Origin of the sequence: Sphingomonas sp. SORGH_AS_0438, from assembly GCF_031453475.1 — a bacterium.
In the GTDB taxonomy this organism is placed as follows: domain Bacteria; phylum Pseudomonadota; class Alphaproteobacteria; order Sphingomonadales; family Sphingomonadaceae; genus Sphingomonas.
Window position 1 is genome coordinate 2673057 of sequence record NZ_JAVIZS010000001.1, and the last position, 227892, is coordinate 2900948.

Consider the following 227892-nt stretch of genomic DNA (forward strand, 5'->3'; position numbering starts at 1 on the left):
ATGATGCTCGAAGAAGGTCCGGTCCTCCGCCGCCAGGAACGCCTTGACCAGCAGCGGCGGATATTCGGCATAGGCCAACTGCACGCGCCGTTCGCGCGCATAGGACTGGATCGGCGCGCCATCGATGCCCCGCACATTGGTCGGCAATGGCGGTTCATAGGCGCGGAGCTGGTCGACCGAGGGCAGCGCGCGGATCACCAGCAGCCACAGCAGGGCCCAGCCGATCGCGGCGAGCAAGGCGAGCAGGGCCAGCGCCTTCACCCACCACCGCCCCCAGGCGCGCGCCAGCCGCTCGCGCGGGCGAGGGGGCGGGGTTTGCGGTGCGGGGGGAGAAGCGGACGCCATGATGGGAACCGCCATCTAACGCAAAAGCGCCGCGCGCGAAATCTCCGAATGTCCGGCGCCTTCCCCGCCCCGCCCTCACGCCTCGACGATGCAACCATGCGCGCGGGCCATCGCTTGGGAACGGCCGCCGTATTGCGACCATCTTCGCGGATTAGCGACCAAGTCCATGAGCCTGAAAGGAATATGCCGAGAGATGCGGCGATGAAGGCGATCCTGCTCGCGGCTGGTCAGGGCTCGCGACTGTTGCCGCTGACGCTGGAGCGGCCGAAATGCCTGGTGCCGGTCGGCGGCCGGGCGATCCTCGACCATCAGCTTGATGCCTGCGCCGCCGCCGGGGTCGAGCAAGCCGTCGTGATCGGCGGCTATCGCATCGCCCAGATCGCCGCGCATCTCGCCGCCCGCCCGGCCGGTGCATTGCCGGTCCGCCTGGTCTTCAACCCCTTCTGGGCGGTGGCGAGCAGCATCGGCAGCGTCTGGGCGACGCGCGACCTGCTGGACGAGGCGTTCCTGCTGATGAACGGCGATACGCTGTTCGATCCCGATGCGTTGCGCTTCGCCGTGGCGATGGCGGGTCCCAGCGTGTCGCTGCTCGTCGATCCGCTGGACGGGCCGCCGGAGGCGGACGACATGCTGGTCGCGGCACAGGGCAACCGCGTCAGCGCCGTCGCCAAGACGCTGGACCCTGCCCGCGCCACGCATCGGTCGCTCGGTGTCGTGGTCGCGCGCCGGGGGTCGGGCTATGCCGCCGCGCTCGACACGGTGATCGGTGCGGATGACGGCATCCACGCCTTCCACCATGCGATCATCGACCGGCTGGCCGGCGCGGACGGCGTGACGGCGCTGTCCCTGCCCCCCGGCCTCGCCTGGCAGGAGGTCGACCGGCCGGAGGACATTGCCCGCTGGCCCGGCGTCCACGCATGACCCGACCGGTCGCCTTCCTGTTCCTGGGCGAGACGCTGCTGATCCCGCATCTCTGGCCGATCGCGGAGGCCTTGGCGAACCAGGGCCTGCCCGTCGATGCCTGGGTCGCGACCTCGGTGCACGAGGCGTTGCTGACGAGATGGAGCGCCGGCCTGCCGGTCCGCATCCGCCGGGCGCCCGGATTTCGCCGGGTGGACGGCCCGGCCGGCCGCAATCCGCCGCTGCCCTCCAAGATCCCGGTGCTGCTCCGGCTGCTGCCCCGCCTGCTCTCGGCACGGGCGGTGGTCTGCGCCGAACAGACCAGCCTATGGCTGCCCCGCCTGTTTCCCTGGTTGCGCCTGCCCTTCGTCAAGACCTCGCACGGGGTCGGATCGATGAGCGCGCGCGACGATCCCCGCCGTCGCGCCGCCGCGCTGACCCTGGTGCCGAGCGAGCGGGAGCGCGCCACCTATCTGGCGCGCGGCTTCGCCCCGGAACGGATCGTCGCCACCGGCTACGTCAAGGCGGGGTTCCGCCAGCGCAGCGTCACCCGCCCGCCCTTCGCCGACGACCGCCCGACCATCCTCTACGCCCCGCACTGGCAGCGGCACCGCTCCTCCTGGTGGAGCTGGGGCGAGGCCGTGGTGCGCCGGATCGTCGCGGACGGTCGCTGGAACCTGATCTTCGCACCGCATCAACGGCTGCTGGAAGGCGCGCCCGACATCCGCGCGCTGATGGCGGAGCTGGACCGTCACCCCCATGTCCATTGCGATGCGGACGGCTTCGCGATGGTCGACGGCAGCTACACCGCCGCCGCCGACCTGTATCTGGGCGACACGTCGAGCCAGGTCATCGAGTTCCTGATCCGCCCGCGCCCCTGTGTCTTCCTGAACCCCGCCGACATCGCCTGGGCCGCCGATCCGGCCTATGCCCAGTGGGCGTGCGGGCCGGTGGTCGATCGCCTCGACGACCTGCTCCCGACCCTCGCCGCCGCCCCGGCCGGCCATGGCGATTATGCGGCGATCCAGGCCCGCTTCGCCGCCGAGTCGCTGGGCGATGCCAGTGGCGACGCCCCGGCGCGGGCGGCGGCGGCGATCCGCGCCTTCCTGGCCGGGTCCGGTCGGTAGGCGATTCCGGGGCCACGCGACGGCGCGGAGGCGCAGGAAACGCGGAGGCGTCCGGCCCGACCACCGTCAAAGCGCCGCAAAACACGGACGATCCGGCCCCGAACCCGGTTCGACAATCGCGCCCGATGGGGTAACGGGCCTGCATGACCGTTTCCCTACAACCGATCGGCGACAACACGACTCGCCTATGGGGCATGACCAATGCGGAGCGGGTGCGCCGCATCGGCGTGTCGCAGGGCTTCGCGCCCGAGGGCGAGACAGTGGTGCTGGCCCATCTCGACTATGCCTTCGATCCCGTCTGGACCCGCCATCTGAAGGACAAGCCCGGCACCGTCGTCACGCGCGACGGCCGGCCCGTGCTGGCGCATGTCGGCCGGATCGAGATGGAGGAGGCCGCCGCGCTGATGCTGGCCGGCGCGCCGCTGCCCGGCCTGGTGGTGATCGAGGCGGAGGACGAGGCCGGCATCTTCAACGAGGCGCTGCGCAAGCGCGAGCGACCGTTCGTCGAGCCGCTGGTGATGACCACCGTCCCCGCGATCGAGCGGCTGAGCTACAAGGGCGCCTATAAGGGCGTCACCGACCTGCTGACCAAATATCTCTGGCCGGAATGGGCGTTCCGCCTGACGCAGCTGGCGGCGCGCTGGGGCCTGTCGCCCAACAACGTCACCGCGATCGGCACCGTGCTGTGCATCGTCGCGACCATCGCCTTCTGGCAGGGCTGGTTCTGGACCGGGCTGCTCACCGGCCTGATCTTCATGGTGCTGGACACGGTGGACGGCAAGCTGGCGCGTTGCACCATCACCTCCTCCCGGCTGGGCGACATCTGGGACCATGGCATCGACCTGGTCCATCCGCCGATCTGGTGGTGGGCCTGGGCCAGCGGCTGCGCCATCTATGGCCGGCCGCTCAGCGACCAGACCTTCTGGATCGTGATCGGCACGATGCTGTTCGGCTATGTCGCGCAGCGCCTGATCGAGGGGGCGTTCATCGTCCGCTTCGGGATGCACATCCATGTCTGGCGGCCGTTCGACAGCGATTTCCGGCTGGTCACGGCGCGGCGCAACCCGAACATGGTGATCCTGTTCGCCAGCCTGATCGCCGGCCGGCCCGACTGGGGGATCGTCGCGGTCGCCGGCTGGACCGCCATCTCGCTCGTCGTCCACCTCGTCCGGCTGTTCCAGGCGATGGCGGTCAAGCGGCGCGGCGCGCCGGTGGTCAGCTGGCTGGCCTAGACATGCCCCGCGCCTTCCACAGGCAATAGACCGCCAGCGCGTAGAGGAAGCGGCTATGGTCCCGCTTCCCCGCGCGGTGGTCGGCGAACAGCCCGTCCACCGCGGCGCACTGCCAGATCCCCTCGTCGCGCGCGCCGCTCTCCTGCCACAGCATCTCGGCATAGCGGCCGAAATCGCCCGCGAACCAGGCGGACAGCGGCATCTGGAAACCCTGTTTGCGGCGATCCAGAATGCCTTCGGGCAGCCAGGGGGCGATGGCCTGGCGCACCACCTTCTTGCCGGTGGCGCCGTCGAGCTTCATCGACGCGGGCATCGCCAGCGCCAGATCGACCATCTTCTGCCCCAGCATCGGTACGCGCACCTCCAGCGAATGCGCCATGCTGGCCCGGTCGACCTTGGTCAGCATCGCACCCGGCAGGTTGAGCGCCAGGTCGCACAGCGCGAACTGCTCCAGCGTATCGGCCGACAGCGCCGCCGAATCGGGGAAATATTCCGCCCGCAGCCGCGCGATCTCGCCGCTCGGATCGCCGTCCATCGCCAGGAAGTCCGGCGCGAACACCTGCGCGCGGAGCGCCGGGGAGGTGATCTGGAGCTTGGCGAAAAAGCGCGACACGCCACAGGGCAGGCCGGCGCTGGCGGCCGTCCTGGTCCAGCGCTGCACCGTCTCGTTGGCGCGCCGCCACGGCAGGGTCGGCACCGCGCCGATCGCGCGCGCGGCGTGACGCAGAGGAGCCGGCAACGCCCCCACCCGCCGCTCGGTGGCGTGGCGCTTGTACCCGAAGAACAGCTCGTCGCCGCCATCGCCCGACAGCGCCACCTTGACCTGTTCGGCCGCCACCCGGCTGACATACCAGGTCGGCACCATCGACGGGTCGGCGAACGGCTCGGCATAGCTGGCCGCCACGGTCGGCAGCAGGTCCTGCGCCGCGACCAGATCGAGCATCCGCGTGGTGTGGACGGTGCCAAGCGCCGCAGCGATGGCCTCGGCATGACGGCTTTCGTCATAGCGCGGATCGGGAAAGCCGATGGTGAAGCTGCGCACCGGCCGGTCGGTCACCCGCGTCATCGCCGCGACCACCGCCGAGGAATCGATCCCCCCCGACAGGAAGGCCCCGACCTCGACATCCGCGACCATCTGCTCGGCCACCGTATCCAGCCAGCTATGGCGGAACCGCTCCACCCATTCCTCCGGCGGCAGCGGCGGCGCAGGGGCATAGCGCGGCGTCCAATAGGGCGTCAGCTCCGGCGCCGCGCCGGCCGTCAGGGTCAGGATATGCCCCGGCGGCAATGTCCGCGCCTCCGCATGGATGGTGCGTGGCGTGCGGACATGGCCGAAGCGGAAATAGTCGAGCTGCGCGCGCGGATCGGTCGTCCAGCGGAAGCCGGGCAGGAGCGTCAGCGCCTGGAGTTCGGAGGCGAAGGCGAAGCCCGCCGGCTGGTCGCTATAATAGAGCGGCTTGATGCCGACGGGATCGCGCGCCAGCACCAGCCGCCTGGCCTGCCGGTCCCAGATCGCGACCGCGAACATCCCGTCCAGCCGGCCGAACACCGCCGCGCCCCAGCGTTCATAGCCGGCCAGGATCACCTCGGCATCGCCGCTGCTGCGAAAGACGCGGCCCGCCGCCGCCAGTTCGGCGCGAAGCGCGGCGAAATTATAGATCTCGCCGTTGAACATCAGCACGAAACGCTCGTCCGGCGAGCGGAACGGCTGGTGCCCACCGGCGATGTCGAGGATCGACAGCCGCCGCATCCCGAAGGCGAAGCCCGGCTCGCCATACAGCCCCTCATCGTCCGGGCCGCGATGGACGATCGAATCGCACTGCCGACGCACCGCCGCGACCGGGTCGCCTCCATTTCGCGCCAACAGGCCGACGATGCCGCAGATAAGCCTGACTCCCGCAAAGGACGTCGCATTATCGGGACACCGGCGGCCTGTCACGCCGGGCGCGGGACTTGCCCGTGGTTTCTCCGGTGCTTAGGGCTGGGGCACGCATGACCGGCACTTCCATCGATCCCCCCGCCCCCGCGCCGTCACCGGCCCCGCGCGGGATGTTCCAGGCGGCGATGCGCAACCTGGGCTGGATGCTCGCCAGCCGCAGCGTGCTCGCCATCCTGTCGCTCTTCTATCTGGGCATCGCGACCCGCTCGCTGGGCGTCACCGGCTTCGGTCGGTTCGCGCTCATCACCGGCGCGGCACAGACGCTGGCGACGCTGGTCGCCTTCCAGAGCTGGCAGGTAGTGGTGCAATATGGCGTCCGCGCCCGCGCGACCGGCGACGCCCCCGCGCTCGGCCGGCTCTATCGCGGCGTCGCATATCTCGATGCCGCCACCGCGCTGGTCGGCGTCGGCCTGGCCTGGGTGATCCTGGAGATCTGGGGCGAAGCGCTGGGCATCGGCGCGACGCTGAAGCGGGCGACGCTGATCTTCGCCGTGGTCCAGCTCGTCACCGTCCGCTCGACCCCGCTCGGCATCCTGCGGCTGAACGACCGGTTCGCGCTCGCCGCGCTGGCCGACAGCGTGACGCCGGTGGTGCGCTTCCTGGGCGCGATCGCGGTATGGCTGGTCCATCCGACGGTGCAGGGCTTCCTGTTCGCCTGGGGGCTGGCGGAGGTGCTGACCGCCGCCGCCTATTGGATCATGGTCGCGCAACAGGGCGACCTGACGCTGATGCGCCGGCACGGACGCGGCGTCCGCGACCTGCCGCGCGAGCATCCCGGCATCGTCCGCTTCGCACTGTCGACCAATGCCAGCTCGACGCTCGGCCTGTCGAGCAAGCAGGTGCCGCTGCTGCTGGTCGGCGCAGTGGTAGGCCCGGCAGCGGCGGGCGTGTTCCGGCTGGCGGCGCAACTGGCGCAGGCGCTGGCCAAGGTGTCGCAGCTCCTGTCCCGCGCCGCCTTTCCGGAGGTGGTCAAGTCGGTGCAATCCGCGACGCCGCAGCGGCTGGGGCGGATGCTGTCGCGGCTGTTCCTGGGCAGCGGCGTCGCGGCCCTGGGCATCATGGCGATCGTCGCGCTGGCGGGGAAGCCGGTGCTGAACCTGGTCGGCGGCCGCGACTTCCGCCATGCTTGGCCGGTCCTGCTGTGGCTGGCGGTGGCGGGATGCCTGGACCTGACGACGGTCGGCGTCGACACGGTGATGACCGCGCTGCAACGCGCCGGCACCGTCTTCGCGATCCGAGTCGTCGGCGTCGGGGTGATGTTCGCCGCCGCCTTCGCGCTCATGCCCTGGTACGCCGCGACCGGCGTGGCGATGGCGGTCACCGCCGGCTCGCTGGTCGTCGCGCTGCTGATGGCGGCGGCGGCGCTCCGCCTGTCGCGTAACGGCTGAGGGGCAGGGGACGGGGGACGGGGGCGCTTCGCCATCGTGCGGCCGTGATTCAGGCGCAGTCCATGGCCGGGGCACCAGGATAGTTTGATGAACAAGCCATTGTTTACCTTAGTGATTTCTACGACGGCCCTGCTCGCCACCCCGGCCGTGGCGCAAAGCTGCGCCGGCACGGCCGGCCCCGGCATGGTGAAGCTGACGGTGCAGGCGACCGGCCTGCGCGATGCCCGGGGCGAGGTCGCCTTCACCCTCTATCCCGACGACAAGCGGCGCTTCCTGGCCAAGGGCGGCAAGCTGCTGCGCATCCGCACCCCCGCCCAGGCGCCGGTCACGATCGGCTGTTTCTGGGTGCGGCCCGGCTATTATGCGGTCGCGCAATATCACGATGCCAATGCCGACCATGATTTCAACCGCACGCTATGGACGCCAAAGGAGGGATTCGGCTTCTCCAACGACGCCCCCACGTCGATCGGCCTGCCCGCCTTTGCCAGCGCCCGCTTCGCGGTGCCGGCTGGCGGCGCGACGATCCGCATGGCGATGCGCTACCGGCGATAGCTAAATCCTTATCGCCACCAACAAAAATTGGCCGGCGTGACCTGGATCACGACATTTTCAGGTCACAAAGTCGGTGTCTTACGTTTACGTCATAATTCTGTAGCCGCCGGGTCCCCCGACGGATAGCGGAGGCCTGGTGTCCACGGTTCTGTCTGCATCCCTGCCCTTTTGCGACGCGCGGGTCGACGCGCCGGCTTCGGCGAAGCCGATGCCCGGCCTCGGCGTGCTGGGCGCGCTGCGCGTCGGGATCGTGTGCAATCCGAAGAGCCACCGCAATCACGGCGCGGAATATGAGGCGGGCGTGCCGGGTGCCGACAGCCTGATCGTCGCCGCGCCGCGCACCCGCGCCGCCCTGGCGGAAACGCTGGTCGACTTCGCGGCGCACCGCATCGACCTGCTGGTGATCGATGGTGGCGACGGCACAGTGCGCGACGTGCTGACCGCCGCCGCCGATATCTGGGCCGGTTCCTGGCCGCGCATCGCCGTCATCCCCTCGGGCAAGACGAACGCGCTGGCGATCGACCTGGGCCTGCCCGCCGACTGGACGCTGACCGACGCGCTGGACGCCGCCCGGCAAGGCCGGATGATCGAGCGCCGCCCGCTGGAGATCGCGCGGGTCGGCGACACCGCGCCGCCGGCGCGCGGCTTCCTGTTCGGCGCCGGCGCCTTCGCCAAGGCGACCGAACTGGCGCAGCACACCCACCGCGCGGGGGCGTTCAACAATCTGGCGGTCGGGCTGGCGCTCGGCTGGGGCGTGGCGCAGACCCTGTTCGGCACGGCGAAGAGCGCGTGGCGCGCCGGTACGCCGATGCGCCTTGCCCTGCCCGGCCAGCCGGCGGATCACGCCCAGCGCTACCTGCTGCTCGCCTCGACGCTGGGCCAGTTGCCGATGGGCTTGAAACCGTTCGGCCCGCCGCGCGAGGGCATCCGCCTGCTCGCGATCGACGCGCCGCCGCGCCGGATGATGCTGGCGACCCCCGCCCTGCTGGCCGGATCGGTCGCGCCCTGGCTGGCGCGCGCCGGCTATCACCATATCGCCGCCGCGCAGTTCGACATCGCGCTGGACGAGGGCTTCATCCTGGACGGCGAGCATTTTCCTGGTGGCGCGCTGACCGTGCGGCAGGGACCGGCGCTCGCCTTCGTCACGCCATGAGCGAGACGCTTCGGGAGCAGGCGGCGGCGGGGCTGGACGCGGCGGTCGCGGAACCGGTGCTGGCGGTCGCGGCCCAGCTGGCCGGCGAGACGCAGGCGGTCGCCGTGCTGTTCTACGGCTCCAACCTGCGCACCCGCTCGCTGGACGGCGTGCTCGACTTCTATGTCCTGACCGATGGCCCGCCGGAGCGCGGATTATGGCCGACCGTCAGCTATCGCGAGTTTCCGCTGGAGGGGCAGACGCTGCGCGCCAAGATCGCGACGATGCGCGCCGCCACCTTCCACGCGGCGGCGTCGGGCGATCTGGTCGACACCACCATCTGGACCCGTTTCGTCCAGCCCGCCGCCCTGGCCTGGGTCCGCGATGCCGGGGCGCGGCACGCGGTGGTCGACGCGATCGCGGCGGCGGTCGTCACGGCGGCGCGGTTCGCCGCCGCGCTGGGGCCGGCGGAGGGGACGGCGGAAGATTATTGGCGTGCGCTGTTCCGCCAGACCTATGCGGCCGAACTCCGGGTCGAGCGGCCCGGTCGCGAGGAGCAGATCATCGCCCATGGCGCGGGCCGTTACCAGCGGCTGCTGCCCCTGGCATGGGACGCGGCCGGCATCGGCTTCACCCGCGCCGGCGATCGGCTGATTCCCAGCCTGCCCCAGGCGGATCGCATCCGCCGCGCATGGCGACGGCGGCGACGGCTGGGCAAGCCGCTCAACATCGCCCGGCTGGTCCGCGCCGCCTTCACCTTCGAGGGGGCCGCCGCCTATGGCGCGTGGAAGGTCGAGCGGCATACCGGTGTCGTCGTCACGCTGACGCCGTGGCGGACGCGCCATCCCGTGCTGGCCGCGCCGGCCGTGCTGTGGCAGGTGTGGCGGCAACGATGACTTGGTCGGCCCTGATCCTGGCGGGTTCGCGCCCTGGCACGACCGATCCCGTCGCCACCTATGCCGGCGTGTCGCACAAGGCGCTGATCCGGCTGGAAGGCGCGACCCTGCTCGACCGCGTCGCGGCGGCGGTGCGCGCGGCGGGCGCGACCCGAGTCGCCGTCTCCGCCTCCGACCGGGCGGTGGTGGTCGAGGCGATGCGGCTGGGGCTGGAGGTGCTGCCCCCCGCCGCCGGCCCCAGCGCCAGCGTCGCCGCCGCGCTGACCGTGCTCGGCACCCCCCTGCTGGTGACGACCGCCGATCATGCGCTGCTCGACGGCGCCTGGATCGCGCGGTTCCTGGCGGATGTACCCGCCGAGGCCGATGTCGCGACTTTGCTCGCCCGGCGCGACGTGGTGGAGGCGGTGGGCCCCCGCGACCCGGCGCACCTGGCTGCGCTTCGCCGATGGCGACTGGTCGGGGTGCAACCTGTTCTGGCTCGCCACGCCGGAAGCCGCGCTGGCGATCGGCCTGTGGAGCCAGGTGGAAGCGGACCGCAAGCGGCCATGGCGGATCGTCTGGCGGCTGGGGCCACTGCTGCTGCTGCGCTATCTGTTCGGCCGGTTGACGCTGGCGGCGGCGGTGCGGCATCTCGGCCGGCGGGCGGGCGTGGAGACGGCGGTGGTGCCGAGCCCGTTCGGCCTGGCCGCGATCGATGTCGACAAGCCCGACGATCTCGATCTGGTCCGCACGCTCACCGGCTCCTGAATCTCCGAAAGGCCATCCATGATCCGATCGCTCCACCATGTCGCGATCATCTGTTCCGATTATGACGTCTCGAAGCGTTTCTACAGCGAGTTGCTCGGCCTGCCCGTGCTGTTCGAGGTGTACCGCGCGGAGCGCCGGTCGTGGAAATGCGACCTGGGCGTCGGCACCGCGCAGATCGAGCTTTTCTCCTTTCCCGAGCCGCCGGCCCGCGTCAGCCGGCCGGAAGCGCGCGGCCTGCGCCACCTGGCCTTCGCGGTCGACGATCTTGACGCCGCCGTCGCGCGGCTGGTCGCGGCGGGCGTGGCGGTGGAGCCGGTGCGGGTCGACCCCCATACCGACCGCCGCTTCACCTTCTTCGAGGACCCGGACGCGCTGCCGCTGGAACTCTATGAGGCCGGATGACCGGTATCCGATCGGCGGCAGGCCGCGCTTGACGGTCCTCCCGGACATAAGATACCGCTACCATATATGGAGGGGATAATGGTGACACGCGTATCGACCTGGGCCGAGGCATTGCCGGCCGACTGGCGCAGCGGCACGTTTCTGGGACGCATCCAGACCCAGGCCGGCCCGTCGCCGATCCTGGTCCGGGGTGGCGTCGCCTATGACATGGCGCAGGTCGCGCCGACGGTCTCGGCGCTGATCGCCGACCGCCTGTTCGACGGCGGCGAGGCGCTGGGCGATCTCGACACGCTCGACCTGGCGCAGCTGCTCAGCCCGATCGACCTGCAATGCGTGAAGGCGGCGGGCGTGACCTTCGCCGTCTCCGCGCTGGAGCGGGTGATCGAGGAGCGCGCGCGCGGCGACCACAACAAGGCCGCCGAACTGCGCGGCCGGCTGGAAGAGGCGCTGGGCGGCAGCATCCGCTCGGTGGTGCCCGGCACGGACGAGGCGGCGGCACTGAAGGAGGCGCTGATCGCCGACGGCCTGTGGTCGCAATATCTGGAAGTCGCGATCGGCCCGGATGCCGAGATCTTCACCAAGTCGCCGGTGCTCTCCACGGTCGGCCTCAACGCGCCGGTCGGCGTCCGCTCCGATTCGACCTGGAACAATCCGGAGCCGGAAGTGGTGCTGGTTGCCGACGCGCACGGGGTCGCGGTCGGCGCGACGCTCGGCAACGACGTCAATCTGCGCGATTTCGAGGGTCGCTCGGCGCTGCTGCTCGGCAAGGCGAAGGACAATACCGCCTCCTGCTCGCTCGGGCCGCTGATCCGCCTGTTCGACGACGGCTATTCGATGGAGGATGTGCGCGCCGCCGACGTGGCGCTGACCATCACCGGCACCGACGATTATGTGCTGAACGGCCATAGCACGATGCAGGAGATCAGCCGCGATCCGGAGGAGCTGCTCCGCCAGGCGCTGAGCGAGCATCATTATCCCGACGGCCTGGTGCTGTTCTGCGGCACCCTGTTCGCCCCGACCCAGGATCGCGACGAGCCAGGCAAGGGCTTCACCCACAAGGTCGGCGACACGGTGGCGATCCGCAGCGAGCGGCTGGGCACCTTGATCAATCCGGTCACCACCTCGCGCGATGCGCCCGCCTGGACCATGGGCATCGGCGCGTTCATGGCCAATCTGGCTGGCCGCGGCCTGTTGGGAGCGAAGTAATGACGGCCAATTATCCCTCGCTGGCGGACAAGCGCGTCATCGTCACCGGCGGCGCCAGCGGCATCGGCGCCGGGCTGGTGGAAGCCTTCGCGGCCCAGGGCGCGGCAGTGGCCTTCGTCGACATCGCCGAGGGCGACGGCCAGGCGCTGGCCGCCAGGCTGACGGAGACGGCGGCGCACGCCCCGGTCTTCCGGCGCTGCGACCTGACCGATCTCGACCAGCTCGCGTCCGTATTCGCCGAACTGGAACAGGCGCTGGGCGGGGTCGACATCCTGATCAACAACGCCGCCAGCGACGATCGCCACTCGATCGAGGACGTCACCCCGGCCTATTGGGACGAGCGGTTCGCGGTGAACCTGCGCCACCAGTTCTTCGCCGCCAAGGCGGTGATCCCGGCGATGAAGCGCGCTGGCGGCGGGGCGATCCTGAACTTCGGGTCGATCAGCTGGCACCTCGCCTTGCCCGATCTGGTCCTGTACCAGACCTGCAAGGCGGCGATCGAGGGGCTGACGCGCAGCCTGGCCCGCGATCTCGGCCGCGACGGCATCCGGGTCAACACGATCGTGCCCGGCAACGTCCAGACGCCGCGCCAGGAACGCTGGTACACGCCCGAGGGCGAGGCCGAGATCGTGGCGGCGCAATGCCTGGACGGCCGTATCCAGCCCGCCGACGTGGCGGCGCTGGCGCTGTTCCTCGCCTCCGACGATGCGCGGATGTGCACGGGACATGATTATTTCGTGGATGCCGGCTGGCGGTAAGCCGGGTCGAGACGTCCTTAGGATCCCGTCCCCCACTCCGTTCCTCCGACCAAGGCCGGGGAACGGAGTGGGGGTAACGACACCCCATTCCTTACGGCAGCAGGAAGCTGCCCTCGATCACCGTCACGCACTGTCCGCCCAGCACCACCCGGTCGTCCGCCAGCCGGCAGATCAGCCGCCCGCCGCGCGCGCTGGCCTGGAACGCGGTCATCGTATCGCGGCCAAGTTTCTCCGCGAAATAGGGCACCATCACCGCATGGGCCGATCCGGTCACCGGGTCCTCGTCGATGCCATAGGCCGGCGTGAACACGCGCGAGACGATGTCCGTCTCCTGCCCCCGCGCCGCCAGGACCGCGACGCAGGGCTCCGCCGCCGCCAGCGCACGCTGGTCCGGGCGGGCGTTCCGTACCGTCGCCGCGTCGTCCACGACGATCAGCGCATAGCCCTTCTCGTGCCACAGCGTTTCGACCACGCCGTCCACGCCCAGCGCCGCGACGATGGCGTCCAGCGCGCGCGGCGCCGGGGCCCAGGCCGGCAGGTCGAGGCTATAGCCGCTCCCCTGCCGCGCCACCGCCAGCACGCCCGAGCGGCGGGTGCGGAACGCCACCCGGTCGATCGCGCCGTCGCTCGACAGCACGACATGGCCGCTCGCCAGCGTCGCATGGCCGCACAGCGCCACCTCGGCGGTGGGCGTGAACCAGCGGAGTTCGAACGTCGCCTCCGCATCGCCGGTCAGCGGCACCAGGAAGGCGGTTTCCGACAGGTTGTTCTCCGCCGCGATCTGCTGGAGCAGCGCGTCGTCCGGCCAGGCGGCCAGCGGCATCACCGCCGCCGGGTTGCCGGCAAAGGGCCGGTCGGCAAAGGCATCGACTTGGGTAAAGGGGATTCGCATCGCTCAGTGCCCCACGCGCTTGCCGAACCAGTGCGGCGTCACGTCCGCCTCGACCAGCGGATTGTCGGTATCGACATGCCCCTCGGGATCGAGATGGATCAGCACCTCCACCTTGGGGAAGGCGCGCTTCAGGTTGCGCTCGACCCCCTCGACCAGGTCATGCGCCTCGGCGACGGTCAGGTCGCGCGCGACCTCCATATGGAATTGCGCGAAGTCGTGGCTGCCCGAGCGGCGGGTGCGGAAATCGTGGATGCCGCGCAGGCCCGGCTGCCGCGCCGCGACGTCGAGAAAGGCCGCGCGCTGGTCGTCGGGCCATTCCTTGTCCATCAACATGTCGATCGCGGTCGAGGAGGCCTGGAACGCCCCCCACAGCAGCCACGCGGCGATGGCGATGCCGAAGATCGCGTCCGCGCCGTGCCAGCCCAGATACTGGTCGAGCACCAGCGCGCCGATCACCGATCCGTTGAGCAGCACGTCCGACTGATAATGGACATTGTCGGCCAGGATCGCGACCGAGCCGGTCTTGCGGATCACCATGCGCTGATAGGCGAGCAGCCCGATCGTCGCGACGATCGCGATCACCGACACGCCGATGCCGAATTCCGCATCGGTAGTCGCATTGGGGGCGCCCAGCGCCTGGATCGCGCGCCAGCCGATCCCGGCGGCGGACGCGGTGATCAGCGCGACCTGGAACAACGCCGCCAGCGCCTCCGCCTTGCCATGGCCGAAACGGTGATCGTGATCCGCCGGCGTCGCCGCCAGCCGCACGCCATAGAGCGTCACCAGGCTGGCGAGCAGGTCGAGCGCGGTATCCGCCAGCGACCCCAGCATCGCGATCGATCCGGTATGCCAGGCGGCGAACCCCTTCAGCGCGAGCAGGAAGGTCGCCATCGCGACGCTGGCCAGCGCCGCGCGGGTCGCATAGGGAACGAGGCGGCGGCGTTCGTCGTGCGTCATGGGAACAGCAACCCTTCGCTCCAGCCGCCCTCCACTTGCGTGAACAGGCGGCGCTCATGCAGGCGATGCGCGCGATCCTGCCAGAATTCGATCACGTCGGGCGTGACGCGATAGCCGCCCCAGAAGGGCGGGCGCGGGACGTCCTGCCCCTCGAACCGGGCCTTCATCGCCTCGAACCGCGTCTCGAACGTCGCCCGATCGGCGAGCGGGCGGGACTGGTCGGAGGCCCAGGCGCCGAGCTGCGAATCGCGGCTGCGGCTGGCGAAATAGGCATCCGATTCGGCGTCGGTCGCCAGCGTCACCGCGCCCTCGATCCGCACCTGGCGGCGCAGCGACTTCCAGTGGAACAGCAGCGCCGCATGCGGATTGGCGGCGAGGTCGGCGGCCTTGCGCCCCTCGCGATTGGTGTAGAAGACGAAGCCATCCGGGCCATGGCCCTTCAACAGCACCATGCGGACCGACGGGCGCCCCGCCGCATCCGCGGTGGCGAGCGCCATCGCATTCGAATCGTTGATTTCGCTCTCGCGCGCCTCGGCGTACCAGGCGTCGAACAGCGTGAAGGGATCGTCGGCCATCGCCGTCCGATACGCCTCCCCCTCGATCAAGTCGAGCGGCCACCGCCTGCCGGAAGACGGCGGAAATCTATCGCGAAACCGCCATGGCGAGGCGTGGAGCGACGCCATGACGGTTCGATAGGAGAGGGTCAGAGTCGCCGGGTGCCGGGATAGGCGAACAGCACGTCCGCGCCATCGTCCAGCGTCACCGTCTCGCTGCCCTTCACGGTCACGCATTCACCGGCCTGGAAGCGCACATCGGCGACCGCGCCGCCGCCGGTGATCGGCACGATCCAGGCAGTCAGCCCCTCGGGCAGCGCGACGGCGTGCGCGCCGCCGGTCCAGCGTTCCAACACGAATTTCGGCCCCTCGACCAGGATGGTCCGCTCGCCATCGACGCGGCCGGGCGAGGTGATCGCCTGGTACGGGGTCAGGTGCGCGACCGCGACGCCGTCATCCAGATGCAGTTCGCGCGGGCGGCCGTAATCATAGAGGCGATAGGTCGTCTCGCTGTTCTGCTGCACCTCGATCAGCGTCAGCCCCGCCCCGATCGCATGGATGGTGCCCGAGGGGGCGTAGTAGAAATCGCCCGCCTTGACCGGCACCCAGTCCAGCTTGTCCTCGATCGATCCGTCGAGCGCCGATTCCCGCAGCGTGTCGGCGGTCATCGCCTGTTTCGGCCCCAGCGCAATGGTCGAATCGGGCGTCGCGGCCAGGATCGTCCAGCATTCGTCCTTGCCGCGCGGCAGGCCGCGCTTGTGCGCCTCCTCATCGTCGGGATGGACCTGCACCGACAGTTTCTCGCCGGTGAACAGGTACTTGATCAGCAGGTCCGGCGTGGTGTCGCCGGGTTCCTGGAACCAGACCTCGCCCACCGGCTCGCCGCCCGCCGGCTGGTCGGGAAAGCCGGGCCAGAGGTCGGTGCGGCCCCAGGGCTTCTCGACGCGATGGGTGTGCAGCTTGGTGGCGGGCATCGGTTGGCTCCTTGTTCGTATCCGGCCGGTCGAACGCCTTCCCCTATCGCGACGATCCGGTGCGTCCAGCCTATTGTTTCCCGGGGCCACGCTGCGCTACAGGCGAGGCCGATGCGTATCCCCCGTTCCCGCGCGCTTGGCGTCGCGATGATCGCCGCCGTCGTGCTTCCGCTGGGCGCCTGTGCGCGCAATGCCGGCAAGGGCGACGTGCCATATGTCGCGCGCGACGTCGGCACGCTGTACACCACCGCCAAGAACCGGCTCGACCAGGGCCGCTACAAGGAGGCGGCGATCCTGTTCGACGAGGTGGAGCGCCAGCATCCCTATTCGATCTGGGCCCGCCGCGCGCAGCTGATGAGCGCGTTCAGCTATTATCTGGCGCGCGACTATACCCAGTCGATCCAGTCGGCGCAGCGGTTCATCTCGGTCCATCCGGGCAATCGCGACGCGGCCTATGCCTATTATCTGGTGGCGCTCGGCTATTACGAGCAGATCACCGACGTGACCCGCGACCAGAAGATCACGCGCCAGGCGCTCGATGCGCTGGGCGAGCTGATGCGCCGCTATCCCAACACCCGCTATGCATCCGATGCGCGGCTGAAGATCGACCTGGTCAACGACCACCTCGCCGGCAAGGAGATGGAGGTCGGCCGCTTCTACGAGGCGCGCGGCCAGTGGCTGGCGGCGAACATGCGTTTCAAGCGGGTGATCGAGCAATATCAGACGACCACCCACGCGCCCGAGGCGCTGATGCGTCTGACCGAGACCTATCTGAACCTGGGCGTGCCGGTCGAGGCGCAGAAGGCCGCCGCCGTGCTCGGCCGCAACTATCCGGGCAGCGATTGGTATGCCCATGCGTACAAGCTGATGAAGGATCATCCCTTGCCGGAAGCGCCGCTGGTCGCACCGGGCCAGCCGATCATCCCGGATGGCACGCCGGGCGCCAAGGCGCATTCGCTGCCGGGTGATTCGGGCAGCGCCTCCGGCGTGCCGCGCGATGCGCAGCCGGCCGGGGTTCCCGGCACCGCCACCGGCGGCTCGACCGTCGGCCCGAACAGCAGCACCGGCATCCCGCGTCAGTAAGGCCGGCTGACGGGTTCCGGCGAAAGCCGGAGCCCGGGATTTCCACACGAAGACCGCCCGGCACCCCCGACCCTGGGCGCCCGTTCGCGCAGCAGCGCGGCGGCGGCCGGGGCGTCAGTGGGCGACCGTCCACCGGCTTTATTCGCGCCTCCGGAACATAAGCGGTTCAAATCGGCCCCGCCCCGGTCTACATCGGCCGCCTATGCTGACCGCGCTGTCCATCCGTGACGTGGTGCTGATCGAAGCGCTCGACCTCGACTTTGGCGAGGGACTGGGCGTGCTGACCGGCGAGACGGGCGCGGGCAAGTCGATCCTGCTCGATGCCCTGGGGCTGGCGCTCGGCGGGCGTGGCGATAGCGGCCTGGTGCGCCATGGCGCGACCCAGGCGGTCGTCACCGCCAGCTTCGATGCCCCCTCCGCGCCGCTCGCCGCCCTGCTCGACGAGAATGGCGTCGAGGTGGAGCCGGGCGAGCCGCTGCTGATCCGCCGCGTGGTGAAGGCGGATGGCGGCAGCCGCGCCTTCGTCAACACCCAGCCCGTCTCCGCCACGCTGCTGCGCGAGATCGCCCCACGCCTGGTCGAAATCCATGGCCAGCATGACGATCGCGGCCTGCTCAATCCGCGCGGCCACCGCGCGATGCTCGACTCGTTCGGCAAGGTCGATCCCGCCGAGGCGGCGCGCTGCTGGGCCGCCTATCGCCAGGCGGAAGCGACGCTCGCCGCCGCGCGCGCGGAAATCGAGACGGCGGCGCGCGACCGCGAATGGCTGGAGCACAGCGTCGCCGAGCTCCAGGCGCTGGGGGCCGAGCCGGGCGAGGAGGAATCGCTCGCCGACGAGCGCCGCTCGATGCAGCGCGCCGAGAAGATCGCCGACGACCTGTCCGCGATCGAGGATCATCTGGAGGGGTCGGACGGCGGTCTCGCCCGCCTGCGCCAGGCCGCGCGCGTGCTAGAACGGGTCGCGCCGGATCACGAGTCGCTGGCCGAGGCGCTGGCGGCGGTCGATCGCGCGGTGATCGAGGCGTCCGCCGCCGAGGAGCGGCTGCGCGAGGCGCGCCATGCGCTCGCCTTCGACCCCCGCGCGCTGGAGGACGACGAGTCGCGCCTGTTCGACCTGCGCGCCATGGCCCGCAAGCACCGGGTCCAGCCCGACGACCTCGCCGCGCTGACCGAGGAGCTGGCGGCCCGGCTCCAGCGGCTCGATGCGGGCGAAGGCGGCATCGCCAAGCTGGAGGCGACCGTGGCGACGACCCGCGCCGCCTACGACAAGGCAGCAGCGGCCCTGTCCGAACGGCGGGCGGCGGCGGCGACGCGGCTCGACACGGCGGTGGCGACCGAATTGCCACCGCTCAAGCTCGACGCTGCGCGGTTCCGCACCGTGATCGCGCCGCTGGGGCCGGACGGCTGGTCCGCCGCCGGCAAGGACCGGGTCGAGTTCGAGATCGCCACCAATCCTGGCGCGCCCTTCGCCCCGCTCGCCAAGATCGCGTCGGGCGGCGAATTGTCGCGCTTCCTGCTCGCGCTCAAGGTCGCGCTGGCGGAAACGGGCGGCGCGGAGACGATGGTGTTCGACGAGATCGATCGCGGCGTCGGCGGCGCGGTGGCGTCGGCGATCGGCGAGCGGCTGGCGCGGCTGGCGCTGCGGACGCAGCTGCTGGTGGTGACGCACAGCCCGCAGGTCGCGGCGCGGGGCGCCGCGCATCTGCTGATCGCCAAGGCCAATGACGGCATCGTCACCCGCACCGGCGTCCGCCAACTGTCGGAAGGAGAACGACGCGAGGAGATCGCCCGGATGCTGTCCGGCGCGACCGTCACCGACGAAGCCCGCGCGCAGGCGGAACGGCTGCTGGAGACGGCCTGACGCGCCGGAAGGAGGATCGCTTCCAAAGGCCTTTCCTTGCTCCTGCAAAGGCAGGAGCACAGCGTTACACGCACCATAAGGCGGTGTTTCGCTTGGCTCTGGGCTCCTGCCTTCGCAGGAGCACGGCCGGGTCACGCATTAGCCGGGCGAGTCCGCGACGATCCCCTGCCCGAAAGGGATTGCGCCCCAGAACCCGATGACAGGATCTGGACTTGGGATCGTCATTGCGAGCGCAGCGAAGCAATCCAGAGCCGCGCGCGTAACGCCCTGGATTGCTTCGCTACGCTCGCAATGACGGCTTGGGTCAGCCCCGCTCCAGCCCCCCTCACCCCTGCAAATCATAGGCCTTGAGCAGGTCGTAGAGCGTCGGCCGGCTGATCCCCAGCAATCGCGCGGCGGCGGAGACATTGCCATCGGCCTGGGCCAGCGCCCGGCCGATCGCGCGCCGGTCGGCGGCCTCGCGCGCGGTGCGCAGGTTGAGGTCCGCCCCCGCTTCGCCCAGGTCGAGATCGGCGGCGGTCACCAGCTTGCCCTCCGCCATGATGACCGCGCGCTTCACCCGGTTCTCCAGCTCGCGGACATTGCCCGGCCAGCCCCAGGCGTCCACCGCCGCGCGCGCATCGGCGGCGAGGCCGGTGACGGCGGGGTTGAGCGTCCGCGCATAATGCTGGACGAAGTGCCGCGCGATCAGCCCGGCATCGCCGGTCCGTGCCGCCAGCGCCGGGATGCGCACCACGATCTCCGCCAGCCGATAGTAGAGATCCTCGCGGAACCGCCCGTCCGCGACCATCGCATCGACATCCTGATGCGTCGCGCAGACGATGCGCGTGTCGACCGGGATCGCCTTGCGCCCGCCGATCCGCTCGATCACCCGTTCCTGGAGGAAGCGCAGCAGCTTGACCTGCAAGGGCAGCGGCACGTCGCCGATCTCGTCCAGGAACAGCGTGCCGCCCGCCGCCTGCTCGATCTTGCCCTCGGTCGTCTTGACCGCGCCGGTGAACGCGCCCTTCTCATGGCCGAACAGCTCGGCCTCCAGCAGCGTCTCCGGGATGGCGGCGCAGTTGATCGCGACGAACCGCCCCTGGGCGCGCGGCGACGCGTCGTGTACGCCGCGCGCCAGCAATTCCTTGCCCGTCCCGCTCGCCCCCAGCAGCATCACCGAGACATCGGCGGGGGCGACGCGCTGGAGCTGGCGCGCGACCTGGGTCATCTCGGGCGAGGCGTAAAGCAGCCCGCCAAAGCCGCTGGGCGCGCCGCGCGCCGCCAGCCGCCGGTTCTCCGCCTCCAGCGCATGGACATGGAAGGCGCGCGCGACGATCAGGCCCAGCGCATCGATATCGATCGGCTTGGAATAGAAATCCCAGGCCCCGTCGCCGATCGCCTGGAGCGCGCTGGCGCGTTCGCCGTGCCCGGACGCCACGATTACCTTGGTCGCCGGTGCGGCCGCCAGCATGTCGCGAAGCGTCGCGAACCCCTCGCTGGTGCCGTCCGGATCGGGTGGCAGCCCCAGGTCGAGCGTCACCACCGCCGGCTCGTGCAAGCGCAGCGCGTCGAGCGCGGCGGCCCGGTCGCCCGCCACCACCACCTCATAGGCCTCATAGGCCCAGCGCAACTGGCGCGCGAGCGCGGCATCATCCTCGACGACCAGCAGGACCGGCCGGCTCACGCCGCCGCATCCAACGTCGCAGCCGCCGCCAACAGGATGCGGAAGCGGGTGCCCTCGCCCTCGCGGCTCGATACGTCCAGCCTGCCGTCCATCGCCCTCACCAATTCCCGTGCCTCATAGGCCCCGATCCCGAATCCGTTCGGCTTGGTCGAGACGAACGGCCGGAACAGCTGGTCGCGCACGAAGCCGGGGCTCATGCCGCTGCCCCGGTCGATCACCTCGATCGCCACCGTCCCGTCGCCGGCCTCGACGCGCAGGCGGACCGGGACGCCCCGACCGCTGGCCTCGACCGCATTCTGGATCAGATGGTCGAGCACCTGCGCCAACCGCCCCGGCGCCGCCATCACATGGATCGGTTCGCCGGTCATGATCTCGACCTCGACGGGATGCTGCGCCCGGCGCATCGCGGCGGCGCGCGCGACCAGGGCGGTGGCATCGACAGCGCGAAGCGGTTCGGGGCGCGACGCGTCATGCTGGCCCAGCCGGGCGAGCAGCGCCGTCATCCGCGCACCCGATTCGCGCAATGTCGCTACCATGTCGGCGCGGAATTCGGCATTGTCGGCATGGCGTTCGGCATTGCGCGCGACCAGCGTCACCTGGCTGGCGACATTCTTGATGTCGTGGAGCAGGAAGGCGAAGCGGCGATTGAACTCCTCGAACCGCGCGGCATCGGCCAGCGCGTCATGGGCGCGGTCCTCCGCCAGATAGCTGGCCGCCTGCCGCCCGACGACGCGGAGCAGGTCGAGATCCTCCCAGTCCAGCGCCCGGTCGACCGGCGGCCGCGCCAGCACGATCGCGCCGGCCAGCCGCTCGCCGTGCAGCAGCGGCACCACCACCCAGGCCATCGGATCGGCCAGCAGCGCCGCCGGGATACAGGCCGCCTCCGCGCCCCCGGCATCGGCACGGATCACATCCAGCGCGACGATCCGGCCGGTGGCGAGATGCCGGGCGAAGGCCAGGTCGGCGGGGTCCGGGTCCTGCGGGTCGCAGTTCCACGCCGCCGCCGGAATCATCCGCTCGTCCTCCGCCATCGCCAGCAGCAGCCCGGCGGGGGAATCGGTCAGGTCGGCGACCGCCCGCACGATGCGTACCCCCAGCGGATCGCCGCCGGGCCCCGGATCGCCCAGCGTCGCGGTGAAGCGCTGCCATTCGGTGCGATAGTCATAGCGGTGGCGGAACAGATGCTTGGCGACCTTCACCCGCGTCCAGGCGCGCAGCCAGGGGGTCGAGGCGAGCGCGAGCAGCGCCGCCGCCGCGCCGAACACCACCGCCGTTTCGTAGATGCGGCCATGGCTGCCGCCGATCGCCGCCGCCAGATGCGCGACCAATGCGGTCGTCGCGGCATAGATCAGCACCGCCACGCTCGCCAGCGAGCGCATCGCGGCGGTGCGCGACAGGGCCGGCGCGGCGGCATCGTCCGCCCGGCTGCCCGCCGCCGCCAGCAATCCCGCGACCGCCGCCATGGCGAAGCCGCGCAGCGCGGCCAGCGCCGGGACCCAGCCCTCGACATAGGTGACCGCCGTCAGCAGCAGGTCCAGCCCCCATATCACCCCCAGCGCCGCCAGCGCCAGCCGCAGGCCGCCTTGCGCCCGCCCCTGCGCGCCCGCCAGATGCTGGACCAGCACCAGCGATCCCAGCGCCGCCATCATCACCAGCGCCAGCCGGGTCTGCTCCATCGCCGCCGCCAGCGCCGCCGGCACGCTGATCGGCGCGGCGATCCCCTGCCCGATCGCCAGTCCGACCGTCAGCAGCGTGACCAGCGCCACGACCATGCACAGCGCAGCCAGCGCCCGGCTGATCCCCTCGCGCGTGGTGGAGTGGCGGATCAGCACGATGAGCCAGCCCAGCCACGCCAGGTTGCGCGCGCCGAGCAGCAGGTGGACGATGGGGTCGCTGGCGCCGATCCCCGCCACGATCAAGGCCCACAGGCTGGTGACGGCGAGGGCGACGACCAGGATTTGGCGCGGCGGGCGCCCCTCCGCCCCCCGCGCCTCCGTGAGGGCGAGCGTACCGAACAGCAATGCGGCCAGCGCATGGCCCCACAGGATCAGCGTGACGTCCACCTCAGCCGGTCCGCCCATGGTCGACGGACTTCAACGTGAAAATCCTGTAATAATAGGGTTTATTACCGTAACGATGGATCATCCCGCCGCCCGTTCCGTTGTGGCGTTGGTGCCCGATTCCGACATGGCACCGTTCTGGCAATAATTTACCAAGAAACCCTGAATGGCGCTTACCCCGAGCGTCCTTTATGGCGCGCGGAAACAGGAGGAAGCATGACCGGTGGAACGATCGTACCAGTGATCCTGTCGGGAGGTTCGGGAACCCGACTCTGGCCGATGTCCCGTCCGGAACGCCCCAAGCAATTCCTGCCGCTGACCGCCGACGACACCATGCTGCAACTGACCGCACGCCGCGTGCAGGGCGAGCGGTTCGGCGCGCCGATCGTGGTCGCCAATGCCAGCCATGTGGACATGGTCGAGACGCAACTCGATGCCGCCGGCATCGCGGCGGAGGCGGTGATCCTGGAGCCTTTGGCGCGCAACACCGCGCCCGCCATCGCGCTCGCCGCGCTCGCCGCCCCCAAGCCGGACGATGCGCTGCTGGTCATGCCGTCCGACCATGTCATCGCCGATGTCGACGCCTTCCACGCCGCGATCGCGGTGGCGCTGCCGCTGGTCAATGACGGCTGGCTGGTCACCTTCGGCATCGAGCCCGATGCTCCGGAAACCGGCTATGGCTGGATCCAGACCGGCGAGGAGATCGCCGCCGGCGTCCACCGCGTCGCCCGTTTCGTCGAGAAGCCGCCCCGCGACCGGGCGGAGGCGATGCTGGCCGCCGGCGGCCATGCCTGGAACGGCGGCATCTTCCTGTTCCGCGCCGACATCTTCCTGAGCGCGCTGGCCAGCCATGCGCCGGAGATGCTGCGCTGCGCCCAGCAGGCGATGGATGCGGCCACGCGCGACGGCAAGCGGATCCTGCCCGATGCCGAGGCCTTCGGGGCGTCGCCGGCCGATTCGATCGACTATGCGGTGATGGAAAAGGCCGATCGCGTGGCGGTGGTCCCGGTCGCGATGGGCTGGTCGGACGTCGGCAGCTGGGACGCGCTGCATGCGATCAGCGACCGCGACGGCGACGGCAACAGCCACCGGGGCGAGGTGATCGCGCTCGACACCAACAACTGCCTACTGCGCTCCGACGGCGTGCGGATCGCGGCGGTCGGCGTCAGCGACCTCGTCGTGGTGGCGAGCGGTAACGACGTGCTGATCCTGCCGCGCGGCCGCAGCCAGGAGATCAAGAAACTGATCGAGGCGATGAAGCCCTGACCGGGAGCAGGGGTGGCGCCGCCCTGTGCCGGCGACACCCCTGCACTACCCGCCGATAGCCCCCTCCCCCGGCGGGGAGGGCTTCATGGATTAGGCCGTTTCCAGCCCCTCGCTCGCCTCCAGCCAGCGCGCCTCCGCCGTCTCCAGCTTCGCTGCCGCGTCGGCGCGGCGCTTCATCAATTCGGTCATCGACAGCCGTGCCAGCGCCGGCTCCGCCCGCTTGGGATCGGCCATCGCCGCGTCCAGCTTCGCGACCTCGGCCGACCAGCGCGCGGTTTCCGCCTCGGCGTCGCGCGCCTCCTTGCGCAGCGCCTTCTCGGCGTCGCGGGCCAGGGCCGTCTTCTTCGCCGCCTTGCGCTCCGCCTTGGACTGGCCGTCGCCCTGCCCTGAATCGCCCTTCAGGACGAAGGCGATATAGTCGTCCAGCGTGCCGTCGAACTCGCGCGCGGTGCCGTCATCGACCAGCACCAGACGGTCCGCCGTCATCTCCAGCATGTGGCGGTCGTGGCTGACCAGCACCACCGCGCCGGTATAGGCGTTGAGCGCCTGGACCAACGCCTCGCGCGCGTCGACGTCCAGGTGGTTGGTCGGCTCGTCGAGGATCAGCAGGTGCGGCGCCTCGCGCGTGATCAGCGCCAGCGCCAGCCGCGCGCGTTCGCCGCCCGACAGCCGGCCGACCTTGGTCGTCGCCTTGTCGCCCGAAAAGCCGAACCGGCCGAGCTGCGCGCGCACCGCCGCCGGGGTCGCGCCGCGCATGATCCGCGTCATATGTTCAAGCGGCGTGTCGTCGGCGTCGAGCTCCTCGACCTGATATTGGGTGAAATAGCCGACGCGCATCTTGCCGGACGATCCCATGTCGCCGTCCATCGGGGCCAGCTGCGCCGCCAGCAGCCGCGCCAGCGTCGTCTTGCCGTTGCCGTTGCGGCCCAGCAGCGCGATGCGGTCGTCCGGGTCGATGCGCAGGTTCAGCCGCTTCAGGATCGGCGTCTCGGCATAGCCGACGCTGGCCATGTCGAGCGTGATCAGCGGCGGGCGCAGCGCGTCCGGATCGGGGAAGCCGAAGGACAGGGTCGGGTCGTTCGCCATCTCGGCGATGGGTTGCAGCTTCGACAGCATCTTCTGCCGGCTCTGCGCCTGCTTCGCGGTCGAGGCGCGGGCCGAGTTGCGGGCGATGTAATCCTGCAGCTTGGCGCGCTGCGCCTCCTGGTTCGCCTTGGCGGCGGCAAGCTGCGCCATCCGCTCGGCGCGCTGGCGCTCGAACGAATCATAGCCGCCGGGATAGAGCGTCACCTTGCCGCCCTGCAGGTGCAGGATATGGTCGACGACATTGTTCAGGAAGTCGCGCTCATGGCTGACCAGCAGGATGGTGGCGCGATAGGATTGGAGGAAATCCTCCAGCCACATCACCGCTTCCAGGTCGAGATGGTTCGACGGTTCGTCGAGCAGCAGCACGTCGGGCGCGGAGAAGAGCAAGGCGGCGAGCGCGACCCTCATCTTCCAACCGCCCGAGAAGCTCTTGAGCGGACGCGCCTGCATCGCCTCGTCGAAGCCCAGCCCCTGCAGGATGCTGGCGGCGCGGGCGGGCGCGGTATAGGCGTCGATCGCGATCAGCCGTTCGTAGATGTCGCCCAGCTTGTCCGGATCTTCCTCGGTCTCGCTGCGGATCATCAGCGCGGCGCGCTCGACATCGGCGGCCAGCACCGTGTCGAACGGCGTCGCCTCGCCGTCCGGGGCCTCCTGCGCGATATAGCCCAGCCGGCTGCCCTTGGGCATCTCCGCCGCGCCGTCATCGGGTTCGAGCATCCCGGCGATCACGCGCACCAGCGTCGACTTGCCTGCGCCATTGCGGCCGATCAGGCCGACCCGGCTGCCGGGCGGCAGCGCCGCGGACGCGCCGTCGATGATCGTGCGGCCGCCCAGGCGCACGGTGATGCCATTCAGATTGAGCATGGTGCCTCAATAGCGATTGCTGCGATGCAGCCAAGCGTCATCGTCACGCCTCCCCTCTTGGCACGCCCCCCGACGCATCCCAGCTAGGGACAATGCCGCTCGCCCCGCCGACCCCGGCCGAACGCCTGCGCGCCGCGCTGCCCACGGCGGCGGTGGTGGCGCTGATCGGCTATGCCCTGGTCGCGGGGCTGGCCTGGACGAATCCCGCCCCGTCCGATCCGGCCATCGCCACCTTCGACGTCACCCCGCCACCGCCCGACCGCGTGCCCATCGTGCCGAAGAAGGTCGCCGTCCACCGCCCGCGCGGCGCGGCGGCGCCGCCCAATCTCCGGTCACAGGCGACACCGATCGTGGCGCCGCCGCCGATCATCCTGCCGCCCCCGGTGCCAGTCGTTGCCGCGCCGGTCGCGGGAAGGGGCGCGGACCCGAGCGCGGGCGCGGCCGAGCGTCCCGGCCCCGGCAGCGGCGCGGGCGGCATCGGCAACGGCACGGGCAGCGGCGGTTCGGGCGACGGGGACGGCTATGGCGGCGACGAGACGCCGCCCCGCCTGATTCGCGGCCGGCTGAAGGATTCGGACTATCCCGACCAGGCGGCGGAGGCGGGGTCCGGCGGCACCGTCTCGGTGCGCTATTATGTCGAGGTCGATGGCCGCGTCACCGGCTGCCGCATCACGCACAGCAGCGGCAATGCGCTGCTTGACGCCACGACCTGCCGGCTGATCGAGAAGCGCTTCCGCTACGACCCGTCCCGCGATGCCGATGGCCGGCCGGTCCGATCGATCGTGGTGGTCGACCATGACTGGATCGTGGAACGCGAGCCGGCGGACCGCTGATCGCCCGCTCAGATCAGCGCCAGCTCCGACAGCTTGCCCATCAGCGCCGGGGGCAGCGCGGTCAGGCCGCTGGCATCGCCGCCGCCCAGATCGGCGGGCGCGTCGGCCTGTTCCAGATAGCGCCAGCCCTGATGCGCGCGCTTCGGCCGCGCCTGGACCAGCACCAGTTCGGGTTGCAGATGGATCGCGACCCGGCCGCCCTCCGCCTCGCCGAAGCGCAGGATCGGCGAACGGGCGACCAGCTGGTGCTTGACGATCCAGAACAGCGAACTGTCCGGATGGTCCACCACCTCCTCGTGCCGCTTGGGCAGGTAGCGGGTGGTCAGCACCAGCCCGCCCTCCGCGCGGCGGATGGCGATCCGGTCGGCCAGTTGCTCGACGCTGGTCGCGCCGAACGCCACTTTGGTCAGGTGCAGCATGGAGGGGCGATGTGGGTCAGCCGCCCAGTCCCCACAAGGTCGCCAGCCCGAGAAACGACAGGAATCCACCGACATCGGTCATGGTGGTGACGAATACCGCCGAGGATACGGCCGGATCGATGTTCATCCGGTCCAGTGTCACCGGCACCAGCACGCCGCCAAGCCCCGCGATCAGGTTGTTGATGATCATCGCCATCCCGATCACCAGCGACAGGTCGCGATTGCCGAAGATCAGGAAGGTGCCGAGCCCGATCAGTATCGCCAGCGACACGCCGTTGCAGATCGAGATGGTCAGCTCGCGCGTCACCATCCGCACCGAGTTGGACGAGGTGAGCTGGTTGGTCGCCAGCGCGCGCACCACCACCGCCAGCGTCTGCGTGCCGGCATTGCCGCCCATGCCCGACACGATCGGCATCAGCACCGCGAGCAGGGCGAACTTGGCGATCTCGCCCTGGAACAGCCCGACGACCGAGGCGGCGAGCATCGCCGTGCCCAGGTTGACGACCAGCCAGAACAGCCGCGTGCGCACGGTCAGCCGGATCGGCTCGTTGATGTCGCCCTCGCCCGCGCCCGACAGGCGCAGCACGTCCTCGCCCGCCTCCTGCTGGATGATGTGGACAACGTCGTCGACGGTGATCATGCCGACCAGCCGCCCCTCGCCATCGACCACCGCGGCGGAGATCAGCGCGTATTTCTGGAAGCGGAGCGCCACCTCCTCCTGGTCCATGTCGACCTCGATCAGCGTCTGTTCGCGCTGCATCACATCGGCGACCGGCACCCAGCGCGGCGTGCGCAGAATCCAGGACAGCGCGCAGGTGCCGACCGGATGGTGGCCGGGATCGACGACGAACACCTCCCAGAAGTCGGTGGTCAGGTCCTCCTGTCCGCGCAGATAGGTGAGCACGTCGCCCACCGTCCAATGCTCCGGCACCGCGACCAGGTCGCGCTGCATCAGGCGGCCGGCGGATTCCTCGGGATAGGACAGCGCCTCCTCGATCGCGGCGCGGTCGTCCGGGTCGAGCGCGCGCAGCACCGCGCGCTGATCGTCCTCGTCCAGATCCTCGATGATCGCGACGGCGTCGTCGGTGTCGAGCTCGGCGGCGAGGTCGGCGACCTCATGCGGTTCGAGCGCGTCGATCAGGTCCTCGCGGACATAATCGTTCATCTCGGCGAACACGTCCGCGTCGAGCAGGTCGGAGACCGCATGGGCCAGCGACGCGCGATCCTCGTGCGGGGTCAGCTCGAACAGGTCGGCGATGTCGGCGGGGTGGAGCGGCTCGACCAGCGCGCGCGCCTCGTCGACCTGTCCCTGCGCCACCGCGTCCAGCACGGCGCTGACGAATTCGGGGCGCAGCCGGTCGTCCTCGTCCAGCTCGGTATCGGGTTCCATCTCGGGAAGCTCGGTTTCGCTCATCGCTGGGGCTCCCTGATCCGGCTGGTGGTGCAATGCCGCGCAAGCGACGTCGGCGTGCCCTATCCTGCCCCACCCCGCTTTTCCAGCGCCGGCATTTGCCAGCGGGGATGGGCGTCCCTATCTGCCACGCTTCAAATCTGGAGCTTACCCATGGCCGATACCCCCGAGACGCTGATCCTGACGCTGGACGGCGGCGACGTCACCATCAATCTGCGCCCCGATCTCGCGCCCGAGCATGTCAAGCGCATCGCCGAGCTGGCGGACGAGGGCTTTTACGACGGCGTCGTGTTCCACCGCGTCATCCCCGGCTTCATGGCGCAGGGCGGCGATCCGACCGGCACCGGGATGCACGGTTCGGACAAGCCCAACCTGCGCCAGGAATTCTCGAAGGAGCCGCATGTGCGCGGCGTCTGCTCGATGGCGCGGACCAACGATCCAAACTCGGCCAATTCGCAGTTCTTCATCTGCTTCGACGATGCGCGCTTCCTCGACGGCCAGTACACCGTCTGGGGCGTGGTGACCGACGGCATGGAGCTGATCGACGCGCTGCCCAAGGGCGAGCCGCCGCGCGAGCCGGGCAAGATCGTCAAGGCGCGCACCGCCTGATCGATCGCGGATCGCGAAACAGGGGCGTCGCGGGATCACCGGCGGCGCCCCTTTTCGTATCAGCGGCGGCGGAGCAGCAAGCCGATCACCAGCAGCGCCAGCGTCCCGCCCGCGACCAGATAGGGCAAGGGCCGCCACGCCTCGTAGAGAGCGATGCCGATCGAGGGGCCGAGCACGAAGCTGGCGCCGTTGATGCTCGTGACCTTGCCCGCCACCGACCCCTGCGCCGCCGACCCGACGGCCAGCGACGCACCGGCGGTGAAGCCCGGCCGAGTGAAGCCGAAGCCGAGGCTGGCCAGCGCATAGGCCAGCGCGATGCCGTAGAGCGACGGGGCCAGGCCGGTCAGCGCGCAGCCCGCCGCCGCCAGCGCCGATCCCACCAGCACCAGCCGGCGCGGCGACAGGTTGAGCAGCGGGATCAGCCCCCATTGCACCAGCAGCGCAGCACCCGCGCCCATCATCAGCACCAGCCCGGTCGGCTCCAGCGCGGCGGCCGGCGCGACATGGAGCCGGTCGATGACCAGGAAGCCGATCGCCTGGCTGACCATCGCCTGCGCATGGCCGGTGACCAGCCCGACCACCATCCAGATGCGGATGCGCCGGTCGGCATAACCGACCCGTTCGACATGGCTTTCGGTCGCGGCGCGGACGCTGGCCCCGGTCGGCGCGCTGCCGATCGAGGGATAGGCGGAGGACGCGCCCGCCGCCTCGCCGGGGACGGGCCGGTCATCGGGCAGCAGCGCGCGCACCGTCGCCCAGACCAGCGCACCGAACAGCGCGAACAGGAAGGCGGGGCCGGCCAGCCCGATCTCATAGCCCCCGACATGGCCCAGCAGCAGATAGGGCGCGATCGCCGGCCCCAGGATGGTGCCGAGCCCGAAGGCGGAGGCGAGCAGGGTCAGCGCGCGCGTCCGCTCCTCACGCGTGGTGTGGCCGGCAACCAGCGCCTGCACGGCGGGCGGCGCGGCCGAGCCCAGCCCGCCATAGAGCATCCGCCCGACCACGAAGAGCGCGAAGGCGGTGGTGCCGCCGACCAGCCCGTTGATCCCCGCCGCCAGGAACGTGCCGCACAGCAGCAGCGACAGCACATAGCCGCCCAGCCCCAGCAGGATCATCGCGCGGTGACCATGTCGGCCCGACCGGTTGGCCCAGAGCGGCGCGGCGATCACCCACAGCAATGCCGATACGGAAAAGGCCAGCGCGACGGCCGAATCCTTCACCCCCAGCGACCGGCCCAGCGCCGGCAGCACCGATTGCAGCGCGGTGTTGCCGGCGGCGATGGTCAGCATCACCGTGAACATCAGCAGGAAGTCGCGGTCGCGCCGCGTCGCCAGCGGGTTCATGCGCGCGTCCAGCCATAGGCACGCTCGATCACGCCCGCCGCGACGGCGTGGCGCTCATACCATTCGGCGCGGCCGCGCGCGCGGATCGCGGCATGTTCGGGGTGCTCGCGCCACGCCCGTGCCGATTCGGCGTCGGCCCACCAGCTCACCGTGATGCCGAACCCGTCCGCCCCCCGCGCGCTGTCGACGCCGCGATAGCCCGGCTGCGCTGCGGCGAGCACGTCCATCGCCGCCGCCGCCGCGGCATAGCCGTCCTCGTCCGCATCGACCCGCTGCGACAGGAAGATGACCGCATATTGCCCGGTCCGATCCGTCATGCTTCCGTTCCTCCGATCGTGCCGGCTGTAGAACCGATCGCCATCGCACGGGAATGTCCGAAATGCGCATCGGCACGGCGATTGCCGGCGCGGGGACGGGAAGACGCACAACATTGTGGGGCGGCGACGCCCCCATCCCCCCTCGGCTAACCGCAGGTTGCAACCCTATGGCTTGCAACTCGTTCGGGACTTGTGCGACGGAGGGGCTGCCTCGCCGTTCGTGTGGGGACCACGATCGACAGGATTCAGATGGCCAGTTCGTCTTCAGCCGCTCGCCGCGCGCGCCGTCCCGCCGGGATTCCATCCCCGGCGCAGATGTTCTTCCAGGGATTCCTGAAGCACCCGGTGATGGTCGGGTCGATCATCCCTTCGTCCGACAAGCTGATCCGCAAGATGCTGGCGCCCGTCGACTGGCAGAATTGCAAGCTGTTCGTCGAATACGGTCCCGGCGTCGGCACCTTCTGCCGCCCGATCCTGGAGCGGATGGCCCCCGACGCGACGCTGATCGCGATCGACACCAATGCGGACTTCATCCGCTATCTGGATGCCACCATCACCGACAGCCGCTTCGTCGCGGTCGAGGGATCGGCGGCGGATGTCGAGCGGATCATCGCCGAGCGTGGCTTCGCCCATGCCGACTATATCCTGTCGGGCCTGCCCTTCTCCACCTTGCCGCCCGGCGTCGGCCCGGCGATCGCCGCCGCGACTCACCGCGCGCTGCGCATCGACGGCGCGTTCCTGGTCTATCAGTTCAGCCCCAAGGTGAAGGACTTCCTGATCCCGCACTGGTCGTCGATCGACCATGACATGGAATGGTGGAACGTCCCCCCGGCCCAGCTCTACTGGGCCTGGAAGGAGTGATCCGACGCCCCGGCCGGCGCTGATGCGCAGGCTCGGCCGGCGCGGCGCACTGGGCGCGATGCTGGCGCTGGCGACGGCCGCCTGTTCGCCGCTGCTGCTGTTCAACGGCCTGACGCCCAAGGATGGCGGCACCGTCCGCCTGGTCCATGACGCCGCCTTCGCCCCCGGTCCGCGCGGCACGCTCAACGTCTATGCGCCCAAGGCCCCCGGCCGCTACCCGATCATCGTCTTCCTCTATGGCGGATCGTGGAACAGCGGGACGAAGCAGGGCTATGCCTTTGTCGGCCGGGCGCTGGCGGCGCAGGGCTTTGTCGTCGCCATCCCCGATTACCGTCTGGTCCCGGAGGTCCGCTTCCCTGATTTCCTGCGCGACCATGCCGCCGCCGTCCACTGGGTCCGGGTTCATGCCGCCACGCTGCACGGCGATCCCGACCGGCTGGTGCTCGCCGGCCATTCGGCGGGGGCCTATGGCGCGGCGATGCTGGCGGTCGACCCGCAATGGCTGGGCGCGGATCGTCGGGCCGTGCGCGGCTGGATCGGCTTGGCCGGCCCCTATGACTTCCTGCCGCTCGACCAAGCCGTGACCAAGGCCGCGTTCGGCGGCGCGCCCGATCTTCGCGCCACCCAGCCGCTGCTGGTCGCCACCGCCGACACGCCGCCGGCGCTGCTCGCGACCGGTGACGACGACACGCTGGTCCGCCCGCGCAATAGCGACCGGCTGGCCGAGCGGCTAACGAACCTGGGCGTTACGGTCGAGCGGCGGCGCTATGCGAAGCTCGGCCATGTCGGCATCCTCACCGCCATCGCCCGTCCCCTGCGCGGCCGGGCCCCCGTGCTCGCCGACATGGTGCGATTCGCCAGCCGGGTGACGCGCTGATCCGGGCCGATCCGGCCGAAACCGGATTGCTTTTGATCAATCGATTGCCGCGACGCGGCGAACGTCACGGAACATCCCTTTGCGGCGGGCATTCACAGGCCGTTCATCGCAATCTAGGGGTCCGCCTTGATGTCACTGCCCGACCGGCTCGAAGCCGGCTCGCCCTATCCGCTCGGTGCGACCTGCGTGGAGGGCGGCATCAACTTCGCAGTCTTCTCCGCCAATGCGGAGGGGATCGAGCTCTGCCTGTTCGACGACCAGGGCAAGCGCGAGTTGAAACGCTATCCCCTGCTCGAATGCACCGACGAGGTGTGGCACGGCTATCTGCCCGATGCCGGACCGGGGCTGCGCTACGGATACCGCGCCTATGGCCCCTATGATCCGGAGGCGGGGCACCGCTTCAACCCCAACAAGCTGCTGCTCGATCCCTATGCCCGCCGCCTGCACGGCAGCATCAAGTGGACCGACGCGCTGCACGGCTATCAGGTCCGCTCGAAGAAGGAGGACCTGTCCTTCGACAAGCGCGACAGCGCGCCCGCCATGCCCAAGGGCGTGGTGGTCGACGATCATTTCGACTGGTCGCAGGACCGCCGCCCCAACACCCCCTGGGCGGACACGGTGGTCTATGAGGCGCATGTGAAGGGGCTGACCAAGCTGTTCGAGCTGGTCCCCCCGCGTGAGCGCGGCACCTATGCGGCGCTCGGCCATCCCAAGGTGATCGACCATCTGCGCCGGCTGGGCGTCACGGCGCTGGAGCTGATGCCGATCCACGCCTTCACCCAGGACCGGTTCCTGACCGAGAAGGGCCTGAGCAACTATTGGGGCTACAACACCCTCTCCTTCTTCGCGCCCGAGCAGCGCTATTTCGCGGGCGACAGCCATGACGAACTGCGCCGGGCGGTGCGCAAGCTGCACGCGGCGGGGATCGAGGTGATTCTGGACGTGGTCTACAACCACACTTGCGAAGGATCGGAAAAGGGGCCGACCCTGTCGTGGCGCGGGCTGGACAACGCGACCTATTACCGGCTGGTCAAGGACCAGCCCCGCTATGCGATCAACGACACCGGCACCGGCAATACGATCAACACCGACAAGGCGCGCGTCATCCAGATGATCGCCGACTCGCTGCGCTATTGGGCGACCAGCTTCGGCATCGACGGCTTCCGCTTCGACCTGGGGCTGACGCTGGGGCGGACGGAGACGGGCTTCGATCCCGGCCATGCCTTTTTCGACGTGCTGCGCCAGGACCCGATCCTGGGCCGGCTGAAGCTGTCGACCGAGCCTTGGGACATCGGACCCGGCGGTTACCAGCTCGGCAATTTCCCGCCGGGCTTCGCCGAATGGAACGACAAGTATCGCGACACGGTGCGCAAGTTCTGGCGCGGCGACCCGTCGCAGCGCGGCGATCTGGCGGCCCGCCTGTCCGGCTCCGCCGACCTGTTCGACCGGCGCGCGCGCCGGCCCTGGGCCAGCGTCAACCTGCTCGCGGCGCATGACGGCTACACGCTCTACGACACGGTCGCCTATGAGCAGCGCCACAACGAGGCGAACAAGGAGGATAATCGTGACGGTCACAGCGAGAATTACTCCCGCAACTGGGGCGCGGAGGGCGAGACCGAGGACGAGGGCATCAAGGCGACCCGCGCCACCGTGCAGCGGTCGATGCTGACCACCCTGTTCGCCTCGCTCGGCACACCGATGCTGGTCGCGGGCGACGAGTTCGGCCGGACCCAGGGCGGCAACAACAACGCCTATTGCCAGGACGACGAGATCAGCTGGCTCGACTGGAAGCGGGCGGAGACGCCGGAGGGCAAGGCGCTGTTCGCCTTCACCGCGCGTCTCACCGAATTGCGCCGCCGTTTTTCGGTGCTGCGCGCGCCGGTGTTCCTCTATGGCCAGGATTCGCCGGGCGCGGGCGTCAACGACATCGAATGGTGGGACGAGCGGGGCGAGCGCCTGTCCGATGGCGACTGGAACAATCCGGAGGGTCGCGCCCTGGTGATGCGCCGCGCGGTCAAGCTGGACAATGGCGATGTCGAGGCGGTGTCGCTGCTGCTCAACGGCTCGGACGACGCCATCACCTTCAAGCTGCCGCCGCCCGAACATGCCAAGCGTACCGTGCTGGTCGACAGCACCGATCCGCAGGTCGTGGATGCGGCGTTCGAGGAGGATTACCAGCTCGGCGCACACGGCGCGGCGCTGGTAGCCTGGACGATCGCGGCCGCCGATCTGGAGTCCGACCCGGCATGAGCGACTGGGGACCGACACGCACGGCGGACGGCACCCGCTTCCGCCTCTGGGCCCCCGATCGCGATGCGGTAACGCTGGAGATTGACGGGCACGGGTCGCAGGCGATGACGGCGGCGGGCGATGGCTGGTTCACCGCCACCGCGCCCGTCGGTGCCGGTACGCGCTATCGCTTCCGCATCGGTGACATGGCGGTCCCCGACCCCGCATCGCGGGCGCAGGACGGCGGCGTCAATGGCTGGAGCCTGGTCGTCGATCCGGACGCCTATCGCTGGCGGCATGACGACTGGGCCGGCCGCCCCTGGGAAGCGATGGTGATCGAGGAGGTCCATGCCGGCCTGCTCGGCGGCTTCGACGGCGTGGCCAAGCGCTTGCCGATGCTGGCGGAGCTGGGCGTGACCGCGATCGAGTTGATGCCCGTCAACGCGTTCGGCGGCACGCGCAACTGGGGCTATGACGGCGTGCTGCCCTATGCCCCGGCGGAAGGCTATGGCACGCCGGACCAGTTGCGCGCGCTGGTCGACGACGCGCACGGCCTGGGGATCAGTGTCTTCCTCGACGTGGTCTACAATCATTTCGGGCCGGACGGGAATTACCTGGGCGAGTATGCGTCCGGCTTCTTCCATCCGGAGGTGAAGACGCCCTGGGGCGGGGCGGTCGCAGTGGACAAGGAGCCGGTCCGCCGCTTCTTCATCGACAATGCGCTGATGTGGCTGCGCGAGTTCCGCGTCGACGGCCTGCGCTTCGACGCGGTTCATGCGATCAACGACAATGGCTTTCTCGACACGATGGCGACCGAGTTGCGCGCCTCGGTCGACCGCCCGGTGCATCTGGTGCTGGAGAATGAGAGCAACGACGCCGACCGGCTCGCGCCCGGCGGGTACGATGCGCAGTGGAACGACGATTTCCACAATGTCCTGCACGTCCTGCTGACCGGCGAGGACCATGCCTATTACCGCGACTTCGCCGAACGCCCGGCGGAGCGGCTGGCGCGGTGCCTGCGCGACGGCTTCATCTATCAGGGCGAGGGATCGCCCAATCACGACGGCGCGCCGCGCGGCAAGCCATCGGGCCATCTGCCCGCCACGCGCTTCGTGTCCTTCCTCCAAAATCACGACCAGATCGGCAACCGGGCGCTGGGCGAGCGGCTGACGGTGCTGGCCGACCCGGCCAAGCTGGCGGCGGCGACCGTGCTCTGGGCGCTGTCGCCGCAGATCCCGCTGCTGTTCATGGGGGACGCGACGGGTTCGGAGACGCCCTATCTGTTCTTCACCGACTTCCATGACGAGCTCGCCGATGCGGTGCGCGAGGGTCGGCGGCGCGAGTTCAAGGGCCATCCCGGCTTCGATTCGGAAGAGGATCGCGAAAGCATCCCCGATCCCAATGCCCGCTCCACCTTCGACGCCTCGCGCCCGGAGGACGGGCCGGATGCGGCGGCGTGGCGCGATCTCTATCGCCGCCTGCTCGCCCTGCGCGGCGAGCGGATCGTGCCGGTGCTGTCCGGTGCGCAGGGCGAGTCGGCCGAGGCGATCGGCGACGCGGCGGTGGTTGCGCGCTGGCGGATGAAGGACGACAGCCTCCTGACGATTGCGATCAATCTGGGGGATGAAATGGTGCCTGCCGACCTGCCAACCACCACGCCGCTGTTCGCGGCCGGGCCTGACGATAGGACCGGCCTGCCCCCCGCCTCCTGCCGCGTCTGGCTGGCATGACCGGGCTCGGGGCCCTCGCCGAGGCGGCGGGACTGCAGGTGGACTGGACCGATGCCAGCGGCCAGGCCAAGCGCGTGTCCGACGACGCGCTGGTCGACGTGCTGGGCGCGCTCGGCCTGGCGGCGGACAGCGACGCCGCCATCGCGGAGTCGCGCGAGCGGCTCGCGGCCGAGCAGAGCGCCGACCGGGCGGGCTTCGTCTCGGTCGATCAGGGTTCGGTCGCCGACCTGCCCTTCGCGCCGCGCGGGACACTCCATCTCGCCGGCGGCGGTACGATCGCGGTGGACGGCAGGCTGCCCGCGATCGACGAGACCGGCTATCACCGGCTGGAACTGGACGATGGCGAGATGACGGTCGCGGTCGCGCCGTCGCGCTGCTTCGGCGTGGCGGATGCCGCGCCCGGCCGGCGGCTCTGGGGACCGGCGGTGCAGATTCCGGCGCTGCGCGATCATCGGACGACCGGCTTCGGCGATTTCGGCAGTCTCGCGCACAGCGCCGCCGCCTTCGGACAGGCTGGCGCGGAGACGCTGGCGATCAGCCCGATCCATGCGCTGTTCCCCGCCGATCCGTCGCGGTTCAGCCCCTATGCGCCGTCGAGCCGGCTGTTCCTCAACATCTTCTACGCCGATCCCAGCCTGGTCGGGCATCCGCTGCCCCCGGAGGACGCGCCCGAGCTGATCGATTGGGCGAACGCGATCCCGCGTCGCATGGCCGCACTGCACGCCGCCTATGACGCCGCGACGCCCGCGATCCGCGACGCGGTGGCGCAATTTGCACTGGATGGCGGCGACGAGCTGCGCCGCCACGCCCGGTTCGATGCGCTGCACACCCATTTCTTCGGACAGGGCGCACGCGGCTGGCAGGATTGGCCGAGCGCCTATCACGATCCGGCCGGCGACGCGGTCGCCGACTTCGCCCGCGCCCGTGCCGCGGAGGTCGATTTCTTCCTGTTCTGCCAGTGGCTGGCGGATCGCGGACTAGCCGAGGCGCAGAAGGCGGCGAAGGATGCCGGCATGGCGCTGGGCCTGATCGCCGATCTCGCGGTCGGCATGGACGGCGGCGGCAGCCATGCCTGGAGCCGGCGCGACGACCTCATCAACGGCCTGTCGATCGGCGCGCCGCCCGACATATTGGGGCCGGAGGGGCAGAATTGGGGCATTACCGGCTTCTCGCCCCAGGCGCTGCGGCGTGAGGGGTTCGCTCCCTTCATCGCCACCGTCCGCGCCGCGCTCGGCCGGGACGGCGCACGCGCGGGCGGCATCCGCATCGACCATGCGATGGGGCTGTGCCGCCTCTGGGTGGTGCCGCACGGCAAGACGTCGAAGGAGGGCGCCTACCTTTCCTATCCCCTGCCCGACATGCTCCGCATCCTCGCGATCGAGAGCCATGCCGCCCGCGCGGTGGTGATCGGCGAAGATCTGGGCACGGTGCCCGAGGGCTTCCGCCCCGCCTCCGAGGCGCGCGGCATCTTCGGGATGCGGGTGATGCCGTTCGAGACGCGCGGCGACGATCTGGTCCCGCCCCGGGATTATGACGCACAGGCCGCCGCGATGACCGGCACCCACGACCTGCCGACCATGGCCGGCTGGTGGCAGGGCAACGACATCGCCTGGAACCGCAAGCTGGGCCGCGCCGTGGCCGACGATGCCGACGCGACCCGCGACCGCGAGCGGGCCGGCTGGTGGCGCAGCTTCCAGGCCGCCGGGCTGGTCGAGGGCGAGGCCCCCGCCGCCGACGATCCCGATGCCGTGGTCGACGCCGCGCTGGGCTTTGTCGGCCGGACCCCCAGCGCCATCGCCATCCTGCCGCTGGAGGATGTGGTCGGGCTGGTCGAACAGCCCAACCTGCCCGGCACCACCGACGAACATCCCAATTGGCGACGGCGGATGCCGGACGCGACCGACGCGCTGCTCCAGCGGCCCGAGGTCGCACGGCACGTCGCGATCCTCAACGAAGCGAGAACCGCATGACCCTTCGCGCCACCTATCGCCTCCAGATGCACAAGGATTTTCCGTTCCGGGCGGCGGAGGCGATCGTCCCCTATCTGGAGCGGCTGGGGATCAGCCACCTCTATCTGTCGCCGATCACCACCGCCGCCAAGGGCTCGACCCATGGCTATGACGTGGTCGACCCGACCGCGATCAATCCCGAGCTTGGCGGCGAGGACGGCTATCGCGCGCTCGTCGACACGGCGCGGGCGCATGGGCTGGGCGTGATCATCGACATCGTCCCCAATCACATGGGCGTCGCGGGCGGCGAGAATGCCTGGTGGAACGACGTGCTGGCCAAGGGCGAGGCGAGCGACTTCGCCACGGTGTTCGACATCGACTTTTCCCGTCCCATCGTCCTGCCGGTACTGGGCGATCCGCTGCCCCAGGCGCTGGAGCAGGGTGCGATCACCGTCGAGGGTGACGAGATCGTCGCGTACGGCGAGCATCGCTTCCCCCTCCGCCCCGAGGATCGCGGCATCGGTGCGCAGGACGAGGTGACCGGCGAGGCGCTCGCCGAACTGCTCGACCGCCAGCATTACCGCCTCGCCTGGTGGCGCACGGCGGACGACGAACTCAACTGGCGGCGCTTCTTCACCGTCAACGAGCTGGCCGGCGTCCGCATCGCGCAGGAGCCGGTGTTCGAACGCACCCATGCGCTCTATTTCCGCCTGTGGCAGGAGGGGCTGATCGACGGCGTCCGCATCGACCATGTCGACGGCCTGACCGACCCGGCCGGCTATTGCCGCCGCCTGCGCGCCCGCTTCGAATCCATGCCGCGCGCCGACGGCGCCCCCGCCATCATCTGGGTCGAGAAGATCCTGGGCGCGGGCGAGCCGCTGGCCCAGGACTGGGGCATCGACGGCACCAGCGGCTATGACTTCATGGAAGAGGTCAACCTGCTGCTCCACGACCCGGCGGGCGAAGCGCCGCTGGCGGAGGCCTGGGCGCGGATCAGTGGCCGCGCCGCCGACTTCCCGCCGGAGGAGTTGCAGGCGCGCCAGGACGTGCTCGCCTGGGCGTTCGAGGGGCAACTCAACAGCTGTATCCGCGCCTTCGCCGCGCTCGCCGCCTCCGACCCGCAAAGCGCGGCGATCACGCCGGAGATGCTGCGCCGGGCGATCGTGCGGCTGCTCTGGGTCTTCCCGGTCTATCGCACCTATGGCTTGGGCGATTCGGCACCCGAGGCCGACGTGGCGATCCGGGCGGAGGCGCGCGGGCGGGTGCAGTCGCTGATCCCGCCGGGCGAGGATTTCGTCACCGACGCGATCATGGCCTGGCTGGCCGGCGAGGGTCCGGGCGACACCGATCTGGCGCGCGAAGCGGTGCGCCGCTTCCAACAGCTTTCCGCCCCCGTCGCGGCCAAGGGCGTGGAGGACACCGCCTTCTACCGCTATGGCCGGTTGCTCTCGCGCAACGATGTCGGTTTCGACGCCAGCCGTTTCGCCGGCGACGTGGCCGAGTTCCACGACCGGATGCAGGCCCGCGCCACCGACTGGCCGCGCGCGCTGCTCGCCACCGCGACGCATGACCATAAGCGCGGCGAGGATGTCCGCGCCCGGCTGGCGATCCTCAGCCAGATGCCCGACCGGTGGCTGGCGGCGGTCGACCGCTGGGACGCGGAAGCCGAGCGGCTGGCCCCGGAGGTCGATCCCGCCGACCGCTACATGCTGCTCCAGATGATCTATGGCGCCTGGCCCGACGGCCTGGGCACCGACGATGCCGACGGCCTGACCGACTTCGCCGGGCGGCTGTCGGCCTGGCAGGAAAAGGCGCTGCGCGAGGGCAAGCTCCGCTCGTCCTGGGAAGCACCGGCGGAGGAATATGAGGACAAGGTCAAGGCGCTGATCGTCGCCCTGCTCGATCCGGCCAAGGGCTCGGCCTTCCTCGCCGATCTCGCCGCCTTCCACCAGGAGACGGCGCCGGCGGCCGAGGCGGCGATGCTCGCGCAGCTGGCGCTGCGGCTGACCGTGCCGGGCGTGCCCGACACCTATCAGGGCACCGAGCGGCCCGATTACAGCCTGGTCGATCCCGACAACCGCCGCCCGGTCGACTATGACGCGTGCGAGCGCGCCTTGGCGGACGGCAGCATGCCCAAGCTGGCGCTGCTCGCCGAGATCCTGGCGCTGCGCCGGGAGCATGCCGCGGTCTTCGCCGATGGCAGCTACCACCCCCTGCCCGTCTCGGGCGCGGGTGCAGACCGGGTCGTCGCCTTCCTGCGCGTGGCAGGCGACACCCGCCTGCTCGTCATGGTGGCGCTGCGCGTGCCGGCGGACGGCTGGGGCGATGCGGCGGTGACTGTGGAGGGCGAGGCGATGCCGCTCGCCACGCTGCTCGCCGAGCGAAACGTGGTGGTGCGTCCGCTCTGACCTGTCGGGAGACTTTACAAGCCGGTCAGCGAGGGCAGGAGCGTTAACCAGCGGAACCACGCGTTTCCGCCATTCGCCTGGACTGGCACATAGCCTGCTATGACAAGGGCAGCCGAAGCCTCAGCGCTTTCAGCAGGGTGGACCAGCCGCTACGACGGTCTCGCGCCGGTCCACCCGCACCCGGCTTGCTCCCCCTCCGCGATCCCGCAATGGCAAGGCGGCGCGGGGGATCTCCCGACTCTCGCAGTCCCCGCTCATCGGGCGGGTCCCGAACCTCGCCCGTTTCCGGGCACGCTCGCCTCATCCCCGGCCGGGACCACGCGCCGCGAACCAGCCGGATAGCGCCGAAACGGCGACGACGGGAATGGCCAGAACCACCGCCGTCAGCACCCCTGCCGCCCATAGATTCCCCCACCCGGCGGTCCACGCCATGACGGGAAGCTGGGCGAACGTCACGATCGCGCCCGCCATCCACCCACGCGACCGCAGGAGCAGGCCGCCCCCCGCGGACAGGACGAAGGACAGGGGATAGCAAAGCCGCCAATAGGCGTCCGCATCCCAGGGCTCTTCCACATTCCCGATATGGCAGACGATGCTCCAATAGAGCAGGCTGGCCAGCAGCAGGACGATCCGCTTCATCGGGCATGATCCTTCGCCATGGCGCGACACCGAAAAAGGGCCGGACGTTTCCGCCCGGCCCCTTCTCTTTTCCAAAGCCCGAAAGCTTATGCCGCCTTGGAGCGCGCGGCGCGCTTGCGCTCGTTGGGATCGAGGAAGCGCTTGCGCAGCCGGATCGACTTGGGCGTCACTTCGACCATCTCGTCGTCGTCGATATAGGCGATCGCTTGTTCCAGCGTCATCTTCTTCGGCGGGGTCAAGCGGATGGCATCGTCCTTGCCGCCCGAGGCGCGGAAGTTGGTCAGCTGCTTCGCCTTCATCGGATTGACCTCCAGGTCATCCGTCTTGGCGTTCTCGCCGATCACCATGCCTTCGTACAGCGCCTCGCCGTGGCCGACGAACAGGATGCCGCGCTCTTCAAGCGGACCCAGCGCATAGCCCTGGGCCTCGCCCGCGCCGTTCGAGATGAGGACGCCGTTTTTGCGGCCCTCGATCTTGCCCTTGTGGGGGCCGTACTTCTCGAACAGGCGGTTCATGATGCCGGTGCCGCGCGTGTCCGACAGGAACTCGCCGTGATAGCCGATCATGCCGCGCGACGGCGCGGAGAAGGTGATGCGGGTCTTGCCGCCGCCCGAGGGACGCATGTCGGTCATCTCGGCCTTGCGGAGGTTCATCTTCTCGACGACCGTGCCCGAATATTCCTCGTCCACGTCGATGATGACGGTCTCGTACGGCTCGGTCTTGTTGCCGTTCTCGTCCTCGCCGAACAGCACGCGCGGGCGGCTGATGCCCAGCTCGAAGCCCTCGCGGCGCATCGTCTCGATCAGCACGCCGAGCTGAAGCTCGCCGCGACCGGCGACTTCGTAGCTGTCGCGGTCGTCGCTCTCGGTGACCTTCACCGCGACGTTCGATTCCGCTTCGCGCAGCAGGCGATCGCGGATCATGCGGCTGGTCACCTTGGTGCCCTCACGGCCCGCCATCGGCGAGTCGTTGACCGCGAAGCGCATCGACAGCGTCGGCGGATCGATCGGCTGCGCGTGCAGCGGCTCGCTCACGCTGGTGTCGGCGATGGTGTTCGCCACGGTCGCGACCGTCAGGCCGGCGAGGCTGATGATGTCGCCCGCCTTCGCCTCGTCCACCGGCACGCGGTCCAGGCCGCGGAACGCCATGATCTTCGACGCACGGCCCGTCTCGACGATGTTGCCGTCATTGTCGAGCGCGTGGATCGCCTGGTTGGTGCGCACCGTGCCCGAGTTGACGCGCCCGGTCAGGATGCGGCCCAGGAAGTTGTCGCGGTCGAGCAGCGTCACCAGGAAGGTGAAGGGCACGTCCTCGACTTCCACCTTGGGCGCCGGAACATGGTTCACGATCGTCTCGAACATCGGGATCAGCGTGCCTTCGCGCGCGTCCATGTCGGTCGAGGCATAGCCGTTGCGGCCGGAGGCGTAGAGCACGGGGAAGTCGAGCTGCTCGTCATTCGCGTCGAGCGAGACGAACAGGTCGAACACCTCGTCCAGCACTTCCTGGATGCGGGCGTCGGCGCGGTCGACCTTGTTGACGACGACGATCGGCTTCAGGCCGAGCGCCAGCGCCTTGCCGGTCACGAACTTCGTCTGCGGCATCGCGCCTTCCGACGAGTCGACCAGCAGGACGACGCCGTCGACCATGGACAGGATGCGCTCCACCTCGCCGCCGAAATCGGCGTGGCCGGGGGTGTCGACGATGTTGATGCGGATGGACTCGTCGCTGCCCGGCGGCGTCCAGTCGACCGAGGTCGGCTTCGCCAGGATGGTGATCCCGCGTTCTTTTTCGAGGTCGTTGGAGTCCATCGCGCGCTCTTCGACGCGCTGGTTGTCGCGGAAGGTGCCCGACTGACGGAAAAGCTGGTCGACAAGGGTCGTTTTGCCGTGGTCGACGTGCGCGATGATCGCCACGTTGCGGAGGCTCATGGGGAATCCTGGATGTCTGGAGCGAAGTTGGCGCGCGCCATAGCCTAATTGGTGCGTCGCGGGAAGGGTCCGTCCGAATCCGCCCGTCGCGCCGCCGCGTCCTGGCCGGATTCCTTGTCACGACGCCCACCGTCTTATAGATACAATACAGTTGAGTTACGGCGGCCGCGCACTAGTCTATGGTGCAGGCGGATACCGCAGTTGGAGGAACAGGATGGCGACCACGGCGGACACGATCACGACGGGCACGGCGGCGCCGGGGCTGGTGCTGACCCCGCCCGATCCGGTGCCGACCGTCGCGGCGGAACAGGCCGCCGGGCTGGTGCCGGTCGAGGAGGGCAAGAAGTCGCAGCTCGACCAGCGCGTCGACGGCTTCATCACCGATCTCGTCGCGCAGGACGTCAACAGCCCCGAATTCGGCAAGCGGGTCGATGCGATCACCGCGATGGGCGCGAAGGAGATCCGCGAGGCGGCGAACCACAGCAACCGCTTCCTCGACCGGCCGGTCAAGGCGATGGATCGCGACACCGGCGTCGGCAAGGACCTGACCGAGTTGCGCCGCATCGTCGAGGAACTGGACCCGGGCCGGAAGGGCGCGCTGTCCGGCCCGCGCAAGCTGTTCGGCGTCATCCCGTTCGGCAACAAGATGCGCGACTATTTCGACGGCTATCGCTCGTCGCAATCGCATATCAGCGCGATCCTGAAGAGCCTGGCGTCCGGCAAGGACGAACTGCTGATGGACAATGCCGCGATCGATACCGAACGCGCCAATCTGTGGGCGGCGATGGGCCGGCTGGAGCAGATGATCCACCTGTCGCGCAGCATGGACCAGAAGCTGGAGGACAAGGCCAACGAACTGGACCACACCGATCCCGCCAAGGCCAAGGCGATCCGCGAGACGGCCCTGTTCTACACCCGCCAGCGCACGCAGGACCTGCTGACCCAGATGGCGGTGACGGTGCAGGGCTATCTGGCGCTGGACCTGGTCAAGAAGAACAATGTCGAGCTGGTGAAGGGCGTCGACCGCGCCTCCACCACCACGGTCGCGGCGCTGCGCACCGCCGTCACCGTGGCGCAGGCGATGACCAACCAGCGGCTGGTGCTGGAGCAGATCACCCAGCTCAACACCACCACCGCCAACATCATCGATTCGACCGGCAAACTGCTGAAGGAAAACACCGCGCGCATCCATGAACAGGCCGCGAGCGCGACCATCCCGCTGGAGACGCTGCAACGCGCCTTCCAGAACATCTACGACACGATGGATGCGATCGACACGTTCAAGCTCAAGGCGCTCGATTCGATGAAGACCACGGTCAACACGCTCGGCAACGAGGTGGAGAAGTCGCGCGGCTATATCGCGCGGGCCGAGGGCGCGACGCAGGGCCAGGTGCGCGGGCCCGGCGACGCGTTCCGCCTCGAGTCGCTGTGAGGCCGGCGGCATGAGCGAAGTCGACGACGCGATCGCAGCGGCGCGCGCCTCCTGGACGCGGATCAGCGCGACCGAGGGTGGCGCGCCGGCCCGTCGCCCGGTGCGGCGCAACCAGCCGCTTGGCCGCCGGCTGAAGCGGATCGTGGTCGCCGACGCGGCGATCCTGCTGGCGGCGCTGGTCGTCGGCATGGTGATGCCGCTGGGGATCATGGGTGCGCTGCTGGTGATGCTGCTGCTGGTCGCGGCGACGATGCTCTTCGCGGTGTGGCCGCCGGAGAATGCCGCCGCGCCGCCACCCGACAAGCTCCGCACCGTCGATCTGAAGGCGCTGCCCGCCCAGACCGGTCGCTGGCTGAACGCGCAGCGCCCCGCCCTGCCCGCGCCGGCCCAGCATCTGCTCGACCGGATCGGCGACCGGCTCGACACGCTGTCGCCGCAGCTCGGCCGGGTCGAGCCGGAAGGCGAACTGGCCGGCGAGATCCGCCGGCTGGTCGGCGAGCAGCTGCCCGCCTTCGTCACCGATTACGGCCGCGTGCCCGAGCCGCTGCGCCGGGTCGAGCGCAACGGCCGCACGCCCGACGGCGCGCTGGTCGACGGCCTGTCGGTGATCGAACGCGAGATCGCCGCCATGACCGGCCGGCTGGCGCAGGACGATCTCGACAGCCTCCAGACGCGCGGTCGCTATCTGGAAACCCGCTATGGTGGGGAAAGCTGAGCGCGCTGCCTGTCCCGCGGCCGCTCCGCGTCCTTGCGCCCTCTACAGCCGCAGGTCGGTGAGCAGCGCGCACATCGTGGTGGTGAAGCCGGTCGGCAGGTAGTGGCTCTCGACGCCGCCGCCGCCGATCAGTCCGCGTTCGATCAGCCGCGAACCGAAACCGATGCGGGTCGGCGGCGCGGCCGGCGGGCCGCCCTCCTCGCGCCATTCCAGCACCAGTTGATCGCCGGCACTGGTCGGATCGATCCGCCAGCGGACGATCAGGCCACCATGTTCGACCGACAGCGCGCCATATTTCACCGCATTGGTGCCGAGTTCGTGCACCAGCAACGAGGTCGACAGCGCCGCGCGCGGGCCCAGGGCGACCGGCGGCCCCTCGATCCGGCAGCGGCCGGGCGCGGCCAGCACCGCCAGCACGTCGCGCGCGACGGTGGCCAGGTCGGCGCTCGCCCAGTTGCGGCCCAGCAGCACGTCATGCGCGGTGGCGAGCGCGCCCAGCCGTCGCTCGAACGCCTCCACCGCCGGCCGGTCGGAGGCGCGGCGCAGCGTCTGGGTGGCGACCGCCTGGACCATGGTTAGCGTGTTCTTCATCCGGTGCGACAATTCCAGGTTGAGCACGCGCTGCTGCGCCTCCGCCTCCGCGCGCGAGACGCCCGCCTCGACCCGGTCGGCGACCTTGCGCAGGAAGACCAGCTCGCTGTCGCTCCAGCGGCGCGGGCGGCAGTCATGGACGAACACGGCCGCCATCGCGCTGCCATGCTCGCCGCGCACCGGCATGTTGACCAGCGCCTGCACATCGATCGCCAGCGACGCCGCCGACTTGGCCGCCATGCGCGGATCGCGGCGTACATCCTCGACCACCAGCGGTTCGGACCGGGCCAGATGCTCGAGGATATCGCCGTAATCGGCATAGCGATGCCGCCCGGCGAGACTGGCGATCCCCGGCATCGTCCAGTCCGCCTGGATGTCGATCGTCCCCTCCAGCGAGTCGACATAGCCGAAGCCGGCGCGGATCACGCCCAGCGTCGCGCCGATGATCCGGGCGGCGGTGGCGGCCATGTCGACGACCTTGTCCTGCTCGCGCAACTGGTCGCCGAGCAGCAGCAGCGCCTCTTGCTGGCGGAGTTCGCGAATCCGCTCGGTCACGTCGAGCAGCAGCACCGCGAAGCGATCGTCCTCCAGATGGATCGCCCGCCCCTCGAAATCGCGGCCGAGCGTCGCGACATGGCAGGTGAAGGCGGTGGAGGTGCGTTGCGCCACCATCTCCGCCGTCTCGTCGATCAGCGTCGTCTCGAATCCAGGGATGATGGTGCGGATGGTGCGGCCGATCATCGCGCTTGGTCCGCGCGGATCGAGGCTGGCGAAGGCGGCGTTGACGTCGAGGATCAGCCAGTCGACCGCGCGACCATCGGCATCGCGGATCAGCTGCGCGACCAGCATCCCCTCCGCCAGCCCTTCGAACAGGCGATTGGCGTGGCGCAGCCGCACATCATGGTCCGCCTCCCCGCCGCCGGCCGGGATGCGGCCGGGCGATGATGCTTCATGCGAAGCCATATCGGTCCGAAGCCCCCCTGTATGTCAGGGGATAGAACAAGAAATGGAGCTATATTGCAACAATATAGACGACAACGCCCGTTAATGGAGCGCCCACTGCATTAACCGGCCTACCCCCAAAGCGCCCAATCGCAACACAGGTTTGCCGATCTCTGGTCTGATAAACCCGTGCAGCCGCGCCGCCCATTCGGGCAATAGATCAATCCCCGCCTGCATCATGACATGGTTGATCGGTGCGTTCAGCCGGCTGGGACTGGGTTGGTTGGTCAAGTGGCGGGCGACCGTCCGCGTGCGATGATCCACCCGCAGCGCCGGCCGCATCGCATCCAGATAGGCGGTCAGCGCGGCGCGGCTGGTCGGCACGTCGCGCGCGCCCAGCCGTTCGGCGATCACCGCCATCTCCCGGACATAGGCGTCCTGCCGCGCGACCGGCATGTCCTGCTCGCGATAGCGGCGGCAGGCACGCAGGAAGCTGTCGACCTCGACCGCATGGACCCAGAGCAGCAGTTCCGGATCATTGGCGGAATAGGGTCGCCCATCGGGCAGCACCCCCGCGACCCGGTCATGGATGCGGCGGACGCGCGCGATCATCCCCTCCGCCGCCTCGGTCGCGCCATAGGTGGTGACGGAGATGAACTGCGCGGTGCGCCGCAGCCGGCCCAGCGTATCGTGGCGATAGTCGCTATGGTCCCACACCCCCGCCAGCGCGGCCGGGTGGAGCATCTGCACCAGTAGCGAGGCGACGCCACCGATCATCATGCTGGTGAAGTCGCCATGCACGGCCCAGGTGACCGAATCGGGGCCGAACAGCCCGTCGTCGCCGGGCGGGCGGGTCAGGTCGATCTCGCCGCTGCCCACCAGCTCCCGCACCCGTCCGCCGATCGCCTGTCGCATGTCCATGCGCAGGAGATAGGGCGGAGGGGCCGGGTTTTCAGGGGGTTGGAGCGGAGTCAGCCGCCCCACCCCCCGATCGATCAGCGGTCGCGGCGGCCGAGCAGGCGCAGGCGCAGCGCGTTCAGCTTGATGAAGCCGGCGGCGTCGCGCTGGTCATAGGCGCCCTGATCGTCCTCGAAGGTCACGACCTTCTCCGAATAGAGCGAATGTGGCGACTTGCGGCCGGTGACGTTGCAGCTGCCCTTGTACAGCTTCAGGCGGACGGTGCCGGTCACCTTCTCCTGGCTGTAGTTGACCGCGGCCTGCAGCATCTCGCGCTCCGGCGAGAACCAGAAGCCGTTATAGACCAGCTCGGCATAGCGCGGGGCCAGCTCGTCCTTTAGATGCGCGGCGCCGCGATCGAGCGTGATCTGCTCGATGCCGCGATGCGCCAGGACATAGATGGTGCCGCCCGGCGTCTCGTACATGCCGCGGCTCTTCATGCCGACGAAGCGGTTCTCGACCAGGTCGAGCCGGCCGATGCCGTGCTTGCGGCCCAGGTCGTTGAGCGCCGCCAGCAGCGTCGCCGGGCTCATCGCCACGCCGTTCAGCGCGACGCCGTCGCCACGCTCGAAATCGATCGTGATCGTCTCCGGCTGGTCCGGCGCATCCTCGGGATTGACGGTGCGCGAATAGACGTAGTCGGGCACCTCGTCCCACGGGTCCTCCAGCACCTTGCCCTCGGACGAGGTGTGCAGCAGGTTGGCGTCGGTCGAGAAGGGCGCTTCGCCGCGCTTGTCCTTCGACACCGGGATCTGGTGCGCCTCGGCGAACTCGATCAGGCGGCTGCGGCTGGTCAGGTCCCATTCGCGCCACGGCGCGATCACGCGGATGTCGGGCGCAAGCGCATAATAGCCCAGCTCGAAGCGGACCTGGTCGTTGCCCTTGCCGGTGGCGCCGTGTGACACGGCGTCGGCGCCGACCATCTTGGCGATCTCGATCTGGCGCTTGGCGATCAGCGGCCGCGCGATCGAGGTGCCGAGCAGGTACAGCCCCTCGTAGAGCGCGTTGGCGCGCATCATCGGGAAGACGTAATCCTTCACGAATTCTTCGCGCAGGTCGTCGATGAAGATATGCTCGGGCTTCACGCCCATCAGCTCGGCCTTGGCGCGGGCCGGCTCCAGCTCCTCGCCCTGGCCCAGGTCGGCGGTGAAGGTCACCACCTCGCACTGATACTCCTGCTGGAGCCATTTGAGGATGACGCTGGTGTCCAGTCCGCCCGAATAGGCGAGGACGACCTTGTTGACGGCGGGGCGGGTGGAGTCGGTCATGCGCGGGCCGATATGCGCTGCTCGCCCGCTCCGCAACACCTGAGCCGATGTTCAGCCTCGGTGCAGCCGATTTTCGGCACAGGGCGCACAGTTTCTATCTGGAGAATCCGATGCGTTTCGCTGTCGCCGCGCTGCTGCCCCTCATGGTCGGCGCCGCCCTCTCGCCCGCCGCCGCGCAGGACACGGCCCAGTCCGCCGCCGCCAAGTTCGCCAAGGAATTCGCCGCCACCGACACCAACAGGGACGGCGTGCTGACCCGCGACGAGGTGCAGGCGCGCATCACCAACATGGCGGCGGGACGCGGTCGGATCGATCCCGTCCATGCCAAGCGGCTGGCCGACCTGTGGTTCGACCGGGCGGACGCCAACAAGGACGGCAAGGTGACGCAGAAGGAAGCGCAGGCGCTGCTCGCCGCGACCTTCCGCCGCTACGACCGCGACGGCGACGGCAAGATCAGCCCCGAGGAGCGTGCGGCGGCGGCCGGCGCGGTGAAGTCGGGCCGCTAGGCCTTCCTCCCGTGCTCCGGCGAACGCCAGGGCACGGGGCCGGTCCTCACGCCCCGCGCAGGCGGCGTTCGTCGGCTTCGATATAGTCGCGGGTCAGCGGCACGGTCAGCCGGCTCTTCGACAGCTGGATCTGGTAGTTGCACATGCCCCCCGACCGGAACGCCGCCGCCGCGCCCGCCAGGTAGAAGGTCCACATATTGTAGAATCGCTGGTCGTAGAGCGCGACGATCTGGTCGCGCGCGGCGACGGTGCGGTCGTACCAATGGTCGATCGTCATGGCGTAATGAACGCGCAGCACCTCGACATCGGTCGGGAACAGCCGCGTCCCCTCATAGCCGCGCACGATCTCCGACAGGGCGGGGTTGTAGCCGCCGGGGAAGATGTACTTGGTGGTGAAGGTGTCGGTGACGCCGGGCCCGCCCATCCGGCCGATCGTATGGAGCAGCATCACGCCATCGTCGGTCAGCAGGTCGCGGCACTTGCGGAAGAACTGGCCGTAATGCGGCGGGCCGACATGTTCGAACATGCCGACCGACACGATCCGGTCGAACTGCCCGGTCACGTCGCGATAGTCGATCAGCTCGAACCGCACCTTGTCGGCGACGCCGGCCTCCTGGGCGCGGCGGCGCGCGACCTTCAGCTGTTCCTCGGACAGGGTGACGCCCAGCACCTCCGCGCCGGTCTTCTGGTGCAGGAACAGCGCCATGCCGCCCCAGCCGCAGCCGATATCCAGCACCTTCATGCCGGGGCGCAGCAGCAGCTTGGCGGCGATATGCGCCTTCTTGTCGGCCTGCGCGCGTTCCAGGCTGTTGTCGGGATCGGTGAAATAGGCGCAGCTATATTGCCGGTCCGCGTCCAGGAAGAGGTCGTAGAGCCGGTCGGACAGGTCGTAATGATGCGCGACGTTCCGCTTGGAGCGGCGCTGCATGTTGATCCGGTCGACGCGGTGGATCACCTGCCCCGCCAGCCGGATCGGCAGCGCCGGCTTCTCCGCGCCGCCGGCTTCCCAGGGATTATTGCCCTTCAACAGGGTGACCAGGTCGCGGATATCGCCCCGGTCGATGACCAGCCGCCCGTCCATGAACGCTTCCGCCGCGCCCAGCGACGGATGGCGGACGATTCGCCCCGGCGTCGCGGCGTCGGTGAAGCGGATCGCGACGTCGCGGAACCGGGGGTCGGGCGTGCCGAAGCTTCGGGTCTTGCCATCGGCATAAGTGACGGAGAGTTGCCCATGCCTGATCTGGGCAGCGAGAAATCGATCGATCAGCGCCATGCGCGTCCTGCTACGCTCCTAAGCCAAAGCTTGCCATAGCTTAAGTTGCCCGGGCAACGATCGTCAAATCCCTGCATACCAGTCATAATCGACCCGGTCCTCCCAATAGCCGCCCTTGCCGAGGCCGATGCCCGCCAGGCTGGCGACGGCATCGATCCGCATGAGATATTTGGCGTGCTTATAGCCCAGCTGCCGCTCGACCCGCAGGCGGCAGGGCGCGCCATGCGGCACGTCCAGCGGCCGGCCGTTCATCGCCCAGGCCAGGATCGTCTGCGGGTGGAAGGCGTCGACCAGGTCGATCGATTCATAATAGGGCGCGCCGCCATAGAGGTCGGCACAGGTGAAGACGATGTAGCGCGCCGCCCGGCGCAACCCCGCCGCCTTCAGCACATTGCCCAGCATCGGCCCGGTCCATTGCCCGATCGCGCTCCACCCCTCGACGCAGTCGTGGCGCGTGATCTGGCTGCGATTGGGCAGCGCGCGCAGATCGGCGAGCGACAGGGTGAGCGGCCGCTCGACCAGCCCGCCGACCGCCAGTCGCCAGTCGACGAAACGGTTGGCGGCGAGCGCCTTATATTCGGGCGTGCCGGGGTCGTAGGTGCCGTTGGCGCGGAAGATGGGCGAGCGTTGATCGGGCCGGAACTCGGGCGCGAGCGCCCCCCGGTCCATCAGCGCGCGTTGCAGGCCACGCTGCATATCCTCGCCCGCGAACAGGATCTTGCGCGCCGCCGGGATCTGCACCACCCGGTCGCAGCCCGCCAGCAACAGTCCCGCGCCCCCGGCGAGCAGATTGCGTCGCGCGATCATTCGGGCACCCTCCACCAGCCGGTCAGCATCGACCGGACCTCGTTGATCGGCCCCGCCAGGATCACCAGCACCAGATGGACGATGGTGAACAGCGCAATGCCGGTGGCGGCGAGGAAATGGATCGAGCGCGCCGACTGCCGCCCGCCGAACAGGTCGAGCAGCCAGGGCCAGGCCGCGTCCATCGCCGGCGACAGCGCCAGCCCGGTCAGGATCGCCAGCGGCAGTGCGACGAAGAGGATCGCGACATAGGACAGCTTCTGAAAGGCGTTATAGTCGCGCGGCCGCTCCGGATCGTGGAAGCGGAAGTTCCAGTGCGCGCGCAGGTCGGCCCAGAGATGCGCGGGCGACAGGTCGACCCGGCGGACGCGCAGGTCGCGCTGGATATGGCGGTTGGCGAGGCTCCAGAGCAGATGCGCGAGCAGGCCGAACCCCAGCACCAGCGCGAAGAACAGGTGCCAGCGCCGCGAGATCGCCAGATTATAGCTCGCCGGGATGGTGATCCAGGCGGGGAAGCGCGGCAATTGCAGCCAGGCGGGATCGAAATTCGCGCCGTACCGCCCCCAATAGAGGCGCGGATGCGCGTTGGAGATGCCCAGCCCCGATCCCAGCAGGATTACGACCGCCACCGCGCTCACCCAATGCCACACCCGCGTCGCCAGTCCGTGGCGGCGGATCGGGGTGCCGGGCGGCGGCGTTTCGTCAGGCCCGGATCGAAGTCGTGCATCCATGGCTGATCTGTAGCAGGGAAGCGGTTATGAACGAATGGCATTTCTACGAACCGGCAGCGGGTCACCGCCTGCCCCACGATCCGCTGAACGCGATCGTCGCCCCGCGCCCGATCGGCTGGATCTCGACGCTGGCGGCGGACGGGCGCGCCAATCTGGCCCCATACAGCTTCTTCAACCTGCTCAACTACAGCCCGCCGCTGATCGGCTTCTCGTCGATGGGGTGGAAGGATTCGGTCGCCAATGCGGAGGCGAGCGGCGAGTTCGTCTGGAACCTCGCCACCCGCGAGCTGGCCGATGCGATGAACGCCACCGCCACCGCCGACAAGGTGGACGAGTTCGACCATGCCGGTCTGGCCAAGGCGCCGTCGCGCGTCGTCGCCACCCCGCGCGTCGCCGCCAGCCCGGTCAGCTTCGAATGCCGGGTCAGCCAGATCGTGCGGCTGGAGACCAAGGAGGGTCGTACGCTCGACCAGTGGCTGGTGATCGGCGAGGCGGTCGGCATCCATATCGCCTGCGCCCTGCTGGAAGACGGCATCTACCAGACGGCCCGCGCCCGCCCGATCAGCCGGGGCGGCGGCCCCGCCGATTATTTCGAGACGACCGAGGCGACGCTGTTCAGGATGCGGCGTCCGGGCTGACCGCTTCGACCGGGCCGCTCCACCGCGCGACGATGCGGGTGACGGCGACGTCCATCGTGACATTGCCGACCGTGCGGAACAGGTCGGGGATCGTCTCCACCGCGATCAACAGGCCCAGCGCCTCGATCGGCACGCCCATCGCCAGCGCGACCGGCGCGACCGAGGCGATGAAGCTGACCGTGCCGGGCAGGCTGACCGAGCCCATGGTGGTGATCGCCGCCGTCGCCACCCCGGCGGCGAGCGCGCCCGGCCCGATCGGCGTGCCGACCAGATGCGCGACATAGAGTGCGACGGCCAGGTTCATCGCCGGGCTGGTCGCGCGGAAGATCGCCACCGCGATCGGCAGGACGATGCCGGCAGTGGCGGCGGGCACGCCCAGCGTCTGGCTGGCGCGCAGCATGGCCGGCAGGCTGGCGAGCGAGCTTTGCGTCGACAGCGCCACCGCCTGCGCCGGCACGACGGTGCGGGCGAACTGGCCGGGAGCGATCCCGCCGACGATCCAGGCGAGCAGATAGGCGACGGCCAGCACCAGCAGGCCGATCGCGGAGACCGAGACGATGTAATGCGCCAGCGCCCCGAACGCCGCCGCCCCGGTGCGGGCGCCGACGCCATAGGCCAGGGCGAAGACGCCGACCGGCGCCAGCTTCAGCACCCAGCCGATGATGACCAGCATCGCATCGGTGATCGCCTGGAACAGGTCGACCAGCCGGGTCCGCTGCGCCGACGGCAGGCGCGCCACCGCGAAGGCGAAGGCGAGCGTGAAGACGGTGAGCGGCAGGAACGCGTCCGACGCGGCGGCGGCGACCGCGTTGGTCGGCACCAGCGTGTCGAAGAAGCGGGCCAGGGTCGGCACCTCCCCCACCGGCGCGACGCCGGCCAGGCTGGCGCGCAGCGACTCGCCCCAGCCCGGCGGCAGCGGCCAGAGCCGCAACAGCACCGGCATCACCAGGGCCGACAACAGCGTGGCCCCCCACAGGATCGCGACGAAGGCGAGGATCGCGCGCGCGGCGATCCGCCCGGCCCGCGCCGCCTCCGCCGCCGCCGCGATGCCGGTCACCAGCAGGCCGACGATCAGCGGCACGATCACCATCTGGAGCGCGTGCAGCCAGGCGGTGCCGAGCGGCTGGGTGACGGCGGCCAGTGCCGCCGCATGATCCGGCCGCCAGGCGGCCAGACCGATGCCGAGCAGCAGCCCGGCGATCAGGGCGAGAAGTATTCGGCTGGCCTGCGACATGCTCGCGCTATGATCTCCCATGCGCTATCCGGCGCGACGGAACGATAGGCGAGCGAAGACGGCAGCATGGCAAGGAAATATTTCGGCACCGACGGCATCCGTGGCGCGACCAACCAGGGCGCGATGACCGCGGCGATGGCGATGAAGGTCGGCATGGCGGCGGGCAGCCATTTCCTGCGCGGCGGCCACAAGCACCGGGTCGTGATCGGCAAGGACACGCGCCTGTCCGGCTATATGCTGGAATCGGCGCTGGTCGCGGGCTTCACGGCGGTCGGCATGGACGTGGTGATGACCGGGCCGCTGCCCACCCCCGCCATCGCGATGCTGACCCAGACGATGCGCGCCGACCTGGGCGTGATGATCTCCGCCAGCCACAATCCGTTCGCCGACAATGGCATCAAGCTGTTCGGCCCGGACGGGTACAAGCTGTCCGACGCCGATGAGGAGGCGATCGAGGCGCTGATCGACGGCGACGTGCCGCTGGTCCCCTCCGCGCAGATCGGCCGGGCGCGACGGATCGATGACGCCGCCGGCCGCTATATCCATTTCGCCAAGGCGACCTTCCCCACCGACTTGCGGCTCGACGGGATGAAGGTGGTGATCGATTGCGCGAACGGCGCAGGCTATAAGGTCGCGCCCGACGCGCTCTGGGAATTGGGCGCGGAGGTGATCGCGATCGGCGTGACCCCCAACGGCACCAACATCAACGACCGGGTCGGCTCCACCGCGCCCGAGACGCTGTCGGAGACGGTGGTCGCCAGCGGCGCGGACATCGGCATCGCGCTGGACGGCGATGCCGACCGGCTGATCGTGGTCGACGAGAAGGGCCGGGTGATCGACGGCGACCAGCTGATGGCGACGATCGCCGCCGGCTGGGCGCGGCGCGGGCGGCTGGCGGGCGGCGGGCTGGTCGCCACGGTCATGTCCAATCTGGGACTGGAGCGGCACTTGGCGGCGCAGGGGCTGGGGCTGATCCGCACCAAGGTCGGCGACCGCCATGTGCTGGAGGCGATGCGCGCGCGGGGCTTCAATGTCGGCGGCGAACAGTCGGGCCATATCATCCTGGCCGATTACGCGACCACCGGCGACGGGCTGATCGCCGCGCTCCAGGTGCTCGCCGAGGTGAAGCGCGCGGGCGCGCCGGCCAGCGAGGTGCTACACCGCTTCGACCCCCTGCCCCAATTGCTGAAGAACGTCCGCTTCGCGGGCGGCAAGCCGCTGGAGGCGGACAGCGTCCGGGCGGTGATCGCCGAGGCCGAGGCCGAGCTGAAGGGGCGCGGCCGGCTGGTCATCCGCCCGTCCGGCACCGAGCCGGTGATCCGGGTGATGGCGGAGGGCGACGACGCCGCCCAGGTCGAGCGGCTGGTCGATGCGATCTGCGACGCGGTGCGGGCGGCGGCGGCCTGATGCTGGCGATGCGCCCCGATTGCGAGCGTTGCGGCGCCGACCTGCCCCCGCAGGCGGGTGGCGCGTTCATCTGCTCGCTGGAATGCACCTTCTGCGCCGAATGCGCCGACGCGCTGGACGAACGCTGCCCCCATTGCGGCGGCGAGCTGCTCGACCGGCCGACCCGCAGCGGACAGGCGCTGCGCCAGCATCCGGCGGACACCGTGCGCCGCCACAAGGGCGGGTCGTGATCCCCCGCATCCTGATCGTCGCCGGTTCCGATTCGGGCGGCGGCGCGGGGATCCAGGCGGATATCCGCGCGGTGACGATGCTGGGCGGCCATGCCATGACCGCGATCACCGCGATCACCGCGCAGAACACGCTGGGCGTCCAGGCCGTGCATCCGGTGCCCCCCGCCATGGTCGCGCAGCAGATGACGAGCGTGCTGGACGATATCGGCGCGGACGCGGTCAAGATCGGCATGATCGGATCGGCCGCCATCGCCGAGACGGTCGCCGACCTGCTCGAACCGCTGGACGTGCCGATCGTGTTCGACCCGGTGATGATCGCCACCTCCGGCGCGACGCTGGCGGACGACGCCACCATCGCCGCCTTTCGCCGGCTGATGCGGATCGCCACCGTCGTCACCCCCAACCTGCCCGAACTGGCGGCGCTGGGCGGCGAGGCGGCGGTGCTGGCGCATGGCGGTTACCTGCTCGCCAAGGGTGGCCATGCCGAGGGCGAGATGGTGGTCGACCGGCTGATCGGCCCGCGGGGCGTCCTCGCCACCCTGCGCGGCCACCGGATCGACACGCGCCACAGCCATGGCACCGGCTGCACGCTGGCGAGCGCGCTGGCCACGGGTCTGGGCGCCGGGCTGCCGGTCGAGGTCGCGTTCGCCCGCGCCGTCCGCCTGGTCCGCGCCGCGCTCGCCGCCGCGCCGGGGCTGGGCGCGGGGCATGGCCCGATCGGCCATACGCTGGGCCTGGTGCCGTTCGACAGGCTGGAGGATGAATGCCCGGCCTGAAGCATGAGAAGCTCTGCCTGCCCCCCGTCGCCGGGGTGGACGAGGCGGGGCGCGGGCCGCTCGCCGGGCCGGTGGTCGCGGCGGCGGTGATCCTGCCCGCGAAGGGCGTGCCGCGCGGCCTGGACGATTCGAAGAAGCTGTCCGCCACCGAGCGCGCGCGGCTGTTCGGCCGGTTGCAGGACTGCGCCACGATCGGCCTGGGCATCGTCGAGCCGGAGGAGATCGATCGGCTCAACATCTATTGGGCGACGATGAAGGCGATGACGCTGGCGGTCGAGGCGCTGGGGGTCGATCCCGGCCATGTGCTGGTCGACGGCAATCGCCTGCCGCGCTGGACCTATCCGGCGACCGCGCTGATCGGCGGCGACGGCATCAGCGCGTCGATCGCCGCCGCCTCGATCATCGCCAAGCAGACGCGCGACCGGATGATGATCGAGCTGGCGGAGGCGCACCCCGAATATCACTGGCATTCGAACAAGGGCTATGGCTGCCCGCGCCACCTGGCGGCGCTGCGCGATCATGGCCCGACCCCGATTCACCGGCGGAGTTTCGCACCCGTTGCCCGCGCCTGCGCGCAGTTCGGCCTGCTCCTGTAGCGCTGATTCGGCGTCACCGCCGTTCGACTGGGCGCATTTTTTCGTCCGAAAGCCGGCTTGCCGGCCGCAGAGTCTTTCGCGTCACACCCACCACGGCTTGAGTCGGGCGATTCGCGCGACCGCAATATCTTGTCCCACCCCTGTAATGTTCCAAACGACTCGCGCGAATCCATGAGTCAAGGCTGCGACTCGGAAAGACTTGACGGATTCTCCGCCTCGGTCACTTTAAGGGCCGAACAAGGGGATTGAGATGGGGGCTATTCAGACGATCGCGCGGCCGGGCGCCAAGGCGAAGGGCCAGGCAAAGCCGGTTGCCGCGACGACCCCCGCCCCGATCGATCAGATCCTGATGGCCGACTGCATCTCGGCGATGCGGTCCCTGCCGGCCAAGTCGGTCGACATGGTCTTTGCCGATCCGCCCTACAATCTCCAGCTCGGCGGCGAGCTGTTCCGCCCCGATGGCAGCCATGTCGACGCGGTCACCGACGATTGGGACAAGTTCGACACCTTTGCCGCCTATGACGCCTTCACCCGCGCCTGGATGGCGGAGGCGCACCGGGTGCTGAAGGACAATGGCACGCTGTGGGTGATCGGCAGCTATCACAACATCTTCCGCGTCGGCACGGCGGTGCAGGACCTGGGCTTCTGGATCCTGAACGACATCGTCTGGCGCAAGGCCAACCCGATGCCGAACTTCCGCGGCACCCGTTTCACCAATGCGCATGAGACGCTGATCTGGGCGTCGAAGGGCGAGAAGGCGAAATACACCTTCAACTACCGCGCGATGAAGACGCTGAACGACGAGATCCAGATGCGCTCGGACTGGGAATTCCCGATCTGCGGCGGACAGGAGCGATTGAAGAAGGAGGGGCAAAAGGTCCACCCGACCCAGAAGCCGGAGGCGCTGCTCTATCGCATCCTGCTCGCCTGCACCAAGCCGGGGGACGTGGTGCTCGACCCGTTCTTCGGCACCGGCACCACGGGGGCGGTCGCCAAGCGGCTGAAGCGCCACTGGATCGGCATCGAGCGCGAGCCCGGCTATTGCGCCGCCGCCGCCGAGCGGATCGAGGCGGCGCTGCCGCTCGACGAATCGGCGCTGGCGACGATGATGAGCCCGCGCCAGCAGCCCAAGGTGCCGTTCGGCAAGCTGGTCGAGATCGGCTATCTCGCCCCCGGTGCGGTGCTGGTCGACGACAAGCGCCGCTTCCGCGTGGTGGTGCGCGCCGATGGCTCGCTTGCCAGCGCGTGCGGGCTGACCGGCTCGATCCACAAGCTCGGCTCGCTGCTGCGCAAGACGCCGGCCTGCAATGGCTGGACCTTCTGGCACCACGAGGAAAAGGGCGTGCTCAAGCCGATCGACACGCTGCGCCAGACCTATATCCTGGCGACCCAGCCCTAAGGACAGGCTCCACCTTCGGAGAACGTCGCCGCGATCACCCCCCCGTCATCGCGTCGCTACGCGCGCGGTGACGACAGGCCATCACGGGGATCGGCCGGCATCACGCCAATTCCCAAGCCCCCCCTTCAAAAATCCGACGCTTTGGTGTATCACCCGTCTCGCTGACGTCGCATGCGACGGATATCGGGCCGCTTCGGCTCTCCCCTTTGTCCCTTTCTAGCCTCGCCGTAGCCGGGATGCGCCGCGTTTGGCGTATGCCCGTCCTCCATGGGACAAAGGATACCCATATGATCACCGGAACCGTCAAATTCTTCAACGCCGACAAGGGCTATGGCTTCATCGCACCGGAAACCGGCGGCGACGACGCGTTCGTCCACATCTCGGCCGTCGAGCGCGCCGGCATGGCGACGCTCGATCGCGACCAGCGCGTGTCCTACGAGCTGGAAACCGATCGCCGCGGCAAGACCTCGGCCGTCAACCTGCAACAGGCCTGACCCGCTCCGGTCCGCACCGTCCCGGACGGTGCGGACCATCCCTTCCTCCAACACAGACGTGTCGTCGGCCTCGGAACCGCCTATATTGCGACCGATTCGACTCGCACCCCCAAAGACAGGATAATCACGAGCCTTATGGCTGCATTCAAACTTCCCACGTTCCAGGACCGTCAGGCCGCCGCCGCCAAGGCGAAGAGCGATGCGCTCGCCAAGCTGCGCGACAAGCCGCCGGTCGACGAAGCCGCCGTCGCGGCCCGCGCCGCCAAGCGCCAGGAGAAGGAAGCCGCCGCCGCCGCCAAGCGCGAGGCGCAGCGCCTTGAGCGTGAGCAGGCCGCCGAGGCCAAGCGCGCCCGCGCCGCCGAGGCCGCCGAGCAGGAGGCCGCCGCCGCCGCCAAGGTGAAGCCGGCGCTGACGCCCGAGGAGCAGAAGGCGCTGCGCGACGCGCGCTACGCCGCCCGCAAGCAGCGCAAGTCGGGCAAGTAAGCCGCCCGATGACGCCCCGCGAGCTGATCGACACCGCCGCCGTCCCCGGCGGCGAGGATCTCCGCCTGTTCCGGCGCGGCGACGACTATATGATCGTGCTCGATCGCAACGAGCTGATGAACAGCCGCATGAGCGGGTCCGAGGAAGCCCTGGCGACCATGACCTGCGAGCGGCTGGACAGCCCCGCGCCCCGGCTGCTGATCGGCGGCTATGGCATGGGCTTCACGCTGCGCGCGGCGCTGGGCGTGCTGCCCGCCGACGCGCGGGTCACCGTCGCCGAATTGGTGCCGGAGATCATCGCCTGGGCCCGCGGGCCGATGGCGGCGCTCACCGCCGGCGGGCTGGACGACCCGCGCGTCCATCTGGCGATGGGCGATGTGGCGCGGGCGATCGAGATCGCGCGGAGCGATTACGACGCGATCCTGCTCGACGTGGACAATGGCCCGGACGGGCTGACCCGCGCCGGCAATGACGGCCTCTATTCGGCGCGCGGCCTGGCCAGCGCCAAGCTGGCACTCAAGCCGGGCGGCATCCTGGCCGTCTGGTCCGCCGCGCCCGACACCGCCTTCGCCCGGCGGCTGCGCAATGCCGGCTTCGACACCGACGAGGTCGCGGTCCGCGCCCGCTCCAACGGCAAGGGCGCGCGCCACGTCATCTGGTTCGCCCGCAAGCCCTGAACATTCGCGCGCCTGCCCTTCCGGCGACGGCAGGGCCTTGGCGACCGTCTGCACCATGGTCCTGCGAACGCAGGATCCGGGATCACACGCGGCATAAGCCCTTGTCCGGCTTGCCCAGCGCACATCACGGATCATGCCGTCCCCCTTGACCCGGCGGGCGCGAGCGGGTGGAGCGTAGGCCGTGGCCGATCCGATCCTCCTTCTCCGCCCCGTCCAGTTCGTCGACACGCCGATCGGTGCGCCCGAGGGCAGCGTCGCCCGGCTCGCCGGCGGGATGCAGTGGTTCGCCGCCTATGAGGTGACGGAGCCGGGCGGCCGCCGCATCGTGCCGCTCGCCGACCTGGCGTCGCTGGGCGAACGGGCGCGCCTTCTGCACGACCGGATCACCGCCCCCCGCCCGCCCATGGCGTTGGGCGCGCGCACCTTGCGCTTCGACCAGCCGCAGGTCGCCGCCATCCTCAACGTCACGCCCGACAGCTTCTCGGACGGCGGCCGCCATGTGGGCGATCCCGCCGCCGCGGCCGCCGCCGGGCACGACCTGCTCGCCGCCGGCGCGGCGCTGATCGACCTGGGCGGCGAGTCGACCCGTCCCGGCGCGGCGCTGGTCTGGGAGGAGGAGGAGGCCTCGCGCATCCGCCCGGTCGTCGAGCGACTGGCGGCAGCAGGTGCGCTGGTGTCGATCGACACGCGCAAGGCGCTGGTGATGGAGGCGGCGCTGGCGGCCGGCGCGGCGATCGTCAACGACGTGTCGGCGCTGTCGTGGGACGACCGCGCCATGCAGGTGGTGGCCGGGGCCGGCTGTCCGGTCATCCTGATGCACTCGCCCGATCCCCGACAGGGCGGCCATGGCCGGGTCGCCTATCGCGACGTGGTGGCGGAGGTCTTCGCCTGGCTGGAGGCGCGGATCGACGCCTGCGTCGCCGCCGGCATCGGCCGATCGCAGATCCTGGTCGATCCCGGCATCGGCTTCGGCAAGTCGCTCGGCGACAATCTGGCGCTGGTCAACGGCCTGGCCGCCTTTCACGGCCTGGGCTGCCCGATCATGCTGGGCGCCAGCCGCAAGCGGCTGATCGGCGCCTTGTCCGACGAAGCGCCGGTCGACCGGCGGCTGGGCGGCAGCGTGGCGCTGGCGCTGAAGGGCGCGGAGGCCGGGGTGCAGCTGCTCCGGGTCCATGACGTGCCGGAAACCGTGCAGGCGCTGAAGGTGTGGCGGGGCCTGCGCGACCAGGCGCTCACCCGTCCGGAACGCACCCATGTTTGAAAATCATGTGAACCCGCGCATCGATGCGACGTTACGTCCTGACCGGACCTAGCCCAGCGAACAAGGAGCCGATTGTTGATCGTCGACGCCACCCCCCGCCTGAAGTTCATCGTTTCTGAAGTCTGGCGCCCGCTGCTCGGTCTGTTCGTCTGGGACTGTATCGTCACCGTCACCTATTTCGTGCTGCCCTTCAAGGCGCCGTCGCTGCCGCTGACCCTGTTCGGCTCGGCGCTGGCGCTGTTCCTCGGCTTTCGCGACAACAGCGCCTATCAGCGCTGGTGGGAGGGCCGCGTGCTGTGGGGGGCGATGATCAACGCCTCGCGCAACCTGGCCCGCGCCGCGCGCAACTTCCTGCCCGACGAGGCGCGCGACCTGAAACGGTCGATCGTGCTGCGCCAGGTCGCCTATGTGAACGCGCTACGCTGCCAATTGCGTCGCCAGCCGCGGGACGAGGAAGTGCTGCACTATCTGTCGCGGGGCGAGGCGGAGCCTGCGCTGGCGCGCGTCAACACCGCCAACGGCCTGCTCGATGGCACCGGCCGGCGGATCGAGGATGCGCGCAAGAAGGGCTGGATCGACACCATCCAGCAGGCGTCGCTGGAGCGCATCCTGGTCGACATCGCCAATGCGCAGGGTGGCATGGAGCGGCTGAAGAACACGCCGCTGCCCAACCAGTATCGCTTCTTCCCCGCCTTCTTCACGCGGCTGTTCTGCATCCTGCTGCCGATCGGGCTGGTCGAGACGCTGGGCTTCGCGACGCCGATCGGCTCGACCATCGCGGGCCTGATGTTCCTCGCCATCCTCCAGATCGGCGACGACTTGGTCGATCCCTTCGCCAACACCATCCACGACGTGCCGCTGACCGCCATGTGCCGGACGATCGAGATCGACTTGCTCCAGGCGATCGGCGACGAAGCGCCCGAACCGAAGACGCCGGTGCAGGGCATCCTCTGGTGACCGGCGATCGGCGGGCGTAAGGACGAATCATGACCGACACGCCCCCCGACGCGATGCCGCTGCGCGCCGCCATCATCCTCGTCACACCGCTCCAGCAGAATTGCACGCTGATCTGGTGCACGCGGACGATGAAGGCGGCGGTGGTCGATCCCGGCGGCGACCTGCCGCGAATCCATGATGCGATTCGCCAGGCCGGCGTGACGGTGGAGAAGATCCTGCTCACCCATGGCCATATCGACCATGCCGGTGAGGCCAAGCCGCTCGCCGACGCGCTGGGCGTGCCGATCGAGGGGCCGCACGAGGCGGACCGCTTCTGGATCGCGCGGCTGGACGAGGACGGCCGCAATTACGGCATCCGCGGCGTGGTGTTCGAACCCGACCGCTGGCTGGACGATGGCGACACGGTGACGATCGGCGACCTGACGCTCGACGTCTATCTCACCCCCGGTCACACGCCGGGCCATGTGATCTTCCATCATGCCCCCTCGCGCTTCGCGCAGGTCGGCGACGTGCTGTTCCAGGGATCGATCGGCCGCACCGACTTTCCGCTCGGCAGCCATGACGACCTGATCCGCTCGGTCCGCGAGAAACTGTGGCCGCTGGGCGATGTCGCCTTCGTGCCGGGCCACGGCCCCGCCAGCACCTTCGCGCATGAGCGGCGGACCAATCCGTTCGTGGGCGATGCGGTGCTGGGGTTGGGGTAAGAGCTCTAGCCGCTGGGGTTGGCATAGAAGCTCTACCTGTTCCCCGGCGAAGGCCGGGGCCCAGTTGGGGGGCGATCATGACGACGGGCAGCGGTCCGTTACCAAGGCCGTTCCAACTGGGCCCTGGCCTTCGCCGGGGAACAGGAGGAGAGTAACGGCTCCGCCTTACCGCCTCCGCGCCGCCGCGCTTTCCGCCCGCACGGCCCGGAACTCGGAGCCTTGCCGCCATTCCGGCCAGTCGCTGCCCCGCGCCAGGTCGAAGCCGACGCGGCGGATCAGGTCGACATCGGCCGCAGCACCACGCAGATCCCACTCTTTCGACCAGGCGTCACAGGTCTGGTGGTAGCAGCGCATATAGCCGTCCAGCCAGGCCTGCCCCGCCGTCCGGCCGCCCTCGACCAGGTCGGGCGCACCGCTGATCGCCATCAGCAGCAGCGTCGGCACGCCCCGCCGCGCGACCGAGAAGTGATCGGCCCGGTAGAACAGCCCGCGCTCCGGCAGCGCCTCGGGCGTCACCACCCGGCCCTGCGCCCGCGCGGCGGCCGCCAGCCGGTCCTCCAGCGCATTCTGCCCCTGCCCGACCAGCAGTACGTCACGCGACGGCCCGGCGGTCTGGAGGATGTCGAGCGTCAGATTGGCGACCGTGGTCGCGGCGGGATAGATCGGATCGGCGGCATAGGTCTCGGAGCCCAGCAGCCCGCGCTCCTCGCCGGTCCACAGCGCGAACACCTGGCTGCGCGCCGGACGCGGGCCCTTGGCGGCGGCCCGCGCAATCTCCAGCACCCCGGCGACGCCCAGCGCGTCGTCGTTCGCGCCCGGCCGGATCGTCCGCCCCTCCGTATCCGGCGCGCCGATGCCATAGGCATCCCAATGCGCGCCGTACATCACCACCTCGCCCGGCCGCGACGTGCCCGGCAGCTTCGCCAGCACGTTGCGGCTTTCCGCCCGAGTCACCGCGACGGGCAGGTCGGCGGAGAAGCCCGTCCCCGGAATCGGCACCGGGCGGAAATCGCTGCGCCGCGCCGCCTTGCGCAGGGCGGCCAGGTCCAGCCCCGCCGCCTGGAACAGCCGCGTGGCCGCGCCCCCCTCGATCCAGCCCTGCAACGCGACGCGCGGCGCGGGCGGGCGGGCGACATCGTAATTTTCGCCGGCCGGCGCGGTCACCGTCGCCCAGCCATAGCCGGCCCCCGGCGTGTCATGGACGATCAGCGCCGCCACCGCGCCGCGCCGCGCCGCCTCCTCGAACTTATAGGTCCAGCGGCCATAATAGGTCATCCGCCGTCCGCCGAACCGGCCGGTCGAATCGTCGCCCGCCGCCGCCTCGAAATCCGGATCGTTGACCAGGAAGACCGCGACCTTGCCCTTCAGGTCGACACCCTTGAAGTCGTCCCAGTTCTGCTCGGGCGCGGACACGCCGTAGCCGACAAAGACCAGAGGGGCGTCCTTCACCGTCTCGCGCGAGTCCGGCCGCACGCTGCTCAGATACACGTCGCGGCCCTGCGTCCAGGCAGTGCCATTGGCGGAGACCGGCCCATCGCCGATCCGGGTGCGGATCAGCGGCACGGCCTGGGTCCACTGCCCGTCCCGGCCGCCGGGTTGCAGGCCCATCGCCTTGAACTGCGCGACCAGCCAGTCGATCGTCTTCGACTCGCCCGGCGTCCCTGGCGCACGGCCCTGGAACGACTCGGACGCCAGGGTCCGGACGTCGGCGGACAGCCGGTCGGGCGAGACGGGGGATGGCGCGGCCGGCGCGGCTCCAGTTAGCAGCGGGGTCAGGACAAGCAGGGCTGGTGTCAGGATTTTCATGTGCAGGACCCTGCCCGGGTGTTGGGATACTTGCAACAATGACCGAAATCGCTATAGCGCCACGCTTCGCGATGCGTCCGGCATATCGGTGCGGCCCGCTGTGGCCGGACTGTCATGTCGTGCGCATTCCAATCTGTTCCACGTCGAATAAGGTGCCGCAATGGCCGTCCCCAAGAGAAAGACTTCGCCCTCCAAGCGCGGCATGCGCCGTGGCCACGACTCGCTGACCGTCGCGGCGTTCCAGGAATGCCCGAACTGCGGCGAACTGAAGCGTCCGCACGTGCTGTGCGGCGCATGCGGCCACTATAACGGCCGCGAGGTCGTTTCGGTCGAGGCCTAACCGCCGGATCGATCGGAGTAACCGGATGACCGACCAGCCCTGGATCGCCGTCGATGCGATGGGCGGCGACGAGGGGCTGGAGGTGATGCTTGCGGGCGTCGCCCGGGCGCGGCGTCGCTTCGAAGGCCTGCATTTCTTCCTGGTGGGCGACACGGACCAGATTCGGGCGGGGCTGAAAGCCCATCCGAATCTGTCCGCCAATTCCGAGATCGTCCACGCCCCCGAGGTCGTCGGGTCCAGCGAAAAGCCCAGTCAGGCGATTCGCCGGTCCAAGGTGACCTCGATGGGCATCGCCATCGACCTGGTCAAACAGGGTCGCGCCGCCGCCATGGTGTCGTCGGGCAATACCGGCGCGCTGATGGCGATGGCGAAGCTGTCGCTGCGCATGCTGCCCGGCATCGACCGGCCCGCGCTGGCGGCCCCCCTTCCCACGCTTGGCGACAATGACGTGGTGATGCTCGACCTGGGTGCCAATACCGAGGTGGATGCGCGCAACCTCGTCCAATTCGCGGTGATGGGCGCCGCCTATGCCCGGATCATCCTCGACCTCGAACGGCCGCGCGTCGCGCTGCTGAACATCGGGTCGGAGGACCAGAAGGGCACCGACTGGATTCGCGAGGCCGCCGCCGAACTGCGCGCCGCCACGCACCTCCCCCTGCAATTCACCGGCTTCGTCGAGGGCGACAAGCTGGCGCGCGGCCATGTCGACGTGATCGTCTGCGACGGCTTCGCCGGCAATATCGCGCTCAAGACCGCGGAGGGCACCGCCCGGTTCGTCGGCGACCTGCTGAAGCGCGCCTTCACCAGCTCGGTCCGCTCGAAACTGGGCTTCCTGATCTCGCGGCCGGCGACGCAGCTGCTGCGCGACCATCTCGACCCCAACAACCATAATGGCGCGGTCTTCCTGGGCCTGAAAGGGATCGTGGTGAAGAGCCATGGAAGCGCCAACGAGCTGGGCGTCGCCACCGCGATCGCCAATGCCGCCAAGCTGGCGCGCGCCGACCTCACCCGCCGCATCGCCGAGGATCTCGGCCTGGAGCATGTCGCATGATCCGTTCGGTCGTCAACGGCACCGGTTCCGCCCTGCCCGCCCGGCGGGTGTCCAATGCGGAGCTGGCCGAGCAGGTCGACACCAGCGACGAATGGATCGTCGAGCGTACCGGCATCCGCTTCCGCCACCTGGCCGGACCGGGCGAGACGACGGCGACGCTGGCGGCCGATGCCGCACGCGCGGCGCTGGCGGCGGGTGGTCATAGCGCGCAGGATATCGACCTGATCGTGCTGGCGACCGCCACGCCCGACCAGACCTTTCCTGCCACCGCCACCAAGGTGCAGGCGATGCTGGGCATCGACGATTGCGTCGCGTTCGACGTGGCGGCGGTCTGCTCCGGCTTCCTCTATGCGGTGCAGGTCGCCGATTCGATGCTGCGCGCCGGCGTCCATGCCCGTGCGCTGGTGATCGGTGCGGAGACGTTCAGCCGCATCCTCGACTGGGAGGACCGCACCACCTGCGTCCTGTTCGGCGACGGCGCGGGCGCGATCGTGCTGGAGGCGCAGGACGTGGCCGAGGACGGGCGCGGCATCCTCGCCACCCGCCTCCATGCCGACGGCCGCCACAATGAGCTGCTCTATGTCGATGGCGGCCCCTCCACCACCGGCACGGTCGGCAAGCTGCGGATGAAGGGGCGCGAGGTGTTCCGCCACGCCGTCACCAACCTGGCGGCGGTGATGGGCGAGGCGCTGGCGCTCGCCGGACTGAAGACCGAGGATGTCGACTGGGTGGTGCCGCATCAGGCCAATGCCCGCATTCTCGACGCCACCGCCCGCAAGCTCGCCCTCGCGAGCGAGAAGGTGATCGTGACCGTCGATCGCCATGCCAACACCTCCGCCGCCTCGGTGCCGCTGGCGCTGGACGTGGCGGTGCGCGACGGACGCATCCGACAGGGCGATATCGTGGTGCTGGAGGCGATGGGCGGCGGCTTCACCTGGGGCGCAGCAATCGTCCGCTTCTGAGACACTTGCGGACGTTTGCATAACCTAGAGCATAAAAGTCTTTTTATCGGGAACGGTATCTGATATTCGCCCGTCAGCTTTGGGGGAATACGGTATGCACGAAGCAGGTACATTGACCCGGGCCGATCTGGCCGAATCGCTGCACCATGAGGTCGGACTGAGCCGCGCCGATTCGGCCCGGATCGTCGAGCAGATCCTGAACGAGATGTGCGGGGCGCTGAGCCACGGCCAGAACGTCAAGATCTCCGGTTTCGGCACCTTCGTCCTGCGCGACAAGGGCGAACGGATCGGCCGCAATCCCAAGACCGGGGTCGAGGTGCCGATCGCGCCGCGCCGGGTCCTCACCTTCCGCGCCAGCCAGATGATGCGCGATCGCATCGTCGAAGCCTCCGCCGCCGCCTGATCGATCCGGGGGGAACGATCATGGCACGGCCCCGAACCGCATCTACCATCGCCGCCGCCGGCAACGGCCTGACCCTCAAGTCGATCGGCGAATTGTCGGCGGAAACCGGCATCCCGCATCATGTGCTGCGCTACTGGGAAACCCGGTTCGACCAGTTGCGCCCGGTCACGCGGGCCGGCAATCGCCGCTATTATCGGCCCGAACATGTCGCCCTGGTCAAGCGGATCAACATGCTGCTGCATGAGCAGGGCTATACGATCCGCGGCGTGCGGCACCTGCTGGAAACGGGCGACACATCCCGGTCGAAGCCGGTCGCGGCCCAACCGGTCCTGCCCGCCCCGGTCGAAAGCGCGCCGTTGCAAGTGATGCTGTCGGTGCGGAACGGGCTGTCGGCCGCCCTCGCCGCCGACGAGGCCCGCCGCCTGCGCTAGAGCAGGATGACGGCTTGGGTTATCCCAAGCTGTCACTGCGAGCGCAGCGAAGCAATCTAGGGCGTCACGCACGCGGCTGCGGATCGCTTCGCTCCCCTCGCAATAACCATCTCAAGCCGAGGTCATGTCATCCGGCGCTAGATACGCGAAAGCCGCCGCTCCCCGAAGGGAACGACGGCTTTCTCGCCCCATCGATCACGCGACGCCTGCCGCGCGATCGATCGAGGCCGCGCTTCAGGCGAAGCTGGCGGCGGTCTTGCGACGGCGATAGCGCGCCGCGCCACCGACCATGCCGAAGCCGACCAGCATCAGCGCCCAGGTCGACGGCTCGGGAACGCTGAACACGATGTTGTCGGTCTCGAGCGAGTTGCTGCCGCTGCTGAGCGTCAGGCCACCCAGCGACTGACCGGCACCCGCGAAGAAGGTGACGCGGCGGTTGGTGCGCGGCACGTCCTGGTTGCCATCGGCGGGGACGACGAACTGCGAACCGGTATAGGTGGCGAGCACCGCACCGGTCGTGCTCAGCACGCGGACGGTGTTGTACGCATCGATCGAGCCTAGGAACAGGCTGATCGACTGATAGCCCATGCCGGTGCTCGCCAGCGTGGCGGCGCCGCCACCCAGGACCGACAGATAGGCCGAGCCATCGCTGAACGCCGGACGCGCACCGGTCGATGCGGCCTCGGCATTGCTGACGATATAGCCCGAGCCGGTCAGCGTGAAGCCGGTGGGCACGGTCGTGCCGTTGTTGAAGTCGACCACCGTGCCACCGGCCGGCGCGGCGAAGGTCGCCGTGCTGCCGAGCTGGGTGGTGAAGGAAACGGCATAGGCCGGCGATGCGACAGCAGTCAGCGCGGCCGCGGCAACGGCGAATTTCTTGATCATGACAACCCCTTTCATGCGGTGCCCCCGAGCCTCTCCGGACCCCCCGGTCGTCGTCGGTGCAACGCTGCCCTAATGGAGTTTCAGATGTAGAAGTTCCTGAATAATTCGTAAATTCCAAATGGTTCCATGGCCTTGCTCGAATTCGGCACAGAAGATCAAACCGGGCTAACCCATGTCATGAGGAACCTTCTTGCCATTGGCGCGTGCGCTCCGGCGCGGGAACGGACGATCATTATCGCCGGGCGATTCACGAGCCGGCCCTGCCCCATTGCCGGTGACGTGCGCCGCCACTAAGCGCTCGGCTTTGCCGCTCGCGCGGCGTCAGGGAAGGACGGATAGGTGATCGCAACCGGTTCGACGGGATTGCGCCGCGATGTGGAGCAGCGCTGGGTCGCGCTGGTCCTGATCGCGTGGCTGGCGGTCACCGCCTGGTTCCTGCATGAGCGCTGGACCGCGATCCGCTGGCTGTCGCTCGGCGATACCGACGACAATATGCGGCTGATGCAGGTCCGCGCCTGGCTGGGCGGCCAGGGCTGGTACGACCTGCGCCAGTATCGGATGAACCCGCCCGCCGGGTTCGACATCCATTGGAGCCGCATCGTCGACCTGCCGATTGCCGGGCTGATCCTGTTCTTCCGCCTGTTCGTGTCGCCGAGCTGGGCGGAGCGGCTGGCCTGCGGCCTCGCCCCGCTGCTGCCGCTGTCGGTGGTGATGCTGGCACTGGCCGCCACCGTCCGCCGCCTGGTCGCGCCGATCGCCTGGCCGCTGGCTCTGATCGTACTGGTATCGAGCTGCGGCGCGACGATGCTGATGTTCATGCCGGAGCGGATCGACCATCATAACTGGCAGCTCGCCTGTCTGGCGGTGACCGTGGCCGGGCTCAGCGACCCGCGCCAGGGCCGGGGCGGGTTGCAGGTCGGGCTGGCAAGCGCGGTGTCGCTGTCGATCGGGCTGGAAATGCTGCCCTATGCCGCCATGGCCGGCGCAATCATCGCGCTGCGCTGGATCTGGACGCCCGGCGAGGCGAAACGGCTGGCCGTCTATGCGCTGACGCTGGGCGGCGGCGGCGGGCTCGGCTTCCTGCTTTTCGCGTCCTACGCCAACCGCGTGATGCGCTGCGACGCGCTGACCCCGGTGTGGCTGAGCGTGCTGGTGGTGGCCGGCGCGCTGCTGCTGGCGATGGCGCTATGGTCGCCGCGATCGCTGGCGGTGCGGCTGGGGCTGGCGGTGCTGGCGGGCGCGGTGATCGCGGTCGGCTTCGCGCTCCTCTTCCCGCAATGCCTGGGGCGGCCCGAGCAGGTCAGCCCCGAACTGGCGCGCAACTGGCTGGACAATGTCCGGGAGGCCAAGCCGCTCTACAAGCACCCGTTCCGCGTCGCCTTCCCGATCGCGACGCTGCCGGTGATCGGGCTGATCGGCGCGCTGGTCGCCGCCTGGCGGGCGCGTCGCCAGCCGAGCGCGGTGGGCTGGACCGCCGTGGCGCTGTTCACCAGCTTCGCGGTCGCGATGCTTGCGTGGCAGGCGCGCGCGCGGGGCCGGCGGCGCAGATGCTGGCGGTGCCGGGCGCAGTGGCGCTGGCGGCGATGATCCTGCCCTGGCTCCTCAACCACCGCTCGCCGCTGGTGCGGGTTGGCGGGCCGGTGGCGGCGTTCGTGGTGCTGACCGGCATGTTCGCCGGGCTGGCGATCAAGTGGCTGCCGATCGACCGGCCGAGCAGCTATACGCGCCGCGTCAACGCCGCGACGGGCGAATGCCTGCGCACTTCGCGCCTGCTGACGCTGAACCGGGTGCCGGCGGCGACCGTCTTCACCTTTGTCGACCTGGGGCCGCGCCTCATCACCATCACCCATCACGACGCCATCGCCGGCCCCTATCACCGCAATGGCGACGCGATCCTCGACGTGCAGCACGCCTTCGGCCGCGGCCCGGCGGAGGCGCGGGCGATCATGAAGCGGCATGGCGCGACGATGCTGCTGGTCTGCCCGAACATGGCGGAGGCGACCATCTATCGCGCGCGCAATCCCGGCGGCTTCTACGACCGGCTGGCGCATGGCGCGACGTTCGACTGGCTGACGCCGGTGCCGCTGGTGAAGGGTTCGCCCTATCGGATGTTCCGGATCTCCTGATCCGGGGCGCGGAGCCCGACACGCTCCGCACCCACCACCCTGCGCAAGGCCGGGGTAGTGGGTGCGGCCGGGCCGTCCGGAAGACCGCCCGGCGAAACGCCTAGCCGCGCAACGTGACGGTGATACCGTCGATCACGAACTGCACGGCCAGAGCGGCCAGCAGGACGCCGAGCAGGCGGGTGATGACCGCCTCGATCTTCGCGCCCAGCACCCGCATGATCGGGCCGGCGGCGAGCAGCGCGACCAGCGTCAGCATCAGGATCGTCGCCATCGCGGCGAGCACCACCAGCGACCGTTCCAGCCCCTCGTTGCGGCCCATCAGCAGCATGACCGAGGCGATCGAGCCCGGCCCCGCGATCATCGGCATCGCCATGGGGAAGATCGAGACATCGTCGACTTCGTGATCGGCGACCACCTTGGCGGCGCGATCCTCGCGGCGCTGGGTGCGCTTCTCGAACACCATTTCCAGCGCGATCAGGAACAGCATGATGCCGCCGGCGATGCGGAAGCTCGACAGGCTGATGCCCAGGCCCCGCAACAGCGCCTCGCCGAACAGCGCGAAGACGAACAGGATCAGCGATGCCACGCCGACCGCGCGCACCGCCATCGCCCGCTTCACGGTCGCGGTCGCGCCCGCCGACAGGCCGGCATAGATGGGCGCGCAGCCCGGCGGATCGATCACCACGAAGAAGGTGATGAGCGAGGAGACGAACAGCTCGATCATGCCGCCCGCGCCCCGGCCCGGCTAAACCGGCTCACAGCGGAAAGGCCACGCCGTCGCGGCGGCAGGCGGCCTCCAGCGTGTTGCGGAGCAGGCAGGCGATGGTCATCGGCCCCACCCCGCCCGGCACCGGCGTGATCGCGCCCGCGACCTCCACGGCACCGGCGAAGTCGACATCGCCGACCAGCCCGGTCTCGGTCCGGTTGATGCCGACATCGATCACGGTCGCCCCCGGCTTGATCCAGTCGCCCTGGATCATCTGCGGAATACCGACCGCGGCGACGACGATATCCGCCGCGCGCAGCCGGGCGGGCAGGTCACGGGTGCGGCTGTGGGCGATCGTTACGGTGCAGCTTTCGCCGAGCAGCAGTTGCGCCATCGGCTTGCCGACGATGTTGGAACGGCCGACCACCACCGCGTCCAGGCCGGACAGGCTGGGATGGACCGACTTGAGCAGCATCAGGCAGCCGAGCGGTGTGCAGGGCACCAGCGCCGGCAGGCCGGTCGCCAGCCGTCCGGCATTGGCGGGGTGGAAGCCGTCGACATCCTTGTTGGGGTCGATCGCGGAAATCACCGCCTGCGCGTCCATGTGCGACGGCAGCGGCAGCTGGACGAGGATGCCGTCGATCGCCGGATCGGCGTTCAGCTCGGCCACCAGCGCCATCAGCGCCGCCTGTTCGGCATCGGCGGGCAGGCGATGCTCGACGCTGACCATGCCGGCCGCGACCGTCGCCTTGCCCTTGGAGCGGACATAGACGGAGGACGCCGCATCCTCGCCGACCAGCACCACGGCGAGCCCCGGCGCACGGCCGGTCTGCGCCTGGAACGTGGCGACTCCCTCTGCCACTTGGGAACGCAGGGTGGCGGCCACGGCCTTGCCGTCGATGATGCTAGCGGTCATGGCGCCGCCTCATAAAGCGCCGCCGCGCGTTCCGCCAGCATCTGCGGGTCGCCGGCGACATGCAGCCGCTTGATCCGCGCCGTCTCGCCGCTGTGGATCGTCACCGCGCCGCGCGCCACCGTGAAATGCCGGGCGGCGAGGGCGCGGACCGCGTCATTGGCGGAACCGTCCGTCGGTGCGGCGGCGACGCGGACGGCGAAATGCTCGGGGCTTCCTGCCCCCCAGGCGTCGCGCCCGCCGCGCGGCGTCACCCGGACCGACACCAGCAATCCGTCCTTCGCCGCGCGCCACGGGCGCCCGGTCATCCCGCCGGCCGGATCAGACGGTCGGACCGTAGACATAGCTGGCCGCGATATTGGGCAGCACGATGCTCGACAGGATGTAGATCAGCAGCAGCACGATCAGCGGCGACAGGTCGAGCGCGCCGAAATCGGGCAGGATGCGGCGGATCGGGCGATAGAGCGGCTCGGTGATCCGCTGCAGCGCGTTCCATACCGAGCGGACGAAGTCGTTATAGGTGTTGATGATGTTGAACGCGATCAGCCACGACAGGATCGCCTGGATGACGATCACCCACCATAGGAGGTTGAGCAGCAACTGGACGATCTGAAGGACAGCAAGCAAGGCAGGAACTCCGGTGGCTAGACCTGATCTATAGGAAGCCCGCGGCCGGGAAAGAACCCCTTGGGCCTTCTTCCCGCCCCGCCGGCCTCAGCGCCCCCTGGCGCTGACCAGCGTTCCTGCACCCTGACGGGTAAAGATTTCGAGCAGCATGGCGTGCGGGATGCGCCCGTCCAGGATCACCGCCGCATCGACGCCCGACTGCACCGCCGCGACGCAGGTCTGCACCTTGGGGATCATGCCGCCGGTGATGGTGCCGTCCTTTTGCAGGCGCAGCACGTCGGCAGGCGACAGGTCGCTCATCAGGTCGCCACTCTTGTCGAGCACGCCGGCCACGTCGGTGAGGAGGAAGAAGCGCGACGCCCCCATCGCCGAGGCGATCGCGCCGGCCATGGTATCGGCGTTGATGTTGTAGGTCTGACCGTCCGCGCCGATGCCGACCGGGGCGACGACCGGAATGATGTCGGCCGCCGACAGCGTGTCGAGGATGCGGCGGTCGACCGCCACCGGCTCGCCGACAAAGCCCAGGTCGACATGCCGCTCGATCCCCTGGAGCGGATCGGGATCGCGGACGCCGACCTTCTCCGCCAGCACCAGCCCGGCGTCCTTGCCCGACAGGCCGACCGCCCGGCCGCCCGCCTGACCGATCCAGCCGACGATGTCCTTGTTGATCGATCCGGCCAGGACCATCTCGGCGATCTTGGCGGTCTCCGCGTCGGTCACGCGCAGGCCGTTGACGAACTGCGACTCGACGCCCAGCCGCTTGAGCATCGACCCGATCTGCGGGCCGCCGCCATGCACCACCACCGGATTGATGCCGACCTGCTTCAGCAGCACGACATCCTCGGCGAAATCGCGCTGCAATTCGGGGTCGCCCATGGCGTGGCCGCCATATTTCACCACGAAGGTCTTGCCGGCATAACGCTGCAGATAGGGCAGCGCCTCGGTCAGCGTTTCCGCCTTGGCGAGCAGGGCGGAGTCGGGGCGGTGATAGGTCATGCGCGCGCCTATAGGGTCGCGCGGGTTGCTAGGCCAGACCCCCGAACCGCGCCGATGGTCAGGCGCGGTCCAGCCGCTTGCCCAGCGCCACGAACAGATAGATGGCCGGCGGCACCAGCACGCCCGACAGCACCACCTTGGCCAGCATCTGCCCCAGCAGCAGCTCGCCGATCGGGAAGACGCCGGCAAAGGCGATGGTGACGAACAACAGCGTGTCGACCACTTGGCTCAACATGCTGGCGAGGCCGGCGCGCAGCCACAACAGGGTCGAACCCTCGCGCCCCTTCAGCCAGGAGAAGATGGTGACGTTCAGCGTCTGCGAGATGCCATAGGCGATGATGCCGCCCAGCCAGATGCGCCAGGTGCCACCCAGGATCAGCTGGATCGCGTCGCGGTTGGTCGGCTGCATCTCCGGCGAGGCGGGCAGCGCATGGACCACCAGCGACAGGAGGACGGAGACGACCAGCGGCACGAAACCGACCTGCACCAGCCGGTTGGCGGTGTGGCGGCCATGCAGTTCGGCGACCGCGCTGGAGGTGACGACCAGCAGCAGGAAGGCGAAGATGCCCGCCTCCACCGCCAGCGGCCCCAGCGCCACCTGCTTGTTGCCGAGCACGCCGGCGATGCACACCATGCCGCCATAGAAGACCGAAAAGGCGAATAGCGAACGGGATACGCCGCGTTCCGCGGCGATTGGGGAACGGGTATGAGTGGGGGCGGAGTCCATCGCGGAGTGCTAGCGAACCGGCCGCGCCTGCACAATCGACTGTTCTCCGTGCCGAAATTATGATTTGAACCGCCGGATGGGCGGAACCCCCGTGGTTCCGGGGATGGGATGCGGGCGCGGTGTGCCCGCGCAATAAGGAATGACGGCGTGGCTTTCGGATGGGACGGCGCAATGGTCTGCGGAGCTTTGCGCTGATGGAACGACTGTTGATCGGGATCGCGGGCATCGCCGTGATCCTGGGGATCGCCGTGCTGCTGTCGACCGACCGGCGCGCGATCCGGCTGCGCGTGGTGGGTTCCGCCTTCGCGCTCCAGGCCCTGATCGCGGTGGTGGTGCTCTATTGGGGACCGGGCCGCGCGGCGCTGGCGACCGCGTCGGGCGGCGTCGCGGCGCTGCTCGGCTATTCGCAGCGCGGCACGGAGTTCCTGTTCGGCAACCTCGCCAACCCGGCGGTGGGCGGACAGAGCTTCGCGATCGCGGCGCTGCCGGTCATCATCTTCTTCGCCAGCCTGGTGTCGATCCTCTATTATCTGGGGGTGATGCAGCTGATCGTCCGCTGGGTCGGCGGCGCGATCGAGTGGGTGGTCGGCACCTCCAAGGTCGAATCGCTGTGCGCGGCGGCGAACATCTTCGTCGGCCAGAGCGAATCGCCGCTCGTCATCCGCCCCTATCTGGCCGGCCTGACGCCGCCCCAGCTGTTCACGGTGATGACCAGCGGCATGGCGGGCGTGGCGGGCACGATCCTGGCGGCCTATGCCTCGATGGGCATCCGCATCGAATATCTGCTGGCGGCCAGCTTCATGGCCGCGCCGGGCGGCATCCTGATGGCCAAGATCATCATGCCCGACCGCAGCGTTGCGCCCGAGGGCGAGCTGCCGCTGGGCGACCTGCCCGACGAGACGCGCCAGATCGCCCTGGCCGAGACCCGGATGAGCGGCGCGGGCCCGGCCTCTTTGCCCAGCGAGGCGATCCCCGGCGAGCCGCTGCCCGAGGCGACGCATGACGAGGAAAAGCCCGCCAACCTGATCATGGCGGCGGCGCAGGGTGCGCAGACCGGCGTGCGGCTGGCGGTGGCGGTGGGCGCGATGGTGCTCGCCTTCGTCGCGCTGGTCGCGCTCGCCAACGGCCTGCTCGGCAGTCTCGGCGGGCTGATCGGCCTGCCCGGCCTCAGCTTCCAGGCGCTGCTCGGCTATGTCTTCCAGCCAGTGATGGTGCTGCTCAACGTGCCGTGGAACGAGGCGGGGATCGCCGGCGGCCTGTTCGGCGAGAAGATCGTGCTGAACGAGTTCGTCGCCTATATCGATCTCGGCAAGCAGGCGGCGCTGCTGTCGCCGCGCACCGTCGCGGTCATCACCTTCGCGCTGTGCGGCTTCGCCAATTTCTCCTCGATCGCGATCCAGATGGCGGTGACGGGCAGCCTGGCCCCCAACCAGCGGCCGATGATCGCCCGGCTCGGCCTGCGCGCGCTGGCGGCGGGAAGCCTCGCCAACCTGATGTCGGCGGCGCTGGCGGGGTTGCTGATCGGCTAGGATGTGCTGGAGCCCAGGGCCGGGCAAGGCAACGCCTGATGGTGTGTGCGACCCTGGGCTCCGGCCTTCGCAGGAGCACCACCAAGGCACGCCATGCCGCATTTTCGCCGCCCTCGCCGGCTAGGGCGGCATTTTACAGCCCGTGGGCACGGCGATGTTCAGTTTGGCGCAAGCCGGCAATTGCTCTACAGCCCGCGCCGATTACCCAAGAGTGGATGTCCATGCGCCTTTTCGCCGGTCTGTTTGCGTTCGCCGCCTGCCTCGCCGCTCCCGCCCTGGCGCAGGATGCCCCTGCCGCCACGACGCGCGCGGCACCGCCTGCGATCACCGACACGCAGAATCTCTGGCTGCTCGACCTGTCGACCGGTGGCCGGGTCACCATCTGGCTGCGACCCGATGTCGCGCCGAACATGGTGGAGCGGATCAAGACGCTGACCCGCCAGCATTTCTATGACGGCCTCACCTTTCACCGGGTGATCGACGGCTTCATGGCGCAGGGCGGCGACCCCAAGGGCGACGGCACCGGCGGATCGACGCTGCCCAATGTGAAGGCGGAGTTCAACTATCTGCCACACGTGCGCGGCGCGGTGTCGGCGGCCCGCGCCGACGATAACGACAGCGCCAACAGCCAGTTCTTCATCGTCTTCCAGCCGCGTCTCGCGCTCGACAAGAAGTACACGGTGTTCGGCCGGGTGATCGACGGGATGCAATATGTCGACGCGATCGAGCGGGGCGAGCCGCCGCAGAATCCCAGCCGCATCGTCCATGCCTATATCGCCGCCGACAATCCGCCGGCCTATGTCCCCGCGCCGCCGCCCGCCCCCGCCGCGCTCGGCGCGCCGGTGACGCTGCCCGGCACCGGTCCCGGCGCCGGCGCCCCCGCCGGCAAGGCGCTGCCGAAGCGCGCGCCCGCCACGGCCCCCCGCAAGGCTGCGCCCGCCCGTTGAACGTCGATCTGTTCGATTTCGCGCTGCCGCCCGAGCGGATCGCGCTGCACCCCGCCGCCCCGCGCGACGCGGCGCGGATGCTGGTGCTCGACGGCGAGGCGACGCTCGACCGCTCGGTCGGCGACCTGCCGCAGGCGCTGCGTGCCGGCGACTGCCTGGTCTTCAACGACACGCGCGTGATCCCGGCGCAGCTGGAGGGTCGGCGCGGCGAGGCCCGCATCGCCGCCACGCTCCACAAGCGCGAGGGGCCGCGCCGCTGGCGCGCCTTCGTCAAGGGGGCGAAGCGGCTGCGCGACGGTGACCGGATCGACTTTGGCGCGGGCGTCGAGGCGACCAGCACGGCGCGCGGCGAGGATGGCAGCTGGCTGCTCGACTTCGCCGGCGACGAGCCGGTCGAGCTGCTGCTGGAGCGCGCCGGGCGGATGCCGCTGCCGCCCTATATCGCCGCCAAGCGTGGGATCGAGGCGCGCGACGCCGAGGATTATCAGACGATGTTCGCCGCCGATCCGGGCGCGGTCGCCGCGCCCACCGCGGCGCTGCACTTCACGCCCCGGCTATTGGAGGCGCTGACCGCCGCCGGGATCGGACACGAGACTCTGACGCTGCATGTCGGCGCGGGCACCTTCCTGCCGGTGAAGGTCGAGGATACCGTCGACCACCGGATGCATGCCGAATGGGGTCGCATCGACGCCGCCGTCGCCGATCGGCTGAACGCGGTGCGCGCCAAGGGCGGCCGGGTGATCGCGGTGGGCACCACCTCGCTCCGCCTGCTGGAAAGCGCGACCGGCGAGGACGGCGTGATCGCGCCCTTCGCCGGCGATACCGCGATCTTCATCACTCCCGGCTATCGCTTCCGCGCGATCGACGGGCTGATGACCAATTTCCACCTGCCGCGCTCGACGCTGTTCATGTTGGTCTCGGCGCTGATGGGGCGCGAGCGAATGCAGGCCGCCTATGCCCATGCCATCGCGCAGGACTATCGCTTCTATTCCTATGGCGACGCGTCGCTGCTGATTCCCTGAAGGGTCCGCCATGCTGTTCCTCGCCTTGCTGCTCCAGGCCCCGGCGTCCCTTCCCAGCCCCCCGCCCCAGGACGCGCCCGAGATCCGCGTCACCGCACCGGGCAAGGCGTTCGGCCAGACGCCCGCGACCCTGGTGGTCGAGCCGGTCGGCATGTTCCTGGCGGCCTGCGATGCGGACGGCGATGCCGAGACAACCCGCAACGAGATGCAGGACTGCGTCGCGCGCAGCTTCACGGCGTTCGACACGGGCAAGACCGGGCAGCTCCGCTACTTTCCCTTCGCCGACTGGGCGGAGCGCTATCTGGGCGACCGCAACGCGCTGCCCAGCCCCTTCGACGTCGATCGCGACGGCGACAACCAGGTCTCGCTCGACGAGCTCCAGGCGCATTTCTCGCGCCTGTTCACCCGGTTCGACCGCAACAAGGACGGCGCGCTGAGCCGCGCCGAGCTGCTGACGATCCGCACCACCGCGGCCGATGCCAACGGCCCCGTCCCAGACCCCGCCGCGCGGGGCCCTCGCAAGGAGCGGCGCGACCGCCGATGAGCCGGTTCACCTTCACGATTGCCGCCACCGATGGCCGCGCGCGTACCGGCGCCATCGCGATGGAGCGCGGCACGATCCGCACCCCCGCCTTCATGCCGGTCGGCACCGCCGCCACCGTCAAGGCGATGAAGCCCGCCGATGTCGCCGCCTCGGGCGCGGACATCCTGCTCGGCAACACCTATCACCTGATGCTGCGGCCGGGGGCGGAGCGGGTCCACCGACTGGGCGGGCTGCACGGCTTCATGGGCTGGGACAAGCCGATCCTGACCGACAGCGGCGGCTATCAGGTGATGAGCCTCGCCGACCTGACCAAGCGGTCCGAAGAGGGCGTCGCCTTCAAGTCGCATCTCGACGGCACGCGCCACCTGCTCAGCCCGGAGCGGTCGATCGAGATCCAGCGGCTGCTCGGCTCCAACATCGTCATGGCGTTCGACGAACTGGTGCCGACCACCTCGACGCGCGAGGTGCAGGCGGCGGCGATGGAACGCTCGATGCGCTGGGCGAAGCGGTCGCGCGACGCGTTCGATGGCGGCGGCGACCATGCCGAACACAATGCCATCTTCGGCATCCAGCAGGGCGCGCTGGACGAGGGATTGCGCAAGGCGTCGGCCGATGCGCTGATCGATATCGGCTTCGACGGCTATGCGGTCGGCGGCCTGGCGGTCGGCGAGGGGCAGGAGGCGATGTTCGGCTGTCTCGACTTCGCGCCGAACCAGCTGCCCGCCGACAAGCCGCGCTACCTGATGGGCGTCGGCAAGCCGACCGACATCGTCGGTGCGGTGGAGCGCGGCATCGACATGTTCGACTGCGTGATGCCGACGCGCTCGGGCCGGACGGGCCAGGCCTTCACCCGCACCGGCCCGCTCAACCTGCGCAACGCCCGCCACGCCGAGGATCAGGGGCCGCTCGACCCGACCTGCCCCTGCCCGGTCTGCGCGACCTGGAGCCGGGCCTATATCCACCATCTCGTGCGTTCGGGCGAGATATTGGGCGCGATGCTGATGACCGAGCATAATATCTGGTTCTATGAAACGCTGATGGCCGATCTGCGCGCGGCGATCGCCGAGGGCCGGCTGACCCGTTTCGCGAATGATTTCCGTGCGCTGTACGATGGCGCCGCCAAAGGAGAGACCGCATGACCGACACGACCGACCAGCCCAACGAGATCCTCGCCGCCGCCGCCGAGGTGAAGGCGCAGGCCGAGGCCGCCGCCGAGACGGTCGCCGCCAAGGCGCGTAACTGGCCGCTCGCCAAGATCGGCCTAGGTGTCGGCATCGGCTCGGCCGCCGTCGCGGCGGCGGTGCTCTATGCGCAGTCGAGCGGCAAGTCGTCCGACCGCAAGGGGTCGAAGAGCAAGGACTGACCCGCCTTTGGGGAGGGGCACGCATCCGTCGTGCGGGCCCCTTCGCAATATGGAGGGCCGACGGCCGCGTGGTCAAACTTACGCGGCATCCTGCTTCTTGATGACGCTCACCTCGCCGTCCCCTTCCATGACGATGCGCTCGACCTGGCTGAGATCGTCAACGCCGCCCTCCTCTCGCAGCTGCTGCATCAGCTCCTCGCGGCTCATCAGTGCCTTGCGCATGTTCTTCCACTGCAGCCGGCCGTCCTCGAACAGGATCATGGGTGGCGCCGCCGTCAGAAAGGCGAACCGCTTGAACCGGAAGCTGGCCCAATTGAGCAGCCAGCTCCAGAACAGGATCGTCAGGACGAACACCGCGCTTTCGGTGATCGACTGCGCGTCGCCGCTGAACGCGGGCTGGGCGCCATCGACTACCGCGACGACGACCAGAATGTCGGCGATGTTCACCTGACCGCCTTCGCGCTTGAGCAGGAAGCGCATGACGAGGAACAGGAACAGGTACATGATCGTGCCGCGCGCCATCACCTCCAACAGCGACAGCTCCGGCTTAAACATGGCCGACCAATCGGGCATCGGGCTCTCCAATCGATCGCCCAACGCCCGAAATGCGCCGATTGCCCCTCCCCGTGTCACGCCGCGGGCGTCGCCGCCCGGCGCGGCGAATGTCGGTGAACCGGCCCGATCCCGCTGGACGACGGACGCCGATGATATAAGGTTCCCGGCGCGACACCCCTGTTCCCGGAGCCTTGAATGCGTCTGATCCGTGCCGGCCTGCTGCTGAGCGCCGCGCTGCTGCCCGCCCCCCTTCTGGCCCAGGCCGCCGCGCCCAAGGCCGCGCCGAACACGACCAGCGTCGCGCCGCTCGACTTCACCGAACGCACGCTGCCCAACGGCCTGCGCGTCTATGCGCTGCGCGACACCTCGACCCCCAATGTCTCGGTCCAGGTCTGGTACGATGTCGGGTCCAAGGACGATCCCAAGGGCCGGTCGGGCTTCGCGCACATGTTCGAACATCTGATGTTCAAGGCGACGCGCAACCTGGTGCCAGAGCAGATGGACCGGCTGACCGAGGATGTCGGCGGCTATAACAACGCCTCCACCAACGACGACTATACCAATTATTTCGAGGTGGTGCCCGCCAACCACCTGCAACGCCTGTTGTTCGCGGAGGCGGACCGGATGGCCAGCCTGGTCGTCGAGCCGGTCAGCTTCGCCTCCGAACGCGACGTGGTGAAGGAGGAGCTGCGCCAGCGCACGCTCGCCCAGCCCTATGGCAAGCTGTTCTCCATCTATTATCCGGAAGTGTCCTACACCACGCACCCCTATGCGCGGCCCGGCATCGGCAGCCTGGAGGAGCTTCAGTCCGCCGGGATCGACGATGTGCGCGCCTTCCACGCCACCTATTACCGGCCGGACAATGCGGTGCTGGTGGTGTCGGGCAATTTCGATCCCGCGCAGCTCAACCGCTGGGTCGACCAGTATTTCGCGCCGATCGCCAAGCCCGGCTATCCGATCCCGCGCGTGACCGTGGCCGAGCCGGCCCGCACCGCGCCGGTCACGCGCACCGTCTATGAGGCGAACACGCCGCTGCCGGCCGTGCTGATGAGCTGGCACGTCCCCGCCGACCGCGATCCCGACATCGCGGCGCTGTCGGTGCTGAACGCGGTGCTGGCGACGGGCGAAAGCTCGCGCCTCTATGAGAGCCTGGTCTATCGCGACCAGATCGCGCAATCGGCCGAGACCTTCTTCGACACCAAGCAGGGCACCGGCAACCTCGTCGCCTATGCGATCCTCGCCGGCGGCAAGACGGTGGCGCAGGGCGAGGCGGCGCTGAAGCGCGAGATCGCCCGGCTGCGCGACGCGCCCGTGTCGGCCGCCGAACTGGCGGAGGCTAAGAACCAGATCCTGACCAGCGCGATCCGCGCGCGCGAGACGGCGGAGGGCAAGGCGTCGACCCTCGCCTCCTCGGTCATCATCGATGGCGATCCGCGCGCCGCCGACCGCCAGCTCGCCGCGATCCAGCGGGTCACCGCCGCCGATGTGCAGCGCGTCGCGCGCCGCTATCTGAACGAGGCGCAGGCGGCGACGATCCGCTACCTGCCGATCGAGCAGAAGCCGGCGGGCGCCCCGGCCGATCCGGTGACCATCGCCCCGACCGTGCAGGTCGCCGCGCTCAAGGCCCCGGCCAATATCCCCGTCTTCACCCCCGCGCCCGAGGGCCAGCGGGTCCAGCCGCCCGCCCCCGCCGCGCCCGTCGCCGCCGACCTGCCCAAGCCGGTCGAGACGCGGCTGGCCAATGGCCTGCGAGTCATCACCGTCGAGCGGCACGACCTGCCGCTGGTCACCGCCTCGCTGGTCGCGACAGGCGGGGCCGCGACCGATCCGGCACGGGCGGCGGGCGCGTCCAGCCTGTCGGCGGCGCTGATGACCAAGGGCACCGCGACCCGCTCCGCCACCGAGATCGCCCGCGCGGTCGAATCGCTGGGCGGTGCGATCGAAAGCGATGCCAGCCGCGACGGCGCGTCGGTCGACCTGACGGTGAAGTCGGACCAGATCGATCCGGCGATGACCATCCTGGCCGATGTCGCGCAGCATCCCGCCTATGCGCCCGAGGAGATCGAGCGCGCCCGCGCCCAGGCGATCGACGGCATCACCGTCGCGTACAAGAACCCGGCGCAGCTTGCCGGGCTGGTGGCGGGCCGCGCGGTGTTCGGCGACCGGCCCTATGGCACGCCGCTGGAGGGGACGCCCGCCTCGCTCAAGGCCCTGACCCGGCAGGACCTGACCGCCGCCTATGCGCGGACCTGGGCCCCGTCCCGCTCCGCGCTGATCCTGGTCGGCGACATCACCCCGGCCAAGGCGCAGGCCCTGGCGCAGCAGCAGTTCGGCGGCTGGACCGTGTCGCCCCCCGGTGCTGCGGCCGCCGCCGCCGCGGAGGCCGGCTTTCCGGCCCCGCGCGTGATCGTGGTCGACATGCCCGGCGCGGGCCAGGCCGGCGTGGTCGTGGCGCGCCCTGCGATCGCGCGGGCCGATCCGCGCTATTATCCGCTGGCGGTCGCCAATACCGTGCTGGGCGGCGGCTTCTCGTCGCGGCTGAACCAGGAAATCCGCATCAAGCGCGGCCTGGCCTATGGCGCGGGCAGCAGCCTGTCGGCCGGACGCCAGCCGGGCGCGATCGCGGCGCGCACCCAGACCAAGAACGCCACGGCGGCGGAGGTCGTGTCGCTGATCGCGGCCGAGATGCAGCGCATGGGCCAGGCCCCGGTGCCGCCGAGCGAATTGGAGACGCGCAAGGCGGTGCTGGTCGGCAATTTCGGCCGCACCGTGGAGACGACCGACGGCATTGCAGGGCTGATCGGCGGCTATGTCGTGCAGGCGCTGCCGCTGACCGAGCTGGGCCGCTACACCGCCGAGGTGCAGGGCGTCGATCCGGCGGCGGTGCAGTCGGCAGCGGCGGCGTTGCTCGACCCCAAGGCGGCGAGCATCGTCGTGGTGGGTGATGCCAAGCAGTTCCTGGAGCCGCTGCGCAAGGCCTATCCCAAGGTGGAGGTGGTGCCGGCCGCCTCGCTCGACCTGGATCGCACGACGTTGACGAAATAGGCGCGGCGCTATTCTCGAAGCGCATCGACGTTGCCGATGTCCACGGGACCCGGCATCGTCGTCGCGAGTGTGGCGAAGCGGTTTAAGGCGTCCTGAGCCGGCGCTGGATCGCTAAGCTACGCTCGCAAAGCTCGCCGGGGAGCACCGAAGGTCAAACTCGGATCATCGGATATAGTCGGTCAGGCTGAGCTTCGAGACCTGACTGAACACCGAATAGCTGGCCTTCAGCACCTGTTGCTGCTGGTCCAGTTCGGTGGACAGCTGTGCATAATCGGCATCTTCCGCATCGACGATCACGCCCTTGAGCAGCGTGCTGCGTTCCGCAGCCCGCGTGCCGAGCGATTCGAGCAGCGCCTGTTTGCGGCCGTTTTCGCCGTCGATCGACCGTACGCCGGCCAGGGCCTTTTGAATCTGATCCGCGGCGCTTGTCATCGCCGTCTTCTGCGCCGCCGTCAGCGTGGTGCCGATATCACCGGCCTCCGCCAAGGTGCGGAACGCCTGGAGTAGGTCGCCGCCCAGTTCCCGCGCCGACACGCCGTAAGTCAGGTCGATCGCGTCGCCGACCCGTGCCGAGGCGCGCACGCCGTCATCGGCGAAGGCGGTGGCCGTCGTCGCACCGACCGTATCGGCCAGCGTCACCGGCTTGAACGGCGTGCCCTGGGTCTGACTGCCAGCGAACAGCGACACTTCGCCGTCACTGGCATTGAGCGCGTTGCGGATCTGCTGAAACGCACTGACGATCGCGCCCTGCGCAGCGGTTCCGTCCCCATTGCCGACCGCCGTCAGCAACGTCGTGCGCAGGCTGGTCGCCGACGCATCGATCGCGCCGATATTGGTGGCGTAGAGCGACAACGTCGTGCCGAGCTGCGACGCCGCCTTGCCCTGCGCCTCCTGCCGGGCGAGCATGTTGCGCGTCGAGAGCGAGCGGACCGCATCGCTGCCGAGGCCGGCGAGGTCGGGCGATTTCTTGCCCGAGCTGAGCTGGTTGATCACGTCGTTCAGCTTGTCGGTGGCGCGGGCGATGCCGGCGGCCTGCGCCTGCTGAAGCGGAATGGTGGCGATACGGGTCATGGCCAGTCCTTATTTGATGGTGCTCAGCAGCGAGTCGAACATCTGGTTCGCGACGCTGATCAGCCGGGCGGAGGCGGAGTAGCTGTTCTGGAGCACGACGAGCTGGCCCAGTTCCTCGTCCAGATTGACGCCGGAGAAGCTGTCACGCCGGGCGGTCGCATCGCTGCGACGATCGCCGGTTTCCTCGGCGCGCTCCTTGGCGCGGCTGGCGGTGCCCGCCGTCTCGCCCAGCACCTTGGTGGCGAGCTGCTGGACGCTGGTGGTGCCGTCCCGCCCCAGATCGGTCGCGGTCGAGAGGGCATTGATGAAGTCGCTCGCACCCGAGCGGTCGCCGACGCCCAATGCCTTCTGCCCGACCGAGGCGGCCTGTAGCCGGGCCAGCGGCACGCGGGTGGCGTCGGCCGTCATGATGCTGCTGATGCTGGCGCCGGCCAGCCCGGCCTCGTTGCCGCCGAACCCGGCCATGGCGGAAAAGCCCAGGCCGGTCGTGCCACGCGTCGTGGTATCCCGTCGGATCGACACCTCGGCACCGCCATTGGTGCTGCTGGCGCTGAACCGGATGCGGCCGCTATCGTCGAGCGAGAAGGCACCGTATCGCGCCAGCGGACTGGCGTTCAGTTCGGTCACCAGGTCGCCGACCTTGGCCCCGGCGCTGCCGGTCAGGCTGTAGGTCGCCGCGACCCGTCCGTTGGAGTCGCGGACCGCCATCTCCACGGTCGCGCCGGCCGAGAAGTTCAGCCCGTGTGCGTCGGTCGCCACGAAGCCGGAGGGGACGAGCGGCGCGGTCTTGCTGCGCACCACGTCGTTCAGCCCGAAATATTGCGAGAAGCCGACGCCGCCGCGCGCGCTGGGGTTGCTGCTGTCCTGCGCGACCACCACGCCGTTGGTGCTGCCCGCCGCCGTGATCGACAAGCTGCCATTGGTGAAACTGGCGGTGGCCGCTCCGCCCAATCCGGCATTGATCGCGGCGATCGCGTCATCGACGGTCGACAGGCCGGACAGGTTGATGGTGGACTGACCGACCAGCGTCCCGTCGCGCGCGGTGACCGCCACGGTGATGCCGCCGCTGAACCCCAGCCGGTCGCTGCCGGACAGCAAGGTCGGCCGCCCCTCCAGCCGATTGGGCGCGGGCACGGCCGTACCGGCGTTGCTGGCGGCGTTCAGCGCCTTGGCCAGGCCGGCAAAGACCGAACCCAGCCGCTCGGCGAAATCGGGCAGTTGCCGGTCGCGCAGGTCGATCAACCCGCCCAGCTTGCCGCCGAGCTGCGGTCCGTCCAGCGTCTCGCCCGTGGCGGCGCCGGATACGCCCTTCTCGTCGGCGAAATGCACCGCGATCGCCGGATAGCCCGAGGTCATGGTCGCCGAGCCGTTGCTATCATAGCTCAACTGGCGTGGCAGCTTGTCGAGCAGCGTCACGCCGCCCTTGGTCGCGATGGTGATGCGGCCATTGGGCAGGCGCTGCGTGTCGATGCCGATCAGCCCCGACAATTCCTCGATCGCCGTGGTCCGCCGGTCGGCCGCGCCGGCCGAACTCTGCCCCAGCGCCTCGGCCCGGGAAATATCGTCGTTCAGGCCGTGCAGCGTCTGGAGCAGCGTGTTGATCCGCCGCACCGTCTGCCCGGTATTGTGGTCCACCTCGCTGCGCATCGCCTCGACATCGCTGCCGATCGACTGCATCGTCGCGACCGTATCGGCGATCGCCCCCATCATCGTGGCGGCCGCCTGCGTGCCGGAGGTCGTACCGCCGGTCGTGCCACCGAGCGCGGTGGTGGCGGCGATGATCGCCTGCAACCGGCCCGGCAGCGCGGTTTTTGATCCCGGCGATCCGAGCAGCGCCTGCAAGCGTTGCAGATAGTCGGAGGTGGTAGCCGCCGCGCCCGCATCGCTTGCGCGGCCAAGGACCACATCCTCCAGATAGCGGTCGGCGACCCGGGCGGGTTCGCCGACCAGCACGCCGTTGGTCCGGCCGCCGGCCACGCCGGTCTGCTGCGACAGCTTCTCGCGCGCATAGCCGGTCGTGTTGACGTTGGCGATGTTGTTGGACGCGGTGCGGATGCCGGCCTGCGCCGCGTTGAGGCCCGACAGGGCCGATGACAGGATCTGACTGAGCGACACCGCGTCCGTTCCTTATCTTAGCGCTTCAGGTTGCTGACTTCCTGGAGCATGTCGTCCACCGTGGTGATGATCTTCGACGAGGCGCTGTAGGCGCGCTGGAAGCGGATCATGTCGGTGAACTCCTTGCCCAGGTCGGAGGTCGATGCCTCCAGCGAGAAGGCGGAGATGGTGCCGCCGCCCTCGCCGGGCGCGACGATCTTGAAGTCGCCCGACTGGCTGGAGGTGGCGAAGCCATTGCCCGATATACGGGTCATGCCGTCCGGATTGGGCACGGTCGCGATCGGCAGCTTGAACACGGCGCGCGACGTGCCATCCTCGAACTTGGCGCTGACGATGCCGTCGGTGGACACCTCGATCGACGCGATCGTCCCCAATTTGCCGCCATTGACGGTCGGCGTCGCGGTGAACGGCGTGTCATAGGAGGTGAAGCCGTTGACGCCGCCATTGTCGCCGAAGTTGAGCGCGATCGGCGATGCGGCCGCGCCGTTCGTCCAGCTCGGCGTGATCGATCCGAACAGCGCGGCGCTGCTGCCGGCCTTGTCCAGACTGCCGTCCGCGTTGAACTTGATCGTGCCGCTGGCCAGCACGCCGCCGCCGGCCGTCACCTCGCTAGCCGGCGAGGCATAGATCTCGCCTCTCCACGTGTTCACCCCGGTGCGGATCACCGCCAGGTTCACACGGTGGGATACGCCCTGCGCGTCGGTCACGTCCAACGGCCGGGTGAATGCCGGGGTCACCGCACCCGATGCCATGTCGCCCGCATTGTAGGTGCCGGTATAGGCGGTGGTGGTGGTCGGGAAATTCGCCTTCATCGTGATCGCGGTGGTCGCGCTGGCCGTTCCCTGCAGGTCGCTGAGCTTCACCGATTCCAGGCCGGTCATCGTGCCGGTATTGACGTAGCCGCCGGTCGGCGACAGGCGCCACCCCTGGAGATAGGCGCCCGAGGTATTGACCAGATAGCCCTGCTTGTTCGGCACGAACGAGCCGGCACGGGTCAGCGACACGGCGCTGTTCGCATCCGAACCGGCGCGCGTGACGAAGAAACCGTTGCCGTTGATCGACAGGTCGGTCGAGTTGCTCGACGGCGCGGTCAGACCGGCCTTGGAGATCAGCGAATGAGCCACGGCCTTGACGCCGCCGGCGACATAGGTCGCGCCCGCGCGCCCCTCGCCCACCATCGTGCTGAACTGGGTTTCGGTGGCCTTGTAGCCGACCGTGTTGATGTTGGTGATGTTGTCGGCGACGGTCGCCATCGCGCTGCTCTGCGCGTTGAGGCCGGACACGCCGGCCGACAGGGCGGAATAAAGACTCACTTGTGCGTCTCCTATGCGGGACAGGACGGGGGACAGCGGCGGGCCGATGCCCGTCTTAACCGATTATAGAGGGACGCGGTCGCGGCCGGTCGCCACCAGGCCGGATTTGCCGCCCCGCCAGAAAGTGACGGCAAAAATTGCCGGGCCGCGTCCGAAGCTGCCGCTACGGTTCCTATAAGATGCCCATCACATAAATGGAGCCGATCGATGACCCTGCGGATTGCGTTGCGCGATGGCGAGAAGATGATCGTGAACGGCGCGGTCCTTCGAGCCCGAGGCCGCACTGAACTGCTGATCGAAAATCAGGTGTCGCTGCTGCGCGCGCGCGAAGTGATGCACCCCGATCAGGCCACGACGCCGGCCCGTCGGCTCTATCTGGCCACCATGTTCGCCTATATCGACGAAGCCAATCGCGAACGTCATCGGCTTCAGGTCGTCGATATGCTCGCCGACCTGATGGGTGTGTTCGAGACTGCGGCCGGACGCACTGCGTGCCTGGAATTCGCCAGCTTCGTCGCCGTCAGCGACTATTATCGTGCGCTCGGCGCCTGCCGCGTGTTGATCGATCATGAAGCCGCGGTCTTCGCCCGCATCGAGGGGGAGGCAGCCTGATGCGCCCGGACAGCTCCTTTGCGATGGCGGCGGCCTCCCTGCGCGACATGCCGCGCGAGGATCGCTACGGCGTCGTCGTCTCGGTACGCGGCGCGCTGATCGAGGTCGCCGGCCTGACCGGCGCCGCCGCGATCGGATCGCGCCTGCGCATCGCCCATGACAAGGGCACGCTGGAAGCGGAAGTCACCGGCCTGGAAGGCGATCTGTGCCAGTGCCTACCGTTCAGCGACCCCTATGGCATCGCCACCGGCGCGCGCGCGGTGCTGGCCGCCGGCCAGTTCAACGTCCGCCCCGACGTGACCTGGCTGGGCCGCATGGTCGATGGCCTGGGCCGTCCGGTCGACGGCCGCGGCATCCTGCCCTCGGGGCTCGTCGCCCGGCCGATCCGCGCCGCGCCGCCCCCGGCCGCCGAGCGCGCCCGCGTCGGCGCCAAGCTGGAGACCGGCGTGCGCGCGCTCGACGTGTTCGCGCCGCTCTGCACCGGGCAGCGGCTCGGCCTGTTCGCCGGCTCGGGCGTCGGCAAGTCGGTGCTGCTGTCGATGCTGGCGCGCTGGACCAAGTGCGACGTGGCCGTCATCGGCCTGATCGGCGAGCGCGGTCGCGAGGTGCAGGAATTCGTCGAGGACGATCTGGGGCCGGAGGGCCTCGCCCGCAGCGTCGTGGTCGTCGCGACCAGCGACGAGCCGGCGCTGATGCGTCGCCAGGCCGCCTGGACGACGATGGCGATCGCCGAGCATTTCCGCGACCAGGGGCTGAACGTGCTGTGCCTGATGGATTCGGTCACCCGCTTCGCCATGGCGCAGCGCGAGATCGGCCTCGCCAGCGGCGAACCGCCCGCGACCAAGGGCTATACGCCGACCGTCTTCGCCGAACTGCCGCGCCTGCTGGAGCGGGCGGGACCGGGCCGGACGGGCCAGGGATCGATCACCGGCGTCTTCACCGTGCTGGTCGATGGCGACGATCATAACGAGCCGGTAGCCGATGCGGTGCGCGGCATCCTGGACGGTCACGTCGTGATCAGCCGCAAGATCGCCGAGCGCGGCCGCTATCCGGCGATCGACGTGCTCAAGTCGGTCTCGCGCACCCTGCCGCACTGCCACGACGCCGCCGAGAACGAGACCCGCCTCGCCGCGCGCCGCATGTTGTCGACCTTCGGCGACATGGAGGAGATGGTGCAGCTCGGCGTCTACAAGCCCGGCTCCAATGCAGAGGTCGACACCGCGATCCGGCTGGCGCCGACGATCGAGGGGCTGTTGAAGCAGGGCAAGCAGGATCGCGGCCGCGCCGATGAGATCTTCGCCGACCTGAACGCCCTGATCGAGGGGGCTCGGACGCTGGAGAATGCGGCGTGAAGACGCCCTATGACACCGCGCTGCGCGTGACCGATCGCCAGCTCGACCAGGTGCGTGCGGCGATCGGCCAGGCCATCGACGAACTGCAACGCGTCGAGCAGGCACAGCGCGAGATCGATGCCGCGATGCGCCGCGAAGGCGTCGCGTCCGGCAGCGACCATCGCATGTTGACCGAGCATTTTTTCGTGCGCGCCCGCGCCGACCGCCAGCGCCTGCGCGAACGGCGGGCGCTGGCCCATGCCCAGCTGGAGGAACTGCGTCGCCAGGCGGTGGACTGCTATGGCTCGCGCACCGCGATCGAGAATGCCGCCGGCACCTTCCGCGAGGAAGCGCTGCGTCTGGAGGCCAATGCCGAACAGATGGCGAATGACGACCGGGTCGGCGCGCGTGCCGGGCGGTTCCGCCGTACCAGTCCGCTACCGTGATCGACCGCCTCGCCTTCCAGGCGCTGCCGCCGGCGCGGCGCGCGGCGCTGATCTATGGCGAGGCGCAGGCGGAAATGTCGCAGCGCCTGTGGCGCGCCGCGCTCGGGCCGACCGGTCGCTCCGACCAGGAGGATGGCGGCCGCCTGCCCTCGTTCGACAGCGACACGCGCCGCGCCAATCTCGATTCCCTCCTCGCCCTGTTGGGCGAGTCCGCCCCATCGCCGGCCGCGCCCAGTGCGCCCGCGAAGCCGGCGGTCCACACATCGTCACCGACGACGGCCTCGGTCGAGGTCGATGGGCTTGGCCCCAATCAGGTCTATGCGCCGGCGCTGCGCACCGCCGCCGCGCGCACCGGGATTCCCGCCGCCGCGCTGGCCGCAATCGTCGATGCCGAAGCGGGCAAGGATTCGTCCGGCCGCTGGCAGACCCTGTCGCGCAACCCGCGCTCCAGCGCCGCCGGCCTCGGCCAGTTCCTCAGCCGCACCTGGGAAGGCATGGCCGAGACGCCGGGCACCTGGCTGAACGCCCTCGCCAGCGCCAATGGTTGGCTGGGCGGGAATGGTCAGGTGCTGGCCAGCGCACGCGCCAATATCCTCGCGCTCCGTTACGATCCCACCGCCGCGATCAATGGCATCGCCGATTATGCCCGCCGCAATCTCGACGGGCTGGAGCGGGCCGGCGTCAATATCGATGGTGCCGAATCGGGCACCGCGCGACTCGCCTATCTCGCGCATCACCTGGGCCTGGGCGACGCGATTCGCTTCCTGCGCCATGGTGGTCTCGACGAACATCGCGCCCGCACCCTGCTCCATGCGCAGGTCGGCAGCGGCGACAGCGGCCGGCGAATCGCCCAGGCGGGCACCGCCACCGCCGCGCATCGCAACTGGCTGCTCGGCTATGTCGATCATCACATCGACGCGGGCCGCTTCGCGCGAACCCTCTGAGAAGCGCCACCTTCCATTATAGGATCAAAAAAGACTCCTAATGGATTTATACAGGATGTTAACCATTTCGCTTCACTAAGGTCCTCGTACGGAGCGAACGTCGCTCCTGGGTTTGGGGAACCTGCAATGTCCAAGATCACCGCCGCTCTGGAAGCCGCCGTCGCTACCGTGATCGCCGCCACGCCCGCCGAGGGCGAGCGCCAGACGAACCGGCAGCGCGTCGAATCCGAGCGCGCCTTCGCGACCATCCTGAAGCTGATCGCGCCCCGCATCCGCCACTTCATCCGCCAATACGGCCTGCTCGCCCATTGGGAGGATGCCGAGCAGGTCTGCGCGATCGGCGTCCACCGCGCGATCCAGGCCTACAATCCGGAAAAGGCGCAGTTCACCACCTTCGTGAACTGGCAGATTCGCGGCGAGCTGCAGGGCCTGCGCTTCCGCCTGATGACCGACCAGCGCCCCTCGGCGAAGCGCGTCGCCGCGACCACCGTGTCGCTCCACGCCGTCTCGACGACCGGAGAGGGCGAGGAGAACAGCCTGGAATCGATGCTGCTCGACGAGGAGTCGCTGGAGCGGACCGAATCGGGTGCTTCTTCCTATATGGCCGACACCACGCGGACCCGCCTGGTCAGCGAATATGTCGAGCATCTGCGCACCGTCGGCATGGACCAGCTCAAGCGCCGCGCCCGCACCCGCGCCCCGGCCGCCGGCACCACCACCGGCCCGCGCCTCCGCTCCGACCTCTATCCGGTCGACCCCACCGAGGTCCGCGCGCTGGAGGAGCGGATCGCCACCCATCGCGAGGCGATCGAACGCCGCCTCAGCCTGAGCGAAGAGGAAAACGCTGTTTCCATGATCGACGACGCGGCGCGCGAACGCTCGCGCCAGGTCGCCAAGCGGGCAGCGGTGGCGATCGCAGAGCTGGCCCAGCGCACGCCGCGTTTCGCCGACGGCCTGCGCAGCCCGGCCCTGCCCGCCCGCCCGCGCGCCATCGCCAAGTCCGCCGCACGCTGATCCCGTGTCGCTGCGCCGTCGCCCGACCGTAATTCCCGCAACCTACGCCCTGAAACGGCGCAACGCTCCTAGAATGAAGAAGTATCTGGAGAGCGTATCGATGATGGGCGACAATTTGGTGGACAAGCGCATCGCTCCGTTGATGGCGCTGGTCGACACCGACTTCCAGCAAGCCGCCGGCGACCTGATCGTCGTGGCGCGTGGCCTGCTCTCGCTCAGCGATGCCGCCCTGCTCGCACGAACCCCGGACGGCCGGCTGACGCTGTGGACGTCGGACTCGCGTATCTGCCTCGACCGGGCCCGCGTCCTGACCGGCGATCCGGTGCTGCGCCCCGCCGTCGTCGCCTTCGACCTGGCCGCGCGCCAGTTGCTCGGCCGCCTCGCCACCGCGCCCGCCATGGGCGCCGCCGTCACCCTGGTCACCGATGGTACCGGGCTGACCCTGACCCATGACCGGCCGACCAGCGACCCCGCCTGGCTATTCGACCTGGCCGGCTGCGACGGCCATGCCCTGCCCGTGCTGCCGATGGCGACCGACGGCATCTGGCCGATGCTCGCGGCGATGGATCGCCCCACCGTCCACTAACCATATTGCTTCCCATCTATCGGAAGCGTCGTTCATCCGATATGCAGGTTCGGCAAGGGACAGAGCGCCCGTCTGAGCTTGGGAAGTAGGAATGAATCCTGACCGCTCGGCCCTTGAGGTCGATGTACCGTTGCGTCGCCGTCGCACCCGTCGCGGCGACCCCATGGTCGCGGCCGGGCCGCCGGGCAGCATCCCCGTCGATCGCTTCCGCAACGTCGTCTTCCCCAATCGCATCCGCGAACGGCGGATGGAGCGGGGCCAGCTCAAGCTGCTGCCCTTCGCCGCGTCGCTGCGCGACATTCCCTATATCCGCCTGTCGAAGATCGAGCGGGGCGAGGTGTTCGCGCGGGCCGACGAGCTGGTGCGGATCGCCGCCGCGCTGGATGTCGCGCCGGTCGACCTGCTGCTCGACATGGACGCCGCCGATTTCGATATCGAACGCTGGTACGCGCCCTTCGCCGAAGGCGCCGCGAGCGACGACGAGGAGGAGGCGCGGATGGCGCTGCTTCTCGCCGCGGCGATGCGCCATCGCCGCGCCACCGACCCGCAATTGAGCGCCCCATTGCTCGATCGCGACTATGACATTCCGCCGGTGATCCTGTCGCGGATCGAGAATGCGCAGAAGGGACTGGATCGCTGGAATCGCCAGACGATCGACTCGCTGTGCCGCCTGTTCGACGTCGCCGATGATGCAGCCTTGCGGAAACAGCTCGTCGCCTGGCACGAACAGGGCGTGCTCGAACCCTATCTGGCGTCGATCAGCGGGCCGCAGCGCCGCCACGACCGCAGTCGCCAACGCATCGCCGCGCTGCGCCAGGACCTGGTGCGCCTGGCGGGTGGCGAGTCCGACGCCTTTCCGGTCGATGCCGCGCCCGGCCAGGTGTCGATGCCGATGCCGGTTTCGCCGATCCAGCGGATGGTGCCGCTGTTCGGCGCGCCGCTGGCCGACGGGCTGATCGCGATGACGCCGACGGGGATGCGGGTGGAATGCCCCGCCATCGCCGGTCCGCGCGCCTTCGGCCTGCGCGTCTGCCGGCCCACCCTGGGCGGCGGCCTGCCCGGCCAGTCGGTGGTGATCGTCGATCCCGACCGCTATCCGCAAGCCGGCGGCCTGGCCCTGATCGAGGTCGAGGGCGGTTTTCGCCTGGTGTCGGTCGCGCTCGACCGGCACGGCGCGATGAAGGGATACAGCGTCCTGCCCGAGACGGAGATCGCGCTCGACCCGCTGCCGCCCGGCCATGTCGCCGGCGTCGTGGCGGCGCTGTTCGTCTGACGGTGGCCGGCGGGGATCAGCCCCCGCCCTTGCCGATCGCGGTGCGCAGCAGGCCCTGCTGCTTGCGATAGAGGCTGGTCATCGCGGCGAAGTCGGACTGGATGCGGCCCATCTTGAGCAGCTGGTCCTCCAGCGTCACATTGTTGCCGTCGGGCTTGGTCTCGCTCACGTCATGATCGACGATCACCGCGCCGCTGCCGCGCAGCGGCCGCGCGCCCAGCGCGCTCATGCCGGCGGTCAGCGCGACCTGCGGCCGCGCGATCGTCGCCGGGCCTGAATGCACGTCGAGCAGCGCCGAGAAATCGGGCGCGACCACATCCTGCGCCTTGTAGCCGGGCGTCTCCGAATTGGCGATGTTCTGCGCGACCACCTTCTGCCGCTCGGCCAGATGCCGCATCTCCCGCGCGATGCCGGAGAGAATGGGGGGAATGCCGTCGGCCATGGGTCAGAATCCGAAAGAGGTGGAGGGTTTGGAAGCGGAACTCAGACGGGCGAGCGCCTCCCGATAGCTGGCGGTCTGCGCGTTGATCCGCGCGATCGCGGCGGCGTCGCTGCCACCCTTGTTCTTCTGAGGATCCGCCCGTGCCGCCTTGGCATCGTCCCAATAAAGCGAGCGATAGGCCGACTGGCTGTAGGAAACCGCCTGTTCCAAGCGGGCGAGCGCGGTCTTGGCGTCATCCTTGGTCGCGATGGTCAGGCTGTCACTCAGGTCGAGACCGAAGCTTCCGCCCGGCGTCACCAACGGCGCCCCCTTGGTCACGGTAGCGGGCGCGGTGATGCGACGCGCCTCCAGGCCCAATTTGACCAAGGCATCACGGCCGCTTGCCCCGGCGACCAGCTCGATCTCCTGTCCCGGCTTGGCGGCGATGTTCAGCGACCGTCCACCCTCGGCATAACTCATCGACACGGTGGCAAATTTGGTGCCGGTGGCCTTGCGGACCTTGTCGGTCAAGGTGGTCAGCGTTTCGCCTTCGGCGATCGTGATCACCTTCTCTCGGCCGCCATTCACCTTGATCTTGAAGCTGTCCCCCGGCCGGATATCGGTCTGCGCTTCCAGCTTGGTGGAATCCTCCGGCGTCAGCGTCCCGCGACGCAGGCCCAGCGCCGACAGGACGGTCGATCCGCCGATGGCTGCCGAGACAATCACCGGTTCATAGGTCCGGTTCTCACTGCCGAACTGCCTGGTGGCACCGATCGCACCGTCGCCGACGCCGACACGGGCGACAAAGGCATCCAGGGTGCCGGTCCGCGTTCCGACCAAATTGCCATCGGTCCGCCCGCCGACATAGAAGGCGCCGTTCATGAAACGGACGCTGTCGATCTGGTCGCTGCCGCTGGTGCCGATATAGCTGGTCGATGCGCCGGTCAGATCACTGGCCAGACGGGTCAGGAAGCCGTCCTGTCCGCCCCCTATCGCATTGACATTGCGACCAGCGACGGCCGTGCTCGTCGCGCCGGCGATGGCGATCGTACCATCGCTGGCCACCGCCAGCGCACGCGCGTCGACTGTTCCCAAGTCCAACTTGGCACGGTCCGTTCCAAGCGCCAGTGGATCGATCGTGCGCACGACCGCCCGCCCCGACTCGTTCGTCAGCGCGATCAGCGATCCATCGGTACCGAACGCCAGCGACCGCACCGCTTCGCTGCCCCCGGCATCGATCGTCCGTTGTCCACGTTGGACGCCGGTCGCCGACAGGCTGACCAGAAACCCGTCACCATTGCCGTCACTGCCGGTGCGGCGACCGCCGACCACGATCGAGCCGTCCGCCGCCACGGCCACGGCGGTCGCCACATCCGCGCCGGCGGACCGGATCACCGTCTCGAAGCTGTTGTCGCCCGCCGCGTCGAAGCGGGTCACCAGCATATCCCCATCGCTATTGACGGAATCGATACCGCCCGTCACCGTACCCGCAACGATGATCCCGCCATCGGGTGCCAGTGTGATCGCTGCGCCCTTCGCCGTGCCGGCCGTGCCCAATGTCCGCTGCCAGAGTATCTTGCCCTCGCTGCTCACCTTGGTCAGCGCCAGGTCATCCTTACCATCGCCGCGATTGGCACCCAGGTCGCCGGCCGTCGTGCCGACGATGTAGCTGTTGCCCTCGGCATCAGTGACCATCGCCTGTGTGGTCAGCGCGGCCATCACCGTCGGGTCCTTGGTTCCCGTTTTCGTCGTGCTGGATTCCTGACGGAATTGCTGCCGCTCGGTGGCGACACGGTCCGTCGCGGTCATCGTCGTTGTCAGGGTCCGGCGCGCCAAGTCACTATCCGCCCGATCGAATCGGGTCAGCGAGGTGGCGACCGCCGTCCTGGAAAGGTCAACCTTGGCCGGTGTGCCATCGCGGTTCGTGCTGCTGCTGATGTTCCGCTCCGTGAACCCCGCCGCCACCATCACCGCATCGTCACCGCCAATCTGATCGATCGCCACCGACTCCATGGCATCCTGCTGGATTTGCAAGGAATAGCGCCCGGCATCCTTTTCCGCCTGGGTCGCTTTCGGATTTGTTGAAGGCGTCGGGGTGTACAGGGTGGCGAAACGGGTGGCGTAGCGCGATACCTTCTCCCCCTTGCTATCAGTGACGGCCGTACCATCCGCATTCAACTTGGGTATGTCGGAAATCAGCTTGTTCACCGCCTTGGTCACGTCCGACAGGCTGGGCGGTTGCGGCAAGGTCGCCAGGTCCAGCGTCACCGTATCCTTCAGGTTGAACTGCTTCAGCGTGATCTTGAGCTTTTCATTGCCCACCAGGCCGGACAGCGGCGCGGTGGCGCTGTCGGCGACGAGTTCACCCTTGATCGAGGCCATGGATTGCGTCGACGACGTCTGGATACCGATGCTCTTCACCTGCCGCGCCGACCGGCCATAGGCCAGGTCGACTTTGTCCGAGGGGGCCTGCGCCAGATAGGCCTTCAAATCCGCCAAGCCCTTGGCGAACGCCTTTTGCAGCCCGGCACGCTCCGCCTCGGAGACGCCGGACTTGGACGCCGCCTCGGCCAGCATCCGCAACCGGTCGCTCGCCTTGTAGGCCGTGAATACCGTTTTCACATCATCCGGCATCTTGCCGATAAAAGCGGTGGGCTTGTCGACGAGCGACGACATCGACTTGATCTGCGACACCTGCGTGCTGATCGAAGCGGTCGATGGCTTCTCCTTCCACGGCGCCGTGATGACCGGCGTCGTGAACGCTGCCTTGGCCTTGCGTTGCGCCTTGGTCTCGATCTTGGGCGGCGTGAAGCTGTTGTAGAGGCTGACATTTCCGCTCAGCACGCTCAGCCCGATCAATGCGCCGTTATCTACCATGATTTCCGCCCGCCTTCGCCCGGTCCAATCGATCCCTCCTATAATAGGATGGTTCGCCCTTTCGAGATCGCGAACTGGTGCAATTTACGGGAAGGTAACCATGACGATGCTGACCGAACCGCCGGAGCTGAAACGCTATAGCGGCATCGAGCGCGCAGCGACATTGATGCTGGTTCTCGGCAAGGATCATGGCGCGCCGATCTGGGAGAATCTGTCGGTCGAGGAGATCAAGGAGCTGTCGGCGGCGATGGCCTCGCTCGGCCGCGTGCCCGCGTCGGTCGCGGAGCATCTGCTGGGCTCCTTCGCCAATGAAGTGTCGGGCATGAACTCCCTGCACGGCTCGTTCGAGACGACCGAGCGCCTGCTCGAAGGGCTGCTGCCCGGCGATAAGGTGCGCGAGATCATGGAGGATATTCGCGGCCCCGCCGGCCGGACGATGTGGGACAAGCTGTCCAACGTCAGCGAGACGGTGCTCGCCGGCTATCTGAAGAACGAGTATCCGCAGACCGTCGCGGTCATCCTGTCCAAGCTGAAGGCCGATCACGCCGCGCGCGTGCTGAGCAAGCTGCCGCGCGACAATGCGGTCGACGTGGTGCAGCGGATGCTGCGCATGGAGACGGTGCAGAAGGACGTGCTGCTCCAGGTCGAGCATACGCTGCGAAGCGAGTTCATGAACAACCTGTCCCGCGCCCAGCGCCGCGACCCGCACGAGGCGATGGCCGAAGTGTTCAACGCGATGGACCGCTCGACCGAGGAGGCGATGCTCAGCGCGCTCGACAATGCCTCGCCCGACAGCGCCGAGCGGATCCGCTCGCTGATGTTCACCTTCGAGGATCTGGGCAAGCTGATGCCGTCCGCGATCTCCGCGATCGTCCGCGTCGCCGACAAGCGGCAGATGGCGCTGGCGCTGAAGGGCGCGCCGACCGCGATCCGCGACCTGTTCATGGGCACGATGACCGAACGCTCGGCCAAGCTGATGCGCGAGGACATGGCCGGCATGGGCCCGGTGCGCGCGCGCGATTGCGAGGAAGCGCAGAACGCCCTGGTCCGCCTCGCCAAGCAGCTCGCCGATTCGGGCGAGATCATGCTGAACGATCCCAAGAACGACGATGCGATGATCGCCTGACGCCATGGACCATAGTTTCCACATCCGCCCCTTCGCCTTCGAACGCGTGTTCGAGGCGAGTCCCACGCCCGGCACCGGCAACGACAGCCTGTCGGCGGACGAACTCCGCCTGCGCGTCGCGGTGCTGGAGGCCGATCTGGTCGTCGCGCGTCAGGACCGCGAGTCGGCGCTGACCGATGCGCGCGGCGAGGCCTATGAGGCCGGTCGCGCCGCCGCCCGGCTGGAGCGCGAGGCCGCCCTGCTCGCCGCCGTCGATGCGCTGCACGCCACGGTCGAGGAGATCGAGGGCGAACTGACCGCCATCGCCGACCGCTGCACGCGCGAAGCGGCCGAGGTCGCCCATGCCGCCGCCGAGATGCTCGCCGCGCGCGCGCTCACCGAGACGCCCGGCGCGGCGATCGACGCCGCGATCGGCCGCGTGCTGCAACAGGTGCAGCGCGGGCAGGAGATCCAGGTCTCGGTCGCGCCGAGCCTGGTCGAGGAGATCGAGCGGCTGATCGCGGTACGCCAGGCCGGCGATCGCCGCCGGCTGGCGCTGACCGTGGTCGGCGACGCGACGCTGGCCGAGGGCGACGCGCATATCCACTGGGATCGCGGCGGCGTGGTGCTGGACGGCGCGGCGCGGGCCGAGGCCGTCCGCCAGGCGCTGGCCGGCCTGTTGTCGGGCCCGCCGCCGCAGGACGGCTGATCGCACCCCACCCCTCTTCCTTCCTTCGAGGCCCGCGGATCGTCGGCGATCCGCGGGCCTCGTCGCATCCGGCTACCCGGCAGCCCCTGCCCACCGGCCATCCCGTCACGGCAAGTTTTTCCGCCCGGCACAAACTGCCGACCCGCCGCCCGCCTATAATGAACCCAGCAATTGGCACCGGCTCGGACAGGACGGATCTTGGATCAAGTCAGAACATTTTGGACCCAGATCGGACGCCAGCGCCTCCTGATGATGGGAGGGGTCGCCGCAGCGATGCTTGCGGTGCTGGCCATGGTCGCACTGCGTGGCGGCGACGAGCGCATGGGATTCCTGTACACCGACCTGGACCCGTCATCGGCCCAGGGCATCGCGGAAAAGCTCAAAGGACAAAGCATCCCCTTCCAGCTGTCGGCCGACGGCACGTCGATCATGGCGCCGGAGAGTAAGCTCGCTGAGCTGCGCATGGCGATGGCCGGCGACAAGCTGGGCGGCAAGATCGGCTATGAGGTGCTGGACCAGGAGGAGCCGTTCGGCGTCTCCGCCAGCCGCGCCAAGCTGAACGAGACGCGGGCGATCGAGGGCGAGCTGTCGCGCTCGATCCAGACGCTCCAGGACGTCACCGCCGCGCGCGTCCATATCGTGATGCCCGAGCGGGCGATGTTCGCGACCAGCGCGACCAAGGCCACCGCCGCCGTCACCGTGAAGACGCGCGGCCGCCTGCCGGCCGAGGCGGTGCAGTCGATCCGCTATCTCGTCTCCTCCTCCGTCCCCGAACTCTCGCCCGAGGCGGTGTCGATCGTCGACCAGTCGGGCGCGCTGCTCGCCCGCGCCGGCGACGCCGCGACCGGCGGCGGCGGCACCGCCGACGAGCGCCAGGCGCAGGTCGAGGGCCGGATGCGCGACGAGATCGAGGCTTTGCTGTCGCCGATCGTCGGCCAGGGCAAGGTCCGCGCCGAGGTATCGGCCGAGATCGACCGCGACCAGACGCAGGAGGAATCCGAGGTCTATGATCCGGACAAACAGGTCGTGGCGCATGTCGTGACCGTGGCGGGCAAGGACCAGTCGAACGAGACCAACGCCGCCCCGCCGGTCGCCAGCGTCTCCACCCAGCTGCCCGACGCACAGGGGAAGACCGGCGACGGCAACGGCAAGACCGAGGCGCACGACCAGACGTCCGAGGACACCACCTATCTGAACAGCAAGACGCACAGCGTCGTCACCCGGGGGCCGGGCCGAATCAAGCGCCTGACCGTCGCGGTGATGGTCGATGGCGGCGCCAAGGGCCTGCCCGCGCCGCAGGTGCAGCGGCTGACGCGGCTGGTCGAGAATGCGGTCGGCGCGGATACGCAGCGCGGCGACAGCGTCGTCATCGAAAGCATGGCCTTCGCCGCCGACGATACGCTGAAGGACGATGGTCCGGGTCTGTTGTCGAAGCTGCCGATCGACATGCTCGCCGGGTTCGGCAAGCTGGTACTGATCGCCGCGGTCGGCCTGGTCGCGATGAAGATGATCCGCGCGCCCGGCGCCGACAAGGACGCCGCCGCCGCCGAGGCCGCCGCGCTCACCGGACCTGACGGCGAAGACGGCGCCCCGCTCCCGGCCGGTGCGGACGTTCCCCGCCTGCCCGGTGCGGATGTCAGCGTCGCCCATGTCGATGGCGATGTGAAGGTCGCCTCCCTCCAACGCGTCGGCGATGCCGTCGGCGCCTCTCCCCCCGAAGCCGCCGCGGTGATCCGCCAGTGGATGAACGCGTGATGGAGCCTGCAATGACCGATACGACCGACATGACCGACAACAACGCGATGGTCGCCGATCCGTCGGCGCAGGACTTTCTCGAAAATCTGGAGGATCTGGGTCAGGCCTCAGCCGAGAGCGACCTGGCCGACGGACTGGAGGCGGTGCACGACGTGCCCGTCCGGGTCCAGGCGGTGCTGGGCCGCTCGCGGATGCCGATCGGCGAGTTGCTGCGGCTCCAGACCGGCATGGTGATCGAGCTGGACCGCAAGGTCGGCGAGCCGGTCGACATCTTCGTCAACGATCGCCTGATCGCCCGCGGCGAAGTGGTGCTGATCGACGAATCCCTGGGCGTGACGCTCACCGAAATCGTGCAATCCGAAAAGTGAGCCACAGCATGGACCCGCATGAAATCCGCATCCTGCTGATCGGTCGCCCGGCGAGCGAGCTGGACCGCGCCGCCGCGCTGGCCGCCCAGGCGGGGGCCGTGGTGGTGGTCGCGCATGACGAGACCTCGGCGATGACGACGATGCGCCGGGCGCATGTCGCGCTGGTCATGATCGACGTCGCGCTGGATGTCGCCGGCTTCATCGCCGGGCTTCGCGCCGAGCGGTTCGCGGTGCCGGTGCTGGCCTGCGGCATCGATGCGCCCGCCGCGCTGGCGGTGGCGGCGATCCGCGCCGGGGCCGACGACTATGTCCCCTTGCCGCCGGAGCTGGCGATGATCGCCGCCGCGCTGGCCGCCGCCGCCGAGCGGCCGGGATCGACGATCATCGGGCAGGACGCGGCGCTGCGCCGCGCCGTCGACTTCGCCGCGTCGATCGCGGCGGCGCGGATGCCGGTGCTGCTGACCGGGCCGGTCGGCGCGGGCAAGGCGCTGCTCGCCCGCAGCATCCATGCGCAGTCCGGGCGGCAGGGCCCGATGCTGACGGTCGAATGCGCGGGCGTGCCGGCCGATGTGCTGGAATCCGACCTGTTCGGCCACCGGGCCGGCGCCTTTCCGGAAGCGGTCGCGGATCGCTGCGGCAAGCTGGACGAGGCGCGGGGCGGCACGCTGTTCCTGCGCGACATCGACTGGCTGCCCGCCGGCCTGCAGGCCCGGCTGGCCATGGCGCTGGCCGCCGCGCCGTCGACCCGGCTGGTCGCCTCCACCACCGCCGACCTGGCGTCCCGCGTCCGGGACGGCCGGTTCCGCGCCGATCTGGCCGCCCGCCTGGACGCGGCGCGCATCGCGCTGCCGCCGCTGGTCGAGCGCCTGCCCGACATCCCGCTCCTCGCCCATCATTTCGCCGCGCGTGTCGCCGCGACCGAAGGACTGCCGATGCGCCCCCTGACCGACGATGCGCTGTCGCTGCTGGCCGGCCATGGCTGGCCCGGCAATGTCGGCGAACTGGAGAATGTCGTCCGCCGCGCCGCCGTGCTGGCCCGCGACGAGCGGATCGGCGCGCAGGACCTGGTACTGTCCGACGGCAGCCGCCTGTCGCCCGCGACCGACGCCAATGACGGCATCGACCCGCTGGTCGGCCGCACCGTCGAGGAGGTGGAGCGCGCGCTGATCCTGAAGACGCTGGAGCGCTGCCGGGGCAACCGCACCTCCGCCTCCAACATCCTCGGCATCTCGGTGCGGACGATGCGCAACAAGCTGAAGATCTTCATCGAGGCGGGCATCTCCGTCCCCGCCGCCTGACCGGACGACAGGCGATGCCCGCACTCACCAACTTCCTCCAGCGGATCGGCGCCAATCGCGACATGGCGCTCGCGATCGGCGTGGTCGCGATCATCGGGATGCTCATCCTGCCGATGCCCGGCTGGATGCTCGACCTGGGCCTGGCCCTGTCGATCACCCTGTCGGTGATGATCCTGATGACCTCGCTGTTCATCGACAAGCCGCTCCAGCTGTCGGCCTTCCCGACCATCCTGCTGATCTCGACCATGTTGCGGCTGGGCCTCAACCTCGCCTCGACCCGGCTGATCCTGGGCCATGGCCATGAGGGCGCGCATGCGGCGGGCGGCGTGATCGCGGCGTTCGGCGAGTTCCTGATCGGCGGCGAGACCGTGATCGGGCTGACGATCTTCATGATCCTGATCGTCATCAACTTCGTCGTCATCACCAAGGGCGCGGGCCGCATCGCCGAGGTCGCGGCGCGGTTCAGCCTGGACGCGATGCCCGGCAAGCAGATGGCGATCGACGCCGACCTGAACGCCGGCACGATCGACGAGACGCAGGCGCGCGAGCGCCGCAGCGAGATCGAGCAGGAAAGCGGCTTCTACGGCGCGATGGACGGCGCCTCCAAGTTCGTGAAGGGCGACGCGGTCGCCGCCCTGCTCATCACCGCGATCAACGTGCTGGTCGGGTTGGTCATGGGCGTGCTGGTCCATGGCGTGCCGCTGGGTCAGGCGTTCCACACCTATACGCTGCTGACCGTCGGCGACGGGCTGGTCAGCCAGATTCCGGCGCTGATCGTCTCCACCGCCGCCGGCCTGCTGGTGACCAAGGGCGGCGCGGCCGGCAAGACCGGCGCGGCGCTGGGCGAGCAGCTCGGCCGCTATCCCAAGGCGTTCGGCATCGTCGCGGTGATGATGGGCGCGCTGGCGCTGATCCCCGGCCTGCCGTTCCTGCCCTTCGCGATGTTCGCCGGGCTGACCGGCTGGGCGGCGTGGAAGCTGGACAAGGACGCCAAGGCGAAGGTCGTGAGCGAGCGTCTGACCGCCGCCGCCGCCACGGACAATGCGGCACCGGCCGAGGAACCGATCAGCCGCACGCTGGCGATCGACGCGGTGCGGATCGAGATCGGCTATGCGCTGCTGCCGATGATCAACGACGAGCAGCGCGAACCGCGGCTCGACGACCAGGTGCGCGCGCTGCGCCGCCAGATGGCCGCCGATTACGGCTTCGTGCTGCCGGCGGTGCGGATCATCGACAATCTCGCGCTCAAGCCCAATGAATATGTCGTCCATATCAAGGAGACCGAGGCGGCGCGCGGCACGATCCGGCTCGACCGGCTGCTGGTCATCAACCCCGACGACCATGGTCCGACCCTGCCGGGCGAGCCGACGCGCGAGCCGGTGTTCGGCCTGCCCGCGCTCTGGATCGATCGCGGCCTGCGCGACGAGGCGGGGATGCGCGGCCTGACCGTCGTCGATTGCGGCACGATCATCACCACCCATCTGACCGAGCTGGTGAAGGAGAATATCGCCGACCTGCTCAGCTATACCGAGACGCAGAAGCTGCTGAACGAGGTCCACAAGGATTCCGAGAAGCTGGTCGCCGACATCGTGCCGAGCAAGATCAGCGTGTCGGGCGTGCAGCGCATCCTCCAGAACCTGCTGTCCGAGGGCGTGTCGATCCGCGACATCCCAACGATCATGGAGGGGATCGCGGAGGCCGCGCCCGTCACCACCAACCTGACCCAGATCACCGAGCATGTCCGCAGCCGTCTGGCCCGTCAGATTTCCGCGCAACAGGCACGGAACGGCGTGATCCCGGTGGTGACGCTGACCGGCGAGTGGGACGAGGCGTTCGCGGACAGCATCGTCGGGCATGGCGACGAGCGGCAGCTGGCGATGGCCCCGTCGCGCCTCCACGCCTTTCTGGCGGCGGTGCGCGACACGTTCGACCGGCTGGCGCAGGATGGCGAGATACCCTGCCTGCTGACCAACCCGTCGATCCGCCCCTTCGTCCGCTCGATCATCGAGCGCGCGCGGCCGGCGACCGTCGTGTTGTCGCAGACCGAGATCCATACGCGGGCGCGCATCCGCTCGCTGGGGACGGTCGGATGATCCTGCCCCGCTCCACCGAACATGAACCGGGCGCGTTTCGCCCCAGGAGGTCCGCATGAACGCGCTCAGCCCCTTTTCGTCGCTCATCGCCCCGCCCCCGGCAGGCCGAACCCTGGCAGGAGCCGGCCTGGTTGCACCGATCGCGACGGTGGAGGCTCCCGAGGGTTTCGCCGGCTGGCTGCCGGCGGCCGCGCCCTCGGTACAACCATCGACCTCGCCATCCGTGATGCTTGCGGGCACCGCCATCGGCAACGGACTGACCAACGCGATGCAGGCTGGCATCACGCTTCCGACGCCCCTGTCGCCGCCCCTGTCCCGCCCGGGGCAGGGTGTGATCGACAGTCCGCCAACCGCCGTGCCGGCCGCGATCGCCGCCGCCGCGCCGGCCTCGTCTGCCATGGCCTCGACCACCGCCGTCGCGCCGGCCCCGTCCGTCGTGACCCCGGCAGCACCACCGGCGCCGAAGCCGATCGGCAATGCCGACACGGCCGATCTGCGATTGCCGATGGTCTCGATCACGGTGTCGCCGACAAGCGAGGCGACGACGCGCAGCTTCGTTCCGAAGACGATGCCGATCTCCGGCGCGACACCGTCTCCGTCGCGGGGGGGCCCAGGACTGACCATTGTCGAGGGTCCGGCGGCATCCGACGCCCTGCCGTCGGGGGCGGCCCTTTCGCCTCCGACCGTTCCGGCTGCCGTCGATCCCGCAGCGATCATGGCGGACGCTTCAACTCGACCGGCAGACACGATCCCGGCGCAGCCCGTCCCGGTCGCCGCCGACGCCAAGCCTGTCACCGCCAAGGCACCGTCCAAGGTTCCGCTTACGAGCGCGGCGACCCTGCCGGAGCCAGTTCCGGCCGTGGCCGATCCGGCGGCGAACGTGGCGACGACCGATAGAGTGATGGATGCGGCACCCGCCGATCCATCGTCTCCGCCTGACGCGACCGCCAGTCGCAAGGCGCGGACGGCGAAGCCGGCGGAGGACCTGTGCGCCGCGCCTCTGTCGCCCGTTTCGGTCGAGGCCGTGCTGCCGCTGCCGCCCGCTCAACCCGTGGCCGCGCCGGCCCCGCAAGCCGGTGTCGCCGAGAGCGATGGCGACGGTCAGGAGCATAGCGGGCACGCCGTGGCGGGTCGTCCGGCCCCGGTTGCCCAGGCTGCCGCCGGCTCCGCGCCGGTCGCGGGTGCCGCCAGTCCGATGCCCGCCGCCGACGCCGCGACCGCGCAAGCCACCGCCGACCCGGCCGCGCCGACCGGCGAGGCGAAGCCCGCCGGCAAGGCGGTGGCGAGCGATCCGACGCCGCCCGAGCATGTCGCCGGCGAGGCCAGGCCCGGCGCACCGGTGTCCTCCTTCCGCACGCAGGTCGACGCGGTGCAGCAGGCGACGAAGCCCGCGCCCGCCCAGCCCGCCCAGCCGGTCGTGCCGGTCGTCCAGGCCAGCCATATCGGCCACGACACCGCCGTCGCCATCGCCCGCCATGTCGCGCAGGACGGCGGCGAGACGATGACCATCCGCATCGCGCCCGCCGGACTCGGCCGGATCGAGGTGCGGCTGGCGTTCGACGATGGCGGCACGCTGCGCGCGACGGTGGCGGCCGACCAGCCCGCCTCGCTCGACCTGCTCCGCCGCGACACCGATTCGCTGGTCCGTGCGCTCGGCGATGCCGGGGTGCACGCCGATTCAGACAGCCTGCGCTTCGACACGCGGGCGGACACCGGCGGCTCGACCGGCGGCTTCGCCTCGTCCGGTCAGCCCGGCAGTGGCGGTGGCCAGGGTCGCCGCACCCCCTTTTCCGCTGGCCCCTATGCCACGCTGACCGCCGGTGACGAGCCGGCCGCTGAAACCCGCACCGTGTCGCCGCGCGGTCGCGTCGACCTGATGGCCTGAGGAGCAATCGCCATGACCGTTACCAGCACCACCGCCGCCGCGCAGACCAGCGCCGCCACCACCTCCACCACGCTCGGCAAGCAGGCCTCGCCCGACTTCAACCTGTTCCTGAAGCTGCTGACCACCCAGGCGCAGAACCAGGACCCGCTGAACCCGACCGACGCGACCCAATATACCCAGCAGCTCGCCCAATTCTCGCAGGTCGAACAGTCGCTGCAACAGACCAACACGCTGAAGGACATCCTGTCGCGCTTCAGCACGCAGGACCTGTCCTCCGCCGCCAATCTGATCGGGCGCGAGGCGACGTTCGACAGCAACACGGTCGGCCTGACCAGCAAGAGCCCGGCCCGCTGGGCCTATAGCAACAGCGGCATGACCGGCCCGCTGACCGCGACGATCAAGGATGCCGGCGGCCGTACCGTCTTCACCCAGACGATCGACAATAATAGCGGCACGGGCGAGTTGACCTGGACCGGCACCAAGAGCGACGGCAGCCAGGCGGCGGACGGCGCCTATACGCTGACCGTCAAGGGCCAGGACAGCGGCGGCGTGAGCGTGTCCGCGACGATCAACGCGATCGGCACGGTCGGCGACGTGCAGTCGAAGAACAATGTCGTGACGGTCGGCATCAACGGCGCGCAGCTGCCGCTGTCGTCGCTGATCCGCCTCACCAGCACCAAGACGAGCTGATTCCGGTCTGCCTCGGCGCCGACGGTGCTCCTGCTTCCGCAGGAGCACCGTCTATCGCGGCGTGGGAAGCCGTTGAGCGATGGCGGGACACGCGCCTATAGCGTCGGCCATGTCCCCGCGTCCGGTCGCCGCCCGCCTGTCGTACACCGCGCTGCTGGCGCTGGTGTCCTCGCCCGTCCTGGCGGAAACCGCCCCCTTCGACCTGCAGGGCCCCGTCCTGAAGGTGACGGTGACACGGGACGGCGTGACGTTGCCCATCGCGCAGGTGCCCGATCTGGCGGCGGGCGACACGCTCCACATCGCCGCCGCACTGCCCGGTGACCAGTCCACCCATTATCTGCTGGTCGGCGGCTTCCTGCGCGGCGCGACCAACCCGCCGCCCAAGAGCTGGTTCACCGGCGCGGAAACCTGGAAGAGCAAGCGCGACACGCTGACGCTGACCGTGCCCAAGGGTGCGCGCCAGGCCCTGGTGTTCCTGGCCCCGCAGACCGGTGGCGACTTCGCGACGCTGACCGGCGCGGTGCGGGGGCGGCCGGGGGCGTTCGTCCGCGCGGTGCAGGATCTGAACCAGGCGGCGCTCGACCGGTCGCGGCTCGACGCATTCCTCGCCGGCATCCGGCGCGGCGACGCCGCCGGGCCCGATCGCCTCAGCACCGTGTCGCCGCTGCTCGCGCGTAGCCTGGCGATCAAGTTCGACAGCGGCTGCCTGCTCAAGCAGCCCGACCTCCAGGCCGCCTGCCTGACCCAGGGCCGCGACTCGCTGGTGCTGGCGGACGGGCACAGCGCCTCGCTGGCGGAAACGCTGAGCGGCACGCCGACCGATCTGGCCTTGCAGGTCGCCGCGACGCCGCAGGGCGGATATGGCTATTACAGCCCCTATATCGGCGTGGTCCGCGACGTGGCGCGCATCCTGGGCGCGTTCCAGACCGCGCAGTTCCAATATATCCCGGCGCTCGGCCTCTATCAGGACGATCGGATCGCGTTGCTGCTCAACGCCGTGCCCTCCTTCGCCAAGCCGCAATCGGTGATGGTCGCCGCCCTGCCGCCGATCGAGACGCCGCTGCCGCCGCCGCTCCGCCTCGCCGATCCGGGCGCGACGCTGTGCGCCAGCCGCCCCGACCTGCTGCTGCCGGTGGAGGGCGCGCCGCTGATCTATTCGACCGGCTATGCGCGCAACATGGCGCTGCGGCTGAAGGATCGCGGCGGTCGCGACCTGGAGATCCCGGTCGCGGCCGATCCCGAAAAGGGCGGCTATGTCGTCGCCGGCAACGGTCTCGCCACCGCCGATCTGGCGGGCGCGACCGAAGGCGTGCTGCACGGCGTCTGGGGCTTCACCCCGTTCGACGGCCCGCGCGTGCGGCTGGTCCGGGCGGGCCCCGCCTGGTCGATCGCGCAGGACGGATCGGCGGTGGTCGGCCGCGACAATGTGGTCGAACTGATCGGCGGCGCAGGCCCTTGCGTCGCCAATGTCTCGGTCCGCCTGCCCTCGGGCGCGCCCCGGACGCTGGCCTGGGATGCCGCGGGGCCGGACCGGCTGGCGGTGAAGCTGCCGCTCAGCGGCGTCGATCCGGGCACGCTGACGCTGCTCGTCCGCCAGCATGGCCAGACCGAACCGCAACGGCTGACCGTGCAGGCGCTGGCCGAGGCCGGGCGGGTCGACGGCTTCACCCTCCATGCCGGCGACCGGACCGGGGTGCTGACCGGCACGCGGCTGGATTCGGTGGCGACGCTCGACCTCGGCGGCACGATCTTCCGCCCGGCGGGATTGCGCCGCGTCGGCGACGCGGACCAGCTGAGCCTGACCACCGACACCGCGCCGACCCTGGCGGACGGCACGAGCAAAGCCGCGCGGGTCCGGCTGGTCGACGGCCGCACGCTGACGACGCGCGCGACGGTGACGGCGGCGCGGCCGGCCTATACGCTGATCGCGCGCAGTGCCGAACGGACCGGCCCGGCCGCGCCGATCCCGCTGCTGCTCGCCGGGGCCGATGCGGTGGCGCAGGATGCGCAGCTCACCGTGTCGCTGCGCGCGGAGGGAACGGCGCGCCTCGCGGGCACGGAGGTGATCGAACTCGCCACCGACCAGGATCGGCCGCCGGTCCGGCTCGATGCCGGCAACGGCGCGCTCAGTCTGCAATCCGACCGGGTGGCGATCGTGACGATGCGGCCGGGCGCGCTGCTCGGCCCCACCGCCTATGGCCCGTTGCGGGTGCGCGTGGTGAAGGACGGGGTGGCGAGCGACTGGGTGCCGGTCGGCACGCTGGTCCGCCTGCCGGTGCTGACGGGTTTCGCCTGCGCCGCCGACGGACCGTGCCGGCTGACCGGCCGCGACCTGTATCTGGCCGCCGCCATCCAGGCGGGCGGCGCGAGCGTACCGGTGCCCGATGGCTTTACCGGCAGCTCGGTCGAACTGCCCCGCCCCGCCGACGCCAGGCTGGTCGTGCAGCTTCGCGACGCGCCCGACCAGCGCGCCACCGCCACGCTGCCCAGCCCGAAAAGCTGATCTACATCACTTATTATTGCAATTGATTTTCAACATTAGTATCGCCGCCCGCAGCACCGGAATACGGCTGTTTAGGGGATATCGGGATGATGATCATGGGACTGGCGGCCTTGGCCGCCGGTGGGATCGTTGCGCCTGCGGCGGAGCCGGCACCGGCCGCCGCGACGGACACGCAACAGGGCGAAGTGACGCTCGACGAGGATGAATTACTGGTCATCGGCCGGCGCGCGCCGTCTTTTCGGGCCGATACGGTGCAGGTCGGCGCGTTCCGCAACCGGTCGCTGCTCGACACGCCTGCGACAGTCGCGGTGATGACGCGCAGCCTGCTCGACGCGCAAGGGTCGCAGGGGCTGGACGACGCCCTGCGCAACACCGCCGGCATCACCCAGCAATCGACCAGCCCGATCACCACCAACAGCTTCGTCTCGCGCGGCGTCTTCCTCAACCCGCGCACCAATTACCGGCTGAACGGCGGGTTGCAGGTCGTCAACATGGCCCCCATCCCGATCGAGGACAAGCAACGCGTCGAGATGCTGAAGGGCGTATCCGCGCTCTATTACGGCCTCGGCACGCCATCGGGGATCGTCAACGTCGTCACCAAGCGCGCCGGGCCACGTCCGGTCACGTCGCTCCAGATCACCGGCGATGCCGAGGGCGGGTTCGGCGGCGGCGTCGATATCGGCCGACGATTCGGCGGAACCCGGGCGTTCGGCGTGCGGGTGAACGGCTATCTCGGCCATCTGGAATTTCCGATTGATGGCGTCGACGGTCGGCGCGCGATGGCGGCAGGCGCGTTCGACTGGCAGGTGACCCCGCGTTTCGCGCTGAAACTGGACGTGGAATATTATCGGCGCCACACCGACGAACAGGGCGGGATCTCCCTGCCGGCGGCGGTGGGCGCGATGCGGGGGATCGGCGGCACGATCACGCTGCCGGCGGTGCCCGATCCGCGCCGGCGCCTTGCGCCCCGTGATGCACCCTATATCACCTGGGGCAAGAACCTACTGGCGCGCGCCGATTACGATCTGGGCGGCGGCTGGTCGCTGCGCGCGGAGGGCGGCACCGCCCAGGCGCGGCGGCAGCGCGCGCAATCCAATCTGGGTCGGATCAATCTGGCGACGGGCGCGGGCGTATTGGTCAGCGTCTATACACCCGACCAGGATTACCGGAACGGCTATGTCCGCGCCGAACTGGCCGGCACGGTCGACACCGCCGGCATCCGCCACGACCTGCTGTTCGGCTATACCCGCAACCGCCAGTTCCAATCCGACCAGCACCGGCAGAGCTTCCGCAACGTCCCGCAAAACCTCTACGATCCGCGCACCATCGACTTCACCGCGCTCGTCCCCTCGACGATGCGGGTCGGCCGCGGCGGCATCAATATAGACACCGGCCTCTATGTCATGGACATCGCGCATCTGGGCGAGCGATGGCTGGCGATCGGCGGCCTGCGCCATGTCGACTACGCCACGCGCGCCGCACGGAAGGATTTCACCATCCGCACCTGGACTCCGACCGCCGGGCTGGTCTTCCGCCCTGGCGCCCGGTCCAGCCTCTACGGCACCTATATCGAGGGGCTGGAGAGCGCCGGCACCGCGCCCGACGGCACCGCTAATGCCGGCGACATCCTCGCCCCCGTGGTCAGCCGGCAATATGAACTGGGCGGCCGGCTGGAGATCGCCGGCGCGATCGCCTCGCTCGCCGGCTTCGTCATCGATCGCGGGCTGGACTATACCGACCTCTACAACGTGCAGGTGGTCGATGGTCGCGCGCTGCATCGGGGCGTGGAGGCGTCGCTCCAGGGCCGGCTGGGCCATGGTCTGTCGGTGATGCTGTCGGGCCAGTATTTGGACGCGGTGCAGCGCCGCACCGGCGTCGCCGCGCAGAACGGCCGGCAGGTGGAAAATACGCCGCGCTGGGCCGGCTCCGCCTTTGTCGAATACCGGCCGGCGGCCCTGCACGGCATCGGCGTCAATGCCGGGGCCTATCATACCGGCCGTCGCTGGTCGGACCCGCAAAACCGCGCGCTGCTGCCCGCCTATACGACCTACAGCATCGGCGCGAGCTATCACTGGCGGCTGGCGGACGGGCCGGGCATGACGGCGCGGATCAACGCCGACAATCTGACCGATGCCCGCTATTGGGCGACGGGCGGCACCACCCTCTATGCCGGCCTTGGCCGGACGGTGCGCGCCTCGCTCACGCTCGATTATTAAGCAGCGCGGCGGGGGCGTCGGCGATGGCGTCGTACACCGCGTCCAGGTCCGCATCGTCGATGCAATAGGGCGGCATGACATAGACGGTGTTGCCCAATGGCCGGACCAGCAGATCCCGCGCCCGGAAATACCCGAGCAGGCGCGGCCCCAGGGTGGAGAGATAGCCGGGCGGCCCCTCCACCTCGATCGCCGCGATCGTGCCGAGCGCCCGCGCGCCCGCAAAGCCCGGCAGCGACGCCAGCCGCGCCAGCCGCTCCGCCTGGCGGCGCGACAGGTCGGCGATCCGCTCGCGCACCGGCTCGTCGCGCCAGATTGCCAGATTGGCGGCGGCGGCGGCGCAGGCGATCGGGTTGGCGGTATAGCTGGACGAATGGAAGAACATCCGCGCCCGGTCCTCGCCATAATGCGCCTGGAAGATCGGCTCGGTCGCCATCGTCACCGCCAGCGGCACCGCGCCGCCGGTCAGCCCCTTGGACAGGCAGAGGATGTCGGGCACCACCTCCGCCTGTTCGCAGGCCAGCAGCGTGCCGGTGCGGCCCCAGCCGGTCATCACCTCGTCGGCGATGAACAGCACGCCGGCGCGGGCGCAGATCGACCGCATCTGGCGCAAAACCTGCGGCGGATAGAAGAGCATCCCGCCCGCGCCCAGCACCAGCGGCTCGACGATGAACGCCGCCACGTCGCCCGCCGCGCAGGCCCGTTCCAGCGCATCGAGCGTCGCCTGTTCGCTTCCCTCGGCGGGATAGGGAATGGTGCCGACATCGAACAGCAGCGGCGCATAGGCGCGGTTGAACACGCCGCGCGCGCCGACCGACATCGCGCCGATCGTGTCGCCATGATAGCTATGCTCCAGCACCAGGATGCGATGGCGCGGCTCGCCCCGGTTGAGCCAGTAACCCAGCGCCATCTTCAACGCGACCTCGACGCTGGTCGAACCGGAATCGGAGAAGAAGACGCGGGTCAGCGCGGGCGGCAGGAGCGCCAGCAGGCCGCGCGCCACCGTCTCGGCCGGCGCATGCGTCCAGCCGGCGAAGATGATCTGGTCCAGCCGTTCCGCCTGTTCGCGGATCGCCGCGACGATGCGTGGATGGCTGTGGCCGTGCGTCGTCACCCACCAGGAGGAGATGGCGTCGACCACCCGCCGCCCGTCCGCCGTGTGCAGCGCCGCGCCCTCGGCCCGGACCACCTGCGGGATCGGCTCGCCCAGGCCATGCTGGGTGAAGGGATGCCAGACGGGCGAGCCGCTCACCGGAAATCCTCCAGCCGGAAATTCGCGGCGAAGGCGGTGGCAAGCGTCTCCGGCGTCAGCGGATCGAGGTGCGGCAATCGGCCCAGCCGTCGCACCCCGGCGATCGCGGCGATCGTCGCCTCGCTGTCCTCGACCGCCTCGCCGCTGAACGCGACCCCCAGGATCGGCACGCCGCGCGTCCGCAGCGCCTCGATCGACAACAGGCTGTGGTTGATCGTGCCGAGCGCGGTGCGCGCGACCAGCACCACCGGCGCCTGCCAGCGCGCGAACAGGTCCGCATAGAGCAAGGTGCGCGTCACCGGCACCAGCACGCCGCCCGCGCCCTCCACCACCAGCGGCCCGTCGACCGCCGGCGGGATCAGGCGGGCGGGATCGATCGTCACGCCGTCGATCTCCGCCGCGCGGTGCGGCGAGCAGGGCGTGTGGAGGCGATAGGCCTCCGCCAGGCAATGGTCGCGCGACACGCCCAGCCGGGTGACGCCGTCCGCGTCGCCGCCCTCATCCAGCCCGGCCTGCACCGGTTTCCAGTAGCGCGCGCCCAGCGCCCGGGTCAGCGCGGCGGCGAAGACGGTCTTGCCGATATCGGTATCGGTGCCGGTGACGACGATCGTGCGGTTCATGCCCGCGCCTCCTTCAGGACATCGGCCAGCGCCCGCACATCGTCCGCCTCGACGTTCAGCGTCAGCGAGAGGCGCAGCCGTGCGGTGCCGGCCGGCACGGTCGGTGGACGGATTCCACGAACGTCGAAGCCGGCCGCCTGCACGGCGGCGGCGAGCCGCATCGTCGCCGCATCCTCGCCGACGATCAGCGGCAGGATCTGCGACCCGCTGGCGGTGACGCCATGAGGCGCGAGCGCGATCTCGGCCCCGGCGATCAGCGCGGCGAGGCGGTCGCGCCGCTCCGGCTCGTCGGCGACGATGCGCAACGCCTCGCGCACCGCCCGCGCCATCAGCGGCGAGGGCGCGGTGGAGAAGATGAAGCCGCGCCCGCGATTGACCAGACACTCGCGCACCACCGCCGGCCCGCAGACCAGCGCGCCCTCGCAGCCCAGCGCCTTGCCGCAGGTGTGCAGCGTGACGACGTTCGGCCGTCCCTCCAGCCCGGCGGACAGGCCGCGCCCGCCCGCGCCCCAGATACCGGTGGCATGGGCTTCGTCGACCAACAGCATCGCGTCGTGGCGATCGGCGACGGCGGCGAGATCGGCGAGCGGGGCACGGTCGCCCTCCATGCTGTAGAGACTCTCCACCGCGATCCAGGCGGTGCCGGTACCGCCCGCGCGCCGCCAGTCGCGGATCGCCTCGTCAAAGCCCTGCGCATCATTATGTGCCGCCGCGACCCGATCGGCGCGGCCGAGGCGCATCCCGTCATGCGCGCTGGCATGGACCAGCGCGTCATGCACCACCAGGTCGCCGCGCTGCGGCAATGTCGCGAGCAGGGCGGCATTGGCCGCGAAGCCGGTCGAGAAATAAAGCGCGGCCTCCGCCCCAAAGAACGCCGCCGCCTCCGCCTCCAACGCCTCATGCTCGGGATGATTGCCGCGCAGCAGGCGCGATCCGCCCGATCCCACCGGCACGCCTTCGCCCAGCGCCGTCGCCACGGCGTGGCGCAGGCGGGGGGAGTCGGCCAGCCCCAGATAGTCGTTGGACGCGAAATCCACGCCGGTGCGCGGCGCCAGCCGACGCAACCGCGCCCGCTCGGCGAGGCTCGCAAGGTCGGCCCGCTGCGCGGCGAGCGGGTTGGACAAAAGCTCGATCGTCATGCCGCGCGCCATAGGCGCAAATGGCGATGGAGGGGAAATGCCGGGGTGCGGTTCATGCGGAAATGTGGAGAGAATGCCGATGGGTTTGGACGTGAGATTTCAGGGGAATTTCCCTGTCATCCCGGCGAAGGCCGGAATCCAGTTCGAGGACGTTGCCGCGCTATCTCCATCGTTCCGTTACTGGACCCCGGCCTCCGCCGGGGTGGAGACGAGGAAGGAAGATCGACCCGTCCACCTCCTCCCCGCGAACCCGGTCACTTCGCGTCGAACAGCGCCGCCAATTGCTCCATGATGGTGCCGCCCAGTTGCTCGGCATCCATGATCGTCACCGCGCGCTCGTAATAGCGGGTCACGTCATGGCCGATGCCGATCGCGATCAGCTCGACCGGGCTTTTCGACTCGATCCAGCCGATCACCTGGCGCAGATGCCGTTCCAGATAGCTGCCCGAATTGACCGAGAGCGTCGAATCATCGACCGGCGCGCCGTCGGAGATCACCATCAGGATGCGCCGCTCCTCGGGCCGCGCGATCAGCCGGCCATGCGCCCAGAGCAGCGCCTCGCCGTCGATATTCTCCTTGAGCAGCCCCTCGCGCATCATCAGCCCGAGATTCTGTCGCGCGCGCCGCCACGGCTCGTCCGCCTTCTTGTAGATGATGTGGCGCAGGTCGTTGAGCCGCCCCGGCTGCGGCGGCCGCCCCGCCGCCAGCCAGGTCTCGCGCGCCTGCCCGCCCTTCCACGCACGCGTGGTGAAGCCCAGAATCTCGGTCTTCACCCCGCACCGCTCCAGCGTACGGGCCAAAATGTCGGCCGAGATCGCCGCGATCGAGATCGGCCGGCCACGCATCGAGCCGCTATTGTCGATCAGCAGCGTCACCACCGTGTCGCGGAACTCGGTGTCGCGCTCGACCTTGTAGGACAGGGACTGGCCCGGGCTGACGACGACGCGCGCCAGCCGGGCGGCGTCCAGCATCCCCTCTTCCTGGTCGAAGTCCCAGCTGCGGTTCTGCTGCGCCATCAGCCGGCGCTGCAACCGGTTGGCGAGCTTCGACACCGCCGATTGCAGATGCGCCAGCTGCTGGTCCAGATAGCCGCGCAGCCGCTCCAGCTCGTCCGCGTCGCACAGGTCGGTCGCGGTCACGACCTCGTCATACTCGGTCGTCCAGGGCTTATAGTCGAATTGCGGGCTGAAATCACTGAACGGCCGATTGGGGCGGACGGGCTGCATCCCCTCCTCGCCTTCGTCGCCCGGATCGCCGTCGAGATCGTCGGGCGAATCCTCGCCCATCTCCTGGCCCTCGCCCTCGTCGCTGTCCGACTCGCGCTGTTCGCCGCGCGCCTCGACCTCGCCCTGGCCCTCGCCACCCTGTTCCTCGCCCTCGTCGCCATTCTCGTCCGGCGATTCGTCGCTGCCCTCGTCGTCGGACTCGCCCTCGTCCGCCTCGTCGGGCTGCTGCTCGCCCTCGACCAGTTCCAGGTCAGCGAGCATCCGCGACGCCAGTTGCTGGAAGGCGCGCTGGTCGTCGAGCGCCAGCGCCAGCGCCGACAGGTCGGACTTGGCCGTCACCCAGTCGCGGATCAGCGCCAGGCCCGGCTGCGCGATCGCCGGCGACTCGCGTCCGGTCATCGCCTCGCGCGCCAGGAGGCCGAGCGCGGTCGACAGCGGCACCTCGGCGCGCGACCGGGCGCGGGTCAACGGGTCGGAACGCATCCGCATGTCGAGCGCGGTGTCGAGATTGGCGGCGATGCCGGCATAGCCCCGGCTGCCCAGCGCCTCGACCCGCGCCGTCTCCACCGCGTCGAACACCGCGCGCGCGACCGGATCGACCGGCGCACCGCGCGCATGCAACCCGGCATCGTGATGCCGCAGCTTCAGCGCGAAGCCATCGGCGAAGCCCCGCGCCTCCGCCACCTGTTCGGGCGGCAGGGCGCGGCCGGGCATCGGCACCTTCAGATGCTTGCCCGACTGGCTCGGCGCGTCGGCGGTATAGGCCAGCTCGACGTCCGGCACCTCGGCCAGCGCGCGCGCCGTGCCGCCCAGTACCGCCTTGAACCGGTCGAGAGGGGTTTCGTTCGCCACCTTAAGCGGTCACGCCTTGGCCGCGACGCTCTCGGGCAGGTCCTTGCCGAACACGCGCTGGTAATATTCCGCGACCAGCGGCCGCTCCGCCTCGTCGCACTTGTTCAGGAACGACAGGCGGAAGGCTAGGCCGACATCGTTGAAGATCAACGCGTTCTGCGCCCAGGTGATGACCGTGCGCGGGCTCATCACCGTCGAGATGTCGCCATTGACGAAGCCCTTGCGCGTCAGGTCGGCGACCCGGACCATGTTGTCGACCACCGCCTTGCCATCGGGCTTGTCATATTCGCCCGACTTGGCGAGCACGATCCGCGCCTCGATCGCGGCGGGCAGGTAGTTGAGCGTGACGACGATGTTCCAGCGGTCCATCTGACCCTGGTTGATCTGCTGCGTGCCGTGATACAGGCCGCTGGTATCGCCCAGGCCCACCGTATTGGCGGTGGCGAACAGGCGGAACCACTTGTTCGGGCGGATCACGCGGTTCTGGTCGAGCAGCGTCAGCTTGCCCTCCGTCTCCAGCACGCGCTGGATCACGAACATCACGTCCGGCCGGCCGGCATCATATTCGTCGAAGACGAGCGCGGTCGGGGTCTGGAGCGCCCAGGGCAGCAGCCCCTCGCGGAACTCGGTCACCTGCTGTCCGTCGCGCAGCACGATGGCGTCGCGTCCGATCAGGTCGATCCGGCTGATATGCGCGTCCAGGTTGATGCGGATGCACGGCCATTTCAGCCGCGCCGCGACCTGTTCGATATGCGTCGACTTGCCGGTGCCGTGATAGCCCTGGACCATCACGCGCCGGTTGTGCGCGAAGCCCGCCAGCACCGCCAGCGTGGTATCGCGGTCGAAGACATAGGCGGGGTCGAGATCGGGCACCCGCTCGTCCGCTTCGGAAAAGGCGGGGACCTCCATGTCGAGGTCGATGCCGAACATCTCGCGCACGCCGACCATCTTGTCGGGGGCGTCGAGGATGGTGGTGTCCCGGCTGTCGGGCTGTGCGTTGGGGATATCGGTCATGGCCATGGCGACAAACGCCTTAAGCCGATCGCGGCTCCCTACTCAACCGGCTGGATCATGCGTGATGCGCGGATTTTTTCCGCAACAAAGGGCTTGCGCCCCTCACCGCCCCGGACTAGAGGGCCACCTCCCAAGCGCCCGTAGCTCAGCTGGATAGAGCATCAGACTACGAATCTGAGGGTCGGACGTTCGAATCGTTCCGGGCGCGCCAAGGGACAACAGCCCCCCGCCAAGCTAAGTGCTTGAGCGGGGGTTTGTTTTTTTGGGTTGCCCCGCCTGCTCTGGGGCTTGGAGCGATCGCCTCAGCGGGGAGGGTGGACGGCTTGCCCACCACTATCCCCTTTTCCAGTCACGCCTGCGTCTCCGTCGAATGGCGTGACTGCATTGCCACGTTGTTCAGCCGACGCCTGCCGGTGATGTAGGCAGTCAGGTCCTCCCGCCGATAGCGGATGCTGCGCACGCCCAGCTGGGCGAAGGCTGGCCCCTCACCGATCGCGCGCCAATAGGCGAGCGTCTTGGGCGAGACGCTCAGGCAGGCTGCCGCCTCGGTCGTGGTGAGGAGGGCGGGGAGGTCGGGGTCGATCAGGCTCATCAAAATCTCCGGAAAAAACGAGGCTGCACGACGGTGCAGCCCCGGAGGTCAAGCAGCAGCCTCGAGCAGCCATGCCGTCGAAGCGATCGCAGCGGTTTCGGTCAGCCGCTGCGGCTGGAAATGCGCATACTTCTGCGTGGTCGCGAGCCCGCGATGCCCCAGGATCGCCCCTATCTCGTTCAGAGGGGTGCCGGCGTTCGCCAGCCGGGATGCCATGCTGTGGCGGAGGTCGTGGATGCGCAGGTCCGGGGGCAATCTTGCAGCTTCCTTGGTCCGAGCCCAGATGCGACGCAGATCCTCGATGGGTCGCCCTGCCACGGTGCCCGGAAAGACGAACTGCTCATCCTCCCTGCAGCGGCGGCGCTGGAGCCGCAGCAGGCCGATCGCCGCCGGGGCGAGCGGTATGCGGCGGGGACGTCCGTTCTTCGATCGCGGGACGAGCAGTTCCGCACGATCGAAATCGACGTGACGCCATTCGGCCTTCGTCACCTCGGATTTGCGTGCGCCGGTCACCATGAGCAACCCCAGAGCAGTGGCGGCTGACGGGTTCTGATCGTTCTTCAGTGCGTCAATGACGCGCTTGTCCTGTTCGAGGGTCAGAAATTGCTCACGGTGGTGTTCGGGTAGCATTCCCGGCGCGCTGGCGGGGTTGGGGCCGGTGTAGATGCCCGAGCGCAGGGCACGATTGTAGAGCGCGCGGAGCGTCGCCAGATGGCGGTTCACGGTGCCTGGAGCGAGGCCCTGAGTGACCAGCCAGGCTTTGAACGCGCTGACATCGGCCCACGTGACTTCGTCGAGCGCCTTGTTGCCTAGACGCCGCTTGATGCGGGCAGCATAGGCGTTCAGGTTCTGATGGCTCCGCAGTCGCTGCCGGGCGTCCGGGAGGTAGTGGTCATCGATGTACACGGCGACGGTCAGGATGGCGCGCAGCGCCGCCTTCTCCGCCACCGGGTCGGCCCCAAGGGAAACCTGTGCGGAAAGCTCCCTGGCTTTCCGCCTCGCCTGATCGAGGGTAATCGTCCCGAGCTTCCCGATCCTCAACTCCTTTTGGCGTCCCCGCTGGTCACGGAAACGGAAATAGAACGTGACACCACTGACGCGGCGTTCGGCGACGACGCCGGTGACGGCGGCGTCGAATAGGCGTACTTTGACCTTACCGGCCGGCAGAGGGTCACGCAGAAGTTGCGCAGTCAGATGAACGGCTGGCACGACTTGCTCCAAATCCTGAGGGCGTGGCCACAGAAGCGCGACCACCCAAGGATGACATGCGACTGAAATCCCCAGCAGCGGCGGGCGGAGAGCTCGCCAGGAGTCGGGCCAGTCAGTCTCCTACAGGGGTTTCTCGGACGCGATTTTGGGAAGCGGTCGAGAAGGCTTCGGGCCTTCTCTCCCTGTCCCCTCATTCCTCCCTCCCTCATCCCCTCAGCCTGAACGGATACTCACCGTTCCAGTCGGGCGCTGCCATGCCGTACTCGGGCGCGAGGCAGCAGATGCCGGGGGAGGCTCCCTGCACCAGAGGGCCGCCGGGAGCCCTGAGGGCGTCCACTGCGTCTCGGACCTTGGTGCCCTTGCGAAGCCCCTTGAGATGAACGATGCCATCGCTCAGGATGCCGTTCAGCACCCGACGCGCATCATCGGCGGCGGCCGCACTTGGGCGATAGCCACTCCCAACGGGCACGCGTTCGGCAATCGCCTTGATGGGGTCGAGCAGCGTCAGCAGTTGATCGATGGTGCGTCCGCCCCGCGCCACCTCGCGCACGTGGTCCAGCAGGGTGCAGCACAACTCCCCGGCAGAATTGTAGAGATCCACGGCCAGTTCGACTGCGCCGTTGCCGCCGAACGGCACCCGTTTGCGCTCCCCGGTGCAGTGGAAGATGGCGTCTCGGTGAGGGCACGACACCTCGGTCCGAGGCAATCCGGGGGCCTTGAGATACCCCTTGCTGATTGGCCCGCGTTTCAATGTGGTGAAATGCCACGTCGGCGACCGGCCCGCACCAGTCGTGCAGTCGTAGTCCCGCTGCCAACTCCTGCGGGAGCCCTTGGGCGGCACCTTGCAAGACGCCCTGACCACGTCTTCCGCATTGGAACAGGCGAGGTCGTGACAGACTTCGCCCCCTCGCAGCCAAATGGCACCTTCCACCTGCTGACAGCCGGGCAGGTTGGACTCGATGGTCTCGCGGAGGGTGTCCACGATCCTCCTGATTGCCTGGAATTGCGCTTCGACGTCCTCCGTCCCCAGCTCCGCTGTCGGCTTGGAAAAGTTCCTCTTGCCGTCCAGGCCGATGGCGGATTGCGGGATCGAGTGCCTCTGCCTGAGCACGCTCTGGAGGTTCGTCTCCACGGTGCTGCCGGAGGTGATGATGAGCCCGTCATCAATTTCTCGGACGTGGAGAACCACCGTCGCGGTTGCCTCGATGTCACCATCAAGCCGCGCAGTGACCGAGAATTTCAGCGGGGCGGATGGTCTGACGCCGGGACGCAGCATACCATCGCTGATCAGCCCGGAGATCAGACGCTGCCTGCCATCAGGCCCGGTGAACCGATAGCGGATCATCAGACCAAATCTCACGTAGTCGAAGACAACGAGATCGCCTTCTTCGTGCCCGCCAGTTGACGTGACGGCTGCCATCAGGAAATCACAATGCCTTCAGACGGGCATCCTCCCGCTGAGTGAAAAATGCTTGTGCGGAAACTCACTTATTCCTCCTGTCTTTCAAAGGAGGAGCCCAACTAGTGGCGAAAAGACTGTGGCACCACCCCATGAAGAATGAGGGGTTTAAGCGCGCCGCGTCGGCAAACGCCGACCCTTGTGGGCATCGGCGACGGGGAGGCAGAATCAGCACCTTCCAAAATTGCGCAAAAAATGGGAAAAAATGCGACGAACCGATTGCGAACTGCATTTTTGATTGGCCGGGACGTCTGGGTCCCGGCCGGATTCTCACTTGCCTGCCCGAATCACTTTGCGACTCGGGTCAGTTGCACCACGATTTTGATGAAGGCGGTGTCACCTGCAGATTTGGAGGGAGGGTGTCTCAACAAAGACCGAGTGAGGTCGGTGAGGTCCAGTTTCAGCAGTTTCATGTTGGCATTTCTTTGGGTAGTACAATCAGGGCGGCAGGCCAGTCGACGCGTCGACTGGCGATCACCTTCCGCTAGCCGGCATGAGAGGCTCCGAAAATCGCGTATGCCCCGAAGGCCCCCGGCACCGCGCACGTGCCGGGCGTCGCGTCCGGCCCCATTGCGATGCGCCACGCCTCAAACCGGGCTTTGACCGCTTCGAAGGGACGAAGCAGGTCAGCGTCCTGGACATGAATGGCTTCGAAGACGATCGGCACGCCTGAGAACAGGCCGTGCGCGGTCAGCAAGGTGGGATTGTCCCGTGCCTTCTCGAATGACCACACGGGCACCAAGCTTTGCGGTTTTGGAACCGGGGTGAACGGGTGCTTCGCAGCCTTTTCCGCTGCCTCGACCACCATCGAACCGAGGTCACGCCGCAGAGTGGCCAGCGTGTCGTCCAACCCAGTTGGGAGCACCAGTGGTGCCTCCAGCCGATGGATGGCCAGCACGCCAAGGTCGACTAGCAAATCCAAAATGCGGCGCAGTCGACAGGTTTCGGCGTCATTCAAATCCGCGCTAATCGCGAACAGTTGGGCATCATGGCATCGGGCGTAGGTCAACAGGCGGGGCCGGCGCTGGTCAGCGTTTGGAGTGGGGTGGGTATTCATTTGCGTGTCCTGGAATGAGCCCCGTCCAGCAGGGCTCAATGATGACATGCGGTTGAAGAGGCTGGCAGGCACAGGCCTCACTCCGAGCGTCGGCAAAAACGCGGCAGAAATGAGCATATTGCGGCTCCGGAAGGTCCAGCCATACCGGCAACGATTGCGTGAAAGCGGAGGTGGAGCGTGGAAACCGCAAAATGTTCCCGAACCGATCGCAGCAATGCGGCTGGGCAGTGGGCGCGCATCTCTAAGGTCTTGGTTCAAAGGCGTACCCGCCCGACAGGTACCCGTCGTCAGCTTGTAGCAGGCGACACGATCGGGGGGGGGGCGAAGGACCACGGCCTAGCGTGAGCAACGAATCAAAAAAGATCCGGTCGCTAGCGCGGCCGGATCTCCATAGTCTCTACTGACTCAGACGTTCTGCCGTCAGACGAATGCTGGCAGTCACATTTGGTTCTTGGTCCGCGATCATACGGGGAATTAGGTATTGAGGACCGCCACTGTTTCCCTCAATGATGACGAACCAAGCAAATCGCCGATCGTCAACCCATTGAGCAATGTCGAACCATCCAGAGGCGGCTTCAAGCATTGACAATCGCCTATCTTCGCTTGTTTCGAGAGAGAAAACCTCTGCCAAATCTTCATGTGTCTCTATTAAGAAAATTGGACCGCCAAATAATTCACTGAACAAAGCCTGAAAAACATCTATGTCATTCTGATCAAAAGAACTCGAGATTTTTCCTAAAATGATCTTCGAAGTATTTTCGGGCAGAATAGACTGTAGCTGCATTACATCATTTATGACCTTCATCGTTTTCCTCCGCTGTGCTTGCATGCGGAGTGATGATATTTCCGTATACGGCCGGACTGCGGCGTTCAGGCCAGAGGTTCAGATGATGTAATATTGTACAAAATAGCCTTTCTGTTGGCATCCGAGTCTAATAGATTGGAAAATGTATCATCAAATCTGAAAGTTGCCGTTCGTTCATCTTGAACTATGCGGTGCCGTCGCTGTGCTTCACAGGTCGGTTGCTGCGTCGATCGGCACCGGGTGCGCCATCATGGCGTCGAGCAGGGCGTCGTCGGTCAGCGAGTTGTCGCCGAGGCCGTCCGATCGGCCTCCGCGCGCTACATGTTGGCCGCCGCGCCCTCATACAGCGAAGGCTGCGCCGGACCGGGCGGGTTCACGAAGTCGTCGATCTCCTGCCCGTTGAGAAACGGCGCATCCTTCAGCGACGCATACAGGTTCAACATGCGGCTTTCGGCGCGCCTGATGAAGTTCTCGAAGGTCATGCCCTTCGTTGTCATGCGCCCCTGCACCATCGGTTCGGTGTCCATCATGTCCAACTCGGACCCGAGCACGAAGCACGTGACCTTGGTGCCGTCGGATATCTGCCCTATCCTGCGAAGCTCGCGGGCATACTTCCTCGCCTGCTCCATCTGCTCGTCCCTGATGACGATGCCCGGACGCTTCAGTTCGACAATCACGAGGTGATCGACCCCATAGGGTTCGCCGTCGTCCTGCCCATAAGCCGGACGGCTATAGAGCCCTACGCTGCTGTCCGGCAGGATGGCGAAGTCGGGGCGGTTCCTGGTGGGCTTGCCGTCCATCGCCTCCACGTCGCCCTTAAACAGCTTCGTTATCACCGTCGCCATCGTCATATTCGAGGTGAACTCGATCGTCTCATATTCAGGGCCGAACGCCCACAGCGACTGATTGAACAGCGGCTGCAAATCCTGGACCTCGTCCGCCCCCTTGTCGCGAAGCGTCTCGTGCATCTGACGGATCAGCTTCAGTCGGACCTGGATCTGGTCTAGCGCATCCTTGGCGACATGCAGCGTCCAATCGGACAGCAGCTGGTTGAGCGAATCCAGATCCCCCGGCGGAAGGTCGTGCAGCTTGCCCAGCAGCGCATACTTCGACGACGAGAGTTCGAGTCTCGCCAGGATTCCCGACACCTGGCTCAGCTCGTCGGTGGTCAGGCTGGGGCAGCTCTCCGCCACTTTGTCGACGAAGACCCTGACCCGCTCCCGACTGAGCGGCGGCAGGATACGCGCAACGCCGTCGATCCGCTCGTGGACCTCCGTCTTCAACTCCGCCTTCCGGCTGGAAACCGCGTCGGCGACCAGCTCGCGGATGTGCCCGACGACGACGGAACGCGCCTCCTTCCAGGCGTCGTCGCTGGGATCGAAGTCCGACCAGTCGGCCTTCACCGAATTCTCGAGGAAATCCGCGAGCACGATGAAGGTGAAGCGCTTCGCCTCACTCGTCCGACCGTCGATGACGGTCATGAGGTCGGTGCCCCGCCATCTGCAGTCGCCGACGAGGCGATTGTTGACCCACCATGCAATCCCATGCTGCCGCGTCGTCTTGTCCGCCTTCTGCCCGTCGATCATCAGCACCCGGGCGGTGCCGAGACCGGGCACCTCCACGTCCGACCAGGCGACTTGGTCGTCGGACAGGTCCTCGAAGCTGACTGGTGTGCCGTCGACGGTCACGACGAAGCCCGGATCTGTGAGGAAGCGCGAACCGATGATCTCGCGCGCCTGACCGGCGTTGAACCCAAGCGGTGCGTCGCTGCCGGTGATCTCCGTCCCATGCCCCTGCACGTCGTCGGCGATCTTGACCTGATCGACGTCGAACGCCCGGTCCATCGTGCGGCAGCGCGAGACGACGAACTGGGCCTCGGTCCCGTCGCGCCAGGTCCTGACGCGATACGGGTCGCCGAACAGGAAGGCTGCATGACGCCCCTTGCCGTTCTTACCGTAGACGGTTCTCGGCAGGGCGTTCGGCAGATCCGGCGGCGGAACGCTCCGACCGCCCTGCTCCTCGATCCGGTCGTAATTGAGCATCCGCCATCGCAGCATGAAGTCGCCGGGCCGCATGCCGCCCCCGTCATCGCGGATCCTGAATGGCCGCCCTTCACGGGGCCAATCGATGTCGACGCGCGTCGCGTGCGCATCCCAGGCGTTTGCTACCAGTTCGACGATGGCGACGGACGGATCGGCTATGATCGGTCCGGCATACTGCGTAAGGAACTTGTCGCCGAAGAGCATGCCGCTGCTCGCCATTCCAAAACATCCCCCCGAACATCGCTCCAAGATCCCGGACGATAGGCGTGCATAATGCGCGGTGGCAATGTCGCTCACCGACAAAACTCCTTCCATCTGCGCGGAAGGCTGGTCGAGTAGGCATAATAGGCTTGCCCGCCATGCGCACAGGTCCAGCGCGACGCCGGATCCGCCAGCGCCAGAAACTTCGGCACCACCAGCGTGGCCGCCGCGAATGCGGCATCGTCGAGGACGGTACTTTCGCAGGCCCCCCCACCATCCTCCCGTTCTCTATAGTCCCTCCAAGCCGGATTTGGCTTCACGAGCTTTCGGCTGAGATGACCGTCTTATCGTATTGGACCCCATGAGTGCAGCTTTGTGTGCATAGGGCGTGACGCCCAACCTACTACGAATCTGAGGGTCGGACGTTCGAATCGTTCCGGGCGCGCCATTCTCCTTCCCAGCGGTTTCCCGCGGAGGTGATGGCCTTGGGTCTAGGCCTTTATGACTGTCCGTCGCCATCCCCGGATGGGGATGACGTCGGCCCCCTTTCCATCCATGGGCCGTTCAAGGGGCCAGCCGCACCATCACCACGCCATGCGGGGCGACCTCGGCTTCGTAGCGGCCGGACAGGAGGCCGAGATCGCGATGCGCCCACAGGTCGCGTCCCCGCAGCCGAACCGTCGCGGGCAGGCCCAGGCTGGTCCAGTCGGCAGCGATCCGCACCGGCACCTCGCCACGATTCCACAGCAGCAGCGTGCGCCCGCCATCGGCCATGGGCTTCATCCAGACCTCCTGCGGGCCGTTGCGCATCACGCGATGCCCCTGCGCCCCCAGCCGGTCCTGGTCGATGGCGATCACCTCGCGGTTGAGCAGGATGGCGCGGGTCGCATCCGACATGGCGGCGACGTCGTTGCCGGCGATCAGCGGCGCGGCCATCATCGCCCAGAGCGAAAAATGCGCGCGATATTCGGTATCGCTCAGCCCGCCATTGCCGACCTCCAGCATGTCCGGGTCGTTCCAATGGCCGGGGCCGGCAAAGGGCCAGAGCGGCTCGTTCCTGTCGACGATCGACGCGACGCCCCAGCTATGGCCGTGCTTCCCCTCCCATCGGTCGGTGATGTCGCCGGTGGTGCGCCACAGATTGCCGATCTTCGCCGCCCAGAGCCATGGCCGGGAATTGCCCCATTCGCACAGAGAGAACAGGATCGGCCGCCCGGTCGCGCGCAGCGCATCCGCCATGGTGGCATAGGCCTCCTCGGCGTTGCGGACGCCCGACGAACACCAGTCATATTTCAGATAGTCGACGCCCCAGCGCGCATATTGCAGCGCGTCCTGATATTCATGCCCCTGGCTGCCCGGCCGGCCGCCGCAGGTCCTGGTGCCCGCGTCGGAATAGATGCCGAACTTCAGCCCCCTGGCATGGATATAGTCGCCCAGCGCCTTCAACCCGCCGGGAAAGCGCTGGCGATCCTCGGTGATGAAGCCATCGGCGTCGCGCGTGCCGTGCCAGCAATCGTCGATGACGATATAGGCATAGCCCGCCGCCTTCATGCCGTTCGCCGCGATCGCATCGGCGGTGCGGCGGATCACCTCCTCGTTCACGGTGCAGCCGAACTTGTTCCAGCTGTTCCAGCCCATGGGCGGGGTCTGGGCCAGGCCGTTGGCGGTGCGCTTCGGGTCCTGCGACGGCGCCAGCAGATTGGGATCGGCGTCCAGCACCTCCTGCGCCGGCGCGGGGACCGCCGCCTGGAGCAGCAGGCCGGCCAGGGCCAGGCGGGACAGGATGGTGCGGATCATGTCCGCGTCCGTGGCAGCCGCGCGACGGCGGCGGCATGGTCGGCGACGATGCGGACGGTCGTGTCGCCGGTGAAGATGCCGTACCAACCCTGGGGCTCGTGCGGGGGGTCGCCCATATAGTGGCGGTCGCCGTCGCGGAACCGATAGTCGGGATGCTCCGCCCGCGCCTCGCCGTTCCAGGCCCAGAAATTGGTGCCCGCGATCGGCCCGCCCCGCGCCATGTCGCGCAGCGCCGCCGCATAGATCAGCCGGTAGAACCGGTCCTTATAGCCGGTCGCGACCCGGGGATCGTTGCTGCCCCCGTCGCGCGGATAGCCGAATTCCTCGATCACCAGCGGCTTGTCGAGTTGCCGGGCAAGCTCGACATGCCGGGCGATATATGCCTCGGTCAGCGTCTCGCCGCGCGGATAGGTGTTGGCGAGGTCGGTCTGCTTCACCCAGTCCCAATTGTTGGGCCAGATATGCGCGGTGAGATAGTCGATCTCCGCCAGGCCATGTTCGGCGAGCAGGATATCGGGCCGCTCCAGCGTGCCCTTCAGCCCTTCCGACCCGGTGCAGACCAGATGGTTGGGATCGATCGACTTGATCAGCCGGGCGCTGTCGCGGACCCAGAGGGTGAACTGCTCGACATCGGCATGATCCGCATCGCCGGCCGGGCGCGGCTCGTTGGCGAGCTGCCATGCCATGATCGTCGGATCATCCGCATAGCGCCGGCCGGTCGCGCTGCTGGTCCGCGACACCAAGGTGCGGATCCAGTCGCGATACAGGCCGGTCGCGCGCGCATCGCCATAGAATTGCGCATTGAAATTGGCGAAGGCCGGCCAGGGATGCGCCGGGTCGTTCATGTCCAGATAGCGGCCGCCATTGACGTAGGACAAATAGGTCATCATCCCGCCCGACCATTCCCAGAAATTGGTCAGGTACAGCACGGCGCGCATGTCGCGCTTCGCCATCTCCGCCAGCGCATGGTCCAGCCCGGCGAGCAGCGTCGCATTGGTGGTGGTCGCGGTGCGGAAGCCCGGCTTGATCGCGTTGCGCAGCGGTCCTTCCTCGGCGGAGGCGAGGATGCGCAGATTGGTGACGCCCATGGCCTTCAGCGCGTCCAGCTCGCGCCCTAGCCGCGCGCGGTCGCCATAGGGGGCGTCGGCCCCCAGATAGGCGGCATACCACATGTTCGTGCCGACGAAGCGATAGGGCTGGTCGCCGACCATCAGGCGCATCCCCTCGCGCCGGACGAAGCCGGGCGACGCGGCGGCGGGTGCGGGCGGCAGGGTGGCGCATCCCGCCAACAGCGTGGCGGCTCCCAGAAATCCGCGACGATCCATGCTCATATCCGCCCCTCTCCCGCCCTGATGATCGACGGGCATAACCGCCGCATCCGCCATTGGCTCGCGGTATTTGCAGGATAAGCCATCGGAGTTCCGGCACTTTCCCTTTTGCTCCGGCACCCCGTCCTGCCTAAACGGAGCGGCATGTCCGCTTCGCCCCCGACCCGTCGGCTGCCCAGGCCGCTCGCCGCCCTCTCGCTGCTCGCCACCGCCGCTCTGCTGGCCTTGCTGTTCGGTCATTGGCTCGCCCCCGATCCGCTGATGATCGACCGCTCGATCATCCAGGGCCTGCGCGCCTGGGGAGGGCCGAGCTGGCTGCCCGGCGTCGCGGTCGACCTGACCGCGCTCGGCGGCAGCACGGTGGTGACGCTGGTGGTGGTGCTGGTCGCCGGCTTCCTGCTGATGCAGCGGCTGTGGCTGACCGCGCTGGCGCTGGTGCTGGCCACCGCCACCGGCGGGCAGATGGTCTGGCTGATCAAGCGGACCATCGGTCGCGCCCGGCCCGACCTGGTGCCGCATCTGGTCGATGTCTCCAACGCCAGCTTTCCCAGCGGCCATGCGACCAACAGCGCGATCGTCTATCTCACCCTCGCCGCGCTCGCCGCGCAGGTGGTGCGCGACCGCCCCACCCGCCGCTATCTGTTCGGCGCGGCGATCCTGCTGACCGGCGCGATCGGGTCGAGCCGCGTCTATCTGGGCGTCCACTGGCCGTCCGACGTGCTGGCCGGCTGGAGCTTCGGCACGCTCTGGGCGCTGGGCTGGTGGTGGCTGACCGCCCGGATGCGCGCCTCGATCGGCGGCGAGCGCTAGGCGAGCCCCAGGATGCGTCGCGCCTGTTTCAGGTGCGGCGCGTCGACCATCCGGCCGTCGAGTTGCAGCGCGCCCGCGCCCGGATTGGCCGCGAACAGATCGACGATCGCCTGCGCCGCCGTGCGTTCCGCGTCGCTCGGGGTGAAGGCGGCGTTGATGACCGGCACCTGCGCGGGATGGATCGCCATCATTCCCGTGAACCCGTCCCGCCGCCCGCGCGCGGCATAGGCGGCGAGCGCGTCCAGGTCGCGAAAGTCGGGGAACACCGTCTCGATCGCCGCCACGCCCGCGGCATGGGCGCCGAACAGCGTCAGCGTACGGGCGAGCTGATAGGGCGCGGTATAGCCGCCATCCGCCTCGCGCGCGGTGGAGGCGCCGATCGCGGCGGGCAAGTCCTCCGCGCCCCAGGTCAGGCCGGCGAGATGCGGCGCGACACTGGCATAGCTGCCAAGCTGGAAGATCGCCGCAGGCGTCTCGGTCGCGACGGGCAGGATCGGCAGGCCGGCACGCGCCGCCAGGGCCGCGACCGAGCCTGCGCCCTCCGCCTTGGGCAGCATCAGCCCGTCGGGCCTCGCCGGCAGGATCGCCGCCAGATCCTCCTCGACCAGGCCGGAGTCGAGCGGATTGACCCGTACGATCAGCGGCAGCGTGCGCGCTTCCCGCAGGAACCCCGCCACCGCCAGGCGCGCCGCCGGCTTGGCGGCGGCGGCGACCGAATCTTCCAGGTCGAGGATCAGCGCGTCTGCGCCGCAGCCGGCCGCCTTCGCCATCCGTTCCGGCCGGTCGCCCGGCACGAACAGCAGCGAGCGCCAGCTCACCGGCGACGCTCCGCCAGCGCGCGCTCCCAGGCCAGCGCATCGCGGATGATCCCGCCCAGATCGTCATGCGCGGGCCGCCAGTTGAGCGTCGCCAGGATCTTGGCATTGTCGGCGACCAGTTCCGCCGGATCGCCCGCGCGGCGTCCCTCATAGCGACGCTCGATCCGCAGATTGGTGACGCGATCGACCGCGTCGAGCACTTCGTTGACCGAAAAGCCCCGGCCATAGCCGCAATTCATCACATGGCTCTCGCCCGGCTGAGCGACCAGCTTCGCGAGCGCCGCGACATGCGCCGCCGCCAGGTCGGTGACATGGATATAGTCGCGCACGCCGGTGCCGTCGGGCGTCGGGAAGTCGGTGCCGAACACGCCGACACCGTCGCGCTTGCCGGTCGCCGCCTCGACCGCGACCTTGATCAGATGGGTCGCGCCCGCGGTCGACTGGCCCGACCGCCCCGCCGGGTCGGCGCCGGCGACGTTGAAATAGCGCAGCGCGCAATAGTTGATCGGATGCGCCGCCGCGACATCGGCCAGCATCGTCTCGGTCATCAGCTTCGACATGCCGTACGGGTTGATCGGCCGCTTGGGATCGTCCTCGCCGATCGGCATCCGCTCGGGCGTGCCATAGGTGGCGGCGGTCGAGGAGAAGATGAAATGCGGCACCCCCTCCTCGACCGCGCTCTCGATCAGCGCGCGCGAGGCGGCGGTGTTGTTGCGGTAGTATTTGAGCGGGTTGCTGACCGATTCCGGTACGATGATCGATCCGGCGAAATGCATGATCGCGCGCACCCGGTGGTCGCGGATCGCGGCGCGCACCGCCGCCTCGTCCGCCACATCGGCCCGGACGAAGGCGGCGCGCGGATCGACCGCCCAGTCGAAGCCGGTGACGAGGTTGTCGAGCACCACCACGTCATAGCCGGCATCGAGCAGCGCCAGCACGGCATGGCTGCCGATATAGCCGGCCCCGCCGGTCACCATCACCTTGCCGTCGATCGTCATCGCTTCGCTCCAGGGCCCTTATGGGCACGCAGCCCTTTGCGGTGGCGTTAGCGCGTTCCTATCTGGGGGGAAAGGAGACCATCTTCATGACCGAATATGCGACGCTGGCCGGAGGCTGCTTCTGGTGCACCGAGGCGGTGTTCAAAGACGTGATCGGCGTGGAAAGCGTCGAGAGCGGCTATATCGGCGGCACCGTTCCGAATCCGACCTACAAGCAGGTCTGCGGCGGCGACACCGGCCATGCCGAGGCGATCCGCGTCGGCTTCGACCCTGACCGCATCCGCTATGCCGACCTGCTCGACATCTTCTTCGCGACGCACGACCCGACCCAGCTCAACCGCCAGGGCAATGACGTCGGCACGCAATATCGCTCGGCGATCTTCCCCGCCGACGAGACCCAGGCGGCCGAGGCGCGTGCTGCGATCGAGCGTGCCGGCGAGGATCATGGCCGCATCGTCACCACGATCGAGCCGATGAGCGAATGGTATCCGGCCGAGGGCTATCACCAGGATTATTGGGAGACGTCCGGCCGGTCCAATCCCTATTGCATGGCGGTGATCCCGCCCAAGCTCCAGAAGCTGCGCAAGAGCTTCGCCGCCCGGTCGCGCGCGGCGACCGTCTGAGCGTAACATCCTGGTGACGCGCCGGGTGGATGGGCGGTGGTCCGGCACCACCGCCCGGTCCGTTACAGGCTCTGGATGATCCCGGAGAAGTCGACCGGCTCCGGGTTCGCCGCGACGAACGCCTCGTAGAGTTCGGCGGCGCGCGCACCCATCGGCGTGTCCGCCCCGACCTGCGCCGCCGCCTCGCGCGCCAGTCGCAGGTCCTTCAGCATCAGCGCCGCCGCGAACCCGCCCTGATAGTCATGGTCGGCCGGCGTCGTCGGACCGACGCCCGGCACCGGGCAATAGCTGGTCAGCGACCAGCTCTGCCCCGAACTGACCGACGCGATGTCGAAAAAGGCCTGCGCCTCCAGCCCCAGCTTCTCGGCGAGCCCGAACGCCTCGCAAGTGGCGATCATCGTCGCGCCCAGCACCATGTTGTTGCAGATCTTCGCCGCCTGGCCGGCCCCGCTGCCGCCGGCATGGATCACCGCCTTGCCCATCGCCGCCAGATAGGGCCGGGCGCGGTCGAACGCGGCCGGCGCGCCGCCGACCATGAAGGTCAGCGTCCCCGCCGCCGCCGCCGCGATGCCGCCCGACACCGGCGCATCGACCGCCGCGAAACCGCGCGCGGTGGCGGTATCGGCGACGCGGCGCGCGGTGGCGACATCGATCGTCGAACAGTCGATCAGCAGCGCGCCGGGCACCAGCGCCTCCAGGATTTCCGCCTGCACCGCTTCGACATGCCGGCCGGCGGGCAGCATCGTGACGACCGCCTCCGCACCCTCGGCCGCGGCCCGTGCGCTGGCGGCGGGGTGGCAACCGGCCTGTTCGGCGCGCGCCAGTGCCTCGGTGGAAAGGTCGAAGGCGTGGACCTCATGCCCTGCCTTCGCCAGATTCGCGGCCATGCCGCCGCCCATATTGCCCAGTCCGATAAAGGCGATGCGTGCCATGTCGTCGATCCTCTCTCCGGCCGCCGTCCTTGCGGTGGCTCTATTGCATCCCGCCACGCTGGAGGCGGGCCTTCACAAAATCCCCTGCCACCCCGGCGAAGGCCGGGGTCCAGCCGGGAAAGCCATGGTTACGGACCACCGTCCTTCGTCACGCATGTTCCGTGACTGGACCCCGGCCTTCGCCGGGGTGGAAGAACAGACGCGAATCCGGCTTTATCGTCACCGCCCGCTCCACGCACCGGCGCGCTTCTCGACGAAGGCCGCCATGCCCTCCTTCTGGTCGGCCGAGCCGAACATCCCGTGGAACAGCCGCCGCTCGAACTGCACGCCCGACGCCAGCCCGGTCTCGAACGCGTAGTTGACCATCTCCTTGTTCGCCAGGATCGCGAGCGGGGCCATGCCGGCGATGGTGGTGGCGGTCTTCACCGCCTCCTCGACCAGATCGGCGGCGAGGACGACCCGGCTGACCAGCCCGGCGCGCTCCGCCTCGGCGGCGTCCATCATCCGGCCGGTCAGGCACATCTCCATCGCCTTCGCCTTGCCGACCGCGCGGGCCAGCCGCTGCGACCCGCCCATGCCCGGCGTCACCGCCAGCTTGATCTCCGGCTGGCCGAACTTCGCATTGTCCGCCGCCAGGATGAAGTCGCACATCATCGCCACTTCGCAGCCGCCGCCCAACGCATAGCCGGACACCGCCGCGATCACCGGCTTGCGCGTGCGGGTGAACTGGTCCCAGCCGGCGAAGAAGTCGTGCGCGTACATGTCGGCAAAGCCCTGCGCCTGCATCTCCTTGATGTCCGCGCCCGCCGCGAACGCCTTGGCGCTGCCGGTCAGCACCGCGCAGCCCTGGCTGGGGTCCGCCTCGAACACCGCCATCGCCGCCAGCAGGTCGGACAGGAGCTGCGCGTTGAGCGCGTTCAGCGCCTCCGGCCGGTTGAGCGTGACGAGCGTGACGGGGCCACGCTGCTCGACCAGCAGGGTTTGATATTCAGCCATGATCGTCTCCATCGGGTATCCCGGCATCCGCCTCGGCGGGGGTCCAGCTTTCGTCATCCGGCAGGGGGGCGAAGATCTGGTCGATCAGATGGTCGCTGACGCCGTCCAGCGTCGCCGGCTGCCAGCGCGGCGACTGGTCCTTGTCGACGATCAGCGCGCGCACGCCCTCGACCAGATCGTGGCGCTGCACGACGCGCGAGGCGACCGCATATTCCTGGCGCATCTCGTCCTCGAAGGTCGGCATGGTGCGGCCGTCGAGCACCAGTTTCAGCGACACCTTCAACGCCTGGGGCGACTTGGTCGCCAGAGTCGCAAGCTGCGCCTTCGCCCAGTCGCCGCCATCCGCCTCCAGCGCGGCGACGATCTCCTCCATCCGGTCGGCGGCGAAGAGGCGGTCGATCGCCGCCCGGTCGCAGAGGATCCGCGCCTCAGGCGCGGGCACCGACAGGTCGGACAGGATCGCCTCGATGGCTTGCGGCTCGGCGGTGATGCGGTGCTTGGCCTCGTCCAGCGCGGCGGCGGGCAGATAATGGGTGGCGAGACCCAGCGCATGCGCCTCTGCCCCGTCCAGCCGGTGGCCGGTTAGCGCCAGATAGACGCCGATCCGCCCCGGCAGCCGCGACAGATACCAGCCGCCGCCGACATCGGGGAACAGGCCGATCCCCGTCTCCGGCATGGCGAATTTGGTATTCTCTGTCGCGACGCGATAGCGGCAGGGCATGGCGATGCCGACGCCGCCGCCCATGGTGATGCCATCCATCACCGCGACGATCGGCTTGGCATAGGTGAACAGCCGCGCGTTCAGCCGGTATTCGGTGGCGAAGAAGCGCCGCGCCGCCGCGCCATCGCCCGCGCCGCTTTCCGCGATCAGGCGAATGTCGCCGCCCGCGCAGAAGCCGCGCGACCGCTTCGGGTCGCCATCGGGGGCCGGCAGATGGTCGAGGATGATCGCCTCGACGCCGGGCTCCATGCGCCATGCCTCCAGCGCCGACAGCATGGCGACGCACATGTCGCGATTGAGCGCGTGGATCGCCTGTGGCCGGTTGAGCCGCAACCGCCCGACCGCGCCCTCGGTGGTGACGATCAGGTCCTGGGTCATGCCCTCGTCAGCTCCCGGCCGATGATCATGCGCATCACCTGGTTGGTGCCCTCCAGGATCGAATGGACGCGCAGGTCGCGCCAGAAACGCTCGATTGGATAGTCCATCAGATAGCCGTATCCGCCATGCAGCTGGAGCGCGCGGTCGACGATCGCCGAGCCATTGTCGGTCGCCAGCCGCTTGGCCATGGCGGCGAACTTGGTCTTGTCGGGCGCGCCCGCCGTTACCTTGGCGGCGGCCATGTAGAGCAGTGCGCGCGACGCCTCCAGGTCGGTCGCCATGTCGGCGAGCGTGAACTGCGTGTTCTGGAAATCGGCGATCGGCTGGCCGAACTGCTGGCGGTCGCGGGTATAGGCGATCGACTCGTCCAGGCAGCGTTGCGCGCCGCCCAGCGAACAGGCGCCGATGTTCAGCCGCCCGCCGTCCAGCCCGGACATGGCGATGCGGAAGCCCTCGCCCTCCGCGCCGACCAGGTTTTCGGCCGGCACGAACACATCCTCCAGGATGACCTGCGCGGTCGGTTGCGAATGCCAGCCGAGCTTGCGCTCGTTCGCACCGAAGGAGACGCCGGGCATGTCCTTCTCGACGACCAGGCACGAGATGCCGCGCGCCTTCTCCTCGCCGGTGCGGACCATGACGACATAGACGTCATTCTCGCCGCCGCCGGAAATGAACTGCTTGGTGCCGGTCACGCGCCAGCCCTCGCCGTCGCGCACCGCGCGCGTCTTCAGCGCCGCCGCGTCGGAGCCGGACGACGGCTCGGTCAGGCAATAGCTGGCGATCCGGTCCATCGTGACCAGCGAGGGGAGGTATTTCTCCTTCACCCGCGCCGATCCGAAGGCGTCGATCATCCACGACGCCATGTTGTGGATCGAGATGAACGCGCTGGTCGACGGGCAGCCATAGGCCATCGCCTCCATGATCAGCGCCGCCTCCAGCCGGCCGAGCGCGATGCCGCCCGATTCCTCGGACACGTAGATGGAGGCGAAGCCCAACTCCGCCGCCGCCTTGATCGTGTCGCGCGGGAAGATGTGCTTCTCGTCCCACTCGGCGGCGAAGGGGGTGATGCGGTCGGCGGTGAAGCGGCGCGCCAGCTCCTGGATCTCGCGCTGGTCGTCCGTCAGGTCGAATTGATTTTCCATGGCTCTCTCTCAGGCGGGACAGCGAACGTAACGGCTGGTCTCGGGCTTCCCGCCCGGCACCGCCTTCTGACGCACCAGCATCTTGATGTCCTCCAGCAGCGTCAGGGTCGTCCGCTCTGTCCAGTTCGCCCCCTCCCCGTTCATCGGCAGGTCGAAGGTGATCTGGGTCGGCTGCGTCTGCATGATCTTCGTCGCGTCGCCGCGCGATTCGAAGAACGACAGGCGGTTGCCGGCGATGGTCAGCTTGCCCTTGTCCGCGCCGGTCGAGGGGTCGCAATCGGCGACGCTCATGCCCCAGCGGCCCTGGAAGCGGGCGGGGATGGTCGCCAGCGGGGCCGGGCCGGGCACTGCGGCGTTGCCCCGCGATCCCAGCGGTACGACGCTGTTCTGCGGATCGTCGGTCAGGTTTTCCGGCGTCTGTTCCTGCACCTGCGCGACCGGAACCTCGTCGCTCTGGTTGTTGCCCGAGCCGCTGCCCCCGCTACACGCGGCGAGCAACAGGCTGGTGGCGATCACGACATGGCGCATGGGTCCGGCTCCCTTGGGGCGATCCATGGTTCAGCCCATGGTCGGAATGACGAACGCGTCCTGCACCCGCGCGGGTCCGCCATCCTCCGCGCCGCGCGGCAGGTCGATCGAGCCGTCGGGCCAGCGCTGGGTCACGGTCTTGGTCCGCGTCCAGAAGCGCACGCCCTCCATGCCGTGCTGGTTGATGTCGCCGAACGCCGACCGCTTCCACCCGCCGAAGCTGTGATAGGCCACCGGCACCGGGATCGGCACGTTGATGCCGACCATGCCGACATGGACGCGCGCGGCGAACTCGCGCGCGGCATGGCCGTTGCGCGTGAAGATGGCGACGCCGTTGCCATATTGATGCTCGGAGGGCAGGCGCAGCGCCGTCTCGAAATCGGGCGCGCGCACGATCTGGAGGACAGGGCCGAAAATCTCCTCCTTGTAGCTCTGCATCGCCGGCGTCACCCGGTCGAACAGCGACGGGCCGATGAAGAAGCCCTGCTCATGCCCCTGGAGCGTGAAGCCGCGCCCGTCGACGACCAGCTCCGCGCCCTCGTCGACGCCGGTCTGGATCCATTGCTCCACCTTCGCCTTATGCGCGGCGTTGACGACGGGGCCGTAATGCGCCTCCGCATCGGTCGAGACGCCGACCCGCAGCGCCTCGATCGCCGGGATCAGCCTGGCGCGCAGGGCGTCGGCGGTCGCGTCGCCGACCGGCACCACCACCGGCAGCGCCATGCACCGCTCGCCCGCCGAACCGAAGGCCGCGCCCGCCAGATCGGCGACCACCTGGTCCAGATCGGCATCGGGCATGACGATGCCGTGGTTCTTGGCCCCGCCCATCGCCTGCACGCGCTTGCCCGCCTCGACCCCGCGCCGATAGACATAATGGGCGATGTCGGACGATCCGACGAAGCTGACCGCGCCGATCGCCGGATGGTCGAGGATCGCGTCGACCATCTCCTTGTCGCCCTGCACCACCTGGAGGATGCCCTCCGGCGCGCCGGCCTCGCGCATCAGTTCCGCCAGGCGGACGGGCACCGAGGGATCGCGCTCCGAGGGCTTGAGGATGAAGGCGTTGCCGCAGGCGATGGCGACGCCGAACATCCACATCGGGATCATCGCGGGGAAGTTGAACGGCGTGATGCCGGCACCGATCCCCAGCGGCTGGCGCATCGAATAGACGTCGATGCCGGGGCCGGCGCCCTGGGTATATTCGCCCTTCAGCACGTGCGGGATGCCGCAGGCGAATTCGATCACCTCCAGCCCGCGCTGGATGTCGCCCTTCGAATCGGCGATCACCTTGCCATGTTCGGAAGAGAGCAGCCGGGCGAGTTCGTCCATGTTCGCCTCGACCAGTTCCTTGAAGCGGAACATGACGCGGGCGCGGCGCTGCGGGTTGGTGGCGGCCCAGCCGGGCTGCGCGGCCTGCGCGACGGCGACCGCGCGGTCGAGGTCGGCGGCGGTGCCCAGCGGCACCCGGGCCTGCACCTGGCCGCTATTGGGGTCGAACACCTCGGCGATCCGGCCGCTGCCGGGCGTGGCGGTGCCGGCAGCCCCGCCGATCACATGACCGATCGTGCGCATCGAAACTCTCCTGCTCTTTTTTTGCCGCTTTGTCCGGTTCAGCCCTCCGATACAAGTCCGATCCGGCCGATCGGCACCGGCAGGCGGCGGCCCGCCTCCTCGACCATCGTGACGCGCACGCCGAAGGTCGAGGCCAGCCGTTCCGCCGTCAGGACCTCGCCGGCCGGACCGAAGCCGGCGACGCGGCCCCGGTGGAGCAGCAGCACGTCGTCGGCCGCGCGCGCCGCCTGGACCAGGTCGTGCAGCACCACGACCACCCCCGCGCCCGCCGCCGCGACGCCGCGCAGCCGGTCGAGCAAATCGATCTGATGCGCCGGGTCCAGGCTGGCGAGCGGTTCGTCGGCCAGCAGCCAGTCCGGCTCCCCCGCCAGCACGCGCGCCAGCAGCACCCGCGCCCGCTCGCCGCCCGACAGCGTGCCGACCGGGCGGTCGGCGAAGCCCTGCGTCCCGGTCGCCGCCATCGCCGCCGCGATCGCGGCGCGGTCGGCGTCGGACTCGCCATAGCGCGCGCGCGCGTACGGCAGCCGGCCGAGCGCGACGACTTCGGCAGCGCGCATGTTCCAATGCACGGTCGCGTCCTGCGGCAGATAGCCGATGCGGCGGGCGCGGGCCTCGGCGGCCAGCGATGCGACCGGGCCGCCGTCCAGCGTGATCGCGCCGTCATGCGGCAGCAGCGCGGCGATGGCCTTGACCAGGCTGCTCTTGCCCGCGCCGTTCGGGCCCAGGATCGCGGTGATACGGCCCGGCTCCAGTCGCGCCGAGACGTCCGCCAGCACGCTGCGGCCGCCGAGCGTCACGCCCACCGCATCGAGGATCAGCGCCATGCGTCGTGCCTCGCGCGGAGCAGCAGCCACAGGAAGAAGGGCGCGCCGATCAGCGCCATGGCGACGCCCAGCCGTATCTCGCCGGCACCGGGGGCGAGCCGCACCAGGCTGTCGCCCGCCAGCACCAGCGCCGCGCCGCCCAGGCTGGCGGGCAGCAGCAGCGCCCCCGGTCGATGGCCGAAGAGCGGACGGAGCAGATGCGGCACGATCAGGCCGACAAAGCCGATCACCCCCGTCACCGCCACCCCCGCGCCGATCGCGAGGCCGGTGCCCGCGACCACCAGCAGCCGCAGCCGGCCGAGCCGCACGCCCAGCGACCGCGCCGCCGGCTCGCCCAGCGCCAGCGCGTCGAGCGACCGGCCGGTCAGCGCGAGCAGCAGCGCGCCGAGCGCCATCGGCGGCACGGCCAGCACGACATCGGGCCAGCTCCGGTCGGTCAGCGCGCCCATCAGCCAGTCCATCGCCTCCGCCACCACATAGGGATTGGGCGCGACCGAGATGGTGAAGGCGGTCAGCGCCCCCGCCAGGCTCGCCAACACCGTGCCCGCCAGCACGAAGGTAACGGTGGAATCGGATCGCCAAGTCAGCGCTGCGAGCAGCGCCATCGCCCCGCCGGCCGCCAGGATCGCGGCGACGAACACGCCCGCCCCGCTGGCGGCGGCGAAGACGATCGCCACCACCGCGCCCAGGGCCGCCGCCGACGAGATGCCGACCACGCCCGGATCGGCGAGCGGATTGCGCAGATAGCCCTGCAACACCGCGCCCGACAGGCCGAGCACCGCGCCCAGGGCCACGGCCAGCACCGCGCGCGGCAAACGAAGCTCCGCCACGATCCACCAGCGCTGATCGCCCGAGAACCAGGCGGACAGCGGCACCACCGCCTTGCCGCAGGCGAGCGAACCCAGGAAAAGCGCCACCACCAGCAGCGCGAGCATGGTCAGGCGGATCGATCGGCTCATGGCCCCTCCTGGCGGATCGCGGCGAGCCGGTCGAGCGCCGGGGGAATCGTGGGACCGCCGCAATAGAGCAGGGCCGGGTCGATCGTCGCCGCCCGGCTGTGCGGCAACAGCCGTTCGCGCAAGCGTGCCAGCCGGTTGCGGTCGGGCGCGATCACCAGGTCCGGCGGGTGCACGACCAGGGTCTCCGCCGGCAGCCGCCCGGTAAAGGCCAGGCCATAGCCCGCCGCCGCATTGGTCAGGCCGACATGCGTCATCGCTTCATCCAGCAAGGTGCCGCCGCCATTGGCGAGGTCGCCGGAGATGTAGAGCAAGGCCCTTGGTCGCCGGGCATCCGTCGGCCGGGTGCGGCGCAGGCCAGCATCAATGTCGCGCACGATCCGCTCGCCGGCCGGAGCCGCCCCCACCGCCCGCGCCAGTTCGCGCACCTGCGCCTCGCTGGCGGCGATGGTGGCGGGGATGCCGAGATAGAGCGTCTTCAGCCCGGCGCGCGCCCAGGCCTCCCGCGTGGCGGGCGCGGTGAAGCTGGAGGCGACGACCAGGTCGGGCCGGAGCGCGATCACCTCCTCCGCCGTTCCCGCCGTGGCGCGGAAGCGGCGCGCAAGGGCGAGCGGGATCGAGGAGGCGCCGGGCGTTTGCGAATAATGGCTGATCGCGGCGATGCGGGCGGGCGGCACCATGTGCACCAGCATCGCATCCGCGCATGGATTGGTCGAGACGATGCCCCCGCCCCCGCCCGGCGGCTGCGCACAGCCGGCGAGCAGGAGGGCGAGGGCCAGCGCGCGCATCTCAGTCGAGCGTCACGCGGATGCCGCCATAGGCGGCGCGGCCATAGGTGCCATAGCCGGCGATGACCCGGTAATCCTCATCGAACAGGTTGTCGACGCGGCCATAGACGGACAGGCGATCCCCGATCGGCAGTTCCGCGCGCAGGCTGGCCAGCGCATAGCCGTCCAGCCGGACGCTGTTGGCCGCGTCGTCGTAACTGTCGCCGACCATCTGCACCGTGCCGCCGACCGACAGGCCGAAGGGCAGGCGATAGTCGATATTGACCGCCGCCGTCTCCTTGGGCCGGCGCGCCAGGTCGAGGTCGAAGGCCGCGCCGGGCGTGCGGTTGCGGCTGTCGATATAGGAGACGTTGCCCGACAGGGTCAGCGCATCGACCGGACGCAGCGCGATGGTGAACTCGACACCCTCGGCCTGGGTGCGCTGGATATTGTCGTAGCGGCCGAAGGGATAGGCCGCGCACTCGGTCGCGCCGACGCAGTTGCGGAAGCTGATCTGGTTGCGCGTGTCGCGGTGGAACCAGGTCGCCCCGATCCGCATCCGGCCCTCCACCAGCGCCTGTTCGACGCCCAGGTCATAGTTGCGCGCCGTCTCCGGCCGCAGCGCCTCGTTCCCATAGGCGCTGTAGAGCTGGTAGAGCGTCGGGGCCTTGAACCCCTCGCCATAGCTGGCGCGCAGCGTCGTGCCGGTCGCCAGCGCCCAGGCCGCGTCCGCGCCGAAGGTGGTGCGGCCGCCGAAACGCTGGTGATCGTCATGCCGCACGCCGCCGGTGACGGTCAGCGCGCGGATCGGCTGGACGATCGCCTGGCCATAGACGCTGGTGATGCCGACCGAACGCTTGAGGAAGCCGTCGTCATAGCGGCTGGTCTCATGCTCGACGCCGCCGACCAGGCGGACTGGCTCGGCCAGCCGGAAATCACCCTGATATTCATAGCGTTCGGACCGGCCCCGGCCGATGAAGCTGGGGCCGGTGCCGAAGGCGGGTTCGTAATTGTCGCGGTTGATATCGGCGATGGTGAAGGCCGCACGGTTGCGGAGGCGGCCGTCCAGCAGGTTCGCATGGACGCCGGCATAGCCATAGACTTCCTGCGTCTTGGCATAGTCGGCGGTGTCGGCCAGCATATAGTCGGGCGGCGGAAAGCCATCCAGCCCGACCCGGCTATGCGCATACCAGCCCGACAGGTCGATGCCGATGTCCCGGGTCAGCGCCAGCGTCGCGCGGCCGTTCGCACCATATTGGCGGTATCCGTCACGCTCGCGGCCATTGGCGGCGGCGGAGATGCCGTCGCTGTCCAGATAGCCGCCGGTCAGCGACAGGGCGAGCGGCCCGGCGCCGCCCGACACGCCGGCGCTGGCGAAGGCGCTGTTCGCATAGCCATATTCGGCGCGCGCATGAGCGCGGAACCGGTCGGTCGGCGCCTGGGTGATGATGTTGACGACGCCGCCGATCGCCTGGCTGCCCCAGGGCACCGAATTCGGCCCGCGCAGCACCTCGATCCGCTCGATCGACGAGGAGAGCAGGTTGGCGAAGTCGAAGCCGCCGCCGGGCGAGGACGGATCGTTGACGCGCACGCCGTCGATCACGACCAGCGTCTGCTCCGCTTCCGCGCCCCGGATGCGCAGGCTGGTCAGGCTGCCGATCCCGCCATTGCGGGTGACGGTGACGCCCGGCGTGGTCGACAGCAGGTCGGCGATCGAGACGGTCTGGCGCGCCTCGATCTCCGCGCGGTCGATGACGGTCAGCGCTTGGCCGACCTCGTCCAGCTTCTGCGGCGCGCGGGCGGCGGTGACGACGATCTGGTCGTCGTCCGGGGCCGCCTGCGCCAGTGCGGGAGCGGCGGCGGCAAGCGCCAGGACGGACACGGCAAATCTCAACACGAACGCATTCCCCCTCTCGGCGGCGTCCGCACCATTGCGCACGCGTCGCCGCGCGTCGTTCGCTCGAGGAATATCGCCTCGTCCGCTCCGGTGCTCCCGCCGGCGCGATGGATCGACCGTGACGGGCAGGTCTCCTGGCTTCCGGGTCATCGCCGCCGCCCCGCCTTCCCGGACCGTCTCTGGGTCCAGTGGCCTGTTGGGGCGGCCGCTCGCCGGTCACAGTTGCGGGGACAGCGCCGGGATCGTGGACAAACCACTCACCGGCTTCCCTTTTGATCCCCGGTCAGGGGGAACCCGTCACGGCGGCGCGGTTAGCCGCCGGCGCGGGTCCGGTCAATCAGCCTGCCGACCGCGCCCCAGCGCCGCGACGCGCGCGACCAGGTCCCGGCACACATCGGGGGGCACGAACTTCGACACGTCGCCGCCGAACAGCGCGATCTCCTTGACCAGCCGCGACGCGATCGGCTGCAACGCGACATCGGCCATCAGGAAGACGGTCTCGACATGGCGGTTGAGCTGCTGGTTCATGCCCGCCATCTGATATTCATATTCGAAATCGGCGACGGCGCGCAGGCCCCGCACGATCACGCTCGCCCCCTCGCGCACGGCAAAGTCCATCAGCAGCGAATCGAACGGCACCACGTCGATCGCGCCGCCGATCGTCGCCACCTCGCGCCGCACCGTCGCCATCCGCTCGTCGAGTGAGAACATCGGCGACTTGGAGGCATTGGTCGTCACCCCCACCACCAGCCAGCCGGTCGACCAGCTTCGCGCCGCGCCGGATGATGTCCATATGGCCGAGTGTGACAGGGTCGAAGGTGCCGGGATAGACGCCGATCCGGGTCACCGGTCGCGCTCCACCACATAGCGGGCGATGGCGCGCAGCAGGTCCGCCTCCGCGCCATAGCCGCGCAGATGCTGCACCGCCTGGTCGACCAGCATCCCGCATTGCTCGCGGGCACGATCGACGCCGAGCAGCGACAGGAACGTCTCCTTGCCCGCCTCGCCGTCCTTGCGCAGCTTCTTGCCGGCCAGTTCCTCGTCGCCCTCGGCATCGAGCAGGTCGTCGGCGATCTGGAAGGCGAGGCCCAGGTCGTGCGCATAGCCGCGCAGAGGCACGCGCCCCTCGGGCGGCACCCGGCCCAGGATCGCGCCCGCCTCCACCGCCGCGCAGATCAGCGCGCCGGTCTTCATCTGCTGGAGCCGGGTGACGGTGCCGAGGTCGAAGCGCGCCTTTTCCGCCTCCAGGTCCATCATCTGCCCGCCCGCCATGCCGCCGGGGCCGGCGGCGCGCGCCAGATCAAGCACCAGTTCGGACCGCACGAACGGATCGGGATGCGTATCCGCATCGGCCAGCACCTCGAACGCCAGCGCATGGAGGCAGTCGCCCGCCAGGATCGCGGTCGCCTCGCCATAGATTTTGTGCGCGGTCGGCTTGCCCCGGCGCATGTCGTCATCGTCCATCGCCGGCAGATCGTCGTGGATCAGCGAATAGACATGGATCGCCTCGATCGCGGTGCCGACCAGCACGGCGCAGGCGCGATCGACGCCGAACAGGTCGGCGGTCGCGATCGTCAACAGCGGCCGCAGCCGCTTGCCACCGCCGATCGCGGCATGGCGCATGCAGCGATAGAGGTCGGCGCGCGGATCGTCGGGGATGGCGAGCAGCGTGTCGAACCGGGCATCGACCGCCTCGGCGACCAGCGAGATCGCGTCGGGCAGCGACGCGGGCAGAGCGGGCATGGGCGCCTCAGCCCGCGGCAAAGGGGCGCGTGCCGGCGGGCTTGCCGTCCGCGTCCAGCCGGATCGCCTCGATCCGCGCCTGCGCCGCATCGAGCCGCTCGGCGCAGCGGGCGCGCAACCGGTCGCCGCGCTCGTACAGGCGGATCGATTCGTCCAGCGTCGCGTCGCCGCTTTCCAACCGGCCGACGATCCGCTCCAATTCCTTCAGCGCGGCTTCGAACGACAGATCCTCGACCGGCGTTTCGGGGGCGGATGGGGCGGGTATGTCCATGATTGTTCCTATGCGACACGGACTTGGCACAGGCAAGACGTGCCGGGCGCTGGGCCGGGCGCGCCTCGCGCTCACCCGATCGGGCGCGCGCTCCAGGTGTAGAGCAGGGAGACGCCGACCAGTCCCAGCTCGACCGCCGCCTGGAAGCGGTGCGGCGCGGGATCGCCGGTCCGATGGGTCGGGAACCGGATATCGGCGGTCGGATGCCGCGCCGCCATCGCCAACGTCGCGCCGGTCGCGACCATCGCCAACAAGATCCGTCGGTTGCGCATCATCCCCCCCTTGCCCGGATGCTAGGCGAGCGCGCCTCCCTCGACAAGGCTCATGCCGCCACCACCCGCGGCGCGCCGATCTTCACCCGGTTTCGGCCCGCCGCCTTGGCGTCATAGAGTGCGCGGTCGGCGGCGCGATACATGGCCTGCCACGCGCGTTCGCTGACCATCGGCCCGGTGCAGGCGCCCAGGCTGCATGTCACGGTCAGGCCGAACGGCATGCGCACGGTGCGCAGGGCCTTGTGAATCGCCGTTGGGCTCATCGCCGCCGGCGCGGGCATCAGCAGCGCGAACTCCTCGCCCCCCAGCCGCGCCACCAAGGCATTGGCGGGCGCGACCGTCCGCAACCCCTCGGCGAAGTGGCGCAGCACCTCGTCGCCGCTGTCATGCCCGACCTCATCGTTGATCGCCTTGAAATGATCGATGTCGATCAGGATCAGCAACTGGTCCGTTTCCCGACCGATCGCGCGGGCCAGGAAGGCGCGGCGGTTGAGCAGCCCGGTCAGCGGATCGATATCCGCCAGCATCCTGGCCGCCATTTCCCGCGCCCGCGCCTCGTCCCGCTCCAGACCGAGTCGATGGATTCGCCAGACGATGCCGATCGCCGCGACCAGGGCCTCGATCGTCATCATCCCGATCGTCACTAGGTCATAGACATTGCTGCCGCGCATCAGGCCCAGCGACACCATCATGCGCAAACCGACCAGCAGGATCGGCAACCCCCAGGCAGCGGCGAACAGCGTCATCCCCCGCTCCCGCCGGGCACTGGCGCGCAGGAAGACGACCGGCACGATCGCGACCACCAGGATGTAGAGGCAGCTGTCGATGTCATCGAGCATCGTCGCTTGTCGGGGCGAGAACAGCAGCATCGCGAACGTGCTGAGGCTGAGCGCCGCGATCGTCGCATTGCTCATCTGGCGCAACTGGGGCGTGAAGATGCTGGCCGGGAAGAAGCTGCGTCCGAACAGCAGCACCAGGATCGTGCCGCTCGCGAACAGCAGGGTCGCGGCATGCTGGCGCAGGTAGATGTTGAGGTTCGGGTGGAGGATCGTCATCGCGCCCGACGACACGAAGAGGAAGGCGAGCAGGACAGTGATCAAGCCGACATAGATCAGGATGAAGCGCGCGCGCAGGGCCACGTACAGCGCCAGATGCCCGACGATCAGCGCCAGCGCGATGCCGGCGCACAGGGCATAGACGATCGACAATGCCAGCGTCCGCTCCTCCAGCGTCGCGGCGTCGAGTACCTCCGCCCCCGTCACCACGCCCCGCACGGTGGTAAGCTGCTGCACCCGCCACAACAGCCGCACCGGCGCGGCATCCCGCACCGGGATCGGCAGGACATAGCGACCGCCGACCCCCATGTAGCGCGGGGCTTCGTCATGGGTGAAGCCGACCTGGCGGATGTCCCCATCGGCATAGCGGATGAACAGCCTGACATCGATCGCCCAGTTGCTGTTGAACCGCGCGACATAGGGCCGGTCGGGCAGCAACCGCAGTGGCGGCGACAACAGCCAGGCCCCACCCACCGGAAAGCCGCGCTGTCGGGCCTTGCAGTCGAAGCGATTGATCTCGTGGAACATCGCCATTGCCTGATCGCCGGGCCGCGCCGCCATGATGCAGGGGCGGAACTGGCCGGAATCGGCCCGTCCGGGCAGGATCAGGCCGAATGCCGCCGCCAGGGCTGCAATCAGCACCAACGTCCGCATCAGGAACACGCCATCGAGACGCTGGATCGAGGCGAGCACCATTTCGGCTTTATAGCCGAAATGGTGACGTTTAACGATATCGGCAGCGAAATATCCTATAACGGATGCTTCGCTGCCAAAATCTCCCTATTTACCGGACCTTACTCGGCTTCGATCGCCGGCTCGGTCTTGCCGCCCTTGCGCCGCGGCTTGCGCGGGGCGGCGGGTTCGATGCCGAAGGACAGCGCGCCGTCCTTCATCCGCACCGTCACTTCGCCACCATGGACCAGCTTGCCGAACAGCAGTTCCTCGGCCAGCGGCTGCTTGATCTTCTCCTGGATCAAACGGCCCATCGGGCGGGCGCCATAGAGCTTGTCATAGCCCTTCTCGGTCAGCCAGTTCTTAGCGGCATCGTCCAAGTTGATGTGGACGTTGCGGTCCGCCAGCTGGAGTTCGAGCTGCAGGATGAACTTGTCGACGACGCGCGCCACCACCTCGGTCGGCAGATAGCCGAAGGGCACGATCGCATCGAGCCGGTTGCGGAATTCCGGCGAGAACATCTTCTGCACCGCCTGCTCGTCCTCGCCCTCGCGGGTGAGCATGCCGAAGCCCAGCGTCTCGCGCGCCATGTCCGCCGCGCCCGCATTGGTCGTCATGATCAGGATGACGTTGCGGAAATCGACGGTCTTGCCGTGCTGGTCGGTCAGGCGGCCATTATCCATCACCTGCAACAGGATGTTGAACAGGTCGGGATGCGCCTTCTCGATCTCGTCGAGCAGCAGCACGCAATGCGGGTTCTGGTCGACCGCATCGGTCAGCAGCCCGCCCTGGTCGAAGCCGACATAGCCCGGGGGCGCACCGATCAGCCGGCTGACCGAATGCCGCTCCATATATTCGGACATGTCGAACCGCTGGAGCGGGATGCCCATGATGGTCGACAGCTGCTTGGCCACCTCGGTCTTGCCGACGCCGGTCGGGCCGGTGAACAGATAGTTGCCGATCGGCTTTTCCGGATCGCGCAGGCCCGCCCGCGACAGCTTGATCGCCGAGGCCAGTTTCTCGATCGCGCTGTTCTGCCCGAACACCACCCGCTTCAGGTCGGTCTCCAGCGACTCCAGCGCCTTCTTGTCGTCGGTGCTGACGCTCTTGGGCGGGATGCGCGCCATGGTGGCGATCACCGCCTCGATCTCGCGCGAGGTGATCGTCTTCTTGCGCTTGGCGGGCGGCACCAGCATCTGCATCGCGCCCACCTCGTCGATCACGTCGATCGCCTTGTCGGGCAGCTTGCGGTCGTTGATGTAGCGCGCCGACAGCTCGACCGCCGACTTGATCGCATCGGGCGTGTACTTGACCGAATGATGCTCCTCGAAGGCCGAACGCAGGCCCGCCAGGATCTTGATCGTGTCCTCGATCGTCGGCTCGTTGACGTCGATCTTCTGGAACCGGCGCAGCAGCGCGCGGTCCTTCTCGAAATGGTTGCGGAACTCCTTGTAGGTCGTGGAGCCGATGCAGCGGATCGTGCCGCCCGACAGGGCGGGCTTGAGCAGGTTCGACGCGTCCATCGCGCCGCCGCTGGTCGCGCCCGCGCCGATCACCGTATGGATTTCGTCGATGAACAGCACCGCGTGCGGCAGCTTCTCCAGCTCGTTGACGACCGCCTTCAGCCGCTCCTCGAAATCGCCGCGATAGCGGGTGCCGGCGAGCAGCGCGCCCATGTCGAGCGAATAGATCACCGCCTCGCGCAGCACGTCGGGCACCTCGCCCTCGACGATCTTGCGCGCCAGTCCCTCGGCGATGGCGGTCTTGCCGACGCCGGGATCACCGACATAGAGCGGATTGTTCTTCGAGCGGCGGCACAGGATCTGGATCGTGCGATCCACCTCCGGCCCGCGACCGATCAGCGGATCGACCTTGCCACCCTTCGCCTTCTCGTTGAGATCGACGGTGAACTGCTTGAGCGCGCTTTCCGTCTTGCCCTTCTCCTGTCCCTTGGCGGGTTTTTCCTCCTCGGCGCCCTTGGGCGTGGAGGTCTCGGTCGCGGCGCTGCCCTTGCCGACGCCGTGGCTGATGAAGCTGACCGCGTCGAGGCGGCTCATATCCTGCTGCTGCAGGAAGTAGACGGCATAGGATTCGCGTTCGCTGAACAGCGCGACCAGCACGTTCGCGCCCGTCACCTCGTCGCGCCCCGACGATTGCACGTGCAGGATCGCGCGCTGCACCACCCGCTGGAAGCCGCTGGTCGGCGACGGGTCGGTGGCGGCATCGACCTTGAGCGCATCCAGCTCGGTGTCGAGATAATGGGCGACCGTGGTCTTCAGCTCGCCCAGGTCGACATGGCACGCGGTCATCACCTTGGACCCGTGCTCGTCGTCGATCAGCGCGAGGAGCAGATGCTCCAGCGTCGCATATTCGTGACGGCGCGAGGAGGCGGCTTCGAGCGCCTTGTGCAGCGTGGTCTCAAGCGCGGGGGCGAAGGATGGCATTCAGGATACTCCGTGCGGGCCATGTGGCGACACGACCCGGTCCCAACCTATGTCGTGTCGGTACCCCGCCGCATCAAGCGGTGCCGAAACGCTCCTGCCGGTCGCATGTTGCGGGACAGGAACCACAACGCGTTTCACCGGAATAGCGCATCCGCACTTGCGCGATGGTTAACGGCGTGGGCGATTCGGGCGCGGCACCGGGCGATTTCGCCTTCCAGCGCGGTGATGCGCGATTCCAGCTCGGCGACGGACAGCGCGTCGATATCCTCGCGGACCAGCGCGTCGACCCGGTCGCCGGGTCGGGGTAGGGAGTCGTCGATCTCCATGGGATGCAGCGTTGACCGGACCCGCGCCGCTGTCAATAAGGCGCGCTTCCGACCTTCTTGCAGGATGCGACCGAATGAGCGCTGTGCCCGACGTCATGCGGTGCATCGACCCCGAAGCCGCCGGGGGCCCCGAGGTGCTGCGCGTCACTCAGCGCCCCGTGCCGGTCGCGGGGCCGGGCGAGGTGCTGGTCCGAGTCGCCGCTGCCGGGGTGAACCGCCCCGACGTGATGCAGCGCCAGGGCAAATATCCGCCGCCGCCGGGCGCGCCGAGCATCCTGGGGCTGGAGATCGCGGGCACGATCGTCGCGGTCGGGCCGGACACGGACGGCGCGATCGAGGGCCAGCCGGTCTGCGCGCTGATCGCGGGCGGCGGCTATGCCGAATATGTCGCGGTGCCGTTCGGCCAGTGCCTGCCGGTGCCGGCCGCGCTGTCGATGGTCGAGGCGGCGGCGATTCCCGAAACGCTGTTCACCGTGTGGACCAATTTGTTCGAGCGCGGCTATGCCAGCGAGGGCGACGCGGTGCTGGTCCATGGCGGCACCAGCGGCATCGGCACGATGGCGATCCTACTGGGCAAGCTGTTCGGGCTGACCGTGATCGTCACCGCCGGCAGCGCGGCGAAATGCGCCGCCGCGCGTGAGCTGGGCGCGGCCCATGCGATCGATTACCGCAGCGAGGATTTCGTCGAGCGGGTCAAGGACATCACGGCCGGCCGCGGCGTCGCGGTGGTGCTCGACATGGTCGGCGGCGATTATGTGCCGCGCAACCTGAAATGCCTGGCCGAGGATGGCCGCCACGTCTCCATCGCGGTGCAGCGCGGCGCGGAGGCGACGGTGCCGCTGTTCGAGATCATGCGCCGCCGCCTGACGCTGACCGGATCGACGCTGCGCGCCCGCGATGCCGAGTTCAAGGCGATGGTGGCGGACGAACTGGCCCGCCATGTTTGGCCGCAGGTGGAGGCGGGGGCGCTGAAGCCGGTGATCGACCGCACCTTCCCGCTCGCCGAGGCCGCCGAGGCGCATCGGCGGATGGAGGGTGGCGACCATATCGGCAAGATCGTGCTGACCATCGGCGACTAGGGTCGGGGCCACGGCTCGCAGACGCCCCTCGTCGCCACGCCGGCATGGCAAGCGCGGCGGAGCGATCCGGCGCCCCTCATAACGCCCTTATTTGCTGTCCGGCGTGTCCCTGCCGGCGGTGGCGAGCAGCACGCCCGCGCCGATCGCGGCGATCAACCCCAGATTGATGATCGCGCCCGATGCCGCGCCATGGCCGGCGCGGTTCGACCGATGGGTGGGCGCGACCGCCCGGCCGCTGTTCGGCACCAGCGACAGCCGGGTGGCCGGCGCGCGGTCCGCCGCCAGTGCCGGCGCCGCCATCAACCCCGCTGCCGCGACCAATGCGAAAATGCCCCCCGTCCGTGCCATGTCCGTCCCCCTGATGATCGCCATACCGTCACCGTGAAACTGATCCATGTCAACAATGATGGTGAGACACGATGTTTCGTCGCGACACACGCCTTGCCCCGGGCGTACGATGTCATTAGATGCTGGGGATCATGCGGCCGCTCCGGAAAGGGGCGGCCCTTTTATTTTCTACGGAGTTTCCCCCGTGGCCCAGCCGCTGATGCCCCATGCGACCGCTTCCTGGCTGGTCGACAACACCGCGCTCTCCTTCGAGCAGATCGCTACCTTCTGCGGGCTGCACATCCTGGAGGTGCAGGCGATCGCCGACGATACCGCCGCGACCAAGCTGACCGGCCGCGACCCCGTCCGCGCGCACGAGCTGACGCAGGACGAGATCGACAAGGGCCAGGCCAATCCCAGCTACCAGCTGAAGATGACCAAGGGGCCCGAGCAGGTCCGCCGCACCAAGGGGCCGCGCTACACCCCCGTGTCGAAGCGGCAGGACAAGCCGGACGGCATCGCCTGGATCATCCGCAACCATCCGGAAATCTCGGACGGCGCGATCAGCAACCTGATCGGCACCACCCGCACCACCATCGCCGCGATCCGCGATCGCAGCCATTGGAACATCGGCAACATCACCCCCAAGGACCCGGTGACGCTGGGCCTGACCACGCAGCGCGAGCTGGACGCAGCGGTGGCCAAGGCCGGCAAGGCGGCCGGCGCGGACGGCCAGCCGACCGACAACCGGCTGGAGGGCGATCGCGAGGCGCTGATCGCGCAGCTCCAGGCCGAGCGGACGCAGCAGTCGCGCGACACCGATTCCGCCCTGCACGGCGACGATCCGGCCGCCCAGGCGCGCGCGCTGTTCGACGACCGCCACTGATCGCGGGCACCTCGGTCAGCCTTCGCGACTGACAGCCGGTTTTGAATAGGTTAGCCTCTCCCGATCGATACGGGAGAGGCAGGATGACCGAGTTTCGCGATCGCGCCGTGGCGCTATACGACGCCTTCACGCACGAGCATCACGACCGCCGCCGCCTGTTGAAGCAGATGACGCTGCTCGCCGGCTCCACCGCCGCGGCGGAGGCGCTGATCGCCGGCCTGGCCGCCTCGCCCGCCGCCGCCGCGCTGACCGAGGCGACCGATCCGCGCCTCTCCATCACCACCGGCCAGGCGACCTTCGCGGGACAGCCGCTCACCACCTATCGCGCGACGCTGCGCACCCCCAGGGCCGGGGGCGGCGTAGTGCTGGTGATCCACGAGAATCGGGGGCTGACCCCGCATATCCGCGACGTCACCCGCCGGCTGGCGCTGGCCGGCTTCACCGCGATCGCGCCCGACTTCCTCTCCGCGCAGGGCGGCACGCCGGCCGACGAGGATGCGGCGCGGACGCTGATCGGCAGCGCCGATTACGACCTGATCCTGGCCCAGGCGGTCGCCCTGATCGAGGCCGAGGCGAAGGGTGGCGCGAAGGTCGGCGCGGTCGGCTTCTGCTGGGGCGGCGCCTTCGTCAACCGGCTGGCGCTGGCGGCCGGGGCACGGTTACGGGCCGGCGTCGCCTATTACGGCCCCGCCCCCAGCCCCGCCGAGGCCGCCAAAATCCAGACGCCGTTGCTGCTCCATTATGCCGGCAAGGACGCGCGCGTCGCGCAGACCGGCACCCCCTGGGTCGCGGCGCTCAAGCTGGCGAACAAGCCGGTTCAGGCCTTTGTCTATCCGGGCGTCGACCATGCCTTCAACAATGACAGTTCGGCCGAACGCTATGACAAGGCCGCCGCGACCCTGGCCTGGGGCCGCACCCTCGCCTTCCTCCATGCGCGGCTTGACCGATAGAACACGATGTTCTTTCTTCGTTCCCGTCACACAGGAGACGAATCATGGCCGCCGATCTGATCTTCTACACCAACCCGATGTCGCGCGGGCGGATCGTCCGCTGGATGCTGGAGGAGGTCGGCGCGCCCTATGACACGGTCCTGCTCGACTATGCGACGACGATGAAGGACGATGCGTATCGCGCGATCAACCCGATGATGAAGGTGCCCGCCATCGTCCATCACGGCCATGTCGTGACCGAGGGCGCGGCGATCTGCGCCTATCTGGCGGAGGCCTTTCCGGAGGCGGGCCTCGCCCCCACCGCCGACGAGCGCGCCGACTATCATCGCTGGATGTTCTTCGCCGCCGGGCCGGTCGAGTCGGCGGTGGTCGACAAGGCGATGGGCGTCACCCCCAGCGACCAGCAGCAGCGCATGGCCGGCTATGGCCATTTCGATCTGGTGATGCAGGTGCTGGACGAGGCGGTCGGCCGCCACGATCACATCGCGGGCGACCGCTTCACGGCGGCGGATGTCTATGTCGGTTCGGCCATCCATTTCTACAGCCGGTTTGGCATGTTGCCGAAGAGCGCCCGGTTCGACGCCTATCTCGCCCGCCTCTACGCCCGCCCCGCCTTCCAGCGCGCCGCCGCGATCGACGACGCGTTGATACCGCCATCGGCGGCCTGATCGCTCCGATGTCTCGCGCAAGCAAGGACGCATGGGCCGGAGCAGCTTGTGCTCCTGCGAAGGCAGGAGCCTAGAGCCAGGCCAAGCAACGGCCTTATGGATATCCCCAACCTTGGGCTCCCGCGTCCGCAGGAGCACGGCAGCGATCTTCGCAGAGGCCCGGCGAAGGCCGGGGTGGTGGCATAGGGTATCGCGGGCATCCTCCCCCGAAGCGATTGCACCCGCCCCGCCCGCCGCCTAAAGCCCGCGCCATGCCGCCGCTCGTCATCGCCGTGCCCAAGGGGCGCATCCTGTCCGAAGCGCTGCCGCTTCTCGCCCAGGCCGGGATCCGGCCCGAACCCGCCTTTTCGGACGAGAACAGCCGCGCGCTGCGCTTCGCCACCGACGATCCGGGCATCGCGCTGATCCGCGTGCGCGCCTTCGACGTCGCCACCTTCGTCGCGCATGGCGCGGCGCAGCTCGGCATCGTCGGGTCGGACGTGCTGGCCGAGTTCGACTATTCCGAACTCTATGCGCCGGTCGATCTCGGCATCGGCCATTGCCGCCTGTCGATCGCCGAGCCGGTCGAGATGGCGGCGGGCGACGATCCGCGCGGCTGGAGCCATGTCCGCGTCGCGACCAAATATCCGCACCTCACCCATGCTCATTTCGCCCGGCGCGGCGTGCAGGCCGAATGCGTCAAGCTGAACGGCGCGATGGAGCTGGCCCCCACCCTGGGCCTGGCGCCGCGCATCGTCGACCTCGTCTCCTCCGGGCGGACGCTCAAGGAAAACGGCCTGGTCGAGGTGGAGCGGATCATGGACGTGACCAGCCGGCTGGTCGTCAACCGCGCGGCGATGAAGACCCGCCCCGATGTGGTGCCGCTGGTCGAGGCGTTCCGCCGCGCCGCCGCGCCCGCCACCCCTTCCGACGCGGCGGTGGCGGCATGATCCGGCTCGACACGCGCGACGCCGGCTTCGCCGACGCCTTCGCCGCCCTGGTCGACGATCGCCGCGAAAGCGCGGCCGACGTCACCCGCGACGTCACCACCATGCTGCGCGCGGTGAAGGACGAGGGCGCGGCCGCCGTGCGCGCCTTCACCATCAAGCTCGACCGGCACGATCCGGACGTGACCGGCTGGCGGATCGAGGCGGCGACCTGCGCCGCCGCCTATGCCGCGCTGGAGCCGGAACTGCGCGCCGCGCTCGACCTCGCCGCCACCCGAATCCGCGCCTATCACGAGAAGCAGCGACCGCAGGACAGCGACTATACGGATGCCCAAGGCGTGCGGCTCGGCGCGCGCTGGCGGCCGGTCGATGCCGCCGGCCTCTATGTGCCGGGCGGACGCGCCGCCTATCCCTCCTCGCTGCTGATGAACGCGATCCCCGCCAAGGTCGCCGGCGTCGAGCGACTGGCGATGGTGACGCCGACCCCCGACGGGCAGATCAACCCGCTGGTCCTCGCCGCCGCGCATCTCGCCGGGGTCGACGAGGTATGGCGGATCGGCGGGGCGCAGGCCGTTGCCGCGCTCGCATACGGCGCCGGCCCGATCCGGCCGGTCGATGTGGTGACCGGCCCCGGCAATGCCTGGGTCGCGGAGGCCAAGCGCCAGCTCTACGGCGTGGTCGGCATCGACATGGTCGCCGGCCCCAGCGAGATCGTCGTGGTGGCGGATGCGCGGAACGATCCCGAATGGATCGCCGCCGACCTGCTCAGCCAGGCCGAGCATGACGTGGTGACCCAGTCGATCCTGCTGACCGACGATGGCGACTATGCCGACCGGGTCGCGGCGGCGGTGGAGCGTCAGCTCGATACGCTGGCGACCGGCGCGGTGGCGCGCCAAGCCTGGGAGACGAACGGCGCGATCATCCTGGTCGAGACGCTGGCGGCGGCGATGCCGCTGGTCGACCGCCTCGCGCCCGAACATCTGCAACTGGCGGTGGACGATCCGCAGGGCCTGTTCGACCAGGTCCGCCATGCCGGCAGCGTGTTCCTGGGCCGCCACACGCCCGAGGCGATCGGCGATTATGTCGCCGGGCCGAACCATGTCCTGCCCACCGGCCGCCGCGCCCGCTTCACCAGCGGCCTGTCGGTGCTGGACTTCATGAAGCGCACCAGCTTCCTGGGCCTGGACGAAAGCGCGCTCGCCGAACTCGGCCCCGCCACGGTCGCGCTGGCGGAAGCGGAGGGCCTGCCCGCCCATGCCCGCTCGGTCGCGCTACGGTTGCGGCTGAACCGCTAGGCACACGAACCGGGCGGCCGACGATCAGCCACCCGCCCGGTTCGATCCGCGATGTCGGAAGTGGTGCCCCTGGCCGGACTCGAACCAGCACGCCTTGCGGCAACCGATTTTGAGTCGGTCGCGTCTACCAATTTCACCACAGGGGCAGCGCCGGGTGGGCTAGCCGAGTGCGCGCCCGGCCGCAAGAGGCATCCGCCGCTCAACTCACCGGCGGACGCCGCCGATAGCTGAGCGCCTCCGCGACATGCACGCGTCCGACCTGCTCCGCGCCGCCCAGATCGGCGATCGTCCGCGCCACGCGGAGGATGCGGGTATAGCCGCGCGCGGTCAGGCGCATGGCGTCGGCCGCCTGGGCCAGCAGCGCGCGCCCCGCCTCGTCCGGCGTCGACCAGCGGTCGAGCAGCGGCCCCTCCGCCTCGGCATTGGTGCGCGCCGTCTCGCCGGCATAGCGGCGGGTCTGTACCCCGCGCGCCGCCGCGACACGCGCGGCGACCTCGGCCGAGCCTTCGACCGGCGGGGGCAGGATCAGGTCGGCGGCGCTGACCGCCGCGACATCGACATGCAGGTCGATCCGGTCGAGCAACGGCCCCGACACCTTGGACTGATAGTCGGCGGCACAGCGCGGCGCCCGCGCACAGGCGAGCGACGCATCGCCCAGATGGCCGCATCGACACGGATTCATCGCCGCGATCAACTGCACCCGCGCCGGAAAGGTGACATGCGCATTGGCGCGCGCGACGCTGACCGTGCCCGTCTCCAGCGGCTGGCGCAGCGAATCGAGCACCGCGCGGTTGAACTCGGGCAGCTCGTCGAGGAACAGCACGCCCAGATGCGCCAGGCTGACCTCGCCCGGCCGCACCTTCAGCCCGCCGCCGGTCAGCGCCGCCATCGACGCGCTGTGATGCGGTGCACGAAACGGTCGGGTGCGCGTCAGCCGCCCATTGGCCAGCGTGCCGGCGACCGACTGGACCATCGACACCTCCAGCGCCTCGGCGGGTTCGAGCGGCGGCAGGATGCCGGGCAGGCACGCCGCCATCAGCGACTTGCCCGCGCCCGGCGGGCCGCACATCAGCAGATTGTGGCTGCCGGCGGCGGCGATCTCCAGCGCGCGCTTCGCCGTCTCCTGCCCGCGCACCTGGCGCAGGTCGGGGCCGGAGGCCTCCACCTCCACCTCGCCCGGGCGCGGCGCGGCGAGCAGGCCATGGCCCTTGAAATGGTTGATCAGCGCCAGCAGGTCGGGCGCGGCCACCACCTCGACCGACCCGGCCCAGGCCGCCTCCGATCCTTGCGCGGCGGGGCAGACCAGCCCCAGCTCCGCCTGCCCGGCATGGAGCGCGGCGAGCAACACGCCCGGCGACGGCGCGATCCGCGCGTCCAGCCCCAGTTCGCCGACCACGACATAGCCGGCGAGCGTCTCGACATCGACCACGCCCATCGCGCCCAATAGCGCCAGGGCGATCGGCAGGTCGAAATGCGAGCCCTCCTTGGGCAGGTCGGCCGGCGACAGGTTCACCGCGATCCGCTTGGGCGGCAGCGCCAGGCCCAGCGCCGCGATCGCGCCGCGCACCCGCTCGCGGCTTTCCCCCACCGCCTTGTCGCCCAGCCCGACGACGTTGAAGGCGGGCAGGCCGGGGATCAGCTGCACCTGCACCTCGACCGCGCGCGCCTCCAGCCCCAGATACGCCACCGTCCGCACGATCGTCGCCATTCGCCTGCCCCCAAACGCCACCAGTGACTCGTTCCATAGCCGCAACGATGCCGCATGGGACCGGCTTTCCGCAGCCCGCCGCCTTGCCTGGATAATACACGCCGGCTAAGATGCTGGCGTGTCGCGGTTCCGCTTTCCGTTTCGATCCAACGCGCCGCGCTCCCCGATCATGCGTGTCGCGCAACTGGCGCTGGGAAGCCTCCTGATCCTGCTGACGCCGCTCGTGATTCCCCTGCCCGGCCCGGCAGGCATCTTCCTATTCGCCGGCGGCCTGATCCTGATCCTGCGCAATTCGCGACTCGCGCGCTGGCATTTCGTGCGCGCCAAGCGACGCTGGCCAAGATTGGGGCGAATCGTCGACCGGGCGATGCGCCGGCGCAGCACGCTCCGCCGCATCGCGCTGGAGAAGCACAAGGCCTCCGCCCCTCACCAGCCCGAGCCCTGCCCGGCGGTTCGGCCACATTGACTTCGCGTCCGATCCTGCCTATGCGCACCGCCACATGGCCGTCCCGCGTGGCGGCCCTTTCTGTTTTCGATGAATACCGAGGAATGAACGATGAAGCGGACCTTCCAGCCGAGCAACCTGGTGCGTGCGCGCCGTCACGGCTTCCGCGCGCGGATGGCGACGGTCGGCGGCCGTGCGGTGATCCGGGCGCGTCGCGCGCGCGGCCGCAAGAAGCTGTCGGCGTAACAGCCTCTCACGATTGCGTGACCGATTCGGCCCCGTCCCCCGTGGACGGCGGCCCGAATCGCGTTTCTGGACCGGGTCGATCGACCGCGATCGTCCAGATGTGCCTGCGCCGCGACTTTCTGGCGGCGAATGGCGGCAAGCGCGCGCCGATGCCGGGATTCGTCCTGCTGGTCCGCGACCGCCAGGATGGCGACGGCATGATGCGGGTCGGCTATACCGTGACCAAGAAGGTCGGCAACGCCGTCGTCCGCAACCGGATGAAGCGGCGCTTGCGCGAACTGGCGCGCGATCTGCTGCCCGAACACGGCGTGGCCGGGGCCGACCATGTGCTGATCGGCCGCAATGGCGGGATCGAGCGCGACTTCGCCCTGCTCCGCACCGAATTGCGCAAGGCGCTGAAAAAGGTGGTCCGGTGAGCGCACCGGCGGACAACTCGCCCGCATCGACGGACGATCGGCCGCCGCGCTGGCCGGCCCGGCTGCTGATCCTGCTGGCGCGCGGCTGGCAGATCGGCCCATCGGCGGTGATGCCGCCCTCCTGCCGGTATGATCCGTCCTGTTCGGCCTATGCAATCACCGCCCTTCGCCGCTATGGCGCGCTGAAAGGGGGCTGGCTGGCAGCGCGGCGGATCGCCCGCTGCCATCCCTGGGGCGGCTTTGGCCCCGATCCTGTCCCGTAAATGATTGGGAATTGACGACGCCGTGAAAGACGATCGCCAGAATTTCGTGCTGTTCGCGGTCTTCGCGGCGCTGATCCTGTTCGGCTGGCCGCTGATCCAGAACAAGTTCTTCCCCAGCAACCCGCCCGCGACCAAGATCGTGGACGGCAAGCAGGTGCCGGTGCCCAATCCGGCCGCGGACCCGACCGCCGACGGCCCCGCCGCGACGCGCGACCGTCGCGTGGTGCTGGCCGAAAGCCCGCGTGTGCGGATCGAGACGCCGCGCCTGCGCGGGTCGATCAACCTGAAGGGGGCGCGGATCGACGATCTGGTGCTGATCGACTATAAGGAAACCGTCGCCAAGAACTCGCCGCCGATCCGCCTGCTGTCGCCGGCCGGCGCGCCCGACGCCTATTTCGCCGGCTTCGGCTGGCGCACCGACGGGTTGCAGCCGCCCGCCGCCGATGCGGTCTGGACCGCCTCCGCCCCCGTCCTGTCGCCCGGCAAGCCGGTCAATCTCGACGCCACCGGCCCGGGCGGGCAGCGGTTCCGCCTGACCTTCTCGGTCGACGGCAACTATATGTTCACCGTGCGCCAGACCGTGCTCAACGCCGGCGCGGCCCCGGTCAGCGTCGCGCCCTATGGCTATGTCAACCGGATCGGCGTGTCGAAGGACCCGGACAGCTGGACGATCCATACCGGCCCGATGTCGGTCAATAACGGCTCGGCAAGCTATGGCCCCGACTTCAAGAACCTGGCCAAGGGGCCGACCCAGTTCAACACGACCGGCGGCTGGCTGGGCTTCACCGACAAATATTGGCTGACCGCGCTGCTGCCCGACCAGTCCTCGACCTTCACCGGCCAGTTCCGCCCCGGCGCGCACGACGCCTTCCAGGCCGATTTCACGGTCAATCCGCGCCGCCTGAACCCCGGCCAGGCGATCACCCAGACCGCGCGCTTCTTCGCGGGCGCCAAGGAAGTCCGCCTGCTCGACCAATATACCGATCATGAAGGCGCGACGAAGCTCGACTATGCGCTCGACTGGGGCTGGTTCCGCTTCATCGAGAAGCCGATCTTCTATTATCTCGACTGGCTGTTCAGCCATGTCTACAATTTCGGCGTCGCGATCATCCTGCTGACGATCACGATCCGCGCCCTGCTCTTCCCGATCGCGCAGCGCCAGTTCGCCTCCATGGCGGCGATGCGCGCGATCCAGCCGCGCATGAAGGCGCTGCAGGAGAAGCATAAGGACGACAAGGTCCGCCTCCAGCAGGAGGTGATGGCGCTGTACAAGGCGGAGAAGGTCAATCCGCTGGCCGGCTGCGTGCCGACGCTGATCCAGATCCCGATCTTCTACGCGCTCTACAAGGTGCTGATGCTGACGATCGAGATGCGCCACCAGCCCTTCATTCTGTGGATCAAGGACCTGTCCGCGCCCGACCCGCTGACCCCGGTCAACCTGTTCGGCCTGCTGCCCTTCGTGCCGCCGCACTGGGCCGCGATCGGCGTGGTGCCGATCCTGCTCGGCATCTCCATGTACTTCCAGTTCAAGCTCAATCCGCAGGCGATGGACGAGACCCAGCGCCAGGTCTTCGCCTTCCTGCCCTGGGTGCTGATGTTCGTGATGGCGCCGTTCGCGGTCGGCCTGCAGATCTACTGGATCACGACCAACTGCATCTCGATCCTGCAGCAGCGCTTGCTCTATGCCCGGCATCCGGGCCTCAAGACGCCGGTGGCGAAATGAGCTTCACCGACGAGGATGTCGAGGCGGCGCGCAAGCTGTTCGCCGGCCCGGTCGCTTTCCTGAAGTCCGCGCCCAAGCTGGAGCATCTGCCCGCGCCCGACGTGCCCGAGGTGGCGTTCGCCGGCCGGTCGAACGTCGGCAAGTCGTCGCTGCTCAACGCGCTGACCAACCGCAACGGGCTGGCGCGCACGTCAAACACGCCGGGGCGGACGCAGGAGCTGAACTTCTTCGACGTCGGGCAACCGCTCGCCTTTCGCCTAGTCGACATGCCCGGCTATGGCTTCGCCAAGGCGCCCAAGGACATGGTCCGCCAGTGGCGCTATCTGGTGAACGACTTCCTGCGCGGTCGCGACGTACTGAAGCGCTGCCTGGTGCTGATCGATTCGCGCCACGGCATCAAGGATGTGGATCGCGAGATCCTGGGGATGCTCGACAAGGCGGCGGTCAGCTATCGGATCGTGCTGACCAAGGCGGACAAGGTGAAGGCCACCGACCTCGCCGCCGTCACCCAGGCGACCGAGGAGGAAGCACGCAAGCGTCCGGCCGCGCATCCCGACATCATCGCCACCTCCAGCGAGGGCGGCATGGGCATCGCCGAACTGCGCGCGGCGGTGCTGGAGGCGGTGAACGCCTGATCCCGCGACCGGGCGGCGCGCCGGTTGCCGCCACCCGGTCCAGCCGCTAGGCCATTGGCCATGAAGCTCATCATCGGCAACAAGGCCTATTCCTCCTGGTCGCTGCGCGGCTGGCTCGCCTGCAAACAGTCGGGCCTGCCGTTCGAGGAGGTGGTCGTGCCGCTCTACGACCAGGAATGGGACCGGCGGCGCGAAGGCGACGAGTTCGCCCCCTCGTCCGGCAAGGTGCCGATCCTGTGGTGCGGCGACGATACGGTGGTGTGGGACAGCCTGGCGATCATCGACTATCTCGCCGACCGGGTCGGCCGCGCGCGGTTCTGGCCGGAGGATGATTCGGCGCGGGCGATGGCCCGGTCGATGGCGGCGGAGATGCACTCCAGCTACCAGAATCTGCGGCGCCAGCATCCGATGAACGTCCGCCAGATCTTCCCGCCCGCCGCGCCCAGCGCCGAGGTGATGGCGGAGCTGCAACGGATCATGGGCCTCTGGGCCCAGGCCCGCGCCCGCTATGGCGGCGAGGGCGAGTATCTGTTCGGCGATTTCGGCGCGGTCGACATCATGTTCGCGCCGGTCTGCACGCGCATCGTCACCTACCAGCTGCCGATCGCGCGCTTCGCGGTCGGCTATATCCAGTCGGTGATTGGCCATCGCTGGATGCAGGACTGGATCGCGGGGGCGCAGGAGGAGGACTGGATCCTCCAGCAATATGAGCAGCCGGCGGCCGGTTGAAGGGTCAGGCGGAGCCGCAGAGAGGACGCGTCCAAGGCTGACCTTTCACCCTTCTGTTCCCCGGCGAAGGCCGGGGCCCAGTTGGGAAGGCGGATGTAAGGGAGCGCGGCGCGTCGTCACCAACGTCCCCCAACTGGGCCCCGGCCTCCGCCGGGGAACTCCATTGTGCAAACGAACGCCCCTTCTCTTCGCCAGCGTCGCGCTCCCCCACCCCACAGCGGCGATTGCACGCCAGCGCCAGTTGCGCGAAGGCCGCCCGATGACCATCCCCCCGCCCCTCGACGTCGTCGCCCTCACCCAGGCGCTGCTCCGCGCCGACAGCGTCACGCCCGCGCGCGGGACCGTGTTCGACGTGCTGGAGGCGGCGCTCACCGCGATCGGCTTCGCGGTCGATCGGTTCACGCTCGGCGAGGCCCCGGACGGACCCGTCGAGAATCTCCTCGCCATACGGGGACAGAATAGCGCGACCGGCGGCCGGCATCTCGCCTTCGCCGGCCATGTCGACGTGGTGCCGCCGGGCGAGGGTTGGACCACATCGCCCTGGTCCGGGACGGAGCGCGGCGGCCTGCTCTACGGACGCGGCGCGGTCGACATGAAGGGCGCGGTTGCCGCCTTTATCGCTGCCGCCGCCGTGGAGACGGGCGGTGCGCTCAGCCTGATCATCACCGGCGACGAGGAGGGGCCGGCCACCTATGGCACGGTGGCGCTGATCGAGCGGATGGCGGCGCGAGGCATCGCCCCCGACTGGTGCCTGGTCGGCGAGCCGACCTCGACCCGGCACCTCGGCGACATGATGAAGATCGGCCGGCGCGGCTCGGTCAATATCTGGGTGACGGTGCCGGGACGTCAGGGTCATGTCGCCTATCCGCACCTCGCCGACAATCCGATCCCCAAGCTGGTCGGGATCCTGGCCGAGGTGGAGGCGATCGTGCTCGATACCGGCAATCGCTGGTTCCAGCCGTCGAACATCGAGGTGACCGACATCGCGGTCGGCAATCCCGCGCATAATGTCATCCCGGCCAAGGCGGAGGCGCGGCTGTCGATCCGCTTCAACGACGAACAGTCCGGCGCGGCGCTGATCGAGCAGATCCGCGCCGTCGCGCACGGCCATGCGCCGGACGCGATCGTCACCGGCCGGATTTCCGGCGAGGCGTTCCTGACCGAGCCGGGCGCCTTCTCCGCCGCCGTCGCCGCTGCCGTCGAGGCGCAGACGGGACAGGTGCCCGAGCTGTCGACCACCGGCGGCACCTCCGACGCGCGTTTCCTGTCGCGACTGTGCCCGACCGTGGAGTTCGGCCTGCTCAACGCGACGATGCACAAGGTGGACGAGGCGGTGGCGATCGACGACCTGCGCATGCTGACCGCGATCTACGCCGACCTTATCCGCCGCGCGGCCGCCTGAGCACCAGATAGAGCGCGCCCGCGCCGCCATGGCGCGGATGCGCGCCGCGGACCGCCGCGATCGATTCGCCGTGGCGCGACATGGCGAGCCAGTCGGCGATCGCCGCGCGGATCGCGCCGCGTGCGTGCGGCCGCTCCGATTCCGGGCGTGGCGGCTTGCCGGTCACCAGCAGCAGCACGCGGTCGCCGCGCCGGATCGCCCGGTCCAGCCCCTGGTCGAGCAGCGCATGGGCGGAGGCGAGCGTATGGCCGTGCAGGTCGAGCGAACTGTCCGGAATCACCCCGCCCCGCGCCAGCCTCTTGTCCCAGGAGGCGTCGAGCGTATTGGCCGCCAGCCCATCCTCGCGCCGGGATGGCGCGGTCGCGACGGTGGCGCGCGGCGCGGCGGGCGTGCGAACCTTGGGCGTCCCGGGCCGGGGCGGCGCGGCGGGGGCGACGACCGGCGCGGTGGCGGCGGCCACGGCGCGCACCGGCATCGACGTCGCGACAGCGCGCATCGGCCGCACCGTCGCCATCACCTTGTGCCAGGCGCTGGCTTCCTCAGGGTTGAGGCGTCGCACCCAGCGCGCTCGTCAGGGGATAGGCGGGTGGCGTGGTCGCGGCGGTCGTCAGGCGGGCGAGCGTGCCGATGGGCAGCAGCAGCCAGGCGGTGCCCCGCGCCGACATGCCGCCGGCGGTCGCCTCCGCGCCCGCGCCCGCACCCCAGAAGGTGTCGAAGCGGTTCGCGCCCTTGATCGCGCCGCCCGTATCCTGCGCCACCCACAGGCCGGTGGCGTCGGCCCGGTCGACCGACAGGAACAGCGGCGCGCCGAGCGGCACGAACTTCGGGTCGGCGGCGGCGCTCACCTGCCCCGTCACCGCATAGCCCATCGCGCCCTGGGGCGGGCCGTCCAGCTCGCGGAAGAAGACGAAGCTCCTGTTCTCGCGCATCAGCGCCGCGCCCTCGACGGGATGGTCGTGCAGCCAGGCGACGATCCCCTGCATCGACGCCTGGCCCGGTTGCAGCAGCCCGCGCTGGCGCATCAGGCTGCCGATGCCGGTATAGGCGCGGCCATTCTGCGTGTCATAGCCGATGCGCAGGATGTTGCCGTCGGGCAGGCGCAACCGCCCCGAGCCCTGGATCTGGAGGAAGAACATCTCCACCGGATCGGCGGCCCAGGCGATGACGGGGGCGCGGCCGGCCAGTGCGCCCTGTTCGATCTGGGTGCGGTCGTAATAGGGCACCAGCGCACTGCCCTGCACCCGGCCGCGCACCTTCTTGCCCTTCAAATCGTCGGAGAATTGGCCGAGATCGACATCGATCAGGTCGCTGGGCCGGCCATAGACCGGCACCTCATATCCGGCGCGCCGCTCCAGCGCGCCCCGGATTTCCGGCTCGTAATAGCCGGTGGCGAAGGCGCGGCCGTCACCGACCTGCACCGCTTCAAACTGGCTGGCGAAGAAGGCGCGGGCATCGCCGCCGGCATTGGCGGCGGTGCAGGCGGCCTGCCAGTCGGCCCCGCGCGTCAAGCCGGTCGTGTCGGTGCGGCGCATCAGGCCGGGGCAGGATCGCGCAAAGGCCGTGCGGGCGGCCGCAGCTTGCGCATCGGTGATCGGCAGGGTGGCGACCGGCGGGCCGGCGACGATGCCGGCGGCGAGCGCATTGGCCGGCGCTGGCGGCACGACCACCGCCTGGGCCGGGATCGGCGTCGCCGCGACGATGCGGCCATCGGCCTGGCGCACCGCGACGGGACGCTCGTCCCGGACCAGATGATGCTGCGCAGGGCGAGTGGCGGTGGATGCGGGCCGGCCGGCCGGTGCGGTGCCGCCGCCGGGCGCGGGTGGCACGATCATGCCGCCGCATCCGCTCAGCGCGAACACCAGCGCCATTCCCCCGATCCACCGCATCCTGATCCTTCCCGATAATCTCAAATTTTGGAGAGGCTGCCCCCGCTCGTTCCCCGGCAAAGGCCGGGGCCCAGTCGGGAAGGCCGAAGCAACGGAGCGCATCGCGCCATCACGATCGTCCCCCAGCTGGGCCCCGGCGTTTGCCGGGGAACAGTGTCGAACAGATCAGATCGCGCCGATCACGCCTCGTCGGTGTCGGCGAGCTTCCAGTTCGGGTCCTGGCTCTTCAGCGTCCGGGCGAAGGTCCAGACGTCATGCGTCTCGACCGCGTCGGTCAGCGAGCCGGCGACGACCTGCCCCTCGGCATTGCGGGTGATGGCGGCGATGTCGGCATCGAAGCGCACCGTGATCCGCGCCTCGCGGCCCTGCACGCTGGCATCGGCGATGACCGCGCGCTCGATCGTGACCAGCCGGTTGTCCAGCGTCTCGCCCGCCTCGCGGCGCATCGCGATCGCCTCGGCGAAAGCAGCATGGACCGAATCCTCGGTCAGCTCGGACAGCGTCGCCTCGTCGCCCTTCCAAAAGGCCTCGAGGATCATGCGATAGGCGGAGCGTGCCCCGCCCAGGAACTGGCCGACGTCGAAGCCCGGCTCGCCCGCGACGATCGCGCGCAGCCCGGCCTCGGCCCGCGGGTCGATATTGCGGTTGGCCAGCTCGCGCGGCTCGGGGGTCACATCGATGGTGCGCGGCGCGGCGGCCACGGCGGGGCGGTCCTCGGCGGTGCGCGCCAGGGGCTGCTGTTCATGGCCCGTGCGTTTTCCCAGCACCCCGTAGAGACGGAGCGCGAGAAACGCGGCAATCATCGCGAACACAATTACGTACAGCACCAGGCCTCCGATCTTCCCGCCAACATAGGCGTCTATGCCGCCCGTTACAAATACGCACCCGTTGAATCCGTACCCCCGCGCTGCTAGTTGCGACGGCCGATAGATCGAACGCGCGAACGCGCCGCTCGCTCCCCCTCTCCTATAGACCAAGGGAATAGCAAATGGACCAGGATTACGGCGCGTCGCAGCAGCCGATGGCGAATGGTGCCGACACCGCCCCCGCCGCCGGCATGATCTCGCAGTACATCAAGGACCTGTCGTTCGAGAACCCGAACGCCCCGGCGATCTTCCAGGTGCAGACCCCGCCGGCGATCGACGTGCAGTTCAATATCGGCTCCAGCAAGGTCGCCGACGACGTGCACGAGGTCGTGCTGAAGATCGAGGTGAAGGCCGACAGCGACGGTCAGACCGCCTTCATCGTCGACCTGTCCTATGCCGGCCTGTTCGGCTTCCGCAACGTGCCCGAGGACCAGATCCAGCCGTTCATGCTCGGCGAAGCGCCGCGCCTGCTCTTCCCCTTCGCGCGCCGCGTGCTCGCCGATGCGGTGCGCGACGGCGGCTTCCCGCCGCTGCTGCTCGAGCCGATCGATTTCGGCGCGCTCTATCTGCAGCAGGCGCAGGCCAATGTCGACACCACCGGCGCGACCTTCGGCAACGCCTGATCCTTCCTCCAGCCACCGCCCCGGCCGATCCGCCGGGGCGGTGACCGGGCCTAGACCGCCCCTCCTTCCTCCCGGAACACCCGCCCTGTGAACCTCACCAAAGCGCTCGGTTCGGTCGGGGGGCTGACGCTCGCCAGCCGCGTCCTGGGTCTCGTCCGCGATACGCTGTTCGCGCGCTTCATCGGCGCCAGCTTCGCCTCCGACGCCTTCCTGATCGCGTTCCGGCTGCCCAATCTGTTCCGCGCGCTGTTTGCGGAAGGCGCCTTCTCCGCCGCCTTCATCCCGATGTTCAACCACAAGGTCGCCGATCCGAAGGGGCGCGGCCTGCCCGACGGCGTCGCCTTTGCCGAGGATTCGCTGTCGGTGCTGCTGCCGGTGCTGATCGGCATGACCGCCCTGGTCGAGATCTTCGCCTGGCCGGTCACCTGGCTGCTGACGCTCGGCTTCCGCGACGCGACGCCGGAGCGGTTCGCCTTCGTCGTGATGCTGTGCCGGCTGACCTTTCCCTATCTGCTGCTGATCAGCATCGTGTCGCTGCTCGGCGGCATCCTCAATTCGCTGCACCGGTTCTGGGTCAATGCCGCCGCGCCGATCCTGCTCAACCTGACGCTGATCGCGGCGCTGCTGCTGTTCCACACCCCCGACCCGCTGCTGACCGCGCGCAACCAGGCGATCGCGGTGACGGTGTCGGGCGCGTTCCAGCTCGCCTGGCTGTGGTGGGCCTGCCGGCAGGCGGGGGTGCGGCTGCGCATCAAGCGGCCGACGCTGAATCCGGACGTGAAGCGGCTGATGGCGCTGATCTGGCCCGCCGCCGCCGGGGCCGGCGCGGTGCAGATCAACCTCGTCGTCTCCACCGCGCTCGCCGCGACACTGCTGCCCGCCGGCTCGGTCAGCTACATCTATTATGCCGACCGGCTGAACCAGTTGCCGCTCGGCCTGATCGGCATCGGGCTCGGCACCGTGCTGCTGCCGACCATCTCGCGCCAATTGGGGCGCGGCGACGAAGCGGAGGCGATGGCGACTCAGAACCGGGGCATGGAGCTGGCGCTGTTCCTGACCCTGCCCGCCACCATCGCCCTGGTCGTCTGCGGCGTGCCGATCGTCGCGGCGCTGTTCCAGCATGGCAAGTTCGGTGCGATGGACAGCTTCTATTGTGCGCAGGCGCTCGCCGCCTTCTCGATCGGCCTGCCCTCCTACATCCTCGTCAAGGTGCTGACGCCCGGCTATTATGCCCGCGCCGACACGCGCACGCCGGTGCGCTATGCGACCATGTCGATGGCGGTGAACCTGCTGCTCAACCTCGCCTTCATCGTGCCGCTGCGCCATATGGGTCCGCCGCTGGCCACCGCGATCGCCAGCAGCGTCAACGTCTTCCTCCTCTATCGCACGTTGCGCCAGCGCGGCGAGTTCCTGCCCGACGCGCAGCTTCGCCGCCGCGCGCCGCGCCTGCTCGTCGCCGCCCTGCTGATGGGCGCGGCGATGTGGTGCCTGAACGACCTGTTCCAACCCTATGTCACCGGCACCAGCCTGGCCCGCTGGACCGCGCTCAGCGTGCTGGTCGCGACCGGCCTCCTCGTCTATGCCGCCGCCACCATGCTCACCGGCGCGGTCCGCGTCGCGGACCTCAAGCGACTGGTGCGCCGCCCCGCCTGAAGGACATCACATTGCGCGTCGTCTCCGGAATCCAGCCCACCGGCAACCTCCATCTCGGCAACTATCTGGGCGCGATCAAGCAATGGGTCGCGATGCAGCACCAGGCGGAGTCGCTGTTCTTCCTCGCCGACCTGCACGCCCTGACCGTCGCGATCGACCCGAAGGAACTGGCCGCCAACACGATCGAGATGGCCGCGACCCTGGTCGCCTGCGGCGTCGATCCCGACACGGCGATCCTGTTCAACCAGGCGCGCGTCCCCGCCCATGCCGAGCTGTGCTGGCTGCTCCAGGGCACCGCACGGATGGGCTGGCTCAACCGGATGACGCAGTGGAAGGACAAGGCGGGCAAGAATCGCGAGGGCGCGAGCGTCGGCCTGTTCACCTATCCGGTGCTCCAGGCCGCCGATGTGCTGCTCTACCAGGCGACGCATGTGCCGGTCGGCGACGACCAGCGCCAGCATCTGGAGCTGGCGCGCGATATCGCCACCAAGTTCAACCTCGACTTCGACGTGGCGCTGTTCACCCTGCCCGAACCCTATATCTCGCCCGCCGCGCCGCGGATCATGAGCCTGCGCGACGGCAGCGCGAAGATGTCCAAGTCGGACCCGTCCGAGGCATCGCGGATCGCGCTGATCGATTCGGACGACGTGATCGCGCAGAAGCTGCGCAAGGCGAAGACCGATGCCGAGCCGTTGCCCAGCGAAGCGGCCGGGCTGGCGGAGCGGCCCGAGGCGCGCAACCTGGTGACGATCTTCGCGGCGCTGGCCGGGACCAGCGTCGATTCGGTGCTGGCCGACCATGCCGGCCAGGGCTTCGGCGCGTTCAAGCCCGCGCTCGCCGACCTCGCCATCGCCCAGCTCGCGCCGATTCGCGACCGGCTGACCCGCCTACTGGACGACCGGACCGCCGTCGCCGCGATCCTGGAGCGCGGTGCGGAGCGGGCCCGGGCGCTGGCCGCGCCGACCCTGTTGCAGGCCCAGCGGGCGACCGGGCTACAGGTCTGAGAATCCACGGGGCGCATCCGCGCGCCCCGGCCGACCAAGTCTGGGCTCCTGCGTCCGCAGGAGCACGGTGGTAGGCTGGCGGCTATAGTAGCGGGACGCGGATGACATCGGCTCGACTCAAGCCGTCATTGCGAGCGTAGCGAAGCGATCCAGAGCATCACGCGCGCCCGTGGATGGCTTTGCTGCGGCCGGGATCAGGCTTCCAGCTCGCGCAGCAGCACCCGCACCGCCGAATCGATCTCGCGATCGGTATCGCGCAATTGCTCGATCTTGCGGACCGCATGGATCACGGTCGAATGGTCGCGCCCGCCGAACTTGCGGCCGATCTCGGGCAGCGAGCGGGTGGTCAGGCGCTTGGCGAGATACATGGCGATCTGGCGCGGCCGCGCCACCGACCGGCTGCGCCGCGCCGACACCATGTCGAGCGGCTTCAGGTCGAAGAACTGGGTCACCAGCTTCTGGATATCGTCGATCGTCACCCGCCGCTCGGCCCCGCGCAGCGTGTCGCCCAGCGTCTGCACCGCGAAGTCCATGTCGACCCGCTGACCGGTCAGCTGCGCATAGGCGACCACCCGGTTCAGCGCGCCTTCCAGCTCGCGGATGTTGGTGTTGATCCGCGCCGCGATCAGCTCGATCACCTCGACCGGCACGACCGCGTCCGGCAGGTCGGCCATTTTGCGGTCCAGGATCGCGCGGCGCAGCGCCAGGTTGGGCGCCTTGATATCGGCGACCAGCCCGGCCGACAGCCGGCTGACGATTCGCGGCTCGATCGCGTCCAGCGCCTGTGGCGCCCGATCGGCGCAGATCACCAGCCGCTTGCCGTTCAGCACGATCTCATTGATCGTGTGGAAGAATTCTTCCTGCGTCGATCCCTTGCCGGCGATGAACTGAAGATCGTCGATCATCAGCAGGTCCGCCGACCGCAGCCGCGCCTTGAACGCGTGCGTGTCGCGCGCGCGCAGCGCCGAGACGAATTCGAACATGAACCGCTCGGCCGACATGTAGAGCACCTGCGCGCTCGGCACCGCCGCCTGATAGGCATGGCCGATCGCGTTCATCAGATGCGTCTTGCCCTGTCCTGTGCCGCCATGGAGGAACAGCGGTGAGAAACGCGGCACGCCCGGCTCGGCGAGCGCACAGGCGGCGTTGAACGCCACCATGTTCGACGAATCGACGACGAATCGGTTGAAGGTGAGGCGGGGGTCCAGCGCCGGCCGATCCATGGCGGCGCGCGGCGCGATCAGCGGCTCGGGCGCGGGGATGGACACGCCGAACACCGGGCGCGGCGTCACCGGCGTCTCGTCCCGCGCCATCGGGGCGGGCACCGGCTGGGTCTCGGCCGGAATGGCGGTCGGGATCGCGGCCGGGGCCAGGGGCGAAGTCGGCTTCGCGGTGGCGCGCTTCTTCGCCACGGACGCGGCGAGAGACGGCGGGACCGCGACGGGCGCCGGAGCCGCGACGACGGGCGTCGGAGCTACGGCGGCGGGTGCCGGAGCCGCAGGCGTCGCGATCCGGGGCATGACGGGGCGGGTGCTGGCGACGGTGCGGCGACGGGTCGGGACCAGCTGGCGCGCGCCGCTGGCGACGCGGTCACCCGCCGCGCACAGCGAGGCGACCTCGGCCAGCGGGATCGGCGGCGTCTGCGCCGTCACCACCACCGGCGGCGTGGTGCGCGGCCGGGTCTCGATCGACACGAGCCGCACGTCGGGCAGGACGCGCTGGAACTCCATCGCCAGCCGGTCGGCATAATGGCTCCGCACCCAGTTGGTGACGAAGGCGGATGGCAAGGCCAGCCGGATCGATTCGGCATCGTCGCTGGGCACCAGCTCGATCGGCTTCAGCCATTGCTCGAATACGCGGGGGCCCGCCGACTCGCGCAGCGAGGCACGGACCCGCGCCCAGGCCAGGGCCTGTTCGCTCGCCATGCCGGACTGCCTGTTCGTCACGCACATTTCTCCCATCGGCAAAGCACCCGTGCTTGCCGGTCCTCGAGTCAAAAAGTGTCAGCATCCCCCGTTGGGCGATCACGAATCGCCCAGCCCCAGTTCGCTGGTGATGTAGAATCGACGAAGGTCATCGTCGGTGTGGTCACGGGATATGAAGGACCGGGGGGTTCGATCAAGTCACGAAAGGGAAATATACGGGATTGACAGGCCACCGGCCGCAGAAACCCGTCGAAAATCTTCTAAGCCATTGAATCTGCACGGATTTTTCTGCCACAGCCGAATCACTGGACACTCGAATCGTGGGGAATCCTTGGGTTTGAAAGCGGTGCGTTTTTGTTCCAGACGCGCACGAAAAAACCCGCCGGAGCCATGCTCCGACGGGCCAATTCGTTAACCCTTTGCTGGGTTCAGGCGAGCGTCGCGACCGCCTTGGTCAGGCGCGAGAACTTGCGGCTGGCGGTGTTCTTGTGAAGCACGCCCTTGGCCACGCCGCGCGCCAGCTCGGGTTGCGCCGCTGCCAGCGCCGCGGTCGCCGCCGGCTTGTCGCCCGATGCGAGCGCCGCCTCGACCTTCTTCACGAAGGTGCGGATACGGCTGACGCGAGCGCCGTTGATCTCGGCGCGGCGCTCGTTGCGACGGATGCGCTTCTTGGCTTGCGGCGTGTTCGCCATTCTTGAACGTCCTCGACTTATAAACGGGAAAGGAGCGCGGAGACGACTCCACGCTCGGATTGGTCGCGGCCTTACCGATTTTGGGGCCGGTGGTCAACCGGAACCACCCCCGATCGGGTCAGCCGCGCTGGCAGCGCGGGCACCAGAAGGTCGAGCGTCCCGATTCGGTTCGCCGCCGCACCGGCCCGCCACAGGCACAGGGTTCGTCCTCTCGGCCATAGACCAGGAACTGCTTGGAAAAATAGCCAAGCTCGCCGTCCGGGGCGGCGAAGTCGCGCAGCGTCGATCCGCCCGCCGCGATCGCCGATTCGAGGACCTCCCGGATCGCCGTCACCAGCCGCTCGAGTCGCGGCAGCGCGATCCGCCCGGCCTCGCGCGACGGGGCGATTCGCGCCATGTGCAGCGCCTCGCACACATAGATGTTGCCGAGTCCCGCGACGATCCGCTGGTCGAGCAGCATCGCCTTGATCGGCGCCGACCGCCCCTCCAGCGCCTGCAACAGATAGTCGGCGGTGAGGTCCGGCCCCAGCGGTTCCGGCCCCATGGCGAGGAACGCCGGGTAGGACTCGAGTTCGGCGGTCGGCAGCAGGTCGATAAAGCCGAATCGCCGGGGATCGTTCAGCGCCAGCCGCCGCCCCGCCTCCGTCTCGATCAGCAGATGGTCGTGCGCCAGCGACTCGGCCGGATCGACCCGCCATCGCCCCGACATGCCCAGGTGGAAGATCATGGTGTCGCCGCGATCGGTCTCGACCAGCCCATATTTGGCGCGGCGGCCGAGCGTGGTGACCACCGCCCCCTGCATCCGCTGGCGCAGGTCGAGGGGAATCGCCTTGCGCAGGTCGGCGCGGCGCGGCTCGACCAGGCGCAGCCGCTGCCCGGCGAGAACGGGGGTGAGGCCACGCACGGTGGTCTCGACTTCGGGAAGTTCTGGCACGCCGATCAGCTAGGTAGCGTTTGCCCCTGCCACAAGCGCCCGCTAGGGCGGTGGCATGACCGATACAGTCTCCTTCGGCTACGAAGACGTCGCTCCCGAGGAAAAGACCCGCCGGGTCGGTGGCGTGTTCGCCAGCGTCGCGAAAAACTACGACCTGATGAACGATGCCATGTCGGGCGGCATGCACCGCCTGTGGAAGGATCGCTTCGTCCGCCGGGTGAAGCCGCGGCGCGGCGAGCAGATCCTCGACATGGCGGGCGGCACCGGCGACATCGCCTTCCGCCTGGCGGAAAGCGGCGCGTCGATCACCGTCGCCGACATCAATCCGGCGATGCTGGACGTCGGCATGGCGCGCGCGCAGAAGCGTGGCATCGACGGGCTGGTCTGGACCGAGGCGAATGCCGAGGTGCTGACCTTCCCGGACCGTTTCTTTGACGCCTATACGATCGCCTTCGGCATCCGGAACGTGACCGACATCCCCAAGGCCCTGCGCGAGGCGCATCGGGTGCTGCGACGCGGCGGGCGCTTCTTCTGCCTGGAATTCTCGACCGTCGAGTGGCCGGGCTTCGCCGACATCTACGACGCCTATTCGCATCGCCTGGTGCCCAAGCTGGGGCAGATGCTGGCGGGCGATGCCGACAGCTATAAATATCTGGTCGAATCGATCCGCCGCTTCCCGCCCATGCCGCGTTTCGAGGCGATGATCGGCGAGGCGGGCTTCGTGAACACGCGGGTCGAGCCGATCATGGGCGGCCTGGTCGCCATCCATTCCGGCTGGAAGATCTGACGCCCTCGTGACCTCTTCGATCGTCCATGGCTGGCGCGTCCTGAAATGGGGCCGGATCCTCGCGCGGCACGGTGCGCTGCGCGGGATCGAGCGCGACCCCAACACCCCCGCCCCCGTCCGCCGGCTGGCGCGGATCGCGCGGTTCGGCGCGCGCCTGCCCGCCCGGCCGCGCTATGCCGATGCGTTCCAGGATATCGGCCCGGCCGCGATCAAATTGGGCCAGACGCTCGCCACCCGCCCCGACCTGGTCGGGGAGGATGCGGCGCACGACCTGTTGCGGCTGCAGGACCAGCTCCCCGCCGTCCCCTATGAGACGATCCACGCCGCGATCCGGACCGGCCTGGGCCGCGACCCGGCCACGCTGTTCGCGCGGATCGAGCAGACGCCGGTCGGCGCCGCCTCGATCGCGCAGGTCCACCGCGCCGTCACCACCGACGGGCGGCAGGTCGCGGTCAAGGTGCTGCGCCCCGGCGTCGAGGAGGATTTCGCCCGCGCCATCGACACCTATCAATGGGCGGCGGCGCAGATCGAAAGTCTGAGCGTCGAGGCGCGCCGGCTGCGGCCGCGCCTGACGATCGAGAATTTCCGCCGCTGGACGTTGCGCGAGCTCAATTTCCGGCGCGAGGCGGCCTCCGCCTCCGAACTGGCCGAGGCGATGACGGCGGAGCCGGACTTCGTCGTCCCCGCCATCGACTGGCAGCGCTCCACCGCCAAGGTGCTGACGGTCGAATGGATCGACGGCATCAAGCTGTCCGACCGGGCGGCGCTGGTCGCCGCCGGCTACGACCTGCCCCGGCTGGCCGAGACGCTGGTCCGCGCCTTCCTGCGCCAGGCGATCGCGGAAGGATTCTTCCATGCCGACATGCACCAGGGCAATCTGTTCGCCCTGCCCGGCAACAAGATCGCCGCGATCGATTTCGGCATCATGGGCCGGATCGACCGGCGCGCGCGCGTCTGGCTGGCGGAGATCCTCTACGGGCTGATCACCGGCAATTATAAGCGCGTCGCGGAAATCCATTTCGAGGCGGGCTATGTCCCGGCGCATCACAATGTCGCAGAATTCGCCACGGCGCTGCGCGCGGTGGGCGAGCCGATGCGCGGCCTGCCGGTCAAGGACATGTCGATCGGCATGATGCTCGACGGCCTGTTCTCGATCACCCGCGATTTCGACATGGTGACCCAGCCGCACCTGCTGCTGCTTCAGAAGACGATGGTGATGGTGGAGGGCGTGGCGACCAGCCTCGACCCCGACATCAACCTGTGGGAATCGGCCGCGCCCTTCGTGCGCGAATGGATCCGCACCGAATTGGGGCCGGAGGCGGCGATCGCCGACCGGCTGATCCTCGACCTGCGCACGCTGGCCGGCGTGCCCGAGCTGGTACGGCGGATCGAGGCGCGATTCCCCGCGCCCGGCGGCGAGCCCCCCGCGCCGCCCCTGCGCGAGATCGAGGTGGTGCGGATCGGCGGTGGCTGGCGCTATGCCATCACCGCCGCACTGGCGGCGGCGGCCGGGGTCGCCGCGACGCTGGCGGTGCTGCACTAGGACGGCGATGCGGCGCGCGGCTCCTCCGCTGCTCCTGTCGGGACCGACCCGTTATGCGGGTCTGGCGCAGCGACATGCGCAGATCCTGCTGGCGCTGCTCGCCCTGGCGGCGCTGTTGCTGCTCGGCCGGCCGGGGATGGAACCGCCCCAGCCCGGCGATGGCGGCGACGTCGCGCTGGCCTCCACCATCGTCGAGAATATCCGCCATGGCGGGGCCTATTATCCGGTCGCCGCCGATGCGCGGCGCGACGCCGGCCTGCCGCTCCGCCCCTTCACCCGTTTCGCGCTGCCGACGCTGCCGATCGTCGCCGCCGCCGTACCATCGCCCCTGTTCGCGGCGATGCTGGCGCTGTTGGCCCGGAGCGGTGGGTGTGGCCGCCTGGGTACGGCTGCACCCCTGGCTGGGTCGGCGCCGGGTCGCGGCGCTGCTGCTGGTCGCGATGCTGATCGCCGGCCTGGCCCCCGCCGGCCCGATGGCGCTGGCGCTGCTGCCGGAGATGTGGGCGGGCCTGCTCCTGGCCCTGGCCCTGCTGGTCCGTCGACCCGGCCGCTGGGTCGAGGCCAGCGCCCTGGCCCTCGCCGCCGCCTTGCTCTGCGAGACGGCCGCGCCCGCCTTGCTGCTGATGGCGGTGCTGGCGTGGCGCGACGGCGACCGGCGCGAGGCGATCGGCTGGGCGTTGGCGCTGGGGCTGTTCATGGTGGTGCTCGGCGTCCACGCGCAGGCGGTGGCGCGATTGCTGCGCGACTCGGACCTGGCGGCCACGGGCGGCTGGAGCCATCTCGGCCCGGCCTATGCGGTCCGGGCCTTGGCGCAGGCGACGGCGGCGACCGGCCTGCCGGGCGGACCGGCGGCGCTGCTGATGCTGCTCGCCATGATCGGCTGGACGGCGCTGGTCGATCCGCTGGCCGAGCGTGTGGCGGCGATCCTGATCCTCTATGCGGCCATGCTGGCCCTGACCGCGCGGATCGGGCAGGTCGAGGCGGCGGCGATCGCCGCGCCGCTGGCGCTCGCCGGCCTGATCTTCGCGGTCGACGGTCTGCGCGACCTGGTGCTGGCGGCACTGGACGGACGGCGCATCACGGTGAAAAGGGTGGTTCGATGACACGCGTCCTGCTGATCGTCGGCGGTGGCATCGCCGCCTATAAGGCGTGCGAGCTGATCCGCCTGCTGCGTCGCGCCGGCCATGCCGTCCGCTGCGTGCTGACCGAGGGGGGCAGCCATTTCGTCACGCCGATGACTCTCGCCGCCCTGTCGGGCGACCAGGTCTATACCAGCCTGTGGGACCTGAAGGACGAGGCGGAGATGGGCCATATCCAGCTCAGCCGCGAGGCCGACCTGATCGTCGTCGCGCCCGCCACCGCCGACCTGATGGCGCGCATGGCCGCGGGGCAGGCGAACGATCTGGCGACGACCCTGTTGCTCGCCACCGACGCCCCGGTGCTGGCGGTGCCCGCGATGAACGTGCGGATGTGGCTGCACCCCGCCACGCAGCGCAACGTCGCCCGGTTGCGCGACGATGGCGTGACCGTGCTGGAACCCGATTCGGGCGACATGGCGTGCGGCGAATATGGCCCCGGCCGCCTGCCCGAGCCGGTGGCGATCCTGACGGCGATCGAGGCGGCCCTGCGTCCGCCCCCGTCCGGGGACCGGCCGCTTGCCGGTCGCCATGTCTTGGTCACCGCCGGTCCCACGCATGAGCCGATCGATCCGGTCCGCTACCTCGCCAACCGATCCTCGGGCAAACAGGGCTTCGCCATCGCCGGTGCGCTGGCCGAACTGGGCGCGCGGGTGACATTGGTCGCCGGGCCGGTGACGCTGCCGACGCCGCCCGGCGTCGACCGGCACGATGTCGAGACCGCGCGCCAGATGGCCGATTCGGTCGCGGCGGCGCTGCCGGCCGATGCGGCGGTGATGGTCGCGGCGGTCGCCGACTGGCATGTCGCGCCGGCCGTGCAGAAGGTGAAGAAGGGCGCGACACCCCCCGCGCTGGAACTGCGGGAGAATCCCGACATCCTGGCCACGCTCTCCCGCGCCCCGAACCGCCCGGCGCTGGTCGTCGGCTTCGCCGCGGAGACCGAATCGGTCGTCGACCACGCCCGCGCCAAACTGGCGCGCAAGGGCTGCGACTGGATCGTCGCCAATGACGTGTCCGGCGACGTGATGGGCGGCGATTCGAATGCGGTGCATCTCGTGACCCCCGCCGGGGTCGAGGATTGGCCCCGCGCCGGCAAGGCGGAGGTCGCCCGTCGACTCGCATTCCGTATCGCCGAGCGGCTAAGGGAGGGATCATGACCGCCCCTGCCGTCCCCTCCGCCCCCTTGCCGATCGCCATCCGCCGCCTGCCCCATGGCGCCGGCTTGCCGCTGCCCGCCTATGCCACCGCCGGGGCGGCGGGCATGGACGTGGTCGCGGCCGAATCGCTGCTGCTCGCGCCGGGCGCTCGCCACGCCGTCGCCACCGGCTTCGCGCTCGCCATTCCCGAGGGCTATGAGGTGCAGGTCCGCCCGCGCTCAGGCCTGGCGCTCAAACATGGCATCACCTGCCTCAACACGCCGGGGACGATTGATTCGGATTATCGCGGCGAGGTGAGGGTGATCCTCGCCAATCTGGGCGACACGCCTTTCCCGATCGCGATCGGCGACCGGATCGCGCAACTGGTGCCCGCCATCGTCCAACGCGCGACGCTGGTCGAAAGCGACACGCTGGACGAGACGGCGCGCGGCGATGGCGGCTTCGGCTCGACCGGGTTGCGATGCTGACCGCCCTGCTCCTGGCGCAGGCGCTGGCGACGGGATCGCCGGCCGCACTACCGCAGGACTGGGCCACGCTCCCCACTTTCCCGGCGGAGATCACCATGCCGGTCGAGGCAGTTTCCTATGTCCGGGCACAGGTCCGCGATGGACATTGCACGCGTACGCCGGCCACTACCCGGATGTTGGCCGTGCCGGTCGCCATCCTGGTGGGGCCAGGGGGCACGGTCCGCCAGATCACTCCCCAGGCGATCGACTGCCCATCTGTCGAACAATATACGGTGGGCCTGCTGCTGTCGGCCACGCGTCGTTCGGCCGGCGCACCGACACCTCCGTCACCCGGTTGGTACACGCTGACCCCCATTTATCGCTGGTGACGCGGGGCGGATCGCCTCGGAACAAAGGCGAGCCGACATTTACCCGCAAATCCCATCTTCCACTCGACAGGCTTGCTGGTCTAGAGGGCAATGGCGGACTGTGACCCTGTTGCAATGCCGCATCGGTCGCGGAAGTTCTCGTGGTCGAGGAAGCTTGTCGGTTGTTCTTCCACACATAATGTGGCAGGGCGTCTGACGAACACAAAGGGAGTTCAACATGCGTCTTGGGAAGTATCTCATGGCCGCCGCGGCCGCCACGATGGCGGTTGCTCCGGCCGTTGCCGCTCCGGCGAACCCGGCAGCGAGCCTGTCGGTGGCCAAGTCGGCTCGCGCCGCTTCGGTTTCGGGCAAGAAGAACGAGCTGGCCGGTGGCGGCGTGATCGTTGCCGTTCTGGCAGCGGCGGCTGTTGTCGCGGGCATCGTGATCGTTGCCGACAGCGACGACAACTCGGACAGCAACTGAGCCTAGGCTACAGTTTCGGAAAATAGCGGTCTTCGGGCCGCTATTTTTTTGCCTGTCGTCCATCGTGCGACAGGCATCCGCCGGCATTTGCGACCCGGCCTGAGAGGCGTATAGCCGGACCATGTTGTCCGACATGGAACTGCAACGCTACGCCCGCCACATCGTGCTGCATGCGATCGGCGGCAGCGGACAAATGACACTCCGTCATGCCACTGTGGCGCTGGTCGGAGTGGGTGGCATCGGCTCCCCTGCCCTGCAATATCTCGCTGCGGCGGGCATCGGTCGGATCGTCGCGATCGACGACGACATCGTCGACCTGTCCAATCTCCAGCGCCAGACCATCTTCGCCACCGACGATCGCGGCTATGCCAAGGCGGCGGTCGGCGCGGCGCGCGCGCGCGCGATCAATCCGCATGTCGACGTGCTGCCGCGTCGCCTGCGCCTCGATATGACCAACGTCGCGGCGGCGATCGCCGGGGCGGACGTGGTGCTGGACGGCTGCGACAATTTCGCCACCCGGCTGCTGGTCGCGGATGCCTGCCACGCGGCGCGCATCCCGCTGGTCTCCGCCGCGGTCGACCAGTTCGAGGGGCAACTCGCCACCTATCGCGGCTGGGAAGCGGAGCGCCCCTGCTATCGTTGCTTCGTCGGCGACTCACCGGAACGGCCGGGTCGCTCCTGCGCCGATGCCGGCATCCTGGGACCGGTGACCGGCGTGATCGGCAGCCTGGCCGCGCTGGAGGTGATTCGCGCCATCGTGCCCTTCGGTGACGATCCGGCGGGCAGCATCCTGCTCGCCGACCTGCTCAGCCTGCGCTTTCGCTCGGTCCGCCTGCCCAAGGATCCCGGTTGTACGACCTGTGGCGGTGTTCAGACGCCGGCATAATCCCGGTACCAGCGCACGAACTTCGGTACGCCGACATCGATACCCGTCGCCGGCGCGAAATCCAGGTCGCGGGCGGCATCCGTGATGTCGGCATAGGTGGCGGGAACATCCCCCGGCTGCATCGGCTGGAGGTCGCGGATAGCGGGCACGCCGCACGCCGCCTCGACCAGGTCGATCAGCCGGCTGAGCGGCTCCGCCCGGTGGTTACCCAGATTGTAGAGCGCGTGGGGCGCGATCGAACCGCCCGGCTTGGCCACGCCATCATCGGCGGGCGGACGGTCAAGCGCCGCCACCACACCGGCGACGATATCGTCGATATAGGTGAAGTCGCGCTGCATCCGTCCGTCGTTGAAGACCCGGATCGGTCGGCCGGCCAGGATCGCCTGGGTGAACAGCCACACCGCCATGTCCGGCCGTCCCCAAGGGCCATAGACGGTGAAGAAGCGCAATCCCGTCGCCGGCAGCCGGTAGAGATGCGCATAGCTCTCCGTCATCAGCTCGTCCGCCTTCTTGGTCGCGGCATAGAGCGAGACGGGATGGTCGACCGCGTCGCCGACCCGGAAGGGCAGGCTGGTATTGCCGCCATAAACCGAGGAGGAGGAGGCATAGACCAGATGCCGGACGCCGCGCTGCCGCCCCAGTTCCAGCATGGCCAGATGCCCGACCAGATTGGCGCGGGCATAGGCCATGGGATGGTCGATCGAATAGCGTACGCCCGGCTGCGCGCCGAGATGCACGATCCGGTCGAACGCCTGCCCGGCCAGCGCCGCGTCCAGCGCCCGGTCGTCGGCGAAGTCGACCGGCAGCATCGTGACCCGATCGCCATGCCGGGCGGCGAGGTCGGCGACCCGCGCCCGTTTCAGGCGCGGGTCGTAATAGGCGTTGAAATCATCGATCCCGATCACCCGGTCGCCGCGCGCCGCCAGCCGATCGGCGACGTGATAGCCGATGAAGCCGGCCGCGCCGGTGACCAGGACGCGACTCATCCCAGCAGCGTGCGGGCGAAATCGCGCAGCGCCGGGCCGATCTCCGGCCGCGCCAGCGCCAGCGCTAGATTGGCCTGCGCATAGCCCGTCTTGTCGCCGCAGTCATAGCGGGTGCCGTCGAAGGTGAAGCCGTGGAAGGGCTGGCGGCCGATCAGCTTGGCCATGGCGTCGGTCAGCTGGATCTCGCCCCCCGCGCCCGGCTCCTGCGCGTCGAGGATCTGCATCACCTCGGGCTGGAGGATGTAGCGGCCCGGGATCATCAGGTTGGACGGGGCCTTGCCCTTGGGCTTCTCGACCAGGGCGACGACCTTGGTCAGCCGGCCGTCGGTCTTGCCGGGCGAGATGATGCCGTATTTGTCGGTCTCGCTGTCGGGCACCTCCAGCGCGCCGATGACATTGCCGCCGACCTGCTCATAAGCGCCGACCATCTGCTTCAGGAAGCCGCCGACCATCAGTTCGTCGGGCAGCAGCACCGCGAAGGGTTCGTCGCCGACGATCTCGCGCGCGCACCACACCGCATGGCCCAGGCCCAGCGGCTCCTGCTGGCGGACATAGACGGGGCTGCCCGGCCGCTGCCGAATGCCCTCGATTAGCGCCATCGACTTGCCGCGGGCCTTCATCGTCGCTTCCAGTTCGTAGGAAACGTCGAAATGATCCTCCAGCGCGCCCTTGCCACGGCCGGTCACGAAGATGATCTGCTCGATCCCCGCCTCCAGCGCTTCCTCGACCGCATATTGGATCAGCGGCTTGTCGACGACGGTCAGCATCTCCTTGGGCATCGCCTTGGTGGCGGGCAGGAAGCGGGTGCCCAGGCCGGCGACCGGGAAAACCGCCTTTCGTACGCGCTTGATCGTCACTTCACGTCTCCAGAACGGGATGGGCAGGATAAGGCCGGTCGAACCGATGCGTCCCGCCATGAGCCAGGATTATACCGCCGCCTCTATCCGCCCCTCGCTTCCGCTGCAAACAAGCCATATTGTTGATCCATGTTATCAAATACTCCGGAATGGATGTGATGGCCCTGCGGAGGCCATTGCTGGTGCTGGGCACCCGGCCCGAGGCGATCAAGCTGTTCCCGGTCGCTCACGCTCTGGCGAACGTGCCGGGCGTCGCGTCGCGATGCTGCGTGACGGGACAGCATGGCGCGATGCTGGACCATATCCTTTCCCTCGTCGGGCTGGTGCCGGACATCCGCCTGTCGGTCGGCGCGCCCGGCCAGTCGCTCGACCGGCTGACGACGCGGCTGATCGAATCGGTCGGCCACGTATTGGACGAGCTCGCACCCGACCGGGTGATCGTGCAGGGTGACACCAGCACCGCGATGGCAACCGCGCTCGCCGCGCATCACCGTCGCATCCCCATCGGCCATGTCGAGGCCGGGCTGCGATCGGGCGACCTTCACCAGCCCTGGCCCGAGGAAGGCCATCGCCGCATCATCGCGCAATTGGCCGACCGGCATTGGGCCCCGACCCAGTCCGCCGCGGAAGCGCTGGTGCGCAACGGCGTCGATCCCGTCACCATCCGCGTCACCGGGAATACCGTCATCGATGCGCTGCATTGGATGGCGGAGCGGCTGGCGACGGAGCCCGGCCTGGTCGGTGACCTGGACCCGGTGCTGACGCGGATGGCGGGCCGGCAGATGATCCTGGTGACCATGCACCGGCGGGAAAATTGGGACGGTGGCCTGGTCCGCGTCGCGCTGGCGTTGCTGCGGATCGTCGCGCGCGGCGATGTGAGCGTGCTGCTGCCGCTCCATGCGAATCCCGCCATCCGCGATACGATCGGCCCGATCCTCGCAGGACATCCGGCGATCGTCACCGTACCGGCGCTGGATTATCCCTGTTTCGTCCGGGCGATGCAGGCCTGCACCCTCGTGCTGACCGATTCGGGCGGTGTGCAGGAGGAAGCCCCCGCGCTCGGCAAGCCGGTGCTGGTCCTGCGCGACACCACCGAACGCCCGGAAGGCGTAGCGGCCGGTACCGCCCGGCTGGTCGGCACCGACCCCGACCGGATCGTGACGGAGGTCGCGCGCCTTCTCGACGATCCGGCCGCCTATGCCGCGATGGCCCGCGCGCACAGTCCGTACGGCGACGGCCGGGCGGCGGCGCGAATCGCCGCAGACGTGGCGGCGTGATTGCCGCTTGACGTACAAGCGCCTATAGCCCCGCCTTTCCACGGCAAGCCGAGCATGTTCCGCAAGTTCCTCAACGCGCGTCGATCCACCACCCCGTCCTTCGCCCTGCCGCCGGGCGAGCGGGTCTATGCCATCGGCGACGTCCATGGCTGCCTGTCGCTGGTCGACACGCTCCTGGCGGCGATCGCCGCCGACCGGGCGACCCGCGCGCCGGCCAACACCACGCTGATCTTCCTGGGCGACCTGGTCGATCGCGGCCCCGAGTCGGCGGCCGTGCTGGAGCGACTGCGCCAGTTCGACCAGCCGGACATGCGGCTCCGCATCCTCAAGGGCAATCACGAGGAGATTTTCCTCAAGGCGCTGGACGGCGACGACAAGGCCTTGCGCCTGTTCTGCCGGATCGGCGGACGTGAGACGATCGAGAGCTATGGCATGAGCGAGGAGGAGTATAACCGCCTCGACTATGCCGAGCTGCTCGCGGCCATGCAGCGACTGGTCCCGGCCGCGCATCGCGACTTTGTCGATGGTTTCGAGGATATGATCGCGATCGGCGACTATCTGTTCGTCCATGCCGGCGTCCGACCGGAGGTGGCGCTGGAGGAACAGCGGCCCGCCGACCTGCGCTGGATACGCGACCCGTTCCTGGACCATTCCAGGCCGCTGGAGAAGATGATCGTCCACGGCCACACTGTCACCGAGGCGCCGGAGATGCGCGCGCACCGGATCGGCATCGACACCGGCGCCTATCAGTCGGGCGTGCTGACCGCGATCGGGCTGGAAGACGGTGAACGCTGGGTGCTCGACACGCGCTAAGGGGCGGGCGGCCGAATCGCTTCCCTCCACCTCTACCGTCATACGCCGTGAACGGCCTGCGCGGTCCACCGTACCCAGTTCGGCTCCAGAGCGGTCAGTACGACCTACTGACACCCCAAACGAGAACGGGCGACCCGCAGGCCGCCCGTCTCATCATCACCGTCACGGTTCGCCCCGGATCAGCGACCGCCGGGTGCTCCCGGCATCGCGCCGCCGGGCATCCCGCCCTGCTGCTGCATCTGCTGCATCATCTGCATCTGGCGGACCTGCGCCTCGGGCAGGAAGTCGAGCAGGTCGATGTCGAACACCAAGGTCGAGTTGGGCGGGATCGGCCCGGTCTGGCGCTCCCCATAGCCCAGCGACGGCTTGATCCAGACGCGGTACTTCGCCCCCTTGGGCATCAGCTTCAGCGCCTCGGAGAAGCCGGGCACCACCGCGGCGACGGGCCATCGGCGTCGGCTGCTGCGACTTGTCGAAGGTCGTGCCGTCGAGCAGCTTGCCCTCATAGTTGATGAGCGCGACATCGGCGTCGGTCGGCTTGGCCGCGCCGGGCTTGCCGGGGGTCAGCACCTTATACTGGAGACCGGACGCCGTCGTCACCACGCCGCGCGCACGGGCATTGCGGGTGAGGAAATCGTCGCCCTGCACCGCCAGCGCCACCGCCGCGATCAACGCGAGCGCGATCCCGATGCACAGATACACGATGTAGCTGCGCTTGACCGGCTGCAACGGAACGGCGGTAACACTGGACATATCAGCAACTTCCCGGTCGCGGGGTCCGTCCGCCCGCAGGCGCCGGACCCCGCCGAATCATAGGCGTATCCGAAAACGACCGAGCGGAAAGGCCCGCTCGGCCGGCAACCGATTACCGCGCGCCGTCACGCTCCGCGCGCTTGCGCTCCAGCTTGCGCGCGCGACGCACCGCTGCCGCACGCTCGCGTGCACGCTTTTCCGACGGCTTCTCATAGTGACGACGCAGCTTCATCTCGCGATACACGCCCTCGCGCTGCAGCTTCTTCTTGAGCGCGCGAAGGGCCTGGTCGACATTGTTGTCGCGAACGATGATCTGCATGGGAACCTATGAACTCCGGTCAATAGCGAACGCGGCACGAACTCAGTTCGCGCCGTGGAATAGGCCCGCCTACCAATATGAGTCCCGTTTAGCAAGCCCGGAAGGGGTATCCGGCCGGGTCCTGGTGACGGCCCGATACCCTCCGATATCACACCTTCGCATGGTCCGCACCCTGTTCCGCATAGAGCGAAGCATAGCGGCGCGTCACCATCGGCAGCGATTCGCCGATCCACTGCGCCATGCTCTCCTCTTCGCGCAGCGACTGCCGGAGCAGCCCGGTCGCCTGGGTGAAGCCGCCATCCGCCGCCAGCACCAGCGACGCGCGATAGGCCGCGATCTCGAAATGCTCGAAGGCGTAATTGGCGAAGCTGTTCTTGAGGATCTCGTCGTCCGCGACGCTGTGCATCGCCGCCGCCATGCCGCCCGACAGGCTGAGCGCCGCATCCTTCAGGAACGAGCCGCTGGTATCGAAGCCGGCGAGCAGTTCGTCGAGTCGCGCGATCTGCGCATGGGTCTCGTCGATATGGAGGCGCAGCCGGTCGGCGACCTCGGGATAATGTTCCAGCCGCGCAGCCTGCGGCGTGATGATCGACAGCGCCTGCTTCTCCACGGCGTGGAGGTTCATCAGCCCGGTGACGAACAGATGCCGAAACCTATCCTGATGCGTGGTCATGGCGACGATATCCCGGTGGCTGGCGAATCAATCTTCGGTCCGCGAACACATGGCCACCCACTCAAGGTATTGCTTAGCAACGCTTTTTCTACGCGATCGAGGTCAAGCCGCCGGCGGATGCCGAACGCCCCCTTGGCGATTCGCGGCCGGCGACGCTAAGGCGCACGGCCTATGACGCCGCTCACGCTCTTCAACAGCCTTTCGCGCTCGGCCGAGACCTTCGTGCCGATCGATCCCTCGAACGTGCGCGTCTATTCCTGCGGGCCGACCGTCTACAATTACGCCCATATCGGAAACCTGCGCGCCTATGTCTTCACCGACACGCTGTCGCGGGTGCTGACATGGAAGGGCTGGCCGCTGACCCATGTCATCAACATCACCGATGTCGGCCACCTGACCTCCGACGCCGATGCCGGCGACGACAAGATGGAAGCGGCGGCGAAGCGCGCCGGGCGCGATATCTGGGCGATCGCGGCCTATTATACGGACGTCTTCAAGCAGAATCTCGACGCCCTTCATATCCGGCCGCCGACGCATTTCCCGCTCGCCACCGATCATGTCGCGGAGATGATCGAATGGGGCCGGGCGATTGAGGCCAAGCATTGCTACCGCCTGCCCGACGGCCTGTATTTCGACGTGACGACCGTGCCGGATTACGGCCGCATCGCCGGCCATGCGGTCGAGCAGCAGCCGGGCGAGAGCCGGATCGGCGAGGTGGCGGGCAAGCGCAACGCCGCCGACTTCGCGATCTGGCGCACCTCGGCGCCGGGCGAGAACCGGCAGATGGAATGGGACTCGCCCTGGGGACGCGGCGCACCGGGCTGGCACCTGGAATGTTCGGTGATGAGCAAGCGCTATCTGGGCGCGCGCTTCGACATCCATACCGGCGGCATCGACCATCGCGAGATCCACCATCCCAACGAGATCGCGCAGAACCAGGCGCATGGCTGCACCGCCGATCCCGGCGCGGCCTATTGGCTGCACAATAACTGGCTGGTCGAGCGGGACGCCAAGATGTCCAAGTCGTCGGGCGACTTCACCCGGCTCCAGACGCTGGTCGATCGCGGCTATCACCCGCTTTCCTATCGCCTGATGTGCCTGCAGGCGCATTACCGGTCGGAGATGGAGTTTTCCTGGGACGGGCTGGCGGCGGCGCAGACGCGGCTGAAACGCTGGGTCCAGGCGGTCGAGGGGCTGCGCGCCCCGCCCCGCCACGCCGTCCAAGGGCGATGCCGACAGCTATGTCGCACAGCTCGACGCGGCGGTGTCCGACGACCTCAACACCGCGCGGGCCCTGCCGGTGCTCGACGCGATGCTCGGCGACAAGCGGCTCGCCCCGCAGGACCGGATCGCGGCGCTGACGGCGTTCGATGCGGTGCTGGGGCTGGACCTGGCGCACCTCACCCGCGCCGACCTGCGCGTGCGCCCGGCGACCGCGACGATCGAGGCGGACGCCATCGCCGCACAGCTCGCCGATCGGAAAGAGGCACGGGCGGCCAAGGACTTCGAGCGGTCGGACGCGATCCGCGACGCGCTGGTCGCGGCCGGGGTCGAGGTGATGGACGGCGATCCGATGGGTTGGGACTGGCGCTCGATCTGAAAACCAGGCCTTAGAACTAACCCGCGTTCATTGAATGTCGCGGCGCGCGCCTGTAATTGGCGCGGGATCAAAATATGGTGGACGGACCGTTGGAATCTCGCGAACTCATTGCTTATGCCCTGCTCGCGACGATTGTCCTGATCGGCGGCGTAACCTGGATCATTACCGCGCGCAAGCGTGCCGCGCGCAAGCGGCGGCTGCGCGGGATCAAGGATTACAATAGCGGCCGCCACTGATCCCGCATCAGTTCAGCGGCGTGTCGCGACTGTCGAGCAGGGGCGGCCGATAGATCGGGCCCGCATCCTTGGGGATGGCATCCAGCTCGGCCTGGATCAGCGTGGCGCGCGCGCTGGACGACGGGTGCGTCCGGCTGCGGAACAGGCCACCGTCCACGTCGCCGCCATGCTCGCGCCAGAAGCGCGGCGCCGCCTCGGGATCATAGCCGGCATTGCGCATCAGCACCGCGCCCAGCCGGTCGGCCTCCTCCTCGGTCTGCCGGAACAGCCGGCCATTGCGTCCCAGCTCCGAGAACAGGCCCCATTTGACGCCCGCCGCCTCCAGCCGGACGCGATGGCGCAGGATGCTATGGGCCAGTTCGTGCGCGACGATCACCGCCACCTGCTCGTCGTCATAGCGTTCGAAGAAGCGCACGGCGACCTGCACCGTCCGCCCGTCCGAGGTGGCGGCCATGCCCGGGCCGAGCAGGACCTCGAATGCCGAGCGGCAGCCGGGGCTGGCCGGGATGGTCACCGTCCGGTCCGCGCCCTGGTGGCGGATGGTGACGGACAGGGCCTGGTCCGCAGGCTGCGCCACGATCCGGGCGAGCGCCGCATCGCGGGTCGCGCTGCCCTGGCCCTTGCCCGGCCCGGATAGCGGCGCACCGGCGATCGCGACCAGCGCATCGTCCGGCGCGATGCCGATACGCGCCGCCGGCCCCTGCGCGACCACCGCCTCGACCGCGACCGGCGCGGCGAAACCGAACACCTTGCGCGCCGCCGGGCGGGTCGCGTCGTCATATTGATCCACGGCGTGCAGCGCCCAGCCCGGTGTCGGCTGGAGGTCCCGGCAGAGCGGTGCATTGGCGGTGGTCAAACGATAGGCGATCGTCGCCAATCGCAGGTCGACGCTCCGCAACGCCTCCAGACTTCCCTCCGACATCTGCGCGGCGGCGGGGACCGGTGACAGCAGCAGACCGGCAGCGATCAGGAGCGAGAAGGCGACAGACGATCTTTCCATGATCAAGCCTCTATCGTGCCGAACCGGGGCAATCCATTGCCGCGATGCCGCAATACGTTGCCGTAACGACAGCAAGCCTCTATCCAGCGGAGCATGAGCGAAAATCCCGTGCAACTGATCGAACCCCGTCGTCACGGTGACGCCCGTGGATGGTTCACCGAAGTCTATAGCGAAAAGGCGTTCGACGCGCGCGGCATCACCTGTCGGTTCGTCCAGGACAATCATTCGCTGTCAGCCCCCGCCTTCACGTTGCGCGGCCTGCATTTCCAGACGCCGCCGCACGGCCAGGACAAGCTGGTCCGCTGCATCCGCGGCAGCATCTTCGACGTGGCGGTCGACGTGCGGCGCAACTCGCCCACCTATGGCCAATGGGTCGGCGCGACGCTGTCGGCGGAGAACGGCCATCAGCTGTTCGTGCCGATCGGCTTCGCCCACGGCTTCCTGACTCTGGAGGCCGATTGCGAGGTCAGCTACAAGGTGTCCGACCTCTACGCGCCCGAATGCGACGGCGGCGTGCGCTGGGACAGCGTCGGCATCGACTGGCCGATGCCCGCCGGCACCCAGCCCGAACTGTCGCCCAAGGACGTGAAGCTGCCCTCGCTCGCCGAATTCGACAGTCCCTTCGCCTATGACGGCCGCCCCCTGCTGCCGCTCGCCTGAGGATCAACCACCCATGCGCATCTTCGTCACCGGCGGGGCCGGCTTCATCGGCTCGGCCCTGGTCCGAAACCTCATCGCCAATAGCGAGCATGAGGTGCTGAACTTCGACAAGCTGACCTATGCCGGCACGCTGACTACGGTCGATTCGGTATCCGATTCGCCGCGCTATCGCTTCGTGCAGGGCGACATCTGCGACGCCGCCGCCGTCCGCGCCGCGATCGCCGGATTCCAGCCCGACGTGATCACGCACCTGGCCGCCGAAAGCCATGTCGACCGCTCGATCGACGGTCCGGGCGCCTTCATCCAGACCAACATGGTCGGCACCTTCGTGATGCTGTCCGAGGCGCGCGCCTATTGGCTGGGGCTGGACGAGCAGGCCAAGGCCGCCTTCCGCTTCCATCATATCTCGACCGACGAGGTCTATGGCTCGCTGGGCGACGAAGGGCTGTTCACCGAAGAGACGCCCTATGACCCGCGCTCGCCCTATTCGGCGTCGAAGGCGGGGTCGGACCATCTGGTCAGCGCCTGGGGCCATACCTATGGCCTGCCCGTCCTGATCACCAACTGCTCGAACAATTACGGCCCCTATCACTTCCCCGAGAAGCTGATTCCGCTGATGATCGTGAAGGCGCTCGCGGGCGAGACCCTGCCCGTCTACGGCAAGGGTGCGAACGTCCGCGACTGGCTGTATGTCGAGGATCACGTCCGCGCGCTCCAGGCGGTGTTCGAGCGGGGCGCGGTCGGCCGCACCTATAATGTCGGCGGCAATAACGAGAAGAAGAACCTGGAGGTCGTCGAGACGGTCTGCACGATCCTCGACCGGCTGCGCCCCCGCGCCGATGGCCAGTCCTATACCAGCCAGATCGGCTTCGTCGCCGACCGGCCGGGCCATGATGCGCGCTATGCGATCGACGCGACGCGCATCAAGGACGAGCTGGGCTGGGAGCCGCAGGAGACGTTCGAGACCGGCATCGAGAAGACGGTGCGCTGGTATCTGGACAATGAGTCCTGGTGGCGCGGCATCGTCGCCGAGCGTCAGGCCGATCAGCGTCGCGGCCTGGCGGCGTGACGTCGGTCGCCCATTCGGTCCTGATCACCGGCGGGTCGGGCCAGCTCGGCACCGAACTGGCGCGCTTCGCCTGGCCCGAGGGCTGGGAGGCGGTGGCGCTGACCCGCGCCGATCTTGACCTGACCGACACGGCGGCGATCGCCGCCAAGGTGGCGGAGCGTCCCTGGTCGGCGGTGATCAGCGCCGGTGCCTATACGGCGGTCGACAAGGCGGAGAGCGACAGCGTCACCGCCTGGCAGGTCAATGCGCTGGCACCGGCGGCGCTGGCGGCGGCCTGCACGGCGGCGGGCATCCCGATCGTCCATGTCTCGACCGATTACGTCTTCGCCGGCGACAAGCAGGGCGCGTGGGAGGTCGATGATCCGGTCGCCCCGCTCGGCGTCTATGGCGCGTCGAAGCTGGGCGGCGAACTCGCGGTCCGCACCGGCTGCCGGCGCCATGCGATCGTCCGCACCGCCTGGGTGGTGAGCGCGCACGGCAACAACTTCGTCAAGACTATGCTGCGCGTCGGCGCGGAGCGGCCGGTGCTGCGCGTCGTCGCCGACCAGCAGGGCAGTCCGACCTCCGCCGCCGACCTCGCCGCCGCGCTCGCCGCGATGACGATGCGGCTGGTCGACGATCCGGCCGCCCCCACCGGCACCTATCACTTCTCCAATGCCGGCCCGACGAGCTGGCACGGCTTTGCCGAGGAGATCTTCCGTCAGGCGGCGACGCGCGGCGGACCGTCGCCGCAGGTGGAGGCGATCACCACCGCCGACTTCCCGACGCCTGCCGCGCGGCCGGCCAATTCGGTGCTCAGTCACCGCGCGATCGAGCAGGATTACGGCATCCACCCCCAGGGGTGGCAATCGGCGCTGGGCGACATTCTCGACCAGCTCCTGGGTTCCCCCAAGGTGGAGACGAAGGCGTGAAGGGCATCATTCTGGCGGGCGGCTCCGGCACCCGTCTCCATCCGGCGACGCTGGCGATCAACAAGCAGCTGCTGCCGGTCTATGACAAGCCGATGATCTATTATCCGCTGTCGGTGCTGATGCTGGCCGGCATCCGCGACATATTGATCATCTCCAGCCCCGAATATCTGGACAATTACAAGCGGATGTTCGGCGACGGCGGCAATTGGGGGCTGACGATCCAATATGCCGAGCAGCCCCGGCCCGAGGGTCTGGCGCAGGCCTTCACCATCGGCGCGGACTTCATCGGCGACGACAATGTCGCGCTGGTGCTGGGCGACAATATCTTCTTCGGCGCGCACCTCACCACCCTGCTGGCGAGCGCGGTGGCGCGGACCGAGGGTGCGACGGTGTTCAGCTACCGCGTCGAGGACCCCGAGCGCTACGGCGTGGTCGAGCTGGCGGCGGACGGAAAGGCGATCAGCCTGGAAGAAAAGCCCACCGCGCCCAAGTCGAACCACGCGGTCACCGGCCTGTATTTCTACGACAATCGCGTCGTGCAGATGGCCCGCGACCTGAAGCCCAGCCCGCGTGGCGAGCTGGAGATCACCGATCTCAACCGCCTCTACATGGAGGCCGGCGACCTGTATGTGGAGCAGATGGGCCGCGGCTATGCCTGGCTCGACACCGGCACCCACGATTCGCTGCTGGAAGCGTCGGAATTCGTCCGCACCATCCAGCATCGCCAGGGCATCCAGGTCGCGTGCCTGGAGGAAATCGCCTATGAACAGGGCTTCATCACCGCCGACCAGGCGCGCGAGGCCGGCGAGCGGTTGAAGAAGACCGCCTATGGCCGCGCGATCCTGACCGCCGTCAACGGATGATGCGGGACTCGGCCGGCGGGCGGGCGGGCGGCTTGACGACGATCGTCACCCTGCCCGCCACGCCGACCGAGCCCAGCCGACCGATCGCGCGCCTGATCCCCTTCGCGCCCGATCGGATCGCGCCGGCCTTGCGCGCCAAGCGACTCGTCGCGTTCGTCCGCCGGGCGCGGCGTTTTCCCGATCATCGCCAGATCTTCCTCCACTCGCGCCCCGGCCGGCGCTGGGCCGTGCTGTTCTGCTACCAGCCCGAACCCGGCCCGATCGATCCCGGCCACCGCTTCACCATCGCCCGGTTGCAGGCGGAGGGCTTCGCGGTGCTGGTCGTCCTGGCCGCCCGCGATGCCGCGCAGGGCGATGCCTATGCCGCGCTCGGTCTCGACGGCCTGATCGTCAAGGGGCTGAGCGGCTACGACTTTTCCGGCTACACGCTGGGGTTGCAGGCGCTGGTGGCGGCATTCGGCACCGTCGACGTGCTGGTGATGAACGACAGCGTGCTCGGCCCCTTCCACCCGCTGGTGCCGCTGATCGACTCCGCGCCCTGGGCATTTACCGGCTTCCTGTCGAATAATGGCGTCGAGCCGCATTTCAACAGCTTCGCCTTCTTCATCCGGGGGGCCGACCGGCGCTTCCTGCGGCGGATGCGCAGCGTCTTCCTGGACCGCGTCGCCTTCGACGGGCAGAGCCCGGTCGCCTATCTGCAGGAAACGCGGATGGCGCGGGTCGCGGCGCGCCATTATTCCGCCGGCAGCCTGTTCGGCCCGGTGTCGCGCCAGGACATGACCTTCCACTATCTCGAAAATCCGGAAGGGCTGGTGGAAATCGGTTATCCCTTCCTGAAGAAGAGCATCTTCACCAAGTTCGCCGACACGTTCGACCAGCACCACTATGCCATGCTGCTCGACCGGCTGGGCCACGATCCGCTGGCCTGAAACCGATTGCGACGGTGGCGCGTCGTGGCCGATGCGCCTAGGGATGCCGCCGTCCCGCCTGTCGGCCCCAGAAGGAATTTGAGCGACGATGCGTATCACGATGATCGGCTCCGGCTATGTCGGCCTGGTGTCTGGTGCCTGCCTGTCCGATTTCGGCCATGACGTGATCTGCGTCGACAAGGACCAGTCGAAGATCGACGCGCTGAACGCCGGACGGATGCCGATCTACGAACCCGGCCTCGACCAGCTCGTCGCCGCCAATGTCCAGGCCGGGCGGCTGACCTTCACCACCGATCTCGCCGCCGCCGTCGCCGGGGCGGACGCGGTGTTCATCGCGGTCGGCACTCCGTCGCGGCGCGGCGACGGCCATGCCGACCTGTCCTATGTCTATGGCGCGACGCGCGAGATCGCCGCCGCCGTGACCGGCCCGACCGTCGTCGTCACCAAGTCGACCGTGCCCGTCGGCACCGGCGACGAGGTCGAGCGCATCCTGCGCGAGGAACGGGCGGAGATCGACGTGGCGGTCGTCTCCAATCCCGAATTCCTGCGCGAGGGCGCGGCGATCGGCGACTTCAAGCGACCCGACCGCATCGTCATCGGCACCGACGACGCGCGCGCCCGCGCGGTGATGCAGGCGATCTATCGCCCTCTCTACCTCAACGAATCGCCGATCCTGTTCACCGGCCGGCGCACGTCCGAGCTGATCAAATATGCCGCCAACGCCTTTCTGGCGACCAAGATCACCTTCATCAACGAGATCGCCGACCTGTGCGAGGCGGTGGGCGCGGACGTGCAGGACGTGTCGCGCGGCATCGGCCTGGACAATCGCATCGGGCGCAAGTTCCTCCATGCAGGTCCCGGCTATGGCGGCTCCTGCTTCCCCAAGGATACGCTGGCGCTGCTCAAGACCGCCGAGGATTTCGACAGCCCGATCCAGATCGTCGACGCGGTGGTGAAGGTCAACGACGCCCGCAAGCGCAAGATGGGCCGCAAGGTGCTGCACGCCCTGGAGCAGGACGGCGCGGGTGATGTGCGCGGCAAGACAGTCGCGCTGCTCGGCCTGACCTTCAAGCCCAATACCGACGACATGCGCGACGCCCCCGCCATCGCCATCGCCCAGGCGCTGGCCGATGCCGGCGTCACCGTCCGCGCGCACGATCCCGAAGGCATGGACGCCGCGCGCCGGATCATGCCCGATCTCGACTATGTCGCCGACCCCTATGCGGCCGCGCGCGGCGCCGACGCGGTGGTGATCGTGACCGAATGGGATGCCTATCGCGCACTCGACCTGCCGCGGTTGAAGCAGTTGCTGGTTCGCCCGGTCATGGTCGATCTGCGCAATATCTATCGCCGCGCCGATGTGGAGGCCGCAGGTTTCACCTATACCGCGATCGGCCGCTGACGATCGAATATTACATGAGAACGTAACGATCGATACGTTCATCCTGCCGTGACACTCACAAACCATCATTGTGACGGCCGGTGCAGCCGTAAATGATTTGCACCGGCCGTCCCCTTGGCGCATGGCTCGCCGGATTACAGTATCCGAGGACGATCATGGCCGCCAATTGGGCCCCCGACAGCTGGACCGCCGCCGATGCGCGCCAGATGCCCGACTATCCCGATCCCGCCGCGCTGACCGCGGCGACCGACACGCTCGCGACCTATCCGCCTCTGGTCTTTGCCGGCGAGGCGCGCGCGCTGACCCAGCATCTGGGCGAGGTGGCGGCGGGACGCGGCTTCCTGCTTCAGGGCGGCGACTGCGCCGAAAGCTTTGCCGAGCATAGCGCCAACAACATCCGCGACACCTTCCGCGTGATCCTGCAGATGGCGGTGGTGCTGACCTGGGCGTCGAAGCTGCCGGTCGTCAAGCTCGGCCGCATGGCGGGCCAGTTCGCCAAGCCGCGCTCCGCGCCGACCGAGGTGATCGACGGGGTCGAGCTGCCCAGCTATCGCGGCGACAATATCAACGACATCGCCTTCACGCCGGAATCGCGCCGGCCCGATCCGCAGCGGCTGATCCGCGCCTATGCCCAGTCGGCGGCGACGCTCAACCTGCTGCGCGCCTTCGCGCAGGGTGGCTATGCCAATCTCCACCAGGTGCATCGTTGGACGCACGACTTCATGGGCCGCAGCCCCTGGGCGCAGAAATATACCGAGGCGGCGAACCGCATCGGCGAGGCGCTGGAGTTCATGGCCGCCTGTGGCATCGATCCGGAAACGGTGCCGCAGCTCGCCCAGACCGACTTCTACACCAGCCATGAAGCGCTGCTGCTGCCGTTCGAACAGGCGCTGACCCGGCAGGATTCGCTGACCGGCGACTGGTACGACACGTCGGCGCATTTCCTGTGGATCGGCGACCGCACCCGCTTCGAAGGCTCGGCGCATGTCGAGTTCCTGCGCGGCATCGGCAACCCGATCGGGGTGAAATGCGGCCCCAGCCTGGAGCCGGACGCGCTGCTGCGGATGCTCGACACGCTCAACCCGGGCCGGGTGCCGGGGCGGATGACGCTGATCACCCGCTATGGCCACGACAAGATCGAGAGCGCCCTGCCCCGCCTGGTCCGCGCCGTGACGCGCGAGGGCCATCCGGTGGTGTGGAGCTGCGATCCGATGCACGGCAACACGGTGAAGGCCACGACCGGCTACAAGACCCGGCCCTTCGAGCGCATCCTGGCTGAGGTGCGCGGCTTCTTCGCCGTCCACCGCGCGGAGGGCACCCATGCCGGCGGCATCCATGCGGAGATGACCGGGCAGAACGTCACCGAATGCACCGGCGGCGCGATCGACGTGACCGAACAGTCGCTGGCCGATCGCTATCACACGCATTGCGACCCGCGCCTCAACGCCGGGCAGAGCCTGGAACTGGCCTTCCTGCTTGCCGAGATGCTGAACGAGGAAATGGCCGAACGCAAAAAAGCGGCCGCCTGAGGCTTGACGTGGTGGAGGCGTAGAGCTAATTGCGCGCCTCCACTGCACACGGCCCCTTCGTCTAGCGGTTAGGACGTCGCCCTCTCACGGCGAAAACACGAGTTCGATTCTCGTAGGGGTCACCATCTCCCAGCCCAGTGGCGGAGATCGGCAGTTTCACAATTGCTCAGCTTTGCACCTCGCTCGCTTCGGCTTGAGACGATGATGCAGGGGAGCGCCCCGACCTGTCATTGCCGGCGATCGAACCACCATCGCCCCATGTGGTCGTGCCCGGGTGCAGCCCGCCCCCGCCCGCAGATTATTTCTCAGCGCCGCATCCGAATGCGCCCCGCGAATCGCAGGCGCAGTGTAGAGCCTGATGACATGACCCTGACCGGGAAACGTCATTGCGGGCGTAGCCAAGCAAGCCACAGCCACGCGCGTGACGCCCTGGATCGCCTCGCTACGCCCGCAATGACGGCTTGGGTCAACCCGATGCCGACCTGCTCTGGTGTGGCGAATAGGTCACGCTATGTCGCAACCGCAAACGATTGCGGAATGCATGTTGCAATCGTTTGTTGAGATGGTAGTCCTGACCCCAGGCCCGCAGAGGCTCTGTTCAGGAGAGATTTTCATGTCGCTGCGCTTTCGACTGCTCGCTTCGATCCCCGCGTTTCTGATCGCGGGCGCCGTCCACGCACAGGCACCGACCGTGCAGGCCGACGCGCAGGCAGCGGATACCGCCACGGCACAGCCGGCCGATCCCGCCGATTCGCAGGATATTGTCGTCACCGGCGTCGCGCAGGGGCGCAACCGGCTCGATACGTCCGTGTCGGTCAGCTCGCTCGACGCCGATCTCACCACCAAGATCCCGCCGCGCAACACCGCCGAAATCCTCCGCAACCTCCCCGGCGTCCGGGTCGAGGCGTCGGGCGGCGAAGGCAATGCCAATATCTCGGTGCGTGGCCTGCCGGTCGCCTCGGGCGGCTCGAAGTTCCTGCAATTGCAGGAAGACGGCCTGCCGGTGCTGGAATTCGGCGACATCATCTTCGGCAATGCCGACATCTTCATCCGCAACGACCTGTCGCTCGCCCGTATCGAATCGGTGCGCGGCGGCTCGGCCTCGACCTTCGCCAGCAACTCGCCGGGCGGCATCATCAACTTCATCTCCAAGACCGGCGAACAGGAAGGCGGCTCGTTCCAGCTGTCGTCGGGCCTCGACTATCGCGAATATCGCGCCGACTTCGCCTATGGCGGCAAGATCGACGCGCAGACGCGCTATGAGCTCAGCGGCTTCTACCGCCTGGGCGACGGTCCCCGCGACGTCGGCTATGACGCGATGCGCGGCGGCCAGATCAAGGCCAACATCACGCGCGAGTTCAACGGCGGCTATGTCCGTCTCTATGGCAAGTATCTCGACGACCGCAGCATCGCCTATCTGCCCAACCCGGTGCGCGTGACCGGCAGCAACGGCAACCCGGACTATCAGAACATCGCCGGTTTCTCGATCAACGAGGATACGCTCCACAGCCGCTATATCCGCTCGGTCCTGACGCTGGACGGCGACAACAACCCGGTCCGCCGCAACATCGGCGACGGGATGCACCCGGTGGTCAAGTCGGTCGGCTTCGAGGGGCAGTATGAGATCGCCGATCGCTGGACCGTGACCGAGCGGTTCCGCTATTCCGACATTTCCGGCGACTTCGTCTCGCCCTTCCCGGCCGCGGTCGGCGATGCGCAGACCACGGCGAACGGCTTCGCCGGCGCCGGTTCGCAGCTCTATTATGCCAGCGGCCCGCTCACCGGACAGCGAATCGCCAATCCCGGCACGCTGGGCGGCAACGGCCTGCTCGCCAGCGTCGTGCTGTTCGATGTCGACCTGAAGAGCCTGAACAACATCACCAACGACCTGCGCGTCAACGGCACGGTGGATCTGGGCGGCGGCGCGTTGTCGATCGCGGCAGGTATCTACAATTCGCGCCAGGACGTGAAGACCGACTGGCTGTGGACCTCCTTCTTCCAGAGCGTGCAGGGCAACGGGCAATCGGTGCTGGTCGACATCCGCAACGCGGCGGGCGTGTCGCAGACGGCGGGGGGCACACTCTATTCGGCGGCCTTCTTCGGCAATTGCTGCCGCCGCAGCTACGACATGCGCTACACGACCAACGCGCCCTTCGCGCAGCTCGGCTTCGAGATCGGCCGCCTGAACGTCGACGGCAGCGTGCGCTACGATTTCGGCTCGGCCAAGGGCAACATCGCCGGCGACCTGCCCGGCGCGGTGACCACCCGGGCGCAGGACATGAACGGCGACGGCGTGATCTCGCCGGCCGAGCGGACGGTCGCCTTCCTGCCCAACAACCGCACGGGCATCGATTATAACTATAGCTACCTGTCCTATTCGGCGGGCGCCAACTACCGGCTGAGCAGCACGCTCGCCGCCTTCGCCCGCTACAGCCGGGGCGGACGCGTCAATGCCGACCGCCTGTTGTTCGGACCGACGATCAACCTCCAGACCGGCGGGCTGGTCAACGGCTCCAAGCCCTATGACTTCGTCAAGCAGGCCGAAGGCGGCCTGAAATATTCGGCCGGCCGGATCGGCCTCTATGCGACCGTGTTCAACGCGCGGACGCAGGAGACCAACTATCTGCTGTCGCAGCAGCAATTCACCAGCCGCAACTATGAGGCGACCGGCGTCGAGCTGGAAGGCCGGTTCCGCGCCGGTCCCTTCTCGCTGACCGCCGCCGGCACCTATACCGACGCCAAGATCACGCGCGACGCCACCGATGCGACGCTGAACGGCAACCGTCCGCAGCGCCAGGCGGCCTTTGTCTACCAGGCGACGCCGCAGTTCGACTTCGGCGCGATCAGCTTCGGCGCCAATGTGATCGGCACCACCTCCAGCTATACCCAGCCGGTCAACCAGCTGAAGATGCCCGCCTATACGCAAGTCAACGGCTTCGTGCTGGTGCGCGCGGCGGACAATGTCAGCTTCAACGTGAATGCCAACAACATCTTCAACGTGAAGGGCATTACCGAGGCGGAGGATGCCGCCATCCCGTCCAACCAGCTGGTCCGCGCCCGCTCGATCAACGGCCGGACGATCGCCGCATCGGTGCGCTTCGACTTCTAAACTCGGGCATCGGTTTCACGCCGGACCGATGCCCCCAACCCTCCCCTTCGCGGGGAGGGATGATACCGGTCGGTGCGATATTCGACCCTCGCTACCAGCGACACTCTCCGTCAAACTCTACGGCCCGCCAGCTCCCTTCGCAGGGGAGGTGGCGGGCCTTTTGCCATGACGGATCGGCGGGAGGCCCTATTGCAGCCGCAGGAACAGCGCGACCGCATTGCGGACGCTGGCGGTGAAGCGGTCGTAGATCATCCGCGACAGTTGGGCGATGACCGGCTGGCGATCGTTCCCGCCCCGGGCGAACACCGCGATCGCCACGCGGCGGCCATCGGGCATGGTGATGAAGCCGACATCGTTGGTGATGCCGTCCAGCGTCCCCGTCTTATCCTCCACCATCGTCCCCGCGGGCAGCAGCGCGCGGATGCGCCGGGTGCCGGTCCGGCACTTGGCCATCAGGCCGAGCAGGAAGGACCGGCTCTGCGGCGCCAGCACCGTATCGCTGTCCAGCGCCTTCAACAGCTGGACCATGGCGACCGGCGTCGCCACGTCCTTGCTGTCGGCCAGATGGCCCCGCTCGCGCAGCAACTGGGCGATGGTGCGGTCGACGCGCATGCCGATGATCTTCTGCGACCAGACCCATTGCTGCACCGCCGCCGGGCCGCCCAGGGCGGCGAAAAGCTGATCGGCCGCCACATTGTCGCTATGGACGATCATCGCCTCCAGCACCTTGGCGGCGGGCCGGCCGGCGATCATGTCGTTCAGGCTGCGTCGCCCGCGATCGACATCGGTCAGATAGGCGGCGGCGATGGCGAGCTTCACCGTGCTGGCCATCGGAAAGGCGATATGGCCGTTGACCACGGCGGTCGAGCCGTCGCTCAGGTCGATCGCGGCGATGCCATATTCGCCGGAGCGTTGCGCCATCACCGCCTGCATCTCGCGCTGGAGATCGGACAGCTCGAACACGCTCGCGGCGACCGGAGCCGGGACCAAGACACTGGCCGCGATACCCGTCAGGAACAGACGGGGCAGCAGGGAGAGACGCATCGACCTTCCTCGAACAGGGCATCCATGACAGTGCCGATGGCGGAGTCGAAGGCTCCGTCAGGCGACGTCCATTGTGACGGCCTCGTCGATCCAGGTTCAAGTCTTTTGATGCGCGGATGCGGCGGACCGAGCCGCCGATCCAGCCGGAGCGGAGGATCGCTCCCCCGCCCCGCCGGTTCAGGCCTTCTTGCGCGCGCGCTTCGGCGCGGCGGCGGCCTCGGCATCCTCTTCCTCGTCCGGCTGGTCCTCGCCGGCTTCGGTCAGCGCCTCGCCCAATGCCTTCAGCTTGTCCTGCGACTTCTCTGCCTTGTCGGCGATCCTGGTCGTGGCCGCGCCCAGGCGGTGGAGCAGGGCATGGACCCGGTCCGCGTCCGGCTCCCCCTTCTCCAGCTGCTTGCGCAGCGAGGCGAGGTCGCGAAGGATGCCCTTGGCGCCCGGCGTATCGAGATCGGCGAGGGCGGCCTCCCAATCCTCCACCATGTCGGCGCCCTTGGCCGCCTTGGTGCTTTCGAGCCCGCGGTTGATCGCGTTCATGGTTCCGGCGAATTTCACGGCCATCGCTTCATCCTCTTGCCAGCCAGTGTCGGCTGGACCGCTCAACGAGGCTGGCGCGAAAAAGGCCCCGGCGATGAGGATGATCGGTGTTAACCGGCCGCGCTTTTGCCCGGTCGGTCCTAGACCGGCCGGGCCTCCCGCCCCCGGTCGCCCTCAGGCGGCGTCGACGATGCGCTGCCGCTGCTCGCCCAGCCCGTCGATGCCCAGCCGCACGACCTGTCCGGCGCGCAGATAAACCGGCGGCTTCTGGCCCATGCCGACGCCCTGCGGCGTGCCGGTCGAGATGATGTCACCCGGCTCCAGCGTGCAGAACTGGCTGACATAGGCGACCAGCTCGGCGACCGGAAAGATCATGTCGGCGGTGCTGCTGTCTTGATAGCGATGACCGTCGACCTCCAGCCACACGCGCAGCGCCTGCGGATCGCCCACCTCGTCGGCGGTGACCAGCCAGGGGCCGGTCGGCCCAAAGGTGTCGCAGCCCTTGCCCTTGTCCCAGGTGCCGCCGCGCTCGATCTGATACTCACGCTCCGACACGTCGTTGATGACGCAATAGCCGGCGACATGCGCCAGTGCCGCGTCCTGCGACAGATAGCGGCCCCGCGTGCCGATCACCACGCCCAGCTCGACCTCCCAGTCGGTCTTGGTCGAGCCACGCGGGATTTCGACATCGTCATTCGGACCGACGACCGCGCTGGTCCATTTGCTGAAGATCACCGGCTCGGTCGGTTCGGGCAGATTGCTCTCCGCCGCATGGGCGCGGTAGTTGAGGCCGATGCACATGAACTTGCCGGGCCGCGCGACGCACGCACCCAGGCGCGGCGCCCCCTCGACCAGCGGCAGCGTCGCCGGATCGAGCGCGGCGATCTCCGCCAGCCCGGCCGGGGTCAGCCGCTCACCGGCCAGATCGCCCAGCGCCTCGGGCAACGCCCGGATACGGCCATCCGCATCCACCAGGCCGGCGCGCTCACGGCCGGGTTCGCCATAGCGAAGCAGTTTCATCCTTGGGCCTCCTTGCGATGATCCGCCCGACATCCATGATGGGGACGCAACCCGGCGTAAAGGCAGCGAAGTCGCACGCCGGATTGAAAAACCCGTGACAGGCGGACGTCGGTGCCCGGCATTGTCTGGTCGCGCGGGTCGGCCTGGCAGTTAAGCACCAAGCGCAGCACCGATGCGACATTCGATCGGTCTGCGCCCTTCCTGCCCATCACCGCTTCCATTTTCTCCGCCGATGCTTTCGCCAGAGCCTCAGCTCTACGACAATCGCTTCTGATATTTGAGATGGAAGATCACCACCGCAGAGTTTTCCCCGGGCAGCACAGGCGCGCCGGCCGCGCTTCCTGTTCGGCTATGCCGATGGCGGGGCAGCCCGGCGGGCCGCCCCATGTCGCATCGGGATCAGGCGTGGCGGCGATGGATCGTCCAGGCCAGCGCATAGCCGGCGACCGCCGCCACCGCGGGCCATAGGAGATCAGGTCGGCGCGCCACTGCGGCCCGCACCCGCTCGCCATTTTCCCGCGCCAATGTCGCGAAGCGGCCGGTCGCGTCGATCAGTCGGGCGCGCCCCGTGTCGATGGCGGGCGGGGCGGCCTTGCGCACCTCCTGCGCCAGCGCACCGGCACGACCGTAAAGATGCTCACCACTGCCGGCGACCTGATCGACCACGCCGCCCAGCTGCCAGTCGCGCCGGTCGAACACATCGCCGGCCGCCTTCTCGATCTTGCCCTTGTAATAGCCGATCGTACCACGAACCTCGTGCTTGTTCATGACAAAGCCTTTCACTTGGGGAATGGCCGGGCGGTGCCTCCATGGGGCGATCGTCGCCAAAGCCGGGCACCACCCCCGCCATTCCTTATCTACATCAAATGACCGGTCCGGCCGTAAAACCGCCGATCACGCATCCTGTTCCGCCCATCGCATCCGGTATACCGTCCCGGCTTGCGCGTCCGCCGACCGTGAAAGCCGATGACGCGGCCGGTGCGGGCGGTTACAAGCGGCGCATCATGCATCCGCGCGCCCCAATCCCGACGCTTGCCCCTACGCTGTCCGTCGTCATTCCCTGCTACAACGAAGCCGCCTGCCTCGACGTGCTCCACGCCCGCGTCTCCGCCGCCGCGCGGGCGGTGGTGGGCGAGGATTATGAGATCGTCCTGATCAACGACGGTTCGCGGGACGAGAGCTGGGCGGTCATGCAGCGGCTGAGCGCGGCCGACCCGAATCTGGTCGCGATCAACCTGTCGCGCAACCACGGCCACCAGCTCGCGCTCACCGCCGGGCTCGACCTGTGTTCGGGCGCGGAGATCCTGATCATCGACGCCGATCTGCAGGACCCGCCCGAACTGCTGGGCGAGATGCGTGCGACCATGCATGCGCAAGGCGCCGATGTGGTCTATGCCGTCCGCCGCCGGCGCGAGGGCGAGACGCTGTTCAAGAAGGCGACGGCCGCCGCCTTCTACCGTGTGCTCGACCGGGTCACCGATACCACGATCCCGGTCGATACCGGCGATTTCCGCCTGATGAGCCGCCGGGCGCTCGACGCGCTGCTCTCGCTGCCCGAACAGGCGCGCTTCATCCGGGGCATGGTCGCCTGGGTCGGTTTCCGCCAGGTCCCCTTCGCCTATGACCGGGCGGAGCGTCATGCCGGCGAGACCCATTATCCGCTCGCCAAGATGATCCGGCTGGCGTTCGACGCGGTCACCGGCTTCTCCACCGCGCCCTTGCGCTGGGCCAGCCATCTGGGACTGGCGCTGACCGGCGTGTCGCTGCTGCTGATCGTCTATATCGCGATCGGCTGGCTGTCGGGCAGCGCGGTGGCGGGCTGGACCTCGACGATGCTGGTCAATGTGGTGATCGGCGCGGCGCAGATGTTCGTGCTGGGCATGATCGGCGAGTATCTGGGCCGCCTGTATATCGAGGCGAAGCGGCGGCCGCTCTATCTGGTCGCCGATGTCGCCGGGCCGGTGCGCGGCCGGGCGACCCTGGGCTTCCAGGCCGATCCCGCCACCACGTCCGCCGCGTTCGCCTCAGCCGGGATGGGTACCCCCCCGCCGTCAGGCGGGTTTGGCGAGCGTGACGATGGACACGCCCGGCCCCATCGGCACCCGGCCGACCAGATGCCGCTCCAGCCGGAAAATCCGCTCAAATAGCGCGTTGACCGCGGGCGGCGGTGGCGAATCGTCGCTGTCGTCGCGCCCGGTCAGCCGGCCCATCACCCGCGCCGCCGCCGCCAGCGGGAACAGCAGCGAGTTGAAATAGCCCAGCCGCTCGGGGACCAGCCCCGCTTGGGCGATCGCCGCCTTCAGCGTCGTCTTGGAATAGCGGCGATGATGGTGGTTCACCACGTCATGCGCGCTCCACATCCATTGATGCGCTGGCACCGCGATCAGGATCTTGCCGCCGGGCCGCAACAGCGACCGCATCCCCGCCAGCGCGGCGACGTCGTCCTCGATATGCTCGACCACGTCGAGCACCGCCACCAGGTCGTAATGGCCGCGCGGCACGTCGGGCAGGCCGGGCAGCGGCGAGGCGCCGACCGGCTTGCCCAGCCGCTGCGACGCGATGGCGCGCGCCGCCGGGTCGATCTCGATCGCGTCGACGCTGCCGAAGGCGGCGAGCATCGGCAGATTGTGGCCGGTGCCGCAGCCGATCTCCAGGATGCGCGCGCCGTTCGGCAGATCGCCATAGCGGTCGAGATAATCGGCCAGGATGTCGCGCCGCGCGCGATACCACCAATGGGTGGAGTCATGCGCCGCCATGCGGTCATAGACGATGCGATCCATATCAGCCGAATACCCACTGGCGATTGAGGAAGAAGGTGGCGAGCGGCGTGACCGTCGCCGCCGGGATCAGCGCGACCCAGGGCGGCTGGTGCAGCAGCGCGGTCGTGATCCAGGTGAACAGGGCGTTGAGCACGAAGCCGAAGCTCTGCACCACCAGGAACTTCATGTGGAGCCGGGCGCCCTGCCCGCCCGCCTCATGCCCGCGAAAGCTCCAGCCGCTGTGCAGGAAGAAGCCGCAGATCACCGCCACCAGGAACGCCGGCGGCACCGCCAGCACCGCCCAGGCGCGCGGCAGCACCCAATAGGTCAGCGGCAGATAGACGGCGGAATAGATTAGCGTCGACAGCCCGCCCGCGATGCCGAAGCGGACCAGCTGGCCCAGCAGCCCGCTTCGCCGCCAATGATCGATATGCGACGAAAGCGCCAAGACCGTCCGACCTTTTGATGAAGCGTTGCGCTTTAGGTCGCCGGGCACCGCTCCGCAATGCCCGTGCCCGCCTCAGCGCTCGCGCGTGGCGGCGAACTTCACCTTGGGATAGCGGTCGGCGACATAGCCGACCTCCCAGGACGACTTGGCCAGGAACACCGGATTGCCGTCGCGATCCTTGGCCATGGCGGCGCGGTTAAGGTCGGTGAAGGCCTTCAGCTCGGCCGGATCGCTCGCACTCACCCAGCGCGCGGTGTCGAACGGCGCCGGCTCCAGTCCGGCGGCGACCTTATACTCCGCCTCCAGCCGCGACAGCAGCACTTCGAGCTGGAGCTGCCCGACCACGCCGATGATCCAGTTGGAGCCGATCTCCGGATAGAAGACCTGGGTCACCCCCTCCTCGGCCATGTCGTCCAGCGCCTTGCGCAGCTGCTTGGTCTTGGTCGGGTCCTTCAGCGCGACGCGGCGCAGGATCTCGGGCGCGAAATTGGGCAGGCCGGTGAAGCGCACGTCCGCTCGCTCCGACAAGGTATCGCCGACCCGCAGCGTGCCATGGTTGGGGATGCCGATGATGTCGCCCGGATAGGCCTCGTCGGCGATCTCGCGGTCCTGCGCGAAGAACAGGATCGGCGAATGCACCGCGATCGGCTTGCCATGGCCGGTCGGCGTCAGCTTCATGCCCCGCTTGAACGTGCCCGAGCACAGCCGCATGAAGGCGATGCGGTCGCGGTGGTTGGGGTCCATATTGGCCTGGACCTTGAACACGAAGCCGGTGACCTCCGGATTCTCCGGCGCGACGGGGGCGGGCTCGGCCGGCTGCGGGCGCGGCGGCGGGGCGAATTTCGCCAGGGCGCCGATCAACTCCGCGACGCCGAAATCCTTGAGCGCCGATCCGAAATAGACCGGCGTCAGGTCGCCGTTGCGATAGGCCTCCGCATCGAACTCGGCATAGCCGGCCTGGGCCAGCTCGATCTCCTCGACCCAGCGGTCGGCGAGCTTGGGCGCGTCCTCCACCTTGCCCTGGAAGTTGCGGCTGTCGCCCTCGGGCCGGCTGATCCGGTTGCTTTGCAGGTCGAGGATCCCCTCGAACTCGCCGCCCATGCCGACCGGCCAGCTCATCGGGCAGACGTCGAGCGCCAGCATGTCGGCGATCTCGTCGAGCAGCTCGAACACCGGCCGACCCTCGCGATCGACCTTGTTGACGAAGGTGATGATCGGCACCGAGCGCAGCCGGCACACCTCGAACAGCTTGCGGGTCTGCGGCTCGATGCCTTTGGCCGCGTCGATCACCATCACCGCCGAATCGACCGCGGTCAGCGTGCGATAGGTATCCTCCGAGAAATCCTCGTGGCCCGGCGTGTCGAGCAGGTTGAAGGTGATGCCGTCGCGCTCGAACGTCATGACCGAGGAGGTGACGGAGATGCCGCGCTGCTGCTCGATCTTCATCCAGTCCGACCGGGCGCGGCGGTTCTGGCCGCGCGCCTTGACCTCGCCCGCCAGATGGATCGCGCCGCCGACATAGAGCAGCTTCTCGGTCAGCGTCGTCTTGCCGGCGTCGGGGTGGGAGATGATCGCGAAGGTGCGGCGGGGGGGAGGTCACGGGCGGGCAATCCGGGTTGGCGGCGGCGCGCCTCTCGGACGGGCGGCGCGCGGCGGGTACGACAAGGGGCCGTCGCGCGCGGGACGGCGCGGAGGCATGGGCCCTTTACGGTGTTTCCGTGTTTCGCGCCATGGGGTGCGGGAACGGGATTTCACACGCCGCCCTAACGGTTCACCTGGGAAGGCGGAGGCGGAGCGTGCGCGCAGGCACGCCCCCTTCCGATCGGCGGCGGGTCCGTAACCCGACCACCTCCGCCCCCGCTACGTCGCCGCGCGAACCTTGCCCCCCGCTCAGCGCTCCAGCGTGACGTGCATGGCGATCGTCTTGCTCGCCCCGCCGGCGACGGGGAACACGCCCGGCTTGTCGCGATACTCGCCGGTGAAGCCGACCGGATCGGCGATACCGTGCCACGGCTCGACGCAGACGAACGCCGCGCCGGGCTTGGTCCAGATGCCGAGCTTGTCGGTGTCGGGAAAGTCGATGCGCAGGCGCGGTCCCGCCTCCGCGCCATAATGGACCGAGCGCGACTCGACCGGGTCCCAGACCAGGGCATCGTCGACGAACAGCGCATCGGCGAGAGGCAGCGTCCGCCCCTCCAGCGGGCTGGCGCGCGTCTCGGTGGCGATCAGGCCATCGGGCGTGATCGCGCGCAGCCGGGCGGGTTCGTCCGCCGCGAAGACGATGCGATGGTCGGCGCGATCCTCGCCATATGGCAGGGGCCAGGCGAAGGCGGGATGGAAGCCGAACTGCGCCAGCAATGCGGTGTCCGCCGGATTGGTGATCCGCGCCTCGATCGCCAGCGTCGCGCCCGCGAGGCGGAAGGTGATGTCGAGGCGGAAGGCATAGGGATAGGCGGCGCGCGTCGCCGCCGTGTCGGTCAGGGTGAAGGTCGCATGATCCTCACCCTGCGCGCTGACCGTGAAGGCCATGTCGCGGGCGAAGCCGTGCTTGGGCATCGGATGGGTCGTGCCGTCGACGCGGATCACGCCGCCATTGGTCACGCCGATCGCCGGGAACAGGATGGGCGCGTGGCGCGGCCAATAGGCCGGGTCCGCATCGGTCATCAGCTCGCGGCCGTCCGCGTCGCGCAAATGGGTCAGCTCCGCGCCGAACGGGTTGATCGCGGCGCTCAGGCCCGCGGATCGCAGCCAGACGAGATCGGTCATCGCTTCCCTCCTATGACGTCTTTACATTCCGCCGCTCCCTTCCACCCCCGGCGAAGGTCGGGGTCCAGCTGGGGGACGATCATGATGGAGCGCATCGCTCCGTTACTATTACCGCTCCAACCAGACCCCGGCTTTCACCGGGGTGGCGGTAGGGGTGCGTTGCAAACGCCCCCTCACCCGCGCAGTTGCGCGCCCTGCTTGGCCGCCGCCGCGACGACCTTGTCGGCCACCGCCTTCAGATCGGCATCGGTGAAGCTCTTCTCGCCCGGCTGGAGCACGACCTCGACCGCCACCGATTTCTCGGCCCCGCGCTCGAACACGTCGAACACGCGCGCCGCCACGATCGACGCCTTGTCCGCGCCCCGCACCGCCCGCACCAGCGCATCGGCCGACAGCGCCGGCGGCACCAGGAAGGCGAAGTCGCGCTTCACCGCCTGGAGCGCGGGCGGCGCATAGGCCGGCCGCATGAAGCCGCTGCCGCGCTTGGGCGGCACCGCGTCGAGATACAGTTCCACCGCCGCCACCGCGCCGTCCAGGTCGAACGTCTTGAGGAGCGCGGGATGCAGCATCCCGAACCGCGCCAGCACCGTCTTCGGCCCGAGCCGGAGCGTGCCCGACTGGCCGGGGTGGAAGGCCTCGCCCGCCTCGCCCATCACCTGGAGATTGTCGACCGGCGCACCGGCCGCCGCCAGCAGCGCCAGCGCCTCCGCCTTGGCGTCATAGGCGTCGAACGCCGCCGCCTTGCCCTGCCGCCAGCCGCGCGGCGCGCGCTCGCCGGCCAGCACCAGGCCCAGCGTCGCGCGCTCGCCCTCCGCCAGATAGCGGCGGCCGATCTCGAACAGCCGCACGCTGCCCGCGCCGCGCCGCAGATTGCGCTCCGCCGCCGACAGGATGCCGGGCAGCAGCGAGGGGCGCATCACCTTCAGCTCCTCGCTGATCGGATTGGCGAGCGTGAACGCCCCGCCGCCAAAGGCGGTCGCCTGCCGCTCGGACAGGAAGCTCCACGTCACCGCCTCGTCCAGCCCGCGCGCGGCGGCGGCGCGGCGGACGCGGCGCTCCAGCTTCTGCTCGGGGGTGGCGGTCGGCCGGGCGACGCCGGGGACGCGCGGCAGCGGCACGGGGGCGACCTTGTCGATCCCCTCGATGCGGATCACCTCCTCGACCAGGTCGGCGGTGCCGTCGATGTCGCGCCGCCAGGTGGGCGGCGTCACCTGCCAGTCGTCGCCGACCGTGAAACCGAGCGATTCGAGGATCGCGCGCTGCCGCTCCGCCGGCACCGCCAGCCCGCCCAGCGTCTCGGTCCGGGCCGGATCATAGGCGTAAGTGCGCGTGCCGAGCGGCGCCTCGCCCGCGCGGGTCACGCCGCTCGCGGTGCCGCCGCAATATTCCAGCACCAGGAAGGTGGCGATGGCGAGCCCGTCGTCCAGGAAGGCCGGGTCGACGCCACGCTCGAACCGCTGACGCGCGTCGCTGGTCAGGGCCAGCGCCTGCCCCGTCCGAGCGATCGCCTCGGGCGTGAAATAGGCGCATTCGATGACGACGTCGGTGGTCGTCTCCGACACGCCCGAATGCGCGCCGCCCATGATGCCGCCGATATCGTGCACCGCCGAATCGTCGGCAATCACGGTCATCCCCTCGGACAGCGTATAGGTCCGGCCATTCAGCGCCTCGACCGTCTCGCCCGCCCTGGCCTGTCGCGCAACCAGTCCGCCCGACAGCCTGGCCTTGTCATAGACGTGCAAGGGGCGGCCGAGATCGACCGTCATGTAATTGGTGATGTCGACCAGCGCCGAGATCGGCTTCTGCCCGATCGCGGTCAGGCGGCGGCGCATCCATTCGGGCGCCTCGCCATTGGTCAGGCCCGACACGCCCTGCGCGAAGAAGGCGGGGCAGCCCGCCGCATCCTCGATCCGCACGTCCGGCCCCGGCCCCTCGCCCGCCACCACCGGCACGGTCGGCGGGATCAGCGTGCCCAGCCCGGCCGCCGCCAGATCGCGCGCGATGCCGTGGACGCCCATGCAATCCTGGCGGTTGGGCGTCACCGATACCTCGATCACCGGATCGCCCAGCCCCGCATAATCGGCGAAGGCGGTGCCGATCGGCGCATCCTGGGGCAGCTCGATGATGCCGTCATGATCCTCGCCCAGCTCCAGTTCGCGGGTCGAGCACATCATGCCGTTCGATTCGACGCCGCGGATCGCCGCGACCTTCAGCACCATGCCGTTGGCGGGCACCGCCGCGCCGGGCTGGCCGAACACGCCGACCAGGCCGGCGCGCGCGTTCGGCGCGCCGCACACGACCTGGAGCGGACCGTTGCCCGCATCGACCGACAACACCTGAAGCTTGTCGGCCTGCGGATGCCGCTCGGCGGTCAGCACGCGCGCGACGGTGAAGCCCTGCAGCTTGGCGGCCGGATCGGTCACGCCCTCGACCTCCAGGCCGATGCGGGTCAGCGCCTCCAGGATCGTGTCGAGATCGGCATCGGTCGACAGGTGGCTCTTCAGCCAGGACAGGGTGAACTTCATGCGCCGACTCCTCCCGACAGCGTGGGCACGTCGAGGCTCGCGAACCCGTAATGCTTCAACCAGCGGATATCGCCGTCGAAGAAGGCGCGCAGATCGTCCATGCCATATTTCAGCATGGCCAGCCGATCGATGCCGCAGCCGAAGGCGAAGCCCTGCCACTCATTCGGGTCCAGCCCGCACGCCTCGATCACCTTGGGGTGGACCATGCCGCTGCCCAGCACCTCCATCCAGCCGCCGCCCGATCCTCCGATCACGCGCTTGCCCTTCTCGATCGTATAACCGACATCGACCTCGGCCGAGGGCTCGGTGAAGGGGAAATAGCTGGGGCGCAGGCGCAGGACGATGTCGTCGCGCTCGAAGAACGCCTTCAGGAACGTCTCCAGCGTCCATTTCAGATGCGCCAGCGTGATGCCCTTGTCGATCACCAGCCCTTCGACCTGGTGGAACATCGGCGTGTGCGTGGCATCCGAGTCGGAGCGATAGGTGCGACCCGGCGCGATGATGCGGATCGGCGGCTGCTGGCCGGTCATCGTGCGGATCTGGACGGGCGAGGTGTGGGTGCGCAGCACGCGCTTCACCAGCTTCTCGTCGCCGCCCGGTTCGACGCCGGCCAGATAGAAGGTGTCGTGCATCGCCCGCGCCGGATGCGTCTCCGGAATGTTGAGCGCGGAGAAATTATGCCAGTCCGTCTCGATCTCCGGCCCGGTGGCGACCGCGAAGCCCAGATCGGCGAAGATCTCGGCCAGCTCGTCCATCACCTGGCTGACCGGATGGATGGTGCCCGCCGGCACAGCGTCGACCGGCAGCGTCAGGTCGATCGTCTCGCTGGCCAGCCGCGCGTCGAGCGCCGCCTGCTCCAGCGCCGCCTTGCGCGCCGCGATCGCATTCGTCACCGCTTCGCGCAGGCCCTGGATCGCCGGGCCCTGCACCTGGCGTTCGTCGGGGCTCATGCCGCCCAGCGTCTTGAGCAGCTGCGTGATCCGGCCCTGCTTGCCCAGCGCCTCCACGCGCACGGCGTCCAGCGCCTCCAGCCCCTCGGCCTCCGCCACGGCGGCGAGCAGTCGGTCGCGCATCTGATCGAGATCGGTCATTCGTTCCTCATCGTCCCGTCGGCGACGGCTTGCCTAGCGCCGATAACGAAAAGGGCGCGGATGGCATAGCCACCCGCGCCCCTGTTTCACCTCGCGTCAGGCCGGTTTACGCGGCCTGCGGGAGAGCCGCCTTCGCCTGCGCGATGATGGCCGAAAAGGCCTCACCCTCGTGCATGGCGATATCGGCCAGGACCTTCCGGTCCAGTTCGATGCCCGCCAGCTTCAGGCCGTGCATGAACTGCGAATAGGTCAGGCCCTCGGCGCGGACGCCGGCGTTGATGCGCTGGATCCACAGACCCCGGAAGGTCCGCTTCTTCACCTTGCGGTCGCGATAGGCGTACTGGCCGGCCTTCTCGACCGCCTGGCGCGCGATGCGGATCGTGTTCTTGCGACGGCCATAATAGCCCTTCGCCTGATCCAAAATCCGCTTGTGCTTCGCCTTGGTGGTTACGCCACGCTTCACTCGTGCCATGTCTCAGCGCTCCTCAGTTCAGGCCGTACGGCGCCCAGGCCTTCACCGTCGCGGTGTCGGCCTTCGACAGCACCTTGGTGCGGCGGTTCTGGCGGATGTACTTGGCATTGTGGCTCATCAGGCGGTGGCGCTTGCCAGCGACACCATGCTTGAGGAGGCCGGTGGCCGTGAGCTTGAAGCGCTTCTTCACGCCGCTCTTGGTCTTGAGCTTGGGCATTTTGGTCCTTTCGCATAGAGCAAGACTTAAGACAGCCGCGGCAGCCCTGATGGCCGGGCCCTCCTGTAGCGCCTCGCTCGGGAAGCGGGCCCCTTACCCGCCCCCCATGCGGAATGCAACCATATGAACGATGCGGAACCGAAACGGCCCCGAAAGCGTCGGGACGCGATGGATCAGGCCGCGCCCAGCCCCGACGTGCCACTCGTGGAGACGCAGCGGCGACGCCGCCGCATCCTGCGCAACACGCTGATCGCGGTGGTGGCGGTGATCTTCGGCATCTGGCTACTGCTGTTCGTCACCAAGGGCCGGTTCCTCCGCCATCCCTTCGAACGCTTCGTCGCCGGGCAGACGCATCGCGCCGTGAAGGTCGATGGCGATTTCCAGCTCTATTTCGCGCCCTTCCGAATCAAGCTCTATGCCGAGCGTTTCACCCTCGCCAATCCGGCCTGGGCGACGCGGCCCAACCTGTTCCAGGCCGACCGGATCGACGCGCGCATCGCGCCCCTGTCGCTGCTGTTCGGCAAGCGCCGCCTCTACAGTCTCGACTTGGCGAACGGCGCCGCCGACCTGGAATGGAACGCGGCGCACACCACCAACAGCTGGACGTTCGGCGACCAGAAGGGCGGCAAGCCGCTGGAATTCCCGCGCATCGACACCGCCACCGTCACCGGCACAACCGTGCGCTACCGCGATCCCCGGATGCGGCTGCTCGCCGATCTGTCGCTCGACGATATCCGATCGACCGATGCGCGGATCGGCCGCGCGGTCGGCGTGACCGGCAAGGGCGTGATCCGCGACACGCCCTTCCGCCTGGCGGGGCGGCTGTTGTCGCCCGACGCCACCGCCAATCGCGGCCAGAACCAGCTCGTCGCGCGGATGTGGGCGGCGCATAATGTCATCGACGTATCGGGCACCCTGCCCTCGATCGCCGATATCGAGAACGTTCCGCTCCAGACCCGCGCCAGCGGGCGCAACCTGCGCGAACTGCTCGGCATCATCGGCGTCTATATCCCGCAGACGCGCCGCTATCGCCTGCATGCCCAACTGGTGAAGAGCGGCGACGAATATCGCTTCACCCGCATGGCCGGCCGCTTCGGCGACAGCGACATCAGCGGCCGCTTCACCGTGACGCAGAGCGTGCCCAAAGTGCATATCGGCGCGGAACTGCGCACCCGCAGCCTCGACATCATCGATGTGGCCCCGTTCATCGGCTATAATCCCGACATCGTCGCGACCAAAGGCGCGGTCGCCGCCGCCGCCGCGACCGGCGCGGCCCCGGCGCGACTGCTGCCCGATGCGCCGCTCGACGTGGCGGCGATGCGCGCCTTCAACGCCGACGCGCATTGGACGGTCGGCGCGGTGCGGTCGCGGCGCATTCCGATCGCCGACATCGACCTGACCGTGAAGCTGAAGGATTCGGTGCTGACGCTGTCGCCGCTGACCATGGCGCTGTCGCGCGGCAACGTCGCTTCGGACGTGCGGATCGACACCAATGCCCGGCCCGCGGACGCGACCTATGACATCCGCCTCGCCCCGACACCGCTCGGCAAGCTGCTGGCGGGCTGGGGCGTGCTGGAATCCGGGACCAGCGGCACGCTGAAGGGCCGGATCGAACTGCGCGGGCGCGGCGACACCGTGCATGATTCGCTTTCCACCGCGCGCGGCCGGATGGCGTTCATCATCCCGCAGGGCACGCTGTGGACGCGCAACGTCCAGCTCGCCGAACTCGACCTCGGCACCTTCGTGCAGAAGATGTTCGAGGACAAGCTGAAGAAGCCGGTCGAGATCAATTGCGGCCTGGTCGCCTTCACCGTGCGCAACGGCATCGCCGCCGCCGACCCGATCCTGATCGACACGAGCAAGAACGTCATCACCGGCAAGGGCGGCTTCAGCTTCAAGACCGAGGCGGTCGACCTCGCCTTCCGCGCCGATGGCAAGAAGTTCAGCCTGTTCTCCGGCCAGTCGCCGGTCGGCATCCGCGGCTATTTCTCGCGGCCCGCGCTCCAGCTGGTCTCGCCGCAATTGCTCGGCCGGGCGGGCGCGGGACTGGGCCTGGCGCTGCTGGCGACGCCGCCGGCCGCGATCCTGGCGTTCGTCGATATCGGCGATGCCAAGTCCGCCGCCTGCGGCCCGGTGCTGTCGGGCGCGACCGCCTCGGCGCAGCGCACCGCCAAGGGCAAGCCGCGCGACGATCTCAGCAACCAGCCCACCAAGTCGCAGCGCAAGAAGTTCCTAGGGATCTTCTGATCCGTGATGGCGAGCTCCGCCGCGATCAGCTCGCCGCCCGCGCCATCGCCACCACCTCGGCCCAGGCCGCGACCTCGGCGTCGAACCGCTCCGTCACCACCAGGTCGCTGGCGACGCCGTCCGTCACCGTCACTTCGCCGGCCCATTCGAACGTGGCGTTGCCCGACAGCGTCACCATCCCGTCCGCGCCCGCCACGGCGCGCACCAACCCGCCCCGGTTGAGCACCGTCACCGGCGTGTCGAACGCCTTGCGACCGTTCAGGCAGGCGGCATAGGTCGACGCCGCCATCGCGCTGCCGCAACTGTCGGTCAGCCCGACCCCGCGCTCGAAGGTGCGGACGAAGATAGCATCCGCCTTGACCATCACGAAGCTGACATTGGCGCGGTTGGGCAGCCAGTCGGGCGCGGCCTCGCAGAGCATGCCGACCCGGACCAGCTCCGCTTCGTCGATCGTATCGACGAACGTCACCAGATGCGGATTGGGGATGGCCACCGCCGTGAAGCGATGCGCGCCCAGCCCCGGCACCACCGCGTCGACGATCCGCGCCACGCCCGCCCGGAGCGGCCAGGCCGCCACGTCGAGCGATACCGGCCCCGCCGTCTCGCGCACCGTATAGACGCCGGGCGCGACATCGGGATCGCGCGCGGCGGTCGCGACCGATCCGTTGAGCTGCACCCCCGCCGCATCCACGCCCAGCGCCTCGAACCCCAGCCGGGCGACGCAGCGCAGGCCGTTGAGGCAGGTTTCCGCCTCCGACCCGTCGCTGTTGAACATGGATGCGGAAGCCGATCGGCCGCTCCGCCGTGCCGTCCGGCATCAGCAGCAGGCCGTCGCCGCCGACCGGCCCGGCCCGGTCCGCCAGCGCGCGCGCCACCGCCGCCCATTCCGCATCGCCGAGCGTCAGCCCGCGTGCGTCGATCAGCGGGAAATCATTGCCCGAACCGTGGCATTTGATGAAGGCGAAGCGCATGAGCCGGCGGTGATCCCCTGGGTCCGCCGGCCCGTCGCCCGCGTCACATGCAGCGATAATAGGTCGCCACCCGGTCCAGGGCCAGTGTCAGCACCAGCCGCCCGGCCCGCGCGGGCCAGCCCAGCGCCTTTTCCGCGTCCGGCACCCCCTCGCCCGCGCACACCACCCGCCACAATATGTCCGACAGTCCCGGCCCGGCCGCCGCCACCGCCGCCTCGAACCGCCGCTTCGCCGCGATCTGCGCGCTGGTCGGATCGTCGCGGTCGCCCGCCCCGCCATCGACCCGCTCGCCCCAGCGCATCGTCACCGACGGGGCGAGTTGGGCCCGTTCCCAATCGGCGCGCAACCGCTCTCCCGCCGCGCATTGCCGCTCGCTCACCAGCCCGCGCGACGCCAGCCAGCCCAAGGGCGATTCCGCCCGGTTCACCGTCACCCTGCGTCCCCGCGCGGCCGGCCCCCGCACCGCCATACCCTGTCCATCCACCACCCGTTCGACCAGATCGCGCATCATGGCTGCTCCTTGCCCATGGTTAGTCCGAATCGGGCTTGCCACAATGGATGGTTTGTAGGACAGCCTCGATCCTATCTGGTTTTCGGAGGCCGACATGATAACCTCGATCCGCGAGGTGCGCCGCGCCAAGGGGCTGACATTGGACGATGTGGCACGCGCCTGCGTGCCGCCGACCACGGCGCAGACGATCGGCCGGCTGGAAATGGGCACGCGCACCGTTTCGGTCGCCTGGCTCAACCGCATCGCCGCCGCCCTGGGGGTGGAGGCGGCCGATCTGGTCCGCCTGCCCGATCGGAGCGACCTGCCGGTGGTGGCGGTGCTGAACGGCGGCACGGCGGCCGCGCCGCGTCATGCCAGCGTAGTGACCTGCCCCCGCATCGATGCGGGCATGGTCGCGATCACGGTCGCGGGTGCGACGGGCGACTATCGCGCCGGCGACCAGCTCTGGTGCGCGATGCTGACGCCCGATCAGTTCGCGCAGGCGATGAACCGCGACGTGCTGGCGCCGATGCCGGGCGGCGGCTTCCTGTTCGGCCGGCTGGTCGCGCTCGTCCCGCCGACGCTGCTGCCGGCGAACGAAGGCCTCCGCCCGATCCAGCCCCCGGCCTGGCTGGCGCTGCCGGTCCGGCTGGTCCGCTCGCTCTAGGCGGGCCGCGTCTCGTTCATCCGCAACAGGATGGGCAACAACCCCAGCGCCACCACCGCGATCATCAGCCCCGGCATCAGCGGCGACCCGCTCCACGCGATCAGCCGGTGCGCGACATAGGGGGCGAGGCCGCCGAAGATCGCGGTCGCGCTGGTTACGCCCAGCGCCAATCCGGTCAGCCGTCCCTCGCCGGGGAACTGCTCGGCGGTCGCCACCGCGCCGACCGCGCTGACGCCGCCGCCCAGCATCGCCAGGATCATCGTGCCGGCCACCGCCAGCGCCAGGCCGCCGCTCGCCATCATCCCGAACATCGCCGCCGGCAGCAACGCCGCCGCGCCGCACAGGCCGAGCAGCACCGGCCGCCGCCCGACCCGGTCGGTCAGCAGCCCGACCAGCGGCGTCACCATCACCACGACCAGCGCCGCGCCCGTCGACAGCCACAGCGCGGTCGCCTCGCCCACCCCGCCCGTCTCGGTCAGGAAGGCGGGGACATAGGTGATGCCGACATAATAGGTGATCGATCCCAGCGCCGAAATGGCGAAGCCGCGCAGGATGCCGATACGATGCCGCGACAGGCTCATGCGCAGGGGGTTGCGCGGCACGCTGCCCTGCGTCGCCTGACGCTCGAACTCCGGCGATTCCTGCATCGTCGACCGGGCCAGCCACACCGCCGCCGCCAGCGCCGCACCGAACAGGAACGGGATCCGCCAGCCCCAGCCATCGAGCGTCGCGACGCTCATCGTTCCGACGGTCAGCGCCGCCACGCCGGCCGCCAGCAGCCCGCCCACCTCGCTGGCGGCGGCGGCGGTGGAGGTGACCAGCCCGCGCCGCTCCGGCCGCGCGCCTTCCAGCAGATAGGCGACGACCCCGGTATATTCGCCGCCGACCGAGAAGGCCATGACGCAGCGGAGCAGCAGCAACAGCCAGCCCGCCATCGGCCCGATCTGGTCGCGGGTCGGCAACAGCGCGGTCGCGAGCATCGCCACCGTCATCACCGCCATCGACAGCAGCATCATCCGCCGCCGCCCATAGCGGTCGCCGATATGGCCGAACGCGATCGCGCCGAGCGGCCGCATCAGATAGGCGAGCGCGAACCCCGCCAGCGTCGTCCCCAACGCCACCGCGCCGCCGCCATAGAAGACGCGCGACAGGACGGTCGCCAGATAGAGATAGAGGGTGAAATCATACCATTCCACCACGGTCGACAGCGCCGCCACCGCCATCGAGCGCCGCGACACGGCGGCCGGGGTGGCGGCGGGCGGCGACATGGCGGGGCTCAATGCCACGCGCCGTCGTAAATCGAGGGATGCTTCACGTCCGGCTCCGTCCCATGGCTGCGCGAACCAACGATTCAGGTCAGGATCGGCCCCAACCTGCGCGATGGCGGGTGCAAATGGTGGGCGCTGACGGGCTCGAACCGCCGACCCTCTCGGTGTAAACGAGATGCTCTACCAACTGAGCTAAGCGCCCCCTCTCAGGGAAACCGCCAAATAGCGCGGTTTTCAGCGGCTGCAAGGGCTGTCGTTTCGGACTTGAGCGGAACGAAACAGAACCGAGCGGAACCGAACGGACCCGAGAGTCCCGAACTATTCCCGAACTGGCGAACGGCGGCAAAACGCCTCGCGGTGCCGTCTTGATGCTCACAACTTTGGGGCTTAGCGGGAGCCGCCCCACTTTTTGGGAGGGGTCGGGAAAACCATAACATCGGTAACAATGACGGTTTTCTGCGGGTTTCCACCATAACCAAAACCATAATATCGTCATAATCAGATTATGGTTTGAAAGCCTAACCAGAGCCGAGAAAAAAACCGAGCAAAATCAAAGACATTACTGTTTTCACCGCTTGAGGTTATGGTTTGTTATGGTTGGACCATAACCCTAGAAATGGCTGTTTTCTGGGGTTTTCAGCGGCATTTTCGGGCGAGATCAGGAAGATTACGGTTTTCCCGACACCATCCCCCATTGCACGGTTCAGATCGCGCAGCGTAGCAATCCTCGTGCGGGCAACCAGCTGGGCCGCGATCCAGCCAAGAGCGCCATCAAAGGACAAGATCGGGGCAGTTCGATCACGTTGGCATATCAAGTGAGCACACACACGGCGCGACAGCTGCCGCTTCAACTATCTGGCCATGATCCGATGATGCCGATATAGGCGCAGCGGGGAGCACTTTTTTGCATTATCAGAAGCTTAGTCCGAGCAGATTGCAGAAGCGGTTACGACGCAAGGTTCGGCAACGAGAGAAGCGGCATCATCGCCGTCAGGGGCAGCACCGATGGGCTGCCGCTCGCAGCAAGCAATCTCCTAAGTTTATCATGATTACCTTTCCTCGGGAATTACACCTGAGGAGATACATTCAGCGCCAAGCATTTTTGAAAGCATGTGAAATTTTCAGAATTTCATATCTTCAAGATAGACGCGACGTACTACTAGATTTTAGCAGAACACGCAAAATTCAAGCAGACGCAATGCTTGTGCTGGTTGCGGAAATTGATCGCGCGTCTCGAATGGGTCTGAACAGCCAAACGATACGATGCAAATTACCCAACGGCGGGGATGAAGAATCCAAGATTGTTTGCCAGGTATTTGAGCAAATTGAATTATTGCATAGGATAGGTCAAAGTCCTCTGCCGCCGAAGCACCACGACGATGATTATCACGAAACCGTTCGCCATTGGCGCTATGCAACTGGGACGCGCGCGGACGAAACGTCAGGCGACGTCCTCGATGAACACGAAGGACGCGTCAGCCCAAGCCTAATGCAAAGCGTTCAAACCGGGCTTTCAGAAGCATTGGTGAACATTCTTCACCACGCCTACAAAGCAGACCGAAATGATGGCTGCAAGGGATATAAGGAACGCAGGTGGTGGATGTTTACGCATGAACGAAATGGCATGCTTGACGTGTTGATTTGCGATCTAGGCATTGGAATTTCACGATCACTCCCCCTCACTTGGGAAAAGAATTTCTTAAAGAAGCTTCAAACATATTTTCCGGCTCAATCAGCAGATGCAGCAGCCATCAACATCGCTCTCCTGCTTGGCGAAAGCTCGACAGGCGACATCCATCGGGGCAAAGGGCTGCCCCAGATATGGAACGCGACTCGCTCTTCGAGCGCTGGTGGCGTTGGAATTTTGAGCGGAAAGGCTTATGTGGGCTTCGATAGCGCGAGCGGCCGAGACATTAACGGTTCGTTCAAAACGAGTCTGCTTGGTACGCTTATAAATTGGACCTTTCCGGTCGATTCCACGGAGAGGACGGATGGGTGAAACGATGATTAACATCGCCAAGGATTTTTCCAGGGCGCCTGCGGGGCGCTTCATCTCCGATGGTCCCAACTCGGGAACGCGGTTCCGTGATCAATTTCTAGTGCCTGCCCTCCGTTCTGGGGATGGCTCCATCACTATCGAGTTGGACGGTGTTCGTGCGTACGGATCTTCATTCTTGGATGAGGCATTCGGCGGACTCATCAGGATCGGGTTTGCGACGACCGACGTCATGCGCCGCTTGATATTTCGCTCGAGTGACCCATCCTTAGTAGCCGAAATAAAAGGTTACCTCCGGTAAAGTACTTTGCCGGATTCACCGAGCTACCTTCAATACTCATTCGTCGTCCCAGCGGCACTAACCGTTTTGGGATGGTTTGTTGTTGCGAAGCAAGCCGATCGTCGTGAATTTCGCAAAGAGATCCGCGAGCAGTTCAAAGAGCTGCGGGGCAGCATAGATGAGGTTCGTACTCGCGCCGAAACTTACTGGTTGCATGAAGATCCTAGTAAGTCGGCTCCAGACGCTACAGCCCTGTCATCAGAAATTAGGCGGCTAGCTCGGTATACCAGAAACCTAGAGCAGGCTGGCTTGAAATTCAATTCCATCCCTTTGATTGTGCAGGTGCGAAGCCTAGCAACAGGTGGTGATTTTCAAAGTCGATCACGACAACGCTCCGATGCGGATCAGGATCGTTTGGATGACCTCTCCGGTGCCTTGGAGGACGTGCTTTCAGCGGCGGATGATGCATTCTACTCGGAGTTTCATGCGACCAAACCCCGACGCTGGCTGCGGTGGATACCGCTGATCGGAGCATTTTTTCTGACAACCGACTGAGTGACTGCAAATGCCAACGTGAAGCCAGATTGCCCCGCTTGGTGCACCGATCCGCACCCGGTTGCAGCCGCTTTTTGAGCGCAACTGGCCCAGGACCTAGGCCAGGTTTAAAGGCGCTTCGGCAGTGCACCGAAAGCGATACAAAAAGCGGGCGGGCGAGGCGGGGGGAAAAGCGCGGGATTTGGGGTCGCGACAGAAACGAGCGATTTTGTGTAATAATATTACATGTAATAAAATTACAACAAATGTTATAAAGTTACGCGCAATAATATTGCGTCGAAAACCAACCTAAATTGTATACACCCCGGTCGATCGCAGCTGGCGAATGATAGCGTTGAAGGCCTCGCCCATCCCTCGGCCCCGCGCGACCGGATCAGCCAGGCCGGCCGCCGTCCAATAGTCGACCAGCACCACGCGCCTCGGGCAAAGGGGCAGCAGCACGCGCAGCGCCAGGCGCACGGCATCGGTCTGGCGCGGCCCATCCTCGCCGATCGCCAGCGCACTGCGCAGCACGGACACCGCCAGCACCATGGTCTTGAACTCGCGCCTGGTCACGCGGTTATCTGGAACAAAAATGGAACATCGCGCAAGACCGGACAGACATGCCGGCTGTACCAGATCCGGGCGCGGCGAGGGGTCGGCACCCGGATCGGACGCGATCAGCTCGGCAGAGACAGCGGCATGTTGCTGATCACCAGATCGGGTGCCTTGGTCGCGGCTCCCCCGCTCGGCCTGGATGACCGAGCGCGAAAATCAGGCGGCCTTCGCCGCGATCGTCTCCCTGAAGCGGACGGCTTCGAAGCCGAACTGGTCGTTCACTTCCAGGAACACACCCTGAAGGGGCTCGATCTCCAGCTCGAAGAACGTCGCCTTGGCTTCGGTGGGATTGCCGAAGGCGGACCCCTGCGCCGGCACGATGCCGAGCAGCTGGGGCGGTACGCGGTGCGCAGCCAGCACGTCCGCTTGCGTAGCGTTCTTGATGCCGACGAATTCGTCTTTCGCACCCACCTCGGCGATCGGCAGGATCTTTACCGACCCCTCCTTGCCCGCCGGCGCATGGACGAAGAGATTGCGGAAATTGCCCGGCCCCTTGGACTTCTTAAGGGCCTCGCGCATGGCATCGGTATCGCCCTCGGCGAATTCCCCGGTGGCATAGAGAATATAACCGGCATGACTGCCGTTGAGATAATAGCGACGCCGAAACAGCGTGGCCGCTTCATTGAGCAGCGCAGATTGCAGGGCGGACAAATACTCCGGGACGCCGTAGATTTCCTGGTTCACGTCAGGCTGAAGGACATGCACGACACTACCAGGGCGGAACTCCGTTTCCGGCGTCATGCCCGGCACGTAGAAGAACCGGCCGGGCTGGATACCGCGCCGGGTATATTTGGCCAGGGCATGATCCAGCCGCATCGGCCGGTTGAGCAGATTATAGCGGCATTCGAGATAGGCGTTGCCGAACACCAGAAAGTCTTGAACGACCTTGTCGAAGGTCGCCCGCGACAGCCAAGGCGTCGGCTCGAAACTGGTGACCAGGAGCCGGCGCTTCAGGATCATCGCCGAGCTATGGTGCGGCGATACGCGGTAGGCGCGGGCCAGGCCATCGAGCGACACCGGCGGTTCGTACCAGCGTTCGTTGTGCCATACCTCCAGCATGTCCATCACCTGCCGGCGATCAAGCACCGGTTCCGGTTCGCCGAAGGTAAAGGCCTCGACCTTCGACCGGGATGCATGGCCGTCGATCGCGCCGATCGCGGCGGTCCGCGCCTCGTCACGCGCCATCCGGCGGGCGATGCTGTGGCGTTTGCCCATTACATAATCTCCATGGTCGCCTTCCGGCGCTGCTGCCCGTCGAGCGGTTCGTTGATGAGGATATGCATCGCCGCCCAGGCGAGGTCGGCGTGGCCCACCTCCTCGGTGCGGCTTGCCTTGAAGGTGACGGCGCGGCCGGACGTGGTCAGCGCCTTTTTGATCGACAGGAAGGCGGATTGCAGGTCGATCCAGCCGCTGTCGAATTCGATCCGCTGGCGCGCGAAACTGTGCTGCGCCTTCATGACCATGCCGGTCTTCGCTTCGAGCGAATATTCGATCTTGGTCAGCCCGCGTACCTTGCCGACCAGCAGCTGGTAGACCGCCGCGCCGACGCCGTTCGCGTCGATCCCCAGATAGCTGCAATTATACCGCGCCAGGCGTGCCAGGATGAACTCGGCCTGTGCCTGGAAGTCGCCCTTGATCTGGTGCTTCTCCAGCAACCGGAACTTGCCGCCCGGCCCAGCCGGCGGCAGGCCGATGACCAGGGCGGCGTTATCGCCGTCTTCGCTTTCCTGCGGATCATAGCCCGCCCACACCTCGCGTTCGCCGACCGGCCGGGCAGCGAGCGGGTTGAACCAGGTCCAGTCTTCCAGCGTGTCGATGGTGCAGCGCTGAATCTCGTTGAACTTGAACGCGGACAGGCTGTCGTCCACGAACTCGCACATCAACAGATTGGCAAATTCGTCCGGCGCATATTCAATGCGCAACTCGTCAATGTTGAACAGGTCGCAGCCCAGCTCGGCCGCGTCCTCGATCGTGACGATCTGCCGCCAGATGTTGTCTTCGCACCGCGTGCCCGTTTTCAGCCGGGCATGACCGACATCGATCGTGACCCGGTCGGCCTTCTTGACCCGCCGGTTGCGACGCTCGCCCGTCCAATAGGGGTGCGCCTGGTGCGCGACGCTCGACGGCGTCGAAAAATACGTCCGACGCCAGCGCTTATGCATCGCCATGCCGGATGCGACCTTGTTCAGCTCCTCAAAGCCGTAGGTCCAGAAGAACTCGTCAAAGTAGAAATTGCCGTGATAGCCCTGCGCGGTCCGCGCGTTGGTGCCGAGGAAGATGAGATCCGCGGTCGGGTCGCTGGACGGCATCGTGTCAGCGCTGACGACGATCGGATCGCCCTGGAGCTTGACCCCGACCTTGGCGGCGAACTGGATGATATAGGCGCGGAAGATATGTGCTTGCGCCTTGGAGGCGGACAGGAAGATCTGGTTGCCGCCCCCGCGCAGCGCGTCGAGCAGTGCTTCCCGGGCGAAATACCAGGTCGCGCCGATCTGGCGCGACTTCAGGATCATCCGGGTCCGCTCGTCCTTTGCGTCCCACCAGGTCCGCTGATAGCCGAACAGCTCGTCTTCGAAAAGCCGCTCCAACTCCTCGACCTGTTCGGTCGTGAAGTGGTTGCGCGGGGCCTTGTCCTTCTTCGGCCCGGCATTGCGGTTGGCGACCTTGTCGTTCAAGTCGCCTTCGTGCCCGCCCGGCGCTTCGTAGCGCCGGACCTTGGCGGTGACCGCCAGCGCGCGCATGAGCGCGTCCAGCTCAGTATAGTCCGCGCCGGTCTTCTTCTCTTTGCAGATCAGCGTATTGATCCGCCATTCGAGGTTGTCCTCGACCTTGGCGATGCACGCGGCCTTGTCCCACCCGTCGCGGTTCTTCCAAGATTTGACCGTCTCGGCACTTAGGCCAAGCTCTTCCCCAATCTGGGTGCAGCCCCAGCCCCGCCAATAAAGGCTGCGCGCCTGCCGACGAATGTCGGGCGCAATCGGCATCGTCGCGGGTGGCAGCGACATGCCAAAGTCGGCGGGGAGCTTCTGGGCCATGATCGCGGCGACCTTGCCGCGCGACTTCCCTGCGCAGGGAGGGAGCAAAAAGTGTGGCGGCCGCCACCACACCTTCAGTCGCTTGAGAAGCAGCCGGCAATCCGCGCTTGATCGGGCCTTGAGGAGCGCTGCCGCGCCAAATTGATCCCGAGGACCCGACCGCCATGGCCAAGACCCGCTTTTTCTGCATCGCCGTCGAAGGCGGCACCACCGACGGCCGCGAGATCCAGCGCGATTGGATCGTGCAGATGGCGGCGAACTACAAGCCGGCGACCTATACCGCCGGCATCAACTGCGAGCATATCCGGGGCTACTCGCCGGAGCCGCCCTTCAATTCCTACGGCACGGTCGTCGCGCTCAAGTCGCAGAACGTCGAGCTGGAAATCGCCGGCAAGAAGGAAAAGCGGCTGGGTCTGTTCGCGCAGTTCGACGCGAACGATCAGCTGGTCGCGATCAACAAGGCCGGGCAGAAGCTGTTCACGTCCTGCGAAGTGTCGCCGGACTTCCGCGCGAGCGGCGAGGCGTACCTGGTCGGCGTCGCCGTCACCGACAATCCGGCCAGCCTGGGCACGGACATGCTCGCATTCTCGGCGACGCAGCAGGGTGACAAGAACCCGCTGGCCAAGCGTAAGCAGGACGCCGCCAACCTCTTCACCGCGTCCAGCGAGGCGACGATCGAGCTGGAAGCCGCGCCGGAAACGTCGCTGGCCAGCACCATCACCTCGGCGATCGCGGCCGGCTTCGCCAGCCTCGGGCTGGGCAAGAAGGTCGAGGAAACAACCCCGCCGAAGGAAGAGCCGAAGGCTCCGGCGAACGACAATTTCGACGCGACCGCCTTTGCGAACGTCATCGGCACCCAGATCGCCGCCGCGATCAGGCCGGTCACCGATCGCATGGACACCGTCACCACCGAATTCGCCACGATCAAGGGCAAGCTGGAGAAGACCGAAGACACCAGCTTCTCGCGCGGTCCGGCGACCGGCGGGGGCGGCAACGTCGCGCATGAAACCGACTGCTGATCGCAGCCTCTCGCCAGTCCTGACACCCCGGAGCTTTCCATGCAGAACAACACCCGCAAGCTTTTCAACGGCTACCTGACCAAGATCGCCGCCCTCAATGGCGTTGCGGCAGTCGGCGCGGCCTTCACCGTCGCCCCGGCCGTCGCGCAGACGCTGCGCGGCAAGGTGCAGCAGTCGAGCGCCTTCCTGTCGCAGATCAACATCATCCCCGTCGTGGCGCAGGAGGGCGACAAGGTCGGCGTCGGCGTGAAGGGCACGATCGCCGGGCGCACCGACACGCGCACCAAGGATCGCCAGCCGCGCTATCCCGGCGATCTGACCGAATCGAAGTATCGGTGCGAGCAGACCAACTTCGACACGCTGATCCGCTACGAGACGCTGGACGCCTGGGCGCACAAGCCGGAGTTCCAGACGCTGATCCGTGACGCGATCGTCAAGGCGCAGGCGCTCGACAAAATCACGATCGGCTTCAATGGCGTGAAGGTCGCGCGCGACACCGACGCGGAAGCCTATCCGCTGCTCCAGGACGTCAACATCGGCTGGCTGGAGCATATCCGCCAGGACGCCTCCGAGCGCGTGCTGAATGACGGCGCGCTGACCGTCGATGCGCAGGGCAAGGAGACGGCGACCAAGGCGATCTATGTCGGCGCGGGCAAGGTCCCGGTCGGCGACGACATCACCGGTGCCGAGGTCGACTTCGTCAACATCGACGCGCTGGTCTATGAGGCCATCGAGCTGCTGGACGAGAACTATCGCGACGACGTCGACCTGGTCGTGATCCTCGGCCGCGACCTGGTCCACGACAAGTATTTCTCGATCGTCAACGCGGCCGGCGACAAGGCGACCGAGCAGCTGGCGCGGGACGTGCTGCTGTCCGACAAGAAGATCGGTGGCCTCCAGGCGATCCGCGTGCCCAAGTTCCCGCGCAATGCGCTCCTGATCACCAAGCTGTCGAACCTGTCGATCTATGACCAGATCGGCACCGAGCGGCGCAAGATCGAGGATAACTCGAAGCGCGATCAGGTCGAGAACTACGAGAGCGTCAACGAGGCCTATGTGGTCGAGGACTACGGCCAGGCCGCGCTGGTCGAGAACATCGTCATGGGCAAGAAGCCGGCGGCCTGACGCCGGCTCCTGCCTCCACCCCGTAGCCCGCCCATCACCAGGACAGCGCAATGAGCCTCGTTCGAAAACATCGTGACCGCATCGCGGCCACCAAACTCGCACAGCAGGCGCTCGACACCGGCTCGATGGGCGGGTTCGCCCCCCAGGCGGCAATCGTCGTGGCAGCCGCCACGACCAACCCGGCAGCGGCGCAGATCCAGCTTCGGCTGACCCATGATCTGCGCCGCCTGAAGGATATCCAGTCGATCCAGGGCAAGATCGCGGCGAAACGCGAGATGCTGCCCGAATATCGCGCCTGGTGCGATGGCCTTCTAGCGGCCGCCCGCGATGCCAATGCCGGCGTCGCCGAAGAGGTGCTGCCGACCATCATGGTCTGGTGCATCGACACCGGCGACTGGCCCCGCGCGCTGGAGCTGGCGCGCTATGTGCTGCGCTACGACGTGCCGCTGCCCGGCCGCTACGTGCGCGCCGCACCATCGCTGATCGCCGAGGAAATCGCCACCGCCGCGCTGAAGATCCAGACGGCTGGCGAAGCCTTTCCGATCGACGTGCTGGAGGAAGTCGAGCTGCTGGTCGCCGGCATCGACATGCATGACGAGATCCGCGCCAAGCTGATGAAGGCGATCGGCACCGAATATGCGCGCGGCGCGGATGCGGCGACCGGGCCGGAGATTTCGCGCCAGCAAATGGCCGGGCTGGCGGCGCTCCGCAAGGCACAAGACCTGCACGATCGCGCCGGCTGTCGCCAGGCCATCCAGCGGCTGGAGAAGGCGCTCGCCGCCTCGGCCGCGCTGGCCGCAACGTCCGAACCCGCCACCACCGACACACCCACCGATACCGGCGCGACAAGCGCCTGATTTTCTCGCCGGCCCAGGTCGGCGGTCACCCTCTCGCCCCCCGGCGTCTCGGGGGCGGATCGCGCAGGACGGGAGACCTTCGGGTCGTAGGGCCGGCCTGGACCCGGTCCCCACCCCCGAATTCCGGGCGGGCGATCATCCGGACCCATCCCATGCTCGCCACGCTCGCCGACCTCCTGACCATGATCCTTGCCGGCCTCGCGCTCCTGGTCGGTGCCTGGGCGGCGATGGCTGGTTCCATTCGTGCGGCGACCGCCGGCTATGGTGATGACCCGCACGTCACTGCGATCCAGCTGCGCGCAGGCATCGCGCTGGTCCTGGTCGGCGTCGTGATCTTCTATGTCGGCGCGGTCTACAGCACCCGGATCGTCATCGGATGAGC

General features: G+C 68.7%; 213 protein-coding genes, 4 tRNA genes, 5 pseudogenes and 1 riboswitch (2 of these 223 running past the window's edge). Of the genes and pseudogenes, 120 read left to right on the forward strand and 102 right to left on the reverse strand.

Annotated elements, in window-relative coordinates; all coding sequences use genetic code 11:
• Positions 1-345, reverse strand: the 5' end (the start) of a protein-coding gene (locus QE452_RS12435; RefSeq protein ID WP_309657565.1) for a transglycosylase domain-containing protein. 2154 nt of this gene lie to the left of the window's left edge; the window shows 345 of its 2499 coding nt (coding positions 1-345); it begins with the start codon at positions 343-345; its stop codon lies off the left edge, out of view.
• 183 nt (positions 346-528) lie between these two features.
• Between QE452_RS12435 and QE452_RS12440 the strand changes: the two genes are divergently transcribed.
• The 3 genes from QE452_RS12440 to QE452_RS12450 all read left to right on the forward strand — a co-directional run bounded on the left by QE452_RS12440 (position 529) and on the right by QE452_RS12450 (position 3604).
• Positions 529-1266, forward strand: coding sequence for an NTP transferase domain-containing protein (locus QE452_RS12440; RefSeq protein WP_309730111.1), 738 nt, complete (start codon positions 529-531; stop codon positions 1264-1266).
• Positions 1263-2372 carry a hypothetical protein gene (locus QE452_RS12445; protein WP_309657563.1) on the forward strand — a complete coding sequence of 370 codons (1110 nt, stop codon included), beginning with the start codon at positions 1263-1265 and terminating at the stop codon, positions 2370-2372. Before QE452_RS12440 ends, QE452_RS12445 begins: the two co-directional genes overlap by 4 nt.
• A 143-nt stretch (positions 2373-2515) precedes the next feature.
• A complete protein-coding gene (locus QE452_RS12450) occupies positions 2516-3604 on the forward strand; it encodes a CDP-alcohol phosphatidyltransferase family protein (protein ID WP_309657562.1) in 1089 nt (362 codons plus the stop codon).
• Here the strand turns inward: QE452_RS12450 and asnB are convergent.
• Positions 3588-5543 (reverse strand): asparagine synthase (glutamine-hydrolyzing), encoded by a 1956-nt coding sequence (gene asnB / locus QE452_RS12455; RefSeq protein WP_309657561.1) that lies wholly within the window; start codon positions 5541-5543, stop codon positions 3588-3590. The two genes, QE452_RS12450 and asnB, sit on opposite strands and share 17 nt — an antisense overlap.
• A gap of 53 nt (positions 5544-5596) precedes the next feature.
• Between asnB and QE452_RS12460 the strand changes: the two genes are divergently transcribed.
• From QE452_RS12460 to QE452_RS12500, 8 genes are all read left to right on the forward strand, one after another.
• Positions 5597-6931, forward strand: coding sequence for a lipopolysaccharide biosynthesis protein (locus QE452_RS12460; RefSeq protein WP_309657560.1), 1335 nt, complete (start codon positions 5597-5599; stop codon positions 6929-6931).
• Positions 6932-7018: 87 nt separating this feature from the next.
• On the forward strand, positions 7019-7483 hold the full coding sequence (locus QE452_RS12465) for a DUF2141 domain-containing protein (RefSeq protein WP_309657559.1): 465 nt from the start codon (positions 7019-7021) through the stop codon (positions 7481-7483).
• A gap of 136 nt (positions 7484-7619) precedes the next feature.
• Positions 7620-8636: a diacylglycerol kinase family protein gene (locus tag QE452_RS12470; protein ID WP_309657558.1), complete on the forward strand. Its 1017-nt coding sequence runs from the start codon at positions 7620-7622 to the stop codon at positions 8634-8636.
• On the forward strand, positions 8633-9511 hold the full coding sequence (locus tag QE452_RS12475; RefSeq protein WP_309657557.1) for a hypothetical protein: 879 nt from the start codon (positions 8633-8635) through the stop codon (positions 9509-9511). Before QE452_RS12470 ends, QE452_RS12475 begins: the two co-directional genes overlap by 4 nt.
• The gene (locus QE452_RS19090; protein WP_405052767.1) at positions 9508-10323 is read left to right on the forward strand and encodes an NTP transferase domain-containing protein; all 816 of its coding nucleotides are present in this window, start codon (positions 9508-9510) and stop codon (positions 10321-10323) included. Before QE452_RS12475 ends, QE452_RS19090 begins: the two co-directional genes overlap by 4 nt.
• Positions 10277-10660: a VOC family protein gene (locus QE452_RS12490; protein WP_405052768.1), complete on the forward strand. Its 384-nt coding sequence runs from the start codon at positions 10277-10279 to the stop codon at positions 10658-10660. The genes QE452_RS19090 and QE452_RS12490 overlap by 47 nt, the downstream gene beginning before the upstream one ends.
• Positions 10661-10738: 78 nt before the next feature.
• The gene (locus tag QE452_RS12495; protein ID WP_309657555.1) at positions 10739-11866 is read left to right on the forward strand and encodes a fumarylacetoacetate hydrolase family protein; all 1128 of its coding nucleotides are present in this window, start codon (positions 10739-10741) and stop codon (positions 11864-11866) included.
• Positions 11866-12624: an SDR family oxidoreductase gene (locus tag QE452_RS12500; protein ID WP_309657554.1), complete on the forward strand. Its 759-nt coding sequence runs from the start codon at positions 11866-11868 to the stop codon at positions 12622-12624. The genes QE452_RS12495 and QE452_RS12500 overlap by 1 nt, the downstream gene beginning before the upstream one ends.
• 91 nt (positions 12625-12715) lie before the next feature.
• On the opposite strand, the gene QE452_RS12505 is transcribed toward QE452_RS12500, so the two are convergent.
• The 4 genes from QE452_RS12505 to QE452_RS12520 all read right to left on the reverse strand — a co-directional run bounded on the left by QE452_RS12505 (position 12716) and on the right by QE452_RS12520 (position 16001).
• Complete coding sequence (locus QE452_RS12505) at positions 12716-13516, reverse strand: PhzF family phenazine biosynthesis protein (protein WP_309657553.1); 801 nt, start codon at positions 13514-13516, stop codon at positions 12716-12718.
• Positions 13517-13519: 3 nt separating this feature from the next.
• Positions 13520-14473 (reverse strand): cation diffusion facilitator family transporter, encoded by a 954-nt coding sequence (locus QE452_RS12510; RefSeq protein ID WP_125994703.1) that lies wholly within the window; start codon positions 14471-14473, stop codon positions 13520-13522.
• On the reverse strand, positions 14470-15048 hold the full coding sequence (pdxH, locus tag QE452_RS12515) for a pyridoxamine 5'-phosphate oxidase (RefSeq protein WP_309657552.1): 579 nt from the start codon (positions 15046-15048) through the stop codon (positions 14470-14472). Before pdxH ends, QE452_RS12510 begins: the two co-directional genes overlap by 4 nt.
• 128 nt (positions 15049-15176) lie before the next feature.
• Positions 15177-16001 (reverse strand): class I mannose-6-phosphate isomerase, encoded by an 825-nt coding sequence (locus QE452_RS12520; protein ID WP_309657551.1) that lies wholly within the window; start codon positions 15999-16001, stop codon positions 15177-15179.
• Positions 16002-16112: 111 nt separating this feature from the next.
• Between QE452_RS12520 and QE452_RS12525 the strand changes: the two genes are divergently transcribed.
• Positions 16113-17084 carry an outer membrane protein assembly factor BamD gene (locus tag QE452_RS12525; protein ID WP_309657550.1) on the forward strand — a complete coding sequence of 324 codons (972 nt, stop codon included), beginning with the start codon at positions 16113-16115 and terminating at the stop codon, positions 17082-17084.
• A 202-nt stretch (positions 17085-17286) separates the two neighbouring features.
• Entirely contained in the window at positions 17287-18945 is a 1659-nt protein-coding gene (gene recN / locus QE452_RS12530; protein ID WP_309657549.1) for a DNA repair protein RecN, read from the forward strand.
• A gap of 325 nt (positions 18946-19270) precedes the next feature.
• On the opposite strand, the gene prsR is transcribed toward recN, so the two are convergent.
• Together prsR and prsK are read right to left on the reverse strand one after the other, a co-directional pair.
• Positions 19271-20611, reverse strand: a complete 1341-nt coding sequence (gene prsR / locus QE452_RS12535; protein WP_309657548.1) for a PEP-CTERM-box response regulator transcription factor — start codon at positions 20609-20611, stop codon at positions 19271-19273.
• Positions 20608-22692 carry an XrtA/PEP-CTERM system histidine kinase PrsK gene (gene prsK, locus QE452_RS12540; RefSeq protein ID WP_309657547.1) on the reverse strand — a complete coding sequence of 695 codons (2085 nt, stop codon included), beginning with the start codon at positions 22690-22692 and terminating at the stop codon, positions 20608-20610. Before prsK ends, prsR begins: the two co-directional genes overlap by 4 nt.
• Positions 22693-22887: 195 nt before the next feature.
• Between prsK and QE452_RS12545 the strand changes: the two genes are divergently transcribed.
• Positions 22888-23937: a mannose-1-phosphate guanylyltransferase/mannose-6-phosphate isomerase gene (locus tag QE452_RS12545; RefSeq protein WP_309657546.1), complete on the forward strand. Its 1050-nt coding sequence runs from the start codon at positions 22888-22890 to the stop codon at positions 23935-23937.
• Positions 23938-24027: 90 nt separating this feature from the next.
• On the opposite strand, the gene QE452_RS12550 is transcribed toward QE452_RS12545, so the two are convergent.
• A complete protein-coding gene (locus tag QE452_RS12550) occupies positions 24028-25887 on the reverse strand; it encodes an ABC-F family ATP-binding cassette domain-containing protein (RefSeq protein WP_309657545.1) in 1860 nt (619 codons plus the stop codon).
• A gap of 92 nt (positions 25888-25979) precedes the next feature.
• Here QE452_RS12550 and QE452_RS12555 point away from each other — a divergent pair, with 92 nt between their 5' ends.
• Positions 25980-26720 carry an energy transducer TonB gene (locus QE452_RS12555; RefSeq protein WP_309657544.1) on the forward strand — a complete coding sequence of 247 codons (741 nt, stop codon included), beginning with the start codon at positions 25980-25982 and terminating at the stop codon, positions 26718-26720.
• Between the two features lie 8 nt (positions 26721-26728).
• Here QE452_RS12555 and QE452_RS12560 read toward each other — a convergent pair whose 3' ends face one another.
• Together QE452_RS12560 and mgtE are read right to left on the reverse strand one after the other, a co-directional pair.
• The gene (locus tag QE452_RS12560) at positions 26729-27139 is read right to left on the reverse strand and encodes a DUF1489 family protein (protein WP_125994713.1); all 411 of its coding nucleotides are present in this window, start codon (positions 27137-27139) and stop codon (positions 26729-26731) included.
• A gap of 16 nt (positions 27140-27155) precedes the next feature.
• On the reverse strand, positions 27156-28553 hold the full coding sequence (gene mgtE / locus QE452_RS12565; RefSeq protein WP_309657543.1) for a magnesium transporter: 1398 nt from the start codon (positions 28551-28553) through the stop codon (positions 27156-27158).
• Positions 28554-28703: 150 nt separating this feature from the next.
• Between mgtE and QE452_RS12570 the strand changes: the two genes are divergently transcribed.
• Positions 28704-29159 carry a peptidylprolyl isomerase gene (locus QE452_RS12570; RefSeq protein ID WP_309657542.1) on the forward strand — a complete coding sequence of 152 codons (456 nt, stop codon included), beginning with the start codon at positions 28704-28706 and terminating at the stop codon, positions 29157-29159.
• Positions 29160-29218: 59 nt separating this feature from the next.
• On the opposite strand, the gene QE452_RS12575 is transcribed toward QE452_RS12570, so the two are convergent.
• Positions 29219-30502: an MFS transporter gene (locus QE452_RS12575; RefSeq protein ID WP_309657541.1), complete on the reverse strand. Its 1284-nt coding sequence runs from the start codon at positions 30500-30502 to the stop codon at positions 29219-29221.
• Positions 30499-30819: an antibiotic biosynthesis monooxygenase gene (locus QE452_RS12580; protein ID WP_309657540.1), complete on the reverse strand. Its 321-nt coding sequence runs from the start codon at positions 30817-30819 to the stop codon at positions 30499-30501. The genes QE452_RS12575 and QE452_RS12580 overlap by 4 nt, the downstream gene beginning before the upstream one ends.
• A gap of 249 nt (positions 30820-31068) precedes the next feature.
• Between QE452_RS12580 and QE452_RS12585 the strand changes: the two genes are divergently transcribed.
• The 6 genes from QE452_RS12585 (at position 31069) to treY (ending at position 40873) form a co-directional block, all read left to right on the forward strand.
• Positions 31069-31680, forward strand: a complete 612-nt coding sequence (locus QE452_RS12585; RefSeq protein WP_125994718.1) for a class I SAM-dependent methyltransferase — start codon at positions 31069-31071, stop codon at positions 31678-31680.
• A gap of 22 nt (positions 31681-31702) precedes the next feature.
• Entirely contained in the window at positions 31703-32557 is an 855-nt protein-coding gene (locus tag QE452_RS12590; RefSeq protein WP_309657539.1) for an alpha/beta hydrolase, read from the forward strand.
• 129 nt (positions 32558-32686) lie between these two features.
• On the forward strand, positions 32687-34807 hold the full coding sequence (gene glgX, locus QE452_RS12595) for a glycogen debranching protein GlgX (protein WP_309657538.1): 2121 nt from the start codon (positions 32687-32689) through the stop codon (positions 34805-34807).
• Positions 34804-36516, forward strand: a complete 1713-nt coding sequence (gene treZ, locus QE452_RS12600) for a malto-oligosyltrehalose trehalohydrolase (RefSeq protein ID WP_309657537.1) — start codon at positions 34804-34806, stop codon at positions 36514-36516. Before glgX ends, treZ begins: the two co-directional genes overlap by 4 nt.
• Complete coding sequence (gene malQ / locus QE452_RS12605; protein WP_309657536.1) at positions 36513-38486, forward strand: 4-alpha-glucanotransferase; 1974 nt, start codon at positions 36513-36515, stop codon at positions 38484-38486. Before treZ ends, malQ begins: the two co-directional genes overlap by 4 nt.
• Positions 38483-40873 carry a malto-oligosyltrehalose synthase gene (gene treY, locus QE452_RS12610; protein WP_309657535.1) on the forward strand — a complete coding sequence of 797 codons (2391 nt, stop codon included), beginning with the start codon at positions 38483-38485 and terminating at the stop codon, positions 40871-40873. The genes malQ and treY overlap by 4 nt, the downstream gene beginning before the upstream one ends.
• Positions 40874-41173: 300 nt before the next feature.
• Here treY and QE452_RS12615 read toward each other — a convergent pair whose 3' ends face one another.
• On the reverse strand, positions 41174-41512 hold the full coding sequence (locus QE452_RS12615; protein WP_309657534.1) for a hypothetical protein: 339 nt from the start codon (positions 41510-41512) through the stop codon (positions 41174-41176).
• A gap of 86 nt (positions 41513-41598) precedes the next feature.
• A complete protein-coding gene (gene typA / locus QE452_RS12620; RefSeq protein WP_125994725.1) occupies positions 41599-43440 on the reverse strand; it encodes a translational GTPase TypA in 1842 nt (613 codons plus the stop codon).
• Between the two features lie 214 nt (positions 43441-43654).
• Here typA and QE452_RS12625 point away from each other — a divergent pair, with 214 nt between their 5' ends.
• The gene (locus QE452_RS12625; protein ID WP_309657533.1) at positions 43655-44872 is read left to right on the forward strand and encodes a toxic anion resistance protein; all 1218 of its coding nucleotides are present in this window, start codon (positions 43655-43657) and stop codon (positions 44870-44872) included.
• 10 nt (positions 44873-44882) lie between these two features.
• Positions 44883-45587 (forward strand): hypothetical protein, encoded by a 705-nt coding sequence (locus QE452_RS12630; protein ID WP_309657532.1) that lies wholly within the window; start codon positions 44883-44885, stop codon positions 45585-45587.
• A gap of 42 nt (positions 45588-45629) precedes the next feature.
• On the opposite strand, the gene QE452_RS12635 is transcribed toward QE452_RS12630, so the two are convergent.
• The 3 genes from QE452_RS12635 to QE452_RS12645 all read right to left on the reverse strand — a co-directional run bounded on the left by QE452_RS12635 (position 45630) and on the right by QE452_RS12645 (position 49345).
• A complete protein-coding gene (locus QE452_RS12635) occupies positions 45630-47141 on the reverse strand; it encodes an HWE histidine kinase domain-containing protein (protein ID WP_309657531.1) in 1512 nt (503 codons plus the stop codon).
• Positions 47142-47222: 81 nt separating this feature from the next.
• Positions 47223-48041, reverse strand: coding sequence for an oxygenase MpaB family protein (locus QE452_RS12640; protein ID WP_309730123.1), 819 nt, complete (start codon positions 48039-48041; stop codon positions 47223-47225).
• Positions 48042-48115: 74 nt separating this feature from the next.
• Positions 48116-49345, reverse strand: coding sequence for an argininosuccinate synthase (locus QE452_RS12645; RefSeq protein ID WP_309657529.1), 1230 nt, complete (start codon positions 49343-49345; stop codon positions 48116-48118).
• Between the two features lie 110 nt (positions 49346-49455).
• Here QE452_RS12645 and QE452_RS12650 point away from each other — a divergent pair, with 110 nt between their 5' ends.
• Positions 49456-49851 (forward strand): EF-hand domain-containing protein, encoded by a 396-nt coding sequence (locus QE452_RS12650; protein WP_164523576.1) that lies wholly within the window; start codon positions 49456-49458, stop codon positions 49849-49851.
• Between the two features lie 46 nt (positions 49852-49897).
• Here QE452_RS12650 and QE452_RS12655 read toward each other — a convergent pair whose 3' ends face one another.
• The 3 genes from QE452_RS12655 to QE452_RS12665 form a co-directional block, all read right to left on the reverse strand.
• Positions 49898-51124 carry a cyclopropane-fatty-acyl-phospholipid synthase family protein gene (locus QE452_RS12655; protein WP_309657528.1) on the reverse strand — a complete coding sequence of 409 codons (1227 nt, stop codon included), beginning with the start codon at positions 51122-51124 and terminating at the stop codon, positions 49898-49900.
• A 63-nt stretch (positions 51125-51187) separates the two neighbouring features.
• Positions 51188-51931, reverse strand: a complete 744-nt coding sequence (locus tag QE452_RS12660) for a molybdopterin-dependent oxidoreductase (RefSeq protein ID WP_309657527.1) — start codon at positions 51929-51931, stop codon at positions 51188-51190.
• Positions 51928-52659, reverse strand: a complete 732-nt coding sequence (locus QE452_RS12665) for a cytochrome b/b6 domain-containing protein (RefSeq protein WP_309657526.1) — start codon at positions 52657-52659, stop codon at positions 51928-51930. Before QE452_RS12665 ends, QE452_RS12660 begins: the two co-directional genes overlap by 4 nt.
• Positions 52660-52685: 26 nt before the next feature.
• On the opposite strand from QE452_RS12665, the gene QE452_RS12670 reads away from it, so the two are divergent.
• The gene (locus tag QE452_RS12670) at positions 52686-53297 is read left to right on the forward strand and encodes a flavin reductase family protein (RefSeq protein WP_309657525.1); all 612 of its coding nucleotides are present in this window, start codon (positions 52686-52688) and stop codon (positions 53295-53297) included.
• On the opposite strand, the gene QE452_RS12675 is transcribed toward QE452_RS12670, so the two are convergent.
• The gene (locus QE452_RS12675; protein ID WP_309730127.1) at positions 53275-54552 is read right to left on the reverse strand and encodes a cation:dicarboxylate symporter family transporter; all 1278 of its coding nucleotides are present in this window, start codon (positions 54550-54552) and stop codon (positions 53275-53277) included. The genes QE452_RS12670 and QE452_RS12675 overlap by 23 nt on opposite strands.
• Positions 54553-54597: 45 nt before the next feature.
• Here QE452_RS12675 and glmM point away from each other — a divergent pair, with 45 nt between their 5' ends.
• The 11 genes from glmM to QE452_RS12730 all read left to right on the forward strand — a co-directional run bounded on the left by glmM (position 54598) and on the right by QE452_RS12730 (position 63515).
• Complete coding sequence (gene glmM / locus QE452_RS12680; RefSeq protein WP_309657523.1) at positions 54598-55938, forward strand: phosphoglucosamine mutase; 1341 nt, start codon at positions 54598-54600, stop codon at positions 55936-55938.
• A complete protein-coding gene (locus tag QE452_RS12685; protein ID WP_309657522.1) occupies positions 55938-56168 on the forward strand; it encodes a DUF1272 domain-containing protein in 231 nt (76 codons plus the stop codon). Before glmM ends, QE452_RS12685 begins: the two co-directional genes overlap by 1 nt.
• Positions 56165-56944, forward strand: a complete 780-nt coding sequence (thiD, locus tag QE452_RS12690) for a bifunctional hydroxymethylpyrimidine kinase/phosphomethylpyrimidine kinase (protein ID WP_309657521.1) — start codon at positions 56165-56167, stop codon at positions 56942-56944. Before QE452_RS12685 ends, thiD begins: the two co-directional genes overlap by 4 nt.
• Positions 56932-57540, forward strand: a complete 609-nt coding sequence (locus QE452_RS12695; protein ID WP_309657520.1) for a ribonuclease HII — start codon at positions 56932-56934, stop codon at positions 57538-57540. Before thiD ends, QE452_RS12695 begins: the two co-directional genes overlap by 13 nt.
• A gap of 250 nt (positions 57541-57790) precedes the next feature.
• Complete coding sequence (locus tag QE452_RS12700) at positions 57791-58939, forward strand: site-specific DNA-methyltransferase (RefSeq protein WP_309657519.1); 1149 nt, start codon at positions 57791-57793, stop codon at positions 58937-58939.
• Between the two features lie 287 nt (positions 58940-59226).
• On the forward strand, positions 59227-59433 hold the full coding sequence (locus tag QE452_RS12705; protein ID WP_125994741.1) for a cold-shock protein: 207 nt from the start codon (positions 59227-59229) through the stop codon (positions 59431-59433).
• Positions 59434-59568: 135 nt separating this feature from the next.
• Positions 59569-59916 (forward strand): DUF6481 family protein, encoded by a 348-nt coding sequence (locus QE452_RS12710; protein ID WP_125994742.1) that lies wholly within the window; start codon positions 59569-59571, stop codon positions 59914-59916.
• A gap of 8 nt (positions 59917-59924) precedes the next feature.
• Entirely contained in the window at positions 59925-60593 is a 669-nt protein-coding gene (locus QE452_RS12715; RefSeq protein WP_309657518.1) for a spermidine synthase, read from the forward strand.
• 181 nt (positions 60594-60774) lie between these two features.
• A complete protein-coding gene (gene folP, locus QE452_RS12720) occupies positions 60775-61854 on the forward strand; it encodes a dihydropteroate synthase (protein ID WP_309657517.1) in 1080 nt (359 codons plus the stop codon).
• A 75-nt stretch (positions 61855-61929) separates the two neighbouring features.
• The gene (locus QE452_RS12725; RefSeq protein ID WP_309657516.1) at positions 61930-62811 is read left to right on the forward strand and encodes a bestrophin family ion channel; all 882 of its coding nucleotides are present in this window, start codon (positions 61930-61932) and stop codon (positions 62809-62811) included.
• 29 nt (positions 62812-62840) lie between these two features.
• On the forward strand, positions 62841-63515 hold the full coding sequence (locus QE452_RS12730; protein WP_309657515.1) for an MBL fold metallo-hydrolase: 675 nt from the start codon (positions 62841-62843) through the stop codon (positions 63513-63515).
• Between the two features lie 165 nt (positions 63516-63680).
• Here QE452_RS12730 and QE452_RS12735 read toward each other — a convergent pair whose 3' ends face one another.
• Positions 63681-65321, reverse strand: coding sequence for a M28 family metallopeptidase (locus tag QE452_RS12735; RefSeq protein ID WP_309657514.1), 1641 nt, complete (start codon positions 65319-65321; stop codon positions 63681-63683).
• Positions 65322-65481: 160 nt separating this feature from the next.
• On the opposite strand from QE452_RS12735, the gene rpmF reads away from it, so the two are divergent.
• The 5 genes from rpmF (at position 65482) to QE452_RS12760 (ending at position 68508) form a co-directional block, all read left to right on the forward strand.
• Positions 65482-65661 (forward strand): 50S ribosomal protein L32, encoded by a 180-nt coding sequence (rpmF, locus tag QE452_RS12740; protein WP_055841808.1) that lies wholly within the window; start codon positions 65482-65484, stop codon positions 65659-65661.
• 25 nt (positions 65662-65686) lie between these two features.
• Complete coding sequence (gene plsX, locus QE452_RS12745) at positions 65687-66712, forward strand: phosphate acyltransferase PlsX (RefSeq protein WP_309657513.1); 1026 nt, start codon at positions 65687-65689, stop codon at positions 66710-66712.
• Positions 66709-67674: a beta-ketoacyl-ACP synthase III gene (locus QE452_RS12750; protein WP_309657512.1), complete on the forward strand. Its 966-nt coding sequence runs from the start codon at positions 66709-66711 to the stop codon at positions 67672-67674. Before plsX ends, QE452_RS12750 begins: the two co-directional genes overlap by 4 nt.
• Positions 67675-67768: 94 nt before the next feature.
• Positions 67769-68077 carry an integration host factor subunit alpha gene (locus tag QE452_RS12755; protein WP_309657511.1) on the forward strand — a complete coding sequence of 103 codons (309 nt, stop codon included), beginning with the start codon at positions 67769-67771 and terminating at the stop codon, positions 68075-68077.
• Positions 68078-68097: 20 nt separating this feature from the next.
• A complete protein-coding gene (locus QE452_RS12760) occupies positions 68098-68508 on the forward strand; it encodes a MerR family transcriptional regulator (RefSeq protein ID WP_309657510.1) in 411 nt (136 codons plus the stop codon).
• A gap of 234 nt (positions 68509-68742) precedes the next feature.
• Here QE452_RS12760 and QE452_RS12765 read toward each other — a convergent pair whose 3' ends face one another.
• Positions 68743-69393, reverse strand: a complete 651-nt coding sequence (locus tag QE452_RS12765; RefSeq protein ID WP_309657509.1) for a PEPxxWA-CTERM sorting domain-containing protein — start codon at positions 69391-69393, stop codon at positions 68743-68745.
• A 339-nt stretch (positions 69394-69732) separates the two neighbouring features.
• On the opposite strand from QE452_RS12765, the pseudogene QE452_RS12770 reads away from it, so the two are divergent.
• A pseudogene (locus tag QE452_RS12770) lies at positions 69733-71519 on the forward strand (AcrB/AcrD/AcrF family protein).
• Positions 71520-71619: 100 nt separating this feature from the next.
• On the opposite strand, the gene QE452_RS12775 reads toward QE452_RS12770, so the two are convergent.
• From QE452_RS12775 to QE452_RS12800, 6 genes are all read right to left on the reverse strand, one after another.
• A complete protein-coding gene (locus QE452_RS12775) occupies positions 71620-72243 on the reverse strand; it encodes a MarC family protein (RefSeq protein ID WP_309657507.1) in 624 nt (207 codons plus the stop codon).
• 31 nt (positions 72244-72274) lie between these two features.
• On the reverse strand, positions 72275-73141 hold the full coding sequence (folD, locus tag QE452_RS12780; RefSeq protein ID WP_309657506.1) for a bifunctional methylenetetrahydrofolate dehydrogenase/methenyltetrahydrofolate cyclohydrolase FolD: 867 nt from the start codon (positions 73139-73141) through the stop codon (positions 72275-72277).
• Positions 73138-73446: a DUF167 family protein gene (locus QE452_RS12785; RefSeq protein WP_309657505.1), complete on the reverse strand. Its 309-nt coding sequence runs from the start codon at positions 73444-73446 to the stop codon at positions 73138-73140. The genes folD and QE452_RS12785 overlap by 4 nt, the downstream gene beginning before the upstream one ends.
• A gap of 13 nt (positions 73447-73459) precedes the next feature.
• Positions 73460-73765, reverse strand: coding sequence for a YggT family protein (locus QE452_RS12790; RefSeq protein WP_125993266.1), 306 nt, complete (start codon positions 73763-73765; stop codon positions 73460-73462).
• A gap of 87 nt (positions 73766-73852) precedes the next feature.
• A complete protein-coding gene (gene argB, locus QE452_RS12795; RefSeq protein WP_309657504.1) occupies positions 73853-74761 on the reverse strand; it encodes an acetylglutamate kinase in 909 nt (302 codons plus the stop codon).
• Between the two features lie 58 nt (positions 74762-74819).
• Complete coding sequence (locus tag QE452_RS12800; protein WP_309657503.1) at positions 74820-75488, reverse strand: queuosine precursor transporter; 669 nt, start codon at positions 75486-75488, stop codon at positions 74820-74822.
• 194 nt (positions 75489-75682) lie between these two features.
• On the opposite strand from QE452_RS12800, the gene QE452_RS12805 reads away from it, so the two are divergent.
• The 6 genes from QE452_RS12805 to QE452_RS12830 all read left to right on the forward strand — a co-directional run bounded on the left by QE452_RS12805 (position 75683) and on the right by QE452_RS12830 (position 80893).
• Positions 75683-77017, forward strand: coding sequence for a nucleoside transporter C-terminal domain-containing protein (locus QE452_RS12805; protein ID WP_309657502.1), 1335 nt, complete (start codon positions 75683-75685; stop codon positions 77015-77017).
• A 221-nt stretch (positions 77018-77238) separates the two neighbouring features.
• Positions 77239-77964 carry a peptidylprolyl isomerase gene (locus tag QE452_RS12810; RefSeq protein WP_309657501.1) on the forward strand — a complete coding sequence of 242 codons (726 nt, stop codon included), beginning with the start codon at positions 77239-77241 and terminating at the stop codon, positions 77962-77964.
• The gene (queA, locus tag QE452_RS12815) at positions 77961-78986 is read left to right on the forward strand and encodes a tRNA preQ1(34) S-adenosylmethionine ribosyltransferase-isomerase QueA (protein ID WP_309657500.1); all 1026 of its coding nucleotides are present in this window, start codon (positions 77961-77963) and stop codon (positions 78984-78986) included. The genes QE452_RS12810 and queA overlap by 4 nt, the downstream gene beginning before the upstream one ends.
• Positions 78987-78996: 10 nt before the next feature.
• The gene (locus tag QE452_RS12820; protein WP_309657499.1) at positions 78997-79530 is read left to right on the forward strand and encodes an EF-hand domain-containing protein; all 534 of its coding nucleotides are present in this window, start codon (positions 78997-78999) and stop codon (positions 79528-79530) included.
• Positions 79527-80669 carry a tRNA guanosine(34) transglycosylase Tgt gene (gene tgt / locus QE452_RS12825; RefSeq protein ID WP_309657498.1) on the forward strand — a complete coding sequence of 381 codons (1143 nt, stop codon included), beginning with the start codon at positions 79527-79529 and terminating at the stop codon, positions 80667-80669. The genes QE452_RS12820 and tgt overlap by 4 nt, the downstream gene beginning before the upstream one ends.
• Positions 80666-80893: a hypothetical protein gene (locus QE452_RS12830; RefSeq protein WP_309657497.1), complete on the forward strand. Its 228-nt coding sequence runs from the start codon at positions 80666-80668 to the stop codon at positions 80891-80893. Before tgt ends, QE452_RS12830 begins: the two co-directional genes overlap by 4 nt.
• 78 nt (positions 80894-80971) lie before the next feature.
• Here the strand turns inward: QE452_RS12830 and QE452_RS12835 are convergent, their stop codons facing one another.
• On the reverse strand, positions 80972-81466 hold the full coding sequence (locus QE452_RS12835; RefSeq protein ID WP_125993273.1) for a DUF421 domain-containing protein: 495 nt from the start codon (positions 81464-81466) through the stop codon (positions 80972-80974).
• A gap of 177 nt (positions 81467-81643) precedes the next feature.
• On the opposite strand from QE452_RS12835, the gene QE452_RS12840 reads away from it, so the two are divergent.
• Positions 81644-84493 carry a pitrilysin family protein gene (locus QE452_RS12840; protein ID WP_309657496.1) on the forward strand — a complete coding sequence of 950 codons (2850 nt, stop codon included), beginning with the start codon at positions 81644-81646 and terminating at the stop codon, positions 84491-84493.
• A 162-nt stretch (positions 84494-84655) separates the two neighbouring features.
• Here QE452_RS12840 and QE452_RS12845 read toward each other — a convergent pair whose 3' ends face one another.
• Genes QE452_RS12845 through QE452_RS12855 form a run of 3 tightly spaced genes read right to left on the reverse strand, consistent with a single transcriptional unit; the run spans position 84656 to position 88992 of the window.
• Positions 84656-85564 (reverse strand): flagellin, encoded by a 909-nt coding sequence (locus QE452_RS12845; protein WP_309730131.1) that lies wholly within the window; start codon positions 85562-85564, stop codon positions 84656-84658.
• 9 nt (positions 85565-85573) lie between these two features.
• Complete coding sequence (locus QE452_RS12850; RefSeq protein ID WP_309657494.1) at positions 85574-87679, reverse strand: FlgK family flagellar hook-associated protein; 2106 nt, start codon at positions 87677-87679, stop codon at positions 85574-85576.
• Between the two features lie 17 nt (positions 87680-87696).
• A complete protein-coding gene (locus QE452_RS12855) occupies positions 87697-88992 on the reverse strand; it encodes a flagellar hook protein FlgE (RefSeq protein ID WP_309657493.1) in 1296 nt (431 codons plus the stop codon).
• A 207-nt stretch (positions 88993-89199) separates the two neighbouring features.
• On the opposite strand from QE452_RS12855, the gene QE452_RS12860 reads away from it, so the two are divergent.
• The 7 genes from QE452_RS12860 (at position 89200) to QE452_RS12890 (ending at position 95198) form a co-directional block, all read left to right on the forward strand.
• Positions 89200-89604 carry a flagellar biosynthesis repressor FlbT gene (locus QE452_RS12860; RefSeq protein WP_309657492.1) on the forward strand — a complete coding sequence of 135 codons (405 nt, stop codon included), beginning with the start codon at positions 89200-89202 and terminating at the stop codon, positions 89602-89604.
• Positions 89604-90956 (forward strand): flagellar protein export ATPase FliI, encoded by a 1353-nt coding sequence (gene fliI, locus QE452_RS12865; RefSeq protein WP_309657491.1) that lies wholly within the window; start codon positions 89604-89606, stop codon positions 90954-90956. The genes QE452_RS12860 and fliI overlap by 1 nt, the downstream gene beginning before the upstream one ends.
• Positions 90953-91381: a hypothetical protein gene (locus QE452_RS12870; RefSeq protein ID WP_309657490.1), complete on the forward strand. Its 429-nt coding sequence runs from the start codon at positions 90953-90955 to the stop codon at positions 91379-91381. The genes fliI and QE452_RS12870 overlap by 4 nt, the downstream gene beginning before the upstream one ends.
• Entirely contained in the window at positions 91378-92325 is a 948-nt protein-coding gene (locus QE452_RS12875; protein ID WP_309657489.1) for a peptidoglycan-binding protein, read from the forward strand. Before QE452_RS12870 ends, QE452_RS12875 begins: the two co-directional genes overlap by 4 nt.
• 126 nt (positions 92326-92451) lie before the next feature.
• Complete coding sequence (locus tag QE452_RS12880) at positions 92452-93339, forward strand: sigma-70 family RNA polymerase sigma factor (protein WP_309657488.1); 888 nt, start codon at positions 92452-92454, stop codon at positions 93337-93339.
• Between the two features lie 73 nt (positions 93340-93412).
• Entirely contained in the window at positions 93413-93925 is a 513-nt protein-coding gene (locus QE452_RS12885; RefSeq protein ID WP_309657487.1) for a hypothetical protein, read from the forward strand.
• 91 nt (positions 93926-94016) lie between these two features.
• Positions 94017-95198 (forward strand): helix-turn-helix transcriptional regulator, encoded by a 1182-nt coding sequence (locus tag QE452_RS12890; protein WP_309657486.1) that lies wholly within the window; start codon positions 94017-94019, stop codon positions 95196-95198.
• Positions 95199-95214: 16 nt separating this feature from the next.
• Here the strand turns inward: QE452_RS12890 and QE452_RS12895 are convergent, their stop codons facing one another.
• A complete protein-coding gene (locus tag QE452_RS12895) occupies positions 95215-95640 on the reverse strand; it encodes a flagellar basal body protein (RefSeq protein ID WP_309657485.1) in 426 nt (141 codons plus the stop codon).
• Positions 95641-95643: 3 nt separating this feature from the next.
• The gene (locus QE452_RS12900; protein WP_309657484.1) at positions 95644-98496 is read right to left on the reverse strand and encodes a hypothetical protein; all 2853 of its coding nucleotides are present in this window, start codon (positions 98494-98496) and stop codon (positions 95644-95646) included.
• A gap of 100 nt (positions 98497-98596) precedes the next feature.
• Here QE452_RS12900 and QE452_RS12905 point away from each other — a divergent pair, with 100 nt between their 5' ends.
• The 10 genes from QE452_RS12905 to QE452_RS12950 all read left to right on the forward strand — a co-directional run bounded on the left by QE452_RS12905 (position 98597) and on the right by QE452_RS12950 (position 113118).
• Positions 98597-99622, forward strand: coding sequence for a flagellar motor switch protein FliG (locus QE452_RS12905; protein ID WP_309657483.1), 1026 nt, complete (start codon positions 98597-98599; stop codon positions 99620-99622).
• 4 nt (positions 99623-99626) lie between these two features.
• Positions 99627-100310, forward strand: a complete 684-nt coding sequence (locus QE452_RS12910; RefSeq protein WP_309657482.1) for a FliH/SctL family protein — start codon at positions 99627-99629, stop codon at positions 100308-100310.
• Between the two features lie 198 nt (positions 100311-100508).
• Positions 100509-102065, forward strand: coding sequence for a flagellar basal-body MS-ring/collar protein FliF (gene fliF, locus QE452_RS12915; protein WP_309657481.1), 1557 nt, complete (start codon positions 100509-100511; stop codon positions 102063-102065).
• An 11-nt stretch (positions 102066-102076) separates the two neighbouring features.
• Complete coding sequence (gene fliN, locus QE452_RS12920; protein WP_206433075.1) at positions 102077-102433, forward strand: flagellar motor switch protein FliN; 357 nt, start codon at positions 102077-102079, stop codon at positions 102431-102433.
• Between the two features lie 8 nt (positions 102434-102441).
• Positions 102442-103731, forward strand: coding sequence for a sigma 54-interacting transcriptional regulator (locus QE452_RS12925; protein WP_309657480.1), 1290 nt, complete (start codon positions 102442-102444; stop codon positions 103729-103731).
• Positions 103732-103745: 14 nt separating this feature from the next.
• The gene (gene flhA, locus QE452_RS12930; protein ID WP_309657479.1) at positions 103746-105824 is read left to right on the forward strand and encodes a flagellar biosynthesis protein FlhA; all 2079 of its coding nucleotides are present in this window, start codon (positions 103746-103748) and stop codon (positions 105822-105824) included.
• Between the two features lie 55 nt (positions 105825-105879).
• Positions 105880-107709, forward strand: a complete 1830-nt coding sequence (locus QE452_RS12935; protein WP_309657478.1) for a flagellar hook-length control protein FliK — start codon at positions 105880-105882, stop codon at positions 107707-107709.
• A gap of 12 nt (positions 107710-107721) precedes the next feature.
• Positions 107722-108399: a flagellar hook capping FlgD N-terminal domain-containing protein gene (locus tag QE452_RS12940; protein ID WP_309657477.1), complete on the forward strand. Its 678-nt coding sequence runs from the start codon at positions 107722-107724 to the stop codon at positions 108397-108399.
• A gap of 109 nt (positions 108400-108508) precedes the next feature.
• Positions 108509-110902, forward strand: a complete 2394-nt coding sequence (locus tag QE452_RS12945) for a hypothetical protein (RefSeq protein WP_309657476.1) — start codon at positions 108509-108511, stop codon at positions 110900-110902.
• Positions 110903-110988: 86 nt separating this feature from the next.
• Positions 110989-113118 (forward strand): TonB-dependent receptor, encoded by a 2130-nt coding sequence (locus tag QE452_RS12950; RefSeq protein WP_309657475.1) that lies wholly within the window; start codon positions 110989-110991, stop codon positions 113116-113118.
• Here QE452_RS12950 and QE452_RS12955 read toward each other — a convergent pair.
• The 5 genes from QE452_RS12955 to cobS all read right to left on the reverse strand — a co-directional run bounded on the left by QE452_RS12955 (position 113102) and on the right by cobS (position 119218).
• The gene (locus QE452_RS12955) at positions 113102-114367 is read right to left on the reverse strand and encodes an adenosylmethionine--8-amino-7-oxononanoate transaminase (RefSeq protein ID WP_309657474.1); all 1266 of its coding nucleotides are present in this window, start codon (positions 114365-114367) and stop codon (positions 113102-113104) included. The two genes, QE452_RS12950 and QE452_RS12955, sit on opposite strands and share 17 nt — an antisense overlap.
• The gene (gene bioD / locus QE452_RS12960) at positions 114364-114987 is read right to left on the reverse strand and encodes a dethiobiotin synthase (RefSeq protein ID WP_309657473.1); all 624 of its coding nucleotides are present in this window, start codon (positions 114985-114987) and stop codon (positions 114364-114366) included. Before bioD ends, QE452_RS12955 begins: the two co-directional genes overlap by 4 nt.
• Complete coding sequence (locus QE452_RS12965) at positions 114984-116126, reverse strand: 8-amino-7-oxononanoate synthase (RefSeq protein WP_309657472.1); 1143 nt, start codon at positions 116124-116126, stop codon at positions 114984-114986. Before QE452_RS12965 ends, bioD begins: the two co-directional genes overlap by 4 nt.
• Before the next feature lie 254 nt (positions 116127-116380).
• Positions 116381-118204 (reverse strand): cobaltochelatase subunit CobT, encoded by a 1824-nt coding sequence (gene cobT, locus QE452_RS12970; RefSeq protein ID WP_309657471.1) that lies wholly within the window; start codon positions 118202-118204, stop codon positions 116381-116383.
• A 9-nt stretch (positions 118205-118213) separates the two neighbouring features.
• Entirely contained in the window at positions 118214-119218 is a 1005-nt protein-coding gene (gene cobS, locus QE452_RS12975) for a cobaltochelatase subunit CobS (RefSeq protein WP_125993466.1), read from the reverse strand.
• A gap of 134 nt (positions 119219-119352) precedes the next feature.
• Here cobS and QE452_RS12980 point away from each other — a divergent pair.
• Positions 119353-119429, forward strand: a tRNA-Arg gene (locus QE452_RS12980).
• A 138-nt stretch (positions 119430-119567) separates the two neighbouring features.
• On the opposite strand, the gene QE452_RS12985 is transcribed toward QE452_RS12980, so the two are convergent.
• From QE452_RS12985 to QE452_RS13020, 8 genes are all read right to left on the reverse strand, one after another.
• Complete coding sequence (locus tag QE452_RS12985) at positions 119568-119810, reverse strand: helix-turn-helix domain-containing protein (RefSeq protein WP_309657470.1); 243 nt, start codon at positions 119808-119810, stop codon at positions 119568-119570.
• 48 nt (positions 119811-119858) lie between these two features.
• Positions 119859-121019: a site-specific integrase gene (locus QE452_RS12990; protein WP_309730134.1), complete on the reverse strand. Its 1161-nt coding sequence runs from the start codon at positions 121017-121019 to the stop codon at positions 119859-119861.
• 205 nt (positions 121020-121224) lie between these two features.
• On the reverse strand, positions 121225-122439 hold the full coding sequence (locus QE452_RS12995) for a hypothetical protein (protein WP_309657468.1): 1215 nt from the start codon (positions 122437-122439) through the stop codon (positions 121225-121227).
• A 523-nt stretch (positions 122440-122962) separates the two neighbouring features.
• The gene (locus QE452_RS13000; RefSeq protein WP_309657467.1) at positions 122963-123535 is read right to left on the reverse strand and encodes a hypothetical protein; all 573 of its coding nucleotides are present in this window, start codon (positions 123533-123535) and stop codon (positions 122963-122965) included.
• Positions 123536-123932: 397 nt separating this feature from the next.
• On the reverse strand, positions 123933-124340 hold the full coding sequence (locus tag QE452_RS13005; RefSeq protein WP_309657466.1) for a hypothetical protein: 408 nt from the start codon (positions 124338-124340) through the stop codon (positions 123933-123935).
• A 317-nt stretch (positions 124341-124657) separates the two neighbouring features.
• Complete coding sequence (locus QE452_RS13010; protein ID WP_309657465.1) at positions 124658-126601, reverse strand: ATP-binding protein; 1944 nt, start codon at positions 126599-126601, stop codon at positions 124658-124660.
• 546 nt (positions 126602-127147) lie between these two features.
• On the reverse strand, positions 127148-128380 hold the full coding sequence (locus QE452_RS13015) for a glycoside hydrolase family 27 protein (protein WP_309657464.1): 1233 nt from the start codon (positions 128378-128380) through the stop codon (positions 127148-127150).
• Positions 128377-129711, reverse strand: coding sequence for a cellulase family glycosylhydrolase (locus tag QE452_RS13020; RefSeq protein ID WP_309657463.1), 1335 nt, complete (start codon positions 129709-129711; stop codon positions 128377-128379). The genes QE452_RS13015 and QE452_RS13020 overlap by 4 nt, the downstream gene beginning before the upstream one ends.
• 141 nt (positions 129712-129852) lie before the next feature.
• Between QE452_RS13020 and QE452_RS13025 the strand changes: the two genes are divergently transcribed.
• Positions 129853-130518, forward strand: a complete 666-nt coding sequence (locus tag QE452_RS13025) for a phosphatase PAP2 family protein (protein ID WP_309657462.1) — start codon at positions 129853-129855, stop codon at positions 130516-130518.
• On the opposite strand, the gene QE452_RS13030 is transcribed toward QE452_RS13025, so the two are convergent.
• Together QE452_RS13030 and galE are read right to left on the reverse strand one after the other, a co-directional pair.
• Complete coding sequence (locus tag QE452_RS13030; RefSeq protein WP_309657461.1) at positions 130515-131336, reverse strand: CoA ester lyase; 822 nt, start codon at positions 131334-131336, stop codon at positions 130515-130517. The two genes, QE452_RS13025 and QE452_RS13030, sit on opposite strands and share 4 nt — an antisense overlap.
• The gene (gene galE, locus QE452_RS13035) at positions 131333-132334 is read right to left on the reverse strand and encodes a UDP-glucose 4-epimerase GalE (RefSeq protein ID WP_309657460.1); all 1002 of its coding nucleotides are present in this window, start codon (positions 132332-132334) and stop codon (positions 131333-131335) included. Before galE ends, QE452_RS13030 begins: the two co-directional genes overlap by 4 nt.
• Positions 132335-132420: 86 nt before the next feature.
• On the opposite strand from galE, the gene msrA reads away from it, so the two are divergent.
• A complete protein-coding gene (msrA, locus tag QE452_RS13040; RefSeq protein WP_125993301.1) occupies positions 132421-132957 on the forward strand; it encodes a peptide-methionine (S)-S-oxide reductase MsrA in 537 nt (178 codons plus the stop codon).
• Positions 132958-133019: 62 nt separating this feature from the next.
• Here msrA and mmsB read toward each other — a convergent pair whose 3' ends face one another.
• The 17 genes and pseudogenes from mmsB to QE452_RS13125 all read right to left on the reverse strand — a co-directional run bounded on the left by mmsB (position 133020) and on the right by QE452_RS13125 (position 150453).
• On the reverse strand, positions 133020-133889 hold the full coding sequence (gene mmsB, locus QE452_RS13045; RefSeq protein WP_309657459.1) for a 3-hydroxyisobutyrate dehydrogenase: 870 nt from the start codon (positions 133887-133889) through the stop codon (positions 133020-133022).
• A 219-nt stretch (positions 133890-134108) separates the two neighbouring features.
• Positions 134109-134885, reverse strand: a complete 777-nt coding sequence (locus QE452_RS13050; RefSeq protein ID WP_309657458.1) for an enoyl-CoA hydratase — start codon at positions 134883-134885, stop codon at positions 134109-134111.
• The gene (locus QE452_RS13055) at positions 134878-135984 is read right to left on the reverse strand and encodes an enoyl-CoA hydratase/isomerase family protein (RefSeq protein WP_309657457.1); all 1107 of its coding nucleotides are present in this window, start codon (positions 135982-135984) and stop codon (positions 134878-134880) included. The genes QE452_RS13050 and QE452_RS13055 overlap by 8 nt, the downstream gene beginning before the upstream one ends.
• Positions 135981-137126: an acyl-CoA dehydrogenase family protein gene (locus QE452_RS13060; protein WP_309657456.1), complete on the reverse strand. Its 1146-nt coding sequence runs from the start codon at positions 137124-137126 to the stop codon at positions 135981-135983. Before QE452_RS13060 ends, QE452_RS13055 begins: the two co-directional genes overlap by 4 nt.
• A gap of 9 nt (positions 137127-137135) precedes the next feature.
• Positions 137136-137654: a hypothetical protein gene (locus tag QE452_RS13065; RefSeq protein WP_309657455.1), complete on the reverse strand. Its 519-nt coding sequence runs from the start codon at positions 137652-137654 to the stop codon at positions 137136-137138.
• A gap of 30 nt (positions 137655-137684) precedes the next feature.
• Positions 137685-139226, reverse strand: a complete 1542-nt coding sequence (locus QE452_RS13070) for a CoA-acylating methylmalonate-semialdehyde dehydrogenase (protein ID WP_309657454.1) — start codon at positions 139224-139226, stop codon at positions 137685-137687.
• Between the two features lie 38 nt (positions 139227-139264).
• Positions 139265-140050 carry an ABC transporter ATP-binding protein gene (locus QE452_RS13075; RefSeq protein ID WP_309657453.1) on the reverse strand — a complete coding sequence of 262 codons (786 nt, stop codon included), beginning with the start codon at positions 140048-140050 and terminating at the stop codon, positions 139265-139267.
• Positions 140041-141009, reverse strand: a complete 969-nt coding sequence (locus tag QE452_RS13080) for an iron ABC transporter permease (protein ID WP_309657452.1) — start codon at positions 141007-141009, stop codon at positions 140041-140043. Before QE452_RS13080 ends, QE452_RS13075 begins: the two co-directional genes overlap by 10 nt.
• The gene (locus tag QE452_RS13085; RefSeq protein WP_309657451.1) at positions 141006-141794 is read right to left on the reverse strand and encodes an ABC transporter substrate-binding protein; all 789 of its coding nucleotides are present in this window, start codon (positions 141792-141794) and stop codon (positions 141006-141008) included. The genes QE452_RS13080 and QE452_RS13085 overlap by 4 nt, the downstream gene beginning before the upstream one ends.
• Position 141795: 1 nt before the next feature.
• Complete coding sequence (locus QE452_RS13090; RefSeq protein WP_309657450.1) at positions 141796-143655, reverse strand: TonB-dependent receptor domain-containing protein; 1860 nt, start codon at positions 143653-143655, stop codon at positions 141796-141798.
• Between the two features lie 121 nt (positions 143656-143776).
• A riboswitch (cobalamin riboswitch) is annotated at positions 143777-143983 on the reverse strand.
• Positions 143984-144003: 20 nt separating this feature from the next.
• Positions 144004-144517 (reverse strand): annotated as a pseudogene (gene coaD, locus QE452_RS13095) (pantetheine-phosphate adenylyltransferase).
• Positions 144514-145413: a farnesyl diphosphate synthase gene (locus tag QE452_RS13100; RefSeq protein ID WP_309657448.1), complete on the reverse strand. Its 900-nt coding sequence runs from the start codon at positions 145411-145413 to the stop codon at positions 144514-144516. Before QE452_RS13100 ends, coaD begins: the two are co-directional and overlap by 4 nt.
• Before the next feature lie 7 nt (positions 145414-145420).
• A complete protein-coding gene (locus QE452_RS13105; protein WP_125993312.1) occupies positions 145421-145684 on the reverse strand; it encodes an exodeoxyribonuclease VII small subunit in 264 nt (87 codons plus the stop codon).
• Positions 145685-145755: 71 nt separating this feature from the next.
• A complete protein-coding gene (locus tag QE452_RS13110) occupies positions 145756-145956 on the reverse strand; it encodes a hypothetical protein (RefSeq protein WP_309657447.1) in 201 nt (66 codons plus the stop codon).
• A gap of 50 nt (positions 145957-146006) precedes the next feature.
• Positions 146007-147704, reverse strand: coding sequence for a diguanylate cyclase (locus QE452_RS13115; RefSeq protein ID WP_309730137.1), 1698 nt, complete (start codon positions 147702-147704; stop codon positions 146007-146009).
• Positions 147705-147805: 101 nt separating this feature from the next.
• Positions 147806-150127 (reverse strand): ATP-dependent Clp protease ATP-binding subunit ClpA, encoded by a 2322-nt coding sequence (clpA, locus tag QE452_RS13120; protein WP_309657445.1) that lies wholly within the window; start codon positions 150125-150127, stop codon positions 147806-147808.
• Between the two features lie 134 nt (positions 150128-150261).
• Positions 150262-150453, reverse strand: coding sequence for a DUF1192 domain-containing protein (locus QE452_RS13125; RefSeq protein ID WP_125993316.1), 192 nt, complete (start codon positions 150451-150453; stop codon positions 150262-150264).
• A 74-nt stretch (positions 150454-150527) separates the two neighbouring features.
• On the opposite strand from QE452_RS13125, the gene QE452_RS13130 reads away from it, so the two are divergent.
• On the forward strand, positions 150528-151532 hold the full coding sequence (locus tag QE452_RS13130; protein WP_309657444.1) for an NAD(P)H-quinone oxidoreductase: 1005 nt from the start codon (positions 150528-150530) through the stop codon (positions 151530-151532).
• A gap of 87 nt (positions 151533-151619) precedes the next feature.
• Here QE452_RS13130 and QE452_RS13135 read toward each other — a convergent pair whose 3' ends face one another.
• Positions 151620-151880, reverse strand: coding sequence for a hypothetical protein (locus QE452_RS13135; RefSeq protein WP_309657443.1), 261 nt, complete (start codon positions 151878-151880; stop codon positions 151620-151622).
• Between the two features lie 184 nt (positions 151881-152064).
• Here QE452_RS13135 and QE452_RS13140 point away from each other — a divergent pair, with 184 nt between their 5' ends.
• The 5 genes from QE452_RS13140 to hisD all read left to right on the forward strand — a co-directional run bounded on the left by QE452_RS13140 (position 152065) and on the right by hisD (position 156584).
• Positions 152065-152745: a DUF1013 domain-containing protein gene (locus QE452_RS13140; RefSeq protein ID WP_125993318.1), complete on the forward strand. Its 681-nt coding sequence runs from the start codon at positions 152065-152067 to the stop codon at positions 152743-152745.
• Between the two features lie 83 nt (positions 152746-152828).
• Entirely contained in the window at positions 152829-153695 is an 867-nt protein-coding gene (locus tag QE452_RS13145; RefSeq protein WP_309657442.1) for a dienelactone hydrolase family protein, read from the forward strand.
• A gap of 44 nt (positions 153696-153739) precedes the next feature.
• Positions 153740-154363, forward strand: a complete 624-nt coding sequence (locus tag QE452_RS13150; RefSeq protein ID WP_309657441.1) for a glutathione S-transferase family protein — start codon at positions 153740-153742, stop codon at positions 154361-154363.
• Positions 154364-154614: 251 nt separating this feature from the next.
• Positions 154615-155292, forward strand: a complete 678-nt coding sequence (gene hisG, locus QE452_RS13155) for an ATP phosphoribosyltransferase (protein ID WP_125993321.1) — start codon at positions 154615-154617, stop codon at positions 155290-155292.
• Entirely contained in the window at positions 155289-156584 is a 1296-nt protein-coding gene (gene hisD / locus QE452_RS13160) for a histidinol dehydrogenase (protein WP_309657440.1), read from the forward strand. Before hisG ends, hisD begins: the two co-directional genes overlap by 4 nt.
• A gap of 61 nt (positions 156585-156645) precedes the next feature.
• On the opposite strand, the gene QE452_RS13165 is transcribed toward hisD, so the two are convergent.
• Both QE452_RS13165 and QE452_RS13170 read right to left on the reverse strand, forming a co-directional pair.
• Positions 156646-156730, reverse strand: a tRNA-Leu gene (locus QE452_RS13165).
• A 53-nt stretch (positions 156731-156783) separates the two neighbouring features.
• Positions 156784-158292, reverse strand: coding sequence for a YifB family Mg chelatase-like AAA ATPase (locus QE452_RS13170; RefSeq protein ID WP_309657439.1), 1509 nt, complete (start codon positions 158290-158292; stop codon positions 156784-156786).
• Positions 158293-158410: 118 nt separating this feature from the next.
• Between QE452_RS13170 and QE452_RS13175 the strand changes: the two genes are divergently transcribed.
• From QE452_RS13175 to dapE, 8 genes are all read left to right on the forward strand, one after another.
• Positions 158411-158758 (forward strand): hypothetical protein, encoded by a 348-nt coding sequence (locus tag QE452_RS13175; protein ID WP_309657438.1) that lies wholly within the window; start codon positions 158411-158413, stop codon positions 158756-158758.
• 90 nt (positions 158759-158848) lie between these two features.
• Positions 158849-158983 carry a 50S ribosomal protein L34 gene (rpmH, locus tag QE452_RS13180; protein ID WP_028056723.1) on the forward strand — a complete coding sequence of 45 codons (135 nt, stop codon included), beginning with the start codon at positions 158849-158851 and terminating at the stop codon, positions 158981-158983.
• A gap of 98 nt (positions 158984-159081) precedes the next feature.
• The gene (gene rnpA / locus QE452_RS13185) at positions 159082-159399 is read left to right on the forward strand and encodes a ribonuclease P protein component (RefSeq protein ID WP_309658113.1); all 318 of its coding nucleotides are present in this window, start codon (positions 159082-159084) and stop codon (positions 159397-159399) included.
• 68 nt (positions 159400-159467) lie between these two features.
• A complete protein-coding gene (gene yidD / locus QE452_RS13190; RefSeq protein WP_206433092.1) occupies positions 159468-159662 on the forward strand; it encodes a membrane protein insertion efficiency factor YidD in 195 nt (64 codons plus the stop codon).
• 22 nt (positions 159663-159684) lie between these two features.
• On the forward strand, positions 159685-161385 hold the full coding sequence (gene yidC / locus QE452_RS13195) for a membrane protein insertase YidC (RefSeq protein ID WP_309657437.1): 1701 nt from the start codon (positions 159685-159687) through the stop codon (positions 161383-161385).
• Positions 161382-162020, forward strand: a complete 639-nt coding sequence (gene yihA / locus QE452_RS13200; protein WP_125993327.1) for a ribosome biogenesis GTP-binding protein YihA/YsxC — start codon at positions 161382-161384, stop codon at positions 162018-162020. The genes yidC and yihA overlap by 4 nt, the downstream gene beginning before the upstream one ends.
• A gap of 60 nt (positions 162021-162080) precedes the next feature.
• Positions 162081-162749 (forward strand): glutathione S-transferase family protein, encoded by a 669-nt coding sequence (locus QE452_RS13205; RefSeq protein ID WP_309657436.1) that lies wholly within the window; start codon positions 162081-162083, stop codon positions 162747-162749.
• 259 nt (positions 162750-163008) lie between these two features.
• Entirely contained in the window at positions 163009-164151 is a 1143-nt protein-coding gene (dapE, locus tag QE452_RS13210) for a succinyl-diaminopimelate desuccinylase (protein ID WP_309657435.1), read from the forward strand.
• Here dapE and QE452_RS13215 read toward each other — a convergent pair.
• From QE452_RS13215 to QE452_RS13225, 3 genes are all read right to left on the reverse strand, one after another.
• The gene (locus tag QE452_RS13215; protein WP_309730140.1) at positions 164129-164710 is read right to left on the reverse strand and encodes a Smr/MutS family protein; all 582 of its coding nucleotides are present in this window, start codon (positions 164708-164710) and stop codon (positions 164129-164131) included. The genes dapE and QE452_RS13215 overlap by 23 nt on opposite strands.
• Entirely contained in the window at positions 164691-166037 is a 1347-nt protein-coding gene (locus QE452_RS13220; RefSeq protein ID WP_309730143.1) for a murein transglycosylase A, read from the reverse strand. Before QE452_RS13220 ends, QE452_RS13215 begins: the two co-directional genes overlap by 20 nt.
• A 179-nt stretch (positions 166038-166216) precedes the next feature.
• On the reverse strand, positions 166217-166861 hold the full coding sequence (locus QE452_RS13225; protein ID WP_309658112.1) for a Tim44/TimA family putative adaptor protein: 645 nt from the start codon (positions 166859-166861) through the stop codon (positions 166217-166219).
• Positions 166862-167025: 164 nt separating this feature from the next.
• Between QE452_RS13225 and secB the strand changes: the two genes are divergently transcribed.
• The 3 genes from secB (at position 167026) to trpS (ending at position 170183) form a co-directional block, all read left to right on the forward strand.
• Positions 167026-167526, forward strand: coding sequence for a protein-export chaperone SecB (secB, locus tag QE452_RS13230; protein ID WP_309657432.1), 501 nt, complete (start codon positions 167026-167028; stop codon positions 167524-167526).
• An 87-nt stretch (positions 167527-167613) separates the two neighbouring features.
• Positions 167614-169179: a murein biosynthesis integral membrane protein MurJ gene (murJ, locus tag QE452_RS13235; protein WP_309657431.1), complete on the forward strand. Its 1566-nt coding sequence runs from the start codon at positions 167614-167616 to the stop codon at positions 169177-169179.
• A gap of 11 nt (positions 169180-169190) precedes the next feature.
• Positions 169191-170183, forward strand: a complete 993-nt coding sequence (trpS, locus tag QE452_RS13240) for a tryptophan--tRNA ligase (protein ID WP_125993333.1) — start codon at positions 169191-169193, stop codon at positions 170181-170183.
• 194 nt (positions 170184-170377) lie between these two features.
• On the opposite strand, the gene dnaA is transcribed toward trpS, so the two are convergent.
• The 3 genes from dnaA to mutM all read right to left on the reverse strand — a co-directional run bounded on the left by dnaA (position 170378) and on the right by mutM (position 173734).
• On the reverse strand, positions 170378-172108 hold the full coding sequence (dnaA, locus tag QE452_RS13245) for a chromosomal replication initiator protein DnaA (protein ID WP_309658111.1): 1731 nt from the start codon (positions 172106-172108) through the stop codon (positions 170378-170380).
• A 428-nt stretch (positions 172109-172536) separates the two neighbouring features.
• The gene (gene rpsT / locus QE452_RS13250) at positions 172537-172800 is read right to left on the reverse strand and encodes a 30S ribosomal protein S20 (protein WP_125993334.1); all 264 of its coding nucleotides are present in this window, start codon (positions 172798-172800) and stop codon (positions 172537-172539) included.
• A 118-nt stretch (positions 172801-172918) separates the two neighbouring features.
• Positions 172919-173734: a bifunctional DNA-formamidopyrimidine glycosylase/DNA-(apurinic or apyrimidinic site) lyase gene (gene mutM, locus QE452_RS13255; RefSeq protein WP_309657430.1), complete on the reverse strand. Its 816-nt coding sequence runs from the start codon at positions 173732-173734 to the stop codon at positions 172919-172921.
• Between the two features lie 55 nt (positions 173735-173789).
• On the opposite strand from mutM, the gene QE452_RS13260 reads away from it, so the two are divergent.
• The 8 genes from QE452_RS13260 (at position 173790) to QE452_RS13295 (ending at position 180541) form a co-directional block, all read left to right on the forward strand.
• Positions 173790-174521, forward strand: a complete 732-nt coding sequence (locus QE452_RS13260) for a class I SAM-dependent methyltransferase (RefSeq protein WP_125993336.1) — start codon at positions 173790-173792, stop codon at positions 174519-174521.
• Positions 174522-174528: 7 nt separating this feature from the next.
• On the forward strand, positions 174529-176064 hold the full coding sequence (ubiB, locus tag QE452_RS13265) for a 2-polyprenylphenol 6-hydroxylase (protein WP_125993337.1): 1536 nt from the start codon (positions 174529-174531) through the stop codon (positions 176062-176064).
• Between the two features lie 371 nt (positions 176065-176435).
• Positions 176436-177167 (forward strand): hypothetical protein, encoded by a 732-nt coding sequence (locus QE452_RS13270; protein WP_309730146.1) that lies wholly within the window; start codon positions 176436-176438, stop codon positions 177165-177167.
• Positions 177164-178357 carry a bifunctional phosphopantothenoylcysteine decarboxylase/phosphopantothenate--cysteine ligase CoaBC gene (gene coaBC / locus QE452_RS13275; RefSeq protein ID WP_309657428.1) on the forward strand — a complete coding sequence of 398 codons (1194 nt, stop codon included), beginning with the start codon at positions 177164-177166 and terminating at the stop codon, positions 178355-178357. Before QE452_RS13270 ends, coaBC begins: the two co-directional genes overlap by 4 nt.
• Positions 178354-178824, forward strand: a complete 471-nt coding sequence (gene dut / locus QE452_RS13280) for a dUTP diphosphatase (protein ID WP_309657427.1) — start codon at positions 178354-178356, stop codon at positions 178822-178824. Before coaBC ends, dut begins: the two co-directional genes overlap by 4 nt.
• Positions 178818-179192, forward strand: a complete 375-nt coding sequence (locus QE452_RS13285) for a hypothetical protein (RefSeq protein WP_309657426.1) — start codon at positions 178818-178820, stop codon at positions 179190-179192. Before dut ends, QE452_RS13285 begins: the two co-directional genes overlap by 7 nt.
• Positions 179193-179430: 238 nt before the next feature.
• Positions 179431-179655: a hypothetical protein gene (locus QE452_RS13290; protein ID WP_125993342.1), complete on the forward strand. Its 225-nt coding sequence runs from the start codon at positions 179431-179433 to the stop codon at positions 179653-179655.
• Between the two features lie 121 nt (positions 179656-179776).
• Positions 179777-180541 (forward strand): molybdopterin-synthase adenylyltransferase MoeB, encoded by a 765-nt coding sequence (locus QE452_RS13295; protein ID WP_309657425.1) that lies wholly within the window; start codon positions 179777-179779, stop codon positions 180539-180541.
• Here the strand turns inward: QE452_RS13295 and QE452_RS13300 are convergent.
• Together QE452_RS13300 and galU are read right to left on the reverse strand one after the other, a co-directional pair.
• Entirely contained in the window at positions 180526-181527 is a 1002-nt protein-coding gene (locus QE452_RS13300; protein WP_309657424.1) for an NAD-dependent epimerase/dehydratase family protein, read from the reverse strand. The two genes, QE452_RS13295 and QE452_RS13300, sit on opposite strands and share 16 nt — an antisense overlap.
• A complete protein-coding gene (galU, locus tag QE452_RS13305; RefSeq protein WP_309657423.1) occupies positions 181524-182384 on the reverse strand; it encodes a UTP--glucose-1-phosphate uridylyltransferase GalU in 861 nt (286 codons plus the stop codon). The genes QE452_RS13300 and galU overlap by 4 nt, the downstream gene beginning before the upstream one ends.
• A gap of 158 nt (positions 182385-182542) precedes the next feature.
• Between galU and wecB the strand changes: the two genes are divergently transcribed.
• Together wecB and QE452_RS13315 are read left to right on the forward strand one after the other, a co-directional pair.
• Positions 182543-183661, forward strand: a complete 1119-nt coding sequence (gene wecB, locus QE452_RS13310; protein ID WP_309657422.1) for a non-hydrolyzing UDP-N-acetylglucosamine 2-epimerase — start codon at positions 182543-182545, stop codon at positions 183659-183661.
• A 54-nt stretch (positions 183662-183715) separates the two neighbouring features.
• Positions 183716-184474, forward strand: a complete 759-nt coding sequence (locus QE452_RS13315) for a metallophosphoesterase family protein (RefSeq protein ID WP_309657421.1) — start codon at positions 183716-183718, stop codon at positions 184472-184474.
• A 179-nt stretch (positions 184475-184653) separates the two neighbouring features.
• Here the strand turns inward: QE452_RS13315 and QE452_RS13320 are convergent.
• The 3 genes and pseudogenes from QE452_RS13320 to QE452_RS13330 all read right to left on the reverse strand — a co-directional run bounded on the left by QE452_RS13320 (position 184654) and on the right by QE452_RS13330 (position 186219).
• Positions 184654-185227 (reverse strand): annotated as a pseudogene (locus QE452_RS13320) (FKBP-type peptidyl-prolyl cis-trans isomerase).
• A 112-nt stretch (positions 185228-185339) separates the two neighbouring features.
• Complete coding sequence (rpsU, locus tag QE452_RS13325; protein WP_007404630.1) at positions 185340-185546, reverse strand: 30S ribosomal protein S21; 207 nt, start codon at positions 185544-185546, stop codon at positions 185340-185342.
• 148 nt (positions 185547-185694) lie between these two features.
• Complete coding sequence (locus QE452_RS13330) at positions 185695-186219, reverse strand: ferritin-like domain-containing protein (RefSeq protein ID WP_309657419.1); 525 nt, start codon at positions 186217-186219, stop codon at positions 185695-185697.
• A 171-nt stretch (positions 186220-186390) separates the two neighbouring features.
• On the opposite strand from QE452_RS13330, the pseudogene cysS reads away from it, so the two are divergent.
• Positions 186391-187819: pseudogene (gene cysS, locus QE452_RS13335) on the forward strand (cysteine--tRNA ligase).
• A gap of 74 nt (positions 187820-187893) precedes the next feature.
• Positions 187894-188055 carry a hypothetical protein gene (locus QE452_RS13340; RefSeq protein ID WP_309657417.1) on the forward strand — a complete coding sequence of 54 codons (162 nt, stop codon included), beginning with the start codon at positions 187894-187896 and terminating at the stop codon, positions 188053-188055.
• 7 nt (positions 188056-188062) lie between these two features.
• Here the strand turns inward: QE452_RS13340 and QE452_RS13345 are convergent, their stop codons facing one another.
• Entirely contained in the window at positions 188063-189055 is a 993-nt protein-coding gene (locus QE452_RS13345; protein ID WP_309657416.1) for a M48 family metallopeptidase, read from the reverse strand.
• A 93-nt stretch (positions 189056-189148) separates the two neighbouring features.
• Here QE452_RS13345 and rfbC point away from each other — a divergent pair, with 93 nt between their 5' ends.
• From rfbC to QE452_RS13390, 9 genes are all read left to right on the forward strand, one after another.
• The gene (gene rfbC / locus QE452_RS13350) at positions 189149-189715 is read left to right on the forward strand and encodes a dTDP-4-dehydrorhamnose 3,5-epimerase (protein ID WP_309657415.1); all 567 of its coding nucleotides are present in this window, start codon (positions 189149-189151) and stop codon (positions 189713-189715) included.
• Positions 189716-189728: 13 nt separating this feature from the next.
• Positions 189729-190784, forward strand: a complete 1056-nt coding sequence (rfbB, locus tag QE452_RS13355) for a dTDP-glucose 4,6-dehydratase (protein ID WP_309657414.1) — start codon at positions 189729-189731, stop codon at positions 190782-190784.
• The gene (gene rfbD / locus QE452_RS13360; RefSeq protein WP_309657413.1) at positions 190781-191695 is read left to right on the forward strand and encodes a dTDP-4-dehydrorhamnose reductase; all 915 of its coding nucleotides are present in this window, start codon (positions 190781-190783) and stop codon (positions 191693-191695) included. Before rfbB ends, rfbD begins: the two co-directional genes overlap by 4 nt.
• The gene (gene rfbA / locus QE452_RS13365; RefSeq protein WP_309657412.1) at positions 191692-192558 is read left to right on the forward strand and encodes a glucose-1-phosphate thymidylyltransferase RfbA; all 867 of its coding nucleotides are present in this window, start codon (positions 191692-191694) and stop codon (positions 192556-192558) included. Before rfbD ends, rfbA begins: the two co-directional genes overlap by 4 nt.
• Entirely contained in the window at positions 192558-193487 is a 930-nt protein-coding gene (locus QE452_RS13370) for a hypothetical protein (protein WP_309657411.1), read from the forward strand. The genes rfbA and QE452_RS13370 overlap by 1 nt, the downstream gene beginning before the upstream one ends.
• Positions 193488-193575: 88 nt before the next feature.
• The gene (locus tag QE452_RS13375; protein WP_309657410.1) at positions 193576-194889 is read left to right on the forward strand and encodes a UDP-glucose/GDP-mannose dehydrogenase family protein; all 1314 of its coding nucleotides are present in this window, start codon (positions 193576-193578) and stop codon (positions 194887-194889) included.
• A 155-nt stretch (positions 194890-195044) separates the two neighbouring features.
• A complete protein-coding gene (locus QE452_RS13380) occupies positions 195045-196418 on the forward strand; it encodes a class II 3-deoxy-7-phosphoheptulonate synthase (protein WP_125993358.1) in 1374 nt (457 codons plus the stop codon).
• Positions 196419-196468: 50 nt separating this feature from the next.
• Positions 196469-196543 (forward strand) — tRNA-Glu (locus QE452_RS13385).
• 488 nt (positions 196544-197031) lie between these two features.
• Positions 197032-199527, forward strand: coding sequence for a TonB-dependent receptor domain-containing protein (locus QE452_RS13390; RefSeq protein ID WP_309657409.1), 2496 nt, complete (start codon positions 197032-197034; stop codon positions 199525-199527).
• A gap of 186 nt (positions 199528-199713) precedes the next feature.
• Here QE452_RS13390 and QE452_RS13395 read toward each other — a convergent pair whose 3' ends face one another.
• From QE452_RS13395 to QE452_RS13410, 4 genes are all read right to left on the reverse strand, one after another.
• Entirely contained in the window at positions 199714-200571 is an 858-nt protein-coding gene (locus QE452_RS13395) for a serine hydrolase (RefSeq protein ID WP_309657408.1), read from the reverse strand.
• A 177-nt stretch (positions 200572-200748) separates the two neighbouring features.
• Positions 200749-201129: a hypothetical protein gene (locus tag QE452_RS13400; RefSeq protein ID WP_309657407.1), complete on the reverse strand. Its 381-nt coding sequence runs from the start codon at positions 201127-201129 to the stop codon at positions 200749-200751.
• A 150-nt stretch (positions 201130-201279) separates the two neighbouring features.
• Positions 201280-202125 (reverse strand): fumarylacetoacetate hydrolase family protein, encoded by an 846-nt coding sequence (locus QE452_RS13405; protein ID WP_309657406.1) that lies wholly within the window; start codon positions 202123-202125, stop codon positions 201280-201282.
• Between the two features lie 399 nt (positions 202126-202524).
• Positions 202525-202893, reverse strand: a complete 369-nt coding sequence (locus QE452_RS13410; protein ID WP_309657405.1) for a CsbD family protein — start codon at positions 202891-202893, stop codon at positions 202525-202527.
• A gap of 236 nt (positions 202894-203129) precedes the next feature.
• On the opposite strand from QE452_RS13410, the gene QE452_RS13415 reads away from it, so the two are divergent.
• The gene (locus QE452_RS13415) at positions 203130-204272 is read left to right on the forward strand and encodes a glycosyltransferase family 2 protein (RefSeq protein WP_309657404.1); all 1143 of its coding nucleotides are present in this window, start codon (positions 203130-203132) and stop codon (positions 204270-204272) included.
• Here QE452_RS13415 and QE452_RS13420 read toward each other — a convergent pair.
• From QE452_RS13420 to rpmI, 8 genes and pseudogenes are all read right to left on the reverse strand, one after another.
• A complete protein-coding gene (locus tag QE452_RS13420; RefSeq protein WP_309657403.1) occupies positions 204177-204905 on the reverse strand; it encodes a class I SAM-dependent methyltransferase in 729 nt (242 codons plus the stop codon). The genes QE452_RS13415 and QE452_RS13420 overlap by 96 nt on opposite strands.
• Position 204906: 1 nt before the next feature.
• Entirely contained in the window at positions 204907-205332 is a 426-nt protein-coding gene (locus QE452_RS13425) for a GtrA family protein (RefSeq protein WP_309657402.1), read from the reverse strand.
• Between the two features lie 72 nt (positions 205333-205404).
• Positions 205405-206922 (reverse strand): annotated as a pseudogene (locus tag QE452_RS13430) (peptide chain release factor 3); the annotation flags it as partial.
• A 300-nt stretch (positions 206923-207222) separates the two neighbouring features.
• Positions 207223-208098 (reverse strand): aldose 1-epimerase family protein, encoded by an 876-nt coding sequence (locus QE452_RS13435; RefSeq protein ID WP_309657401.1) that lies wholly within the window; start codon positions 208096-208098, stop codon positions 207223-207225.
• A gap of 173 nt (positions 208099-208271) precedes the next feature.
• Complete coding sequence (gene pheT, locus QE452_RS13440; RefSeq protein ID WP_309657400.1) at positions 208272-210623, reverse strand: phenylalanine--tRNA ligase subunit beta; 2352 nt, start codon at positions 210621-210623, stop codon at positions 208272-208274.
• Entirely contained in the window at positions 210620-211714 is a 1095-nt protein-coding gene (pheS, locus tag QE452_RS13445) for a phenylalanine--tRNA ligase subunit alpha (RefSeq protein WP_309657399.1), read from the reverse strand. The genes pheT and pheS overlap by 4 nt, the downstream gene beginning before the upstream one ends.
• Positions 211715-211820: 106 nt before the next feature.
• Positions 211821-212186 (reverse strand): 50S ribosomal protein L20, encoded by a 366-nt coding sequence (gene rplT / locus QE452_RS13450; protein ID WP_125993406.1) that lies wholly within the window; start codon positions 212184-212186, stop codon positions 211821-211823.
• A 13-nt stretch (positions 212187-212199) separates the two neighbouring features.
• Positions 212200-212403: a 50S ribosomal protein L35 gene (gene rpmI / locus QE452_RS13455; protein ID WP_125993407.1), complete on the reverse strand. Its 204-nt coding sequence runs from the start codon at positions 212401-212403 to the stop codon at positions 212200-212202.
• Positions 212404-212571: 168 nt separating this feature from the next.
• Between rpmI and QE452_RS13460 the strand changes: the two genes are divergently transcribed.
• Positions 212572-214650, forward strand: a complete 2079-nt coding sequence (locus QE452_RS13460; RefSeq protein ID WP_309657398.1) for an AsmA family protein — start codon at positions 212572-212574, stop codon at positions 214648-214650.
• Between the two features lie 25 nt (positions 214651-214675).
• Here the strand turns inward: QE452_RS13460 and dapF are convergent, their stop codons facing one another.
• Positions 214676-215425, reverse strand: a complete 750-nt coding sequence (gene dapF / locus QE452_RS13465) for a diaminopimelate epimerase (RefSeq protein WP_309730150.1) — start codon at positions 215423-215425, stop codon at positions 214676-214678.
• 2 nt (positions 215426-215427) lie between these two features.
• On the opposite strand from dapF, the gene QE452_RS13470 reads away from it, so the two are divergent.
• Positions 215428-215634 (forward strand): hypothetical protein, encoded by a 207-nt coding sequence (locus QE452_RS13470; RefSeq protein ID WP_309730153.1) that lies wholly within the window; start codon positions 215428-215430, stop codon positions 215632-215634.
• 30 nt (positions 215635-215664) lie between these two features.
• On the opposite strand, the gene QE452_RS13475 is transcribed toward QE452_RS13470, so the two are convergent.
• Positions 215665-216129, reverse strand: a complete 465-nt coding sequence (locus QE452_RS13475) for a DUF6456 domain-containing protein (RefSeq protein ID WP_309657396.1) — start codon at positions 216127-216129, stop codon at positions 215665-215667.
• 97 nt (positions 216130-216226) lie between these two features.
• Here QE452_RS13475 and QE452_RS13480 point away from each other — a divergent pair, with 97 nt between their 5' ends.
• Positions 216227-216778 carry a helix-turn-helix transcriptional regulator gene (locus QE452_RS13480; RefSeq protein ID WP_309657395.1) on the forward strand — a complete coding sequence of 184 codons (552 nt, stop codon included), beginning with the start codon at positions 216227-216229 and terminating at the stop codon, positions 216776-216778.
• Here QE452_RS13480 and QE452_RS13485 read toward each other — a convergent pair.
• Both QE452_RS13485 and QE452_RS13490 read right to left on the reverse strand, forming a co-directional pair.
• Positions 216775-218001, reverse strand: coding sequence for an MFS transporter (locus QE452_RS13485; RefSeq protein WP_309730546.1), 1227 nt, complete (start codon positions 217999-218001; stop codon positions 216775-216777). The two genes, QE452_RS13480 and QE452_RS13485, sit on opposite strands and share 4 nt — an antisense overlap.
• Before the next feature lie 171 nt (positions 218002-218172).
• Positions 218173-218248 (reverse strand) — tRNA-Val (locus QE452_RS13490).
• A 702-nt stretch (positions 218249-218950) separates the two neighbouring features.
• Between QE452_RS13490 and QE452_RS13495 the strand changes: the two genes are divergently transcribed.
• The 3 genes from QE452_RS13495 to QE452_RS13500 all read left to right on the forward strand — a co-directional run bounded on the left by QE452_RS13495 (position 218951) and on the right by QE452_RS13500 (position 220877).
• On the forward strand, positions 218951-220045 hold the full coding sequence (locus QE452_RS13495; protein WP_309730156.1) for a hypothetical protein: 1095 nt from the start codon (positions 218951-218953) through the stop codon (positions 220043-220045).
• A 4-nt stretch (positions 220046-220049) separates the two neighbouring features.
• Positions 220050-220343, forward strand: a complete 294-nt coding sequence (locus QE452_RS19095; protein ID WP_405052802.1) for an STAS-like domain-containing protein — start codon at positions 220050-220052, stop codon at positions 220341-220343.
• A gap of 66 nt (positions 220344-220409) precedes the next feature.
• The gene (locus QE452_RS13500; protein WP_309730159.1) at positions 220410-220877 is read left to right on the forward strand and encodes a hypothetical protein; all 468 of its coding nucleotides are present in this window, start codon (positions 220410-220412) and stop codon (positions 220875-220877) included.
• A gap of 288 nt (positions 220878-221165) precedes the next feature.
• Here the strand turns inward: QE452_RS13500 and QE452_RS13505 are convergent, their stop codons facing one another.
• From QE452_RS13505 to QE452_RS13515, 3 genes are all read right to left on the reverse strand, one after another.
• Entirely contained in the window at positions 221166-221432 is a 267-nt protein-coding gene (locus QE452_RS13505) for a hypothetical protein (protein WP_309730161.1), read from the reverse strand.
• Positions 221433-221630: 198 nt separating this feature from the next.
• Positions 221631-222689, reverse strand: a complete 1059-nt coding sequence (locus QE452_RS13510) for a phage portal protein (protein ID WP_309730164.1) — start codon at positions 222687-222689, stop codon at positions 221631-221633.
• The gene (locus QE452_RS13515; protein WP_309730549.1) at positions 222689-224479 is read right to left on the reverse strand and encodes a terminase large subunit domain-containing protein; all 1791 of its coding nucleotides are present in this window, start codon (positions 224477-224479) and stop codon (positions 222689-222691) included. The genes QE452_RS13510 and QE452_RS13515 overlap by 1 nt, the downstream gene beginning before the upstream one ends.
• A gap of 194 nt (positions 224480-224673) precedes the next feature.
• Here QE452_RS13515 and QE452_RS13520 point away from each other — a divergent pair, with 194 nt between their 5' ends.
• The 5 genes from QE452_RS13520 to QE452_RS13540 all read left to right on the forward strand — a co-directional run.
• Positions 224674-225528 carry a GPO family capsid scaffolding protein gene (locus QE452_RS13520; protein ID WP_309730166.1) on the forward strand — a complete coding sequence of 285 codons (855 nt, stop codon included), beginning with the start codon at positions 224674-224676 and terminating at the stop codon, positions 225526-225528.
• Positions 225529-225567: 39 nt separating this feature from the next.
• Positions 225568-226653: a phage major capsid protein, P2 family gene (locus QE452_RS13525; protein WP_309730169.1), complete on the forward strand. Its 1086-nt coding sequence runs from the start codon at positions 225568-225570 to the stop codon at positions 226651-226653.
• Between the two features lie 50 nt (positions 226654-226703).
• The gene (gpM, locus tag QE452_RS13530) at positions 226704-227510 is read left to right on the forward strand and encodes a phage terminase small subunit (RefSeq protein ID WP_309730172.1); all 807 of its coding nucleotides are present in this window, start codon (positions 226704-226706) and stop codon (positions 227508-227510) included.
• A gap of 152 nt (positions 227511-227662) precedes the next feature.
• Positions 227663-227890 carry a hypothetical protein gene (locus tag QE452_RS13535; protein WP_309730175.1) on the forward strand — a complete coding sequence of 76 codons (228 nt, stop codon included), beginning with the start codon at positions 227663-227665 and terminating at the stop codon, positions 227888-227890.
• On the forward strand, positions 227887-227892 hold the start of the coding sequence (locus QE452_RS13540) for a head completion/stabilization protein (protein WP_309730178.1). Its footprint extends 519 nt past the window's final position; the window shows 6 of its 525 coding nt (coding positions 1-6); its start codon is at positions 227887-227889; the stop codon falls past the right edge of the window. The genes QE452_RS13535 and QE452_RS13540 overlap by 4 nt, the downstream gene beginning before the upstream one ends.

What these genes read in the sequence shown, in the direction of transcription:
- QE452_RS12440 (WP_309730111.1), top strand. Translation starts at nt 529, where the DNA reads ATGCCGAGAGATGCGGCGATGAAGGCGATCCTGCTCGCGGCTGGTCAG.
- QE452_RS12445 (WP_309657563.1), top strand. Translation starts at nt 1,263, where the DNA reads ATGACCCGACCGGTCGCCTTCCTGTTCCTGGGCGAGACGCTGCTGATC.
- QE452_RS12450 (WP_309657562.1), top strand. Translation starts at nt 2,516, where the DNA reads ATGACCGTTTCCCTACAACCGATCGGCGACAACACGACTCGCCTATGG.
- QE452_RS12460 (WP_309657560.1), top strand. Translation starts at nt 5,597, where the DNA reads ATGACCGGCACTTCCATCGATCCCCCCGCCCCCGCGCCGTCACCGGCC.
- QE452_RS12465 (WP_309657559.1), top strand. Translation starts at nt 7,019, where the DNA reads ATGAACAAGCCATTGTTTACCTTAGTGATTTCTACGACGGCCCTGCTC.
- QE452_RS12475 (WP_309657557.1), top strand. Translation starts at nt 8,633, where the DNA reads ATGAGCGAGACGCTTCGGGAGCAGGCGGCGGCGGGGCTGGACGCGGCG.
- QE452_RS19090 (WP_405052767.1), top strand. Translation starts at nt 9,508, where the DNA reads ATGACTTGGTCGGCCCTGATCCTGGCGGGTTCGCGCCCTGGCACGACC.
- QE452_RS12490 (WP_405052768.1), top strand. Translation starts at nt 10,277, where the DNA reads ATGATCCGATCGCTCCACCATGTCGCGATCATCTGTTCCGATTATGAC.
- QE452_RS12495 (WP_309657555.1), top strand. Translation starts at nt 10,739, where the DNA reads ATGGTGACACGCGTATCGACCTGGGCCGAGGCATTGCCGGCCGACTGG.
- QE452_RS12500 (WP_309657554.1), top strand. Translation starts at nt 11,866, where the DNA reads ATGACGGCCAATTATCCCTCGCTGGCGGACAAGCGCGTCATCGTCACC.
- QE452_RS12505 (WP_309657553.1), bottom strand. Translation starts at nt 13,516, where the DNA reads ATGCGAATCCCCTTTACCCAAGTCGATGCCTTTGCCGACCGGCCCTTT.
- QE452_RS12510 (WP_125994703.1), bottom strand. Translation starts at nt 14,473, where the DNA reads ATGACGCACGACGAACGCCGCCGCCTCGTTCCCTATGCGACCCGCGCG.
- pdxH (WP_309657552.1), bottom strand. Translation starts at nt 15,048, where the DNA reads ATGGCCGACGATCCCTTCACGCTGTTCGACGCCTGGTACGCCGAGGCG.
- QE452_RS12520 (WP_309657551.1), bottom strand. Translation starts at nt 16,001, where the DNA reads ATGCCCGCCACCAAGCTGCACACCCATCGCGTCGAGAAGCCCTGGGGC.
- QE452_RS12525 (WP_309657550.1), top strand. Translation starts at nt 16,113, where the DNA reads ATGCGTATCCCCCGTTCCCGCGCGCTTGGCGTCGCGATGATCGCCGCC.
- recN (WP_309657549.1), top strand. Translation starts at nt 17,287, where the DNA reads ATGCTGACCGCGCTGTCCATCCGTGACGTGGTGCTGATCGAAGCGCTC.
- prsK (WP_309657547.1), bottom strand. Translation starts at nt 22,692, where the DNA reads ATGGGCGGACCGGCTGAGGTGGACGTCACGCTGATCCTGTGGGGCCAT.
- QE452_RS12545 (WP_309657546.1), top strand. Translation starts at nt 22,888, where the DNA reads ATGACCGGTGGAACGATCGTACCAGTGATCCTGTCGGGAGGTTCGGGA.
- QE452_RS12550 (WP_309657545.1), bottom strand. Translation starts at nt 25,887, where the DNA reads ATGCTCAATCTGAATGGCATCACCGTGCGCCTGGGCGGCCGCACGATC.
- QE452_RS12555 (WP_309657544.1), top strand. Translation starts at nt 25,980, where the DNA reads ATGCCGCTCGCCCCGCCGACCCCGGCCGAACGCCTGCGCGCCGCGCTG.
- QE452_RS12560 (WP_125994713.1), bottom strand. Translation starts at nt 27,139, where the DNA reads ATGCTGCACCTGACCAAAGTGGCGTTCGGCGCGACCAGCGTCGAGCAA.
- mgtE (WP_309657543.1), bottom strand. Translation starts at nt 28,553, where the DNA reads ATGAGCGAAACCGAGCTTCCCGAGATGGAACCCGATACCGAGCTGGAC.
- QE452_RS12570 (WP_309657542.1), top strand. Translation starts at nt 28,704, where the DNA reads ATGGCCGATACCCCCGAGACGCTGATCCTGACGCTGGACGGCGGCGAC.
- QE452_RS12575 (WP_309657541.1), bottom strand. Translation starts at nt 30,502, where the DNA reads ATGAACCCGCTGGCGACGCGGCGCGACCGCGACTTCCTGCTGATGTTC.
- QE452_RS12580 (WP_309657540.1), bottom strand. Translation starts at nt 30,819, where the DNA reads ATGACGGATCGGACCGGGCAATATGCGGTCATCTTCCTGTCGCAGCGG.
- QE452_RS12585 (WP_125994718.1), top strand. Translation starts at nt 31,069, where the DNA reads ATGGCCAGTTCGTCTTCAGCCGCTCGCCGCGCGCGCCGTCCCGCCGGG.
- QE452_RS12590 (WP_309657539.1), top strand. Translation starts at nt 31,703, where the DNA reads ATGCGCAGGCTCGGCCGGCGCGGCGCACTGGGCGCGATGCTGGCGCTG.
- glgX (WP_309657538.1), top strand. Translation starts at nt 32,687, where the DNA reads ATGTCACTGCCCGACCGGCTCGAAGCCGGCTCGCCCTATCCGCTCGGT.
- treZ (WP_309657537.1), top strand. Translation starts at nt 34,804, where the DNA reads ATGAGCGACTGGGGACCGACACGCACGGCGGACGGCACCCGCTTCCGC.
- malQ (WP_309657536.1), top strand. Translation starts at nt 36,513, where the DNA reads ATGACCGGGCTCGGGGCCCTCGCCGAGGCGGCGGGACTGCAGGTGGAC.
- treY (WP_309657535.1), top strand. Translation starts at nt 38,483, where the DNA reads ATGACCCTTCGCGCCACCTATCGCCTCCAGATGCACAAGGATTTTCCG.
- QE452_RS12615 (WP_309657534.1), bottom strand. Translation starts at nt 41,512, where the DNA reads ATGAAGCGGATCGTCCTGCTGCTGGCCAGCCTGCTCTATTGGAGCATC.
- typA (WP_125994725.1), bottom strand. Translation starts at nt 43,440, where the DNA reads ATGAGCCTCCGCAACGTGGCGATCATCGCGCACGTCGACCACGGCAAA.
- QE452_RS12625 (WP_309657533.1), top strand. Translation starts at nt 43,655, where the DNA reads ATGGCGACCACGGCGGACACGATCACGACGGGCACGGCGGCGCCGGGG.
- QE452_RS12630 (WP_309657532.1), top strand. Translation starts at nt 44,883, where the DNA reads ATGAGCGAAGTCGACGACGCGATCGCAGCGGCGCGCGCCTCCTGGACG.
- QE452_RS12635 (WP_309657531.1), bottom strand. Translation starts at nt 47,141, where the DNA reads ATGGCTTCGCATGAAGCATCATCGCCCGGCCGCATCCCGGCCGGCGGC.
- QE452_RS12640 (WP_309730123.1), bottom strand. Translation starts at nt 48,041, where the DNA reads ATGGACATGCGACAGGCGATCGGCGGACGGGTGCGGGAGCTGGTGGGC.
- QE452_RS12645 (WP_309657529.1), bottom strand. Translation starts at nt 49,345, where the DNA reads ATGACCGACTCCACCCGCCCCGCCGTCAACAAGGTCGTCCTCGCCTAT.
- QE452_RS12650 (WP_164523576.1), top strand. Translation starts at nt 49,456, where the DNA reads ATGCGTTTCGCTGTCGCCGCGCTGCTGCCCCTCATGGTCGGCGCCGCC.
- QE452_RS12655 (WP_309657528.1), bottom strand. Translation starts at nt 51,124, where the DNA reads ATGGCGCTGATCGATCGATTTCTCGCTGCCCAGATCAGGCATGGGCAA.
- QE452_RS12660 (WP_309657527.1), bottom strand. Translation starts at nt 51,931, where the DNA reads ATGATCGCGCGACGCAATCTGCTCGCCGGGGGCGCGGGACTGTTGCTG.
- QE452_RS12665 (WP_309657526.1), bottom strand. Translation starts at nt 52,659, where the DNA reads ATGGATGCACGACTTCGATCCGGGCCTGACGAAACGCCGCCGCCCGGC.
- QE452_RS12670 (WP_309657525.1), top strand. Translation starts at nt 52,686, where the DNA reads ATGAACGAATGGCATTTCTACGAACCGGCAGCGGGTCACCGCCTGCCC.
- QE452_RS12675 (WP_309730127.1), bottom strand. Translation starts at nt 54,552, where the DNA reads ATGGGAGATCATAGCGCGAGCATGTCGCAGGCCAGCCGAATACTTCTC.
- glmM (WP_309657523.1), top strand. Translation starts at nt 54,598, where the DNA reads ATGGCAAGGAAATATTTCGGCACCGACGGCATCCGTGGCGCGACCAAC.
- QE452_RS12685 (WP_309657522.1), top strand. Translation starts at nt 55,938, where the DNA reads ATGCTGGCGATGCGCCCCGATTGCGAGCGTTGCGGCGCCGACCTGCCC.
- QE452_RS12695 (WP_309657520.1), top strand. Translation starts at nt 56,932, where the DNA reads ATGCCCGGCCTGAAGCATGAGAAGCTCTGCCTGCCCCCCGTCGCCGGG.
- QE452_RS12700 (WP_309657519.1), top strand. Translation starts at nt 57,791, where the DNA reads ATGGGGGCTATTCAGACGATCGCGCGGCCGGGCGCCAAGGCGAAGGGC.
- QE452_RS12705 (WP_125994741.1), top strand. Translation starts at nt 59,227, where the DNA reads ATGATCACCGGAACCGTCAAATTCTTCAACGCCGACAAGGGCTATGGC.
- QE452_RS12710 (WP_125994742.1), top strand. Translation starts at nt 59,569, where the DNA reads ATGGCTGCATTCAAACTTCCCACGTTCCAGGACCGTCAGGCCGCCGCC.
- QE452_RS12715 (WP_309657518.1), top strand. Translation starts at nt 59,925, where the DNA reads ATGACGCCCCGCGAGCTGATCGACACCGCCGCCGTCCCCGGCGGCGAG.
- QE452_RS12730 (WP_309657515.1), top strand. Translation starts at nt 62,841, where the DNA reads ATGACCGACACGCCCCCCGACGCGATGCCGCTGCGCGCCGCCATCATC.
- QE452_RS12735 (WP_309657514.1), bottom strand. Translation starts at nt 65,321, where the DNA reads ATGAAAATCCTGACACCAGCCCTGCTTGTCCTGACCCCGCTGCTAACT.
- rpmF (WP_055841808.1), top strand. Translation starts at nt 65,482, where the DNA reads ATGGCCGTCCCCAAGAGAAAGACTTCGCCCTCCAAGCGCGGCATGCGC.
- plsX (WP_309657513.1), top strand. Translation starts at nt 65,687, where the DNA reads ATGACCGACCAGCCCTGGATCGCCGTCGATGCGATGGGCGGCGACGAG.
- QE452_RS12750 (WP_309657512.1), top strand. Translation starts at nt 66,709, where the DNA reads ATGATCCGTTCGGTCGTCAACGGCACCGGTTCCGCCCTGCCCGCCCGG.
- QE452_RS12755 (WP_309657511.1), top strand. Translation starts at nt 67,769, where the DNA reads ATGCACGAAGCAGGTACATTGACCCGGGCCGATCTGGCCGAATCGCTG.
- QE452_RS12760 (WP_309657510.1), top strand. Translation starts at nt 68,098, where the DNA reads ATGGCACGGCCCCGAACCGCATCTACCATCGCCGCCGCCGGCAACGGC.
- QE452_RS12765 (WP_309657509.1), bottom strand. Translation starts at nt 69,393, where the DNA reads ATGATCAAGAAATTCGCCGTTGCCGCGGCCGCGCTGACTGCTGTCGCA.
- QE452_RS12775 (WP_309657507.1), bottom strand. Translation starts at nt 72,243, where the DNA reads ATGATCGAGCTGTTCGTCTCCTCGCTCATCACCTTCTTCGTGGTGATC.
- folD (WP_309657506.1), bottom strand. Translation starts at nt 73,141, where the DNA reads ATGACCGCTAGCATCATCGACGGCAAGGCCGTGGCCGCCACCCTGCGT.
- QE452_RS12785 (WP_309657505.1), bottom strand. Translation starts at nt 73,446, where the DNA reads ATGACCGGGCGCCCGTGGCGCGCGGCGAAGGACGGATTGCTGGTGTCG.
- argB (WP_309657504.1), bottom strand. Translation starts at nt 74,761, where the DNA reads ATGACCTATCACCGCCCCGACTCCGCCCTGCTCGCCAAGGCGGAAACG.
- QE452_RS12800 (WP_309657503.1), bottom strand. Translation starts at nt 75,488, where the DNA reads ATGGACTCCGCCCCCACTCATACCCGTTCCCCAATCGCCGCGGAACGC.
- QE452_RS12805 (WP_309657502.1), top strand. Translation starts at nt 75,683, where the DNA reads ATGGAACGACTGTTGATCGGGATCGCGGGCATCGCCGTGATCCTGGGG.
- QE452_RS12810 (WP_309657501.1), top strand. Translation starts at nt 77,239, where the DNA reads ATGCGCCTTTTCGCCGGTCTGTTTGCGTTCGCCGCCTGCCTCGCCGCT.
- QE452_RS12820 (WP_309657499.1), top strand. Translation starts at nt 78,997, where the DNA reads ATGCTGTTCCTCGCCTTGCTGCTCCAGGCCCCGGCGTCCCTTCCCAGC.
- tgt (WP_309657498.1), top strand. Translation starts at nt 79,527, where the DNA reads ATGAGCCGGTTCACCTTCACGATTGCCGCCACCGATGGCCGCGCGCGT.
- QE452_RS12830 (WP_309657497.1), top strand. Translation starts at nt 80,666, where the DNA reads ATGACCGACACGACCGACCAGCCCAACGAGATCCTCGCCGCCGCCGCC.
- QE452_RS12835 (WP_125993273.1), bottom strand. Translation starts at nt 81,466, where the DNA reads ATGCCCGATTGGTCGGCCATGTTTAAGCCGGAGCTGTCGCTGTTGGAG.
- QE452_RS12840 (WP_309657496.1), top strand. Translation starts at nt 81,644, where the DNA reads ATGCGTCTGATCCGTGCCGGCCTGCTGCTGAGCGCCGCGCTGCTGCCC.
- QE452_RS12845 (WP_309730131.1), bottom strand. Translation starts at nt 85,564, where the DNA reads ATGACCCGTATCGCCACCATTCCGCTTCAGCAGGCGCAGGCCGCCGGC.
- QE452_RS12860 (WP_309657492.1), top strand. Translation starts at nt 89,200, where the DNA reads ATGACCCTGCGGATTGCGTTGCGCGATGGCGAGAAGATGATCGTGAAC.
- fliI (WP_309657491.1), top strand. Translation starts at nt 89,604, where the DNA reads ATGCGCCCGGACAGCTCCTTTGCGATGGCGGCGGCCTCCCTGCGCGAC.
- QE452_RS12880 (WP_309657488.1), top strand. Translation starts at nt 92,452, where the DNA reads ATGTCCAAGATCACCGCCGCTCTGGAAGCCGCCGTCGCTACCGTGATC.
- QE452_RS12885 (WP_309657487.1), top strand. Translation starts at nt 93,413, where the DNA reads ATGAAGAAGTATCTGGAGAGCGTATCGATGATGGGCGACAATTTGGTG.
- QE452_RS12890 (WP_309657486.1), top strand. Translation starts at nt 94,017, where the DNA reads ATGAATCCTGACCGCTCGGCCCTTGAGGTCGATGTACCGTTGCGTCGC.
- QE452_RS12895 (WP_309657485.1), bottom strand. Translation starts at nt 95,640, where the DNA reads ATGGCCGACGGCATTCCCCCCATTCTCTCCGGCATCGCGCGGGAGATG.
- QE452_RS12900 (WP_309657484.1), bottom strand. Translation starts at nt 98,496, where the DNA reads ATGGTAGATAACGGCGCATTGATCGGGCTGAGCGTGCTGAGCGGAAAT.
- QE452_RS12905 (WP_309657483.1), top strand. Translation starts at nt 98,597, where the DNA reads ATGACGATGCTGACCGAACCGCCGGAGCTGAAACGCTATAGCGGCATC.
- QE452_RS12910 (WP_309657482.1), top strand. Translation starts at nt 99,627, where the DNA reads ATGGACCATAGTTTCCACATCCGCCCCTTCGCCTTCGAACGCGTGTTC.
- fliN (WP_206433075.1), top strand. Translation starts at nt 102,077, where the DNA reads ATGACCGATACGACCGACATGACCGACAACAACGCGATGGTCGCCGAT.
- QE452_RS12925 (WP_309657480.1), top strand. Translation starts at nt 102,442, where the DNA reads ATGGACCCGCATGAAATCCGCATCCTGCTGATCGGTCGCCCGGCGAGC.
- flhA (WP_309657479.1), top strand. Translation starts at nt 103,746, where the DNA reads ATGCCCGCACTCACCAACTTCCTCCAGCGGATCGGCGCCAATCGCGAC.
- QE452_RS12935 (WP_309657478.1), top strand. Translation starts at nt 105,880, where the DNA reads ATGAACGCGCTCAGCCCCTTTTCGTCGCTCATCGCCCCGCCCCCGGCA.
- QE452_RS12940 (WP_309657477.1), top strand. Translation starts at nt 107,722, where the DNA reads ATGACCGTTACCAGCACCACCGCCGCCGCGCAGACCAGCGCCGCCACC.
- QE452_RS12945 (WP_309657476.1), top strand. Translation starts at nt 108,509, where the DNA reads ATGTCCCCGCGTCCGGTCGCCGCCCGCCTGTCGTACACCGCGCTGCTG.
- QE452_RS12950 (WP_309657475.1), top strand. Translation starts at nt 110,989, where the DNA reads ATGATGATCATGGGACTGGCGGCCTTGGCCGCCGGTGGGATCGTTGCG.
- bioD (WP_309657473.1), bottom strand. Translation starts at nt 114,987, where the DNA reads ATGAACCGCACGATCGTCGTCACCGGCACCGATACCGATATCGGCAAG.
- QE452_RS12965 (WP_309657472.1), bottom strand. Translation starts at nt 116,126, where the DNA reads ATGACGATCGAGCTTTTGTCCAACCCGCTCGCCGCGCAGCGGGCCGAC.
- cobS (WP_125993466.1), bottom strand. Translation starts at nt 119,218, where the DNA reads ATGACCGATATCCCCAACGCACAGCCCGACAGCCGGGACACCACCATC.
- QE452_RS12985 (WP_309657470.1), bottom strand. Translation starts at nt 119,810, where the DNA reads ATGAGCCTGATCGACCCCGACCTCCCCGCCCTCCTCACCACGACCGAG.
- QE452_RS12995 (WP_309657468.1), bottom strand. Translation starts at nt 122,439, where the DNA reads ATGGCAGCCGTCACGTCAACTGGCGGGCACGAAGAAGGCGATCTCGTT.
- QE452_RS13000 (WP_309657467.1), bottom strand. Translation starts at nt 123,535, where the DNA reads ATGAATACCCACCCCACTCCAAACGCTGACCAGCGCCGGCCCCGCCTG.
- QE452_RS13005 (WP_309657466.1), bottom strand. Translation starts at nt 124,340, where the DNA reads ATGAAGGTCATAAATGATGTAATGCAGCTACAGTCTATTCTGCCCGAA.
- QE452_RS13010 (WP_309657465.1), bottom strand. Translation starts at nt 126,601, where the DNA reads ATGGCGAGCAGCGGCATGCTCTTCGGCGACAAGTTCCTTACGCAGTAT.
- QE452_RS13015 (WP_309657464.1), bottom strand. Translation starts at nt 128,380, where the DNA reads ATGATCCGCACCATCCTGTCCCGCCTGGCCCTGGCCGGCCTGCTGCTC.
- QE452_RS13020 (WP_309657463.1), bottom strand. Translation starts at nt 129,711, where the DNA reads ATGAGCATGGATCGTCGCGGATTTCTGGGAGCCGCCACGCTGTTGGCG.
- QE452_RS13025 (WP_309657462.1), top strand. Translation starts at nt 129,853, where the DNA reads ATGTCCGCTTCGCCCCCGACCCGTCGGCTGCCCAGGCCGCTCGCCGCC.
- galE (WP_309657460.1), bottom strand. Translation starts at nt 132,334, where the DNA reads ATGACGATCGACGGCAAGGTGATGGTGACCGGCGGGGCCGGCTATATC.
- msrA (WP_125993301.1), top strand. Translation starts at nt 132,421, where the DNA reads ATGACCGAATATGCGACGCTGGCCGGAGGCTGCTTCTGGTGCACCGAG.
- mmsB (WP_309657459.1), bottom strand. Translation starts at nt 133,889, where the DNA reads ATGGCACGCATCGCCTTTATCGGACTGGGCAATATGGGCGGCGGCATG.
- QE452_RS13050 (WP_309657458.1), bottom strand. Translation starts at nt 134,885, where the DNA reads ATGGCTGAATATCAAACCCTGCTGGTCGAGCAGCGTGGCCCCGTCACG.
- QE452_RS13055 (WP_309657457.1), bottom strand. Translation starts at nt 135,984, where the DNA reads ATGACCCAGGACCTGATCGTCACCACCGAGGGCGCGGTCGGGCGGTTG.
- QE452_RS13060 (WP_309657456.1), bottom strand. Translation starts at nt 137,126, where the DNA reads ATGGAAAATCAATTCGACCTGACGGACGACCAGCGCGAGATCCAGGAG.
- QE452_RS13065 (WP_309657455.1), bottom strand. Translation starts at nt 137,654, where the DNA reads ATGCGCCATGTCGTGATCGCCACCAGCCTGTTGCTCGCCGCGTGTAGC.
- QE452_RS13070 (WP_309657454.1), bottom strand. Translation starts at nt 139,226, where the DNA reads ATGCGCACGATCGGTCATGTGATCGGCGGGGCTGCCGGCACCGCCACG.
- QE452_RS13075 (WP_309657453.1), bottom strand. Translation starts at nt 140,050, where the DNA reads ATGGCGCTGATCCTCGATGCGGTGGGCGTGACGCTCGGCGGCCGCAGC.
- QE452_RS13080 (WP_309657452.1), bottom strand. Translation starts at nt 141,009, where the DNA reads ATGAGCCGATCGATCCGCCTGACCATGCTCGCGCTGCTGGTGGTGGCG.
- QE452_RS13085 (WP_309657451.1), bottom strand. Translation starts at nt 141,794, where the DNA reads ATGCGCGCGCTGGCCCTCGCCCTCCTGCTCGCCGGCTGTGCGCAGCCG.
- QE452_RS13100 (WP_309657448.1), bottom strand. Translation starts at nt 145,413, where the DNA reads ATGCCCGCTCTGCCCGCGTCGCTGCCCGACGCGATCTCGCTGGTCGCC.
- QE452_RS13105 (WP_125993312.1), bottom strand. Translation starts at nt 145,684, where the DNA reads ATGGACATACCCGCCCCATCCGCCCCCGAAACGCCGGTCGAGGATCTG.
- QE452_RS13110 (WP_309657447.1), bottom strand. Translation starts at nt 145,956, where the DNA reads ATGCGCAACCGACGGATCTTGTTGGCGATGGTCGCGACCGGCGCGACG.
- clpA (WP_309657445.1), bottom strand. Translation starts at nt 150,127, where the DNA reads ATGCCATCCTTCGCCCCCGCGCTTGAGACCACGCTGCACAAGGCGCTC.
- QE452_RS13125 (WP_125993316.1), bottom strand. Translation starts at nt 150,453, where the DNA reads ATGGAGATCGACGACTCCCTACCCCGACCCGGCGACCGGGTCGACGCG.
- QE452_RS13130 (WP_309657444.1), top strand. Translation starts at nt 150,528, where the DNA reads ATGAGCGCTGTGCCCGACGTCATGCGGTGCATCGACCCCGAAGCCGCC.
- QE452_RS13135 (WP_309657443.1), bottom strand. Translation starts at nt 151,880, where the DNA reads ATGGCACGGACGGGGGGCATTTTCGCATTGGTCGCGGCAGCGGGGTTG.
- QE452_RS13145 (WP_309657442.1), top strand. Translation starts at nt 152,829, where the DNA reads ATGACCGAGTTTCGCGATCGCGCCGTGGCGCTATACGACGCCTTCACG.
- QE452_RS13150 (WP_309657441.1), top strand. Translation starts at nt 153,740, where the DNA reads ATGGCCGCCGATCTGATCTTCTACACCAACCCGATGTCGCGCGGGCGG.
- hisG (WP_125993321.1), top strand. Translation starts at nt 154,615, where the DNA reads ATGCCGCCGCTCGTCATCGCCGTGCCCAAGGGGCGCATCCTGTCCGAA.
- hisD (WP_309657440.1), top strand. Translation starts at nt 155,289, where the DNA reads ATGATCCGGCTCGACACGCGCGACGCCGGCTTCGCCGACGCCTTCGCC.
- QE452_RS13170 (WP_309657439.1), bottom strand. Translation starts at nt 158,292, where the DNA reads ATGGCGACGATCGTGCGGACGGTGGCGTATCTGGGGCTGGAGGCGCGC.
- rpmH (WP_028056723.1), top strand. Translation starts at nt 158,849, where the DNA reads ATGAAGCGGACCTTCCAGCCGAGCAACCTGGTGCGTGCGCGCCGTCAC.
- rnpA (WP_309658113.1), top strand. Translation starts at nt 159,082, where the DNA reads ATGTGCCTGCGCCGCGACTTTCTGGCGGCGAATGGCGGCAAGCGCGCG.
- yihA (WP_125993327.1), top strand. Translation starts at nt 161,382, where the DNA reads ATGAGCTTCACCGACGAGGATGTCGAGGCGGCGCGCAAGCTGTTCGCC.
- QE452_RS13205 (WP_309657436.1), top strand. Translation starts at nt 162,081, where the DNA reads ATGAAGCTCATCATCGGCAACAAGGCCTATTCCTCCTGGTCGCTGCGC.
- dapE (WP_309657435.1), top strand. Translation starts at nt 163,009, where the DNA reads ATGACCATCCCCCCGCCCCTCGACGTCGTCGCCCTCACCCAGGCGCTG.
- QE452_RS13220 (WP_309730143.1), bottom strand. Translation starts at nt 166,037, where the DNA reads ATGCGGTGGATCGGGGGAATGGCGCTGGTGTTCGCGCTGAGCGGATGC.
- secB (WP_309657432.1), top strand. Translation starts at nt 167,026, where the DNA reads ATGGACCAGGATTACGGCGCGTCGCAGCAGCCGATGGCGAATGGTGCC.
- dnaA (WP_309658111.1), bottom strand. Translation starts at nt 172,108, where the DNA reads ATGGCGAGCGAACAGGCCCTGGCCTGGGCGCGGGTCCGTGCCTCGCTG.
- rpsT (WP_125993334.1), bottom strand. Translation starts at nt 172,800, where the DNA reads ATGGCGAACACGCCGCAAGCCAAGAAGCGCATCCGTCGCAACGAGCGC.
- QE452_RS13260 (WP_125993336.1), top strand. Translation starts at nt 173,790, where the DNA reads ATGACCGATACAGTCTCCTTCGGCTACGAAGACGTCGCTCCCGAGGAA.
- coaBC (WP_309657428.1), top strand. Translation starts at nt 177,164, where the DNA reads ATGACACGCGTCCTGCTGATCGTCGGCGGTGGCATCGCCGCCTATAAG.
- dut (WP_309657427.1), top strand. Translation starts at nt 178,354, where the DNA reads ATGACCGCCCCTGCCGTCCCCTCCGCCCCCTTGCCGATCGCCATCCGC.
- QE452_RS13285 (WP_309657426.1), top strand. Translation starts at nt 178,818, where the DNA reads ATGCTGACCGCCCTGCTCCTGGCGCAGGCGCTGGCGACGGGATCGCCG.
- QE452_RS13290 (WP_125993342.1), top strand. Translation starts at nt 179,431, where the DNA reads ATGGCCGCCGCGGCCGCCACGATGGCGGTTGCTCCGGCCGTTGCCGCT.
- QE452_RS13295 (WP_309657425.1), top strand. Translation starts at nt 179,777, where the DNA reads ATGTTGTCCGACATGGAACTGCAACGCTACGCCCGCCACATCGTGCTG.
- QE452_RS13300 (WP_309657424.1), bottom strand. Translation starts at nt 181,527, where the DNA reads ATGAGTCGCGTCCTGGTCACCGGCGCGGCCGGCTTCATCGGCTATCAC.
- wecB (WP_309657422.1), top strand. Translation starts at nt 182,543, where the DNA reads ATGGCCCTGCGGAGGCCATTGCTGGTGCTGGGCACCCGGCCCGAGGCG.
- QE452_RS13315 (WP_309657421.1), top strand. Translation starts at nt 183,716, where the DNA reads ATGTTCCGCAAGTTCCTCAACGCGCGTCGATCCACCACCCCGTCCTTC.
- rpsU (WP_007404630.1), bottom strand. Translation starts at nt 185,546, where the DNA reads ATGCAGATCATCGTTCGCGACAACAATGTCGACCAGGCCCTTCGCGCG.
- QE452_RS13330 (WP_309657419.1), bottom strand. Translation starts at nt 186,219, where the DNA reads ATGACCACGCATCAGGATAGGTTTCGGCATCTGTTCGTCACCGGGCTG.
- QE452_RS13340 (WP_309657417.1), top strand. Translation starts at nt 187,894, where the DNA reads ATGGTGGACGGACCGTTGGAATCTCGCGAACTCATTGCTTATGCCCTG.
- QE452_RS13345 (WP_309657416.1), bottom strand. Translation starts at nt 189,055, where the DNA reads ATGGAAAGATCGTCTGTCGCCTTCTCGCTCCTGATCGCTGCCGGTCTG.
- rfbC (WP_309657415.1), top strand. Translation starts at nt 189,149, where the DNA reads ATGAGCGAAAATCCCGTGCAACTGATCGAACCCCGTCGTCACGGTGAC.
- rfbB (WP_309657414.1), top strand. Translation starts at nt 189,729, where the DNA reads ATGCGCATCTTCGTCACCGGCGGGGCCGGCTTCATCGGCTCGGCCCTG.
- QE452_RS13370 (WP_309657411.1), top strand. Translation starts at nt 192,558, where the DNA reads ATGCGGGACTCGGCCGGCGGGCGGGCGGGCGGCTTGACGACGATCGTC.
- QE452_RS13375 (WP_309657410.1), top strand. Translation starts at nt 193,576, where the DNA reads ATGCGTATCACGATGATCGGCTCCGGCTATGTCGGCCTGGTGTCTGGT.
- QE452_RS13380 (WP_125993358.1), top strand. Translation starts at nt 195,045, where the DNA reads ATGGCCGCCAATTGGGCCCCCGACAGCTGGACCGCCGCCGATGCGCGC.
- QE452_RS13390 (WP_309657409.1), top strand. Translation starts at nt 197,032, where the DNA reads ATGTCGCTGCGCTTTCGACTGCTCGCTTCGATCCCCGCGTTTCTGATC.
- QE452_RS13395 (WP_309657408.1), bottom strand. Translation starts at nt 200,571, where the DNA reads ATGCGTCTCTCCCTGCTGCCCCGTCTGTTCCTGACGGGTATCGCGGCC.
- QE452_RS13400 (WP_309657407.1), bottom strand. Translation starts at nt 201,129, where the DNA reads ATGGCCGTGAAATTCGCCGGAACCATGAACGCGATCAACCGCGGGCTC.
- QE452_RS13405 (WP_309657406.1), bottom strand. Translation starts at nt 202,125, where the DNA reads ATGAAACTGCTTCGCTATGGCGAACCCGGCCGTGAGCGCGCCGGCCTG.
- QE452_RS13410 (WP_309657405.1), bottom strand. Translation starts at nt 202,893, where the DNA reads ATGAACAAGCACGAGGTTCGTGGTACGATCGGCTATTACAAGGGCAAG.
- QE452_RS13415 (WP_309657404.1), top strand. Translation starts at nt 203,130, where the DNA reads ATGCATCCGCGCGCCCCAATCCCGACGCTTGCCCCTACGCTGTCCGTC.
- QE452_RS13420 (WP_309657403.1), bottom strand. Translation starts at nt 204,905, where the DNA reads ATGGATCGCATCGTCTATGACCGCATGGCGGCGCATGACTCCACCCAT.
- QE452_RS13435 (WP_309657401.1), bottom strand. Translation starts at nt 208,098, where the DNA reads ATGACCGATCTCGTCTGGCTGCGATCCGCGGGCCTGAGCGCCGCGATC.
- pheT (WP_309657400.1), bottom strand. Translation starts at nt 210,623, where the DNA reads ATGAAGTTCACCCTGTCCTGGCTGAAGAGCCACCTGTCGACCGATGCC.
- pheS (WP_309657399.1), bottom strand. Translation starts at nt 211,714, where the DNA reads ATGACCGATCTCGATCAGATGCGCGACCGACTGCTCGCCGCCGTGGCG.
- rplT (WP_125993406.1), bottom strand. Translation starts at nt 212,186, where the DNA reads ATGGCACGAGTGAAGCGTGGCGTAACCACCAAGGCGAAGCACAAGCGG.
- rpmI (WP_125993407.1), bottom strand. Translation starts at nt 212,403, where the DNA reads ATGCCCAAGCTCAAGACCAAGAGCGGCGTGAAGAAGCGCTTCAAGCTC.
- QE452_RS13460 (WP_309657398.1), top strand. Translation starts at nt 212,572, where the DNA reads ATGGATCAGGCCGCGCCCAGCCCCGACGTGCCACTCGTGGAGACGCAG.
- dapF (WP_309730150.1), bottom strand. Translation starts at nt 215,425, where the DNA reads ATGTTCAACAGCGACGGGTCGGAGGCGGAAACCTGCCTCAACGGCCTG.
- QE452_RS13470 (WP_309730153.1), top strand. Translation starts at nt 215,428, where the DNA reads ATGCGGAAGCCGATCGGCCGCTCCGCCGTGCCGTCCGGCATCAGCAGC.
- QE452_RS13475 (WP_309657396.1), bottom strand. Translation starts at nt 216,129, where the DNA reads ATGCGCGATCTGGTCGAACGGGTGGTGGATGGACAGGGTATGGCGGTG.
- QE452_RS13480 (WP_309657395.1), top strand. Translation starts at nt 216,227, where the DNA reads ATGATAACCTCGATCCGCGAGGTGCGCCGCGCCAAGGGGCTGACATTG.
- QE452_RS13485 (WP_309730546.1), bottom strand. Translation starts at nt 218,001, where the DNA reads ATGGCGGTGGCGGCGCTGTCGACCGTGGTGGAATGGTATGATTTCACC.
- QE452_RS19095 (WP_405052802.1), top strand. Translation starts at nt 220,050, where the DNA reads ATGATTAACATCGCCAAGGATTTTTCCAGGGCGCCTGCGGGGCGCTTC.
- QE452_RS13510 (WP_309730164.1), bottom strand. Translation starts at nt 222,689, where the DNA reads ATGGGCAAACGCCACAGCATCGCCCGCCGGATGGCGCGTGACGAGGCG.
- QE452_RS13515 (WP_309730549.1), bottom strand. Translation starts at nt 224,479, where the DNA reads ATGTCGCTGCCACCCGCGACGATGCCGATTGCGCCCGACATTCGTCGG.
- QE452_RS13520 (WP_309730166.1), top strand. Translation starts at nt 224,674, where the DNA reads ATGGCCAAGACCCGCTTTTTCTGCATCGCCGTCGAAGGCGGCACCACC.
- QE452_RS13525 (WP_309730169.1), top strand. Translation starts at nt 225,568, where the DNA reads ATGCAGAACAACACCCGCAAGCTTTTCAACGGCTACCTGACCAAGATC.
- gpM (WP_309730172.1), top strand. Translation starts at nt 226,704, where the DNA reads ATGAGCCTCGTTCGAAAACATCGTGACCGCATCGCGGCCACCAAACTC.
- QE452_RS13535 (WP_309730175.1), top strand. Translation starts at nt 227,663, where the DNA reads ATGCTCGCCACGCTCGCCGACCTCCTGACCATGATCCTTGCCGGCCTC.